Annotated in this window: 230 protein-coding genes and 2 tRNA genes (2 of these 232 cut by a window edge); 101 read left to right on the top strand and 131 right to left on the bottom strand. The window is 65.1% G+C overall.

From position 1 onward, the window contains the following. The 5 genes from KFK14_RS01985 to KFK14_RS01965 all read left to right on the top strand — a co-directional run. Positions 1–97: the 3' portion of a beta-glucosidase gene (locus KFK14_RS01985; RefSeq protein WP_212609680.1), read on the top strand. It extends 2,219 nt beyond the left edge of the window; 97 of the gene's 2,316 nt are visible here — the last part of the coding sequence; its start codon lies beyond the left edge, outside the window; its stop codon occupies positions 95–97. 31 nt (positions 98–128) lie between these two features. Then, positions 129–1,454: a sugar MFS transporter gene (locus tag KFK14_RS01980; protein WP_212609679.1), complete on the top strand. Its 1,326-nt coding sequence runs from the start codon at positions 129–131 to the stop codon at positions 1,452–1,454. A gap of 7 nt (positions 1,455–1,461) precedes the next feature. After that, positions 1,462–2,742, top strand: a complete 1,281-nt coding sequence (locus tag KFK14_RS01975; protein WP_212609678.1) for a cation:proton antiporter — start codon at positions 1,462–1,464, stop codon at positions 2,740–2,742. 22 nt (positions 2,743–2,764) lie between these two features. After that, a complete protein-coding gene (locus tag KFK14_RS01970; protein WP_212609677.1) occupies positions 2,765–5,227 on the top strand; it encodes a glycoside hydrolase family 3 protein in 2,463 nt (820 codons plus the stop codon). 239 nt (positions 5,228–5,466) lie between these two features. Continuing rightward, positions 5,467–6,102 carry a trimeric intracellular cation channel family protein gene (locus tag KFK14_RS01965; RefSeq protein WP_212609676.1) on the top strand — a complete coding sequence of 212 codons (636 nt, stop codon included), beginning with the start codon at positions 5,467–5,469 and terminating at the stop codon, positions 6,100–6,102. 130 nt (positions 6,103–6,232) lie between these two features. Here the strand turns inward: KFK14_RS01965 and KFK14_RS01960 are convergent, their stop codons facing one another. Together KFK14_RS01960 and sppA are read right to left on the bottom strand one after the other, a co-directional pair. After that, positions 6,233–6,787, bottom strand: a complete 555-nt coding sequence (locus KFK14_RS01960; protein WP_212609675.1) for a GNAT family N-acetyltransferase — start codon at positions 6,785–6,787, stop codon at positions 6,233–6,235. 14 nt (positions 6,788–6,801) lie between these two features. Then, a complete protein-coding gene (gene sppA, locus KFK14_RS01955) occupies positions 6,802–8,685 on the bottom strand; it encodes a signal peptide peptidase SppA (RefSeq protein ID WP_212609674.1) in 1,884 nt (627 codons plus the stop codon). Positions 8,686–8,900: 215 nt separating this feature from the next. Here sppA and KFK14_RS01950 point away from each other — a divergent pair, with 215 nt between their 5' ends. From KFK14_RS01950 to KFK14_RS01925, 6 genes are all read left to right on the top strand, one after another. Then, complete coding sequence (locus KFK14_RS01950) at positions 8,901–9,893, top strand: hypothetical protein (RefSeq protein ID WP_212609673.1); 993 nt, start codon at positions 8,901–8,903, stop codon at positions 9,891–9,893. Between the two features lie 91 nt (positions 9,894–9,984). Beyond that, entirely contained in the window at positions 9,985–11,601 is a 1,617-nt protein-coding gene (locus KFK14_RS01945; RefSeq protein WP_212609672.1) for a ShlB/FhaC/HecB family hemolysin secretion/activation protein, read from the top strand. 265 nt (positions 11,602–11,866) lie between these two features. Then, positions 11,867–12,154 carry a co-chaperone GroES gene (groES, locus tag KFK14_RS01940; protein ID WP_070157557.1) on the top strand — a complete coding sequence of 96 codons (288 nt, stop codon included), beginning with the start codon at positions 11,867–11,869 and terminating at the stop codon, positions 12,152–12,154. Positions 12,155–12,301: 147 nt separating this feature from the next. Further along, a complete protein-coding gene (groL, locus tag KFK14_RS01935) occupies positions 12,302–13,954 on the top strand; it encodes a chaperonin GroEL (RefSeq protein ID WP_212609671.1) in 1,653 nt (550 codons plus the stop codon). Positions 13,955–14,382: 428 nt separating this feature from the next. Then, positions 14,383–15,420 (top strand): MlaA family lipoprotein, encoded by a 1,038-nt coding sequence (locus KFK14_RS01930; RefSeq protein ID WP_212609670.1) that lies wholly within the window; start codon positions 14,383–14,385, stop codon positions 15,418–15,420. Positions 15,421–15,674: 254 nt separating this feature from the next. Beyond that, positions 15,675–16,889: an acyltransferase family protein gene (locus KFK14_RS01925; protein ID WP_343227782.1), complete on the top strand. Its 1,215-nt coding sequence runs from the start codon at positions 15,675–15,677 to the stop codon at positions 16,887–16,889. On the opposite strand, the gene KFK14_RS01920 is transcribed toward KFK14_RS01925, so the two are convergent. From KFK14_RS01920 to KFK14_RS01905, 4 genes are all read right to left on the bottom strand, one after another. Further along, positions 16,794–17,801 carry an LLM class flavin-dependent oxidoreductase gene (locus tag KFK14_RS01920; RefSeq protein WP_212610982.1) on the bottom strand — a complete coding sequence of 336 codons (1,008 nt, stop codon included), beginning with the start codon at positions 17,799–17,801 and terminating at the stop codon, positions 16,794–16,796. The genes KFK14_RS01925 and KFK14_RS01920 overlap by 96 nt on opposite strands. Positions 17,802–18,026: 225 nt before the next feature. Further along, on the bottom strand, positions 18,027–19,406 hold the full coding sequence (locus KFK14_RS01915) for an FAD-containing oxidoreductase (RefSeq protein WP_212609669.1): 1,380 nt from the start codon (positions 19,404–19,406) through the stop codon (positions 18,027–18,029). Next, positions 19,403–19,861 (bottom strand): DUF4126 domain-containing protein, encoded by a 459-nt coding sequence (locus tag KFK14_RS01910; protein WP_212609668.1) that lies wholly within the window; start codon positions 19,859–19,861, stop codon positions 19,403–19,405. The genes KFK14_RS01915 and KFK14_RS01910 overlap by 4 nt, the downstream gene beginning before the upstream one ends. Beyond that, on the bottom strand, positions 19,858–20,292 hold the full coding sequence (locus tag KFK14_RS01905) for an OsmC family protein (protein WP_212609667.1): 435 nt from the start codon (positions 20,290–20,292) through the stop codon (positions 19,858–19,860). The genes KFK14_RS01910 and KFK14_RS01905 overlap by 4 nt, the downstream gene beginning before the upstream one ends. Before the next feature lie 225 nt (positions 20,293–20,517). Between KFK14_RS01905 and KFK14_RS01900 the strand changes: the two genes are divergently transcribed. Then, positions 20,518–20,883, top strand: a complete 366-nt coding sequence (locus KFK14_RS01900) for a PRC-barrel domain-containing protein (protein WP_070158045.1) — start codon at positions 20,518–20,520, stop codon at positions 20,881–20,883. A gap of 90 nt (positions 20,884–20,973) precedes the next feature. Here the strand turns inward: KFK14_RS01900 and maiA are convergent, their stop codons facing one another. Together maiA and KFK14_RS01890 are read right to left on the bottom strand one after the other, a co-directional pair. Next, positions 20,974–21,594: a maleylacetoacetate isomerase gene (gene maiA, locus KFK14_RS01895; protein ID WP_212609666.1), complete on the bottom strand. Its 621-nt coding sequence runs from the start codon at positions 21,592–21,594 to the stop codon at positions 20,974–20,976. 5 nt (positions 21,595–21,599) lie between these two features. Next, entirely contained in the window at positions 21,600–23,042 is a 1,443-nt protein-coding gene (locus KFK14_RS01890; RefSeq protein WP_212609665.1) for a hypothetical protein, read from the bottom strand. 235 nt (positions 23,043–23,277) lie between these two features. Between KFK14_RS01890 and KFK14_RS01885 the strand changes: the two genes are divergently transcribed. Continuing rightward, entirely contained in the window at positions 23,278–23,457 is a 180-nt protein-coding gene (locus KFK14_RS01885; RefSeq protein ID WP_212611292.1) for a DUF6771 family protein, read from the top strand. Positions 23,458–23,511: 54 nt separating this feature from the next. Then, positions 23,512–24,285 carry an N-formylglutamate amidohydrolase gene (locus tag KFK14_RS01880; protein WP_212609664.1) on the top strand — a complete coding sequence of 258 codons (774 nt, stop codon included), beginning with the start codon at positions 23,512–23,514 and terminating at the stop codon, positions 24,283–24,285. Here the strand turns inward: KFK14_RS01880 and KFK14_RS01875 are convergent. Beyond that, positions 24,272–25,249 (bottom strand): bile acid:sodium symporter family protein, encoded by a 978-nt coding sequence (locus tag KFK14_RS01875; RefSeq protein WP_212609663.1) that lies wholly within the window; start codon positions 25,247–25,249, stop codon positions 24,272–24,274. The genes KFK14_RS01880 and KFK14_RS01875 overlap by 14 nt on opposite strands. Before the next feature lie 228 nt (positions 25,250–25,477). Here KFK14_RS01875 and KFK14_RS01870 point away from each other — a divergent pair, with 228 nt between their 5' ends. After that, positions 25,478–26,656: an MFS transporter gene (locus KFK14_RS01870; RefSeq protein ID WP_212609662.1), complete on the top strand. Its 1,179-nt coding sequence runs from the start codon at positions 25,478–25,480 to the stop codon at positions 26,654–26,656. Between the two features lie 147 nt (positions 26,657–26,803). On the opposite strand, the gene lpdA is transcribed toward KFK14_RS01870, so the two are convergent. From lpdA to mdh, 5 genes are all read right to left on the bottom strand, one after another. Further along, positions 26,804–28,204 carry a dihydrolipoyl dehydrogenase gene (lpdA, locus tag KFK14_RS01865; protein ID WP_212609661.1) on the bottom strand — a complete coding sequence of 467 codons (1,401 nt, stop codon included), beginning with the start codon at positions 28,202–28,204 and terminating at the stop codon, positions 26,804–26,806. 120 nt (positions 28,205–28,324) lie between these two features. Further along, entirely contained in the window at positions 28,325–29,596 is a 1,272-nt protein-coding gene (gene odhB / locus KFK14_RS01860; protein WP_212609660.1) for a 2-oxoglutarate dehydrogenase complex dihydrolipoyllysine-residue succinyltransferase, read from the bottom strand. A gap of 8 nt (positions 29,597–29,604) precedes the next feature. Then, positions 29,605–32,406 (bottom strand): 2-oxoglutarate dehydrogenase E1 component, encoded by a 2,802-nt coding sequence (locus tag KFK14_RS01855; protein WP_212609659.1) that lies wholly within the window; start codon positions 32,404–32,406, stop codon positions 29,605–29,607. A gap of 85 nt (positions 32,407–32,491) precedes the next feature. After that, positions 32,492–33,376, bottom strand: coding sequence for a succinate--CoA ligase subunit alpha (gene sucD, locus KFK14_RS01850; RefSeq protein WP_070158141.1), 885 nt, complete (start codon positions 33,374–33,376; stop codon positions 32,492–32,494). Positions 33,377–33,469: 93 nt separating this feature from the next. Continuing rightward, positions 33,470–34,432, bottom strand: coding sequence for a malate dehydrogenase (gene mdh, locus KFK14_RS01845; protein WP_070158142.1), 963 nt, complete (start codon positions 34,430–34,432; stop codon positions 33,470–33,472). Between the two features lie 240 nt (positions 34,433–34,672). Here mdh and KFK14_RS01840 point away from each other — a divergent pair, with 240 nt between their 5' ends. The 3 genes from KFK14_RS01840 to KFK14_RS01830 all read left to right on the top strand — a co-directional run bounded on the left by KFK14_RS01840 (position 34,673) and on the right by KFK14_RS01830 (position 35,987). After that, positions 34,673–35,227: a phosphatase PAP2 family protein gene (locus KFK14_RS01840; protein ID WP_246524810.1), complete on the top strand. Its 555-nt coding sequence runs from the start codon at positions 34,673–34,675 to the stop codon at positions 35,225–35,227. A gap of 111 nt (positions 35,228–35,338) precedes the next feature. Then, positions 35,339–35,611 (top strand): AbrB/MazE/SpoVT family DNA-binding domain-containing protein, encoded by a 273-nt coding sequence (locus KFK14_RS01835; protein ID WP_212609658.1) that lies wholly within the window; start codon positions 35,339–35,341, stop codon positions 35,609–35,611. Beyond that, entirely contained in the window at positions 35,598–35,987 is a 390-nt protein-coding gene (locus KFK14_RS01830) for a type II toxin-antitoxin system VapC family toxin (protein ID WP_212609657.1), read from the top strand. Before KFK14_RS01835 ends, KFK14_RS01830 begins: the two co-directional genes overlap by 14 nt. Before the next feature lie 18 nt (positions 35,988–36,005). Here KFK14_RS01830 and zapE read toward each other — a convergent pair whose 3' ends face one another. The 5 genes from zapE to KFK14_RS01805 form a co-directional block, all read right to left on the bottom strand. Then, positions 36,006–37,118: a cell division protein ZapE gene (zapE, locus tag KFK14_RS01825; RefSeq protein WP_212609656.1), complete on the bottom strand. Its 1,113-nt coding sequence runs from the start codon at positions 37,116–37,118 to the stop codon at positions 36,006–36,008. Continuing rightward, the gene (locus KFK14_RS01820; RefSeq protein WP_212609655.1) at positions 37,115–37,576 is read right to left on the bottom strand and encodes a PaaI family thioesterase; all 462 of its coding nucleotides are present in this window, start codon (positions 37,574–37,576) and stop codon (positions 37,115–37,117) included. The genes zapE and KFK14_RS01820 overlap by 4 nt, the downstream gene beginning before the upstream one ends. Before the next feature lie 4 nt (positions 37,577–37,580). Continuing rightward, the gene (locus tag KFK14_RS01815) at positions 37,581–38,366 is read right to left on the bottom strand and encodes a succinate dehydrogenase iron-sulfur subunit (RefSeq protein WP_070157898.1); all 786 of its coding nucleotides are present in this window, start codon (positions 38,364–38,366) and stop codon (positions 37,581–37,583) included. An 88-nt stretch (positions 38,367–38,454) separates the two neighbouring features. Further along, positions 38,455–39,261: an NTP transferase domain-containing protein gene (locus KFK14_RS01810; protein WP_212609654.1), complete on the bottom strand. Its 807-nt coding sequence runs from the start codon at positions 39,259–39,261 to the stop codon at positions 38,455–38,457. Next, a complete protein-coding gene (locus tag KFK14_RS01805) occupies positions 39,258–40,289 on the bottom strand; it encodes a D-alanine--D-alanine ligase family protein (RefSeq protein WP_212609653.1) in 1,032 nt (343 codons plus the stop codon). The genes KFK14_RS01810 and KFK14_RS01805 overlap by 4 nt, the downstream gene beginning before the upstream one ends. Positions 40,290–40,429: 140 nt before the next feature. Between KFK14_RS01805 and KFK14_RS01800 the strand changes: the two genes are divergently transcribed. From KFK14_RS01800 to KFK14_RS01785, 4 genes are all read left to right on the top strand, one after another. Next, a complete protein-coding gene (locus KFK14_RS01800) occupies positions 40,430–41,920 on the top strand; it encodes a hypothetical protein (protein WP_212609652.1) in 1,491 nt (496 codons plus the stop codon). Positions 41,921–42,246: 326 nt separating this feature from the next. Continuing rightward, on the top strand, positions 42,247–43,779 hold the full coding sequence (locus KFK14_RS01795; RefSeq protein ID WP_212609651.1) for a lipopolysaccharide biosynthesis protein: 1,533 nt from the start codon (positions 42,247–42,249) through the stop codon (positions 43,777–43,779). Between the two features lie 270 nt (positions 43,780–44,049). After that, positions 44,050–44,781: a methyltransferase family protein gene (locus KFK14_RS01790; RefSeq protein ID WP_212609650.1), complete on the top strand. Its 732-nt coding sequence runs from the start codon at positions 44,050–44,052 to the stop codon at positions 44,779–44,781. 2 nt (positions 44,782–44,783) lie between these two features. Continuing rightward, complete coding sequence (locus KFK14_RS01785) at positions 44,784–45,473, top strand: nucleoside/nucleotide kinase family protein (protein ID WP_212609649.1); 690 nt, start codon at positions 44,784–44,786, stop codon at positions 45,471–45,473. Positions 45,474–45,582: 109 nt separating this feature from the next. Here the strand turns inward: KFK14_RS01785 and KFK14_RS01780 are convergent, their stop codons facing one another. Beyond that, the gene (locus tag KFK14_RS01780; protein ID WP_212610980.1) at positions 45,583–46,389 is read right to left on the bottom strand and encodes a nucleotidyltransferase family protein; all 807 of its coding nucleotides are present in this window, start codon (positions 46,387–46,389) and stop codon (positions 45,583–45,585) included. A gap of 76 nt (positions 46,390–46,465) precedes the next feature. Between KFK14_RS01780 and KFK14_RS01775 the strand changes: the two genes are divergently transcribed. From KFK14_RS01775 to KFK14_RS24305, 6 genes are read left to right on the top strand one after another with little or no spacing between them, the layout of a single operon-like run. Beyond that, positions 46,466–46,846, top strand: a complete 381-nt coding sequence (locus KFK14_RS01775; protein WP_246524808.1) for a hypothetical protein — start codon at positions 46,466–46,468, stop codon at positions 46,844–46,846. 32 nt (positions 46,847–46,878) lie between these two features. After that, positions 46,879–48,177: a dipeptidase gene (locus tag KFK14_RS01770; RefSeq protein WP_212609648.1), complete on the top strand. Its 1,299-nt coding sequence runs from the start codon at positions 46,879–46,881 to the stop codon at positions 48,175–48,177. Positions 48,178–48,216: 39 nt separating this feature from the next. Beyond that, entirely contained in the window at positions 48,217–49,902 is a 1,686-nt protein-coding gene (locus tag KFK14_RS01765) for an efflux MFS transporter permease (protein ID WP_212609647.1), read from the top strand. A gap of 6 nt (positions 49,903–49,908) precedes the next feature. Beyond that, positions 49,909–51,027 carry an HlyD family secretion protein gene (locus tag KFK14_RS01760; RefSeq protein WP_212609646.1) on the top strand — a complete coding sequence of 373 codons (1,119 nt, stop codon included), beginning with the start codon at positions 49,909–49,911 and terminating at the stop codon, positions 51,025–51,027. Further along, positions 51,024–52,415, top strand: a complete 1,392-nt coding sequence (locus KFK14_RS01755) for an efflux transporter outer membrane subunit (RefSeq protein ID WP_212609645.1) — start codon at positions 51,024–51,026, stop codon at positions 52,413–52,415. The genes KFK14_RS01760 and KFK14_RS01755 overlap by 4 nt, the downstream gene beginning before the upstream one ends. Before the next feature lie 58 nt (positions 52,416–52,473). Then, on the top strand, positions 52,474–52,830 hold the full coding sequence (locus tag KFK14_RS24305) for an excalibur calcium-binding domain-containing protein (protein ID WP_343227781.1): 357 nt from the start codon (positions 52,474–52,476) through the stop codon (positions 52,828–52,830). Positions 52,831–53,095: 265 nt separating this feature from the next. On the opposite strand, the gene KFK14_RS01745 is transcribed toward KFK14_RS24305, so the two are convergent. The 5 genes from KFK14_RS01745 to KFK14_RS01725 all read right to left on the bottom strand — a co-directional run bounded on the left by KFK14_RS01745 (position 53,096) and on the right by KFK14_RS01725 (position 57,773). Further along, entirely contained in the window at positions 53,096–53,275 is a 180-nt protein-coding gene (locus tag KFK14_RS01745) for a hypothetical protein (protein ID WP_070158223.1), read from the bottom strand. Positions 53,276–53,364: 89 nt separating this feature from the next. Further along, positions 53,365–53,901, bottom strand: coding sequence for a 30S ribosomal protein S9 (rpsI, locus tag KFK14_RS01740; RefSeq protein WP_083277134.1), 537 nt, complete (start codon positions 53,899–53,901; stop codon positions 53,365–53,367). After that, complete coding sequence (gene rplM, locus KFK14_RS01735; protein WP_083277135.1) at positions 53,901–54,380, bottom strand: 50S ribosomal protein L13; 480 nt, start codon at positions 54,378–54,380, stop codon at positions 53,901–53,903. Before rplM ends, rpsI begins: the two co-directional genes overlap by 1 nt. A 148-nt stretch (positions 54,381–54,528) precedes the next feature. Next, positions 54,529–57,060 carry an ABC transporter permease gene (locus KFK14_RS01730; RefSeq protein WP_212609644.1) on the bottom strand — a complete coding sequence of 844 codons (2,532 nt, stop codon included), beginning with the start codon at positions 57,058–57,060 and terminating at the stop codon, positions 54,529–54,531. Further along, positions 57,057–57,773 (bottom strand): ABC transporter ATP-binding protein, encoded by a 717-nt coding sequence (locus tag KFK14_RS01725; RefSeq protein ID WP_212609643.1) that lies wholly within the window; start codon positions 57,771–57,773, stop codon positions 57,057–57,059. The genes KFK14_RS01730 and KFK14_RS01725 overlap by 4 nt, the downstream gene beginning before the upstream one ends. Before the next feature lie 58 nt (positions 57,774–57,831). On the opposite strand from KFK14_RS01725, the gene KFK14_RS01720 reads away from it, so the two are divergent. The 6 genes from KFK14_RS01720 (at position 57,832) to KFK14_RS01695 (ending at position 66,991) form a co-directional block, all read left to right on the top strand. Next, positions 57,832–58,458, top strand: coding sequence for an arylesterase (locus KFK14_RS01720; protein WP_212609642.1), 627 nt, complete (start codon positions 57,832–57,834; stop codon positions 58,456–58,458). 328 nt (positions 58,459–58,786) lie between these two features. After that, entirely contained in the window at positions 58,787–59,308 is a 522-nt protein-coding gene (locus KFK14_RS01715; protein ID WP_246525004.1) for a Clp protease/crotonase-like domain-containing protein, read from the top strand. Between the two features lie 372 nt (positions 59,309–59,680). After that, positions 59,681–62,995, top strand: a complete 3,315-nt coding sequence (locus tag KFK14_RS01710) for a transglutaminase family protein (protein WP_212610977.1) — start codon at positions 59,681–59,683, stop codon at positions 62,993–62,995. Positions 62,996–63,014: 19 nt separating this feature from the next. Further along, positions 63,015–65,501, top strand: a complete 2,487-nt coding sequence (locus tag KFK14_RS01705) for a circularly permuted type 2 ATP-grasp protein (RefSeq protein ID WP_212609640.1) — start codon at positions 63,015–63,017, stop codon at positions 65,499–65,501. Then, the gene (locus tag KFK14_RS01700; protein ID WP_212609639.1) at positions 65,498–66,400 is read left to right on the top strand and encodes a transglutaminase family protein; all 903 of its coding nucleotides are present in this window, start codon (positions 65,498–65,500) and stop codon (positions 66,398–66,400) included. The genes KFK14_RS01705 and KFK14_RS01700 overlap by 4 nt, the downstream gene beginning before the upstream one ends. A 297-nt stretch (positions 66,401–66,697) precedes the next feature. Beyond that, positions 66,698–66,991: a hypothetical protein gene (locus KFK14_RS01695; RefSeq protein WP_070157918.1), complete on the top strand. Its 294-nt coding sequence runs from the start codon at positions 66,698–66,700 to the stop codon at positions 66,989–66,991. A 105-nt stretch (positions 66,992–67,096) separates the two neighbouring features. Here the strand turns inward: KFK14_RS01695 and KFK14_RS01690 are convergent, their stop codons facing one another. Continuing rightward, complete coding sequence (locus KFK14_RS01690; RefSeq protein ID WP_070157924.1) at positions 67,097–68,128, bottom strand: acyltransferase family protein; 1,032 nt, start codon at positions 68,126–68,128, stop codon at positions 67,097–67,099. Between the two features lie 170 nt (positions 68,129–68,298). On the opposite strand from KFK14_RS01690, the gene KFK14_RS01685 reads away from it, so the two are divergent. From KFK14_RS01685 to KFK14_RS01675, 3 genes are all read left to right on the top strand, one after another. Beyond that, a complete protein-coding gene (locus tag KFK14_RS01685; RefSeq protein WP_212609638.1) occupies positions 68,299–69,540 on the top strand; it encodes a BtaA family protein in 1,242 nt (413 codons plus the stop codon). Next, complete coding sequence (locus KFK14_RS01680; protein WP_212609637.1) at positions 69,540–70,220, top strand: class I SAM-dependent methyltransferase; 681 nt, start codon at positions 69,540–69,542, stop codon at positions 70,218–70,220. Before KFK14_RS01685 ends, KFK14_RS01680 begins: the two co-directional genes overlap by 1 nt. Positions 70,221–70,413: 193 nt before the next feature. After that, the gene (locus tag KFK14_RS01675; protein ID WP_070158186.1) at positions 70,414–70,845 is read left to right on the top strand and encodes an anthrone oxygenase family protein; all 432 of its coding nucleotides are present in this window, start codon (positions 70,414–70,416) and stop codon (positions 70,843–70,845) included. Positions 70,846–71,045: 200 nt separating this feature from the next. Here KFK14_RS01675 and KFK14_RS01670 read toward each other — a convergent pair whose 3' ends face one another. From KFK14_RS01670 to rpsL, 28 genes are all read right to left on the bottom strand, one after another. After that, positions 71,046–71,582, bottom strand: a complete 537-nt coding sequence (locus KFK14_RS01670) for an SRPBCC family protein (protein WP_212609636.1) — start codon at positions 71,580–71,582, stop codon at positions 71,046–71,048. Positions 71,583–71,901: 319 nt separating this feature from the next. Continuing rightward, a complete protein-coding gene (locus tag KFK14_RS01665; RefSeq protein ID WP_212609635.1) occupies positions 71,902–72,552 on the bottom strand; it encodes an adenylate kinase in 651 nt (216 codons plus the stop codon). A 48-nt stretch (positions 72,553–72,600) separates the two neighbouring features. Further along, positions 72,601–73,965, bottom strand: coding sequence for a preprotein translocase subunit SecY (gene secY, locus KFK14_RS01660; RefSeq protein WP_070158180.1), 1,365 nt, complete (start codon positions 73,963–73,965; stop codon positions 72,601–72,603). Between the two features lie 243 nt (positions 73,966–74,208). Beyond that, positions 74,209–74,748 (bottom strand): 50S ribosomal protein L15, encoded by a 540-nt coding sequence (gene rplO / locus KFK14_RS01655; RefSeq protein ID WP_070158185.1) that lies wholly within the window; start codon positions 74,746–74,748, stop codon positions 74,209–74,211. 158 nt (positions 74,749–74,906) lie between these two features. Beyond that, positions 74,907–75,083: a 50S ribosomal protein L30 gene (rpmD, locus tag KFK14_RS01650; protein WP_212609634.1), complete on the bottom strand. Its 177-nt coding sequence runs from the start codon at positions 75,081–75,083 to the stop codon at positions 74,907–74,909. 5 nt (positions 75,084–75,088) lie between these two features. Further along, positions 75,089–75,793 (bottom strand): 30S ribosomal protein S5, encoded by a 705-nt coding sequence (gene rpsE / locus KFK14_RS01645; RefSeq protein WP_212609633.1) that lies wholly within the window; start codon positions 75,791–75,793, stop codon positions 75,089–75,091. A 2-nt stretch (positions 75,794–75,795) separates the two neighbouring features. Then, complete coding sequence (rplR, locus tag KFK14_RS01640; protein ID WP_070156829.1) at positions 75,796–76,167, bottom strand: 50S ribosomal protein L18; 372 nt, start codon at positions 76,165–76,167, stop codon at positions 75,796–75,798. Between the two features lie 3 nt (positions 76,168–76,170). Beyond that, positions 76,171–76,704 (bottom strand): 50S ribosomal protein L6, encoded by a 534-nt coding sequence (rplF, locus tag KFK14_RS01635; protein WP_070156830.1) that lies wholly within the window; start codon positions 76,702–76,704, stop codon positions 76,171–76,173. Beyond that, positions 76,704–77,099, bottom strand: coding sequence for a 30S ribosomal protein S8 (gene rpsH / locus KFK14_RS01630; protein WP_070156831.1), 396 nt, complete (start codon positions 77,097–77,099; stop codon positions 76,704–76,706). Before rpsH ends, rplF begins: the two co-directional genes overlap by 1 nt. Before the next feature lie 10 nt (positions 77,100–77,109). Continuing rightward, entirely contained in the window at positions 77,110–77,415 is a 306-nt protein-coding gene (rpsN, locus tag KFK14_RS01625; RefSeq protein ID WP_070156832.1) for a 30S ribosomal protein S14, read from the bottom strand. Positions 77,416–77,464: 49 nt separating this feature from the next. Next, entirely contained in the window at positions 77,465–78,043 is a 579-nt protein-coding gene (gene rplE, locus KFK14_RS01620) for a 50S ribosomal protein L5 (protein ID WP_212609632.1), read from the bottom strand. Then, on the bottom strand, positions 78,036–78,353 hold the full coding sequence (gene rplX / locus KFK14_RS01615; RefSeq protein ID WP_070156834.1) for a 50S ribosomal protein L24: 318 nt from the start codon (positions 78,351–78,353) through the stop codon (positions 78,036–78,038). Before rplX ends, rplE begins: the two co-directional genes overlap by 8 nt. Further along, entirely contained in the window at positions 78,353–78,721 is a 369-nt protein-coding gene (gene rplN / locus KFK14_RS01610) for a 50S ribosomal protein L14 (RefSeq protein ID WP_070156835.1), read from the bottom strand. The genes rplX and rplN overlap by 1 nt, the downstream gene beginning before the upstream one ends. An 88-nt stretch (positions 78,722–78,809) precedes the next feature. Further along, positions 78,810–79,073: a 30S ribosomal protein S17 gene (rpsQ, locus tag KFK14_RS01605; protein WP_070156836.1), complete on the bottom strand. Its 264-nt coding sequence runs from the start codon at positions 79,071–79,073 to the stop codon at positions 78,810–78,812. A gap of 13 nt (positions 79,074–79,086) precedes the next feature. Beyond that, entirely contained in the window at positions 79,087–79,293 is a 207-nt protein-coding gene (gene rpmC, locus KFK14_RS01600; protein ID WP_212609631.1) for a 50S ribosomal protein L29, read from the bottom strand. Positions 79,294–79,296: 3 nt separating this feature from the next. Continuing rightward, on the bottom strand, positions 79,297–79,728 hold the full coding sequence (gene rplP, locus KFK14_RS01595; protein WP_070156838.1) for a 50S ribosomal protein L16: 432 nt from the start codon (positions 79,726–79,728) through the stop codon (positions 79,297–79,299). Positions 79,729–79,749: 21 nt separating this feature from the next. Further along, positions 79,750–80,445 carry a 30S ribosomal protein S3 gene (rpsC, locus tag KFK14_RS01590; RefSeq protein ID WP_070156839.1) on the bottom strand — a complete coding sequence of 232 codons (696 nt, stop codon included), beginning with the start codon at positions 80,443–80,445 and terminating at the stop codon, positions 79,750–79,752. Positions 80,446–80,448: 3 nt separating this feature from the next. After that, positions 80,449–80,835, bottom strand: a complete 387-nt coding sequence (rplV, locus tag KFK14_RS01585; protein ID WP_070156840.1) for a 50S ribosomal protein L22 — start codon at positions 80,833–80,835, stop codon at positions 80,449–80,451. Then, entirely contained in the window at positions 80,835–81,110 is a 276-nt protein-coding gene (gene rpsS / locus KFK14_RS01580) for a 30S ribosomal protein S19 (protein ID WP_070156841.1), read from the bottom strand. The genes rplV and rpsS overlap by 1 nt, the downstream gene beginning before the upstream one ends. 3 nt (positions 81,111–81,113) lie before the next feature. Continuing rightward, entirely contained in the window at positions 81,114–81,950 is an 837-nt protein-coding gene (gene rplB / locus KFK14_RS01575; protein ID WP_212609630.1) for a 50S ribosomal protein L2, read from the bottom strand. Positions 81,951–81,964: 14 nt separating this feature from the next. Further along, positions 81,965–82,279 carry a 50S ribosomal protein L23 gene (locus KFK14_RS01570; RefSeq protein WP_070156843.1) on the bottom strand — a complete coding sequence of 105 codons (315 nt, stop codon included), beginning with the start codon at positions 82,277–82,279 and terminating at the stop codon, positions 81,965–81,967. Then, entirely contained in the window at positions 82,272–82,895 is a 624-nt protein-coding gene (gene rplD / locus KFK14_RS01565; protein WP_070156844.1) for a 50S ribosomal protein L4, read from the bottom strand. Before rplD ends, KFK14_RS01570 begins: the two co-directional genes overlap by 8 nt. A 3-nt stretch (positions 82,896–82,898) precedes the next feature. Next, positions 82,899–83,672, bottom strand: coding sequence for a 50S ribosomal protein L3 (gene rplC, locus KFK14_RS01560; protein WP_212609629.1), 774 nt, complete (start codon positions 83,670–83,672; stop codon positions 82,899–82,901). A gap of 267 nt (positions 83,673–83,939) precedes the next feature. Further along, positions 83,940–84,248, bottom strand: coding sequence for a 30S ribosomal protein S10 (gene rpsJ / locus KFK14_RS01555; protein WP_070156846.1), 309 nt, complete (start codon positions 84,246–84,248; stop codon positions 83,940–83,942). A gap of 142 nt (positions 84,249–84,390) precedes the next feature. Next, a complete protein-coding gene (tuf, locus tag KFK14_RS01550; RefSeq protein ID WP_070156847.1) occupies positions 84,391–85,581 on the bottom strand; it encodes an elongation factor Tu in 1,191 nt (396 codons plus the stop codon). A gap of 133 nt (positions 85,582–85,714) precedes the next feature. Beyond that, a complete protein-coding gene (gene fusA, locus KFK14_RS01545) occupies positions 85,715–87,787 on the bottom strand; it encodes an elongation factor G (RefSeq protein WP_070156848.1) in 2,073 nt (690 codons plus the stop codon). A 98-nt stretch (positions 87,788–87,885) separates the two neighbouring features. After that, the gene (rpsG, locus tag KFK14_RS01540; RefSeq protein ID WP_070156849.1) at positions 87,886–88,356 is read right to left on the bottom strand and encodes a 30S ribosomal protein S7; all 471 of its coding nucleotides are present in this window, start codon (positions 88,354–88,356) and stop codon (positions 87,886–87,888) included. Between the two features lie 15 nt (positions 88,357–88,371). Beyond that, the gene (gene rpsL / locus KFK14_RS01535; RefSeq protein WP_026002556.1) at positions 88,372–88,743 is read right to left on the bottom strand and encodes a 30S ribosomal protein S12; all 372 of its coding nucleotides are present in this window, start codon (positions 88,741–88,743) and stop codon (positions 88,372–88,374) included. A 359-nt stretch (positions 88,744–89,102) separates the two neighbouring features. On the opposite strand from rpsL, the gene KFK14_RS01530 reads away from it, so the two are divergent. The 4 genes from KFK14_RS01530 to KFK14_RS01515 all read left to right on the top strand — a co-directional run bounded on the left by KFK14_RS01530 (position 89,103) and on the right by KFK14_RS01515 (position 92,706). Further along, on the top strand, positions 89,103–89,423 hold the full coding sequence (locus KFK14_RS01530; RefSeq protein ID WP_212609628.1) for a hypothetical protein: 321 nt from the start codon (positions 89,103–89,105) through the stop codon (positions 89,421–89,423). Beyond that, positions 89,420–90,958, top strand: coding sequence for a methyl-accepting chemotaxis protein (locus tag KFK14_RS01525; protein WP_212609627.1), 1,539 nt, complete (start codon positions 89,420–89,422; stop codon positions 90,956–90,958). Before KFK14_RS01530 ends, KFK14_RS01525 begins: the two co-directional genes overlap by 4 nt. A 295-nt stretch (positions 90,959–91,253) precedes the next feature. After that, positions 91,254–92,345 (top strand): M23 family metallopeptidase, encoded by a 1,092-nt coding sequence (locus KFK14_RS01520; RefSeq protein ID WP_212609626.1) that lies wholly within the window; start codon positions 91,254–91,256, stop codon positions 92,343–92,345. Then, entirely contained in the window at positions 92,326–92,706 is a 381-nt protein-coding gene (locus KFK14_RS01515) for a bactofilin family protein (RefSeq protein WP_171905874.1), read from the top strand. Before KFK14_RS01520 ends, KFK14_RS01515 begins: the two co-directional genes overlap by 20 nt. Positions 92,707–92,714: 8 nt before the next feature. Here KFK14_RS01515 and KFK14_RS01510 read toward each other — a convergent pair whose 3' ends face one another. After that, positions 92,715–93,038, bottom strand: coding sequence for a hypothetical protein (locus tag KFK14_RS01510; protein WP_070156853.1), 324 nt, complete (start codon positions 93,036–93,038; stop codon positions 92,715–92,717). A 217-nt stretch (positions 93,039–93,255) separates the two neighbouring features. Between KFK14_RS01510 and KFK14_RS01505 the strand changes: the two genes are divergently transcribed. Beyond that, positions 93,256–95,910: a M1 family metallopeptidase gene (locus tag KFK14_RS01505; protein ID WP_070156854.1), complete on the top strand. Its 2,655-nt coding sequence runs from the start codon at positions 93,256–93,258 to the stop codon at positions 95,908–95,910. Between the two features lie 61 nt (positions 95,911–95,971). Here KFK14_RS01505 and KFK14_RS01500 read toward each other — a convergent pair whose 3' ends face one another. The 5 genes from KFK14_RS01500 to KFK14_RS01480 form a co-directional block, all read right to left on the bottom strand. Next, positions 95,972–97,036: a phytase gene (locus tag KFK14_RS01500; RefSeq protein ID WP_212609625.1), complete on the bottom strand. Its 1,065-nt coding sequence runs from the start codon at positions 97,034–97,036 to the stop codon at positions 95,972–95,974. Beyond that, positions 97,036–99,861 (bottom strand): TonB-dependent receptor, encoded by a 2,826-nt coding sequence (locus tag KFK14_RS01495; protein WP_212609624.1) that lies wholly within the window; start codon positions 99,859–99,861, stop codon positions 97,036–97,038. Before KFK14_RS01495 ends, KFK14_RS01500 begins: the two co-directional genes overlap by 1 nt. A gap of 115 nt (positions 99,862–99,976) precedes the next feature. Next, positions 99,977–101,938: an OPT family oligopeptide transporter gene (locus tag KFK14_RS01490; RefSeq protein WP_212609623.1), complete on the bottom strand. Its 1,962-nt coding sequence runs from the start codon at positions 101,936–101,938 to the stop codon at positions 99,977–99,979. 128 nt (positions 101,939–102,066) lie between these two features. Continuing rightward, complete coding sequence (locus KFK14_RS01485) at positions 102,067–102,978, bottom strand: DMT family transporter (RefSeq protein WP_212609622.1); 912 nt, start codon at positions 102,976–102,978, stop codon at positions 102,067–102,069. A gap of 93 nt (positions 102,979–103,071) precedes the next feature. Then, a tRNA-Thr gene (locus KFK14_RS01480) sits at positions 103,072–103,146 on the bottom strand. Positions 103,147–103,266: 120 nt separating this feature from the next. Between KFK14_RS01480 and KFK14_RS01475 the strand changes: the two genes are divergently transcribed. Beyond that, a complete protein-coding gene (locus KFK14_RS01475; RefSeq protein ID WP_212611291.1) occupies positions 103,267–103,431 on the top strand; it encodes a hypothetical protein in 165 nt (54 codons plus the stop codon). Between the two features lie 39 nt (positions 103,432–103,470). On the opposite strand, the gene KFK14_RS01470 is transcribed toward KFK14_RS01475, so the two are convergent. Further along, positions 103,471–105,252: an aminopeptidase P family protein gene (locus tag KFK14_RS01470; RefSeq protein ID WP_212609621.1), complete on the bottom strand. Its 1,782-nt coding sequence runs from the start codon at positions 105,250–105,252 to the stop codon at positions 103,471–103,473. Continuing rightward, positions 105,228–105,359 (bottom strand): hypothetical protein, encoded by a 132-nt coding sequence (locus KFK14_RS24175; protein ID WP_281417172.1) that lies wholly within the window; start codon positions 105,357–105,359, stop codon positions 105,228–105,230. Before KFK14_RS24175 ends, KFK14_RS01470 begins: the two co-directional genes overlap by 25 nt. Between KFK14_RS24175 and KFK14_RS01465 the strand changes: the two genes are divergently transcribed. Then, positions 105,358–107,418 carry a S9 family peptidase gene (locus KFK14_RS01465; protein WP_212609620.1) on the top strand — a complete coding sequence of 687 codons (2,061 nt, stop codon included), beginning with the start codon at positions 105,358–105,360 and terminating at the stop codon, positions 107,416–107,418. The two genes, KFK14_RS24175 and KFK14_RS01465, sit on opposite strands and share 2 nt — an antisense overlap. Before the next feature lie 577 nt (positions 107,419–107,995). Beyond that, on the top strand, positions 107,996–108,391 hold the full coding sequence (locus KFK14_RS01460) for an acyl-CoA thioesterase (RefSeq protein ID WP_070156861.1): 396 nt from the start codon (positions 107,996–107,998) through the stop codon (positions 108,389–108,391). 156 nt (positions 108,392–108,547) lie between these two features. Here the strand turns inward: KFK14_RS01460 and KFK14_RS01455 are convergent, their stop codons facing one another. Further along, a complete protein-coding gene (locus KFK14_RS01455) occupies positions 108,548–109,261 on the bottom strand; it encodes an alpha/beta hydrolase (protein WP_212609619.1) in 714 nt (237 codons plus the stop codon). A 137-nt stretch (positions 109,262–109,398) separates the two neighbouring features. Between KFK14_RS01455 and KFK14_RS01450 the strand changes: the two genes are divergently transcribed. Next, positions 109,399–110,142: a L,D-transpeptidase family protein gene (locus KFK14_RS01450; protein ID WP_212609618.1), complete on the top strand. Its 744-nt coding sequence runs from the start codon at positions 109,399–109,401 to the stop codon at positions 110,140–110,142. Positions 110,143–110,256: 114 nt separating this feature from the next. On the opposite strand, the gene KFK14_RS01445 is transcribed toward KFK14_RS01450, so the two are convergent. The 3 genes from KFK14_RS01445 to hemC all read right to left on the bottom strand — a co-directional run bounded on the left by KFK14_RS01445 (position 110,257) and on the right by hemC (position 112,863). Continuing rightward, entirely contained in the window at positions 110,257–111,108 is an 852-nt protein-coding gene (locus KFK14_RS01445) for a hypothetical protein (RefSeq protein WP_212610975.1), read from the bottom strand. Positions 111,109–111,250: 142 nt separating this feature from the next. Next, the gene (locus KFK14_RS01440; protein ID WP_212609617.1) at positions 111,251–111,925 is read right to left on the bottom strand and encodes a uroporphyrinogen-III synthase; all 675 of its coding nucleotides are present in this window, start codon (positions 111,923–111,925) and stop codon (positions 111,251–111,253) included. Continuing rightward, the gene (gene hemC / locus KFK14_RS01435; protein WP_212609616.1) at positions 111,922–112,863 is read right to left on the bottom strand and encodes a hydroxymethylbilane synthase; all 942 of its coding nucleotides are present in this window, start codon (positions 112,861–112,863) and stop codon (positions 111,922–111,924) included. The genes KFK14_RS01440 and hemC overlap by 4 nt, the downstream gene beginning before the upstream one ends. Before the next feature lie 45 nt (positions 112,864–112,908). Here hemC and tsaD point away from each other — a divergent pair, with 45 nt between their 5' ends. The 3 genes from tsaD to KFK14_RS01420 all read left to right on the top strand — a co-directional run bounded on the left by tsaD (position 112,909) and on the right by KFK14_RS01420 (position 116,528). Then, a complete protein-coding gene (gene tsaD / locus KFK14_RS01430) occupies positions 112,909–113,943 on the top strand; it encodes a tRNA (adenosine(37)-N6)-threonylcarbamoyltransferase complex transferase subunit TsaD (RefSeq protein ID WP_212609615.1) in 1,035 nt (344 codons plus the stop codon). Further along, the gene (locus tag KFK14_RS01425) at positions 113,940–114,911 is read left to right on the top strand and encodes an NAD(P)H-dependent glycerol-3-phosphate dehydrogenase (RefSeq protein ID WP_212609614.1); all 972 of its coding nucleotides are present in this window, start codon (positions 113,940–113,942) and stop codon (positions 114,909–114,911) included. The genes tsaD and KFK14_RS01425 overlap by 4 nt, the downstream gene beginning before the upstream one ends. Positions 114,912–115,013: 102 nt before the next feature. Further along, positions 115,014–116,528: a lipopolysaccharide biosynthesis protein gene (locus KFK14_RS01420; RefSeq protein WP_246524805.1), complete on the top strand. Its 1,515-nt coding sequence runs from the start codon at positions 115,014–115,016 to the stop codon at positions 116,526–116,528. Positions 116,529–116,745: 217 nt separating this feature from the next. Here KFK14_RS01420 and KFK14_RS01415 read toward each other — a convergent pair whose 3' ends face one another. Further along, positions 116,746–117,750 (bottom strand): adenosine kinase, encoded by a 1,005-nt coding sequence (locus KFK14_RS01415; protein WP_246524804.1) that lies wholly within the window; start codon positions 117,748–117,750, stop codon positions 116,746–116,748. A gap of 106 nt (positions 117,751–117,856) precedes the next feature. Here KFK14_RS01415 and KFK14_RS01410 point away from each other — a divergent pair, with 106 nt between their 5' ends. Together KFK14_RS01410 and KFK14_RS01405 are read left to right on the top strand one after the other, a co-directional pair. After that, positions 117,857–118,525: an EI24 domain-containing protein gene (locus KFK14_RS01410; protein WP_212609613.1), complete on the top strand. Its 669-nt coding sequence runs from the start codon at positions 117,857–117,859 to the stop codon at positions 118,523–118,525. Then, positions 118,522–118,887, top strand: coding sequence for a hypothetical protein (locus tag KFK14_RS01405; protein ID WP_070157695.1), 366 nt, complete (start codon positions 118,522–118,524; stop codon positions 118,885–118,887). Before KFK14_RS01410 ends, KFK14_RS01405 begins: the two co-directional genes overlap by 4 nt. A gap of 88 nt (positions 118,888–118,975) precedes the next feature. Here KFK14_RS01405 and queG read toward each other — a convergent pair whose 3' ends face one another. Then, positions 118,976–120,034, bottom strand: coding sequence for a tRNA epoxyqueuosine(34) reductase QueG (queG, locus tag KFK14_RS01400; protein WP_212609612.1), 1,059 nt, complete (start codon positions 120,032–120,034; stop codon positions 118,976–118,978). Positions 120,035–120,057: 23 nt separating this feature from the next. On the opposite strand from queG, the gene KFK14_RS01395 reads away from it, so the two are divergent. From KFK14_RS01395 to msrB, 3 genes are all read left to right on the top strand, one after another. Then, a complete protein-coding gene (locus tag KFK14_RS01395; protein ID WP_212609611.1) occupies positions 120,058–121,017 on the top strand; it encodes an ABC transporter ATP-binding protein in 960 nt (319 codons plus the stop codon). Then, positions 121,014–122,213: an ABC transporter permease gene (locus KFK14_RS01390; protein WP_212609610.1), complete on the top strand. Its 1,200-nt coding sequence runs from the start codon at positions 121,014–121,016 to the stop codon at positions 122,211–122,213. The genes KFK14_RS01395 and KFK14_RS01390 overlap by 4 nt, the downstream gene beginning before the upstream one ends. 90 nt (positions 122,214–122,303) lie before the next feature. Beyond that, entirely contained in the window at positions 122,304–122,795 is a 492-nt protein-coding gene (gene msrB / locus KFK14_RS01385; RefSeq protein WP_212609609.1) for a peptide-methionine (R)-S-oxide reductase MsrB, read from the top strand. Here msrB and KFK14_RS01380 read toward each other — a convergent pair. The 9 genes from KFK14_RS01380 to htpX form a co-directional block, all read right to left on the bottom strand. Then, positions 122,750–124,534 carry a hypothetical protein gene (locus KFK14_RS01380; protein WP_212609608.1) on the bottom strand — a complete coding sequence of 595 codons (1,785 nt, stop codon included), beginning with the start codon at positions 124,532–124,534 and terminating at the stop codon, positions 122,750–122,752. The genes msrB and KFK14_RS01380 overlap by 46 nt on opposite strands. Then, entirely contained in the window at positions 124,531–124,947 is a 417-nt protein-coding gene (locus tag KFK14_RS01375; RefSeq protein WP_212609607.1) for a GtrA family protein, read from the bottom strand. Before KFK14_RS01375 ends, KFK14_RS01380 begins: the two co-directional genes overlap by 4 nt. A 5-nt stretch (positions 124,948–124,952) precedes the next feature. Then, a complete protein-coding gene (locus KFK14_RS01370; protein ID WP_212609606.1) occupies positions 124,953–126,467 on the bottom strand; it encodes an NAD(P)/FAD-dependent oxidoreductase in 1,515 nt (504 codons plus the stop codon). Between the two features lie 90 nt (positions 126,468–126,557). After that, complete coding sequence (locus KFK14_RS01365) at positions 126,558–126,887, bottom strand: UrcA family protein (protein ID WP_070157687.1); 330 nt, start codon at positions 126,885–126,887, stop codon at positions 126,558–126,560. Positions 126,888–127,079: 192 nt separating this feature from the next. Next, positions 127,080–128,669: a bifunctional phosphoribosylaminoimidazolecarboxamide formyltransferase/IMP cyclohydrolase gene (purH, locus tag KFK14_RS01360; protein WP_212609605.1), complete on the bottom strand. Its 1,590-nt coding sequence runs from the start codon at positions 128,667–128,669 to the stop codon at positions 127,080–127,082. A gap of 18 nt (positions 128,670–128,687) precedes the next feature. Then, the gene (locus KFK14_RS01355) at positions 128,688–130,442 is read right to left on the bottom strand and encodes a heparinase II/III family protein (protein WP_212609604.1); all 1,755 of its coding nucleotides are present in this window, start codon (positions 130,440–130,442) and stop codon (positions 128,688–128,690) included. Then, positions 130,439–131,101, bottom strand: a complete 663-nt coding sequence (rpe, locus tag KFK14_RS01350) for a ribulose-phosphate 3-epimerase (protein WP_070157684.1) — start codon at positions 131,099–131,101, stop codon at positions 130,439–130,441. The genes KFK14_RS01355 and rpe overlap by 4 nt, the downstream gene beginning before the upstream one ends. 62 nt (positions 131,102–131,163) lie before the next feature. Continuing rightward, entirely contained in the window at positions 131,164–132,465 is a 1,302-nt protein-coding gene (locus KFK14_RS01345) for an RsmB/NOP family class I SAM-dependent RNA methyltransferase (protein ID WP_212609603.1), read from the bottom strand. A 100-nt stretch (positions 132,466–132,565) separates the two neighbouring features. Beyond that, complete coding sequence (gene htpX / locus KFK14_RS01340; protein ID WP_425516677.1) at positions 132,566–133,504, bottom strand: zinc metalloprotease HtpX; 939 nt, start codon at positions 133,502–133,504, stop codon at positions 132,566–132,568. Between the two features lie 138 nt (positions 133,505–133,642). Between htpX and KFK14_RS01335 the strand changes: the two genes are divergently transcribed. From KFK14_RS01335 to galU, 3 genes are all read left to right on the top strand, one after another. Further along, on the top strand, positions 133,643–133,804 hold the full coding sequence (locus tag KFK14_RS01335; RefSeq protein WP_070157967.1) for a DUF1674 domain-containing protein: 162 nt from the start codon (positions 133,643–133,645) through the stop codon (positions 133,802–133,804). A 195-nt stretch (positions 133,805–133,999) separates the two neighbouring features. Further along, on the top strand, positions 134,000–134,449 hold the full coding sequence (locus KFK14_RS01330) for a hypothetical protein (RefSeq protein WP_070157966.1): 450 nt from the start codon (positions 134,000–134,002) through the stop codon (positions 134,447–134,449). A 106-nt stretch (positions 134,450–134,555) separates the two neighbouring features. Further along, positions 134,556–135,428 (top strand): UTP--glucose-1-phosphate uridylyltransferase GalU, encoded by an 873-nt coding sequence (gene galU, locus KFK14_RS01325; protein WP_212609601.1) that lies wholly within the window; start codon positions 134,556–134,558, stop codon positions 135,426–135,428. Between the two features lie 175 nt (positions 135,429–135,603). Here the strand turns inward: galU and KFK14_RS01320 are convergent, their stop codons facing one another. From KFK14_RS01320 to KFK14_RS01300, 5 genes are all read right to left on the bottom strand, one after another. Then, positions 135,604–136,074: an NUDIX domain-containing protein gene (locus KFK14_RS01320; RefSeq protein WP_212609600.1), complete on the bottom strand. Its 471-nt coding sequence runs from the start codon at positions 136,072–136,074 to the stop codon at positions 135,604–135,606. A 79-nt stretch (positions 136,075–136,153) separates the two neighbouring features. Next, positions 136,154–136,723: a single-stranded DNA-binding protein gene (ssb, locus tag KFK14_RS01315; protein WP_212609599.1), complete on the bottom strand. Its 570-nt coding sequence runs from the start codon at positions 136,721–136,723 to the stop codon at positions 136,154–136,156. 57 nt (positions 136,724–136,780) lie between these two features. Next, positions 136,781–138,634, bottom strand: coding sequence for a ferrous iron transporter B (feoB, locus tag KFK14_RS01310; protein WP_212609598.1), 1,854 nt, complete (start codon positions 138,632–138,634; stop codon positions 136,781–136,783). Beyond that, positions 138,631–138,885 carry a FeoA family protein gene (locus tag KFK14_RS01305; protein ID WP_070157961.1) on the bottom strand — a complete coding sequence of 85 codons (255 nt, stop codon included), beginning with the start codon at positions 138,883–138,885 and terminating at the stop codon, positions 138,631–138,633. Before KFK14_RS01305 ends, feoB begins: the two co-directional genes overlap by 4 nt. Before the next feature lie 85 nt (positions 138,886–138,970). Further along, positions 138,971–139,633, bottom strand: coding sequence for a COQ9 family protein (locus KFK14_RS01300; protein ID WP_212609597.1), 663 nt, complete (start codon positions 139,631–139,633; stop codon positions 138,971–138,973). Between the two features lie 157 nt (positions 139,634–139,790). On the opposite strand from KFK14_RS01300, the gene KFK14_RS01295 reads away from it, so the two are divergent. Next, the gene (locus KFK14_RS01295; protein WP_212609596.1) at positions 139,791–140,879 is read left to right on the top strand and encodes an alkene reductase; all 1,089 of its coding nucleotides are present in this window, start codon (positions 139,791–139,793) and stop codon (positions 140,877–140,879) included. A gap of 25 nt (positions 140,880–140,904) precedes the next feature. Here KFK14_RS01295 and ribH read toward each other — a convergent pair whose 3' ends face one another. From ribH to KFK14_RS01255, 8 genes are all read right to left on the bottom strand, one after another. Continuing rightward, entirely contained in the window at positions 140,905–141,324 is a 420-nt protein-coding gene (gene ribH / locus KFK14_RS01290; RefSeq protein ID WP_212609595.1) for a 6,7-dimethyl-8-ribityllumazine synthase, read from the bottom strand. Positions 141,325–141,340: 16 nt separating this feature from the next. Beyond that, entirely contained in the window at positions 141,341–142,627 is a 1,287-nt protein-coding gene (ribB, locus tag KFK14_RS01285) for a 3,4-dihydroxy-2-butanone-4-phosphate synthase (protein WP_212609594.1), read from the bottom strand. Positions 142,628–142,733: 106 nt separating this feature from the next. Beyond that, positions 142,734–143,342: a riboflavin synthase gene (locus tag KFK14_RS01280; protein WP_212609593.1), complete on the bottom strand. Its 609-nt coding sequence runs from the start codon at positions 143,340–143,342 to the stop codon at positions 142,734–142,736. A gap of 10 nt (positions 143,343–143,352) precedes the next feature. Next, on the bottom strand, positions 143,353–144,336 hold the full coding sequence (gene ribD, locus KFK14_RS01275; RefSeq protein ID WP_281417184.1) for a bifunctional diaminohydroxyphosphoribosylaminopyrimidine deaminase/5-amino-6-(5-phosphoribosylamino)uracil reductase RibD: 984 nt from the start codon (positions 144,334–144,336) through the stop codon (positions 143,353–143,355). 20 nt (positions 144,337–144,356) lie between these two features. Continuing rightward, positions 144,357–144,848: a hypothetical protein gene (locus KFK14_RS01270; RefSeq protein WP_212609591.1), complete on the bottom strand. Its 492-nt coding sequence runs from the start codon at positions 144,846–144,848 to the stop codon at positions 144,357–144,359. A 212-nt stretch (positions 144,849–145,060) separates the two neighbouring features. Further along, positions 145,061–145,720 (bottom strand): energy transducer TonB, encoded by a 660-nt coding sequence (locus KFK14_RS01265; protein WP_212609590.1) that lies wholly within the window; start codon positions 145,718–145,720, stop codon positions 145,061–145,063. Positions 145,721–146,002: 282 nt separating this feature from the next. After that, positions 146,003–147,340 carry a glutamate--tRNA ligase gene (gene gltX, locus KFK14_RS01260; RefSeq protein WP_212609589.1) on the bottom strand — a complete coding sequence of 446 codons (1,338 nt, stop codon included), beginning with the start codon at positions 147,338–147,340 and terminating at the stop codon, positions 146,003–146,005. Positions 147,341–147,445: 105 nt separating this feature from the next. Continuing rightward, positions 147,446–149,101 (bottom strand): NAD+ synthase, encoded by a 1,656-nt coding sequence (locus KFK14_RS01255; protein ID WP_212609588.1) that lies wholly within the window; start codon positions 149,099–149,101, stop codon positions 147,446–147,448. A 118-nt stretch (positions 149,102–149,219) separates the two neighbouring features. Between KFK14_RS01255 and KFK14_RS01250 the strand changes: the two genes are divergently transcribed. Then, a complete protein-coding gene (locus tag KFK14_RS01250; RefSeq protein WP_070155988.1) occupies positions 149,220–150,155 on the top strand; it encodes a ribose-phosphate pyrophosphokinase in 936 nt (311 codons plus the stop codon). A 243-nt stretch (positions 150,156–150,398) separates the two neighbouring features. Here the strand turns inward: KFK14_RS01250 and KFK14_RS01245 are convergent, their stop codons facing one another. The 3 genes from KFK14_RS01245 to KFK14_RS01235 form a co-directional block, all read right to left on the bottom strand. Continuing rightward, entirely contained in the window at positions 150,399–150,632 is a 234-nt protein-coding gene (locus KFK14_RS01245; protein WP_212609587.1) for a hypothetical protein, read from the bottom strand. Positions 150,633–150,747: 115 nt separating this feature from the next. Next, positions 150,748–151,173: a VOC family protein gene (locus KFK14_RS01240; RefSeq protein ID WP_212609586.1), complete on the bottom strand. Its 426-nt coding sequence runs from the start codon at positions 151,171–151,173 to the stop codon at positions 150,748–150,750. 75 nt (positions 151,174–151,248) lie between these two features. Further along, positions 151,249–152,115: an AraC family transcriptional regulator gene (locus KFK14_RS01235; protein ID WP_212609585.1), complete on the bottom strand. Its 867-nt coding sequence runs from the start codon at positions 152,113–152,115 to the stop codon at positions 151,249–151,251. A gap of 47 nt (positions 152,116–152,162) precedes the next feature. Between KFK14_RS01235 and hisN the strand changes: the two genes are divergently transcribed. Continuing rightward, positions 152,163–152,951: a histidinol-phosphatase gene (gene hisN / locus KFK14_RS01230; protein ID WP_212609584.1), complete on the top strand. Its 789-nt coding sequence runs from the start codon at positions 152,163–152,165 to the stop codon at positions 152,949–152,951. Positions 152,952–153,097: 146 nt separating this feature from the next. On the opposite strand, the gene KFK14_RS01225 is transcribed toward hisN, so the two are convergent. Further along, positions 153,098–155,191: an AsmA family protein gene (locus KFK14_RS01225; protein ID WP_212610972.1), complete on the bottom strand. Its 2,094-nt coding sequence runs from the start codon at positions 155,189–155,191 to the stop codon at positions 153,098–153,100. Between the two features lie 247 nt (positions 155,192–155,438). Here KFK14_RS01225 and rpmI point away from each other — a divergent pair, with 247 nt between their 5' ends. The 5 genes from rpmI to pheT all read left to right on the top strand — a co-directional run bounded on the left by rpmI (position 155,439) and on the right by pheT (position 160,320). Further along, complete coding sequence (gene rpmI, locus KFK14_RS01220) at positions 155,439–155,642, top strand: 50S ribosomal protein L35 (protein WP_070156000.1); 204 nt, start codon at positions 155,439–155,441, stop codon at positions 155,640–155,642. A gap of 13 nt (positions 155,643–155,655) precedes the next feature. Continuing rightward, complete coding sequence (rplT, locus tag KFK14_RS01215; RefSeq protein ID WP_070156002.1) at positions 155,656–156,021, top strand: 50S ribosomal protein L20; 366 nt, start codon at positions 155,656–155,658, stop codon at positions 156,019–156,021. A 204-nt stretch (positions 156,022–156,225) separates the two neighbouring features. After that, complete coding sequence (locus tag KFK14_RS01210; protein WP_212609583.1) at positions 156,226–156,540, top strand: GIY-YIG nuclease family protein; 315 nt, start codon at positions 156,226–156,228, stop codon at positions 156,538–156,540. A 131-nt stretch (positions 156,541–156,671) separates the two neighbouring features. Then, positions 156,672–157,769 carry a phenylalanine--tRNA ligase subunit alpha gene (pheS, locus tag KFK14_RS01205; RefSeq protein ID WP_212610971.1) on the top strand — a complete coding sequence of 366 codons (1,098 nt, stop codon included), beginning with the start codon at positions 156,672–156,674 and terminating at the stop codon, positions 157,767–157,769. Positions 157,770–157,884: 115 nt separating this feature from the next. Continuing rightward, entirely contained in the window at positions 157,885–160,320 is a 2,436-nt protein-coding gene (gene pheT, locus KFK14_RS01200) for a phenylalanine--tRNA ligase subunit beta (RefSeq protein ID WP_212609582.1), read from the top strand. Between the two features lie 221 nt (positions 160,321–160,541). Here the strand turns inward: pheT and KFK14_RS01195 are convergent, their stop codons facing one another. Next, positions 160,542–161,030 (bottom strand): hypothetical protein, encoded by a 489-nt coding sequence (locus KFK14_RS01195; RefSeq protein ID WP_425516676.1) that lies wholly within the window; start codon positions 161,028–161,030, stop codon positions 160,542–160,544. 172 nt (positions 161,031–161,202) lie between these two features. On the opposite strand from KFK14_RS01195, the gene KFK14_RS01190 reads away from it, so the two are divergent. The 5 genes from KFK14_RS01190 (at position 161,203) to KFK14_RS01170 (ending at position 165,371) form a co-directional block, all read left to right on the top strand. Then, positions 161,203–162,099 carry an aldose 1-epimerase family protein gene (locus KFK14_RS01190; protein ID WP_425516675.1) on the top strand — a complete coding sequence of 299 codons (897 nt, stop codon included), beginning with the start codon at positions 161,203–161,205 and terminating at the stop codon, positions 162,097–162,099. A 58-nt stretch (positions 162,100–162,157) separates the two neighbouring features. Next, entirely contained in the window at positions 162,158–162,814 is a 657-nt protein-coding gene (locus tag KFK14_RS01185) for a DsbA family oxidoreductase (RefSeq protein WP_212609581.1), read from the top strand. A gap of 141 nt (positions 162,815–162,955) precedes the next feature. Beyond that, on the top strand, positions 162,956–164,521 hold the full coding sequence (locus KFK14_RS01180) for a peptide chain release factor 3 (protein ID WP_070156014.1): 1,566 nt from the start codon (positions 162,956–162,958) through the stop codon (positions 164,519–164,521). 41 nt (positions 164,522–164,562) lie between these two features. Next, a complete protein-coding gene (locus tag KFK14_RS01175) occupies positions 164,563–164,889 on the top strand; it encodes a hypothetical protein (protein WP_212609580.1) in 327 nt (108 codons plus the stop codon). 104 nt (positions 164,890–164,993) lie between these two features. Next, positions 164,994–165,371: a YkvA family protein gene (locus KFK14_RS01170; RefSeq protein ID WP_212609579.1), complete on the top strand. Its 378-nt coding sequence runs from the start codon at positions 164,994–164,996 to the stop codon at positions 165,369–165,371. Between the two features lie 3 nt (positions 165,372–165,374). On the opposite strand, the gene metW is transcribed toward KFK14_RS01170, so the two are convergent. Genes metW through metX form a run of 3 tightly spaced genes read right to left on the bottom strand, consistent with a single transcriptional unit; the run spans position 165,375 to position 167,556 of the window. Beyond that, on the bottom strand, positions 165,375–165,971 hold the full coding sequence (metW, locus tag KFK14_RS01165) for a methionine biosynthesis protein MetW (RefSeq protein WP_212609578.1): 597 nt from the start codon (positions 165,969–165,971) through the stop codon (positions 165,375–165,377). Continuing rightward, on the bottom strand, positions 165,968–166,423 hold the full coding sequence (locus KFK14_RS01160; protein WP_212609577.1) for a GNAT family N-acetyltransferase: 456 nt from the start codon (positions 166,421–166,423) through the stop codon (positions 165,968–165,970). The genes metW and KFK14_RS01160 overlap by 4 nt, the downstream gene beginning before the upstream one ends. Continuing rightward, a complete protein-coding gene (gene metX, locus KFK14_RS01155; RefSeq protein WP_212609576.1) occupies positions 166,420–167,556 on the bottom strand; it encodes a homoserine O-acetyltransferase MetX in 1,137 nt (378 codons plus the stop codon). Before metX ends, KFK14_RS01160 begins: the two co-directional genes overlap by 4 nt. A 123-nt stretch (positions 167,557–167,679) precedes the next feature. Between metX and hisC the strand changes: the two genes are divergently transcribed. Together hisC and KFK14_RS01145 are read left to right on the top strand one after the other, a co-directional pair. Further along, on the top strand, positions 167,680–168,813 hold the full coding sequence (gene hisC, locus KFK14_RS01150; protein ID WP_212609575.1) for a histidinol-phosphate transaminase: 1,134 nt from the start codon (positions 167,680–167,682) through the stop codon (positions 168,811–168,813). Next, complete coding sequence (locus KFK14_RS01145; protein WP_212609574.1) at positions 168,813–169,718, top strand: prephenate/arogenate dehydrogenase family protein; 906 nt, start codon at positions 168,813–168,815, stop codon at positions 169,716–169,718. The genes hisC and KFK14_RS01145 overlap by 1 nt, the downstream gene beginning before the upstream one ends. Positions 169,719–169,722: 4 nt before the next feature. Here KFK14_RS01145 and KFK14_RS01140 read toward each other — a convergent pair whose 3' ends face one another. Genes KFK14_RS01140 through ftsE form a run of 5 tightly spaced genes read right to left on the bottom strand, consistent with a single transcriptional unit; the run spans position 169,723 to position 172,816 of the window. Then, positions 169,723–169,950: a hypothetical protein gene (locus KFK14_RS01140; protein WP_212609573.1), complete on the bottom strand. Its 228-nt coding sequence runs from the start codon at positions 169,948–169,950 to the stop codon at positions 169,723–169,725. A gap of 23 nt (positions 169,951–169,973) precedes the next feature. After that, on the bottom strand, positions 169,974–170,660 hold the full coding sequence (locus KFK14_RS01135; RefSeq protein WP_212609572.1) for a lysophospholipid acyltransferase family protein: 687 nt from the start codon (positions 170,658–170,660) through the stop codon (positions 169,974–169,976). 13 nt (positions 170,661–170,673) lie between these two features. Beyond that, positions 170,674–171,204, bottom strand: coding sequence for a YdcF family protein (locus tag KFK14_RS01130; RefSeq protein WP_070156032.1), 531 nt, complete (start codon positions 171,202–171,204; stop codon positions 170,674–170,676). Then, positions 171,201–172,103: a cell division protein FtsX gene (locus KFK14_RS01125; protein WP_212610968.1), complete on the bottom strand. Its 903-nt coding sequence runs from the start codon at positions 172,101–172,103 to the stop codon at positions 171,201–171,203. The genes KFK14_RS01130 and KFK14_RS01125 overlap by 4 nt, the downstream gene beginning before the upstream one ends. 2 nt (positions 172,104–172,105) lie before the next feature. Beyond that, complete coding sequence (gene ftsE / locus KFK14_RS01120) at positions 172,106–172,816, bottom strand: cell division ATP-binding protein FtsE (protein WP_212609571.1); 711 nt, start codon at positions 172,814–172,816, stop codon at positions 172,106–172,108. A gap of 175 nt (positions 172,817–172,991) precedes the next feature. On the opposite strand from ftsE, the gene KFK14_RS01115 reads away from it, so the two are divergent. Further along, entirely contained in the window at positions 172,992–173,798 is an 807-nt protein-coding gene (locus KFK14_RS01115; protein ID WP_212609570.1) for an MJ0042-type zinc finger domain-containing protein, read from the top strand. 178 nt (positions 173,799–173,976) lie between these two features. After that, positions 173,977–174,063 (top strand) — tRNA-Leu (locus KFK14_RS01110). 140 nt (positions 174,064–174,203) lie between these two features. Here the strand turns inward: KFK14_RS01110 and KFK14_RS01105 are convergent. From KFK14_RS01105 to KFK14_RS01080, 6 genes are read right to left on the bottom strand one after another with little or no spacing between them, the layout of a single operon-like run. Further along, entirely contained in the window at positions 174,204–175,133 is a 930-nt protein-coding gene (locus KFK14_RS01105; RefSeq protein WP_070156038.1) for a ParB/RepB/Spo0J family partition protein, read from the bottom strand. Beyond that, positions 175,130–175,912, bottom strand: coding sequence for a ParA family protein (locus KFK14_RS01100; RefSeq protein WP_070156040.1), 783 nt, complete (start codon positions 175,910–175,912; stop codon positions 175,130–175,132). Before KFK14_RS01100 ends, KFK14_RS01105 begins: the two co-directional genes overlap by 4 nt. Beyond that, positions 175,909–176,544 (bottom strand): 16S rRNA (guanine(527)-N(7))-methyltransferase RsmG, encoded by a 636-nt coding sequence (gene rsmG / locus KFK14_RS01095; RefSeq protein ID WP_212609569.1) that lies wholly within the window; start codon positions 176,542–176,544, stop codon positions 175,909–175,911. The genes KFK14_RS01100 and rsmG overlap by 4 nt, the downstream gene beginning before the upstream one ends. Further along, positions 176,541–178,391: a tRNA uridine-5-carboxymethylaminomethyl(34) synthesis enzyme MnmG gene (mnmG, locus tag KFK14_RS01090; protein ID WP_212609568.1), complete on the bottom strand. Its 1,851-nt coding sequence runs from the start codon at positions 178,389–178,391 to the stop codon at positions 176,541–176,543. Before mnmG ends, rsmG begins: the two co-directional genes overlap by 4 nt. Positions 178,392–178,447: 56 nt before the next feature. Further along, positions 178,448–179,734, bottom strand: a complete 1,287-nt coding sequence (gene mnmE, locus KFK14_RS01085; RefSeq protein ID WP_212609567.1) for a tRNA uridine-5-carboxymethylaminomethyl(34) synthesis GTPase MnmE — start codon at positions 179,732–179,734, stop codon at positions 178,448–178,450. Between the two features lie 16 nt (positions 179,735–179,750). Beyond that, positions 179,751–179,999 (bottom strand): DUF6489 family protein, encoded by a 249-nt coding sequence (locus KFK14_RS01080; protein ID WP_070156082.1) that lies wholly within the window; start codon positions 179,997–179,999, stop codon positions 179,751–179,753. Between the two features lie 190 nt (positions 180,000–180,189). Between KFK14_RS01080 and KFK14_RS01075 the strand changes: the two genes are divergently transcribed. Further along, entirely contained in the window at positions 180,190–180,888 is a 699-nt protein-coding gene (locus KFK14_RS01075) for a dienelactone hydrolase family protein (protein WP_212609566.1), read from the top strand. Then, positions 180,888–181,868, top strand: a complete 981-nt coding sequence (locus KFK14_RS01070; RefSeq protein ID WP_212609565.1) for a quinone oxidoreductase family protein — start codon at positions 180,888–180,890, stop codon at positions 181,866–181,868. Before KFK14_RS01075 ends, KFK14_RS01070 begins: the two co-directional genes overlap by 1 nt. 195 nt (positions 181,869–182,063) lie before the next feature. Here the strand turns inward: KFK14_RS01070 and KFK14_RS01065 are convergent, their stop codons facing one another. The 5 genes from KFK14_RS01065 to hemE all read right to left on the bottom strand — a co-directional run bounded on the left by KFK14_RS01065 (position 182,064) and on the right by hemE (position 186,034). Continuing rightward, on the bottom strand, positions 182,064–182,792 hold the full coding sequence (locus KFK14_RS01065; protein WP_070156048.1) for a YjbE family putative metal transport protein: 729 nt from the start codon (positions 182,790–182,792) through the stop codon (positions 182,064–182,066). After that, a complete protein-coding gene (locus KFK14_RS01060; protein ID WP_212609564.1) occupies positions 182,789–183,079 on the bottom strand; it encodes an antibiotic biosynthesis monooxygenase family protein in 291 nt (96 codons plus the stop codon). Before KFK14_RS01060 ends, KFK14_RS01065 begins: the two co-directional genes overlap by 4 nt. Before the next feature lie 9 nt (positions 183,080–183,088). Then, a complete protein-coding gene (rho, locus tag KFK14_RS01055; RefSeq protein WP_070156052.1) occupies positions 183,089–184,345 on the bottom strand; it encodes a transcription termination factor Rho in 1,257 nt (418 codons plus the stop codon). 188 nt (positions 184,346–184,533) lie between these two features. Beyond that, positions 184,534–184,974, bottom strand: coding sequence for a CopD family protein (locus tag KFK14_RS01050; RefSeq protein WP_212609563.1), 441 nt, complete (start codon positions 184,972–184,974; stop codon positions 184,534–184,536). A gap of 13 nt (positions 184,975–184,987) precedes the next feature. Beyond that, positions 184,988–186,034, bottom strand: a complete 1,047-nt coding sequence (hemE, locus tag KFK14_RS01045; RefSeq protein ID WP_212609562.1) for a uroporphyrinogen decarboxylase — start codon at positions 186,032–186,034, stop codon at positions 184,988–184,990. A 275-nt stretch (positions 186,035–186,309) separates the two neighbouring features. Here hemE and KFK14_RS01040 point away from each other — a divergent pair, with 275 nt between their 5' ends. From KFK14_RS01040 to KFK14_RS00990, 11 genes are all read left to right on the top strand, one after another. Then, on the top strand, positions 186,310–187,125 hold the full coding sequence (locus tag KFK14_RS01040) for a pyruvate, water dikinase regulatory protein (RefSeq protein WP_070156059.1): 816 nt from the start codon (positions 186,310–186,312) through the stop codon (positions 187,123–187,125). A 20-nt stretch (positions 187,126–187,145) separates the two neighbouring features. After that, positions 187,146–187,739, top strand: coding sequence for a Maf family protein (locus KFK14_RS01035; protein WP_212610967.1), 594 nt, complete (start codon positions 187,146–187,148; stop codon positions 187,737–187,739). Further along, positions 187,736–188,548, top strand: coding sequence for a shikimate dehydrogenase (gene aroE / locus KFK14_RS01030; protein ID WP_212609561.1), 813 nt, complete (start codon positions 187,736–187,738; stop codon positions 188,546–188,548). The genes KFK14_RS01035 and aroE overlap by 4 nt, the downstream gene beginning before the upstream one ends. Beyond that, entirely contained in the window at positions 188,545–189,138 is a 594-nt protein-coding gene (gene coaE / locus KFK14_RS01025) for a dephospho-CoA kinase (RefSeq protein WP_212609560.1), read from the top strand. The genes aroE and coaE overlap by 4 nt, the downstream gene beginning before the upstream one ends. 29 nt (positions 189,139–189,167) lie before the next feature. Beyond that, a complete protein-coding gene (dnaQ, locus tag KFK14_RS01020) occupies positions 189,168–189,869 on the top strand; it encodes a DNA polymerase III subunit epsilon (protein ID WP_212609559.1) in 702 nt (233 codons plus the stop codon). A gap of 136 nt (positions 189,870–190,005) precedes the next feature. Then, complete coding sequence (gene hpf, locus KFK14_RS01015) at positions 190,006–190,632, top strand: ribosome hibernation-promoting factor, HPF/YfiA family (RefSeq protein ID WP_070156063.1); 627 nt, start codon at positions 190,006–190,008, stop codon at positions 190,630–190,632. Positions 190,633–190,794: 162 nt separating this feature from the next. After that, a complete protein-coding gene (locus KFK14_RS01010; protein WP_070156064.1) occupies positions 190,795–191,262 on the top strand; it encodes a PTS sugar transporter subunit IIA in 468 nt (155 codons plus the stop codon). After that, the gene (locus tag KFK14_RS01005) at positions 191,240–191,749 is read left to right on the top strand and encodes a PaaI family thioesterase (protein WP_070156065.1); all 510 of its coding nucleotides are present in this window, start codon (positions 191,240–191,242) and stop codon (positions 191,747–191,749) included. Before KFK14_RS01010 ends, KFK14_RS01005 begins: the two co-directional genes overlap by 23 nt. A 16-nt stretch (positions 191,750–191,765) precedes the next feature. Continuing rightward, complete coding sequence (locus tag KFK14_RS01000; protein WP_212610966.1) at positions 191,766–192,077, top strand: DUF1491 family protein; 312 nt, start codon at positions 191,766–191,768, stop codon at positions 192,075–192,077. Between the two features lie 182 nt (positions 192,078–192,259). Continuing rightward, entirely contained in the window at positions 192,260–192,961 is a 702-nt protein-coding gene (locus KFK14_RS00995) for a cell wall hydrolase (protein WP_212609558.1), read from the top strand. A gap of 88 nt (positions 192,962–193,049) precedes the next feature. Further along, on the top strand, positions 193,050–193,541 hold the full coding sequence (locus KFK14_RS00990; RefSeq protein WP_070156067.1) for an MmcB family DNA repair protein: 492 nt from the start codon (positions 193,050–193,052) through the stop codon (positions 193,539–193,541). 141 nt (positions 193,542–193,682) lie between these two features. On the opposite strand, the gene KFK14_RS00985 is transcribed toward KFK14_RS00990, so the two are convergent. Further along, complete coding sequence (locus KFK14_RS00985; RefSeq protein WP_246525002.1) at positions 193,683–194,249, bottom strand: ankyrin repeat domain-containing protein; 567 nt, start codon at positions 194,247–194,249, stop codon at positions 193,683–193,685. 111 nt (positions 194,250–194,360) lie between these two features. Between KFK14_RS00985 and KFK14_RS00980 the strand changes: the two genes are divergently transcribed. From KFK14_RS00980 to KFK14_RS00965, 4 genes are all read left to right on the top strand, one after another. Next, positions 194,361–194,996 carry an SCO family protein gene (locus KFK14_RS00980; RefSeq protein ID WP_212609556.1) on the top strand — a complete coding sequence of 212 codons (636 nt, stop codon included), beginning with the start codon at positions 194,361–194,363 and terminating at the stop codon, positions 194,994–194,996. Continuing rightward, positions 194,997–195,422 carry a YcgN family cysteine cluster protein gene (locus KFK14_RS00975; RefSeq protein WP_212609555.1) on the top strand — a complete coding sequence of 142 codons (426 nt, stop codon included), beginning with the start codon at positions 194,997–194,999 and terminating at the stop codon, positions 195,420–195,422. Further along, positions 195,403–196,113: a M48 family metallopeptidase gene (locus KFK14_RS00970; RefSeq protein WP_246524801.1), complete on the top strand. Its 711-nt coding sequence runs from the start codon at positions 195,403–195,405 to the stop codon at positions 196,111–196,113. Before KFK14_RS00975 ends, KFK14_RS00970 begins: the two co-directional genes overlap by 20 nt. Before the next feature lie 410 nt (positions 196,114–196,523). Next, positions 196,524–197,012 carry a hypothetical protein gene (locus KFK14_RS00965; protein WP_212609554.1) on the top strand — a complete coding sequence of 163 codons (489 nt, stop codon included), beginning with the start codon at positions 196,524–196,526 and terminating at the stop codon, positions 197,010–197,012. A 60-nt stretch (positions 197,013–197,072) separates the two neighbouring features. Here KFK14_RS00965 and KFK14_RS00960 read toward each other — a convergent pair whose 3' ends face one another. The 3 genes from KFK14_RS00960 to KFK14_RS00950 all read right to left on the bottom strand — a co-directional run bounded on the left by KFK14_RS00960 (position 197,073) and on the right by KFK14_RS00950 (position 199,805). Continuing rightward, the gene (locus tag KFK14_RS00960) at positions 197,073–197,366 is read right to left on the bottom strand and encodes a type II toxin-antitoxin system RelE/ParE family toxin (RefSeq protein WP_212609553.1); all 294 of its coding nucleotides are present in this window, start codon (positions 197,364–197,366) and stop codon (positions 197,073–197,075) included. Next, positions 197,354–197,632, bottom strand: coding sequence for a CopG family ribbon-helix-helix protein (locus tag KFK14_RS00955; RefSeq protein ID WP_212609552.1), 279 nt, complete (start codon positions 197,630–197,632; stop codon positions 197,354–197,356). The genes KFK14_RS00960 and KFK14_RS00955 overlap by 13 nt, the downstream gene beginning before the upstream one ends. A gap of 106 nt (positions 197,633–197,738) precedes the next feature. Continuing rightward, positions 197,739–199,805: a transglycosylase domain-containing protein gene (locus KFK14_RS00950; protein WP_212609551.1), complete on the bottom strand. Its 2,067-nt coding sequence runs from the start codon at positions 199,803–199,805 to the stop codon at positions 197,739–197,741. Between the two features lie 187 nt (positions 199,806–199,992). Between KFK14_RS00950 and KFK14_RS00945 the strand changes: the two genes are divergently transcribed. Continuing rightward, a complete protein-coding gene (locus KFK14_RS00945) occupies positions 199,993–201,069 on the top strand; it encodes a hypothetical protein (protein WP_212609550.1) in 1,077 nt (358 codons plus the stop codon). 219 nt (positions 201,070–201,288) lie between these two features. Next, positions 201,289–201,762, top strand: coding sequence for a Na+/H+ antiporter family protein (locus KFK14_RS23940; RefSeq protein WP_246524799.1), 474 nt, complete (start codon positions 201,289–201,291; stop codon positions 201,760–201,762). A gap of 13 nt (positions 201,763–201,775) precedes the next feature. Here KFK14_RS23940 and KFK14_RS00935 read toward each other — a convergent pair whose 3' ends face one another. The 11 genes from KFK14_RS00935 to ectA form a co-directional block, all read right to left on the bottom strand. Next, the gene (locus KFK14_RS00935) at positions 201,776–202,681 is read right to left on the bottom strand and encodes an aminotransferase-like domain-containing protein (protein ID WP_212609549.1); all 906 of its coding nucleotides are present in this window, start codon (positions 202,679–202,681) and stop codon (positions 201,776–201,778) included. A gap of 151 nt (positions 202,682–202,832) precedes the next feature. Further along, the gene (locus tag KFK14_RS00930; RefSeq protein ID WP_212610964.1) at positions 202,833–204,119 is read right to left on the bottom strand and encodes a chloride channel protein; all 1,287 of its coding nucleotides are present in this window, start codon (positions 204,117–204,119) and stop codon (positions 202,833–202,835) included. Positions 204,120–204,164: 45 nt separating this feature from the next. Next, positions 204,165–205,376 (bottom strand): APC family permease, encoded by a 1,212-nt coding sequence (locus KFK14_RS00925; RefSeq protein ID WP_212609548.1) that lies wholly within the window; start codon positions 205,374–205,376, stop codon positions 204,165–204,167. A gap of 23 nt (positions 205,377–205,399) precedes the next feature. Then, a complete protein-coding gene (locus tag KFK14_RS00920; protein WP_212609547.1) occupies positions 205,400–206,683 on the bottom strand; it encodes a mechanosensitive ion channel family protein in 1,284 nt (427 codons plus the stop codon). Then, positions 206,680–208,014: an MFS transporter gene (locus tag KFK14_RS00915; protein WP_212609546.1), complete on the bottom strand. Its 1,335-nt coding sequence runs from the start codon at positions 208,012–208,014 to the stop codon at positions 206,680–206,682. The genes KFK14_RS00920 and KFK14_RS00915 overlap by 4 nt, the downstream gene beginning before the upstream one ends. Then, on the bottom strand, positions 208,011–209,246 hold the full coding sequence (locus tag KFK14_RS00910) for an MFS transporter (RefSeq protein ID WP_212609545.1): 1,236 nt from the start codon (positions 209,244–209,246) through the stop codon (positions 208,011–208,013). The genes KFK14_RS00915 and KFK14_RS00910 overlap by 4 nt, the downstream gene beginning before the upstream one ends. Positions 209,247–209,266: 20 nt before the next feature. Continuing rightward, on the bottom strand, positions 209,267–210,709 hold the full coding sequence (locus KFK14_RS00905; RefSeq protein ID WP_212609544.1) for an aspartate kinase: 1,443 nt from the start codon (positions 210,707–210,709) through the stop codon (positions 209,267–209,269). Next, complete coding sequence (gene thpD / locus KFK14_RS00900) at positions 210,706–211,626, bottom strand: ectoine hydroxylase (RefSeq protein WP_212609543.1); 921 nt, start codon at positions 211,624–211,626, stop codon at positions 210,706–210,708. The genes KFK14_RS00905 and thpD overlap by 4 nt, the downstream gene beginning before the upstream one ends. Before the next feature lie 74 nt (positions 211,627–211,700). Continuing rightward, positions 211,701–212,114, bottom strand: a complete 414-nt coding sequence (locus KFK14_RS00895; RefSeq protein WP_007712251.1) for an ectoine synthase — start codon at positions 212,112–212,114, stop codon at positions 211,701–211,703. Between the two features lie 15 nt (positions 212,115–212,129). After that, positions 212,130–213,440 carry a diaminobutyrate--2-oxoglutarate transaminase gene (gene ectB / locus KFK14_RS00890; protein WP_212609542.1) on the bottom strand — a complete coding sequence of 437 codons (1,311 nt, stop codon included), beginning with the start codon at positions 213,438–213,440 and terminating at the stop codon, positions 212,130–212,132. Between the two features lie 15 nt (positions 213,441–213,455). Then, positions 213,456–213,941 (bottom strand): diaminobutyrate acetyltransferase, encoded by a 486-nt coding sequence (gene ectA / locus KFK14_RS00885; RefSeq protein WP_212610963.1) that lies wholly within the window; start codon positions 213,939–213,941, stop codon positions 213,456–213,458. Positions 213,942–214,211: 270 nt separating this feature from the next. Between ectA and KFK14_RS00880 the strand changes: the two genes are divergently transcribed. The 6 genes from KFK14_RS00880 (at position 214,212) to KFK14_RS23935 (ending at position 220,766) form a co-directional block, all read left to right on the top strand. Continuing rightward, positions 214,212–214,709, top strand: coding sequence for a MarR family winged helix-turn-helix transcriptional regulator (locus KFK14_RS00880; RefSeq protein ID WP_212610962.1), 498 nt, complete (start codon positions 214,212–214,214; stop codon positions 214,707–214,709). Between the two features lie 278 nt (positions 214,710–214,987). After that, on the top strand, positions 214,988–216,181 hold the full coding sequence (nhaA, locus tag KFK14_RS00875) for a Na+/H+ antiporter NhaA (RefSeq protein WP_212609541.1): 1,194 nt from the start codon (positions 214,988–214,990) through the stop codon (positions 216,179–216,181). 67 nt (positions 216,182–216,248) lie between these two features. Further along, positions 216,249–217,814 (top strand): DUF389 domain-containing protein, encoded by a 1,566-nt coding sequence (locus tag KFK14_RS00870; protein WP_212609540.1) that lies wholly within the window; start codon positions 216,249–216,251, stop codon positions 217,812–217,814. After that, positions 217,814–219,544 (top strand): SLC13 family permease, encoded by a 1,731-nt coding sequence (locus tag KFK14_RS00865; RefSeq protein ID WP_212609539.1) that lies wholly within the window; start codon positions 217,814–217,816, stop codon positions 219,542–219,544. The genes KFK14_RS00870 and KFK14_RS00865 overlap by 1 nt, the downstream gene beginning before the upstream one ends. A gap of 441 nt (positions 219,545–219,985) precedes the next feature. Further along, positions 219,986–220,315 carry an ArsR/SmtB family transcription factor gene (locus KFK14_RS00860; protein WP_212609538.1) on the top strand — a complete coding sequence of 110 codons (330 nt, stop codon included), beginning with the start codon at positions 219,986–219,988 and terminating at the stop codon, positions 220,313–220,315. Between the two features lie 10 nt (positions 220,316–220,325). Further along, positions 220,326–220,766: an arsenate reductase family protein gene (locus tag KFK14_RS23935; protein WP_246524795.1), complete on the top strand. Its 441-nt coding sequence runs from the start codon at positions 220,326–220,328 to the stop codon at positions 220,764–220,766. Positions 220,767–220,886: 120 nt separating this feature from the next. Here the strand turns inward: KFK14_RS23935 and KFK14_RS00845 are convergent, their stop codons facing one another. Next, entirely contained in the window at positions 220,887–221,279 is a 393-nt protein-coding gene (locus KFK14_RS00845; protein WP_010338391.1) for an ArsR/SmtB family transcription factor, read from the bottom strand. Beyond that, the gene (locus tag KFK14_RS00840) at positions 221,276–221,899 is read right to left on the bottom strand and encodes a peroxiredoxin (RefSeq protein WP_212609537.1); all 624 of its coding nucleotides are present in this window, start codon (positions 221,897–221,899) and stop codon (positions 221,276–221,278) included. Before KFK14_RS00840 ends, KFK14_RS00845 begins: the two co-directional genes overlap by 4 nt. An 87-nt stretch (positions 221,900–221,986) precedes the next feature. Between KFK14_RS00840 and KFK14_RS00835 the strand changes: the two genes are divergently transcribed. Both KFK14_RS00835 and KFK14_RS00830 read left to right on the top strand, forming a co-directional pair. Then, positions 221,987–222,904, top strand: coding sequence for an MBL fold metallo-hydrolase (locus KFK14_RS00835; protein ID WP_212609536.1), 918 nt, complete (start codon positions 221,987–221,989; stop codon positions 222,902–222,904). After that, positions 222,901–223,094, top strand: the start of a protein-coding gene (locus tag KFK14_RS00830; RefSeq protein ID WP_212609535.1) for a YeeE/YedE family protein. Its footprint extends 256 nt past the window's final position; the window shows 194 of its 450 coding nt (coding positions 1–194); its start codon is at positions 222,901–222,903; its stop codon lies off the right edge, out of view. Before KFK14_RS00835 ends, KFK14_RS00830 begins: the two co-directional genes overlap by 4 nt.

Raw genomic sequence — 223,094 nt, 5'->3', positions numbered from 1 at the left:
CGACGCAGGCACATATCCTGTTGCCGTAGGCCGCTTCGCAGGCGACACGGTGCTCAGCGGTACGGCACAACTCGACGCCCAGTCGATCAAGCCGTGACCTGAACCCTTATGCGGAGCGGAGCACAGACATGGCGATGACACCCGGCGCGGGCCACACCGGCGCAACCACCACCCAAGGCGCACAGGCGGCCGGCGGCCTCGCCGGCTTCGTCTTCGCGCTGTTCTTCGTGTTCGGCGGCATCACCAGCCTGAACGACGTGCTGATCCCGAAGCTCAAGGACCTGTTCACCCTCTCCAATGCGGAGGTGCTGCTGGTCCAGTCCGCCTTCTTCGCGGCCTATTTCCTCATCTCCATCCCCGCCTCCGCGATTGTCCACCGCATCGGCTATATGCGCGCGGCGGTGGTCGGCCTGCTGACGATGACGGCGGGTTGCCTGCTGTTCATCCCGGCCGCTTCGTCCAGCCTGTTCGTCGCCTTCCTCGCCGCGCTGTTCGTGCTGGCCAGCGGCATCACCATCGTCCAGGTCGTCGCCAATCCGCTCATCTCCATGCTGGGCAAGCCGGAAACCGCGTCCAGCCGCCTGACCTTCGCGCAGGCGTTCAACTCGCTCGGCACCACCATCTTCCCCTATGTCGGATCGATCCTGATCCTCGGCGCGCTGGCGACCGTCGACCCAGCGACATTGACCGGCGCCGCGCTCGACGCGTTCCGCGCGCAGGAGGCCCGCGTCGTTGTCCACACCTATATCGGCATCGCCATCGCCCTGCTGGTCGTTGCCGCCGCCGTCTGGTCCCAGCGCAACAAGCTGCGTGAGGAAAAGGCGGAGAAGATGAACGTCGCCGCCGCCTTCGGCCTGCTGAAGCGCCCGCGCTTCGGCTTCGGCACGCTCGGCATCTTCCTTTATGTCGGCGCGGAAGTGACGATCGGCAGCCTGCTTGTTCTGTTCCTCATCCAGACCGATACGCTCGGCATCAGCCAGGAATCGGCGGGCAAGCTGGTCGCCTATTATTGGGGCGGCGCGATGGTCGGCCGCTTCATCGGCTCGGCCATCCTGCGCATGTTCTCGCCCGGCAAGGTGCTCGCCACCGTGGCAGGCGTCGCGATCCTGCTGCTCGCCGTCTCCGCCTCCACCACCGGCGCGGTTTCGGGCTGGGCGCTGATCGCCATCGGCCTGTTCAACTCGATCATGTTCCCGACCATCTTCACCCTGGCGTCGGAAGGGCTTGGCCGCCGCGCCGCGGACGGATCGGGCGTCATCTGCATGGCGATCGTGGGCGGCGCGATCCTGCCGCCACTTGCCGGATGGGTGTCGGACATCTCCACCCTGCGCATCGCCCTGATCGTCCCGGCCATCGCCTATGCGCTGATCCTGATCTTCGGCCTGTTCGCGACAAAGCCGGTCGCGCCGATAGACGCCGTCGCCGGATCGGAAACAGGACCGGCCGTCCTGTAATGTCGACATGACCGCCTCGATCCACCAGACGGAGCAGCTCCTTTTCACGGTGCTGCTCCAGTTGATCGTGATGATCGGGGCGGCCCGGCTGATGCACAGCCTGTTCCGGCGCATGGGCCAGCCCGGCGTCGTCGGCGAAATCGTTGCGGGCCTGCTGCTCGGCCCTTCCCTGTTCGGGCATTTCTTCCCCGGCGCGTCGCTCGCCCTGTTCGGCGCGAAGCCGGAACCGGCGATCACGATCCTCAGCCAGATCGGCCTCATCCTGCTGATGTTCCAGATCGGCAGCGAGTTTGAATATGGCCGCCTGCGCCTCCCCCGCCTGCGGCAGACCACCCTGTTCGTTGCGGCGACCTCCATCCTCGCGCCCTTCGCGGTGGGTTTCGGCATCGGCAGGCTATCGGCGGCGACCCTCGCGCCCGGCATCGACCCGCTCGTCTACAGCCTGTTCTGCGGCGTCGCCGTCGCGATCACCGCCGTCCCGATCCTTGGCCGCATCCTCAAGGAATATGGCCTGACGCAGACGGATGTCGGCATCATCGCCATCTCGGCGGCGGCGGTGAACGATGTCGTCGGCTGGGTGCTGCTCGCCTGCATCTCCGCCTTCGCCACGGCGCAGCTTTCCGGCCAGTATCTGCTGACCCATCTGGGCGGCCTGCTGGTCTTTATCTTCGCCCTCCGCTTCCTCGCTGCGCCGCTCGCCGACCGCCTCGTCGCGCGCTTTCCGGTGCGGGACGGGCATATCCCGCCCAACCTCCTCGCCATCCTCCTCGCGATCATGTTCGCGCTCGCCATCTGCACCTATGCGCTCGGCATCTTCGCAATCTTCGGCGGGTTTGCGGCGGGCCTGCTGTTCCACCGCCACCGCGCGCTGGTGGAGGCATGGCATAATCAGGTCGGTCAGTTCGTGCTGGTGTTTTTCCTCCCCATCTTCTTCACCTTCACGGGCCTGCGCACCAACCTGCTCGGCCTGACAAGCGGGCCGGAGCTGTTCTGGCTCGCCGCCGTCTGCCTTGCCGCCATCGCCGCGAAGGTCGTGCCCGTCTATCTCGCAGGCCGCGCCAATGGCCTGCCGCACCGCGACAGCATGATGCTCGGCACATTGATGAACACCCGCGCCCTCATGGAGCTGATCGTCCTCAATATCGGCTATGATCTCGGCTTCCTGCCCAAATCCATGTTCACGATCCTGGTCGTGATGGCGGTCGTCACCACGGTCATGACCGGCCCGATCCTGCGAGCCCTGCTCGCATCCGCCCCCAATCCCGCAACCAGACGCGCGCAGGCATGAACCCGCGCCCATAGGAGATGACATGACCACCAGCCTTTCGCGCGCCTCGCTGCTGACCCTCGCCACCGCCTTGATCGCCGGGAGTGCTATGGCTCAACAACCCGCCGCCTCCATCGCCAACCCCGCCCTCTGGCCGCAGGTGAAGGCGCAGCCGAAGCGCGACCCGAAGGTTGAGAAGCGCATCGACGCGCTGCTCAAGGCGATGTCGGTCGAGGATAAGGTCGGCCAGATCATCCAGGTCGACATCGGATCGATCAAGCCCGCCGATGTCGAGACCTACAAGATCGGATCGATCCTCAACGGCGGCAACTCCGGCCCCTATGACGACGAATATGCCTCCCCCGCCAAATGGATGCAGTTGGCCGACGAATATTATGACGCCTCCATGAAGCGCTCGGACAATGGCCCGAAGATCCCGATCATCTGGGGCACCGATTCCGTCCACGGCAACAACAATATCGTCGGCGCGACGCTGTTTCCGCACAATATCGGCCTGGGCGCCGCGCGCGACCGCGACCTGATCCGCAGGATCGGCGAGATCACCGCGCTGGAGACCGCCGCCGCCGGTCTCGACTGGACCTTCGCGCCGACGCTGGCCGTGGTGCAGGACGACCGCTGGGGCCGCACCTATGAAAGCTATGGCGAGGAGCCGCAGGTCGCCGCCGATTATGCCGGCGCGATGATCGAGGGCGTGCAGGGCAAGGTCGGCACGAAGGACTTCCTCTCCCCCACTCACCTCATCGCCACCACCAAGCATTTCCTGGGCGACGGCGGCACCGGCGGCAAGGATCAGGGCGACACCCGCGTTTCCGAGGAAATCCTGCGCGATGTCCATCTCGGCGGCTATCCCGCCGCGATCGAGGCGGGCACGCAATCGGTCATGGCCAGCTTCTCAAGCTGGAACGGCGAGAAGATGAGCGGCAACAAGTCGCTGCTGACCGATGTGCTGAAGGATCGCATGGGTTTCGACGGCTTTGTCGTCGGCGACTGGAACAGCCACGGGCAGGTCACCGGCTGCTCCAATGAGGATTGCCCGCAGGCGATCAACGCGGGCCTCGACATGTTCATGTATTCCGGCCCGAAGTGGAAGGACCTCTACGACAACACCCTGCGCGAGGCGAAGGACGGCACGATTCCCGCCGCACGCCTCGACGATGCCGTCCGCCGCATCCTGCGCGTCAAGTTCCGCGCGGGCACCTTCGATCGCGGCCGTCCCTCGTCGCGCGCGGCGGCGGGCAAGTTCGACGTCATCGGCTCCCCCGACCACCGCGCCGTCGCGCGTCAGGCCGTGCGCGAATCCCTCGTCCTGCTGAAGAATGAGGGCGTCCTGCCCCTGAAGCCCAGCGCCGATATCCTGGTCGCCGGACCCGCAGCGCAGAGCATCAGCCAGCAGGCGGGCGGCTGGTCGATCACCTGGCAGGGCGCGGACGTGCCCAACTCCGCCTTCCCCAACGCCGAATCCATCTGGCAGGGCATCGAGGAAACCGTGAAGGCGGGCGGCGGCACCGCCAGCTACTCCGCCGATGGCAGTTTCACCAAGAAACCCGACGCCGCCATCGTCGTGTTCGGCGAGCAGCCCTATGCCGAGTTCAAGGGCGACCGCCCGAACCTGGAATATAGCCCCGGCGACACCACCGACCGCGACATGCTGCGCCGTCTGAAGGCGGCGGGCATCCCTGTCGTCGCTGTTTTCCTCTCCGGCCGGCCCCTGTGGGTGAATGCCGAACTCAACGCCTCGGACGCGTTCGTCGCGGCCTTCCTGCCGGGCAGCGAGGGCGGCGGCATCGCAGACGTCCTGTTCACGAAGCCCGACGGAAGCGTGAACCACGACTTCCGCGGCAAGCTGACTTTCTCCTGGCCCAAGCGCCCGGACCAATATGTCCTCAACCGCCGCGATCCGGGCTATGATCCGCTGTTCGCATACGACTATGGCCTCAGCTACGCCGCGCCCGGCAAGGTCGGGCAGCTTGACGAGACCCGCCCGGCGGGCATGGCGGAGGGCGTGCCCGGCATGTTCTTCGGCAAGGGCCGCCTGCCCACCGGCTGGACGCTGGACGCGGGCAAGGTCGCTCAGGCCAATGTCGATCGCCGCGCGCAGGAGGATTCCAAACGCTTCACCTGGAACGCCGCTGGCGCCGTGGCGATCACCGCGCCCAAGCCCATCGACCTCAGCCGCGAAAGCAATGGCGAGATCAGCCTGGTCATGGACTATCGCGTCGATGCAAAACCCACCGGCCCGGTGACCATCGGCGTCCGCAGCGGCGGCAAGACCGCATCGGTCGCCATCGCCAAGACCCTTGCCGATGCAAAGCCCGGCGAATGGCAGACCCTCGCCGTCCCCCTCCAATGCTTCGCCACGCGCGGCGCGGACATGGCCGCCATTGCCTCGCCCTTCGTGCTGGATGGCACCGCGCCGCTCTCCCTCTCCGTCTCCGACGTGAAGCTCGACTATGTCAGCATGCCCATGAGCAAGTGCGGCGACTGACCACCTCCGTCACCCCTGCGCAGGCAGGGGTCCCGCTTCCTCGCGGCACCGAAAGATAGCGGGGTCCCCGCCTGCGCGGGGACGACGGACAATGGAAGCTTATTGCGCGGGCTGATCTTGCGCGGATGCAACAGCGTGCTCCTGCGAACGCAGGAGCCCAGTCCAGACGTCAGAACTGGGTTCCTGCTTCCGCAGGAACACGCTTCCGCCAGAACCACACAAAGTCTAAACCCCGACACATGGCAGCCCCTCTCCCCGTCCCCGACATCGGCATAGTCCTGGAGGCGCTGAGCCTGGTCGGCACCTTCGTATTCGCGGCGTCGGGCGCGCTAGCGGCGGCGCGGCTTCGCCTGACCCTGATCACCTTCGCCTTCTTCGCCCTCGTGACCGGAGCAGGCGGCGGCACGGTGCGGGACCTGTTGATCGGCGCGCCGGTTTTCTGGGTGATCGATCCTGTGCCCGCGATGGTCTGCATGATCGCAGCGCTGCTGGTGTGGATCACGCCGCAGAAATGGTGGAGCGCCCGCGCGCTCGACTGGCTCGATGCGGTGGGTCTCGCTGCCTTCGCCGTGTTCGGCGCGGCCAAGGCATTATCCTTCGGCATCCACCCCTTCGTCGCGGCGATGATGGGCGTGGTCACGGGCTGCGTCGGCGGCATCATCCGCGATCTGCTGGCGGGGGAGCCGTCGATCCTGTTGCGGCCGGAACTCTATGTGACGGCCGCCACGCTGGCCGCCGGGCTGTTCGTGCTGCTGATCTGGGCGGGCATGGCCCTGCCGCTGGCCGCGGCGATAGCCTCTGTCGCGGGCTTCGCCCTGCGCGCCGCCGCGATAGCGCGGGGACTGGCGCTGCCGCCCTACAGGGCAGGGTCATAGACAAAGCGCTCCAGATATGAACCGTTCGCCCTGAGCTTGTCGAAGGGCTGTCCTTACTTCGCAGAAAGTGCAGGGCTTCGACAGGCTCAGCCCGAACGGAGGTTGAACGATTTCAATCTAGTGCAGGCGCTCAGCAGGAAACCGCTTTCCAAGCCGGCACCATCTCCAGCGCCAAAGGCTCGGCAGGCGGATCGGCCAGCGGGTTGAGGCTTTTCTGGAACAGCCCGACGCTCGCCCATTGGCCAAGCTTGTATCCGACCTGTTCATAGACGCCGGTTTCGGCAAACCCCATCCGCCGGTGCAGGGCGACGCTGCCCGGATTGGGCAATGTCAGCGCGCCGATGGCATGGACGAACCCCTGCGCCGCAAGGATGTCGAGCAGCAGGCCGTAGAGCGCCGCGCCTGTGCCCCGCCCCTGCGCCGATGCCGCGAGATAGATGCTGGTCTCAACGGCGAAGCGGTAGGCCGGGCGCTCCCGGAACGCCATCGCATAGGCATAGCCGGTTACCGCCCCCTCTCCGTCAGTCGCGACCAGCCAGGGATAGCGCCCCTCCACCTTCGCGATGCGCGCGGCGATGTCCTGCGCCGACGGCGGATCGATTTCGAACGTCGCCCGGCTTTCCAGCACATAGGGGCGGTAGATGCCGGCAATGGCCGCCGCATCCGCCGGGCGCACCCTGCGCATATGCCCCGCCGCCGTCACAGCCAGCTTAGCAGCATCGCCATGAAGGACCGCTGTTCCGCCCGGCTCGGAACCTTGGGCGGGCCATAGGCGGCGCATTCCAGGCAGGCCGCCCGCACCGCGCTGCCCTCGATCAGGCCGCGCACGTCGCGCACCGCCTGCATCGCCCACATCCGCTGCAGGAACGCCTGCCGCCCCAGCCAGTCGGCGGGAATCTTCACTTGCTCCTGGCCGCTGTCGTCGAGCAGGTTCTGGACGAACTGCGCCAGCATGTCCGGCTCCTTCTCGATATAATAGGGCCGCGCCTTGGCGGGATCGATCTTTGCGCGCTTCGCTGCATCGGCGATCGCATCCTCCAGCCCGCCGAACTGGTCGACCAGCCCGTTCTGCCGCGCGGTGCCGCCGTCCCACACCCGGCCCTGCGCAATGGCGTCTATCTCCTCCGGCGTGCGCTTGCGCGATTCCGCGACCAGGCCGACGAAGCGGGTATAGATCTGCGCGACGCCCGCCTGCGCAATCGTGTCGAACTCCGGGCTGAACCCGCCGAGCATGTCCGGCTGGCCGGACAGCGGCGTGGTCCGCACGCCGTCGCTGGTGACGCCGATCTTCGCGAGCGCGCCCTCGAAACTGGGCAGCACGCCGAACACGCCGATCGATCCGGTGATCGTACCGGGTTCGGCGAAGATGCGGTCGGCCGGGGTCGACACCCAATACCCGCCGCTCGCCGCCACATTGGCCATCGACACGACGACCGGCAGCCCTTCCTTCTTCGCCTCCAATATGGCGGACCGGATTTTCTCCGACGCCAGCACCGACCCGCCCGGCGAATCCACCCGCACGACCAGCGCCTTCAGGTCCTTTTCGGCCAGCGCGTCGAATATCAGGCCGGAAATCGTGTCGCCCGCCGCCGTGCCCGGCCCCGCCTCGCCGTCGACAATCTCGCCCGCAATGGTCACGACGCCGATCTGGCCGTTATTGGCGGGCCGATGCGACTTGGCGTAGGCGGCAAGGTCGATCGCCGCGAAGCCGCCGGGCCTGCCGTCCGGCGCCTCGCCCGCAATCTGCGCGACGCGGGCGCCGAACGCCGCCTCATCGCCCAGCGTGTCGACCAGCCCCGCGTCCATCGCCGCCTTCGGCACGTCGCCGTCCACCGCCTGCACGACTTTCACCGGATCGTTGACATAGGGGGCCAGCTTCGCCGCCGGGCGCGCCTTCGTCACCTCGTCCTGCCAGTCCTGCCACAGCGCATCGACCAGCGCCTGATCGGCCTTCTTCGCCTCCGGCGACTGGTCGGTGCGGGTATAGGGTTCGACGAAGCTCTTATAGGTGCCGACGCGATAGACATGGGCGTTCACGCCCAGCTTGTCGATCAGCCCCTTATAATAGAGCTGCGACCCGCCCGGACCGGGCAGGAACACCTGCCCATAGGGATTGAGCCACACCTCGCCCGCATGCGCGGCTAGCTGGTAACTGTCGCCGGTATAGGTGGTGGCATAGACCAGCACCGGCTTCTTCGCGGCGCGCAGCGCGTCCATCGCCGCGCCGACCCGCGACAGCGCCACCTGCCCGCCGCCCATGAAGCCGTCCAGGTTCAGCACCACGGCCTTCACCTTGCCGTCCGTCCGCGCCGCCTCCAGCGCCGCGACGATATCGCGCAGGCGGAACTCCTTCATCTCCGGTCCGGCGCTGGTCAGGAAGGAGAGCGAGTCCGCCTCCTGCGGCTGCTCGACGATCACGCCTTTCAGGTCCAGCAGCAGCGCGCCCTTGGACACGGTGGCGACCGGCTTGGGCGTGAAGGACAAAGCGGCGTAGAGCAGGCCGAAGAACAGCAGCATGAACAGCAGGACCAGCGCGTCCTTCACCCCGACCAAAATACGCCATGCTGATTTCAGGAATGCCAAGAAACGGTCTCCGCCGGGTGAATTTCGCTGAACAATTAGTGCGTGACCGGGACAACCGCAATGGAGCGCATTTTCATAGTAAATATTGAGTAAAAATCCAGGTTAATTAACAACAACTAACAGTGGGTCCGGGCAGGACCAAATAGTCAGGAACATGTTTTCTTCTCCCTCGTCTGTGTTGCTGGAGCGGCGCAGCGATGAGTGAGGAAATTGTCATGATCATCCATTCGAAAATATTTGCGCCGTCCCTGTTGGCGGTCGCATCCATGCTGAGCCTGAGCGCCTGCGAGTCCAGCGGATCGATGCGCGTAGGCAGCGTCGGGCAGCAGGGCGCGCCCGGACCCGCCGGGCCGCAGGGACCGCAAGGCGAAACCGGAGCCACTGGCGCCACCGGAGCCACGGGTTCGGCCGGCGCATCCGGCGGTCTCAGCCTGGGTTCGGCCGGCGCTCTGGCGACGGGAGGACTGGTCGGGCCGGAGGGCGTGGCCGGCACCGGCCTGCTCGCCAATACCGGCGATCCCGCGAACACCCTGCCCGCCGCTTCTGGCGTGCTGGTCAGCGCCGGGGAAACCGTCGGTTCGCTCGGCAGCGCCGCAACCCGGCTGGTCGATGTCGTCGACGCCGCCACGCCGGGCGCAATCCCGCTGACCGGCACCGTGGCGAGGGTTATCGAGAATACAGGGCAAGCGCTGGTCCAGACCGGCAGGGGCGAAGCATATCTGGTCGACGGATTGACGGCCGCGCCGGGCGATCTGGTCAACCTGACCGTTGGCAACGCCCGCGCCCTCGGAAGCTCCGGCCAATCGCCGCTGATCGGCGTCAGCGCGCTGTCCGCCAATCAGCAGGCGGGAAGCCTGCTGACGGTCGGCGCGGCCAGCGGCGGGCAACTCGTCACCTTGCAACCTGGGACCAATGGCAGCGGAACGCCGGGCGGCGGCGCGGTCGCGGCGGTCGGCGGTGTCGTGAATGGCGTGACCGGCGCCCTGACGCCGGGGTCAGGCGGCAACGCGCCCCTGGGCGTCGTGCAGAATGTGCTTGGCGGCGTGACCGGCGGCGGCACGCCTGGCGCGCCCGCAACGCCAACCGCGCCGCTGGGCGCAGTCGGCGGCGTGGTCAATGGCGTGACCGGCGCGCTCGGCAATGTGTCGGCCGGGCTGACCAGCAATCTGACGGGTAGCCTGACCGGTAATCTCAATACGGGCCATTAAGGGCTTTTGGGGCTGCGCGGGCGCCGCCATCCGACGGACGGCGCCCGCGCAGATGAACGCGCAGACCGGCTTTGCAGGGAAAGGGGTAATTATGCGTTACGCCGTCATGGCTGCGGCATTGCTATGGTCGTGGACGGCGTTCGCGCAGACCAGCACGCCCATCGACCGCAACCGGCTGGACCGCGACCAGCCGGTCACCGCGCCGGACGACAACAGACAGCCGCCTGCTGCCTTGCCCAATTCGGCGACCCGCATCGATGCCGCCGCCACGGGCGTTCCCATCCGTTCCATCCGGTTTGAGGGCACGCAGGTTCCGCAGATCGTGGCGGCCGCAGCGGGCAAATTCATCGGCAGCCCCGCCGACCGGCCGGCCCTGCAGCGCCTCGTGGACGCCATGACCGCCGCCTATGGCCGGTCGGCCGTGGCGCTGTTCACTATCGTCGTGCCTGATCAGGATCTGTCGTCCGGCGACCTGCGCGTGGCCGTGGCGGAGGGGCATGTGGAGGCCGTGATCCTGACCGGAGAGGTGGAGGGCAGGCCGCTGACGCTGGTGAAGGCCTATGCCGACCGCCTGACTCGGGAAAGGCCCACCAGCCGCCGGACACTCGAACGCTATCTCTCGCTGATCCGCGACATTCCGGGGCTGAAGGTCGACGCCTCGCTGCAATCCGGACAGGGGAAGGGCGGCGTCCGGCTGATCCTGAAACTCGACTATGGCAAACCCACCCTGACCTTCGGCTTCGACAACCGCACGACCACGCTGGTCAGGGACGGACAAGTTCAGGCGACCGCGCGCCTCTATGGCGGCCTGCGCGACGGCGACTCGACCGAACTTGCGGTCGCCTCCGCCGTCGATCTGCGGGATTACCGCTATATCGGCCTCACCCATTCAACGCCGGTCGGCGCGGACGGGATGCGGCTTTCCCTGTCCGGCGGCTATCTGGAAACCCGGCCGGAAAACAGCCTGATCCGGGGCAAGGCCAAGACGGCGGGCATCACCCTCTCCTGGCCGGTCATCCGCGCCTATAAGCGCAACCTGACCCTTAGCGCCGCGATCGACGGCATCGACAGCGACAATGCCGCATTGGGATCGCTGATCGCATCGGAGCGGACACGCGCGGCGCGGGTTGCCGCTGGCTATGGCCAGTCGACCGGCCGCCTCAGCCTGTCCGGCAGCGCGAGCATCAGCAAGGGCCTCGATATAGTGGGCGCGCGGGTCGATGCGCCTTTCGCGGAAACGGACTTCCTGAAGGTCAACCTGCGCGCCGGGGCCGATCGCGCCATCGGCAGGCGCGCCGCCATTCGCCTGCGCGGCAGCGGGCAATGGAGCCGCGACCGCCTGCCCGCCGCCGAACGCTTTTCCGTCGGCGGACCCGACTTCGGCCGGGGCTTCGAAAATGCCCTGATCAATGCCGACCGGGGGGTGGCCGGCCTTGCGGAGCTTGCCTGGCGGCCTTTGCCCAAGGGCAATCTGGCCGGGACCGAACTGTACGGCTTCGCGGATATGGCGAAGGTGACGATCCTTCAGCGCGGCCCTTTCCCCCGGACCGGTTTCACGCTGGGATCGGCCGGTGGCGGCATCCGCTTCGCCCTGAAGGACAAGGTGAGGCTCGATCTGGAGGCCGCCCGGCCCTTCAACGATCCCTATCCCGGCTATGACCGCCGCTGGCGATTCTCGATCGGCTGGAAACTCTCCCTGCGATCGTGAGGGCCGGTCATCATCTGGTAACGACCTGTCCCTATTCCGGGCACGGACACCGCATCCGGGTGGACTCAGAGGATTTTTTCCGCTCCCCGCCCTTGACCGCCTCCGCCGATGGGCCATATGAGGCGCGCTGGCACTCTCGACCGGGGAGTGCTAACAAAACAGAGTTCATTGGGAGCAGGGGAAAGCCGGGAGAGTTGCGGGGCACGGTCTCCGTCAATCTCGTCCGCCGATAACCGCTCCCTCATCGAAGGGAAAGGCAATCCATATGGCATTCCGTCCGCTGCATGACCGTGTTCTGGTCCGCCGCATCGAAGCCGAGGCAAAGACCGCCGGCGGCATCATCATCCCCGACACCGCCAAGGAAAAGCCGCAGGAAGGCGAGATCGTCTCCGTCGGTTCCGGCGCCAAGAGCGAAGACGGCAAGGTGACCCCGCTGGACGTCAAGGCTGGCGACAAGATCCTGTTCGGCAAATGGTCCGGCACCGAGGTCAAGGTCGACGGCGAAGACCTGATCATCATGAAGGAATCCGACATTCTGGGTATTGTCGGCTGATCAGCAAATTCATTCCGTTCGCCCTGAGCGAAGTCGAAGGGTTCGACCGACCGTAGGGAGGTCACTTCGCTCCGCTCAGTGGAAGGCTTCGACTTCGCTCAGCCCGAACGGATTTTAGATTTCACATTCAAGCAGAGGTATTATCTCATGGCTGCAAAAGACGTAAAATTCTCCCGCGACGCGCGTGAACGCATCCTGCGCGGCGTCGACATCCTGGCCGACGCGGTCAAGGTGACGCTGGGTCCCAAGGGCCGCAACGTCGTCATCGACAAGAGCTTCGGCGCTCCCCGCATCACCAAGGACGGCGTCACCGTCGCCAAGGAAATCGAACTGAAGGACAAGTTCGAGAATATGGGCGCGCAGATGGTCCGCGAAGTCGCTTCCAAGACCAACGACATCGCCGGTGACGGCACCACCACCGCGACCGTTCTGGCCCAGGCCATCGTCCGCGAGGGCATGAAGTCGGTTGCCGCCGGCATCAACCCGATGGACCTGAAGCGCGGCATCGACCTCGCCGTCACCAAGGTGACCGAGAATCTGAAGGCCCGTTCGAAGCCGGTCGCCGGTTCTTCGGAAGTCGCACAGGTCGGCATCATCTCCGCCAATGGCGACACCGTCGTTGGCGAGAAGATCGCCGAGGCGATGGAGAAGGTCGGCAAGGAAGGCGTGATCACCGTTGAGGAGGCCAAGGGCCTCGATTTCGAGCTGGACGTCGTTGAGGGCATGCAGTTCGACCGCGGCTACCTCTCGCCCTACTTCATCACCAACCCGGAAAAGATGCTCGTCGAGCTTCAGGACCCCTATATCCTGATCCACGAAAAGAAGCTGTCGAACCTGCAGGCGATCCTTCCGATCCTGGAAGCCGTCGTTCAGTCGGGCCGTCCGCTCCTGATCATCGCCGAGGATATCGAGGGCGAGGCTCTGGCCACGCTCGTCGTCAACAAGCTGCGCGGCGGCCTGAAGGTCGCTGCCGTCAAGGCTCCCGGCTTCGGCGATCGCCGCAAGGCGATGCTTGAGGACATCGCGATCCTGACCCAGGGCGAGATGATCTCCGAAGACCTCGGCATCAAGCTTGAGAATGTCACCATCGGCATGCTGGGCACCGCCAAGCGCGTTTCGATCGACAAGGACAACACCACCATCGTCGACGGTGCGGGTGATGCCGGCGCGATCAAGGGCCGCGTCGAAGCGATCCGTGCGCAGATCGAGAACACCACCAGCGATTACGACCGTGAGAAGCTCCAGGAGCGCCTCGCCAAGCTCGCCGGCGGCGTTGCCGTGATCAAGGTCGGCGGTTCGACCGAAGTGGAAGTCAAGGAGCGCAAGGATCGCGTCGACGACGCCCTGCACGCCACCCGCGCAGCGGTTGAGGAAGGCATCGTCCCCGGCGGCGGCACGGCCCTCCTTTACGCCACCAAGGCCCTCGACGGCCTGAAGGGCGCGAATGACGACCAGACCCGCGGCATCGACATCATCCGCAAGGCGATCACCGCGCCTGTGAAGCAGATCGCCCAGAACGCAGGCGTCGACGGCGCCGTCGTCGCCGGCAACCTGCTGCGCGAGAATGACGAGACCAAGGGCTACAACGCCTCGACCGACACCTATGAGAATCTGGTGAAGGCTGGCGTGATCGACCCGACCAAGGTCGTTCGCACCGCCCTGCAGGACGCGGCATCGGTCGCCGGTCTGCTGATCACCACCGAAGCGGCTATCTCGGACACGCCCGAAGACAAGCCGGCCATGGGCGGCATGCCCGGCGGCATGGGTGGAATGGGCGGCATGGGCGGCATGGACTTCTAAGTCTTGCGCTCGGCAGCTTAAGGCACGCAAAGAAGGGGCTGGTGGGGAAACTCACCGGCCCTTTTCTGTTGGGGCGGTTTTACATAGCCGCGGATGGCTGCCGGTATGGATGGATTGGGGACTGACGGTTTGCCTGGTCCGTTCAGGCTGAGCGAAGTCGAAGCCCCCCGCCGAGTGTAACGAGGCCAAAAGCTTCGCCTCCGCTCAGCAAAGCCCTTCGACTTCGCTCAGGGCGAACGGAGGATAGATAATCATTAAACGCCTCCTCGCCGAAATTGGAGAAGCGGCAGGCGATCATCTTCCGTTCAGGGTCGGTCCTGCACCACGGCGCGGAAAAATACCCCATCCTCGAAATATTATTGCGCGGAACTTGAGCGGAAGGGGACCGCCTCTATCTAGCGGGCAGGGTCTCCGCGAAGGACATAAATATGCTATTTGCCGCCGCCGTCACAGGCATGATGATCGTCACGCCCACGTCCCCCGGCGCCTCCCATCCCCATTTTCCCGCCGCCCCGTTCATGCAAACGGATGCGACCGATCAGGCGGCAGCGGCGGGTCCGGTTGTTCAGCCGTCGACTGTTCAGGCCCCTGCCATCCAGACCTCGACAGCTCAGACAACGCCCTCAACGCCGCCATCGGCCAGCCCGCCGCCCGTAACGCCACCCGCGCAGCCCGCCACCGTTGCCGCCACACCCGCCCCGGCATCCGCCGACACTCCGCAGAACGATATCGTCGTGACGGGACGGGACGGCCCGCCGCCGGGCGACCCGCTCGAACGGGTCAATGAAAAGAGCTTTCAGGCGGTCCAGTCGGTCGACAAGGCCGTCGTCGAACCGATCGCCAAGGGCTATAACAAGGGCCTGCCGAGGCCGGTCCGCAAGGGGCTGCGCAACTTCTTCAACAATCTGGGGGAGCCGGTCGTCGCGGTCGCCTATCTGGCGCAGTTCAAGCCCGGGAAAGCGTTCGAGACGGTCGGCCGCTTCGGCCTGAACACCACCCTCGGCATGGCGGGCCTGTTCGACGTCGCCAAGCGCAAGCCTTTCCACCTGCCCTACCGGCCCAACGGGCTTGCCAACACATTGGGCTATTATGGCGTCGGCCCCGGCCCCTATATGTATCTGCCGATCATCGGGCCGACCACGCTGCGCGACGTCATCGGCGATACGGTGGATAATATGATCGTGCCGCTGGCCGTCGGAAAGCCATTCAACCGGCCCGCCTATGTCATTCCTTCGATGATCCTGCAGCAGGTGGGCGAGCGCGCCGCCTTCGACGAACGGATTCAGGAAATCCGCGCCGAGGACCGCCCCTATGCCGCCTATCGGGAGCTGTACCTCAACCAGCGGAAGGCGGAGATTGAGGCATTGCACGGCCGCGTGACGCCGGACGTCGTGCCGGTCTACGGGCCGGGGCTGCGCGTGCCCGATGGCAAGGAGGACGCGACGAAGGCGCCGGAAGTTCAGTGAACAAAAAGCGGCTTGAGGCATAGAGTCCTTCCTCCGTCATCCCGGCGAAAGCCGGGACCCAAAGCGCCCCATTTCAAAGCTGTGCCGAAGGCGAGATGAATCCCGGCTTTCGCCGGGATGACGGCCTTGGAGGAACATCGGCACCCCCACCACAAACGCTCGCCAGGCCAACTCACCCCGCCACCGCCACGGCTCACCCCAAGTCAGAAACCGTTCAGATTACGGCTCATTCTGTTCAGGCAAGCATGAAAGCCATGACCGTGAACGCTGCCGCAACCCTGCCGCTCCCCTATGCCGCCATGACGGCACGCCCAGCGCCAGCGGCCGCGCGCCTGTCCGACAGCATCGCCATCGCGCGGGTCATCTGCATATTGGGTGTCGTCTATGTCCACGCCTGGACCGGTGTCGACGCGCAGGCGCTGTACGCCATGCATGGCAGCGGGCAGGACATGCTGCGCTGGATATTGATGGAGGGGCTGGGCCGCAGCGCGGTGCCGCTGCTCGGCCTCATCTCCGGCTGGCTGGTCATGGCGTCCTCCAAGAGCCGCAACTGGTGGCCGCATGTCCGGCACAAGGCCCGGACGATTCTGCTGCCGATGGTGCTGTGGAATGCGCTCGCAATCCTGATCGTCAGCGGCACGGCGATCCTGTTCACCCTGCCCGCGCCCGTTCCGCACACCTTCGAATGGGTGATGCAGGAGCTTTTCATCCTGACCCGCAATCCCGACATCAGCGTGCAGATGCCGTTCCTGCGCGACCTGTTCCTGTGCATGCTCGTCGCGCCGCTGCTGGTGCGCGCGCCGACCTGGGCGCTGGGTGTCCTGTCCGCCGCCGCCGCGATCTGCTGGGTCGCGGGCATTGGTCAGCCGGTGCTGATGCGCACCTCCATCCTCGCCTTCTTCACGCTCGGCATGATCGTGCGCCGGGTCCGGCTGGAGCAGAAGGTCGCGAACATGTCCTTCGGCCTCGCCCTGCTGCCCTTCCTGCTGCTGCTGCCGGTCAAGGTCGCGCTGTCGCTCTATGACGTGCCCTTCTGGGATAATCAGGGGCATCCGATGGCGGCGGTCGATCTGGTGACGCGGGTGGCGGCGGCCGTGCTGTTCTGGCGGGTGGCCTGGGGCCTGGCGGACTCCTTCGCCGCCGCGACGCTGAAACGGGTCGAGCCGTACATGTTCCTGATGTTCTGCGGGCACCTGATCCTGATCTGGACCCTCGCGCCGATTATCGGGCGCTGGACGGGGCCGCTCGGCTCGCCGGCCTATCCCGCCTTCCTGCTGTTGCAGCCCTTCCTGACCCTCGCTTTCGCCATCGCCTTCGCCAAGCTGCTCAGCGCGGTGTCGCCGGGCGCAGCCCGCATCCTGAGCGGCGGACGGCTAGGCCGCGACCTGCGCGCCGTTGATCGCGCGGGCAGCGTCCATGGCGATGGCAAGCGACCGCTTCCGCGCGTCATGGTCGAACATACTGCTTGAAACGATCACTTCGTCCACGCCGGTACGGTTGATGAAGGCGGACAGGTCGCGCGCGACATCCGCCTGCGTGCCGATGCTCGACGCCTTGAACACGCCGTTCAGCATCATCCGCGTCTGCGGCGGCAGGGTCGCGCGATAGCCCGGCACCGGCGGCGGCAGCTTGCCCGGCGTGCCGGTGCGCAGCGCGACGAACATCTGCATCATCGATGTCGCCAGCGTCTCCGCCTCCTCCGCCGTATCCGCCGCGAAGATGTTGAACCCCGCCATCGCATAGGGCTGGGACAATTGCGCCGAAGGGCGGAAGTCGCGACGGTAGATGGCAAGCGCCTCGTCCAGCGCATCGGGCGCGAAATGGGAGGCGAAGGCGTAGGGCAGGCCAAGCGCGGCGGCGAGTTGCGCGCCATAGAGGCTGGACCCCAATATCCAGAGCGGCACCTCCGCCCCTGCGCCCGGCGTCGCCTGGAAGCCGGGGCTGTCGTCGCCCACGAAATAGGCCTGCAGCTCCATCACGTCGCGGGGGAACTGGTTGGCGTCGCTGGCGAGGGTCCGGCGCATCGCCATCATCACTCGCTGGTCGGACCCCGGCGCGCGGCCCAGCCCCAGATCGACCCGGCCGGGGAACAGCGCGGCGAGCGTCCCGAACTGCTCGGCAATGGTCAACGGCGCATGGTTGGGCAACATGATGCCGCCCGCCCCAATCCTGATCGTCGATGTCGCCGCGCCGACATGGGCAAGCACCACCGCCGTCGCCGCGCTGCCAACGCCCGGCATGCCATGATGCTCCGCCGCCCAATAGCGGTGGAAGCCCAAAGCCTCGGCATGGACGGCGAGGTCCGCGGCGCGGATCAGGGCGGTGGACACATCGCTACCCTCGGTAACGGGCACGAGGTCGAGCAGGGAGAATTTCGTCATGGGGGCAATATAAGGTGTCAGTTGCAAATCGCTACCCTTGCCTGGGGGGAGGATTTTAAGGAAACCGGCTGCCCCATATTTCACCGCACTCCAGAAGAAAGAGAGCGCCGCTGCTCATCGGGTTTGCGATGCAACTCCTCCGTCATCCCGGCTTTCGCCGGGATGACGGACAAAGATGGAGGCCAGCGGCCGACTGTCGCGATTCGTCACCCACTTCCCGCACCTCTACCCGTTCGCCTTCAAATCCCCCAGCACGGTCGGGATCAATTCCGACACGGTGGGATGGATCGGCACCGCCCATTGCAGGGTAGATACTGGCTGATCGGCGTTCATCATGTCGAGAATGCCGTGGATCGCCTCATCGCCATTCGTGCCCAGGATCGCCGCGCCCAATATGCGCTTGCTGGCCGCATCGGCGACGACCTTCATGAAACCCTTGGTCTCCCCCTTCTCGACGGCGCGGCCGACGCGGGTCATGGGGCGTTTCGATACGAGTATGTCGTGACCGGCCTTGCGCGCCTCCGCCTCGCTCATGCCGACGCGGCCGAGCGGCGGATCGATATAGAGCGCATAACCCATCAGGCGATCGCTGACCTTGCGCGCATCCCCGTCGAGCAGGTTGGCGGCGACGATCTCGAAATCATTATAGGCGGTGTGGGTGAAGGCCCCGCGCCCGTTGCAGTCGCCCAGCGCCCATATCCCCGGCATGCTGCTCTGCAGGCCATCGTCGACGGTGATATAGCCCCGCGCGTCGAGCGCCACCCCCGCCTTGTCGATGCCAAGATCGTCGGTATTCGGGCGGCGGCCGATGGCGAGCAGGACATGGGTGCCGGTGATGGTCGCGCCATTGACGGTCACCTCCGCGCCATCGGCATGCGGCGCAAAGGCGATGTCCGCCGCATCGGTCAGGACGCTGATCCCCTCCGCCTCCAATATCTCGCGGACCGCCTGGCTGACATCCTCATCCTCGCGCGTGATGAGGCGGGGGCCGCGCTCGATGACAGTCACCTCCGCGCCGAAGCGGCGGAACATCTGCGCAAATTCCAGGCCGATATAGCTGCCGCCGATAATGATCAGATGCCCAGGAACCTGATCCAGCGCCAATATGCCGCTGTTGGTCATGTAAGATATGTCCGCCAGCCCCGGCATGTCGGGAATGACCGCGCGGCCGCCGACATTGAGGAAAATCTGCGGCGCGGTCAGCATCCGCTCGCCGACCTGCAGGACATGCGGAGCCGTGAAGCGCGCATGGCCGCGCAGGAAGGTCAGGCCCTCCATCCCCTCCAGCCATCTCTCATTATTATGGCGGGCGTTGAGCGTGACCTGATGCGACCTTTTGTGGACGGCGGCCATGTCGATCCGCACCGGCCCGTCGATCATCACGCCATAATCGCCGCCGCGCCGGGCGAGATAGGCGGCATAGGCGCTGGCGACCAGCGCCTTGGTCGGCATGCAGCCGGTGTTGACGCAGGTGCCGCCGACCAGATGCCGCTCGATCAGCGCAACCTTCCGCCCCGCGCCGGTCAGCCGCCCGGCCAGCGACGGCCCCGCCTGCCCCGCGCCGACGATGATCGCGTCGAACGCTTCCGGCTGCGCGGCGCTCATAGCTGGGAGACGATGGCGTAGGCGCCCGCGATGGCCACCACATCCTCGATCAGCGCGGCGGGCAGGTCGCGCCCGAACATGGCGGCCAGACGCGCGCGCACCGCCGCACCGCCATAGGTGCCGATGATCGCCCCGACTATGCCGAGCACCGCGCCCGTCGCAAGCGCGCCGCCAGACGCCCCGATCGCTGCGCCGCTAAGGCCGCCGAGCAGGAGGCGCGCGCCGAACTGCTGCGGCACCTTGCGGCTGGGGGTGGAGGGAAGCTGATCGGTGATCAGCTCCACCACGGCCAGCGCGGTGAATATCCAGGGCGTGAAGCGGTATCCCAGAAAGGCCAGCCAACTGCCGGACAGGTCGATCAGCCCAAGCTGCGCGGCCCAACTGATCGCGGCCGGGGCCATCATCGCGCGCAGCCCCGCGATGACCCCTATGGCGAGCGCCAGCCCCAGGATCATGACAATAGTTCCGCGTCCAGAGTGATCTCCGCCGCCTTCAGCAGCTTGGATACGGGGCAGTTCGCCTTCGCCTTGGCGGCAAGCTCCTGGAACGTCGCGTCGTCCGCGCCGGGGATCTTCGCCTTCAGCGTCAGGGCGATGGCGGGGATGGAAAAGCCGCCCTCTCCCTGCTCCAGCGTCACGACCGCCGTCGTATCCATTTTCTCCGCCGTCAGACCGGCTTCCCCAAGGATCAGCGAGAGCGCCATCGTGAAACAACCCGCATGCGCCGCGCCGATCAACTCCTCCGGATTGGTGCCGGGCTGCCCCTCAAACCGGGCGGCGAAGCCATAGGGATAGGCGCTCAGCGCGCCGCTCTGCGTGGAGATGGCGCCGCGTCCGTCCTTCAGGCCGCCGGCCCATTCGGCCGATCCCTTGCGATGGATTTTCATAAGGTCGATCTCCTGCTGTTGGTGAGAGGATGCAACGCGGTTCCGGGCATTTGGTTACGGCCTGTGCGGGGCGACTCGCCTTTCCCGTTGCGCATCCTGTCCTGAGGCCGGAGGATTGCCCAGCCGCCGTGCCAAATCAATCGCTTCCGTAACGATGGGAACAGCGCCGCCGCGCTCCCGTTACCCAAGAATAAGCAAATCCTATTACGGGAAAGAGAGGACCATATGACCGATGTTGCAAATGACGAGACGTCCACGCTGATCGCCTCCAACAAGGTGGAGGGTACGGCGGTCTATAACCGGCAGGGCGACAGGCTGGGGTCGGTGTCCAATTTCATGGTCGACAAGCAGTCGGGCAGCGTGCGGTACGCCGTGCTGTCGTTCGGCGGCTTTCTGGGCATGGGCAAGGATCATTATCCGCTGCCCTGGTCGATGCTGTCCTACGACATCAACAAGAGCGGCTATGTGATCGATCTGGACAAGAGCCTGCTCGACAATGCGCCGCGCTACGAAAGCGGCCGCGAGCCGGATTACAACCGGGATTATGGCCGCAACGTCTATGATTATTACGGGCTGACCTATCCCTGGTGATGGCGGCCGGGATGCGTGCAGGGCCGTCCCCCCGCCCCCGTGCGGGAACGGCCTTCTGCGCCAAATGATCGTCCCGCCCGGCTGAACCGGCTATTCGGCGTCGGGCTGGTTCTGCGGCAGGGCGCGTTGAAAGGCGTCGAGGGTCAGGCAGGCCCGCTCCGCCTCCAGCAGCCGGTCAGGGATCGCTGCGTCGAACCGGCGGGCGTTGAAAAGCTGCGGGATCAGGAAGATGTCCGCCAGCGTGACGGCCGCGCCAAAGCAGTAGGGACCGGGCTGTGCGGCGATCAGTTCCGCGCAGGAGGCCAGCCCCTCCTCAATCGTTTCCCGCGCCCATAGATGCGCGGTCCCGGTGTCGCTGAGCGCCTTGACGCGCTTTAGCACCCGCAGATTCTGCACAGGATGGATGTCGCAGGCGATGACCTGGGCAAAGGCGCGGACCTGGGCGCGGGCGATGGCGTCGCCGGGCAGCAGCGGCGGATCGGGATAGCGTTCGTCCAGATATTCGCAGATCGCCAGTGACTGGGTGAGCACCGCGCCCTCCGCCTCCAGCGCGGGAACCAGCCCCTGCGGATTGACGGTCAGATAGTCCGGCGCGCGCTGCTCCCCCTTCACCAGATGATGGGGAATATCCTCATAGGCGACCCCCTTCAGATTGAGGGCGATGCGGACGCGGAAAGAGGCGCTGGACCGGAAATAGCCGTGCAGTTTCATGGTGGTCAGCCTTGCGCCTGCGCTGGCGCAGGGGCCGCTTCCCGCACCGTCTTCGGCCCGAAGATGCGGGCGAGCAGCGCGAGATAGGCGATCCACGGCGCAAGCCAGATCACCCGCGCCTGATAGCGGTCATGCGCGCCCGAAAGCCCGCCGCAGATGAAGGCGTTCACGATGATCCCGCACAGGATCATCGCCACGGCCATGCGCAGCGGCTTGGGGATGTTCCGGTCGAACATGGCCCACAGACATATGAACAGGGAGACGATCGCGATCGTGCGGGTGAATCGGGCAAATTGATAGGCGGGCACCTTCAGTTCGAACGCCCTGGTCTGCGCCGTCTGGTCATAGATGTGGGGCGGCAGGTTGTTCTTGAAGAAGCCCCGCTCGATCCAGCCATAGTTGAATTCGTTGAGGCCGGTGCGGTTCATCTGCTTGTAGGCGCCCTCGAAGAATTTGCTGATGGTTTCGAGCGGCAGGTGAAGCACGGTTGCGATGACGAAGCGGGTTTCCTCCGCCGCGAGCTGGCGGCGTTGCGCCGGAGGAATGGCGCGGAATACGCCATCCGCGCTTGACCGGCTCCAGAGGAAATAGTCGCTGGGCAGCGGCAGGCGCGAGATATAGCGGCACAGGAGGAAGCCGTTCTTCGGGCAGGTGTCGCGCAGATAACGGGTGCCGGGACCATCGGCGGTCAACCGGGCAGTGACGAAGGGCGGGCGGATCGGCGGTTGCCCCATCGCATGGTCGACGCCCGCGGAGAAGATCGCCTCCCCCGCTATGCCGCTCGACGCCGCAGCCAGCACGATGGCGGCGGAAAGCCAGGGCCGGGGAACCTCCAATATATAATGCAGCAGGATGCATACCGCGACGACCGACAGCAGGATCGGCACATTGGTCGGGTGGAACAGCGCGGCAGCGGCGGTGACGCCGATCCAGAAGGCGCGCCGCCGCCAGCCATCCCGTTTCCAGAACAGCAGCAGCGCCGTCGCGCTGAGCAGCGCAAGCCCGCTGAACAGATCCGGCATCATGAAGGTCGCGAAGAAAGGCAGGGTGGTGCAGGCCAGCAGCATCAGCCCGGCGATCACCACGCCCAGCACCAGCCCGCCGACCCGCAGCGGCACGAAATATCGCAGGAAGGTGACGACGCAGACGCCCGTCAGCGCCGCCTGCAATATGGCGGCGGGCCAGAAACCGGCCAGCGCGAGGCTGAGATAGAGGAAGCTGCCATAATAGATCGACCGGCCGAGCATGACCGGCGCGGCGGTCCAGTCCAGCTTCGCGCCGAAAAGCCCGTGCGCCAGCGCATTGGCCCCGCCCAGATAGCCGGGCGTGTCGTAGAAAAGGAAGGGCATCCCGTTGACGAGAGCCGGCCAGAGAAACGCCAGCCCGGCCAGCAGCGACAAGCGCCGCCAAGGGAAATCGCGATCCACCGCCGCCTTTTGCCCCATCATAATATCCTGTAGCCCCCGGACTTACGACACCCCACCCCGGCGCATGTCGTTGTCCGTCCGCAATTACCGTAGCCGAGCGCAGCCCGAAGGCAATGGGCGTTTCGACAGGATGATGCCAAAGCGGTCAACTTTTCATTCCATCCGCCGCATGTCCCAACGCGGGGCAATCATCCCGATTAAGCTTTTAACCACAACAGCTTGTCTTGATGACGCCGCAAATATCTGGTGAGGGGGGATGATGACACAAGAAGAATTGAGCGGGTTGATCGGAACTGTGCTGAGCCGCGCGCCCCAATGGGTGCGCCATGACCTCTCCTCCTCCGACCCTTCGCTGCGGTCGCGCGCGGAAGAAACGCTGGCGGCGATGATCGCCGCAGGGATAAGCGCGGACCTGGCCGTCGACCACGCCGACTGACCGGCTTGCCGGGGCGGGCTGGACTAGCGCAACGGGCGGGCGCATGCCCGCACCATGGCGCAATACCGGATAGATTGGCTCAGCCCGGATGATCCGCCGCCGGTGGCGACGGTGCCGGCCGCCGGCGATTCGCCCTTCCTGCTGATCGGCGATCATGCCGGGATCGCGGTTCCTGCCCGGCTGGGGTCACTGGGCGTGTCTGCGGCGGACATGGCGCGGCATATTGCCTGCGACATCGGCGTCAGAGGGTTGGGCGAGGCGTTGGCGCGCATGCTGGGCGCGGCGTTCATCCACCAGAGCTATTCGCGACTCGTGATCGACTGCAATCGCGACCCCCGGTCGCCCGAAGCCATACCGGCGGTGTCGGACGGCACACTCATTCCCGGCAATCAGGCGATCGCGCCGGACGAGGCGGCGGCGCGGATCGCGGCGATCCACAACCCCTATCAGGACGCCATCAAGCAGGCGATCGCGCCGGATAAAGCGATGGGGAATGCGAGGGTATTGGTGTCCCTCCACAGCTTCACGCCGATCATGCAAGGCTTTGAACGGCCATGGGAAATCGGGGTGCTGCATGGCGGCGGGGACGAGCGGTTCGCGATTGCCATGCTGGATGTTCTGCAGGCGCGCGGCGGGATCGTGGTGGGGGACAATGAACCCTATCGCATGGATGGCACCGATCACACGGTGCCGCGCCACGCCTTCGCCACGGCCATGCCCTATGTCGAGATCGAGGTGCGGCAGGACCTGATCGGCGATCCGGCCGGGCAGGACCGTTGGGCAGGGATTATCGCCGAGGCGCTGACGGCGGCGTTCAGCCGGATATAGGGCGGGCGTCGGCCTGCGCGCCGAGATGCCGGGCGATCAGGGCGCAAGCGATCAACTGGAGTTGATGGAACAGCATCAGCGGCAGGATCACCTGACCGACGACGGCGGCGGGGAACAGCACGCCGGCCATCGGCACCCCCGTCGCCAGGCTCTTTTTGGAGCCGCAGAACAGCAGCACGATCGCATCCTCCCGCGACAGGCCGAGCAGCCGCCCGGCAAGGCGCGTGGCGAACAGGATCACGCCAAGCAGCGCCGCGCTCAGCACGCCGATCAGCAAGACGGTCGCGGGCGGCATCTGACGCCACAGTCCCTCGACCACCGCCGCGCCGAAAGCGGTGTAGACGATCAACAGGATGGAGCCGCGATCGACATAGCCGATCATCCCCTTGTGCCGCGCAATGAACCCGCCAATCCACGGGCGCAGAAGATGCCCGGTGACGAAGGGCAGCAGCAGTTGCAGCAGGATCTTCTCAATCGACGAAAGCGACACCGACGCGCCGCTGCTTCCCAGCAGCAGGGCGGCCAGCAGCGGCGTCACGAAGATGCCGAGCAGGTTGGAGAAGGAGGCGCTGCACACGGCGGCGGCGACATTGCCGCGCGCAATGGCGGTGAAGGCGATGGACGATTGCACCGTGGACGGAAGCAGCGTCAGGAACAGCATGCCGGTCGCCACCACCGGGGTCAGTCCGGGAAGCGCGGCGATGCCGACGCCAAGCGCGGGAAACAGCAGGAAGGTGGCGCCAAGCACCGCCAGATGCAGCCGCCAGTTGCCCGCCCCCGCCAATATCGCCTCCCGCGACAGCTTCGCGCCGTGGAGGAAGAACAGCAGCACGATGCTGACATCGGCGGCGGCATCCAGCACGCCGACCCACATGCCGCGCGGCGGCAGGACCGACGCCAGCGCGACGGTCGCCAGCAGGGCGAGAATATAGGGGTCGAACAGGCCCTTGATATGGTGGCGCATCGGAGCCTTTCGATGGGGCGGGGACATTATGCGAGGTATAAGGCCACCGGTTCTGATGGGCAGGATGACTTCCCCCCGTTCATCCTGAGCGAAGTCGAAGGACAACACTGAGCAGAGCGAAGTGCTTCACTACGTTCAGCAGGGCGCTTCGACAAGCTCAGCGCGAACGGTTTGGGATAAGGACGGGCGCGGGTGGCGATCCCCCTAATCCCACGCTACAGGCGTCGCATGACTGGCCGGCCCAACCGCCATATCGGAACCTTCCTGCTGATCGTCCTCGGCACGGTGCTTGCGCTGGCGGGCACCGACCTTGTGCTGCCCGCGGTGCCGGGGCTGCCCGCGATCCTGGGCGGGGACCTGCCCCGCGCGCAGATGGTGCTGGCCAGCTTCACCGCCGGGTCGGCGGTGGGGCTGCTGCTGTTCGGGGCGCTGGGCGCGCGGTTCGATCAGCGTCGGCTGTTGGCCCTTTCCTTGCTCGCCTATGGCCTGATCTCCGCCGCGTGCAGCATGAGCAATTCCATTAACATATTGATATTATTGCGATTTGTTCAGGGCGCGGCCGGGTCGGCGGCGGCGGTGTTCGCGCCGGGGCTTTTGCGGAAACTCTATGGCGATGGCGGCGCGGTCGGCGCGATGGGCCTGCTCGGCAGCATCGAGTCGCTGACCCCGGCGCTCGCCCCGCTGTTCGGCCTGTGGCTGCTGCGGCTGTTCGACTGGCGCGCCTCCTTCGACCTGCTCGCCATCCTCTCGACAGCGCTGGCGGCGATCGTCACCGCGCGGCACCGGCACCTGCCGCCGATGCGGGGGCTGGCGACCGGGGGCGGCTATTGGCGGCTGATCGCCGACCCCTGTTTCATGCGCTATGCGATCAGCCATGCCTGCACATTGGGCGCGCTGCTGATCTTCGTGTTCGGCGCGCCGACGGTGTTCACCGTGACGATGGGCGGAACGCTGAGCGATTTCATCATCATGCAGATGACCGGCATCGCCTTCTTCATCGTGATCGCAAACTGCTCCGGCGCGCTCGGCCGCCGGTTCGGCGACGAGACGATGATCAGCATCGGGACGGCCATCGCCGCGGCGGGCGGCGTGGCGATGCTGGCCTATGCGATGGCGGGCGGGCGCAGCATCCATGTGGTGTCGGCGCTGTTCCCGCTGCTCAACACTGGCCTCGCGCTGCGCGGACCGGCCGGATTCCACCGGGCGATCGTCGCGGCGCGGGGGGACGATGCGCGCGGCGCGGCGCTGGTGATCGTGGCGATATTGCTGACCACATCGCTGGGCACGGCGGCGGTCGCGCCCTTCATCGGGCTGGGCCTGCCCGCGCTGGCGACCGGCACCGCGCTGGTGGCGGTGGCGGGGTTGGTCAGTCTGGCGCTGCCGAAGCTGGAGAGGGCGGCGGGGTAGGCTTTTGGAGCCTGTGTTAGTCAGATGAATAGCGTGCTCCTGCGAAAGCAGGAGTCCAGGGTTCTGGACACCGCATTTGGGACTCTGGGCTCCTGCTTTCGCAGGAGCACGCTTCCCTATAGATAGTAGAAAGCCTGAAGCCGCCGATCAAATGTGGATCGGCTTGCCCGTGACCGCCATCGCCGCTTCCTTCACCGCCTCATTATGCGTCGGATGCGCGTGGCAGGTGTAGGCGATATCCTCGCTGGACGCGCCGAACTCCATCGCCTGGGCCGCCTGCGCGATCATCGTGCCGGCCGGAGAGGCGACGATCCACACGCCAAGCACCTTGTCGCTGTCCGCATCGGCGATGATCTTCACGAAGCCGTCCGTATCCTTGATCGCCTTTGCGCGGCTGTTCGCCAGCATCGGGAACTTGCCGACCTTGACCGCGCCCTTTTCCTTCGCGGCTTCTTCGGTCAGGCCGACACCGGCGATTTCCGGGTGGGTGTAGACGACGGACGGGATGACATCGTGATTCACGATGCCGGTCAGGCCCGCGATATTCTCGGCGACGGCGACGCCCTCATCCTCCGCCTTGTGCGCCAGCATCGGGCCGGGGATCACATCGCCGATCGCCCAGACGCCATCGACCTTGGTCGAGAAGTCGTGACCGGTTTCGATCTGGCCGCGCTTGTTGGTTTCGAGGCCGATCTTGTCGAGGCCAAGGCCGTCCGTATTGGGTTTCCGCCCGATCGCGACCAGAACCACGTCCGCCTCAATGGTCTCGCCAGCGCCGCCAGCGGCGGGCTCGACGGAGACCGTCGCCTTCTTGCCCTTGACCGCGACGCCCGTGACCTTGGTGGAGGTCTTGATGTCGAAGCCCTGCTTCTTGAACAGCTTGTTGGCTTCCTTGCGCACCTCGCCGTCCATGCCGGGCAGGATCTGGTCGAGAAACTCGACGACCGTGACTTTCGCGCCCAGGCGCTTCCACACCGACCCAAGCTCCAGCCCGATCACGCCGCCGCCGATGACGACCATATGCTCCGGCACCTTCTTCAGCGCGATGGCGCCGGTCGAATCGACGATGATGCCCTTGTCATTGTCGACCTCTACGCCCGGCAGCGGGGTGACGGACGATCCAGTGGCGATGATGATATTCTTCGCCGTCGCCTTCTTGCCCGCAACCTCCACCGTGTGCGCGTCAACGAAGGTAGCGAGGCCCTTCAGCCAGTCTATCTTGTTCTTCTTGAACAGAAATTCGATGCCGCCGGTCAGGCCCTTTACCGCATCATCCTTGTCGGCGAGCATGGCGGGCAGGTCCAGTTCGACGCTGCCCAGCTTCACGCCATGCTTGGCGAGCGCGCCGGAGGACGCCTCATGGAACAGTTCGGAGGCGTTCAGCAGCGCCTTCGACGGAATGCAACCGACATTGAGGCAGGTGCCGCCCAGCGTCTCCCGGCTTTCCGCACAGGCGGTCTTGAGACCAAGCTGCGCCGCGCGGATCGCGGCGACATACCCGCCGGGGCCGGAGCCGATCACCAGCACATCATAGTCGAAGTCAGCCATAAAAATCTCCGTTCGCCCTGAGCCTGTCGAAGGGCTGCACTTACTTTTTCGCCCTTAGCAGGAAGGACAGGGCTTCGACAGGCTCAGCCCGAACGGGATATAAGACAGCTATATTACGCCTTACAGGTCGATCAGCAGGCGGGTCGGGTCCTCGATCGCGTTCTTGACCGCGACCAGGAAGGTCACGGCTTCGCGGCCGTCGATCAGGCGGTGGTCGTAGCTCAATGCCAGATACATCATCGGGCGGACGACGACCTGGCCGTCGCGGACGACCGGGCGGTCCTCTATGCGGTGGAGGCCAAGCACGCCGGACTGGGGCGGGTTGATGATCGGGGTCGACATCAGCGATCCGAACACGCCGCCGTTGGAGATGGTGAAGGTGCCGCCCTTCATGTCATCCATGGTCAGCGCGCCGTCCTTCGCTTTCTTGCCGAAGTCGCCGATGGTCTTTTCGATCTGGGCGACGCTCATGCTTTCCGCATTGCGGATGACGGGCACGACCAGGCCGTTGGGCGCGGAGACCGCGACCGAGATGTCGGCGAAGTTGTTATAGACGATCTCGTCGCCCTCAATCTGGGCGTTGACGGCGGGCACGTCCTTCAGCGCCATGCACACGGCCTTCGTGAAGAAGCCCATGAAGCCGAGGCGGACGCCATGCTTCTTTTCGAACAGGTCCTTATATTTCGCGCGCGCTTCGATGACGGCGGTCATGTCGACATCGTTGAAGGTGGTGAGCAGCGCGGCGGTTTCCTGCGCGGACTTCAGCCGCTTGGCGACGGTCTGGCGCAGGCGGGTCATCTTCACCCGCTCCTGCGCGCGGCCCGGCGCGGAGGGCGCGGCCGGGGCGGAAGGCGCGGAGGCGGATGCGGGAGCCGTGGACGCCTTGGCCGTGCCAGCGGCGACGGCGGCGGTCACATCGTCCTTGGTCAAGCGGCCGTCCTTGCCGGTGCCCTTGATCTTGCTGGGGTCCAGGCCATGTTCCAGCACCAGACGGCGGACGGCGGGCGACAAGGTGATGTTGCCGGGTTCGCCGCCATCATCGTCGGACGCCGCGGGCGCGGGCGCCGCCGCAGGGGCGGGCGCGCTGGCGGCGGGCGGGGGCGCAGCGGCCTCCGCCTTCGCGGCGGGAGCGGGCGCAGCGGCGGCAGCAGCGCCGCCGGCCTCGACCGTCGCGATCACCGCGCCGACATTGACCGTATCGCCTTCCTTGACGAGCTGCTGACCCAGCACGCCCGCGACCGGCGAGGGCACATCGATGGCGACCTTGTCGGTCTCCAGGCTGGCGATGGGTTCGTCGAGGGCAACGGCGTCGCCGGGCTTTTTCAGCCACTGACCGACGGTCGCCTCGGTTACGGATTCACCCAGAGCGGGTACTTTGACTTCGGTGGCCATGGCGGTGTTCAGCCCTTCTTCTGGCGGCGGATTTCAGTACGGACGCTGTGGCCCAGTGCATCGGCGACGAGTGCGCCCTGTTCGGCGAGGTGGCGCTTGGCAAGACCGGTGGCGGGCGACGCCGACGCCTTGCGGCCCGCATAGCGTGCGCGCATCGGCGCTTTGCCGGCGTCCTTCAGCGCGTCCTCGATGAACGGCTCGACGAAGAACCAGCCGCCATTGTTGCGCGGTTCCTCCTGACACCAGACCACTTCCTCCAGGTTCGTCATCCGCTTGATGCGGACGGCAAGCGCGTCGGTGGGGAAAGGATAGAGCTGTTCAATGCGGACGATCTGCGTGCCCTTGTCCCCAGCGGCGTCGCGCGCCTCGATCAGATCATAGGCGACCTTGCCGGAGCAGAGGACGAGGCGCTTCGTATCCTTGTCCGCCGCCGGATTGGTATCGGACAGGATGCGCATGAAGTGCGTCTTGCCCAGGAAATCCTCGGTCTTGCTGACGGCCAGCTTGTGCCGCAGCAGCGACTTGGGCGTCATGATGATCAGCGGCTTGCGGAACGGACGCATCATCTGACGGCGCAGGATATGGAAATAATTGGCCGGGGTCGTGCAGTTGGCGACCTGGATATTCCCCTCCGCGCAGAGCTGCAGGAAGCGTTCCAGACGGGCGGAGCTATGTTCCGGCCCCTGCCCTTCATAGCCGTGCGGCAGCAGCATCACGAGGCCGTTGGCGCGCAGCCATTTGGATTCGGACGAGGCGATATACTGATCGATGACGATCTGCGCGCCATTGGCGAAGTCGCCGAACTGCGCTTCCCACAGCACCAGGCTCTTAGGGTCGGCGGAGGCATAGCCATATTCAAAACCAAGCACGCCATATTCGGACAGCGGCGAATCCAGCACCTCGAACCGGCCATGCGGCACGGTCGACAGCGGGATATATTTATTCTCCGTTTCCTGATCGACCCAGACCGAATGGCGCTGGCTGAAGGTGCCGCGGCCCGAATCCTGACCGGACAGGCGCACGCCATAACCCTCCGACAGCAAAGCGCCGAAAGCGAGGGCCTCACCGGTCGCCCAGTCGAAATTCGCGCCGGTCTTGAACATCTCCGCCTTGGCGTCGAGGATGCGGCGCAGCGTCTTGTGGACGTTGACGTCGGCAGGCACCGTCGTCAGCGTCTTGCCCAGGCTGTCGAACAGCTTCTGGGTGATCGCCGTTTCGACATTCTGCCGGGTGGTTTCGGCGTCGGCAGGCCGGTGCAGGCCGGACCAGCGGCCGGCGAACCAGTCGGCGGTGTTGGACTTGTAGCTCTTGGCCGCGTCGAATTCGCCTTCCAGCAGGTCGACAAATTCCTTGGTCGTGTCCGCGACGAAGGCGTCGTCGATCACGCCGTCCGCCTTCAGCTTCGCGCCATAGACTTCGCTGACCGGCGGATGCTGGCGGATCTTCGCGTACATCAGCGGCTGCGTAAACGAAGGCTCGTCACCCTCATTGTGGCCGAAGCGGCGATAGCACCACATGTCGATCACGATGTCGCGGTGGAAGGTCTGGCGATATTCGATCGCCAGCTTGCAGGCGAAGGTCACGGCTTCGGGATCGTCGCCATTGACGTGCAGGATCGGCGCCATCACGCCCTTCGCCACGTCGGACGGATAGGGTGAGGAGCGCGCGAATTGCGGGCTGGTGGTGAAGCCCACCTGATTGTTGATCACGAAATGGATGCAGCCGCCGGTATTGTAGCCGCGAATGCCGGAGAAGCCGAAACATTCCCAGACGATGCCCTGCCCAGCGAAAGCGGCGTCGCCGTGGATCAGCACCGGCAGGACCGACGAGTGGGTGCCCAGATCGTCGTGGAACACCTGCTGCGCGCGGACCTTGCCGAGCACGACCGGATCGACCGTTTCGAGGTGCGACGGGTTGGGCACCAGCGACATGTGAACCTTCACGCCGTCAAATTCGCGGTCGGTGGAGGTGCCGAGATGATATTTGACGTCGCCCGAACCGCCGACATCCTCCGGGTTCGCGGTGCCGCCGGAAAATTCGTGGAAGATGACGCGGAAGCCCTTCGCCATCACATTGGCGAGGACGTTCAGGCGGCCGCGATGGGCCATGCCGTAGACGATCTCGCGCACGCCCTGCGCGCCGCCATATTTGATCACCGCTTCTAGCGCAGGGATCATCGATTCGCCGCCGTCGAGGCCGAACCGCTTCGTGCCGACATATTTGCGGCCCAGGAACCGCTCATATTGTTCGCCGTGGATGACCTTGGTCAGAATCGCCTTCTTGCCCTCCGGCGTGAATTCGATTTCCTTGTCCTTGCCCTCCATGCGGTCCTGCAGGAAGCGGCGTTCCTCCACATCGGCGATGTGCATATATTCCAGGCCGACATTGCCGCAATAATTGGCGCGCAATATGCCGACCAGTTCGCGCACGCTGGCATATTCCAGGCCGAGCGTGCCGCCCAGATAGACCTTCCGGTCCAGCGCCGCGCCCGTGAAGCCATGATATTCCGGCGTCAGGTCAGCAGGCAATTCCCGCTGCGACAGGCCGAGGGGATCGAGATTGGCGGCAAGGTGCCCGCGCACGCGATAGGTGCGGATCAGCATCATGGCGCGGATGGAATCGCCCGCCGCCTGCTGTACCTCTGTCTCCGAGATGGATTTGCCCGCGCTTTTCGCCGCCGCCTTGACCGCGACCGCCATCTGCGTGGGGTCAAGAGCGCCCGTCAGGTCGTCCGTATCGAACAGCGGCCAGTTCGGGCGCGCCCAGCTTGGGCCTTGCTCGACTTCGAAATCCTGATTCTCGTATCCCATGATCTTCCATCCAATCCGCTGTCCCGCGTGGTTGCCGGGGGACGGTTGGTGTGGAGACGGTGTGCAGACCGCCTCCACCAGGGCCTCAGCCCTTCAATACTTCCAACAGGGTCGTGCCCAGTTCCGACGGGCTGGACGCGACCTTGATCCCGGCCGCTTCCATCGCCGCGATCTTGCTTTCCGCGTCGCCCTTGCCGCCCGACACGATCGCACCGGCATGGCCCATGCGGCGTCCCGGAGGCGCGGTGCGGCCCGCGATGAAGCCGGCCATCGGCTTCTTGCGGCCCTTCTTCGCCTCGTCGATCAGGAACTGCGCGGCCTGCTCCTCGGCGTCGCCGCCGATCTCGCCGATCATGATGATCGATTCGGTCGCGTCATCGGCCAGGAACAGTTCCAGCACGTCGATGAAGTTGGTGCCGTTGACCGGATCGCCGCCGATGCCGACCGCCGTGGTCTGGCCAAGGCCGGCGTTCGAGGTCTGGAACACCGCCTCATATGTAAGCGTGCCGGAGCGCGAAACAACGCCGACCGAACCCGCCTTGAAGATGCTGCCGGGCATGATGCCGATCTTGCATTCATTGGGGGTCAGGACGCCGGGGCAGTTCGGGCCGATGAGGCGCGACTTGCTGCCGGACAAAGCGCGCTTCACGCGCACCATGTCGAGCACCGGAATGCCCTCCGTGATGCAGACGATCAGCGGGATTTCCGCGTCAATGGCTTCGAGGATCGAGTCGGCCGCGAAGGGCGGCGGAACATAGACGACCGAAGCGTCGGCGCCGGTCTTGGTCTTGGCCTCCAGCACGGTGTCGTACATGGGCAGGCCGATGTGGGTCGTGCCGCCCTTGCCCGGCGTGACGCCCGCGACCATCTGCGTGCCATAAGCGAGCGCCTGCTCGGTATGGAAGGTGCCGGTGGCACCGGTCATCCCCTGGGTGATGACCTTGGTGTTCTTGTTTACGAGGATCGACATGCTTGCCCCTTCAAGAGGTGGAGTGGCATTTCTTCTTTTGTCGGCCCTTCCCGGGCTGCACACATTTCCTGGGGAGGGTCGGTGCAGTCCGTATCAGGCGAGCGAAGGGTCGATCCCCTTGCAGGCGACCAGCAGTTCCTTGACCGCGTCGACCGACACCTGAAGATTATTCTTGGCTTCGTCGTCCAGCTTGATCTCGACGATCTGCTCAACGCCGCCAGCGCCGATGATCACCGGCACGCCGACATAGAGGCCGTCCAGGCCGTACTTGCCCTCGACAAAAGCGGCGCAAGGCAGCAGGCGCTTCTGATCGTTCAGATAGGCTTCGGCCATCGCGATGCCGCTGGTGGCCGGAGCATAGTAGGCGGAACCGGTCTTGAGCAGGCCGACAATCTCGCCGCCGCCCGAACGGGTGCGGGCGACGATGGCGTCGATGCGCTCCTTGGTCGAACGGCCCTGTTCGATCAGGTCGGGAACGGGGATGCCCGCAACGGTCGAATACTGAACCACCGGGACCATCGTGTCGCCATGGCCGCCCAGAACGAAGGTATTCACATCCTTCACCGACACCTGGAACTCGTCGGCGAGGAAGTGGCTGAAGCGTGCCGAGTCGAGAACGCCCGCCATGCCGACGACCTTGTTGTGCGGCAGGCCCGAAAATTCGCGCAGCGCCCACACCATCGCGTCGAGCGGGTTGGTGATGCAGATGACGAAAGCGTCGGGGGCGTTGTTCTTGATGCCCTCGCCAACGGCCTTCATGACCTTCAGGTTGATGCCGAGCAGGTCGTCGCGGCTCATGCCCGGCTTGCGGGCGACGCCGGCGGTGACGATGATGACGTCCGCGCCCGCAATGTCGGCATAATCGTTGGTGCCCGTGATCTTCGCGTCGAAACCCTCGACGGGGCCGCACTGGGAGAGATCGAGCGCCTTGCCCTGCGGAATGCCCTCAACCACGTCGAACAGGACGACGTCGCCCAGTTCCTTGGTGGCGGCAAGATGCGCGAGAGTCCCGCCGATGTTGCCAGCGCCAATGAGCGCGATCTTCTTACGGGCCATATAACTCAATCCTCCATTCAACGGCTGGAATTGCGGCACCGCTTAAGCCCATCCGGTTAAGGATTCAACATCACAAACGATAGGGTGGGGATTTATCTTTGCAATTCATTCGCAATTGCAATTAAGGGTCTGCCGCCTTTTGCCCGGCGCAAACCGGCGATCAACTTTTTGCGACCGGCTGTGGTGCAGCCTATATGATGCCGTCATGCAAGGCATAATATTGCCGCAAAAGGGGACGCCATGATGACATTATTCCACCGCCGGGCGCGCTATGGTCTGGCCGCAGCCGCGCTGGCCTGCGCGCCGCTGCCCGCCCAGGCGAGCGACAAGGGATGGGATGACGCCGGGACCATCACCCGCGACGCCCTGATGATCGCGGCGGTCGGCGTGCCGGTGGTGAAGGGCGACTGGCAGGGATTGCTGCAGGCGGGCGGCAGCATCGGCGCGACCAAGCTGCTGACCTATGGCATGAAGGAAGCCTTCCCCGAATGGCGGCCCGACCGCAGCGACCGGAAAAGCTTTCCTTCCGGCCACACCTCCACCGCCTTCGCCGCAGCCGCGACGCTGCAGAATCGCTATGGCTGGGAAATCGGCATCCCCGCCCACGTCGCCGCCGCCTTCGTCGGCTTCTCCCGCGTGCAGGCGGACAGGCACCACTGGTATGACGTGGTGGCGGGCGCGGCACTGGGCGAGGTGACGGGCCTCCTGATCACCAGCAAGCAGAATGACCGGGTGCAGGTGGTCCCCTGGGCCGGGCGGGACGGCGGCGGCGTGGCGCTGGCGATGCGGTTTTGAGGAGCGTACGAACGGCAGTTCCACCCATAAGGACCGTCCTGCTTTGAAACGTCGCCTTGCTTCCCGACCTCACTCACGCTATCTTACAGACATCTTACCGGAGCGTTTGCCATGGGCGTGGAAAAACAGATCACTACCATCGTCTCAACCAAGGGGCAGGTCATTCTGCCCAAGGCCATACGAGAAAAGCGGCTTTGGGCTGCCGGTACGAAACTGATTGTTGAAAACACTCCGGAGGGCATCCTTCTAAAAGCAGCGCCGGTTTTTGCCCCGTCATCACTGGACACGGTTTTCGGTTCGCTACGATCCGATCGGCCCGCGCTGTCGATCGACGATATGAACGCCGTGATCGGTGAAGAAGCAAAGCGGCGTGCAAGGAATTGATACCAATATTGTCGTCCGGCTCCTTACAGCCGACGATCCCGGACAGGCCCAGGCTGCGAGGCATGCAGTCGAGGACAATGACATTTTTCTGGGCCTGACGGTCCTGCTGGAAGCGGAATGGGTCTTGCGCGCGGGATATGGCTTCGAACCCGCCGAGATTGCCAGAGCATTCCGGGGACTAGCCGGTCTGCCCAATGTCACTCTGGAAGAACCGCCGCAAGTAGCGGCAGCGATCGAGTGGATGGAAGGGGGAATGGATTTTGCCGACGCCCTTCATCTGGCGCGGTCGGGCCATTGCGAGAAATTTCTCACTTTCGATCGCAAATTCGCTAAACGCGCCGGCAAATTGGCAGCGATACCCGTCATCGCCCTATAGCCTTGCGACGCCCCCCCCCTACTTCTCCCCGTGCCCCAGCGCCAGATAGGCGTCGGACTGCATTTCCATGAGGCGGGAGACGGTGCGTTCGAATTCGAAGGCGCCGTCGCCGGTGGGGTAGAGGCGCGCGGGTTCGGCGTCGGCGGAGGCGAGCAGTTTCACCTTATATTCGTAGAGCGCGTCGATCAGCGTGACGAAGCGGGCCGCTTCATTCCGGTTCTCCGGCCCCAGCACAGGGATGCCGACAATGATGATCGCGTGATAGCGCCGGGCGATCGCCAGATAGTCGGTCGCGCCCCGCGCCTGCGCGCAGAGCCGCTTGAAGGAGAATACGGCGACGCCCTTCAGGCTCTTGGGCACATGCAGGCTGCGGCCGCCCTGCACCGGCAGCTCCTCCGTCGGGACATTGGCGCGATCCTCCGGCGGATAGTCGGTCAGGCGGAAGAAGGCGGCGCTGAGCGCCTTCGTCGCCTCCGGCCCGTTCGGCACATGCCAGAGGGTCGCGTCGCCCAGACGGTCGCGGCGATAGTCGACCGGGCCGTTGAGGCCCATCACGTCCAGCCTGTCCTTGATCAGCGCAATGAAGGGCAGGAACAACTGCCGGTTGAGGCCATCCTTGTAGAGATCGTCCGGCGGGCGGTTCGACGTGGTGACGACCGTGACGCGCGCGGCCAGCAGGCCGGTGAACAGGCGCGACATGATCGCAGCGTCGGCCATGTTGTTGACCACCATCTCGTCGAAGCAGAGCAGCCGCGCTTCCTCCGCCAGCGCCGCGACGACCGGGGGGATGGGGTCGCCGCTTTCCGACTTGCGCGCCTCGGCCAGACGGGCGTGCACCTCGATCATGAATTCGTGGAAATGCGCGCGGCGCTTGCGGTTGACCTGCACCGTGTCGAAGAACAGGTCCATCAGCATCGATTTGCCGCGCCCGACCCCGCCCCACATATAGAGGCCGCGCGGCGGTTCCGGCGCCTTGCGCAGCATCTTCCACAGGGTCGATCCGCGCGGGGGGGCCGCCTCCAGCTCCGCCTGCAGGATGTTCAGCCGTTCCGCCGCCGCCGCCTGATCCGTGTCGGGCCGCAATTCCCCGGCCTCCACAAGCGCGTGGTAGCGGCCGATGACCGTGGTCACGCCCGCGCCGCGCCCTTGCGGATCGTCGCCATGAAAGAGGCGATGGGACCGGATTCCTGCTCCACAACGCCGCGCACGAAGGCGATCCGCTTCGTCTCACGCACCAGGTCGACCACCGCGTCGAGATTTTGACCCGAAAGGCCGGGCGCAAGATACTGGATCGTCAGGTCCAGCGTGACGGCCAGATCCTCCCGCTCCAGACCGCAGCCGCGCGCGCCGGCGAACAGGGCGATGTCGATGAAACCGGCGGTCGCGCCGCCGTGAAGATAGCCGGTGGCGCTGGTCAGATGCTCGCCCGCGAAGCAGCGGACGCGGGCGCGGCCCGGCGCCTCCACCTGCACCCGGATCGGGTTATAATGGGCGTTGAACACGCCGCCGCCACGCGGTCCCCAAATCCGCCAGCCGGGATTTTCGGGGTCCGCGTCATAATGAAAGTCGCTCTGATTTTCGCCGGACACGGACCTAGAGCTGCCTTTCGGCCATCATCTTCTTGGTTTCGGCGATCGCCTTGGCCGGGGACAGGCCCTTCGGGCAGACATTCGCGCAGTTCATGATGGTGTGGCAGCGATAGAGGCGGAAGGGATCCTCCAGCTCGTCCAGACGCTCGCCGGTATATTCGTCGCGGCTGTCGGCCAGCCAGCGATAGGCCTGAAGCAGGATGGCGGGGCCAAGGAACTTGTCGCTGTTCCACCAGTAGCTGGGGCAGCTTGTCGAGCAGCAGGCACACAGGATGCACTCATAGAGGCCGTCGAGCTTCTCGCGCTCCTTGGGCGACTGCAGCCGCTCCTTGCCCGAAGGCGGCGGCGACACGGTTTTCAGCCAGGGCTGGATCGAATTATACTGGGCATAGAAATGGGTGAAGTCAGGCACCAGGTCCTTGATCACGTCCATGTGCGGCAGCGGAGTGATGCGGACGTCGCCCTTGCAATCCTCGATCGCCGTCGTGCAGGCGAGGCCGTTCTTGCCGTTGATGTTCATCGAGCAGGAACCGCAAATGCCCTCACGGCAGGAGCGGCGGAAGGTCAGGCTGGGGTCCTGTTCCGACTTCATCTTGATCAGGGCGTCGAGGACCATCGGGCCGCAATCGTCCAGATCGATCTCAAACGTGTCGTAACGCGGGTTCTGGCCGGAATCCGGATCGTAGCGATAGACCTTGAACGACTTGACGTTCTTCGCGCCGTCCGATGCCTTGTGCGTCGTACCCTTGCCGTTGATCCGGCTGTTCGCGGGCAGTCTGAATTCCGCCATAGTCGCAATTATCCCGTTGAGTCCCTTGCGGGACCGTCAACAGGATGGCGGCACGGGTGTCAAGCGCTGCGGTGCAAAAAGCGTGAGGTCAGCCCGCCCAGCCTATCCGTTTCGCCAGCACCGTACCCGCAATGCCATAGGTGCGGGCGTTGTCGACATCGACCGCGAGCGCCCCGTCGGAGAAGATGACGGTGCGGAAACGCAGACCGAAGCGGCGGGATGCGCGCTTCATCGCACCGTCCAGCGTGACCAGGCGGGCGAGGACCAGCAATATGTCGAACAGGCCGAAAGCGGTGACGAGGCGGCGGGGGTTTTTCTTGAACTGCCCGCCCTCCCGGAAAATCTCCGCCGCGCGGAAGGCGTGCGGGCCGGACACGCCATAAAGGTTGCAGTTGGAATAGCCGCCGTCGCGGAACATGTAGAAGCGACGCTGCGCCTCCGGATGGACGGCCTGCACCGCGCCCTGCGTCGTCATGCCGGCGACCACGTCCGCCTCCGCCAGAGCCGTGCGCACCTCCGCGATGGCCGCCGGGGTCAGGAGCACATTGTCGGCGGTGGTGATGATGACCGGATCATCCTCCCCCTCCGCCGCCGCCAATACGCTGTCGGCGATGCCGGGGCGGGAGGGGACGAGTTCGATCGGCACGCCGGTCATCCCCTCGAACAGTTTGGCGAGGGTCAGGTGGATTTCCGGTTCGACCGACACCTTGATTTTCCCCACGCCCGGCGTCGCGACGAGCGTGCCGATGACATGCGCGATCAGCGGCTGACCGCAGATGGGGACGAGGCATTTGTGGGAGACGCCGGAGTCGCGGGCGAGTGCGTTGACGACGCCGGGGCGCTGGGCGGCGAGGACGATTACGGTGGCGGGGACGGTAGCGGTCGACAAGCTCACTCGGCCGCCTCCAGCAGGGAGATGTCGATCAGGCCGTGGCGGCGCAGCCCCTCCGCGACGATCGTTTCGATCAGTTCGCGCTGGGTAAGGCCCGCCCGTTTCGCGGAGCGGCCGAACACCTTTTCCGACCACAGGTTGCAGTTGAGATTCTGCTCCAGGAACACGACCTTGCCAGTCGCGGCGTCGAAGCGGAATTCGAAGCGGCCATAGTCGAACGGCATATATTCGCGGGCGAGGCGCGCGGTCATGTCGCGGACCAGCGGCACGAAATCCGGCTCCTCAAAATCGACCAGTGCATATTTCTGGGTGCGGTCGACCAGATCGCGCTTCTCCCAATAGGTGCGCAGGTGCGACGGATCGGCCTGTTCGAACAGCATCATCGGCATGATGACCGGCTCACCCATGATCGTGATCACCGGCACCTCTATATCGCTGCCGTTGATGAAGGGTTCGACGATGGCGTCATGCCCCTCGGCATGAATCGCGCCGACGGCCTGCACAACGCCCGCCCAGCCGGACGCATCGCGCACGCCCCAGCTTGCCGAGGAGGCGTTGGGCTTGATGACGAGGCGGTCGGCACGGGGGCAATCCCGCTCCGTCACCGGCGCGCCGCGGCGATAAATGGCCCAGGGCGCGGTCGGCACGCCGCGCGCGACGGCGGCGAGCTTCGAGAGATGCTTGTCGTCCGACATGCCGCGCAGGATGGCCGATGCGCCAAGGAAGGGGACGCCGAGCCGGGTGCAGAGCAGCGGCAGCATCATTTCCGAATTGAGGAACCCGCCCCGGTTGAGCAGCGGAAAGACATAATCGACGTCCGGCGCATCGAACAGGTCGCGATAGTCGTTCGAAAGGCGCAGGTCGAAGCCGATCTCCTCCAGGATCGTGCGCACCTCATGATGATAGACAGCGTGGTTGCCATCCTCGGCATGCGGCGTGCCGTCGCCCAGCGCATGTTTGGCGACGAACATCAGCCGCAGCCGCCGGAGCGCCTCATAGGGGACATGCAAGGGTTCGATCGGACGCAACATGGGATTCCCTTTCAGAAAGGCCGTGGTTTTTTGAAGGATGCAGGCGCTGTTGCAGGCCCGTGACAGTGCAACAGGGATGTAACGCCGGGATGCGATGAGCAGCGCGAAGGCCGCCTGGCCGCACGAGCGAAAGGCAGACCATGATTCGACCCGACACCGCAGCGCAGATCGCCCGGCTGCTGACCGAGGGCGGCGACGCCCGGATCACGCTGAACCCGGAAACCGGCCTTAACCGCTATCTCGCATCGCCCCGGCCGCGCGAGATGACGACCTATGCGTCGTCCACCGCGAACGACATTTCGCCGGAAGCCTTCGCGCATCTGGGGGAGCGGCTGGACGCGCTCGCCCCGCGGGGAGAGATTGACGGAGCCGGATATGAAGTCGCGCTGGATGCGCTGCGCGACCGCATCCGCAGCGCCTATGGCATTGGCGCGGACTGCGCGATCGCCTTCGCCCCGTCCGGCACCGACCTGGAATATGTCGCGCTGGCGGCGGTGGCGGGGAAAGCCGCGAATGGCATCCACAACCTGCTGCTGGGCGCGGACGAGATCGGCAGCGGATGCGCGCACAGCGCGGGCGGCCTGCATTTCGCGAAGGAAACCGCGCTGGATGTCGCCACCGAGCCGGGCACGCCGGTCGCGGGGCTGGGTCCCGTATCGCTGAGCCAGTTCCCGGTACGCGACGATCATGGCATCGCCAATGACAGCGCGATGATCGCGATGGAGATGCGCGCGACCATCGCCCGCGCCATCGCGCGAGGCGAGCATCCGTTGGTGCATATCGTCCACGGGTCCAAGACCGGACTGATCCTGCCCGCCATCGACGATATCGACGCGCTGCGCCGCCGCTTCGGCGCGGATGTGAGCTTCGTCGTCGACGCCTGCCAGGCGCGGATCACCGGCGAGGCCATCGCCGCCTATCTGCGGCGCGGCATCATCGTGCTGCTGACCGGATCGAAATTCATGGGCGGGCCGCCGTTCAGCGGCTTCGCGCTGATCCCCGCCGACATGACCGCCGGGGCCGCGCCGGTCGCGGAGGGCTTCACCCGCATATTCCGCCGGGCCGAATGGCCGGAGGGCTGGGCCGGGCGGGATGCCCTGCCCGCCAGCCCGAACCTCGGCCTGCTGATGCGGCTGGAGGCGGCGATATTCGAGCTGGAGCGGTTCCAGGCGCTGCCCATTCCGCGCGTCGTGCGCGTGATCGACGCATTCCAGGCGGCGACCGGCCAGTTGCAGTCGCGCATCTGCGCGCAGGCGCTGGGATCGCGCTTCGGCGGGGCGATGCCGCCGCAATGGCACCCGATCGAGATGCGGACGCTGGTGACGCTGGACCTCTCCTGCTGCCTCACCCGGCCGAGCTTCGACGATGCCGTCGCCATTCAGGGCGGGTTGCTGGAGCGGGGCATCCGCCTGGGCCAGCCGGTGCGCTGCATCCGCATGGGCACGTCCGGCGACACCGCGCAGTGGGCGGGCACGCTGCGCCTTGGCCTCTCCATGCCGCAGATCGTGCGGATGGATGGGCTGGACGATGAGGCGTTGGCCGGGGCGTTCGCGGGCGACATGACGCGAATCGGCGATGCGCTGATCGCGGTGATGCTGGGCAGCCGGCGTAGTCAGCGCCTGTCGGCCTGAACCGGAGAGCGCCGCATCCGCCATCGACCCCTGCTCGACTGGCTGGCCATGAACCATGGTCCGGCTTATCGGCTGGCAACATCACAAAAATATTGCGGCGGTCTTTCAACTTTGTGACGGTTGAGCTTGGACAGCAAAGCCATCGCGGAAACCTGTCCATTCCGTTCGGGCTGAGCTTGTCGAAGCCTTGTCCTTTTCTTGTGAGGAAGTGCAGTCCTTCGACAAGCTCAGGACGAACGGGTGTTGTTTTTGGCGCTCAATTCCTTTGCGATATCCTTCGACATCATAGGATTCCGCCCGCCGGGAAAATGCTCTAGGGGCGGGCTATGGAGCCAGAGGACAGCCCGCAATCATCGCCCGTCACCAGCCGCCATGTGGCGAAGGGCGTCGGCACGACATTGCTGTCGCGGCTGGGCGCGGTGATCGAGCTGGTGTCGCAGCCGCTCTATGTCGCCATGTTCGGGCTGGCGAGCTTCGGCATCTACACCGTACTGTGGGCGGCGGTGAACCTGTTCGAGAATGTGTTCGACCTGGGCATGACGTCCGCCATGCAGCGGACGGTGCCGCAGGCGAAGGATGACCGGGACGCAGTGGCGTCGCTGCGCGCGGCGATGATCCTTGGCCTTGGCCCCTGTACGCTGGTGGCCGCGCTGTGCGTGATCTTCGCGCCGCAGATCGCGCCGCTGTTGAACGTGGCGGAGAGCGACCGGGCGCTGCTGGTGCCGTCGATCCGCCTGTTCGCCTGGGCCTTGCCGTTATGGGCGTTTGTCGAGATCGCGACGTCCGCATTGCGCGCGCGGCACCTGTTCGGCGCGGAGATAAGGCTGCGGATCGTGTGGGAGCAGGTGATCCGGCTGGTGCTGGCGGCGATCCTCTATTTCGCCGGGCTTGGCCTGACCGGCCTGTTCATCGCCCATATGACGTCGCTGTTCATCACCGTGCTGCTGAGCATCCGGCTGCTGAGCCGTCATTATGTGCTGAGCCACATGACCCAAGGACCGGTGTTCGGGACGATGTTCGGCGATACGGCCAAGGCGGGCCTGTCGGTGCTGCCCGCGAACATGGTCGGGCGGCTGTTCGGCGATGCGCCCGCCATTGTCCTCAACCTGCTGATCCCCGGAGCGAACGGGGCGAGCGCGGCGGCGCTCTATACGATCGGGCGCAAGATTTCGAGCGTGGTGCAGTTGGTCCGCGTCGCCTTCGTCTATGTGCTGGCCCCGCTGGCGTCTAGCGCGCTGCGCCATGACATCAACCATGTGCGGACCATCTACGCCTATGCGACGCGCCTGATCACCGCTGTCGTCACGCCGCTGGCGCTGGTCCTGTCCGCCGCGACCATCCCGATGCTGGCAGTGTTCGGGCATGGGGCGAATGCAGCGCAGGGCGCGGTCGTGCTGCTGATCCTGGCGCGGGGGATAGAGGCGATCCTCGGCCCTTCCGTGCCGATCCTGCAGGTGGTGAGCGGTTATGGGCGGCAGATCGTGGCGAGCATCGTCGGGCTGGCGGGGGCGTGCGCGGTGGCGGCGGTCGCCATCCCCCTCTCGCCGCTGACCGGCATGGCGGGGGCGGTCGGCATGGGCTTCCTCATCTCCTCGGCGATCCCGATGGTCCAGCTTCGCATCCATGACGGGCTGCATCCGTTTGACGGCGGGTTCCGGCGGGTGCTGGTGCGGGCGGTGGGCATATCGCTGGTCGCGCTGGCCATCGCCCTGCCCGCGACGCTGCTGCACGAGGCGATCGCGCTGCCCATCTGCGTGATCGTGGGGCTGACGGCGATGTGGTGTTCCTGCCGCTTTGCATTGCGGCGGCCCGACCGGGAGTCGCTGGGCAAGACGGCGCGGAAGCTTCGGCTGGTGTAGAAGATGTGTATGATCCGTTCGCCCTGAGCTTGTCGAAGCCTGTCCTGAGCGCCTGCCTTGCAGGCAGTCGAAGGGGGCTGTATTTCTTTTCAACGGCACAAAGAAGGGCAGGGCTTCGACAAGCTCAGCCCGAACGGGGATAGGTCAATCCGATCCAGACAAATCCAGTCACCCTACCGTCATATTGACGGACGGGCGGCGGGGGCTGTAGATGCCGCCCCTTCACCTACCGGGCCGACAGGGCATCGGATCGCAGGAATAGGCCGACCCATGTACCAGAAAGAACTCGCGAAGAGCGGGCACAAGCTGTTCATCATCCGTGGCAGCTACATCTATATCGTCATCGGCCTGGGCGTGCTGATTGCCTGGTGCTCCGGACGGTTGGGGCCGTTCGAGACGGTCGAGGCCAACCATATCTGGTTCGGCGTGTCACTGTTCATCGCCAGCGCGGCCGCGCTGCTGCGCATCATCGTCGGCGGTTTCGCGGCGCTTGGCACATCCGGCAATGCGAAGAAGGCGGCGGTGGCGTCGGAACTCAACACCACCGGCCCCTATTCGCTGGTCCGCAACCCGCTCTATGTCGGCCGCATCATGAACTTCACCGGCATCGCCATGCTGTCAGGAAGCTGGGTGTTCGGCGCGCTGGTGTTCCTGATCAGCGTGCTGATCTATGAGCGCATCTCGATCTATGAGGAGAATTTCCTGATCGAGAAATTCGGCGCGGCGCACGCCAAATGGGCGGCCGAAGTCCCTGCCCTGCTCCCCCGCCTGCACGGCTGGGTGAAGCCCAAATATCCCTTCTGGTGGCGCCGGGCGATCCGCCGCGAATATAAGAAAATCTTCCAGCTCGCCTCCGCCGTGATCCTGTTCGACTTTGCGCGGCGCGGCTTCGTGCTGCCAGCCGATCTGACATGGTATTATGTCTATGGCGGGATCGTCGTCCTGCGCGTGATCGCCGGGGCCGCGCGCCAGTTCGGGGGCGTGTTCAAGGGCATCGAATAAGGATGGCAGAGGCTGGTCTTGCACCGATGATCGCCGTCGTCGGTTGCGACGGGTCGGGCAAGTCCACTTTGTCGGCCGACCTGCTGGCCTGGCTGCGGGAAAGCCGCCCGGTCGATACCGTCTATCTGGGCCTGCGGTCGGGCGAGATCGGCAACCGCATCAAGCGCTGGCCGCTGATCGGCCGGGCGTTCGAGCGGCAATTGTCGAAGAAAGCGGGACAGGCGCGCGAGAAGGGCGGCAAGATACCCGGCGCGCCGACCGCCTTCGTCATCTACATGTTTTCGGTCAAGCGCATGCGGGCGTTCAACCGGATGCTGGCGCTGCGCCGCAAGGGCGTGACAATCGTCACCGACCGCTATCCGCAGGTAGAGGTGCCGGGCTTTTATGACGGGCCGGGCCTGTCGGCGGCTCGGGCGGAAGGGTGGCTGGTGTCGCTGCTCGCGCGGCGGGAGCGGGCCATGTATGAGCGGATGATCAGCCATGTGCCCGATCTGGTCATCCGGCTGAATGTCGACGTCGATACCGCCTTCGCGCGCAAGCCCGACCATAAGCGCGCGTCGCTGGAGGCGAAGGTGGCGGTGACGCCGCATCTGAAATTCAACGGGGCGAAGATTGTCGACCTGTGTTCGACCGATCCCTATCCGGTGGTGTTGGAGCAGGCGAAGGCGGCGGTGATGGAAGCTCTCGCATAACCTGTTCGGGATGATGTGTTCCTGCGAAAGCAGGAACCCAGGGTGACTTGGCGCCTTATGGCCCTGGGCTCCTGCCTTCGCAGGAGCACGTTGCGTAACGAGGCAACCTCTACCGCCCCGCCAATATCTCCTCGATCAGCGCAATATCCCCCGGCTTGTCGGCGTCGATGCAGGCTTCGGGCTGGGGCATGGCGACCGGCCGCGCTGAGACGCGGAAACGGCGGCCGGCGAGTTTCATCCCCTGCCTGAGCGACAGCAGACGCAGCGCGGAGAAGATCAGCAGGAAAGGGCCGAAAGCGGCGAGGATTTTCCAGCCCTTTTTCCGGTCCTGCTCCACCGCGCGCCAGAAGGCGATCACGTCCCGCGCCTTCGGCCCGCCGATCCAGAACAGGTTCGCGCCAGACCACCAGCCGTCGCGGAATTTGAGCCATGTCCGCTTGGATTCCGGATAGGCGGCGAGCAGCGTGCGGCGCTCCACCATGGCGACAGCGATGTCCGATCCGGCGGCCCCGGCAAGGAAGCTGTCGATCATCGCGCCGGTGAGGAGCACATTGTCGGCGGTGGTGACCAGCGCGGGCAGCGCCGCGCCGCCGCCGTCGATCAGGTCCAGCAAAGACTGGCTGATCCCCGCGCCGCTGGGCATCATGCGGATGCCGGGATGATCGCCGAGCCAGGCCGTCGCGGGATCGGCGGCGAAGGCGGCCGGGTCCTGCACCAGCACGACCACCGGGCCAATGCGCGGATGGGCGAGCAGGGTGCGGGCGACATGATCGACCATCGGCCGTCCGGCAATGGGGATCAGCGCCTTGTACGTCACGCCCGCGGCGGCGGTGAGCGGGTCGCGGCCCGGCCTGCTCCCGGCCAGCAGGATCGCGGGAACCCTCTCCTGCGCGGCGGTCCGATTATCGAGTGACATCTGACGGGCGATAGCTACAAAATATGTCTCCCGCATCACTTTTCGCCGGGGGGTTTTGATCGGCATGATTCACCGCATGACGTGGCTCGCGCCGGTCGGGCTTCTGGCGATGACGCTCCCCGCCCCAGCGCAGGCCAACCCCGCGCAGGCCGACCCCGCGAAGGCCGCCGCGCCGCAATCCCATGCAGGCCATTATTATCTGCAGGGGGTGATGGAGACCGGATCGGAACTGATGCTGGACCCGCGCGGGCGGTTCGAATGGTATCTGGTCTATGGCGCGCTGGACCTGTTCGCCGAAGGGACATGGCGGCAGGACGGCGGGACGATCGTTCTTACCAGCGAGAAGGCGAAGGGCATGCCCGAACCGGGGTTCAAGACCCTGACGCTGACAGTGCGGGACGCCGACCTGATCCCGCCGGACGGCAAGGGCGCCTATGTCCTGGCCCCGGCGCAATGACCCCATATCGCACAATAAGGAGCATATCCCCGATGCACCGTTTCCTGACCACCGCCGCCGCCATCCTCCTGCCCCTGCCCGTCCTGCTGCCCCTGCCCGCAATGGCGGCCGCCGCTCCGGCCCCGGCGGACCCCTATATGGCGCGGGTGGCGAAGGTGCTGGCGGCGACGCCCCTGATCGACGGGCATAATGACTGGCCGGAGGCGCTGGTCGACCATGCTGGCGACAAGCGCTGGACGCTGGACCTCAACCGGCTGGACACCAAGGATTATGACACGGACATAGAGCGGCTGCGACTGGGCAAGGTCGGCGGGCAGTTCTGGTCGGTATTCGTGTCGCCCGCCCTGCCCGGACTGGAGCAGGTGAAGGCGACGCTGGAGCAGATCGACCTGGTGAACCAGATCGTGCGCCGTTACCCGCAGACCTTCCAGCTTGCGATGACGGCGGCCGATGTCCGCGCCGCGCACAAGGCGGGCAAGATCGCGTCGATGATCGGCGTCGAGGGCGGCGGCCAGATCGACAAGAGCCTGTCCGTCCTGCGCGCCTATAAGCGGCTGGGCGCGGGTTATCTGACGCTGACCCACGCAGTGACGATCGACTGGGCGGACAGCGCGACCGACAATCCCAAGCATGAGGGGCTGACCAAGTTCGGCGAGACGGTGGTGCATGAGCTGAACCGGCTGGGCATGCTGGTGGACCTCTCCCATGTGAGCGAGGCGACGATGCTGGACGCGCTGGCGGTGACGAAGGCCCCGGTGATCTTCTCCCATTCCAGCGCCAAGGCGATTTGCGACCATAGCCGCAACGTGTCCGACGCGGTGCTGAAGCAGGTCGCGGCCAATGGCGGCGTGGTGATGGTGAACTTCGCGCCCAACTATATCTCCGAAAAGCGGCGCGTCTGGGGCGCGGCGCGGGGCGCGGAACAGGCGCGCTACAACGCCCCGCCCTTTGGCGGCCTCTATATCGGCGACCCGGAAAAGGCGAAGGCGGCGCTGGCGCAATGGGAGAAGGCGAACCCCGAACCCAAGGTGACGATGAGCGATGTCGCCGACCATATCGACCATATCGCCAAGGTGGCGGGGGCCGATCATGTCGGCCTTGGCGGCGATTATGACGGCCTGCCCGCCCTGCCCGAAGGGATGGACGGAGTGGAGACCTATCCCAAGCTGCTGGCCGAGCTGATGCGGCGCGGGTGGAGCGACGCCGACATCGCCAAGCTGGCGGGCGGCAATATCCTGCGCGTCATGGAAGCGGCGGAAAAGGTCGCGGCGTCGATGCGCGGCGAACCGGCGGCCACGGAAACAATTGCGCAACTGGACAGCACCAAATAGCAATTGCGCGTCACAGCCGGAGGACCGAAGCGAGTCCCGATGAGCGAAGCGCCCTATGTCTTCAAACCGCATGAACGGCCGACACTGCCGGGGTCGCCCGCGAACCCCGACCATCCCGGCAGGCGGCGGGCGATATATTTCGCGATCGGCATATTGGTGGGCATTACCGGCGGGCTGGGCAATGCGCTGGTTACGGTCAACCTGAATTTCGCGCAGGGGACGCTGGGCCTCAACAGCAATGAGAGCGCCTGGCTGACCGCCGCCTATTTCATGACCAATGTGACGGCCAACCTGCTGCTGGTGAAATATCGCCAGCAATTCGGGCTGCAGTCTTTCGTCCGCTATGTGCTGGGCGCTTATGCGCTGACGACGCTGTTCCATCTGTTCGTGCATGGATTCTGGAGCTCGGTCGCCGTGCGCGCGGCCAGCGGGGTCGCGGCCAGCGGCCTGACCACCATGACCATCCTCTACCTGATGCAGAGCATGCCCGCGCCCAAACGGCTGGCGGGAGTGATGATCGGCATTTCCATTCCGCAATTGGCGACGCCGCTGGCCCGCATGCTCTCCCCCGGCCTGCTGGAATGGGGCGACTGGCACATGCTCTACTGGTTCGAGCTGGGGCTGGCGCTGGCGACGCTGGCGGCGATCATGGCCCTGCCCCTGCCGCCGAGTGAGCGGGAGAAGGTGTTCGAAAAGACCGACTTCCTGACCTTCGCCCTGCTTGCGCCCGGCCTGTGGCTGCTGATCGCCGTGCTGTCCGAGGGGCGGATCGAATGGTGGACCGAGCGCGCCTGGATGGGATATGCGCTGATCGGTTCGGTGCTGCTGATCGCCGCGGCCCTGCTGGTCGAGCATCATCGCGACAATCCGCTGATCAACACCCGCTGGCTGGGCACGCGGGAGATGGCGCGGCTGATGCTTGTCGCCGCGTCCATCCGCGTGTTGCTGTCGGAGCAGGCGTTCGGATCGGTCGGGCTGCTGACCGTGGCGGGCATGATCAACGACCAGATGGTGATGCTGAATTTCGTGATCGTGCTGGCGTCGATCGCGGGGCTGGCGACCGCCGTGCTGACCTTCAATCCAGTCAACGTCGCCCGGCCGATCACCATCGCCATCATCCTAATCGCCATCGGCGCGTTCATGGACGCGGATTCGACCAACCTGACCCGGCCGAGCAGCTTCTATATCAGCCAGGCGCTGATCGGCTTTGCGTCGCTGCTGTTCATGGCGCAGGCGATGGTGATCGGCATTGCCCGCACCCTGCTGGCGGGGGGCAAGAATTTCATCAGCTTCGTCGTGCTGTTCAGCATGAGCCAGAGCATCGGCGGCCTGATCGGCACCGCGTTTCTGGGCACGTTCCAGGTGCTGCGCGAGAAATTCCATTCGCATGCGCTGGTGCAGAATATCGTCATGACCGACCCGCTGGTCGCCGCGCGCATCCGGGCCGGGTCAGGCGCGGTGACGGGCGTTGTCGGCGACCCGGCGCTGCGCAGCGCGGAAGGCGCGGCGATACTGGCGCAACAGGCGACGCGCGAGGCGAATATCCTGGCCTATAATGACGTATTCCTGCTGATCGGCGTGCTGGCCATCATGGCCGTGATCTGGAGCATTTCCATCCGCTATTCGATCCGCAAGCGCGGCGAGATTTCGCCGGTCGTGCTGCTGCAGCGGAAGATGCAGGAACAGGCGGCCGCGATGGCGGCGAAGTCAGCGGGCGCAAACTGAGGACATATGACCAAAAACACAGCACCCCCGGCCGAAGAACCCGTCATCACCGACGATCCGCAGATCGACCCGCCGCCAAGCGGATGGCGGCCGCCCGCCAAGAGCCGGACCACGGTGATCGTGATCGTCGGGATCGCGCTGGTCGCGGTGCTGGCCATCCTTTACGCATGGCAGTTGCCGCCCTTTTCCGGCTGGGCGGAAAAGACCGACAATGCCTATGTCCGGGGCAAGGTGACGATCATCAGCCCGCAGGTGAACGGTTATGTCACGTCCGTCCCCGTGCAGGATTTCGGCGCGGTGAAGAAGGGGCAGGTGCTGGCGACCATCGACGACCGCATTTACCGGGCGCGGGTCGAGCAGGCGAAGGCGAACCTGGCCGCGCAGATCGCGGCCCTGTCAAATTCGCAGCAGAGCCAGCGGTCGCGCGAGGCGGCGCTGACCGGGCAGGAAGCCGCCATCGGCAGCGCACGGGCGCAACTGGTGAAGGCGCAGGCCGACATGAAGCGCGCCGACGCGCTGGTCGCCGATGGCTCCATATCCGAACGGGAGCGGGACCAGACGCGCGCCGCGCTGCTGGCGGCGCAGGCGGCGGTGAGTCAGGCGGGCGCAGCGCAGCAGGTCGGGCAGCAGGATGTGCGGTCCGTGCTGGTCGGGCGCGGCGGGCTGGAAGCAGCGGTCGAGGGCGCGCGGGCGGCGCTGCACCTGGCGCAGATCGACCTCGACAATACGGTCATCCGGGCGCCGGTGGACGGGCAGCTTTCCGAGGTCGGCGTGCGCAGCGGCGCCTATGTGACGGCGGGCACGCAGCTCATGTTCCTGGTCCCCCGCGACATGTGGGTGATCGCGAATTTCAAGGAAGCGCAGACCAGGGGCATGCGGGTCGGCCAGCCGGCGACGTTCAAGGTCGATGCGCTGGGCAGCGCCAAACTGTCCGGCCGGGTGGAGAATATGTCGCCCGCCGCCGGATCGGAATTTGCGGTGCTGAAGCCCGATAATGCGACCGGCAATTTCGTGAAGGTCGCGCAGCGGATCGCGGTGCGGGTGAAGCTCGATCCGGGGCAGGAACTGGCGAAGCGGCTGCGGCCGGGCATGTCGGTCGAAATCCGGATCGATACGAGCGAATGATGCGCGCCTCCCTCCTGCTGCTGACCGCCGCAGCCCTTCTGGGGGCCTGCGCCGGACCAGCCGTCGAGACGGCGGACGTCGCGCCGGTCGCGCCGCCTTCGGCCTGGCGTACCAACGCCGGGCCTGCTGCGCCGCTCGATAAGGCGTGGTGGCAGGCGTTTGGCGATCCCGCCCTGACGGCGCTGGTCGAACAGGCGCTGTCCCATAATCCGGACATTGCGATCGCGGGCGCGCGGGTCCGCGACGCGAAGGCGCAGGAGCGGCTGGCGCGGGCGCAGTTGCTGCCGACGCTGGATGCGTCGGTCGGCGGGGTCTATTCCCGCACGATCAACGCCTTCGGCAACGCCATCGACCAGGAGACGGCGCAGCCGCAGGTGCTGGCGACGTGGGAGGTGGACCTGTTCGGGCGATTGTCGGACACGCGGGCGGCGGCGCGGTCCGGCTGGCTGGCGAGCCAGGCGGCGCGCGATTCGGTGCGGCTGTCGGTCGCGGGCGCGGCGGCGAGCGGTTACATCACCCTGCTGGCGCTCGACGCGCGGCTGGCGGTGGCGCGGCAGACGCTGGAGGCGCGAGGCGAGGCGCTGCGGCTGGCGCGGAGCCGGACGGACGCAGGCTATTCCCCGAAGCTGGAACTGGCGCAGGCGGAGGCCGAATATCAGGCGACCGCGCAGATCATCCCCCCGCTGGAACAGGGCGTGGCGCGGCAGGAAAATGCGCTGCGGACGCTGACCGGAGACCTGCCCGGCCCCGTGGCGCGCGGGACGGCGCTGGCGGCGCTGACCGAACCGGCGATCCCGGACGGCCTGCCCTCCATCCTCCTTTCCCGCAGGCCGGACATCGCGCAGGCGGAGTTTCAACTGGCGGCGGCGGACAAGTCTCTGGCGGCGGCGCGCAAGCGGTTCCTGCCGCGCGTGCCGCTCACCGGATCGGCGGGGCTGGCCTGGTCGTCCCTGCTGCCCGACGACCCGCTGACGCTGTTTTCGCTGGGCGGCAGCATCCTGACGCCGATCTTCGAGGGCGGGCGGCTGCGCGCCGGTGCGGAGAGCGCGGGGGCGCAGCGGGATGTGGCGGCCTTCGCCTATCGCAAGGCGGCGCTGACGGCGTTCCGCGAGGTGGAGGATGCGCTGGCGGCGGCGAAGCATTCGGACGAGCAGGCGCGGATATTGGCGGCGCAGCGCGATGCGCTGTCACAGGGGTTCCGCTACGCCACCAACCGCTACAAGGCGGGATATTCGCCCTATCTGGAGCAACTGGACGCGCAGCGCGGGTTGCTGGGCGCGGAACTGGCGCTGATCCAGGCGCAGGCCGACGCGCTGACGGCGCGGGTGGCGCTGTATCAGGCGATGGGCGGCGGATGGAGCGCGGAGGCGATTGCGGGGGTTGAGTGAGGAGTACCGGTCGCCGCAGCAAGATGTCTTAAACCATTGATGCATAGATTTTCTGGCTATGGCCGGAAGAAGACGATTGCGATCTCTGGATGAGTTTGAACGCTTGCCGTGGCATGCGCGAACTCCAGCAAAGCTGTTAAGCCTCAATACCGTCCTGGGTTTTGTCGCGATGCTTGGCCTGAGCGCCCTTATAGGTATTGGCGCCACGGTTCGCGGCCGGGAAGCCATCCTTCAGGTCGTCAAGAATGTTCGCGCCGCAACCGACATGAGGAAGCGCCCACCCAAGGCAGGGGATTATTGGGACGGCTGCAATGACGCGAGAGCCGCAGGAGCAGCCCCCATATATCGCGGAGAACCCGGTTATCGCGAGGGGATGGACGGGGACGGCGACGGTATCGCCTGTGAGGCTTATTAGGGCGCTTTCCCTGAAAGCACTTGGCTTGCCCTGAACCTGGCGAAGGGGCGTCTTTCCATGCCGGGAAGTGCAGAGCTTCGACACTGACATGAGTCACGCGCCTCATGTCAGCAGTCCGAACGGACTAGGAAACCCGATCGCCACTCTTCTCGTCATCCCAGCGCGGGCTGGGATCTCGTGAGGCCAGGTGTGACGTATCGCCTGAGACCGCAGCCTGCGCTGGAGTGACGTAATCTAACGATAGGAACCGAAGGGGCGTCCCACCCTACCGCAATTTCGCGATGCTGAGGCCGTCCTGCTTGGCGCGGGCCTTTGTCGATTCCTCACTGCGGGTCAGGGCCTTGGCGATGGCTTTCAATGCCATGCCTTTCTTGGCGAGGGTGTGGAGTTTCTGGATCTCGTCGGCGGTCCAGGGTTGTTTGTGCCGTTCGAAGCGTTCGCCCATAGGAACCTCCTGCTCCAAAAAGAAAAGGCCAAAAAGAAAAGGGCGGCCCCGCAAGACCGCCCCTTCCCGAATATCGGTGTTGCCGAAGCTTAGCGCTTCGAGAACTGGAAGCTGCGGCGGGCCTTGGCGCGGCCGTACTTCTTGCGCTCCACGGTGCGGCTGTCGCGGGTCAGGAAGCCTTCGGCCTTGACCGCGCTGCGCAGGGCAGGCTCGTACTTGGTCAGCGCCTGGCTGATGCCGTGCTTGACCGCACCGGCCTGACCCGAAAGACCGCCGCCCTTGACGGTGGCGATCACGTCATACTGGCCTTCGCGCTCGGTCACGCCGAACGGCTGGTTGATTACCAGGCGCAGGGTCGGACGGGCGAAATAGATTTCCTGATCGCGGCCATTGACCGTGATCTTGCCGGTGCCGGGCTTCACCCACACGCGGGCCACGGCGTCCTTGCGGCGGCCGGTGGCGTAGGCGCGGCCGAGACCGTCGATTTCCTGCTGGCGCAGCGGCGCGGAGGGTGCGGCCGAAACGGGAGCGGCGGCTTCGGCCGAAACCGGCGCGGATGCGACGGCGGCAGGCGCGGCTGCGGTCAGCTCTGCGAGATCGGACAGGGACTGGCGGTTATCGGACATTAGGCACCGACCTTGTTCTTGCGGTTGCGCGACGCGAGGTCGAGCACTTCTGGGTTCTGCGATTCGTGGCTGTGTTCGGCGCCGGCGAAAACGCGCAGGTTGCGCATCTGCTGACGGCCAAGCGGACCACGGGGGATCATGCGCTCAATCGCCTTTTCAAGCACGCGCTCCGGGAAGCGGCCTTCCAGCACCTTGCCGGCGGTGACGCCCTTGATGCCGCCGGCATAACCGGTGTGCTTGTAATAGACCTTGTCGGTCAGCTTCTTGCCGGTGAACTTCACCTTGGCGGCGTTGACGATGATCACATTGTCACCGCAATCGACATGGGGCGTGTAGCTCGGCTTGTGCTTGCCGCGCAGAATGTTGGCGATGATCGACGCAGCGCGGCCAACGACGAGGCCCTCGGCGTCAATCAAAACCCATTTCTTCTCGACCGTAGCCGGGGTCGCCGGCTTGGTGGTCTTCATTAGCGCCTTCATGGCGACTACTCCTGTTGATGTCGTGCGAAGGCGACCGGAAAACCGATCACCACTCGAAGCGCGCGCTAATGACGGGTGGAGACGGATAAGTCAAGCGTTTGGGCCGCTTTGCGAGACGGTATCGCGACAGGCCCCCGCAATGCGCCCCTCAAAGCTGGCGCAGGGCGGAGGCGGGACGCGCGGCCAGCACCGGAAGCGAGCCGATGAGGCCAAGCGCGATCGTCAGGAATGCGCCGATTCCCAGCGTCAGCAGCACAATCGTCCAGTCCGGCGCCCATTCCAGCCCCAGCACATGCACCGCCACATACCAGCCGCCCACGACCGACACGGCGAAGGCGATGAAGGCGACGATGAAGGCCAGCGCGGCATATTCCATCGCCTGCATCGCCAGCACCTGACGCCGGGTCGCGCCCAGCAGCTTCAGCAGCACCGAATCATAGGTGCGGGCGCGGCGGGCGGCGGCGATGGCGCCCACAAGCACGGCGATTCCGGCGGCGACAGCGACCGAGGCAGCGGCGCGGACGGCGGTGGATAACTGACCCAAAAGGTCGCCGAGCGTCGAGATCACTTCCTTCACGCGAATCAGCGAGGCGGAGGGGAAGGCGCGGGCGATGTCGCGGTTGATGGCGCGTTCCTGCGTGGCGATGGCGGCCCCGCCCCCGCCTTCACCCTTCGCGTCCGGCAGGGTGATCGTCGCCAGATAGCTGTGCGGCGCGCCCGCCAGCGCGCTGGGCGAGAAGATCATGCCGAAGTTGAGACCCATGGAATCCCAGTCGATTTCCCGCAGGCTGGCGATTCGGGCGGGGATTTCGACGCCGAGAACGGAGACGGTCAGCATGTCGCCGACCTTCAGCGACAATGCCTTGGCGGCGCGCAGATCGACCGAGACGAGCGGCGGCCCGGCATAATCCTTCGGCCACCAGGCGCCATCGACAATGCGGTTTCCGGCCGGAAGCGTGTCGGCATAGGTGAGGCCCCGGTCGCCGCGCAAAATCCAGGCGTCGTCGGGGATATTCTTCATGTCCGACACCCGCTGGTCGCGGACGGCGACGACCGGGCCGCGCAGCGAGGGCACCGTCACGATGTCCGCGCCGGGGGCATGGCCGTCGACGATCTGGCGGAAACGGTCAACCCCGTCATAGGGAATGTCGATGGCGAAGAAGCTGGGCGCTTTTTTCGGAATGCTGGTCGCCATCTGGCCCGACAGGTTGGTTTCGACCACCGCCAGCGTCGCGAACAGCGACAGGCCAAGGCCGAGCGCGATGACGAGGCGGCTGGTCTGCGCGCCGGGGCGGTGGAGATTGGCAAGGGTGAGGCGCGCAAGGGGATGGCGCGGGCGGGGCAGCAGCGCGGCGAGGCGCTGGACCGCGCCGCCCACCAGCGTCAGCAGCGCCAGCAGGCCAACGGCGGCGGCAATGAACCAGAGGGCGAGGCGCGGCTCCTTCGCGGTCAGGACAGCCAGTCCTGCGATGGCGAATGCGATGAGGAATGCGACGGTGATCACGGCCCAGCCAGCACCGCGCACAGGCTCCAATTCGCCCCGGAAAAGCGTGGTTGCGCGCACCCGCCGCGCCTGCGCCAGCGGGATCACCGCGAACAGCAATGCCGTGAGCAGGCCATAGGCGGCGCTGGTCAACAACGGCGCGGGGTAGAGAGCGAGTCGCGGCGGGATGGGCAATGCGTCGCCCGCGACGGCGGTGATGACAGGCGGGAGGAGTGCGCCGACGATGATGCCCGCGGCGATTCCCCCGGCGGCGACCAGCAGGATCTGGAACAGATAGGTGAGGAAGATGGTGCGGGAGGATGCGCCCAGCGCCTTCAGCGTGGCGATGGAGGATCGTTTCCCCTCCAGATAGCCGGTGACGCCATTGCCGACGCCGATCCCGGCAACCACCAAAGCGGTCAGGCCGACAAGGACGAGGAATTGCCCCATACGTTCGAGGAAGCGGCGGGCGCCCGGCGCGCCGTTGCTGCGGTCGCGCACTTCCCAGCGGGCGTCGGGCGAGGCGGCGTTGATTCGGGCGATGGCGGCCTGCGGGTCTGATCCGGCAGGAATGCGGATGCGATACTGGACATTATAGATGCTGCCGGGCTGGATCAGCCGGGTCGCCTCCAGACTGTCGAGCGTCACCAGCGCGGTCGGGCCGAAGGCGAAGCCGGAGCCGAGCCGGTCGGGTTCGTCGGCAATGACGCCCGCGACGCGGAACAGCCGCTCGCCGATGCGGACCTGCCCGCCGGGGCGGACGCGGAGGCGGTCGGCCAGCGCCTCGCCCAGCGCGACCTCGTCATGGCGGGGGCGATCCGCGATCGCGCCTTTCTCCAGGGTCAAGCGGCCGTAGAGGGGATAGGCGTTATCGACCGCCTTCAGCTCCGACAGGATCGCTTCCTGCCCGTCCGGCCGGGCGATCATCGCGCGCATGCGGATGATCTGCGACACCTGCCCTTCCCCGCGCATGGCGGCGCGTTCAATGGCGTTGGCGGGGCGCTGGTTCAGGTCGAAGGCGATGTCGCCGCCAAGGATCGCCTGCCCCTGCCCGGCAAGCGCCGCGTCGATCGCCGCGCCGAGGCTGCCGACGCCCGCGAGCGCGGCAACGCCGAGGAACAGGCAAATGGCGAGCAGGCGCAGGCCGGTGAGGCCGCCGCGCAATTCCCGCACCGCCATGCGCAGGGCGAGCATCATGCGCGCCCGTCTCCATTTGGCCCATCTCCATCATGGTCGCTGATCACCACACCGTCGCGCATCGTGACGATGCGGTCGCAGCGGCGGCTGAGCGCCTCGTCATGGGTGATCATCACCAGCGTCGCGCCGGTTTCCCGCTGGCGCGCGAACAGCAGGTCCATGATCGACTGGCCAGTGGCGGCGTCGAGATTGCCGGTCGGCTCATCCGCGAACAGAAGCGCCGGGCGCGGCGCGATGGCGCGGGCGATGGCGACGCGCTGCTGCTCTCCGCCCGAAAGCTGCGCCGGGTAGTGGGAAAGGCGGTGGCCGAGGCCGACGGCGGTCAATTCCTTCTCCGCCCGCGCAAAGGCGTCCTCCACGCCGTCCAGTTCCAACGGAACCGCCACATTCTCTATCGCGGTCATGGTGGGGAGCAGGTGGAAAGCCTGAAGCACGATGCCGATCCGGCCGCGCCGGGCCAGGGCCAGCCCATCCTCATCCAGCGCGCCGAAATCCGCATCGGCGACACGGATGCTGCCGCCCGTCGCGCGTTCCAGGCCGGAGAGGACCGCCATCAGCGACGACTTGCCGGAACCGGAGGGGCCGAGCAGCGCCAGGCTTTCGCCGGATGCGACATCCAGATGGATGCCCTTCAATATGTCGACGCGCGCGGAGCCTTTTCCCAGCGACAGGGTGACATCGCGGGCTTCGATCACGATATGAGGCTGATTCATCGACGGAGAAGGCTTTCGGATGCGGAATGATCGGGGACTATATGGTGCAGTGCGGCGCATGATCCAAGTGATGGCCCAAGGGATGCTTGCGATTATGCTGTTGGCCGCCGCGCCCGCCCATGCCGCGGACAAGGTGATCCTGGCGTTCGGCGACAGCCTGACGGCCGGATATGGGCTGAAACCCGCCGAAGCCTTCCCCGCGCAACTGGAGGCGGCGCTGCGGCGGGAGAAGATCGCCGTGCGGGTGCAGAATGCGGGCGTATCCGGCGACACCACGGCGCAGGCGCGGGCGCGGCTGGACTGGGTGCTGCGGTCGATGAAGCAGAAGCCCGATCTGGTGATCGTGCAGCTTGGCGGCAATGACATGCTGCGCGGGATCGACCCGGCGCAGACGCGGGCGAACCTGTCGGCGATCCTTGCGGAGCTGAAAAAGCGGAAGATGCCGGTGCTGCTGGCGGGCATGCTGGCCGCGCCCAATCTGGGCAGCGATTACGCCAAAAAGTTCAACCCCATCTATCCAGCGCTGGCCAAGCAATATGGCGCGCCGCTCTACCCCTTTTTCCTGCGCGGGGTGACGGGCAATCCGAAGCTGCTGCTCAAGGATAATATGCATCCGACCGGGCCGGGCGTGGCGGTTGTGGTGCGGGGCATCGCGCCGAGCGTGAAGAAGGCGCTGGGGAAATAAGTTCGTTTCTCCTGCAACAAAGGCCGCCGCGCGCCGTTTAGGGCCAGTCCTGACAGAGAGCGCGTGCTCCTGCGAAAGCAGGAGTCCAGTTCAGAGCTTGGAACTGGGCTCCTGCTTTCGCAGGAGCACGCGGCCGCTCGACAGGACAAGTTCCTGAGCGCATCGCGCCCCGTTCACGCATGAGAGGTTCATGACCGACACGCTTTTCGCCCCCGCTCCGCAGAAGCAGACGGCCGATATTTCCCCGCCCCAGGTCACTGCGGCGCAGGCCCCCGTCGCCCCCTATCCCGACATATTGACGCCCAAGGATTTCGAATTTCCCGCGATCATGCTGAGCGGGCCGGTGGACTATAATATGTATGCGCATTTCCGGAACATGCTGTCGCAGGCGCCGCAGCAGGGGCTGGTGGCGGTCGAGCTGTCGACGCTGGGCGGCGACCCGGAAGTGGCGCGGATGATGGGCGAGGACATCCGGTTCCACAGCGACATGCACCCGGAGCGGCGGCTGGTCTTTCTGGGCAAGACGGCGATCTATTCGGCCGGCGCGACCTTCATGAGCTTCTTCGCGCGGCAGAACCGTTACCTGACACGCGGCACGCGGCTGATGATCCATGAGCGGATGCTGACCAAGACACTGAACGTGCAGGGACCGCTGACCACCTGCATCGCGTCGCTGAAGGCCACGATCAACGAGATCGAGGCGAGTATCGCGATCCAGAATGAGGGGTTCGCCAATCTTGTGCTGGGATCGACGATCACGCTGGACGACGTGCTGCAGCGGGCGACGGAGAATTGGTATCTGGAGGCGCAGGAGGCGCTGAATCTGGGGTTGGTGGAGGCGGTGATTTAGCCTGTCCTGAGCGCCTGCCGCAGGCGGGCAGTCGAAGGGGGCTGCATTTCTTTCAACACCGCAGAGAAGTGCAGGGCTTCGACAAGCTCAGCCCGAACGGATATTGTGGATATGCCGAGTTAAAGTCCATCCCCCGTCCTCGTCATCCCGGCGGAAGCCGGGACCCATCTTTCCCATGAGAGTAACAGACCCGGAGGCGAGATGGGTTCCGGCTTTCGCCGGAATGACGATAGAGGGGGGCAGGTTCGCTTACCCCTCACCAGCTACGACTAGGCGGCAGAGCCGCCAAGTCTGCGTAGCCCTCTCCCTCAAGGGGAGAGGGATATGTATTTTCGTGTTGCATCGCAGCAGCGGATGACGTTTGCTGGAGAAATGCTGAAAGCGGGCCTGCACCACCTTACATCCTACAAATATAGCCGGCCGATCCGGCTAGGGCCGCAGGTCATTCGCCTTCGCCCCGCCCCGCACAGCCGGACCAAGATTCCCAATTATGCGCTGAAGATCGAGCCGGCGGGGCATTTCCTGAACTGGCAGCAGGACCCGCATGGCAACTGGCTGGCGCGGATCGTCTTTCCCGATCCGGTCGACCGCTTCTCCATCGAGGTCGATCTGCTCGCCGATCTGGACATCATCAATCCGTTCGACTTCTTCGTCGATCCCTATGCGGAGGACTATCCCTTCGCCTATGACGAGGGGCTGGCGGCGGATTTGGCCGCCTATCATGATGTCGAGCCGCAAGGGCCGCTGTTCGAGGCGCTGGTCGCCGAGCATGCAAACCATGAAGGCCGGACGATCGATTTCCTGGTGGAGATCAACGCGGCGCTGCAGAAGCGCATCGGTTACGTCATCCGCATGGAAAGCGGTGTGCAGACGCCGGAGGAAACGCTGGAAGCCGGCATCGGGTCATGCCGGGACAGCGCCTGGCTGCTGGTGCAACTGCTGCGGCGGCTGGGCTTTGCGGCGCGGTTCGTGTCGGGATATTCGATCCAGTTGGTCGCGGACGTGGAGCCGGTTGAAGGGCCGAAGGGCGTCACGCAGGATGTGGTCGACCTGCATGCCTGGGCGGAGGCCTATGTGCCGGGCGCGGGGTGGATCGCACTGGACGCGACATCGGGCATGTTCGCGGGCGAGGGGCATATCCCGCTGTGCGCGACGCCGCATTACCGGTCCGCCGCGCCGATCAGCGGCATGGCCGAACCCGCCGAGGTCGATTTCCATTTCGAGATGAGCGTGTCCCGCATCGCCGAGGCAGTGCGGATCACCAAGCCCTTTACCGACAGGCGGTGGGACGCGCTGATGGCGCTGGGCGAGACGGTGGACGCGGACCTGAAACGCCAAGACGTGCGGCTGACCACCGGCGGCGAGCCGACCTTCGTGGCGGTGGACGGGGGCGAGGCGCCTGAGTGGAATGGCGACGCGGTTGGACCGACCAAGGCGGGCTATGCCGACAAGGTGGTGCGGGAACTGCGCGAGACCTTCGCGCCGGGGGCGCTGCTGCATCATGGGCAGGGCAAATGGTATCCGGGCGAGAGCCTGCCGCGCTGGGCCTATGCTATCTACTGGCGCGCGGACGGCGTTCCGGCGTGGCGGGACGTGTCGCTGATCGCCAATGAGGATGCGGCCGGGCTGCCCCCGGCCACGGCGGAGATGGCGGCGGCGTTCCTGGACGCGATGGCGGCGGGCCTTGGCCTCGACCGGGATTATGTGCGGCCGGTGTTCGAGGATGCGCTGGCCTGGTCGGTGAAGGAAGCCGATCTGCCGGAAAACACATCGCCGGAAGACCCGAAGATCGACGATCCCGAAGCGCGGGCGCGGATGGTGCGCACGTTCGAGCGGGGGCTGTCCAATCCGGTCGGCTATGTCCTGCCCGTCCAGCGGTGGCAGAGCGAAGTGAAGGCGAAGGCCTGGCAGAGCGAGATATGGAATGTGCGGCGCGGCAAGCTGTTCGCGGTGCCAGGGGATTCGGCGCTGGGATACCGCCTGCCGCTCGGCTCCCTGCCCTATGTGCCGCCTTCGGACTTCCCCTATATCCATGCGCAGGACCCGAGCGAGGATCGCGAGCCGCTGCCCGATTTCCGCGAGCAGCGCGCCGAGCGGGTGGGCGCTGCGGAGGGCGCCGACGCGCAGGAGCGGGTCGAGCAGAAGATCATCGAGGGCGCAGTGCGCACCGCCGTGACGGTGGAACCGAAGGGGCATTTCCTGTCCGTATTCCTGCCGCCGGTAAAGGCGCTGGACGATTATCTGGAGCTGATCGCCGAGGTCGAGGCCGCCGCAGAGCAGATGCGCGTGCCGGTACGGATAGAGGGCTATGCACCGCCGTCCGACCCGCGCCTGAAAGTGCTGAAGGTCACGCCCGACCCCGGCGTGATCGAGATCAATGTGCAGCCGGCGGAGAGCTGGGCCGAGACGGTGAAGATCACCGAGGAAGTCTATGCGATCGCCCGGCGCAACGGCATGACCGCGGACAAGTTCATGGTGGACGGGCGCGCGATCGGCACCGGCGGCGGCAATCATCTGGTGTTGGGCGGGCCGAGCCTCAATGATTCGCCCTTCATCCGGCGGCCGGACCTGCTCAAGAGCTTCGTGATCTACTGGCAGCGGCACCCGTCGCTCAGCTATCTTTTTTCCGGCCTGTTCATCGGCCCGACCAGCCAGGCGCCGCGTATCGACGAGGCGCGGCATGACGGGCTGTTCGAGCTGGAGATAGCGCTGGCGCAGGTGCCCAAGCCCAAGGAAATGGGGGGCGAAGGGGAAACTCCCCCGCCATGGCTGGTCGATCGCCTGTTCCGCAACCTGCTGGTCGATGTGACGGGCAATACCCACCGCACCGAAATCTGCATCGACAAGCTGTTTTCGCCCGATGGGCCGACCGGGCGGCTGGGTCTGGTCGAGTTTCGCGGGTTCGAGATGCCGCCCGACGCGCAGATGAGCCTGGCGCAGCAACTGGTGCTGCGCGCGCTGACCGCGTGGTTCTGGCGCGAGCCGTTGCAGGGCGGGCTGGTGCGGTGGGGCACGACGCTGCACGACCGGTTCATGCTGCCGCATTTCGTGTGGAGCGATTTCCTTGAGGTGCTGGGCGACCTGAAAGGCGCTGGCTATGATTTCGACCCGGCCTGGTTCGAGGCGCAGCGGCAGTTCCGCTTCCCCGTGCATGGCGCGGTCGAAGCGGGCGGCGTGACGCTGGAGATCGCCCATGCGCTGGAGCCATGGCATGTGCTGGGCGAGACGGGCGCGATCGGCGGCACGGTGCGCTATGTCGACAGTTCGACCGAGCGGCTGCAGGTGCGGGTCGCGGGCCTGAATGCCGAGCGGCATGTCGTCACCTGCAATGGCCGCCGCGTGCCGATGACCGCGACGGGCGTTCCGGGCGAGGCGGTGGGGGGCGTGCGGTACAAGGCGTGGACGCCGGCAAATTGCCTGCACCCCCGCCTGCCCTCCAACGCGCCGCTGACCTTCGACATACTCGACACATGGAGCGGACGGTCGCTGGGCGGGTGCGTTTATCATGTCGCGCATCCGGGCGGACGCAATTATGATGACGTTCCGGTCAACAGCTATGAGGCCGAAGCGCGGCGCAAGGCGCGGTTCCAGGATCATGGCCATACGCCGGGCGCGGCGGCGATTCCGCCGGAGGAATATCCGGGAGAGTTTCCGATGACGCTGGACCTGCGCCGGCCGCCCCGCTGACCGTGGCCGCAGACTGATCATGGCCGAGGATATGCTGACCGCGCCGAGGGAGGACGCCCTGCTCCGCCATTATGTGACGGATGCGGCGGGCGGCGACCTGATGCTGGAGGCCGCGCCCGACATGGCGGTGCACTGGCGCGCCATGCTGGCCGGGCTTGCAGTGGCGGGCACGGGCGATTTCGCGCCCCTGCAGGACCGGGTCGCGCGGCAGGTGCAGGATCTGGGCATGGCGTTCCGCCTGGCCGGGGAGGATGACGAGCGAAGCTGGCCGCTCAGCCCCATCCCGCTGCTGATCGGCTCCGACGAATGGGCCGGGATCGAACAGGCGATGGCGCAGCGCGCCGACCTGCTGGAGCAGGTGATCGCCGATGTGTACGGGGCGCAGATGCTGATCAAGTCCGGCGCGATCCCCGCCCCGGTGATCACCGGCAGCACCCATTTCTGGCCGCAGATGGCGGGCGTGACGCCGCCGCACGGCCGCCACCTGCATTTCTATGCCGCCGATCTGGCGCGCGGGCCGGACGGGGAATGGCGGGTGCTGGCCGACCTGTGCCGGACGCCGACGGGCGCGGGATATGCGCTGGAGAACCGGCTGGCGCTGTCCCGCGCGACCGGCGACCTGCTGAGCCGGATGAATGTGCGCCGCCTGGCCCCCTTCTTCGCCGCGTTCCGGCAGGGGCTGGCGTCGGTATGCGAGCGGAGCGACCCGCGCATCGCCCTGCTGACGCCGGGGCGCTTCACCCAAAGCTATGCCGAGCAGGCGCATCTGGCCCGCTATCTGGGCTTCCTGCTGGTCGAGGGCGACGACCTGACCGTGCGCGACGACCGCCTCTATGTGCGCACGATAGAGGGCATCAAGCGGATCGACGCCGTATGGCGGCGGATGGACACCAGCCTGCTGGACCCGCTGGAGTTCGACGCGCGGACGCGGATCGGGGTGCCCGACCTGTTTCACGCCTTCAGCAATGGCGGACTGGCCGTCGCCAACTGGCCGGGGTCCGGCATCATCGAATCCCGCGCCTTTGCCGCGTTCCTGCCAAGGCTGGCGCAGGAAGTGCTGGGGCAGGACCTGCTGCTGCCCAATATCGCGACATGGTGGTGCGGGCAGCCAGCGGAACGGGCCAAGGTGCTGGCCGACATTGACAGCATGGCGATCGGTTCGGCGTTCGGCGAGGCGGTGGCGGGGCTGGACGATGCGGGGTCGCATATCGGCGAAAGCCTGCGCGCCGACCAGCGCGCCGCGCTAATGGAGGGGATGGAGCGGCGGCCGATGGACTATGTGGGCCAGGAGCTGGTCCGCGTATCGACAACGCCCGCCATATTGAACGGCCGGATGGTCGCCCGCCCCTTCACCCTGCGCGTGTTCGTGACGCGCGACAGCAAGGGCGGATGGCGGACGATGCCGGGCGCGTTCGCGCGGCTTTCCGCCCATGGCGACGTGCGCGCGGTGCTGATGGGCGAGGGCGACCTGTCCGCCGACGTGTGCATCGTGGGGCATGCGCCGCAATCGCCGGTCTCCCTGCTGGACTCCAGCCCCTCCCCGCCGATCCGGCGGATCGCGGGGACGTTGCCGAGCCGGGCGGCGGACAATCTGTTCTGGCTGGCCCGCTATCTGGAGCGGGGCGAGAATACGCTGCGCGTCGTGCGCGCCCTGCTGGGCGGATCGATAGAGGCGGATGGCGGATCGGCGCTGGACCAGGGCACGATGGGCCGGATGACGGCGATGCTGGTGGCGTCCGGCGCGGCGCGGCAGATCGACCTGGCGGGATCCGTGACGGCGCTGGCCCGCGCGGCGATCGGCAGCGGCGAGGATTTCGGCAGCGTCCACTCCCTGATCGGCAATGCCCGCGCGATTGGGCAGGGCATGCGGGACCGGCTGGCGATGGATTTCTGGCGGCTGCTGGCCAAGCCGCTCGCCAAGCTGGAGCAACAGGCGGCCGAACCGATGCTGGAGCGGCTGGCCGACTTACTCGACCGTTTTTCGGCGCTGTCGGGCCTGGCGGCGGAGAATATGGGGCGCAGCCATGGCTGGCGCTTCCACGATCTGGGGCGGCGGATCGAGCGGGCGGTGACGATCTGCCGTCTGCTCAAAAGTTTCGCGCATGACGAGGCGAGCGCCGACGACCTCAACGTCCTCCTCGATCTGTGCGACTGCCAGATCATGTACCGGATGCGCTATTTGTCGGGCATCTCCCTCTATCCGGCGCGCGACATGCTGGCGCTGGAGGCGCAGAATCCGCGATCGCTGGCGTTTCAAATGGCGTTGATCGTCGAACATCTGGCCGCCCTGCCCTCACTGCGGGACGACGGCATGCCCGAACCGCCGGTGAAGATCGCGGCGACGGTATCCGCCCTGCTGGCTTCGGCGTCGGCCGAGACGCTGGGGAGCCAGGCGCTGGAGGAGATGGAGCAGCATCTGCTCGCTTTGTCCGACGCCGTTGGCGCGCGATTCTTCCTGCGCGGCAAGGAGGCGGAGCGCGCCGCCGGGGTGACGCGCCTGGCATGATCTATCGCGTCAATCATGTCTCCCGCATCCATTATGGCGCGACCATCGGCAATGCGCGGTTCAATGTCCGGCTGCAGCCGTGCCACTGGCCGGGGCAGGTGATCGAGGGGTTCGGCCTGACCGTCAGCCCATCGCCGCGCAGCCTGTCCACCCGCGCCGGTCCCTTCCCGGTGAATGTGACGCGGGTGGTGATCGACGAGCCGCTGGACGCGCTGGAAATCCGCAGCCAGTTCATCGCGACCATCGACGATACGCGGCCGGAGATATTGCCGTCCGACCCCACGGTCGCGGCCGTGGCGGCGGAGGCCATCGCCTTTCCGGGGCTGGGCGGCACCGCGCCCGCCAATTTCCTTTTCCCCTCCCCGCGCGTGCCCGCCCTGCCCGATATCGCGGCATGGACGGCGGCGTGGCTGACGCAGGACAGGCCCGTGCTGGAGGCGGGCTTTGCGCTGTGCTGCGCGATCACCGACGGGTTCCGGTACGACAGCGCCGCCACGGATGCCGACACGCCGCTGGCCCAGGCCTTTGCGATCCGGCGGGGGGTCTGCCAGGATTTCGCCCATATCCTGATCGGCGCGCTGCGTTCGGCCGGCCTGCCCGCGGGATATGCCAGCGGCTATCTGCGCACCCTGCCCCCGCCCGGACAGCCGCGGCTGGCGGGGGTGGACGCCATGCACGCCTGGGTGATGCTGTGGTGCGGGCCGCAGCGGGGCTGGATCGGCCTTGACCCCACCAACCGCTGCATCACCGGGCCGGACCATATCGTCATCGCGTTCGGGCGGGATTATTCCGATGTCGCGCCCATCGACGGGGTGTTCATGGGCAAGACCGCCCAGTCGCTGGATACCTCCGTCGATGTATCGCCCCACTCCGAATGGGCGGCGGAAAGCGCGAGTTGAGCGGACGGGTCCGGGGATTTGTCGCCTGCGCGGCAGATTTTCTGACGGTTGGCGTGTTCCTGCGGAGGCAGGAACCCAGTTCCAGCGTCCGAACTGGGCTCCTGCTTTCGCAGGAGCACGGGTGATCACAGTAATCCCTCCTTTGAGGGAAGGAATCGCCGCAAATCGCTCATTCCGGCGCGGCAGAATACCCGGCGGGCGTGTTGCGCTTCCCCTGCGGATCGGCGGGCCATAGCCTAAACCCCCTTGAATACGGAGTTTTCGCTGGTCTATCATGGTTAACAGGGGACAAGCGACATGACGAACGATCTGGAAGTCCGGTGGGATACCGCCGACAATATGGGCTGGGACCTGCAGATCCATGTCAATGACGGCGGGTCGCTGCTGCTGGCGCTGATCCACCGCACCCTGATCGACAAGGCCGCGCCCGGCGTCGAGGGCGATACCGTCACCAAGGCGGGCGCGATCCGCGACCGGGTGGAGGCGGCGATCGCGTCAGCCTATCAGAACCAGCGTTTTTCCTCAATCTATGAGGCGGGGAGCGCCTTTGTGATGCATCGCGGGCTGACGATCACGGCGGCGGATTTTTAGGGGTAGCGCCAAATTCCATTCGGGCTGAGCCTGTCGAAGCCCTGCACTTTCTTTTGAAGAAAAGGACAGCCCTTCGACAAGCTCAGGGCGAACGGAGTATAGCTTTTACTCCGCCGCCGCCGGTTCGCCGACAGGCTCCCGCCGCCTCTTCCACCAGGCCATGATCGCCTTTGCCGCGGGTTTTTCGACATAATGATTGACGGCCGCGCCCAGGCTGATCGCTATCGCGATGGCGAGCGCGAAGCCGAGCCAGGGGCTGAGGCCCGCGGCGTCCGCCTTCAGCATCACGACAAAACCGATATTCTGGTGCACCAGATAGAGGGAATAGCTGATCGAGCCGATCCAGAGCAGCGGGCGGACGCAGAGGAAACCGAGCTTCCCCTCCACCATCGCCCAGAAGCAGCCGACGAGCAGGACGCCGACCAGCAGCAGATCCGGCGTGTCGAACAGCGCGATGGTGAGCAGCACGGCGGCGAGATAGGGCATTTGCTGCGTCCAGCTTCGCTTGCCCGCCCAGACGCGATAGCTGAGCATGCCGATGGCGAAGAAGGGGATGTAGCGCAGCACCAGCAGCATCACGATGCGTTCGGGCATGCCCGGCCAGAAGGCGAGCAGCCATTTGGCGGCGAGCCAGAGCAGCAAGACCGGCTCCAGCCGCTTCGTCCCCGGTCCCTTCCACAGCATCAGCATCGACACGTAGAAGGCGATCTCCACGGTCAGCGTCCAATAGGCGCCGTCGACCGCCTGAAGGAACACGAATCCCTCCAGCATGGTGACGTTCGCGACGATATCGAGGGACGGTATCTGCAGCGCCGTGACGCGGCCGAGATATTCGACCGTCAGCGTCAGCAGCATCGCCACCCAATAGGCAGGATAGAGGCGGGAGAAGCGGTTCAGGAGGAAATCCGGGACCGTCCGCACCTTGTCCAGCGTGAAGAAGATCGCGAAGCCGGAAATGGCGAAGAACAGCAGCACCCGGTAATTGCCGCCGAAAAAGCCGAAGGGCACATGCGGCGCGTCCGGGAATTTTTCGTGGAAGCGCGTGGTGTAGTGGAAGATGACGACCGCCAGCGCCCCGATGCCGCGCAAGGCGTCAAGTTCGGTCAGCCGCCGCTTCTTTCCCAGTCCCGCGTTCATATTCGGAAGCATTTAGGCAATCTGGGTTAACAACCCCGTAATTACGGTGACGGAACAATTTGCCGCATGCGCGGAACGAAACTGTCGCATCACTGACCGCGAAACGTCATCGCGCGGTCACGGGCGGGCGCTAGGCGGCGGCGATCCCATGCATCACAGGACAACCCGTCATGGCCTCTCCATCCCCCCGCATCGCAACCCAGCGCGCCGTCGGCGACGCCGTTCACCGGCACGGCAACCTCAGCAAGAGCGGCGTATTGGAACGCACCTTCTCGCTGGCGTTCCGGGGGCTGGTCTATGCGCAGATCTGGGAGGACCCGGTGGTCGACATGGAGGCGCTGGAGATCGGACCGGACAGCGATGTCATCACCATCGCCAGCGGCGGGTGCAACATGCTGTCCTACCTGACCGCCGATCCCCGGTCAGTGACGGCGGTAGACCTCAACACCGCGCATGTCGCGCTGGGGCGGTTGAAGCTGGCGGCGGCGCGGCACCTGCCCGATCATGCGGCGTTCCAGCGCTTCTTCGCCCGGTCGGGCCAGCGCGAGAATATCGAAGCCTATGAGACCCATGTCCGGCCGCATCTGGACGAGGTGTCGCGGCGCTACTGGGAGGGACGCGACCTGACCGGGCGGCGGCGGATCGGCGCGTTCGGGCGGAATTTCTATACCAAGGGGCTGTTGGGCCAGTTCATCGGCGGCGCGCATCTGGTGGCGAAGCTGTATCGCGTTGACCCGCGCGAGATGCTGGATGCGGAAAGCGTGGAGGAGCAGCGCCACATTTTCGAAACGCGCATGGCCCCGATCTTCGAGAAGAAGTTCGTGCGCTGGCTGACGCAGCAGCCCGCGTCGCTGTTTGGCCTCGGCATTCCGCCGGCCCAATATAGCGCGCTGTGCGACGGCGAGGCGGAGGGCATGGCGGCCGTGCTGCGGCAACGGCTGGAAAAGCTGGCCTGCGATTTCGACATCCGGCAGAATTATTTCGCCTGGCAGGCGTTCGGACGGGGCTATGGCGACGCTGCGGAAGCGCCGCTGCCCCCCTATCTGGAGGAAGCGCATTATGGCGACATTGCCGGGCGCGTGGACCGCATCGCCATCCATCACCGCAACTTTACCGACCATCTGGCGGCGCTGCCCGACGGGGCGTTGGACCGCTATATCCTGCTCGATGCGCAGGACTGGATGACGGACGAGCAACTGACCGACCTGTGGACCGGCATCACGCGCACGGCCCGCCCCGGCGCGCGCGTCGTGTTCCGCACGGCGGCGCGGCCAAGCCTGCTGCCCGGACGGTTGCCGCAGGCGCTGCTCGACCGCTGGCATTATGAGGAGGCGCGGTCGGAGGATTATACCCGCCGCGACCGGTCGGCCATTTATGGCGGCGTCCATCTCTATGTGCTGAAGGACCGGTGATGCTGGACCGTGCGGGAAGCGTCCGGGCCGAAGGCATAGCCGCCGATCATGGCGCGCGGATGGACGGCATCTACCGCACGCAGCGGCACATATATGACGCGACCCGCAAATATTATCTGCTGGGCCGGGACAGGATGATCCGGGCGCTGGACGCGCAGCCGGGATGCAGCGTGCTGGAGATAGGCTGCGGCACGGGGCGTAACCTGATCGCGGCGGCGAAGGCGTGGCCGGGCGCGCATTTCTGCGGCCTGGACATCAGCGCGGCGATGCTGGAAACCGCGTCCGAAGCGGTGGTGAAGCGCGGCCTGGGATCGCGCGTGGCGCTGGCGCAGGCGGACGCGACGCGGTTCGACGCCGGGCGCTGTTTCGGGCGGGAGAGGTTCGACCGGATATTCCTGTCCTACACGCTGTCGATGATCCCCGGATGGGAGCTGGCGATCGACGAGGCGGCCGACGCGATGGCCCCCGGCGGCGCGATGCATATCGTCGATTTCGGGCAGCAGGAACGGTTGCCGGCGGCGTTCCGCAACGGCCTGTTCGCCTGGCTGGCGCATTTCCATGTCCAGCCGCGCGGCGACCTCAGGCCCGTGCTGGAGGATGTGGCGCAGCGGCGGCGGATGACGCTGGAGTTTACGCCGCTGTATCGCGGCTATGCCTGGGCGGCGGTGTTGCGGGGGTAAGGGCGCGTTCGGACTTGCCAAGCCGCGGCAATGCCGCGATACATGCCATGCCGAAAATAGAGTTGCAGGTCGGTAGCTCCTGCGCCCCGATACGGGGTTCTTCCCAGCCACGGCGTTGACCCAACCTGCTTGGGAAGACGCTGGCTATGGATTGGCGTCTTCCCGGCTCATGCCGAGGATATTCATCTTGCCGATGTCGATCGCCGCTCTTGTCTGCGCCACGCTTTTCACAGGCGCGGCGGGATATATCAGTCTTGTCGAGCATCCCGCGCGTTTACAGTTGGACGATGCCCCCCTTCTTGCGCAATGGCAGCCGAGCTATAGCCGGGCCTTGCCGATCCAATCCGGGCTGGCGATCGCCGGCGGCGTGGCGGGACTGGCCGCCTGGCATATGTCGGGCGAATGGCTTTATGTTCTGGGAAGCCTGGTGCTGCTCGCCAATTGGCCGTTCACGCTTCTGGCGATCATGCCGGTCAACAACCGCCTGAAGGCGATAACGCCGGATCAGGCCGGGCCGGAAAGCCGGACCCTGCTGCTGAAATGGGGGAAGCTCCACAATGTCAGGAGCGGCCTTGGCTGCGCGGCGGCCCTGCTCTTTGCCGTGGCGCTGGCGAGCGGGAACTAGCGGCTGGTTCCACGATGTTCGCCAAGGGCAAGCGGCCGGACGGGCATCCATTGGCTCTGCTATGGAGCATTCATGCAATGGTTGAGGCTCATGGATCCCGGATCAAGTCCGGGATGACGGCAGTGTGTTGGGATGGCGGGATTATATTGCGGCGATGATGTCCGCCCCCCGTCTACCATCAGGATCAGGCGTCCGACCGCTCAAGGCTTCCCCGTCTCAACAAAGCGCACCAGCCGCGCATGCTGTTCGCCGATCACGCCGTCTACGGGTGCGGCGATCGACGTGAGGGGGAAGCGGGCGTAGCCGCCGACAACATAGTCGAAGGTCAGCGTCGTGCCGCCGGATGCGGGGGCGAGCGTGACGGTGAGGGTGCCGGTCAGCGCCTCCCCCTGCAGCGGACCCAGCGCGCCGGACAGGCGCAGGCTCTTGTCGGGCGCGGCGAAGATCACGCGGGCATGTTCGGCAAAGCCGCCATTGGGCAACGTCTCGCAGAAGCAGCCGCCCGGCTTTGCGGCCAGGGTCAGATTGGCGGCGTCCTGCGACCAGCTATGTTCGCCGTTCCACCATTTGCCCGGCGTCAGGAGCGCTGCCCAGACCGTCGCGGGCGGTGCCTTTACGGATGCGGTGTGGGAGACGGCGAAGCCGCTGTCGCTGCTGGACGCGACCTTCGCGGCGGCGGGCGTGATGAACGCGGCCAGAGCCAGTGCCGCGCAGGATGAAAAACCGACTCGCATCATGATGCCCCCCTCTTTGCGGGGAGCATCGGCGCGATGCGGAGGGGGATCAAGAGGTGGTGGGCGGTGGCGGATCGTTCGCGCCGGGCCGTTCACGCGGGTCGCGCGAGGAGGGCGGCTCAGCCGGAGGAAACCCCTGCCCTGCGCTGTTTGATGGCCTCGAGACACAGCGTGCTCCTGCGAAAGCAGGAGCCCAGAGCCACGAGCGCTGTGTCCAGAACCCTGGGCTCCTGCTTTCGCAGGAGCATGAAGGTCGTTTTATGGCGCGCAGGGCTTAGGGGCCAGCGAGACTAAGGGAGGCTATGTCGCCTCCCCCCAATGCCTATTTCCCGTCGAGGATCGCCGCGATGGCGACGGTCACGTCATTCATGTCGGCCATGCCGTCGACCCGGCTGACGATGCCGCGCGCCTCATAGATCGGCAGGATCGGCGCGGTCTTCGCGCGATATTCGGCCATGCGGGTGCGCACGGTTTCCTCATTATCGTCGGGACGGCGCTTGAACTCATGGCCGTGGCACTTGTCGCACTCGCCCTCAACCTTGGGGGTCTTGAACTTGTCGTGATAGCCCTCGCCGCAAGTGCCGCAGGTGAAGCGGCCCGTGATGCGCTCGACCAGCGCATCTTCATCGACTTCCAGCTCGATCACATGATCAAGGGTGCGCTTGCGGTCGGACAGGATGTCGTCGAGCGAGAGCGCCTGCGCCTCCGTACGCGGATAGCCGTCGAAGATGGCGCCAGTGGCCGCCGGGAGCGCGTCGAGCGCCTCACCGATGATGCCGGACACGATCTCGTCAGAGACAAGCTCACCCGCCTCCATCACCGCTTTCGCCTTCACGCCGGTCGGCGTGCCAGCCTTCACCGCCGCGCGGAGCATGTCGCCGGTGGACAGTTGAACCATGCCGCGGCTGTCCACGAGGCGAGTCGCCTGAGTGCCTTTACCGGCGCCCGGCGGGCCAAGCAGGATGATGTTCATGCGCGCAAAATCTCCCCTGTTATGCGTCGCCAAGAGGCAGGTGGCCCCTTAGCGCATGCGGCCCTTTAGCTTCGCCTTCTTGATGAGGTCGCCATATTGATGGGCGAGCAGATGGCTTTGAATCTGGGTCACGGTGTCCACCGTTACATTGACCACGATCAGCAAGCTAGTTCCACCAAGGTAGAATGGAATGCCGGCGCGGGCGATCAGAAATTCCGGCACCAGGCAGATGATGACCAGATAGGCCGCGCCGATGACGGTGATGCGGGTGAGCACATAATCCAGATAATTTTCGGTATTCTTGCCCGGACGGATGCCGGGGATGAAGCCGCCATTCTTCTTCAGATTGTCGGCCGTCTCCTCCGGGTTGAACACAACCGCGGTGTAGAAGAAGCAGAAGAAGGCGATGCCAAGGCCGTACAGGGCCATATAGACCGGGCTGCCGTGCGAGAGATACTGGTTCAGCGTTAGGACGAAATCGCCCATCTTGCTGTCGCCGGCGACCGTCTGCCCCGCGAACTGCGAAATGGTGAGCGGCATCAGCAGCAGCGAGGAGGCGAAGATCGGCGGGATGACGCCCGCAGTATTGACCTTCAGCGGCAGGTGGCTGCGATCCGCCTGCATCATGCCCTGGCGCGTCTGGCGCTTGGGATATTGGATCAGCACCCGGCGCTGCGCCCGCTCCATGAAGCAGATGAAGGCGACCAGCGCGAGGACCAGGATCAGGAAGCCCATGATCAAGAGGCCGGAGATCGACCCTTCGCGGCCCGACTTGAACAGGTTGGACAGGGTGACGGGAAGCTGGGCGACGATGCCCGCCATGATGATGAGCGACACGCCATTGCCGATGCCGCGCGAAGTGATCTGCTCACCCAGCCACATCAGGAACATGGTGCCGCCGATCAGCGAGACCACCGCGGTCAGGCGGAACAGCATGCCCGGCTCCACCACCGCCTGCAGCCCGGACTGCGCGCCGAAGCTTTCAAGGCCGACGGCGATGAAATAGCCCTGAATCGCGGTCAGGCCGACCGTGCCATAGCGGGTATATTGGTTGAGCTTCTTGCGGCCGCTCTCCCCTTCCTTCTTGATCGCGGCAAGTTGCGGCGAGAGGGTCGAGGCGAGCTGCACCACGATGGATGCGGTGATGTAGGGCATGACGCCGAGCGCGATGAGGCTCATGCGCTGCAGCGAACCACCGGAGAAGGTATTGAAGATGTCGAGGATGCCACCCTGCGTCTGCTTGTAAAGCTCCGCCAGCACGGTCGGGTCAACGCCCGGCAGCGGCACGAAGCTCAAAAAGCGGAACACGATCAGCGTGCCGAAGGTGAACCAGAGGCGCTTCTTGAGTTCGGTCGCCTGGCTGAATTTCGCCAGGCTAAGATTGGATGCAAGCTGATCGGCTCTCGATGCCATTCTTGGATAACCTTCAATGCGACGGGACAGACCCCGCCGGACTCGCCCCCCTTAAGGGAGTGCATACGGATCGTCTAGCATACACGTCATTCCTGCGAAGGCAGGAACGACAGGTCGCCACGGGCAAACCCGCTTCTGTTCCCAGTGCAGCGGGACCCCGCTTTCGCAGGGGTGACGGAAGCAAACAACCCCGCCGGCCCATATCGGGCAGCGGGGTCGTTCGTTCAAGCCGTTTGAACGGGCTTACTTCTTGCCGGCAGCCTTGGCGGCGGCCTTGGCCGAACCCTTCTTCGCCGCGGCCTTCTCGGCGGCGGGGACGACGGTCAGGATCTCGACCTTGCCGCCAGCCTTTTCGACCGCCTCGACAGCGCCCTTCGACGCGCCGGCGACGGAGAAGGTCAGCTTCGCGGAGAAATCGCCCTTGCCGAGCAGGCGGACGCCATCCTTGCCGCCGCGCGACAGGTTGGCGGCGCGCAGAGCGGCCTGATCGATGGTCGCCTTGGCGTCCAGCTTGCCCTCATCGACGGCCTTCTGGATCGCGCCCAGGTTCACGATGGCGTAATCCTTGGCGAAGATGTTGTTGAAGCCGCGCTTCGGGATGCGCATGTGGAGCGGCATCTGGCCACCCTCAAACCCGTTGATGGCGACGCCCGAACGCGCCTTGGCGCCCTTCTGGCCGCGACCGGCGGTCTTGCCCTTGCCGGAGCCGATGCCGCGTCCAACGCGCATCCGGCCCTTGCGGGCGCCGTCATTGTCCTTGATGTCGTTCAGTTTGAAAGTCATGTCGTGCACTCGCTTTCGCTTTTGTCGCGCTAGATCGAATGGCACCTTGCCATTCGATCGACGCCCCAGCGAAGGCTGGGGCCTCATGAGACTGGGCGCGCCCTATAAAGGGAGCGCCCAGCGGCCCGAGATCCCAGCCTGCGCTGGGATGACGGTATTTAGTCGATCACTTCCACCATGTGGGGGAGCTTCTTGATCATGCCGCGGATTTCCGCGCTGTCCTGAAGCTCGACCACGCGATGCATCTTGCCAAGGCCCAGGCCGATCAGAATCTTCTTCTGGCTTTCCGGGCGGCGGATCGGCGAACCGATCTGCTTGATCTTGATGGTTGCCATGTCCGTTACTCCGCAATCGCTTCGGCGTCGGCCGCAGCAACCTCAGCAGAGGCGCCGCCGCGACGGAGCAGATCGGCAACCTTCTTGCCGCGACGCTGCGCGACCGACTTCGGGCTGGTCTGCTCACCAAGCGCCTCGAAGGTCGCCCGGATCATGTTGTAGGGGTTCGAGGTGCCGTTGGACTTCGTCACCACGTCGGCAACGCCCAGGCTCTCGAACACGGCGCGCATCGGACCACCGGCGATGATGCCGGTACCGGCGGGCGCCGAACGGACAGTGACCTTGCCAGCGCCGAAATGGCCGAGGCCGTCATGGTGCAGCGTGCGGCCTTCCTTCAGCGGAACGCGGACCATCGCCTTCTTGGCGGCGGCGGTCGCCTTGCTGATCGCCTCCGGCACTTCGCGGGCCTTGCCATGACCGAAGCCTGCGCGGCCCTTGCCATCGCCGACCACGACCAGAGCCGCAAAGCCGAAGCGCTTGCCGCCCTTCACGGTCTTGCTGACGCGGTTGATGTGCACCAGCTTCTCGATCAGTTCCTCGCCGGCTTCCTCGTCGCGGGGACGGCGGTCGTCGCGACGGCCACGGCCGCCACGATCATTGCCGCCACGGCCACGATCGCCACCACCACGGCCGCGACGGGGGCCACGGCCCTCGGTCGCTTCGGGCGCGTCGGTGACGGCGCCGGCTTCGATGTTGTTTTCGTCTGCCATACTCAGAACTCCAGTCCGCCCTCACGGGCGGCATCGGCCAGCGCCTTCACGCGGCCATGAAACAGGAAGCCTCCACGGTCGAACACGACCTTGGTGACGCCAGCCTTGGTTGCGGCGGCGGCAACGCGCTTGCCGACATCGGCAGCGGCTTCCGACGTCGCGCCGGTCTTGCCCGAAGCCTTGGCCCCGACATCCTTGTCCAGGGTCGACGCGGAGGCGAGGGTCTTGCCCTGCGCATCGTCGATGATCTGGGCATAGATGTGCCGGCCGGAGCGGTGGACGCTGAGACGCGGACGCGGGTTCTGACCCGAACGCGCCTTGAGTGCGGTGCGGACGCGCTGACGGCGCCGTTCGAAGAGAGAGAGTTTCGCCATGGCTTACTTCTTCTTTCCTTCCTTGCGGAAGATAAACTCGCCGTCATATTTGATGCCCTTGCCCTTATAGGGTTCAGGCTTACGCCAGCGGCGGATCTCGGCGGCGACCTGGCCGACCTTCTGCTTGTCGATGCCGCTGATCTCGACCGTGGTGTTATCCGGGGTCTTGATCTCGATGCCTTCCGGGATCGCGAAATCGACGTCGTGGCTGTAGCCGAGCTGCAGCTTCAGATTCTTACCCTGGGCGGCGGCGCGGTAGCCGACACCGGTGATCAGCAGCTTCTTGGAGAAGCCTTCCGTCACGCCGGTGATCAGGTTCTGCACCAGCGTCCGCTGCATGCCCCAGAAAGCGCGCGCCTGCTTGGTGGCGTTGGCGGGCTTCACGGAGATGCCGTCGGCCTCCAGCGTGTAGCTGATCTCATCGCGCAGCGGCATCGCCAGGGTGCCCTTGGGACCCTTGACCGAAAGCTGGCCCGCTTCGATGGTCGCCGTCACCCCGCTGGGGATCGCGACCGGCTTTTTACCGATGCGGCTCATCAGAATACCTCCGCCAGGACTTCGCCGCCGACATTCTGCTCACGCGCTTCGGCGTCGGAGAGAACGCCACGCGGCGTCGAAACAATGGTGATGCCAAGGCCGTTGCGCACGACCGGCAGTTCCTTCGAACCGGAATAGACGCGGCGGCCGGGCTTCGAGACGCGGGCGACATGCTTGATCGCCGGCTGGCCCTCGAAATATTTCAGCTCGATGCGCAGGCCGGGGTGCTTGCCCAGGTCTTCCTCGGAATAGCCACGGATATAGCCTTCGCGCTGAAGCACGTCGAGAACGCGGGCGCGCAGCTTCGACGCCGGGGACAGAACGCTGTCCTTGCGCGCCTGCTGGCCGTTGCGGATGCGGGTGAGCATATCACCCAAAGGATCGGTCAATGCCATCTTCTAATCCTTACCAGCTCGACTTGGTGACGCCGGGGATCAGGCCCTTGTTGGCCAGATCGCGCAGCTGAATACGGCAGAGCCGGAACTTGCGGTAATAAGCGCGGGGACGGCCGGTGACTTCGCACCGGTTGCGGACGCGGGTCGGGTTCCCGTTGCGGGGAATCTCGGCCATCTTCAGACGCGCCATCAGGCGGTCCGTGTCGTCAGCGTTGTTGTCCGCTGCAATCGCCTTCAGCTTCGCATAACGGCCGGCATATTTCTTCACCAGCTTCTTGCGACGCTCATTCTTGTTGATGGAACTCAGTTTCGCCATGACTTAAGTTCTCTTCCTCTTGAGATTGGAAAGAGAAGCGGGTTCGCTGTTACGCGGCCTGCTTCTGCTCTTCGACCGGGAACGGGAAACCGAACAGGCGCAGCAGCTCGCGCGCCTCGTCGTCCGTCTTGGCGGTCGTGGTGACGATGATGTCCATGCCGCGCACCTTGTCGATGCGGTCATAGTTGATTTCCGGGAAAATGATCTGTTCCTTGATCCCGAAGGCGTAGTTGCCGCGGCCATCGAAGGATTTGGGGTTCAGACCACGGAAGTCGCGAACGCGCGGCAGGGCGATGTTCACCAGACGGTCCAGAAATTCATACATGCGCTCGCGGCGAAGGGTGACCTTCGCGCCGATCGGCATGCCTTCGCGCAGCTTGAACTGGGCGATCGACTTCTTGGCCTTGGTGATCACCGGCTTCTGGCCCGCGATCAGCTCCATTTCCTCAGCGGCGGAGGTGACCTTCTTCTTGTCCTGGGTCGCTTCGCCGACGCCCATGTTGAGCGTGATCTTCTCGATCTTCGGCACTTCCATGACGTTCTTGTAACCGAACTTCTCGGTCATCGCCTTGGCGATGGTCTCGTCATAGAGCTTCTTCGACCGCGGCGTGTATTTTTCATCAGCCATCGATGGTCTCCCCGGACTTCACGGCCACGCGGACCTTCTTGCCGTCCTTGACTTCAAAGCGAACGCGGGTGGGCTTGCCGTCCTTGCCGGCAATCGCGACGTTCGAAATGTGCAGCGGCGCCGGCTTGCGGTCGATGCCGCCCTGCGGGTTCGCCTGATCGGGCTTGCGGTGACGCGCGTGGACGTTGACGCCCTCGACCAGCACCTTGTCGTCCTTCGGGAACATCTGGATCACGGTGCCGGTGCGGCCCTTGTCCTTGCCCGCGAGCACGACGACCTTGTCGCCCTTCTTGATCTTTGCAGCGCTCATTACAGCACCTCCGGAGCCAGCGAGATGATCTTCATGTGCTTGCGCGCACGCAGCTCGCGAACCACCGGGCCAAAGATACGGGTGCCGATCGGCTCCTCATTCTTGTTGACCAGGACAGCGGCGTTGCTGTCGAAGCGGATCACCGAACCGTCGGGACGGCGAACGTCCTTGGCGGTACGGACGATGACGGCGCGGTGCACGTCACCCTTCTTCACGCGGCCGCGCGGGGTGGCTTCCTTGACGGAGACGACGATGATGTCGCCCACGCCGGCGAAGCGCCGCTTCGAGCCGCCAAGCACCTTGATGCACTGGACGCGCTTGGCGCCGCTGTTATCGGCAACCTCAAGATTTGACTGCATCTGGATCATTGATCCGGTTCCTTCTCAATTGGCTTGCCGGGATTTCCCGGTAGTTCCGAAACTGTGTCTGACTGGCCCAAGGCCGCCGTTGCTGCACTCAGGCAGCGGTCTCCGGCGACTTGTGCGTGTCCACCTTCTCAATGACCTTCCAGGTCTTGAGCTTGGAAATCGGGGCCGTCTCCTCGATGCGGACGGTCTCGCCTTCCTTGTAGGCGTTGCCCTCGTCATGGGCATGATACTTTTTCGAACGGCGGATGATCTTGCCGTAGAGCGGGTGCTTCACCTTACGCTCAACCCGGACCACCACCGTCTTGTCGGTCTTGTCGGAAACCACAGTTCCCGTCAGCACGCGCTTGGGCATCGTGAGTTCCTTCTTACTTCGCGGCAGCGGCGCGGGTGCGCGCGCTCTGCAGGGTCTTGATCTGAGCGATCGCCCGGCGGACTTCCTTCACCCGGCTCGGCTTTTCGAGCTGGTTGGTCGCCGCCTGGAAGCGCAGGTTGAACTGCTCCCGCTTCAGGTTGTTGAGGTCGGTCGACAGTTCGTCATCCGACTTCATGGTGAGATCAGCGAACTTGGCCATCTCTTATGCTCCCAGGTGCGAGGTGTCGCCCAGGCGGGCAACGACCTTGGTCTTGATCGGCAGCTTCATCGCGGCGCGGCTGAATGCCTCCGCAGCGAGCGGGCCGGGAACGCCGTCCAGTTCGAACAGGATGCGGCCCGGCTTGACGCGGGCGGCCCAATATTCGACCGAACCCTTGCCCTTGCCCTGACGGACTTCGGCGGGCTTCTTCGAAACCGGCACGTCCGGGAACACGCGGATCCACAAGCGGCCCTGACGGCGGATGTGGCGGGTGATCGCACGGCGGGCGGCCTCGATCTGGCGCGCGGTGAGACGTTCCGGCTCCATCGCCTTCAGACCATAGGAACCGAAGTTCAGGTCGCTGCCACCCTTGGCATCGCCCTTGATCCGGCCCTTGAAGGTCTTACGGAACTTCATCTTCTTGGGTTGCAGCATGACGCTATACCTACCTTATTCTCAACGCGCCGGGCGTACGCCGGAGGTCTGAGCCTCCAGCATCAGCCGGTCGGTGGCCATCGGATCGTGGCCCAGGATTTCACCCTTGAAGATCCAGACCTTGATGCCGCAAACGCCATAGGCGGTGTGCGCCTCGGCCTCGGCATAATCGACGTTGCCGCGCAGCGTGTGCAGCGGAACGCGACCCTCGCGATACCATTCCACGCGGGCGATTTCAGCGCCGCCCAGACGGCCCGAGCAGGTGATCTTGATGCCTTCGGCGCCAAGACGCAGGGCCGACTGCACCGCGCGCTTCATGGCTCGGCGGAAGGCGATGCGGCGCTCGAGCTGATCGGCGACGCCCTGTGCGACGAGCTTGGAGTCGATTTCCGGCTTGCGGATTTCAACGATGTTCAGGCTGACGTCGGACGAGGTGAACTCGCCCAGCTTGCGGCGCAGCTTCTCAATGTCCGCGCCCTTCTTGCCGATGATGACACCGGGACGGGCAGCGTAGATGGAAACGCGGCAAAGCTTGGCCGGACGCTCGATCACCACCTTCGAGACGGCGGCCTGCGGCAGCGTCTTGAAGATGAACTGGCGAATCTTGATGTCCTCCAGCAGCAGGCGGCCATAGTCGGCGCCTTCGGCGTACCAGCGGCTGTCCCAGGTGCGGTTGATCTGAAGACGCAGACCGATCGGATTGCTCTTGTGACCCATGACTTACGCCTCCGCCTCTTCTGCCTGTTCACGCACAACGATGCGCAGCCGGCTGAACGGCTTCAGGATGCGCGTCGACTTGCCGCGGCCGCGGGTGTGGAAACGCTTCATGGTCAGCGCCTTGCCGACCGAAGCCTCCGCAACGACCAGCGCGTCGACGTCGAGATTGTGGTTGTTTTCCGCATTGGCGACGGCCGAAGCCAGCACCTTGCGCGCGTCGACAGCCATGCCCTTCTTGGAGAAGGTCAGAATGTTCATCGCTTCTTCGACCTTGCGGCCGCGGATCAGCGCGGCAACCAGGTTCAGCTTCTGCGCGGAACCACGGATGGTGGTGCCTACAGCCAGCGCCTCGTTGTCGGCGACGCGGCGGGGGGACTTTTCCTTGCCCATTAGCGCTTGCCCTTCTTGTCGGCAGCGTGGCCGGGGAAGTAGCGCGTGGGCGCAAATTCACCGAGCTTGTGACCGACCATGTCCTCGTTCACCGAAACGGGAACGTGCTTGCGGCCGTTATAGACGTTGAACGTCAGGCCAACGAACTGCGGCAGGATGGTGGAGCGGCGCGACCAGGTCTTGATCGGCGCGCGGCCTCCGGCGTCCTGCGCGGATTCCGCCTTCTTGAGAAGGCTGAGGTCCACGAAGGGACCTTTCCAGACGGAACGAGCCATCGCTTACCTCTTCTTCTTCGCGTGACGCGACCGGATGATCATGTTGTCGGTCGACTTGTTGTTGCGGGTGCGGGCGCCCTTGGTCGGCTTGCCCCAAGGCGTAACCGGATGACGGCCGCCCGAAGTCCGGCCTTCACCACCACCATGCGGGTGATCGACCGGGTTCTTGGCGACGCCGCGGGTCAGCGGGCGCTTGCCCAGCCAGCGGTTGCGTCCGGCCTTCGCCAGATTGGTGTTGGCGTTGTCCGGGTTGGACACGGCGCCAACGGTGCCCATGCAGTCCGCACGGATGTAGCGCTGCTCACCGGAGTTCAGGCGCACCATCACCATGCCGCGGTCGCGGCCGACGAGCTGCGCATAGGTGCCAGCGGAGCGTGCGAGCTGACCGCCCTTGCCCGGCTTCATCTCCACATTGTGGATGATGGTGCCGACCGGCATCTGACCCAGTTCCATGGCGTTGCCCGGCTTCACGTCGGTCTTTTTGCCCGCGATCACCTTGTCGCCCGGCGCAAGACGCTGCGGCGCGAGGATGTAGGCCTGCTCGCCATCGGGATAGCTGACCAGCGCGATGAAGGCGGTGCGGTTGGGGTCATATTCCAGACGCTCCACCGTGCCTTCGACGTCCCACTTGCGACGCTTGAAGTCGATGATGCGATACTTCTGCTTGTGACCGCCAGCGATGCCGCGCGAGGTCACATGACCCTTGTTGTTGCGGCCGCCGGTCTTGCGCTTGCCTTCGGTCAGCGCCTTGACGGGCTTGCCCTTGTGCAGCGCGGACTTGTCGACGAGGATCAGACCACGCTGGGCCGGGCTCGTCGGATTATAATGCTTGAGTGCCATTATCCTGTCTCGCCTCAGATACCGGTGGTGATGTCAATCGACTGACCATCGGCCAGCGTGACAATCGCTTTCTTGACGTCCGAACGCTTGTAGGGCTTGCCCTTCCAGCGCTTCACCTTGCCCTTCTGGACGATGGTGTTCACGGCCTTCACGGTGACGCCGAACAGCGCCTCCACGGCAGCCTTGATCTCCGGCTTGGACGCATCGTTCGCGACCTTGAAGACCACGGCGTTGTTTTCGGAAAGCAGCGTCGCCTTCTCGGTGATGTGCGGTGCGACAACCACGTCATAATGACGGTTGTCGACGGCCTTGGCCTGCTTCTTAGCCATTGAACCGTGCCTCCAGCTTCTCGACCGCAGCGCGGGTCAGGACCAGCGAGTCAGCCTTCAGGATGTCGTAAACATTGGCGCCCACCGCCGGCAGCACGTTGACGCCGACCAGGTTGGACGAGGCGTGCGCGAAGCTGACGTTGATCGCGTCGCCGTCGATGAACAGCACCTTGCCGAGGTTCAGCTTGGCGAGCTGATCAGCAAGGACCTTGGTCTTGCCGTCCTTGACGTCCAGATTGTCGAGCACCGTCAGGGTGCCGGCCTTCGCCTTGGCGGACAGGGCCATCTTCAGGCCGAGCGCGCGAACCTTCTTGTTCAGCGAGGGGTTGAAGTCACGGACGCGAGGACCGTGCGCCTTGCCGCCGCCGATGAACACGGGCGCCGCACGATCGCCGTGACGGGCGGTGCCGCCACCCTTCTGACGGCCGAACTTCTTGCCGGAACGGGCGACATCCGAGCGCTCACGGGCGGCGCGGGCAGTGCCGCGGCGCTTTTCGAGCTGCCAGGTGACGACGCGGTGCAGGATGTCCGCGCGGGGCTCGACGCCGAACACGGCATCGTTCAGCTCCACATCGCCGGACGCCTTGGCGTCGAGGGTCTGTACCTTGAGCTTCATGGTTTAGCCCTCCTGGCCTTCGGTGGCTTCGCTCGCCACGACTTCTTCAGCCGGGGTGTCTGCGGCAGCCGTATCGTCATTGACGACATCGTTGCTGTTGGCGGCCTTCTTCAGGCTCGCGGGGTAAGGAACGTCGGCCGGACGCGGCACCTTCACGGCGTCGCTGACCATCAGCCAGGTGCCCTTGGAGCCGGGCACCGAACCCTTCACGAACAGCAGGCCGCGCTCGACGTCGGTGCCGACGATCTCCAGGTTCTGCTGCGTGCGCTGACGGTCGCCCATATGGCCGGCCATCTTCTTGTTCTTGAACACCTTGCCCGGATCCTGGCGGTTGCCGGTCGAACCATGGGCACGGTGAGAGATGGACACGCCGTGGGTGGCGCGCATGCCCCCGAAGCCCCAGCGCTTCATGGCGCCGGCGAAGCCCTTGCCCTGCGTGTGGCCGGTGACGTCGACCAACTGGCCGGCGATGAAATGGTCAGCGGCGATTTCAGCGCCGACGTCGAGGAGCGCATCCTCGGCGACGCGGAATTCGGCGACCAGCGCCTTCGGCTCTACTTCCGCCTTGGCGAAGTGGCCGCGCTGCGGCTTGGCGACATTCTTTGCCTTGGCGACGCCAGCGCCAAGCTGAACGGCCACATAGCCGTCACGATCAGTTTCGCGGCGGGCGATAACCTGATTGCCTTCGAGCGCAAGGACGGTGACAGGCACATGGCGGCCATCATCCTTGAACAGGCGGGTCATCCCCATCTTCTTCGCGATCACGCCAGTACGCATGATCCATACTCCCAACAGAGGCCCATCCGGAACGGAGGGGCGTATCCAACGAAAAAACCGCACGGGATCACTCCCTTGCGGCCAACCCTTATTTTAGCGATCACCCCGTCCGGGTTGGATGCCCCCGACAAAGCGGGAGCGACGGGGGACCAGGACCACGGCAAGAGCCGTGCGGTATCCCTTATGTCGTCATGCCAGCGAAGGCTGGCATCTCAGGCCATCCACCGGGAGGCCCGAGAACCCCGCCTTCGCGGGGACTGCGTTGGCTTAGGCCAACTTGATCTCGACGTTCACGCCGGCAGCCAGATCCAGCTTCATCAGCGCGTCGACCGTCTGCGGCGTCGGCTGCACGATGTCAAGCATACGCTTGTAGGTGCGAACCTCGAACTGCTCACGCGACTTCTTGTCGACGTGGGGGCCACGGTTGACCGTGAACTTCTCAATGCGCGTCGGAAGAGGAATGGGGCCGCGGATCAATGCGCCGGTGCGGCGGGCGGTTTCGGCGATGTCGCCGGTCGCCTGATCGAGCACGCGATGATCGAACGCCTTAAGGCGAATGCGGATGTTGCTGTCCATGTCCTATACCGATGCGAAAGAGCCAAAAACAAAACCGCCCCAGCCTTGCCCTTCTAACCCATGCGGGCCGGAGAAAGGCGATCCGAGGCGGCGAAAAACCGAGCGGCGCGAATCAGGCGATTCGCGCCGCTGCAGCCCTATATTACTTGGAGATCGTTCCCACAACCCCTGCGCCGACGGTCCGGCCGCCTTCGCGAATGGCGAAGCGGAGACCCGCGTCCATGGCGATCGGAGCGATGAGCTTCACGCCCAGCTTCACGTTGTCGCCCGGCATCACCATCTCGGTGCCCTCAGGGAGGATAACCTCACCGGTGACGTCCGTGGTGCGGAAGTAGAACTGCGGACGATAGTTCGCGAAGAACGGCGTGTGACGGCCGCCTTCTTCCTTCGACAGCACGTAGACTTCGGCGTCGAACTCGGTGTGCGGCTTGATCGTGCCGGGCTTGCAGAGCACCTGGCCACGCTCAACTTCCTCGCGGCCAACGCCACGGATCAGCGCACCGATATTGTCGCCCGCGCGGCCCTCGTCGAGCAGCTTGCGGAACATTTCAACGCCGGTGACGGTCGTCTTCTTGGTGTCCTTGATGCCGACGATCTCGACTTCCTCGCCAACCTTGACGATGCCGGTCTCGACGCGGCCGGTGACAACCGTACCACGGCCGGAGATCGAGAACACGTCTTCGATCGGCATCAGGAAGGGCTTGTCGACCGGACGCTCCGGCTGCGGGATCCAGCTATCGACAGCCTGCATCAGCTTCAGAACGGCGTCATGGCCGATCTCAGGCGTCTTGTCCTGCAGAGCGGCAACGGCCGAACCCGGAATGATCGGAATATTGTCGCCGTCGAAGTCGTAGGACGACAGCAGCTCGCGCACTTCCAGCTCGACCAGTTCGAGGATTTCAGCGTCGTCGACCAGATCGACCTTGTTCATGAACACGACGAGCTGGGGAACGCCAACCTGACGGGCGAGCAGGATGTGCTCGCGAGTCTGCGGCATCGGGCCGTCGGTCGCGGACACGACCAGGATCGCGCCGTCCATCTGCGCCGCGCCGGTGATCATGTTCTTCACATAGTCAGCGTGGCCGGGGCAGTCGACGTGCGCATAGTGGCGCGCTTCGGTCTCATACTCGACGTGCGCGGTCGAGATGGTGATGCCGCGCTCGCGCTCCTCAGGAGCCTTGTCGATGTTGTCGTAGCTGGTGAAGGTCGCGCCGCCGGTTTCGGCCAGCACCTTCGTGATCGCAGCGGTCAGCGAGGTCTTGCCGTGGTCAACGTGACCGATGGTGCCGATGTTGCAGTGCGGCTTCGTCCGCTCAAACTTAGCTTTCGCCATTTCTCTCTACCTTCTAGTCCAAATAGCTTGGGTTTGACCGCCAGGCCGCGCCTTGCGAAGGCGCGTCCATAGCAGCAAATTTCGATAATGCCAGCCCTAACAGAGCCAGTTTCCCGGCTCCGTTAAGGAAAAATCAGGCGAGCTTCGCCTTGACCTCGTCCGCGACGTTCTGCGGCACTTCGTCATAATGCGAGAACGACATGGAATAGCTGGCGCGTCCCTGCGTGAACGAACGCAGCGAATTCACATAGCCGAACATGTTGGCCAGCGGGACCATGGCGTCGACGGTCTGCGCATTGCCGCGCGTGTCGGTGCCCTGGATCTGGCCGCGGCGGCTGTTCATGTCGCCGATTACGTCGCCCAGATATTCCTCCGGGGTCACGACCTCGACCTTCATGACCGGCTCAAGCAGCGTGATGCCCGCCTTCTGCGCGACTTCGCGCATCGCGGCGCGGCCCGTGATTTCGAACGCCAACGCCGACGAGTCGACGTCGTGATAGGCGCCGTCATACAGCAGGATTTCGAAGTCGATGATCGGGAAGCCGATCAGCGAACCGGTCGCCGCCGTCTCACGCATGCCCTTCTCAATGGCGGGGATATATTCCTTCGGAATGTTGCCGCCCTTGATCTCGTCCTTGAAGATGATGCCCGCGCCGCGCTCGCCCGGCGTGACCTTCACCTTGATGCGGCCGAACTGGCCGGTGCCGCCCGACTGCTTCTTGTGGGTGTAGTCGACGTCCACCTCTTTCTTGAGGTATTCGCGATAAGCGACCTGCGGCGCACCGACATTCGCCTCGACCTTGAACTCGCGCTTCATGCGGTCGACCAGGATTTCGAGGTGAAGCTCGCCCATGCCCTTGATGATCGTCTGACCCGATTCGTGATCGGTCGAAACGCGGAAGGACGGATCCTCGGCGGCCAGGCGGTTGAGGGCGACGCCCATCTTTTCCTGGTCGGCCTTGGTCTTGGGTTCCACCGACAGTTCGATAACCGGCTCAGGAAATTCCATCCGCTCCAGAATGATCGGCTGGCGCTCGGCGCACAGCGTGTCACCGGTGGTGGTTTCCTTCATGCCGGCCAGCGCGACGATGTCGCCCGCATAGGCCGTGTCGATATCCTCACGCGAGTTGGCGTGCATGAGGAGCATGCGGCCGATCTTTTCCTTCTTGTCCTTGACCGAGTTCAGATAGGTGCCCTTGGTCAGCGTGCCGGAATAGACGCGCAGGAAGGTGAGCGAACCGACGAACGGGTCGTTCATGATCTTGAACGCCAGGCCAGCGAACGGCGCATCGTCAGCGGTCTTGCGGCTGTCGGGCTGCTCATTGTCCGGGTTGATGCCCTGCACGTCGGGAATGTCGAGCGGCGAAGGCAGATAGTCGACAACCGCGTCGAGCAGCGGCTGAACGCCCTTGTTCTTGAACGCGGAGCCGCACAGCACCGGCACGAACGCCTGCGCCAGCGTACCCTTGCGGATCAGCTTCTTCAGCGTCGCGGTGTCGGGCAGGTTGCCCTCCAGATAGGCTTCCATAGCGTCATCGTCCTGCTCGACGGCAAGCTCGATCAGCTTTTCGCGATAATCGGCGGCCTTGTCGGCGAGGTCGGCCGGAATCTCCTCATAGGAGAATTCAGCGCCCAGATTCTCATCCTTCCAGATGATCGCGCGATTCTCGACGAGGTCGACGAGGCCCTTGAAATCGCTCTCCGCGCCGATGGGGAGATAGAGAACGGCGGGCTTCGCGCCCAGGCGATCGATGATCGTCTGCACGCAATAATAGAAATCGGCGCCGGTGCGGTCGAGCTTGTTGATGAAGCACATCCGCGGAACCTTATACTTGTCCGCCTGACGCCACACGGTTTCCGACTGCGGCTCAACGCCGGCAACGCCGTCGAACGCGGCGACCGCGCCGTCGAGCACGCGCAGCGAACGCTCGACTTCAATCGTGAAGTCGACGTGGCCGGGGGTGTCGATGATGTTCAGGCGGTGATCGTTCCAGAAGCAGGTCGTTGCCGCCGAAGTGATCGTGATCCCGCGCTCTTGCTCCTGCTCCATCCAGTCCATCGTGGCGGCGCCGTCATGGACTTCGCCGATCTTGTAGGACTTGCCGGTGTAGTAAAGGATGCGCTCGGTCGTCGTCGTCTTGCCGGCGTCGATATGCGCCATGATGCCAAAGTTGCGATAACGCTCGAGCGGATGGCTGCGGGCCATGATGTTTCACTCCGTTGCCGGCGGTCCGGCGGTTGGGAATAAGAGAATAAGGAAAACCGGGCACCACTCTCGCGGCGCCCGGCCCTTTATATAGTGTGTTACCAGCGATAGTGCGAGAAGGCGCGGTTGGCTTCGGCCATCCGGTGCGTGTCCTCGCGCTTCTTGACCGCATTGCCGCGATTGTTCGCAGCGTCCAGCAGCTCACCCGACAGGCGGGCGGCCATCGTGGTCTCGCTGCGGTTGCGCGCGGCGGTGATCAGCCAGCGGATCGCCAGCGCCTGGGCGCGCTCCGGGCGCACCTCGACGGGAACCTGGTAGGTCGCACCGCCGACGCGGCGGCTGCGGACTTCGATGCCGGGCTTCACATTGTTCAGCGCGTCATGGAACATCTGGATGGGATCCTTCTTGGCTTTCACCTCGACGGTCTCCAGTGCGCCATAAACGATCGATTCGGCGACGGCCTTCTTGCCGTCCTCCATCACGCTGTTCATGAACTTGGAAAGAACCTGATCGCCATATTTGGGATCGGGCAGGATGATGCGCTTTTCAGGGCGACGACGACGTGACATGGTATGTGTCTCCCCTTACTTCGGACGCTTGGCGCCGTACTTGGAACGGCTCTGCTTGCGGTCCTTGACGCCCTGGGTATCCAGAACGCCGCGAAGAACGTGGTAGCGAACGCCCGGAAGGTCGCGAACGCGGCCGCCACGGATCAGCACCACGCTGTGCTCCTGCAGGTTGTGCCCTTCACCCGGAATATAGGTGATGACCTCGCGCTGGTTGACCAGGCGGACCTTGGCAACCTTACGGAGCGCCGAGTTCGGCTTTTTCGGGGTCGTCGTGTAGACGCGGGTGCAAACGCCGCGCTTTTGCGGGTTCGCATCCATTGCAGGGACCTTTGACTTGGCCTTCTGCGGTTCGCGGCCCTTGCGGACCAACTGATTGATCGTTGGCATGAAGCCCTTCACCTTTGCAAAGTTACTCTGCCGGACCGCCCCGCTGTCATGCTGCCAAAAACCACAATGGCTTCCAACAGCAAAGGCCCCGGCGGTCATCTGACCCCTGGAGCCGCAAGAGCACCCGGCAATGTTCAGCTCTGTGTTTCCTGCCCGGCGATGACGGAGAGAAGAAGCGATTCTCCATACCGAAGGCCGTCGGACAGGCGCGCCCTATAGCGACGGGGCCATTTGGGGTCAAGCGGCGCGGGCAAGCGCCGATGCGGCTTCCGGCCGGCCGCAACCTGGCGGAGGTTACAGGTCCGATGCGGCGTTAAATTAACATGGCGTAAAGGATAAAATGAGAATTGGGGGGCAATATGGATCGATCCCTTCTCTCGCGGCAGACTATCCCCCTGTTCCTGCAATTCCTGCTGATCAGCGGCGGCATTGCGTTCAGCGCGCTCATTCCCCCGGCGCATGGCGCGATGGTGGCTATCCCCCTGGTGCCGCAGATGCGGAGCGAGGGCATGTCCCGGCTGATCGCATCCGGCGCCCGGATAGAGCGCGCAGGCCCGACCTCCGGCAGCCTGGTTCTGGTCGCAGACCGCAACGCCATAGCCGCCGACGCCATACGGCATGGCATATTGCTGCTGCCCACGGCCATCGCCGGATGCCGCAGCGGGAGCGCCGCCACATGAACGAGGCCACCATTCCGATACTGGGCGACCTGCGCCGCAGATCCGTCCGGCTGCTTGCGATGCTTGGCTGGCTGAATGTGCCCGTGCTTGCCGGGGTCGGCCTGTTGAACGGGGTGGAGGATTTCATCCTGCCCGCGCTGCTGGCCGCCCTGTTCAGCGTCGCTCCGCTATTCTGCGCCCTTCGCCGCCCGATCGACCCGCTGACGCCGCAGGTCATCGCGCTCGCCTATGCCGGTTATCCAGCGCTGTTCGTCTATATGATGCGCGGCCACGCCTGGCAGATGGACATGCACATGTATTTCTTCGTGTGTCTAGCCGGGGTGGCCCTGACGTACGACCGGCGCGCCGTCCTGACCGGCGCCAGCGTCATTGCGCTGCATCACGCCATATTGGTGGTGGTCATGCCGCAATGGGTATTTACCGGCACCGGCGATTATGAGCGGGTCGCGCTCCACGCCATTCTTGTCATTCTGGAATCCGCAGGGCTGCTGCGGCTGATCAAGGACGGGCGCGGCCGCATGGTCGAACAGGCGCGGCTGAATATCGTGGCGGAGGAGCAGGCCAGGATCGCCGTCGCCGCCCAGGCCGAAGCGGAGACCCGCGCGCGCGAACTCGCCGCCAGCCGCGAGGCCGAGCATGCCGCGCGCGTCGCGCAGGCCGCCGCCGAGGACGCAATGATGGAGGCGTCGGCCGTCAGGCGCGGCGAGGCGGCCGACCGGATCGTGCAGAATCTGTCCGGCCTGATGAACGATATTCGGGACGCCGCAAGAGAGATTGAGGGACATAACCAAAAAGCGCAGGTCCTGACCGGAAAGGCGGCGGACTCATCGGCGGCGCTACGCCGGAAAGGGACGGAGGCGGCGGCCAATATTTCCAATGTCGCCGGAATCGTAGAACAGCTCGCCTCCTCTTTCAGCGAGGTCGCGCGCAACAGCCAGTCGGCGCGCGCCCATTCGCAGCGTACGCGCGAAAATGTCGAGGCGATGGGACCCCGGCTGGAATCGCTGAAGCAGGAAGTGTCGGCTGCGGGGGAAATACTCGACCTGATCTCCTCCATTTCGGCGCAGAGCCACATGCTGGCGCTGAACGCATCGATCGAGGCGGCGCGGAGCGGAGAAGCGGGCCGGGGCTTCGTGGTCGTCGCTGATGAAATGAAGCTGATGGCGCGCAGAACCGGCGACGCGGCGCTCGCCATCGTCGCCAAGCTGGAGAATATCGGCACAGCGTCGACCAGCGTGTCGGAAGCGGTGCTGGAAGCCCAGAGCGCGGTGGCGGCGATTGCTGGATCGGCCGACGCCATCGCCGCCGCGCTGAGCCAGCAGGAAATCGCCGTTGGCGATATCGCGGCGTCCGCCCGGCAGGTTTCCCACGAGATTGACGGCGCGGCGATCACCGCCGCAGAGGTCGACCGGCTGATCGGCAATGGCGGGCTGCTGACCGCGCAGATGGACGATGTGGCGACAGCGCTCAGCCGCCGATCGGGCGAACTGGGCGAGGAGCTGGAACGGCTGGTCTACGAACTTCGCACAGGGTAAATCTGGGCGTGAGTCGATAGGCTCTTACCGACGCGCTATCAGTTTTGATTACCAAAATATTGACACACGCCGGAACAAACCGGGCATGAAAATCGTTTCACCCTGTTGAGCTTTCGACTCGTCACGAGTCCGCGTCCGCGGATTCGCGACTCCAGCCTTCCTTTGCTACCGCGACTCAAATTCCAAGAAATCGGGTCAGCGGGTGATAAATATAAAGAGAGGCTTAGCCGGCCTCAAAACCGGCCTTCTGGCTGCGTTTCCGGCACGCGAAATTTATTTGCGGTCGGGTGGCGAAGTGAAATTCCTCAAGATCGGCACTAAGACGCAGTTGCTCGCCGCAGGCGCAGTGACCACGGCTTTCTGCGGCTGGCTGGGCGCGACATTGTTCCTGATGACGACGCAGGCGAGCGTCGCGATGGAGCGCGCGGCGCTGGACCGCGAGAGCAAGACCGTCGCCAGCAAATCGCGCGAGGTGAAGGCCTATCGCGCCTCCGTCGGCGAGGTTGCGGAGGATCTTGAAGCGCGCCAGGAGTATCTGGAGGACCTGTTCAAGACGCATTTCGGCGCGCAGCCCGATCCCGCCGCAGTCGTCGGCAAGGCGCAGGCGGCGGACAAGAATGCGGACGCAGCCAAGGCCGCGAAGATCAGCGCCGCCGTGCCCGAAGCCCGGCCGCTCATGGGCGTCGAGGCCCGCCAGATCGCCTTCGCCCGGATGCTGACCAGCGCTGTCGAGCAGCGCGCGAAACGGGCGGAAGCGGCGATCCGCTCCTTCGGCCTTGATCCGCGCACCCTGATGCGCCGCAACGCAGCCACCGGCCAGGGCGGTCCCTTCGTGCCCTGGCGCGGCGGCGACGATGAGCTGTCGAGCGAGCTGAGCGGCCTGTCGGCGGCGCTGGCCCGCATGGACATGCTGGAGCGCGGTCTGGTGTCGATCCCGTCGGGCAAGCCGACCGCCGGCGTCATGCTGACCAGTTCCTACGGCGTGCGGCGCGATCCGTTCAACGGCCACCCCGCCTTTCACGCCGGCCTCGATTTCTCCGGCGCCTATGGCCAGCCGATCCTGGCCGCCGCGCGCGGCAAGGTCAGCTATGTCGGGCAGCGTCAGGGCTATGGCAATGTCGTCGAGGTCGATCACGGCAACGGGATCTTAACGCGCTACGCCCATCTTTCCGGCTTCAGCACACGCGCGGGCGAGACGGTCTTTCGCGGCACGCAGATCGCCCGGATGGGATCGACGGGCCGCTCGACCGGAACCCACCTGCATTTCGAGGTGCGCGTCAATGGCGCCGCCATCAACCCACGCCGCTTCCTGGAGGCCGACCGCGATGTTCTCCAAATCCAGCAAATCGCAAAGCAGCGCTTCGCCGATGTCGGCAACCGGGGGTAAGAACGTCCCCTTCTCCCTGATCGGCGGCGATGTCGCGATCACCGGCAATATCTCCGCTACGGTGGACCTGCATATCGACGGCAAGGTCGAGGGCGACATCACCTGCGCCGCGCTGGTGCAGGGCGCGGAAAGCCGGATCAAGGGCCATGTCACCGCCAAGACCGCGCGGCTGGCGGGCCTTGTCGACGGATCGATCGACGCCGAGGAATTGTTGATCGAAAGCACGGCGCGCATCACCGGCGATGTCGCCTATGAGCGCATCACCATCGCGGCGGGCGGTCAGGTCGATGGCCGTTTCGCGCACAAGAATGGCGCGCAGCATGGCGACCTGAAACTGATCACCAACGACAGCGCGGCCTGACCATTCCCCTAATGATGGCCCAATATCCGGGCCAGCGCCATCCGGGCATGGTCGAACGCCCGGTTGCGAATTTCGGCATGATCGACAAGCAGGTCCCACATATCGTCGCTATGGTCGTCCATATCGCTGGCGACCTGATAGCTGACCTGCTGCTCGTCGGCGATGATCTGCTCCAGCCGCTCGGACGGGCGGTCGCTCAATATGGCCAGTTCCGCCATCAACGCGGCGCACAGCTCCTGAAGCACGGAGGTTTCGACCGACAGCGTATTCACGGTGGCGCCAAGATATTCCACCCTGGCCTGCAATTGCCGAAGCACGGCTTCGATATCCATAGCGAGTCCTCACATCCCGCCGCCCGCCGGGGCATTCGACACCCAATCCGTTAACAAAAAGTTCCGGCGGCCCGCCCGGACAGCCCGCAAGACGCCGGATTTTCGACGAACGACATGGCAATGATGCTGTCATTCTTGACGCTCGTACAAAAAGGTTAGAACGGTTGGGCATGCCGTGCGTTCTGCCGCACGCCCCAAAGCATCCGGAGTTCCTTGCATGATTTTCACCCGTTCGCTGGCGATGCTGTCGCTTGCCGCCGCCCCGCTTGCGCTCGCCACCGCGTCCATCGCCAACGCCCAGACCGGCGACGGCCCAGCGCCCAGCGTCACCACGCAATTGCCGCGCGGCGTCGTGCCGACCCATTATGCGATCACCGTCACGCCCAATGCGGAGAAGCTGAGCTTCACGGGAACGGTCGCCATCGATGTGACCATCGCGCAGGCGCAGGACATATTGACGCTGAACGCCGCCGACCTGACCATCGGCGCGGTGTCGATCACCCCGGCCAAGGGCAAGGCGATGACCGGAAAGGCGACGGTGAACGCGACGGACCAGATAGCCGCATTCGATTTCGGCAAACCGCTGGCACCGGGCAAATATGTGCTGGAAATCGCCTATTCCGGGATCATCAACACGCAGGCGAACGGGCTGTTCGCGCTCGACTATCAGGATAATGGCGGGGCGCAGAAGCGCGCGCTGTTCACGCAGTTCGAGGCGCCCGACGCCCGCCGCTTCGTGCCGAGCTGGGATGAGCCGAGCTACAAGGCGACGTTCGACCTGACCGCCATCGTGCCCAAGGGGCAGCTTGCGGTCGGCAACATGCCCGTGAAGGCGACGAAGGAGCTGGCCGACGGCACAACGCAGGTGACGTTCGGCACGACGCCGAAAATGTCGTCCTACCTGCTGTTCTTCGGCATGGGCGAACTGGACCGCGCAACGAAGATGGCGGGCGCGACCGAGGTCGGCGTCGTCACCGGCAGGGGCAATACCGGCAAGGCGCAACTGGCGCTGGATGCGTCGGCGGAAATCCTGCCCTGGTTCAACGATTATTTCGGCACCCCCTTCCCCCTGCCCAAGCTCGACAATGTGGCGGGTCCGGGACAGAGCCAGTTCTTCTCCGCGATGGAAAATTGGGGCGCGATCTTCACCTTCGAGCGCGCGCTGCTGGTCGATCCCAAATTCACGACCGAGGCGGAACGGCGGCGCATCTATGAGATTGTCGCGCATGAAATGGCGCATCAGTGGTTCGGCGATCTGGTCACGATGGCATGGTGGGACGATCTGTGGCTGAATGAAGGCTTTGCAAGCTGGATGGCGACGAAGGTCAGCGCGACGCTGCAGCCGCAGTGGGAAATGCTGCTGACCCGGATCGACGGGCGCGAACTGGCGATGAGCCTGGACGCGTTCAAGACCACGCATCCGGTCGTGCAGAAGATCAACACCGTCGAGCAGGTCAATCAGGCGTTCGACAGCATCACCTACCAGAAGGGCGAGGCGGTCATCACCATGCTGGAAGCCTTTGCCGGGGACGCGGTGTGGAAGGAAGGCATCCGCGCCTATATGAAGTCCCACGCCTATGGCAACACGCAGACCGACGACCTGTGGAAAGCGGTCGAGGGCGCGGGAGCCAAGGGCCTGGTCAGCATCGCCCATAATTATACGAGCCAGCCGGGCATTCCGCTGGTCAAGGTCGACAGCGCGTCCTGCAAGGGCGGTGTCACGACGCTGACGCTGAGCCAGGGCGAGTTCAGCCGCGACGACAAGGACAAGACGCCGCAATCCTGGCATGTGCCGGTGATGGCGCAGACCGTCGGCGGGGAGGTGAAGCGCCTGATCCTGAACGGCAAGGCGTCGCTGGAGCTGCCCGGATGCGGGGCCTATGTCATCAATGCCGGTCAGTCGGGCTATTATCGCTCGCTCTATCCCGCGGCGAACATCACCGCGCTGGCCAAGAATTTCGCGCAGGTGCCGTCGATCGACCAGCTTGGCCTGCTGGCGGATAACTGGCAGCTTGGGCAGGCGGGGTATCAGCCGATCGGCCTGTCGCTCGACCTGATCGACGCCGTGCCGGCCAATGCAAGCCCGGCGGTGCTGGCCGCCCTGCCCCAATATCTGAAGGCGAGCCGCGACATATTGGAGGGAGACGCCAAGGGTCAGGCGAAGGCGGCGGCCTATGCGTCGAAGAAGCTGACGCCGATGCTGAGCGCGATCGGCTATGACGCGAAGGCGGGCGAGGGACCGCAGGTGCCGCTGCTGCGTCAGGCGCTGGTCGAGACGCTGGGGGCGATTGGCGACGCCACCGTGCGCGCCGAGGCGGATCGCCGGTTCGCGGCGCTGGCCACCGACCCGGCGGCGCTGGACGGGCCGTTGAAGAATGTCTGGCTGACCATCATCGCGATCAATGCGACGCCGGAAACGTGGGACAGGCTGCGCGCCATGGCCAACAAAGCGCCGAGCCAGTTGGAAAAGAGCCAGCTCTTCGCCCTGCTGGGCAAGGCGAAGGATGATGCGCTGGCGCAGAAGGCGCTGGACCTGGCGCTGACCGACGAGCCGGGCAAGACGACGAGCGCGGCGATCATCGCGGCGGTCGGCACCGGCCACAGCATGATGGCGGTGGATTTCGTGCTGGCGCACCGGACGCAATATGAAGCGCTGATCGACGTATCGGCGCGGTCGCAGGCGGTGGCGCGGCTGGGCAATAATTCCGCCGACCCGGCGATGGCGGACAAGCTGGACGGTTACGCCACGCAGTTTCTGACGCCGGAATCGCGCAAGGTGGTGGACCGCAGCATCGCGTCGATCAGGGCGCGCGCGGAAACCCGCGCCCGCCTGAAGCCCGCCGTGGCGGCATGGATCGCGAAGAAGCGTTGAAAAAAGCCCCTGCCCCGCCCGAAACAATCGGGCGGGGCAAAGGCGTCGGTTTAGATGGACCTTATTTTACGCCAACGGCCGCCTTGATATCGTCCCAGGCGAGCAGTTTGAAATTCTGCGCATGGGGGGCGTTGTGGCCATCCTGCGCAACGAAAAGCCCGCCCGGATAGTCCGGACCGAAATCGCCCTGCACCAGTTCGATGCCGTCCGTATCGCTGGTGCCGCCAAATTTGCCATCGGCGATGCGGAAGCGCCCGGCATAGTCGCCAGCGGGCAAACGGTAGAGGGTGAAGGCGTTGTCGCCCTGGCTGGACGCGATCAGATAGCCGCCATTGGCGCCGTCCGAGGCGATGGCGAGACCTTCGCTGTCGGCGACCAGTATCTTGCTGTCCACCGTCGCGAAACGGACCGGCGCGGGCTGGGTCTGCGTGAGGTCGAAGCGCCAGATCGCGACATCCTCCTCCGAGACGTAGAGCTGGCTGGTGCGGTCGTCGATCACGCAGCCTTCGGAGAGCGTTGCGTTGGTCATCTCCCGGCTGGCCGCGATGGCGGGCGTGGCGCCGGACAGATCGAGCGTCATGTCGACGATCTTGCCAGGCTTGATGACGACCACGGCATGCATCGCGCCGCCGACGACGCCCATGCAGAAGCCGTACGCCTCCCCGGTCCCCACCGGCAGGGTGCCGAGACGGGTCAGGGTCGCGCTTGCCGGATCAAGCGTGAACAGCGCCAGCTTAGCCTGCATCCTGTCCGTCCGGTCGCTGGCCGCGACAAGGATAGAGGGCTTGCCGTTGACGCTCACGCCTTCGCGCAGGTCGATATTGTTGATCGCTCCGGCGGGCAGGAAGGTCTTTTTCGCGCCATCCAGCCCATAGACATAGATGCCGGCCTTCTTGTCCGTGCCGATGATCAGGCTGGCCTTCGGATCGGCGGCGTTGCGCCAGATGGCCGGATCGTCGGCGGCATCGTCATTGACGGTGCCGACCGGCTCCGTTTCCCCCCGCGCCGTCACGGAAACGGCGGGGGCGGCGTTGGCGATGCGCTGTTCGACCGGGATTTCCTTTTCACCCGCAGCCGCGCAGGCGGAAAGGGCGATCAGCGCGGCGGGGATCATGATCTTACGCATCAGAAGCTCGCCGTGATGCCGAATTTCGCCGTCCAGTTATACTGCTCATATTGCAGCAGGCGGCGGGCGCCGGCGAAATTCTGGTAGGCGAAATAGGGCGCGTCGGTGACGTTGATCCATTCGGCGAACAGCCGCACGCCGGGAACGATCCGGTATTTGGCCGACAGGTCGAGCTGGAAGTGGTTCGACACATAGCGGTCCTGATCCGCCTCATCGCCCAGTTCGTCGAGATATTTGTCGCGATAGGTGCCCGCCGCGCGCAGCGAGAGCGGACCCTTTTCATAGCCCAGCACCACGTTGAACGTATTCTTTGACGACGCCATCAGCGGAATGCGGCGCGGATCGGTCGCGTCGCCATCGATGAACACCGTGCCCTTGGCGTCCGTATAGGTGTAGTTGAGGTTCAGCAGCAGGCCGTCAAACGGCGCGGGCAGGAAGCTGAACACCTCGCTGTAGGACAGTTCAAGACCCTTGATCTTCGCCGTGTCGCCATTGATGAAGCTGGTCAGCTCCTCATAATCGATGCCGTAGATCGTGCCCGGCGTCGTCGTCCGCTGGGTGACGACAAAATCCTTGATCGATTTCCAGAACACGCCGCCGGTCAGCGCCGCATTGGTGCCGAAATACCATTCCGCCGAGGCGTCCAGGTTCCATGCGCTGTAGGGCTTCAGGTCCGGGTTGCCGACCGACGCCTCCAGATCCTCATTGATCTCCAGGCGCGGCGCGAGGTTCGACAGCTTGGGCCGCACGATGCTTTTCGAACCGCCGAGACGGAACACAAGGTTGCGAACCGGCTCATACCGCACGGTCAGGCTGGGCAGCCAGTCGGTATAGTTGCGGCGCGTTCTGGTCGGCGTGACGAATACGCTGTCCTCGTCCAGCTCCTCGCCCAGATATTCCTGCCCTTCCTCGACAAACTGGGTCAGTTTGGCGTTGATGACGTTGCGCGTCTTTTCCATGCGCACGCCGCCGATCACCCGCACCGTCTCGCTATCCCAGCGGCCGAGCAGATAGGCCGCTATGATGTCCTCCTTCACCGAATAGTCGGAGGTGTTGGAATTGATCATCGTGTCGATGGCGTTGAGTTCGAAATTATCCTGGTTCCGGTAGAAGAAATCCGTGGGACCAGTGTGGCTTGGCAACGGCAGGATGTCGGCGATGCGATAGGTCTGACCGCCCAGAACGTCGTTCAGGCTATAGTCGCCGTCATAATCGTCATAGACGTCCGCCTGCAGATCGTAGGATTTTTCGCGCCAGCGCGCCTTTGCGCCCGCCTGCATGGTGAAGGTGCCGCCGTCCATCGCGAAGGCGCGGGAAATGTCGCCCTTCACCGTATATTCGCGGTCCCTGGAGTTGGAGAGGGTCGTGCGCTCCAGTTCGTTGAAGCCGTAATTTTCCGGGTCGAGGAAATCGGCGGTGTTGCCGGAGACGGTGTAGGCGGGCTTGCGCAGGTTGGTGTAATCAAAGTCGATATCGACGCCGTCCTCCTCAAACCGCGCGCGGAAGCGGGTGGGGTCGATCGAGCCATTCTCGCGCTCGCTCGCTTCCGACCAGCTACCGGAATAGGTCATTTTCCACGGGCCGGTTTCGGTGGTGCCGCCAAGGGTCAGCGACTTGATGCGCTGCTTCTCATAGCGGTCCTTCATGCGGCGGCGGACCTCGATCCGGCCATCTTCGTCGGAGAAGGACGCGCCGGTGGGGGTCGTCGCCGCCGGGTCGATATCATCCTCGTCGAGGATGAAGATCACGTCGCCGCGATATTCCTGATCGGTGAACTGGCTGTAGAGACCGCGGGCGTAGAGCTTGGTCGTGTCGCTGGGCTGCCAGTCGAGGCTGAGCGATCCGCCGATACGTTCGCGCGCAACGTCATAATCGCGATATTGCAGCTCACGGGCGAAGGCGTTGCCATCGTCCTCATCCCAGTCGGCGGCCTCGATATTGTCGGATTCGAACTTGCGCTTGTAGTAGCTCGCGCCGCCCGCGATGCCGAAATTGTCGCTGAGCCGCGTGGAGAAATCGAAGCTGCCCTTCGGCGTCAGTTTCTCGGAATATTCGTTATAGCTGCCTTCCAGCTTGATCGAATAAAGATCCTTCTTGCGGTCGAAGGCGCTGACCGTGTTGATCTCGATCGATGCGCCGATGGTGTCGCCGTCCATATCCGGCGTGAGCGACTTCTTGACCTCGATCGATTCGATCAGTTCGGCCGGGATCACGTCCAGCGCGACCGAGCGGACGTCGCTTTCCGGGGCCGGGACGCGGGTGCCGTTGATCGACGCGGCGTTGAGTTCCGGGTCGAGACCGCGGACGGAGACGAAGCGCCCCTCGCCCTGGTCGTTGAGGATGTTGAGGCCCGGCAGGCGGCGAAGCGATTCCGCGACATTCTGATCCGGGAACTGGCCGATGGCGTCGCGGGTCAGGACGCTTTCCACGCCGTCCGCGGCGCGCTGGCGCGAGAGGGTCGAGGCCTGGTTGGCGATCTGGCCAACGACGATGATCGAGGCGTCGATGTCCGAGCCGATCTGGATATTGGTCGTGACGGTTCCCGTCTGCGGCACGGTAACGGTCGTGGTTACAAGGTCGGCGCCGACATAGCGCGTTTCGATCGTGTAGGTGCCGGCGGGAACGTCGGGGAAGCGGTAGCTGCCGTCGCGGCCAGCCTCCGCTATGCGGTTCAGCTCGACGATGCGCAACTGGGCGCTCTGCAGCGCGCGCGTGCCGGTGCCGTCAGACACGGTTCCGGCGATGGTTCCGGCGAGCGCCGAGACAGGCAGAAGCAAGGCAAGGGCGATTGCGGCGCGGCTGGCGCCGGAAATAAGGCTGATCATTATGAGGCTCCCCTGATGAGTTGGGGCAGCCCCTGTCAGCCTTAGCTTACGGCTTCATGGCCAAACGGTTACGCATCCGTTGCGGTTTCACGACAGGAATATGACTGCCCTCCCATCAAAGAGGACGCGACGCCATTTTCCGCACCGCGCGGTACAGCAGGGCGATCACTGTCGCGAAGGCGAAGATCGCCAGCGGCACGCTCCAGGCATATTCCTCCACCAGCGCCAGCGGCGTATCGCTGTCGGTGGCGGCGACGATGCCGGCGAAGGTGACGCCGAACAGGCTTTCGCCGACGATGAAGCCGGTCGCCATCAGCACGCCCATGCGCTCGGCAAATTCCGGGTTCTCCGACCGCGTGGCCCAGCGATTGTAGAAGGTGCCGATCACCGCGCCGATCGGGATCAGCAGGGTAAGAGCCATCGGCAGGTAGATGCCCATGCCGACGGCCAGCGGCGGCAGGCGCATCTTGCCGGTCTTGCCCAGAAGCTCGTCGATGATGACCACGACAACGCCGATGGCCGCGCCGACGCCGATCAGGCCCCAGTCGAGATCGCCCTCCAACACGCCCTTCGCCAGTGCGGAGATCAGCGCAGCCTGCGGCGCGGGCAGCGCGTTGGCGCCAGCGCCCGGCGCGCCGGAAAAGCCGAAAGCGCTGTTGAGCAGGCCAAGCACCGGCGGGATCACCAGCGAGCCGAAGATAACGCCCAGCACGAGCGCCAATTGCTGTTTCCAGGGGGTCGCGCCGACGAGTTGGCCGGTCTTGAGATCCTGAAGATTGTCGTTGGAAATGGTGGCGACGCCAAAGACGATGGCGGTCACAAACAAGGCATAGGCGACCAGCGCCCTACCCCGTTCAGGATCGCCGCCGGAGCCGTACAGCGCCGCGAGAAGCAGAGCAGCGCCAAGGACGGCAAGGATACCGACGCCGGAGATCGGGCTGTTCGACGCGCCGATAAGGCCGGCCATATAGCCGCAGACCGAAGCGATCACGATGCCCGCGATCAGGATATAGACAAGCGTCGCCGCGATCACCGGCACCAGATGTTCAGCGATCGGTCCGCCATCCACGAAGGACCAGAGCAGGATCGCAATCGGGATCAGCGAGGCGAGGATCGTGCCGCCGACAATGCTGATCGGGAGGTCCCGTTCGGTGAGCTCCAGGATGCCGACGCCGCCCTTGCGCACCTGCGCCGCGGCGATGGCCGAGCGGATGCCGGAAATGATCGGCCCCAATATCTTGAGCAGGGTCCAGATCGCCGCGACGCCAATGGTGCCCGCGCCGATGAAGCGCGCCTGCGAGCGGAAAGCCGTGCCGACCAGTTCATTGAGCGCCGCGCCCGACGGCAGCGGCGCGGTGAGATAGGGCACGATGCCGACCCAACTGATGAGCAGGCCGACAAACATCGCCGCGCCCACGGACAGGCCGACGAGATGGCCGACGCCGATCAGCGCCATGGAGAAGCTGGTCGAGACGCTGGAAGCGCCGCTGCCAAAACGGAAGAAGGTCGCCGCCTCCTCCGCCAGAATGCGGGTCTTGGCGATGATGGCGAAGGCGGCCGAGGCGACCGAGCTCATCAGGATGGCGGCGAGGCCGCGGGCGTTTTCCGCCTGCCCCTCGCGCGATCCCGCGCCAACCTTCAGCACTTCGGCGGCGGCGACGCCTTCAGGATAGGGGAGGTCCGATCCGGTGATGAGCGCGCGGCGCAGCGGCACCGAATACATGACACCCAATATGCCGCCGAGACCGCACACGAACACGCTGGTCCAGTAGGGGAAGCCCGTCCACCAGCCGACGATGATGAGGCCGGGCAGCACGAAGATGATCGCGGAGAGCGTTCCGGCGGCCGAAGCGATCGTCTGGACGATATTATTCTCCAGGATCGTCGAGCCGGAGAAGAAGCGCAGGATCGCCATCGAAATGACGGCGGCGGGAATGGAGGTGGCGAAGGTGAGACCGATCTTCAGCCCCAGATAGACGTTCGCCGCCGTGAACAGCAGGGTGATGAGCGCGCCCAATATGATGCCGCGCAGGGTGAGTTCCGCCATTGGCGCGGCCGGACCGGTCGATGTCGTCATGAATGTTCCGCCTGACTGTCCACGGTCCGCTGGCGGCCGTGAAATATTATTGCCTGCGCCTGTTCTAATCGAAAAGCCTGCCGCTGACTATGACTGAAATTCACCGGGCCGAACAGGGGGTGAAAGGGTCATCGCCCCGGAACGGAATCCCGATGCAGGAGGGCAGTGATCGCTATGCCCGCAAATATCAGCAGCATGCCCGCCAGATGATAGCCATGCAGCGGTTCGCCCAGCAGCAGCGCCGCCAGCCCCGCGCCGAACAGCGGCATCAGCCCGATCGTCTGCCCCGCGCGCGCCGCGCCAATCTGCTCCACGGCCGAGTTGAACAGGAAATAGGCGATCACCGAAGGCAGGAGCGCGACATAGACAAAAGCGCCGATGACGGCGGGCCGCCATTCTATCCGGGCGATTTCTTGCCACTCGCCAAGCATCAGGGGGAACATCGCCAGTGCGGCGATCAGGAAGGTGACGAGAAGGAAGCTGAGCTGATGGATAGGCGGGCGGACGCTCAACAGGCTGGTATAGACCGCCCAGCCGAACACGGCGCACAGGATCAGCAAGTCGCCAAAGCCCAGATGCAGCGCCGCCAGCACGGCAAGGTCCGCGCGGATCACGACAATCGCAACGCCTATGGTCGACAGAAGAACGCCGGCGACCTGCCAGACGCCCGCGCGCCGGCGGAAGAACAGCGCGTCGCAAACCAGCACGAGCGCGGGGATCGCCGCTTGCAGCAACAGGCCATTGGTCGCCGTCGTATAATGCAGCCCCCAATAGAGAAAGCCGTTAAACCCGGCCACGCCGACAAGGCCGAGCAGCAACAGCATCCGCCAGCCCACCCATATCGCCGCGCGATCCCGCGCAAGCGCGCGCCAGGCGAAAGGCAGCAGAAACAGAAATGCGCCGGTCCAGCGCACAAAGGCCAGCGTGAAAGGCGGAATATCGTCCCGCACCGCGCGCGCGACGATGGTGTTTCCCGCCCAGAAAAGCATGACCAGCGCCAGCATGGCGTAGGCCCGGACCATTTTTGAAGATGGGGTCATTTTATCGCTTTAGGCAAAAGCGTCGCCGGTGGCGACGGCGAAAGCGGCGCTGCAGGGCACGGTAATGAGGGGAGAGATATTATCTAAAGAAAATGGTGCTGCCGGTGAGGATTGAACTCACGACCTCAGCCTTACCAAGGATGCGCTCTACCACTGAGCTACGGCAGCATACCATTTTTCGGGCGCGGGGAGCCTGCCCCGGACGCCGGAAGCGGGCCTATGGCCCCGGTGCATCCCCATTGTCAAGGCGGCTTGCCGGGATGGCGCGGATTTCGCTAGGGTTTTGCAATGACGAACGGGAATGAGGAACGCAAACGCCGCCTGGCGCAGTCGCTGCGCGAGAATCTGCGGCGGCGCAAGGGGCAGGCGCGGGAAAGCGCCGCCGGTGGACGCATGGGCGGCGAAAGCAACGGCGAAGGCGATGAGGAACGCGAGGGTGTCGAGCCTTTATAGACCGCGGCGGGAAGCGCCCGAACCCCCTCTGAATCCACGCTAAAGCGGGGCGCAGGCCCGGTCCAGCCACGCCCTCGCCTCGCCATCCAGTTGCGGGCCGACAATCGCCAGCACCTGCGCATGATAGGCGTCGAGCCAGGCGCGTTCGGCGGGGTCCATCACGTCGAGATCGACGAGGTTCCGGTCGATGGGCGCGAAGCTCAGCGTTTCGAAGCCCAGCATCGGCTGTTCGGCCCCCGGAATATCCTTTTCCACCACCAGCACCAGATTTTCGATGCGGATGCCGTATTCGCCGGTCTTGTAATAGCCCGGCTCGTTGGAGAGGATCATGCCGGGCTGGAGCGGTTCGTCGCCGCCGCTGAAGGTCGCGATCCGCTGCGGCCCTTCATGCACCGACAGGAAGCTGCCGACGCCATGGCCGGTGCCATGGGCGTAGTCGAGGCCGTTGGCCCAGAGATATTGCCGGGCCAGCGCATCAAGCTGCCCGCCCCGCGCGCCCTTCGGGAAAATGGCGCGGGCAAGCGCGATATGCCCCTTCAATACCAGGGTGAAGCGGCGGCGCATCTCCGCCGTGGGCGCGCCGATGGCGAGAGTGCGGGTGATGTCCGTGGTGCCGTCGACATATTGGCCGCCCGAATCGACGAGATAGAGGCTGTCCATCTCCAGCGGGCGGTTGGTCTTTTCCTCCACCCGGTAATGGACGACCGCGCCGTTCGGCCCCGCGCCGCTGATCGTGTCGAAGGACAGGTCCTTCAGCATGCCGGTATCCTCGCGGAAGGAGCGCAGACGGTCGGCGGCGGAGAGTTCGGTCACGCCGCCCTTGGGCGCTTCGGTCGAAACCCAGTGCAGATAGCGGCTGAGCGCCGCGCCGTCGCGCTTCTGCGCGGCCTTGTGTCCGGCGATCTCAACCTCATTCTTGATCGCCTTGGGCAGCACGGCGGGGTCGCGCAGCGGCAGCACGGTCGCGCCGCCCGATTCCAGCGCGTCGAAGATCGCGGCGACCGCGCGTTCCGGGTCGGCGACCACGGCCTTGCCCGACAGGGCGTGCAAGGCGTCGGCGAAGGCCGAACGGTCATGCACGCGCACGGCGTTGCCCAGATGCTTGATCACGGCTTCGTCGATCTTTTCCGGCGCGACATAGAGGTCGGCGGTCGCGTCGGCATGGACGATGGCATAGGCGAGCGCGACCGGCGTGCGCTCCACATCCTGCCCGCGGATATTGAAGGTCCAGGCGATCGAATCGAGCGCGGACAGGATGGCTGCGTCGGCCTTCTTCGCGACCAGCCAGTCGGCCATGTCCTGCCGCTTGGCCGCCGCGCCGCGCCCGGCATGCTGCTCCTGATGCACGACCAGCTTCGCCCGGCTGGGTTCGGGACGGTCGGGCCAGACGGCATCGATGGGGTTGGTGTCGACGGCGACGAGGCTGGCGCCCTTTTCCGCCAGCGCGGCGCTGGCCTGCTTCACCCAGGCGCTGGTGTGCAGCCATGGGTCATAGCCGATGCGCGCGCCCTGCCCCGCATTGTCGCCAAGCCATGCGGCGACGCTGGTCTGGGGCACGCTCTGATATTGCCAGTGGCTGCCGTCCACCTGTTCGCGCACCTGCAGCGTGTAGCGGCCATCAACGAAAATCGCGGCTTCCTCCGGCAGCACGACGGCGCTGCCCGCCGACCCCTGAAACCCGGTCAGCCAGGCGAGGCGCTGGGCATAGGCGCCGACATATTCGCTCATATGCTCGTCGGTCAGGGGCACGACGAAGCCGTCCAGACGGTCCCTCCTGAGCTGCTCCCGCAGCGCCTTCAGACGGTCTTCATAGGTGGACATTGCGACTTCCTTGCTTCAACAGATTGCGACCCAACATAGGCATGGCTTTCGCCCCGCGCCAGCACCCCCTTGTCCAACAAATCCTGCCAATGGATGAACGCTTTCATGACAGCTCCTACATCTGCACCCGTCGCCCAGCAGCGCCCGCACAGCTTCACCGCGCATGGGCATGAGGTGAGCGACCCCTATGCCTGGCTGCGCGACCCCGGCTATCCCAAGGTGACGGACAAGGATGTGCTGTCCCATCTGAAAGCGGAAAACGCCTGGTTCGAGGCGGCGATGAAGCCGCACAAGGCGCTGACCGACACGCTGTTCAAGGAGATGAAGGGGCGGATCAAGGAGGATGATTCCTCCGTGCCGCAAAAGGATGGCGACTGGGTTTACTGGCGCGCGTTCGAGGAGGGGGCGCAGTACCGCAAATGGTATCGCAAACCGGCGAAGGGCGGCGACGACCAGTTGATCATGGACGAGCCGGCGCTGGCGGAGGGGCATGAATATTTCCGGCTGGGCACGCTATCGGTCAGCCCGGACGGGCGTTATCTCGCCTTCGCCACCGATACGGACGGGTCGGAGCGGTTCGAGGCGCGGATCAAGGATCTGGAGACGGGCGAGCTGTTGCCGGACGTCATCCCCGGCACCTTGTCGGCGCTGGTGTGGACGAGCGATAACAAGGGTATCGTCTATTGCCTGGCCAACGAGAATTGGCGGACGGACAATGCGCGGCTGCACCGCATCGGCACCTCGTTCGAGCAGGATGTCGAGCTGTTCCATGAGGATGACGAGGGATTCCGCGTCAGCGTCGGCCTGACCTCATCGGAAAAGTGGATCGTCATTTCCACCGGCGACCATGTGACGACCGAGGCGTGGCTGGTGCCGGCGAACGACCCCACAGCCAAGCCGCTGCTGGTGTCGGCGCGCGAACCGGGACGCGAATATGATGTGGACGAGCATGACGGCACGCTGTTCATCCGCAGCAACGACACCCACCCCAATTTCCGGCTGGCGAAGGCGGACATCGCAGCCCCGGATCAGTGGGAGGAAGTGATCGCCGCGTCCCCGCGATTTTACCTCACCGATTTCACGCTGTTCAAGAATTTCTACGTCACGGAAGGGCGCGAGGACGGGCTGGATCAGGTGGAGATCCGCGATTACGCCACCCATGCGGCGAAGCGCATCGCCTTCCCGGAGGCCAGCTATTCGGCGGGGCTGGACGACAATCCCGAATATGACGTCTCCGTCCTGCGGCTCAGCTATGAATCGATGGTCACGCCCGCGACCGTCTATGATTATGACGTGAAGGATGAGAGCCTGACCGTGCTCAAGGTGCAGGTGATCCCTTCGGGCTATGATCCGGCGAAATATGGCACCGAGCGGTTGCTGATTCCGGCGCGGGACGGGACGCAGATTCCGGTCTCGATTGTATATCCCAAGGATTTCAAGCGGGACGGGAGCGGGCCGCTCTATCTCTACGGCTACGGCGCCTATGGCATTGCGATGGAGCCGGGCTTTTCGACCGCGCGCATGTCGCTGCTCGACCGGGGCTTCGCCTTTGCGCTGGCGCATATCCGCGGCGGCGATGACCTCGGCCAGCAATGGTATCTGGACGGCAAGCTGGAGAAGCGGACCAACACCTTCAACGATTTCGTCGATTGCGCGAAGGCGCTGATCGATGGCGGATGGACCAGCGCAGGCAGGATCGGCATTTCCGGCGGATCGGCGGGCGGCGAGCTGATGGGCGCGGTGATGAACAGCGACCCGGACCTGTGGGGCGCGGTGGTGGCGCATGTGCCCTTTGTCGACGTGCTGAACACGATGATGGACGCGTCCCTGCCGCTGACGCCCGGCGAATGGCCCGAATGGGGCAACCCGATCGAGGACAAGGCGGCGTTCGAGACGATCCGGGGATATTGCCCGTACAGCAATGTGACTGCGCAGCCCTATCCGCCGACGCTGGTGACGGCAGGGCTGAACGATCCCCGCGTGACCTATTGGGAACCGGCCAAATGGGTGGCGAAGCTGCGCGCGACGCGGACCAATGACGCCGCGCTGCTGCTGAAGGTCAATATGGGCGCGGGGCATGGCGGCAAGTCGGGGCGGTTCGAGAGCCTGCACGAAGTGGCCGAGGAGTTTGCGTTCATCCTGTGGCAGATGGGGGTTGCGGGGTAGGGTTTAGCTGAGATGGGTGGAATGCTGTCAGTCCGCTATGAAGGCCGCGGCGTTCTAAACTGCCAAGCAACACCCAACGCCATAGCGGCAGCGAATGCGCCCACCCCCCAAAATGGTGCCTCTCTTTGAGCGGCAAGGGTTCTCTGCTCAGCGGATTTGACCGCGTGAAGATATTCGGGGCGATTTTTGTTCGGGCAATGTCCATCCTCACAAGGAGAGAATGGCTGGACCTTAATATGATAAGTTATGCCCCCTATCGCCAACGCGGCTACCAATAGCACGACATAGTATTTCGACATTTACACTCCCTAAGCAGCTATGGAGCTAAGTGGCAGGGGCTTGAACGGCGACAACTGGTCGAAACAAGCCTATTCGCTTATACTGTGGCAGATGGGGTTACGGGGCAATAGTTCACCTTGTCACCCCGGGCTTGACCCGGGGTCCCGCTGCCTTTGAGCTTAGCTTATTGCGGGAAGAGAGCGGGACCCCGGATCAAGTCCGGGGTGACGCAGAAACTAAGCTGGATGCTTAACTCCCTCACCTCCCAAGGCTGCACCGGATCGCCTATATCCCTCCCATGCCCCCGCCCTTCATCACAACCATCACCGCAGCGGATGCCGACATCGACGAGATGGGGCATGTCAACAATGCCGTGTGGGTCCGGTGGATTCAGGATGTGGCGACGATGCATTGGGAGGCGGCGGCCGATCCCGCGCATGTCGCGACCTATGCCTGGGTCGTGACGCGGCATGAGATCGACTATCGCGGCAATGTGCAGTCCGGGGAGACAGTGACCGCGAAAACCTGGGTGGGGGAAGCGCCGCGCGGGGCGCGGTTCGACCGGCTGATGGAATTTACCGGCGCGGACGGCAAGGTGAAGGTTGCGGCGAAGACCACCTGGGCGATCGTGGAGCGCGCGACGGGGCGGATATTAAGGGTGCCGGCGGAGGTCGCCGCGCCGTTTGTGGATTAGCGATACAGTGAGACACCTGACCCGTTCGTCCTGACCGAAGTCGAAGGACTTGCCTGAGCGGTAGCGAAGGCGCTTCACTGCGTTCAGCGGGAGGCTTCGACTTCGCTCAGCCCGAACGGAACCTAATATTCGCACCCGAACGGGTGAGACGCAGGATCAGTCCAGAATCAGCTTCGCGACCGTGCGGATGGCGCGGGGGTGGGCGACGAACGCCATGTGGGTGCAGTCAAGCTCATGCGCGCGGTCGCGTTCGCCGGAGCGGCCGCGGGCCGATGCGGGGGAGACCACGCCGTCGCGGGCGGACCAGCAGGCGATGGTGTGGGCGACCGGCTTTTCCGGCAGGGTGACAGCGACCGGCGGGCGATCGACCGGATGGCCGGCGATCCGCTCATAGACGCGCCAGGCGTTGTTGGCGCGCAGGCTGCCCGAAAAGGGGCTGCCCAGCGTGATGACCTTTTCCACCCGTTCCGGCGCATATTTGGCATATTCGCGGGCGATGAGGCCGCCAAGGCTCCAGCCGACCAGCGTCACCGGACCCTCCACGCCGAGCGCGGCCATGCGCGCGTCGAGTCGTTCCAGGATATCCGCGGTCACGCCCCGGTTGCGGCCAAGGCCCCAGCCATGCACGGCGAAGCCCGCCTTTTCCAGCGATTTGCGCAGGCGCGCGGTGGTGCTGTCCGACGCCAGAAAGCCCGGAATGACGACGACCGTGCGGCCCTCTCCCGATTCGCTGAGCGGCACGGCGCGGCCGAAAGCCGACATGCAGCGCATATAGGCGAACGCCCGCACCTCGCGCGCCAGCATCCTTGCCGAAGGGGCAAGGGCGGCCGGGACCGCGGCGGAATCGTGGGGGGCGAGAATGGTTGCCATCCAGCCCTTATACGGACGGTCCGCATTTATGAAAGATTTATGACCCGTCGATTGCGGTAATCTTACAGGCGTTTCGTCGCAAAAAATCGGGACGATGGCCTCTTGCCGTCATCCGGCGGGAACGGGATGATGGCCGCATGCTCCCGATTCCGGCCCTCCGGGCGTTGCCCGCCCTTGCCTTTGCCCTGATCGCCGCCAGCGCCGCGCTCCTGTCATTGCGGCCGGGGCAGGCAGTTGCGCAGGAGGGGCTGCAGGGGGCTGGGCAGGATATGTTCGACGGCGGCTTCGCGCAGGCGGACCTCGCGCCGGGGCGGCATATCTGGAACGACGACCCCGCCGCGCAGGGCCCATTGTCCATCGCGGTCAGCCTGCCGCAGCAGATGCTCTACGTCTTTCGCGGAGACAGGCTGATCGGCATGGCGGCGGTCTCGACCGGGTCGCCGGGGCGGGAGACGCCGGTGGGCGACTATCAGATATTGCAGAAAGCGCAGTGGCACCGGTCCAACCTCTACAGCAATGCGCCGATGCCGTTCATGCAGCGGCTGACCTGGGACGGGATCGCCATCCATGCGGGGGCAAATCCGGGCTATCCAGCGTCGCATGGCTGCATCCGGGTGCCCACGGCCTTTGCCCGGAAGCTGTTCGCGGCGACGGCGCTGGGCGTGCGGGTGGTGATCAGCGACATCGCCCCGCGCATGCCCGCCGGGCCAGCGGAACCGGCCGAACCCGTCTATCTGACCATCGATCTGGATGCGCTGGACGCAGGCGCGCCGGAGATGGTTGGCGGCAGGCAGGCGCATTGGGCGGCATGGGACCGGATCGAGGCGATGCGGTCGCAGACCGTGCGGCTGGCCTATGCGCCGCAGGTGCTGGGGGATTAACCGGGGGTTTTCATTCAATCCGTTCGGGCTGAGCTTGTCGAAGCCGTGTCCTTCTTCTGAAGAAGAAGTGCAGCCCTTCGACAAGCTCAGGGCGAACGGGATTTTACGAATGAATCAGGGCGCCAGCGGGGATTGCTGCGCCACGGCCGCGCCGTCGCCGGTGCGAATCTGGCGCGGTTCCAGGATCGCGGCGGTCTCGATCAGGTCGAGCGCGCGGCGCGCCTCGCGGTAGCGGCGGGCCATCTGCAGCCAGCGGTCGGCGACATCGTGCGCGGGCAGACGCTCGACTTCGACCAGGGCGGCGTCGACACGGCCTGATTCCAGCAGGCGCTGGGCGCGGCGGTAGGCGCGGTCGGGCAAAGGCGAGGGGGTGGAGGATTTGCGGATGATGACCATTTGCCGCGCTTCATTCTTGAAGGTCGTCCACCAGCTCGCGTCGGGCGGATTGCCGGTCAGATGCGGGCCGATGGCGTCCAGCTCCGCCTCCAGATCGGCGAGCGTCACCGGCTCGCGCGCGGCGTTGATGATGGTGGCGACGGCGCGGGGCTGCGCCTGGCCGAAGCGCAGGCGAAGCTGCCCCTCGACATAGCCAAGCGGCGCGCCGCTATCGAGCGAACGGCGGGCGGCGACGGCGACCAGCAGCCCCTCCGCGCGGGCGGCGTTGCCGGATGCGGCCTGCGCCTCCACCGTGATTCGGGTAAGGCGGTCCTCCAGCTCCCGGATGCGGACGTCGAGCAGGTCCTGGCTCGTCGCATCCATCGGGCGGGCCGCGGCGAGGGTGGCGCTGCGCTGCGCGACGCCAAGGACCGGGACATGTTCGGGCGCGGCCACCTGTGGCGTCCAGAGGCGCGAGACATAAGGGAAGGCCCAGACCGCCAGCGCCGCGCCCGCGAGAAAGGCAAGGCCGACCAGAATAAGCACGAGCACCCTGCGGCTGTTGCGAGGCGGAGCGGGGGCAACCGGCATATAGGGTTCCGGCGCGTCGACCGGAGTGGCGGCCGGAGCGGCGGCGGAGCCGGTAACTGGCTTATCCTCGTCGTTCATCGCCGCCCGGTTCCTGACACTTTGCGCCCCTGACTTTCCGTCCCTGACGTCCGTTCCCCGCCAATCATTCGCACAATCCGGCGGCAAGAGCCAGTAGCGCCGCATCGTCCGGCCGGGCGGCGGCGTGGCCGCTGGCCCAACCGCCGCCTGCGGCCTCCAGCGCGGCGGGGCTGATCGCGGCGATGTGCAGCGTGGCGCGGACGGGGGGGGGAACGAGATCGGCAAGCCGCTGCCCGGCGCGGGGAGAGTGGATGAGGATGACGCCGCCAGGGACGAGATGCGGCGCGAAATCGGCGGCGTGACCGCTCTCAACCGAGGCATAGACGCTGGCCGAAGTGACGCGCAGATCGCCGGGATCGAAGGTGCGGATGTCGCGGCCGGAAATATGGAGCACCCATTGATGGCCCCGGTCAGCGATCATCGCCGCCAGTTCCTGCACGCCGCGCGTGCCCACATGCACCGGCGCGAAACCGGCGGCGCGAACGGCCTCCGCCGTCACTTCGCCCACGGCATAGGCGGGCAGGTGGCGGTAACGGTCGAGCTGCGGCCCGGCGAGGCGCGCGCCATTGGCGCTGGTGAACATGACGGCATCAACGAAATGCGGTTCCGGCCCGGTCCAGGGGATGGGCGTGGTCAGGAACAGCGGATAGCAATCCACCGCAAGGCCAAGTGCTGCGGCGGCCTGCGCAGTGCGCGACGCGCCGGGTTCCGGGCGGAGGATGAGGAGCGGGCGGCTCATTCGACCCTGCGTCCCGCGAACAGGCCGCGCAGGGCCGGGCTGGCGCGATCGAGCAGCGCGCGGCCGAGGGCGGAGGCGTGACCAGCGGCGTCGGCGCGGGGGAAACGGACGTCATCCCCCACATAATCGCCGCCATCGCCGGTCAATATTTCGGCGCGCAGGTGGATGTCGCCGCCCGCGACCTGCGCCAGCGCCGCGACCGGCGAGTGGCAGCCGCCGCCAAGCGCCAGCAACAGGGCGCGCTCCGCCATCACGCAGTCGAACGTATCGGGATCGCTGATAGCGGAGAGGATTTTGATCATCACGGCGTTGGCGGCGCGCGTTTCAATCCCGACCGCCCCCTGCGCCGGGGCGGGCAGCATGACGTCGAGCGGGATGGCCGCGCCGATATCCGGCTGACCAAGGCGATCAAGCCCGGCGGCGGCGAGCAGGGTGGCGTCCGCCTCCCCCGCCTCCAGCTTGGCAAGGCGCGTCGCGACATTGCCCCGGAATAGGGTGATCGACAGATCCGGGCGCAGGCGCAGAAGTTGCGCGGCGCGACGCGGCGAGCTGGTGCCGACGACCGCGCCCCGCCGCAGCGCGCCGATGCTGTCCGCGCCGATCAGCCGGTCGCGCATGTCGGCGCGGGGCAGCATCGCGGCGATGGCGATTGTTTCCGGGCGGATCGTCTCCACATCCTTCATCGAATGCACGGAAAAATCGATCTCCCCATCCAGCAGAGCGCGGTCCAGTTCCTTGGTCCACAGCGCCTTGCCGCCGATCTCCGCCAGCGGCCGGTCCTGAATCCGGTCGCCGCTGGTCTTGACGGTAACGATGCGGACGGCATCGGATGGCCAGCCATGCGCGGCGCACAGGGCGGAGGCGACCATGTTCGCCTGAACCAGCGCCAGCGGGGAGCCACGGGTGCCGAGGCGGAGGGGGAAGTCCAGTTTGGGCATATCCGGCTTTCCTCTAGTCACCGCGCGCACTAGAGGGAAGCGGCAATGACCATCATCCTTGGCCTGGAATCAAGCTGCGACGAGACGGCGGCGGCGCTGGTGACAGGCGACGGGCGGGTTTTGGCGCACCGGCTGGCGACGCAGGAGGAGGCGCACCGCCCCTATGGCGGGGTCGTGCCGGAGATCGCGGCGCGGGCGCATGTCGAGATGCTGACGCCGCTGATTGCCGCCGCGTTTGAAGAGGCCGGGCTGACGCTGGCCGATGTCGACGCCATCGCCGCGACCGCCGGCCCCGGCCTGATCGGTGGCGTCATGGTGGGTCTCGTCACCGGCAAGGCGCTGGCCCATGCGGCGGACAAGCCGCTGATTGCGGTCAACCATCTGGAGGGGCATGCGCTGTCGCCGCGTCTGGCCGACCAGAGCCTGCAATTCCCCTATCTGCTGCTGCTGGTGTCCGGCGGGCATTGCCAGTTGCTGCGCGTCGAGGGCGTGGGCCGGTACAAAAGGCTGGCGACGACCATCGACGATGCGGCGGGCGAGGCGTTCGACAAGACGGCGAAGCTGCTGGGCCTTGGCTATCCGGGCGGGCCGCGGGTGGAAAAGGCGGCGGCGCTGGGCAATGCGAAGGCGGTGCCCCTGCCCCGGCCGCTGGTCGGCACGAGCGAACCGCATTTTTCCTTCGCGGGCCTGAAAAGCGCGGTGATGCGCGCGGCGCAGGCCGGACAGCACAGCGTCGAGGACATCGCCGCCAGTTTCCAGCAGGCCGTGATCGATTGCCTGCTCGACCGCACAGCGCGCGCGCTTTCCAACAGTCATGGCGTCACGGCGCTGGTCGTCGCCGGGGGCGTTGCGGCCAATGGCGCGATCCGCGCCGCGCTGGAAAAGCTGGCGGCGGACAATGACCTGCCCTTCGTCGCGCCGCCGATGTGGCTGTGCACCGACAATGCGGCGATGATCGGATGGGCCGGGGCGGAGCGATTCGCCGCCGGCCTGATCGACGGGCTGGACGTGGCGGCGCGGCCGCGCTGGCCGCTGGACCCGGATGCGGAAGCCGCGCGCGGCGCAGGAGTGAAGGCATGAAGATCGGCGTGATCGGCGCGGGAGCATGGGGCACGGCGCTGGCGCAGGTATGCGCGGCGGGCGGGGAGGAGGTGCTGCTCTGGGCGTTCGAGCCGGAAGTGGTGGAGGCCGTGAACGCCGCCCACGAAAATTCGCTCTACCTGCCCGGCGTGCCGCTGTCCGCCGGGGTGCGCGCGACCGGCGACATGGGCGCTCTGGAGGCGTGCGACGCGCTGCTGGTGGTGACGCCTGCGCAGCATCTGCGCGCCATTCTGGCCAATGCGCCCGCGGGCAAGCCGCTGGTGTTGTGTTCCAAGGGGATTGAGGCGGGCACGGGCATGCTGATGTCGGAGGCGGCGGCGCAGGCGCAGCCCGGTTCGCCGATCTGCGTCCTGTCCGGCCCGACCTTCGCGCATGAGGTGGCCAAGGGGTTGCCGACGGCGATCACGCTGGCCTGCGGCGACCCGGCGCTGGGGCAGAAAATCGCGGCGCGGATCGCGCGACCGGGGTTCCGCCCCTATCTGTCCGACGATGTGGTGGGCGCGGAGATTGGCGGCGCGGTCAAAAATGTGCTGGCCATCGGGTGCGGCGTGGCCGAGGGCGCGGGGCTGGGCCTCAATGCCCGCGCGTCCCTGATCAGCCGGGGCTTTGCGGAAATGGGCCGGTTCGGGCAGGCGCGCGGCGCGCGGGCGGAAACGCTGGCGGGCCTGTCGGGGCTGGGCGACCTGGTGCTGACATGCTCGTCCACCAATTCGCGCAACTTTTCGCTCGGCAAGGGGCTGGGCGAAGGCACGCCCGCGCGGGAATTGCTGGCGAACCGGCGCACGGTGGCGGAGGGCGCGTTCACTGCGCCGGTGCTGCGCGATGCAGCGCGGCAGGCGGGCGTCGACATGCCGATCGTCGAGGCCGTGTGCGCGCTGCTGGAGGACAAGGCCCCCACCGACCGGATCGTCGAGGCTTTGCTTGCCAGACCGCTCCGGCCCGAATAGGGCGCTGCGGCGCCGCACCGTTAATATTCCCTTCGTTCATCCGAGATTTTCCCATACTGTCCGATAAACAGAAGCAGCTTCGAGCGAGAGGTCCCCTTTTCTTTGGCGATTGAGGCGTCTTCAGGAAGCGGCGGGGGAAGCGCCACGCAGACCGATGAGGACATCGCCGCGCTCGCCAAGGGCGGGCGGACCAATGTCTTTGGCTTCCTGCTGCGGCTGGCCGCGCGCCTGCCCTTCCTGTTCGTGGCCGGGCGCATGTATGGCGCGGAGACGCTGGGCCGTTTCGCCTATGCCATATTGGTGGTCGAGTTCGCCGCGCAGTTGGCGACGATGGGGCTGAAGCGCGGCCTGGCCGGCGCGCTGACGACGACCGAGAAGCCGCATACCCATGTGATTGCCGACGCGATGCTGGTGACATTGGCGGCGTCGCTGGTGGCGGCGGGCATATTGATCGCCTTCCCGCAGGCGATGTTCCCGAACAGCGGCATCAATGGGCTGGACCGGCTGCTGCCCCTGATCGCCATCGCCGTCGCCCTGTCGGATGTGGCGCTCGCGGCCTGCGCCTATCGGTTCGATATCAAGGCGACGGTGCGGGCACGGTCGATCATAGAGCCGTGGACGATCAGCATCGCGGCGCTGGGTTTCTATTTCTATTCCGCGCGCGACGGCCTGATCCTGGCCTATGTGCTGTCGATGGTGGCGGCGCTGGTCGCCTCGCTGATCCCGCTCTACCGCCATTTCGGCCTGCCCCGCGACTGGCGGCCCCACCCCGGCCGGATGGCGAAACTTGCGCGGCGCAACTTGCCGCTGGCCGCCGCCGACGCGGTAGAATGGGGGTCGCGGCGCATAGACCTGGCCATACTCGGCCTGTTCGCGACGCCCTATGTGGTCGGCATCTATTATGTCGCGCAGCAGGTGGCATCGCTGCCGCAGAAGCTGAAAACCAGTTTCGACCCGATCCTGGGTCCCGTCATCACCCGCAACATCGCGGAGAAAAATTATGCCGGGATCGCGCGGCAGGTGAGCCAGGTCGGCTTCTGGATCATCGCCGCGCAACTGGGCATCGCATTGGCGCTGGGCATTCCGGGTGAGGCGGTGATGGGCCTGGTCGGCGCGCATTTCGTTGGCGGCACGGGCGCGCTCGCCTTCCTGCTGGCGGCCGAAGTGGTCGCGGCGACGGCGGTGGTGAGCGAATCCGCGCTGGTCTATATCGCCCGGCACCGCAACCTGATGATCTCGCTGGGCATGATCGCGCTGCAGGCGGCGCTGAGTTTCGCCCTGATCATTGCGGCGAAGCGGATGGACCTAAGCCCGCTGGCGATGGCGGCCGCCCCGGCGCTGGCGCTGTGCCTGGCGCTCGCCTCAAGCTCGCTGGTGAAGGCGCGGCTGCTGGCGCGCTTGCTGGGCGCGCCGGTCAATGCCTGGCGCTGGGCGCTGCTGGTCGCGGCATCGGCGGGCGGGCTGATGGGCGCGGCCTTCGTCGCCCTGCCCCGCAGCCTGGAATGGGTGGAACTGGTGTTCGGCGTGCCCGCGATCCTGGCGGTCTACGCCTATGTCATCTGGCGGCGCGGCTTCGGCCCGGAGGACAGGGCGCTGTTCCGGAGGGAGAAGGTTTAAGCCCTGAAGCGCGTTCCTGCGAAATTGGGAGCATAATTCAGATGGCGGGACTGGGCTCCTGCCTGCGCAGGAGCACATGGTATTGGATGATCGAGAGGATTCATCTCACGCCTCGTCATCCCGGCGAAGGCCGGGACCCAACTATCCCGACATTCCTCGCCAAGTGCCCATGGCAAGATGGGTCCCGGCTTTCGCCGGGATGACGGTTGTGGGCAGCTCAGGCTAGGGTTTTGGCGCGGATCTGTTTCAGGTCGGCTTCGGGGCGGGCGCCATAGTGGGAGATGACTTCCGCCGCGGCGGCCGCGCCCAGTTTCAGGCAGTCGGCGACCGGCAGGCCCTCGACATGGCCGGCGAGGAACCCGGCGGCGAACAGGTCGCCCGCGCCGGTGGTGTCGACCACTTCCGCGACCGGGGCGGCGGGCACTTCGCTGCGGACGCCATCGACGACGGCGATCGCGCCCTTCTCGCTGCGGGTGGAAACGAGCACCGGCACCTTGGGCGCGAGCGCCGCGACGGCGGCGTCGAAATCGCTCTTGCCGGTGAGGAAGGTGATCTCCCCCTCGTTCGAGAACAGGATGTCGATCATGCCTTCCTCGATCAGCGCGAGGAAGTCGTCGCGATGGCGATCAATGACGAAGGTGTCGGACAGGGTGAAGGCGACCTTGCGGCCCGCATCCTTCGCCATGGCGATGGCCGAACGCATCGCGGCGCGCGGTTCGGCCGGATCCCACAAATAGCCCTCCAGATAGAGGATGCTGGCCGACTGAATCAGCGCCTTGTCGATGGCGGCGGCGGGCAGGAACTGCGATGCGCCGAGGAAGGTGTTCATCGTGCGCTGGCCATCCGGCGTGACGAGGATCAGGCAGCGGGCCGTGGGCGGTTCCTCCGTACGGGCGGGCGTGTCGAACGCGATGCCCAGCGTGTGGATGTCATGCGCGAACACATCGCCAAGCTGGTCCTTGCACACTTGGCCGATGAAGCCGCATTTCTTGCCCAGCGCTGCAAGGCCGGCGAGCGTGTTGGCGGCGGACCCGCCGCTGATCTCCATGCCCGGACCCATATTGTCGTAGAGCAGCTCGGCCGTTTCCGTATCCACCAACTGCATGCCGCCCTTGGTCAGCGCATGTTCGGCGAGGAAGGCGTCGTCGGCGCGGGCAAGGACATCGACGATGGCGTTGCCGATGGCGACGACATCAAGAGTGGCGGACTTGGTTTCGGTCACGGAGCATCCTTGGATTGGAAAGCGGTTGCCCGCCCCTCTACTGGCCCCAAAAGCCGAGCGCAACGGACACATTGACGGTGCGAAGGCCAGGCAGGATAGTCGGCGCATGATCGTGAAGGCGCTCTTTCGCGCATTGCCGCAGATATTCCATCCGGCGACGCGCGCCGTGCTGGCCAAGTCGCTGGGGCTGACGCTGCTGATATTCGTGGCGCTGGGCATCGGCGCGGGATTCGGGCTGCGCTATTTTTTCGTCTGGATGGGATGGAGCGAGGGCGGGCTGGCGGGGGCCGCAGCGGCGATCGTCGTCGTCGTGCTGACGGCATGGCTGCTGTTCCGCGCAGTGGCGATGGCGGTGCTTGGGCTGTTTTCCGACGCGATCGTCATCGCCGTGGAACAGGAAAGCTATCCTCAGGCGGCGGCGGGCGCACACAGCCTGTCCATGGCGGTGGGCATGCGGTTCGCCCTGCGATCCCTGTTGCGGACAGTGGGATGGAACCTGCTGGCCCTGCCCCTCTATATCGCGCTGCTGGTGACGGGCGTGGGGACGCTGGCGCTGTTCCTGGCGCTGAACGGGCATCTGCTGGGCAAGGACCTGGCCGATATGGTGGAGGGACGGCATCCGGAGCTGCCCGCCATCCCGCACGGCACGCGATGGGCGATGGGCATCGTTTCGGCGCTGCTGTTCCTGGTGCCCGTCGCGAACCTGCTTGCGCCGATCTGGAGCGCGGCTATGGCCGTCCATGTGCTGCACGGGCGGCGGGAGAGGACGGCATGAGAGGCGGATCGAAAGTTGCGGCGGCGCTGTTGCCGCTGGCCATGGCCGCCTGCAGCGCGGTGCCGCAGGCCGCGCCCGTCGCCGCGCCCCCTCCCCCGCCCGCCAGCGCCTATGGACGGCCGGTCGAGGTGATGGGCGCGGACGCGAAGAAGCTGATCGCGATGTTCGGCCAGCCGCGCCTGGACATTCGGGAAAAGACCGTGCGCAAACTGCAATTCGCCAACAGCCGCTGCGTGCTGGACGCCTATCTCTACATGACGGACAAGGGGAAAACGCCGGTCGTCACCTATGTCGACACGCGGTTGCCGGACGGGCGCGACACGGCGCAGCAGCCATGCGCGATGGCGCTGGCGGGGAAATAGTTATCCGTTCGCCCTGAGCGAAGTCGAAGGGTTTGCCAGAGCGTAGCGAAGGCCCTTCACTATGTTCAGGGAAGGGCTCCGACTTCGCTCAGCCCGAACGGGGGTTTAATCTTCGGAGCGCCCACCCCGCCGCTTCCGCAACCACCGGATCCTCATCACCCGCCAGCCTGCCAAGCACATCCGCGAACGCCGCATCCCCGCTGTTCCCCGCCGCGATGGCGGCGTTGCGGACCATGCGGTTGCGGCCGATGCGCTTGATGGGGGAGCCGGCGAAAACCTCCCGGAAAGACGGATCGTCGAGGGCGAGGATGTCGGCCAGCGCCGGGGCGGCCAGTTCGGCGCGGCCGAGGAAGGCGCGGTTGGCCGACGCGGCGTCGGCGAACTTGTTCCACGGGCAGACGGCCAGGCAATCGTCGCAGCCATAGATGCGGTTGCCAATGCCAGCGCGAAATTCCTCCGGGATCGGGCCTTTATGCTCGATGGTGAGGTAGGAGATGCAGCGGCGCGCATCGAGGCGGTAGGGCGCGGGGAAGGCGTTAGTCGGGCAGGCGTCCTGACAAGCGGTGCAGGAACCGCAGGTGTCGCGGGACGGCGGGTCAGGCGTCAGGTCCAGCGTCGTGTAGATTGCGCCGAGCAGCAGCCAGCTTCCATGATCGCGGCTGACGAGATTGGTATGCTTGCCCTGCCAGCCAAGCCCGGCGGCGGCGGCAAGCGGCTTTTCCATCACCGGCGCGGTATCGACAAAGACCTTCAATTCGCAGGGCGCGGCATCGACTAGCCAGCGGGCCAGCGCCTTCAGCGCCTTCTTCACTATGTCGTGATAATCCTGCCCCTGCGCATAGACGGAGATGCGCCCCCGGTCCGGCACATCGGCGAGCGCCAGCGGATCGCGCGCCGGGGCATAGCTCATCCCCAGCATGATGACCGAGCGGACCTCCGGCCACAGGCCCGTGGGCGACCCGCGCTGTCCGGCCCGCTCCTCCATCCACAGCATGTCGCCGTGGCGGCCCTCGTCCAGCCATTGCCGCAACCGCCCGGCCGTCTCCGGCGCGGCGTCGGCGCGCGTGACGCGGCAATCGGCAAAGCCGAGCCGGATCGCCTCCGCCTTCAGGCGGGCTTCGAGGGGAATGGCCGCTTGTGTTGTCATGTCGCGAGGCTATCCTGCCGCCGATGACCGGCGATCAGATCACCCAGCCCTATGCGGTCGAAGGCCGGGGACTTGTCAAGACATTCGGCGATTTCCGCGCCGTGGACGGCATCGACATCGCCGTGCCCGCAGGCAGCATATTCGGCGTGCTCGGCCCCAATGGCGCGGGCAAGACGACATTGTTGCGGATGCTGCTGGGCATTATCGACCCCGATGGCGGCGAGCGCACCCTGCTGGGCGAGACGGAGCCGCTGAAGATGGCGCGGCAGGTGGGGTATCTGCCGGAGGAGCGCGGGCTTTACCCGTCGATGAAAGCGGCCGAGGCCATCGCCTTCATGGGGGCGCTGCGCGGATTGCCGTTGCGCGAAGGGCGAGCGCGGGCGCGCGAATTGCTGGCGGGGCATGGGCTGGAGGCGTCGGCGGACAAACCGATCCGGTCGCTGTCCAAGGGCATGGCGCAGACAGTGCAGTTGCTGGGCACCATCGTTCACCAGCCGCGGCTGATCGTGCTGGACGAGCCATTTTCCGGGCTGGATGCGATCAACCAGGGCAAGCTGGAGGCGCTGATCCGGCGGGAAGCGGAGGCGGGTGTCACGGTGCTGTTTTCCACCCATGTCATCGCCCATGCCGAACGGCTGTGCGAGCGCATCGCCATCGTTGCGGGCGGACGCATCCGGTTCGAGGGATCGGTGAGCACGGCGCGCGACCGGCTGCGCCCGCAGGTGCGGCTGGAAACGCGGGCCAGCGACGGGCCATGGCGCAGCGCCCTGCCCCCGGATGCGCGGGTGGACGGCAATATCTGGCAATTCGCCCTGCCCGACGGCGGCATCGAACCGTTGTTGAAAGCGCTGGTCGATGGCGAGGCGGGCATTGAAAGCCTGTCGATCGAGCGGCCAGGACTGCACGACGCCTTCGTCGCCATTGCGGGCGAGAGCGCCGCGCGGGAGATGGGCAAGGCCGAAGCCGGGGAGGCGCAGGGATGAACGAGACGCTGCGCGCCGCCTTCGTCATCGCCCAGCGCGATTTTACCGCGGTGATCCTGTCCAAGACCTTCATCCTGTTCCTGCTGGGGCCGCTGTTCCCGCTGATCATTTTCGTCTTTGCGCAAAGTTTTGGGGACAAGATCGACAAAGATGTTTCGCGCCCCGCCGTAGGCGTGGCGATGTCCGCCTTAGATACGCAGCGGCTGACGGATGCGCGGGACCGAATAACGCAGAAGATTGGCGATCAGGCAATGCCGGTACTGCGCCCCTACCCCGCCGGAACCGACCCCAAGGCAATGCTGGCAGGCAAAGACGCCAAGGCTGTCGCAATGCTGTCAGGCACGCTGTCCATGCCTCGCCTGACCGGTAAAGAGGCGGATATCCGGCAGTTTGAGGGAGACCTTGGCCTGCTGATCGGCGTGGCGCGTGCGGGATCGGCGATGCCTGACACGCCGATCGCGAAGGACATTGTATCGACGAGCAGCGGATCGGAGCAGCAGTCCCGGCTGGTAACGGGTCGAACGGCGCAGGTTCTGCTTTTCCTGCTCACCATGTTGCTGGCGGGCATGGTGCTGTCCAACATGGTCGAGGAAAAGACGAACAAGATCATCGAGATACTCGCCGCAGCCGTACCGGTTGACGCGATATTTCTGGGCAAGCTGATCGCAATGCTGGGCATGTCCTTCGTCGGCATCGCGGTGTGGGGCCTGACGGCGCTGACCGGTTATGCCTTCTTCATGGGCACAAGCTTTCCCATGCCGACGCCGGCGATCGGCTGGCCGATGTTCGTGCTGCTGTTCTTCCTCTATTTCGCGACGGCCTATACGCTGCTGGGGTCGCTGTTCATCGGCGTTGGCGCGCAGGCGTCGACGGTGCGGGAGGTGCAGACGCTGTCCATGCCGATCACCATGTGCCAGGTCGTGATCTTCTTCTTCGCCAGCTATGCCGTGAACCGGATGGGCGAGGCGCCGGAGGTCGCGGCCGCGATCTTCCCCTTCAGTTCCCCCTTCGCCATGATCGCCCGCGCCGCGCAGTCGGACGCGATATGGCCGCATCTGCTGGCCATTGTCTGGCAATTGCTGTGGGTGGCGTTGATCATCCGCATCGGCGTGCGCCTGTTCCGGCGCAATGTGCTGAAATCCGGCGGCGGCGGGCGAAAGCGCCTGTTCGGCAGGAAAGCCGGACCCGCCGCCTGAAAATTTTCCGGCGGACGCATATATATGCTCGCCCGCGCGTAACTTTCTGGCGCGCTGGCGCGAATAGACGAGGCGGGCCGGAGACCGACGATGATCAGCAGACGGAAATTATTGGGCAGCGCGGGGCTGGTGGTGCTGGTGGCGGCGCTGCCCGGCCTGTTCGCGGGCGGAGACGAGGCAAGCGCGGCAAACTATCCCGTGACGATGACGCCGGAGCAGTGGAAGAAGAAGCTGACGCCCGGCCAATATGCGGTGCTGCGCCAGGCGGCGACCGAAGGACCGGGGACAAGCCCGCTCAACGGGGAGCACCGGGCCGGGACTTTCCTGTGCGCCGGGTGCGACCAGCGCCTGTTTTCATCCAAGACCAAGTTCGACAGCGGCACGGGCTGGCCAAGCTTCTGGCGGCCATTGCCCAAGGCGATCGGCACGTCGACGGACCGGACGCTGGGCATGTCGCGGACGGAGGTGCATTGCGCGCGGTGCGGCGGGCATCTAGGCCATGTCTTTGACGACGGACCGCCGCCGACCGGCCTGCGTTACTGCATGAACGGCGTGGCGATGCGCTTCGTGCCGGGGGTGTAGAGGACACGATAGACGCGGATACTTTCGCCCTTGCCCATCGGCAGCGGCTGAAGCCAGCGCGGCGTGCGGCCCTGTTCCAGATCGCTCATCAGGGAATGCGGCCGCTTATGGCTGTAGCGGCTGATCTCGCCGGAGCCGGGGCAATAAGCGAGATAGTCCGTACCCGCCACCAGCGCGGCGGCCTGCGCCGTGTCGGTTTCAAAGCCCAATATCACCCGCTTCATCGCCAGATTGTTACGATGATGCGCGGTCGCGATCACCGAATGCGGCGTGAAAGCAAGGATTGACGGGCCGATGTCGAGCGGCGCGAAAATCGTACCTTTGGGCAGGGCAGCAAGCCCGCGCAGCCCGGCGATGCCCGAACAGGCGACGGCGTTGCGATCAGCGGCGGCCTCCGCCGGATCGTCGGACGGGACGATAGCAAGGATCGCCGCCTCCGCGCCCAGGGGCGTCAGGGCGAACAGGAACAGGGTGGACAGGATGCGCAGCGGACTGCGCATGCGCTGCGCCCGCACCCACAGGCTGTGCAGCAGCCAGGCATTGCCCGCGAGCAGGAACAGATGCGCGACCGACATGGCGCGCATGACGAACAGCGCCACAAGCGTCGCGCCGAGCGACAGCAAGGCGAGGCCCAGCCATTCCAGGCGCTTCGCCGGGGTGGGCGCGGCCTTTACCGCCAGATAATAGCCGATAAATCCGAGCGGGACCGGCCCGGCGACCACGGCGGCGGTGGTGGCGGTCTGCTCCCAGAGGGGGCGGCCCTCCAGCACCTGCGTATACCATTGGGTGTAGACCACGGGATCGAGTCCGCCGAACGGACCCGTCAGGCATGCTCCGCCATCGATCAGGAAAGCGACGCCGCCCAGCACCGCCGCGATGGCGATGACGAGGAAACGGCGGATGACGCTATGTTCGCCGAGATAATGGGAGGCGAGCGGCATGGTTACGGCCACCACCAGCATCGGCGTCAGATAGACCGGGGACATGGCGTCGCAATAGGGCGCAAAGGCCGCCGACCAGCCGTGCACGCCGATCAGCAGCGCTGCCGATCCGCCGATCAGCGCCCACATATAGGCGCGCAGCCGCGGCCATTCCGCCGCGAGGCGAACGACATGCAGGGCGAAGAAGCCGCCGAACATCACGGCATAGGGCAAAGCCTCCGCCGAAATATGAAGCCACAGCGCGGCGCTGAACCCCGCGATCGTCCCGCCCCGGCGCTTTTCCGGGTCGAACGCCGCCCACAGCGTCACCGCCGCCAGCACTATCTGCCAGTCATGATGGTCTATGCGGGTCGGGTGGAACTGGATGAGGATGCCGATCGACATGGCGAGCAACACAGCGGCGACCACAGCCACGACCGGCCCGGCGATGCGGCGCACGGCAAGGGCGAGCATGAAGAATAGCGCAGCCGTGAGCAGCATGGGCGTGACAGTGACGGCGATGCGGTCCGCCACAGCCGCGCCGAAGATCGGCTGAAACAGCAGCATCAGCGCGGCGATCGGCAGGTCGACGATGCGCGACCAGTGCATCGGTCCGCCCTGGGGCGGGTTCACGCGATGCTGGGACACGTCGAACCAGTTCTGCCCGGCGAGGAAATCCTTCACCTGCACATAGCGCAGCGCATCGTCGGGATCGCGAAAGCCGAGCGTCAGCACGTTGCGCCATTCGACGAGCAGCATCATCCCGCAGCACAGAGCGGCAAGGGCGCCGACCGCCAACAGGAAACGGCGGTGGGTCATTGGGAAAAGACCACCGCCTTGCGCAGAAAATAGGTTGTCTGGAAGGAGACGATGACCGCAACCAGCTTGGCGAGGTGCGGATCGACGCCCAGCATGTCGCCGCCGCCGACGATCAGCGCGGTGAGGGCAAGGCCAAGGAGCGCGGAGGCCAGGAACAGCGCCTGCTGCCTGCCTCGCGCGCGCCCGCGCACGGCCAGGGAATCGGAGAATACGGTGCGGCTGGACAACAGCCAATGCGCCAATATGCCGGCGGTATAGCCTGTCGCGGACGCCTGCATCGCGGGCGCGCCGGACGCCATCAGCGTCAGGAACAGGCCAAGATCGACCGCAAGCGCGCCGATGCTGGCCGCGATGTAGCGGACATAGGTAATGCGGACGATGCCGGGAAGCCGGCCCAGGAGCGCGGCAATCATCCGGTTCACGCCGCCTTGTTCAGACGGCTTGGCACCAGCCGTTCGCTGGCGAGCGCGGCCTGCTGCCCCTCATCGCCCGCCTCATGATATTCGGCGTCCTCATTGACGCTCCAGATGTCGTGGATGCGCGCGCCGGCCTCGATATTCCGCACCGTCAGCATCGCGGTCATCATCGCATGATCCTGATTATTATAGCGGTGCATGCCGTTGCGGCCGACCATGTGGAGGGTTGGATATGTCTCCTCCAGGTCGGCGCGCATCGCCGCGACATTGGCGGCATAATGATCGTCATAGACCGGATAGGCCTTTTCCTGACGCACGACTGCGCCGCCAGTCACGTCCTCCGGGCGGCAGAGGCCGAGGATCGCCATTTCCTTCTTCGCCAGTTCGACCAGTTCCTCATCGCTGGACGACCAGAGGCCGTCGCCTTCGAAGCAGAAATATTCCAGGCCCACGCAGGCGATGTCGCTGTCCGGCACCATTTCGGGCGACCAACTGCGGAAATTCTGGACGCGGCCGACCTTCACCTTGCTGTCGTGGATGTAGATCCAGTTGTCCGGGAACAGGTCCGGCGACTTGATCATCAGCGCAACGGTCAGGAAATCGCGATATTTGAGGTCCAGCGCCTCGCCCATCGTCGCGGGCATCGGGTGGATGCGCCCGGCAAGCTCCCGCATCGGCGCGGAGCTGATGACATGGGCGGCGTTGATCGTGATGTCGCCATCCGGGCCGGTCGCGGCGACGCGCCAGCGGCCAGTGACCTGATCCTGCGCAAGCTGCTTCAGGGCATGGCCCATCAGCACATGGTTGCCGCCAGCGACGACATGATCGCGCGCGGCGTCCCACATCATGCCGGGGCCGAGCCGGGGATAGCGGAAGGTTTCGAGCAGCGTCTTGGTCTGCATCCCGTCATTCGGGCGCTTGTTGAGGCCGAGCGAGCGTTTCAGGCCGTCGAGCACGGCTGCGCCGAGGCTCAATCCCTTGATGCGCTGCGCCGCCCAGTCGGCCGACATTTCGTCGCAGGGCATGCCCCAGACCTTCTCCGTATAGGTCTTGAAGAAGATGGAATAGAGCTTGTGGCCGAACTGGTTGACCACCCAGTCCTCAAAGCTTTTCACATCCTTTTTCGGGCTGAGCTTCCAGCGGGCGTAGCTCGCCATGCACAGGGTCGAGCGCCAGATGCCGAGGTTCATCAGCGCCTCGAACGCGCGCAGGGGATAGCTGTAGAATTTGCCCTCATAATAGATGCGGCTCATCCGGGGGCGCTGGATGAAATCGTCCGGCAGAATCTCGTTCCAGAGGTCGACGACCTCCTGCGATTTCGAAAAGAAGCGGTGGCCGCCAATATCGAAGCGGAATCCCTGATGTTCCACGGTGCGGCTGATCCCGCCGACATAGACGGGGTCCTTCTCGATCACCGTGACGCTGTAACCCTTTTTCGTGAGAAGATAGGCGGCGGTAAGACCGGCCGGCCCGGCCCCGATGATGGCCACGTCGACAGACTGCTGGGCAGACGCCATTACAGAAAAATCCCCCGGAGATTACGCTCTGCCGAGGGAATGAAGGAAATCTTCTAAGGAACGGTTAATTTTTCTTAAGAACCGGCCGGATCAGCCCGCGCGCACGGCGTATACCGCACTGTTCAGGTCAACGCGCGCATTGCCGAACGCCTCATTCACACACCGCGCCTGATTGCCGATCAGGCTGGAGCCGGGCGTGTCGTCGCACACCTTGTTGGCCGCGCGACGAATGCGGGCGTCAGCAACGCGCACATCCCGGTCGGCGCGCAGATCAAGATCGCGCAGCGAGACGACGACCGAGCGCACTTCCTCTGTGCGGTCGCCAGTCACGATAACGTCGGATTCCACCTGCTGCGCCGAAGCGGCGGCGGGGATGAAAAGGGCGGCGGCAGCGGCCGCAAGGATCGTCTTCCTGTGCATGGTCTGTCTCCTCTTTGCCTCCCGCTCTCAGAACCCAAGAACGTGCAAAGCGGAGAGGGGTTTCAAAAAAAGTGGCGCAAAAGTGCCATTTTTTGAAACGACCGCTGAATTTTGCCCTGTTTAGAAGGAGGCGTACTCCTGCGAAAGCAGGAGCACGCTGTGTCTCGCTGATCCGGATAAACTCCGGTCAGATCAGTGGCGGAAGTGGCGCATCCCGGTGAAAAGCATCGCCAAATTCGCGTCGTCGGCGGCGGCGATGACTTCCTCGTCGCGGATCGATCCGCCGGGCTGGATGACTGCCGTAGCGCCCGCCTCGACAGCGGCGAGCAGACCGTCGGCGAAGGGGAAGAAGGCGTCGGAGGCGACCGCCGAACCGATGGTGCGCGGTTCCGCCCAGCTTGCCTTCTCCGCCGCATCCTTCGCTTTCCAGGCGGCGATGCGCGCGGATTCAAGCCGGTTCATCTGGCCCGCGCCGATGCCCGCCGTGCTGCCGCCCTTGGCATAGACAATGGCGTTCGACTTCACATGCTTGGCGACGGTCCAGGCGAAAAGGCAGTCGTCCAGTTCCTGCGGGGTCGGCTGGCGCTTCGTCACGACCTTCAGCTCATCACGGCTGATGCGGCCATTGTCGCGGCTCTGGACCAGCAGGCCGCCCGCGATCGTTTTCATCGCGAGGCCCGGCCGGGCGGGATCGGGCAGGTCGCCGGTCAGCAGCAGGCGGAGGTTCTTCTTCTTCGCGAAGATCGCCTTCGCCGCATCGTCGGCGTCCGGCGCGGCGACGACTTCGGTGAAGATACCGCTGATCGCCTCCGCCGTGGGACCGTCGAGCGGGCGGTTGACGGCGATGATGCCGCCGAACGCCGACACCGTGTCGCAGGCGAACGCCGCCTCATACGCCTCGATCAATGTCGCGCCGGTGGCGACGCCGCAGGGATTGGCGTGCTTGACGATGACCACGGTCGGCGGGCCGTCGCGGAATTCGCTGACCAGTTCGAGCGCGGCGTCGGCGTCGTTATAATTATTGTAGCTCAGCTCCTTGCCCTGAACCTGCGCCGCCTGCGCGATGCCGTTGGCGGTGGGGCCGATCGGCAGGTAGAGGGCGGCGGACTGGTGCGGGTTCTCGCCATAGCGCAGGGTGGAGGCGAGCTTTGCGCCGGTGGTCAGCGTCTCCGGGAAGGCGAGGCCCTGATCGGCGAAAGCGAACCAGCTTGCGATCATCGAATCATAGGCGGCCGTCGCGGCATAGGCCTTTGCCGCCAGCATGCGGCGGAAATCATAGCTGGTCGCGCCGCCCTGCTCCGCCATTTCCGCGATCAGGCGCGCATAGTCGGCGGGGTCGGTCAGGATGGCGACGCTTTCATGATTCTTCGCGGCCGAGCGCACCATGGAGGGGCCGCCAATGTCGATATTCTCGATAATCTCCTCGCGCTCCGCGCCCTTCGCGACGGTCTGGGCGAAGGGATAGAGATTGACGACCACCAGATCGATCGCGCCGATCGCATGCTCGTCCATCGAGGCGACATGTTCCGGATTGCCGCGTACGGCGAGCAGGCCGCCATGCACCTTCGGATGCAGGGTCTTGACCCGGCCGTCCATCATCTCCGGGAAGCCGGTGAGGTCGGAAATATCCTTCACGGCCAGCCCGGCGTCGCGCAGCGCCTTCGCCGTGCCGCCGGTCGACACCAGCTCCACGCCATGGCTGGCAAGCGCCGCGCCAAGTTCAGCAAGACCGGTCTTGTCGGACACCGAAAGCAGCGCCCGCGCAATCTTCACATTCTTCACGTTCTGGACCTTATCAATTTAGCTCATGCGCTTGAGCAGCCAGCCGATGCTGCTGCCGCCCGGCTCCGCCTCTGCGCTGATGACGAGTTGCTGGCTCTGGACCGGGCGGCCATTGCCGTCCACCCAGAGGCTTTCCTCCACGGCGAGTTTCCCGGCGCCCGCCCGGAATTGCCACAAGGTGCCGCCCTCCAGCCGGAGCAGCACGCCCTGCCCGTCCGCCGTCACCGTCGGCTCCACATCGGGCGCGAGATGGAAGCGAAGCACATAGGGCACGGCCGCAGGCTTGCGGCGGCGCGGGGCGGGGAGCAGCATGTCCTCGCCCCGGATTTCCTTGCCCTCCGCCGAGAGGATCAGCAGGCGGCGGTGGACATAGCCGAGGCGGCGAACATAACCGTCATGGCTGAGTTCCAGGCGGCTGCCGCTTTCGGTCTCCTGCCGATGCAGCTCAACTTCGGTGACGCCGCGGCCAAGGGTGCCGTCCGCAAGGATCGCCGTCGAATTGCTGTCCGCAAGGGTGAGCGTGCTGTGCGCGGCGGTGGTGCGTAGCGCCTGCGCCAGCGAGTCCGGCAATTGCGCGCCGGCGAGCGCCGCGCCGCCGCAATTGACGAACAGGCGGTGCGCGCCGTCGCTGATCTCCAGCGCGCCGGTGGAGGCGCAGCCCGCATCGGCGACCCGCGAAACCGGCGGCGGGGCCGCGTCGATGAGGACAACCGTGCCGCCCGCCGACAGCCGCTGATAGCCCCAGTCGCGCGCCTGGCGCAGCGGACGGGTGCGGACGCCGGTGGCGGCGATCACGGCATTGACGGCCTCGGGCGATGTCGCGCCGCCGCCCTGCCAGCTTCCCAGGCCGCCATCGCCATGCGTGACGCCGAGCAAAGCGGGCACGGTGCGCGACAAGGCTTCGTCCAGGAATGCGGGCGGCTCCTCCCGCCGGGCGTCATAGACGGCGCGGAGCATAGCGAGGAGCGTGATCCCCTCAAGCTGCGCCATCGGCGCGCGCGATATGGTGCCGCCATCGCCATGGAAGGCGCTGTCCAGCGCGCGGCGCAGGCCCGCCTCGCCAAAGATGCGGCGCGGGCCGCCGCCGGGGATCAGCAGTGATGCGGCGACAATGCCGCCCCAGGCGACAAGGCGCTGTATGCCGACCGGGGCCTTGTCCGCGCCCTGATCGAGATGACGCGCGGTGCGGGCGATGCAGTTGAGGACCAGCGAACGATAGACGAGATCGCTGCTCGACAGGATCAACGGCGCCTGGCTGGTCCAGAAAAACAGCCGCCAGCCCGCATTGTCGGCCCGCCACGCCGGTTCGCTGGGCTTTTCCGAATGGGCGGCCAGCCATTTGCGCATGATCGCTTCGGCGACCGGCGCGCCCTGATCGCGGGTCGACACCGTGGCAAGATCGCGCAGCCAGCGGAAGCTGTGAATATAGTCCCGGAAAGCGGGCGACACGTCCAGCGCCGCAAAATCCAGCGTCTCGACCGACTGCTTCATGCCGCGGAACAGGAAGAATCCGGCGCGCAGCGCATTGCCCGCGCGCGGATCGCCGGGAATATCGTCGTCCGGCACAGCCAGCAGTTTCAGGGGATATTTCCCCTTCAGCCGCATCGCATGAATGGGGGTGCGCCAGGTCAGCCGGTAGAAGCGGTTCGCGACTCGTTCGGCCAGCGACAGCCCCCTGTCATCCGATACCCGGATGAGCCTCTTGCCCTCCTCGATCCCGTCATCCTCGGCAAGAGGCGCGGCATGGGGCGGAAGCCGGCTGTGATCGTTCACCCGCCCCGCAACCTCCGGATATTGTCGGCATAGGCGGACGGGCCGCCCTTGAAGGTCGCCGTTCCCGCGACCAGCACGTCGGCGCCCGCCGCGATCGCCTGCGGCGCGGTTTCGAAATCGATGCCGCCATCGACCTGCAGACGGATGTCCCGGCCGCTCTTGTCGATCATCTTGCGGATCGCCTCGATCTTGCGGAGCTGGTTGGTGATGAAGCTCTGCCCGCCGAAACCGGGATTGACGCTCATCACCAGCACCAGGTCGACATCATCGATCAGATAGTCGAGCATCTTGGCGGGCGTACCGGGGTTGAGCACGACGCCCGCCTGCTTGCCCAGCGACTTGATATGCTGGACGGTGCGGTGGATGTGCGGCCCCGCCTCCGGGTGCACGGTCAGGATATCGGCCCCGGCCGCCGCGAAAGCGTCCAGATAGGTATCGACCGGCGAAATCATCAGATGGACGTCCATCGGCTTGGTCGTGTGCGGGCGCAGCGCCTTCACGACCATCGGGCCAATGGTGATGTTCGGCACGAAATGCCCGTCCATCACATCGACGTGGACCCAGTCGCAGCCAGCCTCGTCAATCGCGCGCACCTCCTCGCCAAGCCGGGCGAAATCGGCGGACAGGATGGACGGGGCGATGCGGACGGATGGCGACATGGATGACAGGCATTAGCCGCGCGATTCGGGTGGCGCAACCATTGTCCGCGCCGATTCGCGCCTCAGACCCGACGAAAGCGCGCGATGAAGAATCCATCGACGCCGCCCTGCTCCGCCAGCGTCGCGGGAAGCGTGCGAATCCAGCCGTCATCCGTGGCGGAGATACCCTGCGGCAGCAATGCGGCGTCGGGCGGAACGACTTGAAATCCGGGATTCCTGGACAGGAATTCGCGCGCCTGATCCTCACCCTCGGCCTGTTCGAGTGAGCAGGTCGCATAAACGAGCGCGCCGCCTGGCGCGACCCATTGGGCGGCGCGATCAATCAGTAGCGCCTGCAATTCCGCCAGTTCCGCGATCTGGCGCGGGCCGATGCGGTGCAGGACGTCCGGGTGGCGGCGATAGATGCCGGTCGCGGTGCAGGGCGCATCGAGCAGCACCGCGTCGGCGGGCTTTTCCGGCGCCCAGGCGCGGATGTCGGCGGCCAGAACCTCTGCCGAAAGGCCGGTGCGGGCGAGATTTTCCGACAGCCGCTCCAGCCGCTTCTTCGACTGGTCGATGGCGGTGACGCGCCAGCCGGTGGCGGCCAACTGCATCGTCTTGCCGCCCGGCGCGGCGCACAGGTCAAGCACCTGCCGGCCCTCCCCCGCGCCAAGCAGGCGGGCCGGGATGGAGGCGGCGAGATCCTGCACCCACCATGCGCCCTCGGCAAAGCCCGGCAGGCCAGTGATCGCGTCATGATCGCCGAGGCGGACATGCCCCGGCGCGAAGGACGCGCCGGACAGGCGCTCCGCCCAGAGCGCCGTGTCGGCGGGATCGCGCAGCGACAGGTCGACGGGCGGGCGCACGGCGAAGGCGCGGGCGGCGGCCTCCGCCATCTCCGCGCCCCACTGGTCCGCCCAGCGCGCGGCCGCGCCATCGGGCAGCGCCGGAACATCGGGAAGCCCCGCGCCGTCCCGCATGATCGCGCCGAACACGCCATGAACCAGCTTGCGCGGGCCGCCATCCACCAGCGGCAGGGCGGTGGCGATAGCCGCGTGCGGCGGCGTGCCGAGGCCGAGCGCCTGCACAAGCGCGATGCGCAGCACCATGCGCGCCTTCGCATCGTCCGGCAGGCGCTGCCGCGTCGCGCCGTCGATCAGCGCGTCGAGATCGGGCAGGCGGCGCAGCGCTTCGGCGGCGATGGCGTGGACCAGCGCGCGATCATTGCCCGCCGGGATTCCCTGTGTCGCGGCATGCAAGGCCAATTCCAGCGGCTCGCCCCGGCGCAGCACGGCGTCGAGCAGCTTGAGCGCGGCGCGGCGAGCGGGGAGGCCGGCGGGCGGCGGCGGACTTGCGGGATAGCGGGATGTGGGCGGCGAGGACATTGCGGGCCTCTAGCGGCTTTGCAGGGCGGCGTCATCCGGCGTCTCTTGCCGTACTCCTGCGAAAGCAGGAGTACGCAGCGCTAAAGTCAGCCGCGCGACATCAATCCCGGCGGAGCGGATCGAGCGCGCTGGAGCGGCGCGGTTTGGGCGCACCGTTGGGATTGAGGGCGGAGTTGCGCGGCGCAACCGCAGAAGCCGACTGAGCCGGAGCCAGCGCAGGCGCGTGGCCCATCTGCGCCGCGAAATCCTCCAGCGCCGCGATGCGCTTTTCGGTCGCGGGGTGGGTGGAGAACATCTCGCTGACATGGGCGGGCACGATATAGAGTTGCGCCGCCGCCGGATTGCGTTCCGCGACCGGGTTGGGAATGCGTTCGGCCATGCCGGAAATCTTGGCGAGCGCGGATGCGAGCGCGCGCGGATTGCCGCTGATCTCCGCGCCCGCGCGGTCCGCCCCATATTCGCGGGTGCGGCTGATCGCCATCTGCACGATCATCGCGGCGAAGGGCGCGACGATCACCGCCAGCAGGGTCGCCACCATATTATGATGGCCATTATTGTCGCCGCTACGGAAAAACATGCCAAAATTGGCGAGCATGGAGATGGCACCCGCTATCGTCGCGACCATGGTCATGATCAGCGTGTCGCGATTGCGGACATGGCCAAGCTCATGCGCCATCACGCCCGCCACCTCATCCCGGCTGAGCATCGAGAGCAGGCCGGTGGTGGCGGCGACAGCGGCGTTTTCGGGATTGCGGCCGGTGGCGAAGGCGTTGGGATGCGGCGAATCGATCACATAGACGCGCGGCATCGGCAGCCCGGCGCGCTGGGCGAGCTGCTGCACCAGGGGGTAGAAATCGGGCGCGCTCGCGGCATCGACCTCCCGCGCGCCATGCATCGACAGGACGATCTTGTCGGCACTCCAGAAGGTGAAAAGGTTCATGCCCGCGGCCACGAGCAGCGCGATGATCGCCCCGCCGCTGCCGCCCAGCGTATAGCCCAATGCCATGAACAGCGCGGTCAGCGCCGACAGCAGCAGCATCGTCTTGAACCCGCTCACGGAAAAACCATCCTTTCATGTCATCGAACGCCAGCCCATATAGCATGGCAGGCATGAATGTGGGATGGCGCTGCGCCGCCTTCAATCATGCGAAACAGTTGGACATCCGGGAGAAACGCAATGGGCAAGCGCCCCGACCATGTGAAGCCGCCCGCCTACCTGTCCAAAAGCCCGCCCGTGCCCCAGCCCGACCCGCTGGACAAGGTGCCGGAAGCCGAGGAGGGCCTTAGCCCAACACGCTATGGCGATTGGGAGAAAAAGGGAATCGCGATCGATTTCTGACCGGCATCGCCGCCGTTTTTCCCTGCCTCATCCTCCGTTCATCCAAATTACTGCACGGCCTTTCGGCATTCCGGGCGCTGACGGGTACAGGCTCTGTCCTGTCGGAGCTAGGAGGTGCCGTGGCGTCATGACAGGGGTCGCGCCTGAGTCTGAAGCATGCCTTGTGCATTGATTTGATGGATAAAAAGGGAATTCATGGGTCATCTTCCACTGTTTGCCGATATTGAAATGCCGGAGGACGCGCCGCTGATGTATGGCGTGGGCCGCCTCATCTGCGCCTGGGGCGCGCTGGAACAGGGGCTGGAACAGAAACTCTGCGCGCTGCGCGAGGCGGCGGGCGATGTGCGCAACACCAGCATGCGGACCAAACCGGGCATGGGCCGGTTGATGGCCGAACTGCGCGCGATGATCTCCATGCGCGACCGGCGCGACGTCAGCGCCCTGTCACAAATCGCCGATATCGAACGCGACATCCAGCGAATCGACCGGTTTCGCGGGCTGATCATCACTGGCTTCGGCGCGCCGGAGCCGGGCGGCTTTTCCTGCCGCGATCAGAAGAATAACGAACTGCATGTATCGATGGAGCAACTGGATTCAGAGATCGGGCAACTGGAAAATATCAGCGAACGGTTGATCGCCCTCTAACCCTTTATCGTCCAATTCCGGCCCTGCGCAGGGTTGACCTTCTCCGGCCAAGCCGCAATGAGTGCGGTGCAGCATTTCCTGCAATACATATATAGAACAGGGCAGAATGACGAAGAAGATACGCAAGGCCGTGTTCCCCGTGGCGGGACTCGGTACACGTTTCCTCCCGGCGACAAAGGCCGTGCCGAAGGAATTGCTGCCGGTCGTGGACCGCCCGCTGATCCAATATGCGGTCGACGAGGCGATCGAGGCCGGGATCGAGGAGATGATCTTCGTCACCGGACGCGGCAAGGGCGCGATCGAGGACCATTTCGACATCGCCTATGAGCTGGAGGCGACCCAGCGCGAGCGCGGCAAGGACATGTCGGGCCTGAAGGGCACGCGCCTGACGCCGGGCAATGCGATCTTCGTGCGGCAGCAGGAGCCGCTTGGCCTGGGCCATGCGATCTGGTGCGCGCGGCATATTGTCGGCGACGAGCCGTTCGCGATCATCCTGCCCGACGAATTCATGTATGGCGGTAAGGGCACCGGATGCCTGAAGCAGATGGTCGACGCCTATGACGCGGTTGGCGGCAACCTGATCTGCGCGCTCGACGTGCCGATGGAGCAGACGCCCAGCTATGGCGTGCTCGATCCCGATGGCGTGAAGGGCGACCTGACGGTCATCAAGGGCCTGGTCGAAAAGCCGGCCGCAGGCACCGCGCCCTCAACCCTGATCATCGCCGGACGCTACATCCTGCAGCCAGAGGTCATGACGGTCCTGGAAACGCAGGAAAAGGGCGCGGGCGGCGAAATCCAGCTTACCGACGCGATGGCCGCGATGATCGGCAAGCAGGCGTTCCACGGCGTGACCTTCAAGGGCGATCGCTATGACTGCGGGTCGAAGGCGGGCTATATCGAGGCCAATCTGGCGCTGGCGCTGGAACGGGACGATATCGGCGCGCATATCCGGCAGTTCGCGAAGAAGCTGGTGGGGTGAGGTAACGGGAAGGCTGAACAGCAGCTTCGTTTGCACATTAAATTGAAACCGTTCGCCCTGAGCGAAGTCGAAGGGCTCTGCTGAGGCAAGGCCGAAGCACTTCGCTGCGCTCAGTGGAAGGCTTCGACTTCGCTCAGCCCGAACGGTTCTTGGTGTAGCTTATAAATCCCCCTTCCTACCACTCCCCCAGCCCCATCGCGCCCGCGCGATATTCGGCGATCCGGCGGGCCGTGGCGGCCGAGACGTCCGGGAGGGCGTCGAGCGCAAACCAGCCCGCCTCCTCTATCTCCAGCAGATCGGCGCGGCGCAGTCCGGCCGCCTGATCCTGCGCCGTCCGGACGACGAAGATGACGATATGGTCGTCCTTCGCCTCCTTCCGGCTGTGATAGACGCCAAGGACGCGCTCCACCCTGACATCGGTCAGCGCGACCTCCTCCCGCAATTCCCGCAGCAGGGCGGCGCCGAACCCTTCGCCCTTCTTCACCCCGCCGCCGGGCAGATACCAATGGTCGATATAGCTGTGGCGGACGAGAGCGATGCGGTCCCGCGGGTCGAGGACGATGGCCCGCACGCCCAGCGTGCGCGGCCGCCGGATGCGCCAGTAAAGGCGCGCTCCGCGCCCGATCAGGCGATGAAGCAGTGCCATATGCGCGCCTCCCGGCCGTAAATTTCCGGCAGGACGGCCCTATCCGGTCAGGCCGGATGGGACCTACGCCGCGCCGGGATCAGAACGGTACTTCGTCGTCCAGGTCATTGTCGAAATTGGGACTGCCGCGGCCGCCCGAACCGGAGCTGCGGCCACCGCCGCCCGCGCCGCCGAAGCTGGGGCCGTCATCATAGTCGCCGCCGCCATAGCCGCTGCTGCCGCCCGACCAGTCGCTGCCGCCACCGGACGAACGGCCGCCGCTACCGCCATAGCCGCCGCCCTGACCGCCACCGCCCGGCGCGCCGTCCAGCATGGTCAGCACGGCGCCGGGGCCTTGCAGCACGACTTCGGTCGAATAACGGTCGTTGCCCGACTGGTCCTGCCATTTGCGGGTGCGGAGCTGGCCCTCCAGATAGACTTTCGATCCCTTGCGCAGGAAGCGTTCGGCGACGCCCGCCAGTCCTTCGGAGAAGATGGCGACGGTGTGCCATTCGGTCCGCTCCTTCTTCTCGCCGGACATGCGGTCCTTCCAGCTTTCGCTGGTGGCGATGCGCAGATTGCAGACCTTGCCGCCGTTCTGGAAGCTTTTCACCTCTGGATCAGCGCCCAGATTGCCCACCAGAATGACCTTGTTTACCGAGCCTGCCATGATCCCTCCGAAGGCGTGAAAGGGGTCCTTATAGCCCTGCGAATGACGCGGTAAACATCAAAGACCAGCGGCGGTCGCGGTCCAGAAGGTTATGCCCGCCGCCACATAGGCCAGAGCGAACAGATAGCCGACCATGAACATCGGCCAGCGCCAGCCGTTTGTCTCCCGCCGGGTGACGGCAATGGTCGAAATGCACTGAGGGGCGAACACGAACCAGGCAAGGAAGGCGAGAGCGGTGGGCAGCGACCAGCGCCCTTTGAGGCGGTCGCCCAGTTCCATGCTGACGGCATCCTCGCCCTGGTCGGCATCGATAGCGTAGACGGTCGCGATCGCGGAGACCGCGACTTCACGCGCCATCATGGTCGGCAGCAGGGCCAGCGAGATGTCGCGGTTGAAGCCGATCGGCTCGACCAGCACGTTGATGCCCCCCGCGATCCGGCCGGCGATGCTGTATTCGCTCTGCTTGACACCGGCCGGAGCGGTGGGAAAGCTGGCCAGCACCCACAACACGGCGTTGGTGGCAAGGATGATGGTGCCGGCGCGCTTGAGGAAGATCACCGCACGCTGCCACAGGCCAATCAATATGTCCTGCGGCCGGGGCCACTGATATTTCGGCATTTCCATAAGGAAGCCGCTGCTGTTCCCCTTTGCCACGGTCACGCGCAGCGCGAGCGCCGCGACCATCGCGCCGACGATACCGGCGACGTAGAGAAGGAACAATATCAGCCCCTGCAGTCCGATCCCGCCCAGCACGGTGCGCGCCGGAATGAAGGCGGCGATGATCAGGCCATAGACGGGCAGCCGCGCCGAACAGGTCATCAGCGGCGCGATCAGGATGGTGGTCAGCCGGTCCTTAGGATCGCTGATCGTACGGGTCGCCATGATGCCGGGCACGGCGCAGGCGAAGGACGAAAGCAGCGGAATGAAGGCGCGGCCCGAAAGGCCGACCCGCGCCATGATGCCGTCCATCATGAAGGCGGCGCGCGCCATATAGCCGGTCGCCTCCAGCATCAGGATGAAGAAGAACAGGATGAGGATCTGCGGCAGGAACACGATCACCGCGCCGACGCCACCGACCACGCCCTCCAGCAGGAAGTCGTGCACAATGCCGGGCGGCAGGATGGCCGTCACCGCCGTGCCCAGCGCAGTGACCCAGCCTTCCAATATGTCGGCAGGGACAGTCGCCCAGGCGAACACCGCCTGAAACATCACGAACAGGAGCGCCAGGAGGAAGATGAGACCCATCACCGGATGCAGCGCGATGCGGTCCACGGCGGCGGTCAGACGACGGGACGGGGTTTCGCGGACGATGGCGGCGCGGGCGATCCGGTGCGCCTCCCGCCGGACGGCGTCAAAGCTTTTTTCCGGCGCGGAGGGCCGGATTGCGACCGGGCCGCCCGTAATGATCTTGTCCAGTTCAGCGCGCAGATGATCGAGGCCGCGCTTGCGCACGGCGACGGTCGGGATGACCGGCACGCCAAGGTCGCGGGAAAGGATATTGGCGTCCAGCTCCAGCCCGTCGCGCGCGGCGAGATCCACCATGTTGAGCGCCAATATGGTCGGCAGGCCCAGCGCGATCAGCTCCAGCGCGAAACGCAGGTGATTCTGCAGATTGGCGGCGTCGACGACGATGACCAGCGCATCGGGCAGGCGTTCGCCCGCCTGCTTGCCCAGGATGAAATCGCGCGTCACCTGCTCGTCCGGGCTGGTCGGGTCGAGGCTGTAGGTGCCGGGCAGATCGACGATTTCCAGCGGCCGGCCATCGTCCAGCGACAGGCGGCCCGATTTGCGCTCCACCGTGACGCCGGGATAATTGCCCAGCTTCTGCCGCGCGCCGGTCAGCGCGTTGAACAGCGCGCTCTTGCCGGCATTGGGATTGCCGACCAGCGCCACGAGCGGCAGCGCGGTCATGCGTCCTCCCCCGGCCCGGTGCGGACTTCTATGGCGGCGGCGTGATGGCGGCGCATGGCGATGGTCATGCGGCCGATCCGGCAGGCCAGGGGGCCCCGGCCGAAAATGCCGCCATGATGCAGCGCCTCTACGCTGGCCCCTTCACACAGGCCATATTCGCGCAGCCGCTGACCCTCGGCGGGGGAGAGCAGGGTCCAATCAATGCTGTCGACATAAGCGGGCTTGCGGAGGGGAAGCTGGGTCAGGCGCAATGTAGATGAGTCTCAGGGTCCGATGTTTGCGACTGAGTATCAATAACGCCTATTCAACGCCAGCCCCAATGAGACGATCGGCCAATCAGACCACGGGATAGCGCAGCCGCCCGATGAAGCGGGACAGGCTGAAATGATTGTCCTTCCGCGCGGACAGGCGCGCCTTCGCCTTTTCGAAACGCATCACGCCATCGAGACGGCGGGAAAGGAAGGCCCGGCTGTCTGCATGGCCCTCGCTCTCATCGTCGAGGAAAGCGATCATCGTCGCGGCATAGACGCCGCCGAGCGTCATCCGCTTGGTGTAGTGATTATAGTCCGTCGCGGTATCGCCCGCGAGACGCCAGATGCCGTCCGCCGCGCGCCAGCCCAGCTTCGCCGAGCGGGCGAAATTCTGCGGCAGCGCCAGGATGGCGAGGGCGCGGCGAAGCGCCTCCCGGTCGGGCGCCAGCAGGGCGAGGCGCGCCTCCACCAGAGCGGCGATTCGCTCCCGGATCTTCATCGCGGCAAGGGTATCGGCCGGGATCGCCGCCGCCATGCGCGCGTCGATGCTGGCGAACCAGGCGTCGATCATGCCGACCGCGCCGTCCGCAAAGGCCAGCCGGGCGATGGCGGGATCGACATGCGCAAGGCGGGCGGCGTTTTCCACCGCGGCCGGACGCCAGCCGTCGAACGCCGCCTGACGCGGCAGCAGGGGCGCGAGCGCGGCGCGGATTTCATCCAGCGTGGGATCAGCGGGCAGATCGACCATCGGCCTTTCCCTAGACCCGCGCAGGCGGACGGACAAGCGCCGCCGGAATGATTCCCGGAATGCGTCCCGGAGCGGTTGAAATGCGCATGGCCCGATCCTAACTCGCACCGGCACCCATTTCCGTTTCAATTCGATACTTAAATAACAGGAGTTTCCCATGCCGGATTTGTTCGATCCCGTCCACTTCGGCGACATACAAGCGCCCAATCGCATCCTGATGTCGCCGCTGACCCGCGCGCGGGGCACCAAAGGCCATGTGCCGACACATATCATGGCTACCTATTATGCGCAGCGCGCCACCGCCGGGCTGATCATCACCGAAGCCACCGGCATTTCGCAGGAAGGGCTGGGCTGGCCCTATGCGCCGGGCATCTGGTCCGCCGAACAGGTCGAGGCGTGGAAGCCCGTGACCGAAGCCGTGCATGAGGCGGGCGGACGCATCGCATTGCAGCTCTGGCATATGGGCCGGATCGTGCACCCCAGCTTCCTTGGCGGGGCGCAGCCCGTGTCCGCAAGCGCGACCACCGCACCCGGCGACGCCCACACCTATGCGGGCAAGCAGCCCTATACCCAGGCGCGCCCACTGGAGATTGCGGAGATTCCGCGCCTGCTCGACGAATATGGCCGCGCCGCGCGCAACGCGCTGGCGGCGGGTTTCGATGGCGTGGAGCTGCACGCGGCGAACGGCTATCTGATCGACCAGTTCCTGCGCGACGGATCGAACCACCGGACGGACGCCTATGGCGGCAGCCCGGAAAATCGCGTGCGGTTGCTGCGGGAAGTGGCGCAGGTGCTGACCGGAGAGATCGGCGCGGGACGCACCGGCGTCCGCCTTTCACCCAATGGCGCGTCGCAGGGCGTGGATGACAGCAACCCGGAAGCCGTGTTCACGCTGGCGGCGCAGGCGCTGGACGCGCTGGGCATCGCCTTCCTGGAACTGCGCGAACAGAAGCCGCACGGCACGTTCGGCAGCACCGACGTACCCCGGCTGTCGCCCATCATCCGGCAGCATTTCAACGGCGCGCTGGTGCTGAACAGCGATTATGACCGGGCCACCGCCCAGGCCGACCTGGATTCAGGTCTGGCCGACGCGATCAGCTTCGGGCGGCCGTTCATCTCCAACCCGGACCTGCCGGAGCGGCTGCGCAAGGGCCTGCCGCTGCAACAGGCAGAGATGGCGACCTGGTACAGCCAGGGCGTGGAAGGCTATACCGACTATCCGGCGCTGGCCCCGCAGGCGGCCTGAACGGCCGGCCCGCCCCGGACATCCGTCAGGCGAAGCGCTGGCGGATGTCCAGCATGGCGATGGCGGCCTTGGCCGCCTCGCCGCCCTTGTCCTTTTCGGTCATGCGGGCGCGGGCGAGAGCCTGCGCCTCATTTTCGACCGTCAATATGCCGTTGCCGATGGGGATGCTGTCCATCGACAGCGCCATCAGGCCCCGCGCGCTTTCGTTCGACACCACCTCGAAATGATAGGTTTCGCCGCGGATGACGACGCCAATGGCGATGAAACCGTCATAGCGGCCGCTTTCCGCCGCCATCGCGATGGCGCCCGGAATCTCCAGCGCGCCGGGAACGGTCAGCACCTCATATTTGTGGCCGGCTTCATCGAGCGCAGCGCCCGCGCCCTCGATCAGCAGGTCGTTCAGATGCTCGTAGAAACGCGCTTCGACGATCAGAAACTTCGCCATTATCTTTATCCCGATTTTAGAGGTCGATGGAGCGCTCGCCCACGACGGCGAGGTCATAGCCGTCCAGCGCGATCAGGCTGTGATGGCTGTTGGTGAGCAGGATCATGTCGTGCACGCCCATTTCCGCGAGGATCTGCGCGCCGACGCCATAGTCGCGGAGCTGGTCCATGTCGCCGGGGGTCATCTCGCTGCCGTTCATAAGCTGGAACAGGCGGCTGAGACCGTTGGATTCGAGGCGGTTGAGGATCACGATGACCCCCGCGCCTTCCTCGCCGATGATTTCCATCGACCGCCGGAGCAAATCGCTGCGCGGGCTGATATGGCCGAACGTGTCGTCCAGCGGGGAGAGGACATGCATGCGCACCAGGGTCGGCTGATCCGGGTCGACGCGGCCCTTCTGCAGCACGATCTGCTCCGTGCCGGTGGCCTTGTTGTAAAAGACCATCGCCTTCCAGTCGCCGCCCCAGCGGCTGGGGAACGCCACTTCCGACCGCTTGACCACCAGATGGTCGTTGCGGCGGCGATAGGCGATCAGGTCGCGGATCGTGCCGATCTTCAGCCGGTGCTTCTGCGCGAAGGGAATGAGGTCGTCCAGACGGGCCATCGTGCCGTCGTCATTCATGATCTCGCAGATCACGCCGGAGGGGTTGAGACCGGCCAGGCGCGCCACGTCCACGGCCGCCTCGGTATGGCCGGTGCGGACCAGCACGCCGCCGGGACGGGCGACCAGCGGGAACACATGGCCCGGAGTCACGATGTCGGCGGCGCCCTTCGACCCGTCTATCGCGACGGAAATGGTGCGCGCGCGATCAGCGGCGCTGATGCCCGTAGTTACCCCGTCCTTCGCCTCGATCGAGACGGTGAAGGCGGTTTCGTGCCGGGTGCCGTTGTGGCGGCTCATCAGGTTGAGGCCAAGATCGTCCACCCGGTCCTTGGTGAGCGCAAGGCAGATGAGGCCGCGGCCGTGCGTCGCCATGAAATTGATCGCGTCGGGCGTCGCCATCTGCGCGGGGATGACCAGATCGCCCTCGTTCTCCCGGTCCTCGTCATCGACAAGGATGAACATCCGCCCGTTGCGGGCCTCGTTGATGATCTCCTCCGGCAAAGCGAGGGCGGTGCCGCCTTCCCGCCGCAGCAGATAGGATTCGAGCTTCACCAGCGTATCGGCCGTGGGGTTCCAGTCGCTTTCGCCCAGGCGGCGCAGGCTGTTGGCGTGCAGACCGGCGGCGCGCGCAAGGCCGGAGCGGGACAGGCCGCCTTCCGTGACCAGATTGCGAAGCGAGTCGATGAGGGAGGAGGACATGCGAATAGGCCTTGCTTAACCTTCGGTCCTGCTGACCGAGAAGCGGCATATCACATCACAGTGTGATTATTTCAATAGCAAATCACATTGCGCAATTGCGCAAAGGTCAGGCGGTGCGGAATGCCTGCATGCGATGGAGATAGCGCGCCAGCACGTCGATCTCGATATTGATCGGCCGTCCGACCTCCAGCGAATCGAATGTCGTCACCTCGGCCGTGTGCGGAATGATGTTCACGCCGAAGTCCACGCCGCCCCCGGCCTTGTCCTCCACGCTGTTCACCGTCAGCGATATGCCGTCGAGGGTGATCGACCCCTTCGGCGCAACATGCGGGGCGATGGCCGGGCCAGCGGAAATGGTGACGCGCAGCGAATCGCCTTCGTTGCGCAGGCCGGTGACTTGGCCAATCTCATCGACATGGCCGGTCACGATATGGCCGCCCAGTTCGTCGCCCACTTTCAGCGCGCGCTCCAGATTGAGGCGGCGGCCAAGCGTCCACTGGCCCTGCGCCGTGCGCGACACGGTTTCGGCGGACAGGTCGACCGCGAACCAGTCCGGCCCCTTTTCCACCACCGTCAGGCAGACGCCGGAGCAGGAGATGGATGCGCCGATCGCGACGCCCGCCATGTCATAGCCGCAGCCGATGACAAGGCGCAGGTCGCCGCGCTGCTCGGCGGAGCGGATGGTGCCGATATCTGTGATGATGCCCGTGAACATGGCCGAGTCTCTAAGCGCTCTCCACCGACTCGTAAACCTCCAGCCGGTCCGGGCCGAGCATGCGGCCGCCGGTCAGCCGCCAGCGGCCATGCGCGGCGTCGAGCGAGGCGAGACCGAAGTCGCCCAGCGCCGGCTTTCCCGCCCCCAGCAGGATCGGCGCGCGATACAGGAGCAGCCGGTCGACCAGCCCCGCCCGCAGGAAGGAGGCGGCCGTCGACGCGCCGCCTTCCACCATCAGATGATCGACATGTTCGAGCGTCGCAATCTCCTCCGGGCTGCGAATGACCGTCCAGCCCGGCGGCGCATCCCCGGACCCCAGCAGGATCGGCCGGGGCGAACGCGCCTTCAGCCCCGGCAAGCGCACATCGAGGCGCGGGGCGTCAGCGCGCAGGGTGCCGCCGCCCACCAATATGGCGTCATGGCGCGCGCGCTCCACATGCGCATGCGCCCGCGCGGCGGGACCGGTGATCCAGCGGCTGCCGCCGTCCGGCATGGCGATGCGCCCGTCCAGCGACAGGCCGAGTTTCAGCGTGACATGCGGCCGCCCAAGCGTCTGCCGCAGGAAGAAGCCCGCCATCGCCCGGCGCGCCTCCGCCGCCATCAGGCCGGTTTCCACGGCGATGCCCTGCCCGGCCAGAAACGCCGCACCCTGCCCGTCGGTGCGCGGATCGGGGTCGCGGGCCGCGATCACCACGCGGGCGACGCCGCCCCGCGCCAGCATGTCGGTGCAGCGCGGGCCGCGCGGCGACAGATGGAAGCAAGGCTCCAGCGTCACATAGGCGGTCGCGCCCCGCGCCCGGTCCAGCGCCTGTTCCAGCGCCTGCGCCTCCGCATGGGGCCTTCCGCCCGCCTGCGTCCAGCCCCGCCCGACGACGACCGAGTCGCGGACGATGAGGCAGCCGACGCTGGGATTGGGCGTGCTGACGCCCCGGCCGCGCAGCGACAGCGCGATCGCGGCCGCCATGAAACGTTGGTCATCGGCGGCGTCTGCGATGGGGAAGGCGAGGGTGTCCGCTATTGTTTGGCGTCCCCGCCATCAGGCCCGCCCTGGGGTGTCGCGGGCGCGGGAGCGGCCTTGCCTTCCGCCGCCTCCGCCTTGGCCAGCCGGTCGTCGAGCTGGGCGTTGATATATTTCAGCGCTTCCTTGCGCCTGGCGGTGTTGCGCGCTTCATCCGCGCGCCAGTCGATGCCGAAAGCGTCGGCCAGACCCTGCATTTCCTTCTGCTTCTTGCGCAGCGCGACTTCGCTGCGCGCCAGATCCATCTTCTGCTGCAGGATGATCGCCGCATCGGTGCGGTTCGCGTCCCAGCTTTCGACATAGATGATCTTGTTCTGGCGCGGCATGATGTTGGTCTGCCCGTCGATCACGAACGCCCAGATGATGATCCAGGTGACGGCCGCGGACAGGCCGAGCAGCGGCCATTTATGCGCGCGGCGCTCAGTGAAGTAGCTCCAGAAGTCGCTGAAGGCCGACTTCGGGGAAACAGGACGGGGGAAAATGGCCATGGCGCGGAATATAGAGGCAATCCAACGGGAATCAAAGCGCGGGCGTGAAAGGCGCGGATCACGCCATGCCCTCTGTCACGCGCCTGTAGGAATGACGCAGTATGATCGCCCTGCGACCCAATGGAAGCCTGCCCCCAATGGCTTCCATAGTTTCGGCCCGGCGGACGCCCCCACCGCCGGGCCGTTATTTTCGCGTCGCCGCTATCGAACGATCAGGTCATGCGGAAATGCACGGTCATCACCCGTTCCGATTCGACGGGCGTCCCGTCGCGGGTGCCGGGGCGGAAGCGCCATTTGCGCAGCGCCTGCTCCCGCGTCGCATCCCAGAAGGCGTCGCTGGCCGCCGACAGCTTCTCCACCGACAGCACGCGCCCGTCCGCGCCGATCCGGACGCGGACCGTGACCGATCCTTCCATATCCATCCGCTGCATGGAGGGCGGATAGGCCGGCTGGAAATCGCGGGCGAAGCGCGGATCGGGCGACGCCTGCGCGAATACCGGCGCCCTGGGCGGATCGGCGGGCGTTTCAATCTTTGGCTGGATGGGCGGCAGGGGATCGACCGTTCCGGTGATGTCCACGGGGTCGACCGGCAACGCCACTTTGGGGATGGTCGCCGGGATAACTGACCGGTCAGGTTGCTGTATCGGATGTTTGCTATTGTCGGGCGGCGGCTGAACCGGATCGGGCGGCGGCGGGTCGGCGGGTACGGCATATGTTATTATGGACGGCGGGACGAACCGTTCGATCATCTCCCGCGGCATCAGCAGGAAGATTCCCACCGCCACGGCATGAACGGCGATCGTCCCGCCCAGACCGATGGGGGACCTGCGGGACCCGGCATAACCGCCCTGCGGCGCAACCACTGACTGCATTGCATCCTCTCCTCTGACCGCGCCGGTAACCGGCGCCTGATTGGGATGATACAACATAACAATAGATGGGCAAGAGGATTTTCGAGCGCAGGGGTAGAGATAGTTTTGCGGGGTCGTGATTGGACGGGATTAGCCAAAAACGCAGTGTGCTCCTGTGAAAGCAGGAGTCCAGTTCAAACGGCAGGTCTGGACTCCTGCTTTCGCAGGAGCACGCTTAACCATAGGGATTTAAGTATCTGATTTTATTACTATACTGCCCGCATGTCCCAAAATGGGACAGCCCTATGCCGCGGCGGCGCGCAACCGGCTGAGGGCCGCATCCCGCCCGATCAGCGGCAGCAGGGCGGCCATTTCCGGGCCATGGTCGCGGCTGGTGAGGGCGAGGCGTAGGGGATGGAACAGCGCTTTGCCCTTGCGGCCGGTCGCCTCCTTCAGCGCGCCGGTGAGCGCCCGCCAGACGCCTTCATCGAACGGCAGCGCGTCGAGCGCATCGGCGGCCTGGGTCAGAAAGGCGCGGTCGTCGCTGTCGAATTGCGGCGTGTCGATCGCACCCTTCACGATCCCCCACCAGTCCGCCGCCTGGGCGATGATGTCCAGATTGGGCCGGATCGCGTTCCAGCCCGCCTCATCCATGCCCTCCGGCAAGCGGCCGGTCACCGCTGCGTAGGGAAGGGCATGAATGATCTTCTGGTTGAGCGCCGCCAGTTCCGCCTCATCGAAGCGGGCGGGCGCGCGGCCGAAGCGGGCGAAATCGAAGGTCGCCACCAGCGGCGCGACATCGGCGAACGGCTCGACCGGATCGCTGGTGCCAAGACGCGCCAGCAGAGCAATGATCGCGGCAGGCTCTATCCCCTGTTCGCGGAAAGCGGAAACGCCGAGCGAACCGAGCCGCTTGGACAGTTTGCCCTCCGTACCGGTCAGCAGCGCCTCATGCGCGAAGGCGGGCGGCGGCGCGCCCATCGCCGCGAACATCTGCAACTGGACGGCGGTGTTGGAGACATGATCCTCGCCGCGCACGACATGGGTCACGCCCATGTCGATGTCGTCGATGGCGGACGGGAGCATATAGAGCCAGGATCCGTCCTCGCGCCGGATCACGGGATCGGAGAGCAGCTTCGGGTCGAAATGCTGATCGCCCCGGATCAAGTCGGTCCAGGCGATCGGCGCATCATGATCGAGCTTGAAGCGCCAGTGCGGACGGCGGCCCTCCCCCTCCAGCCGTGCGACATCCTCCGCCGTCAGCAACAGGGCGGCGCGGTCGTAAACCGGCGGCAGGCCGCGGCCGAGCAGCACCTTGCGCCGCAGGTCCAGTTCCTGCGCGGTTTCATAGGCGGGATAGATGCGTCCGGCGTCGCGCAATGCCGCAAAGCGCGCCTCGTACAGCGCGAAACGATCCGACTGGCGGGTTTCGGCGTCCGGGTGCAGGCCGAGCCAGGCGAGGTCCGCCCGGATCGAATCGGCATATTCCTCCCGCGAGCGCTCCGCGTCGGTATCGTCGAGGCGCAGCAGGAATTGGCCGCCATTTTTCTGCGCCCACATCCAGTTGTGAAGCGCGGCGCGGATATTGCCGACATGCAGATGCCCGGTGGGCGATGGCGCGAAGCGGGTGATGATGGTCATAAGTTCGCTACTCAAACCGTTCGGGCCGAACCTGTCTAAGCCCTGCCCTTACTCAAAGAAAGGTGCAGCCCTTCGACTGGCTCAGGGCGAACGGATTATATCGGGTCAGGTGGTTCTAAACGCGTTGGTGATCGGATAGCGGCGATCGCGGCCGAAATTGCGGGTGCCGAGCTTCACGCCGGGGGGCGACTGGCGGCGCTTATATTCGGCAACGTAGAGCAGCCGCTCGATGCGGGCCACGGTGTCGCGGTCGAAGCCGCGCGCGACGAGCTGGTCGACCGACAGCTCCTCCTCGACAAGGCCGTGCAGCATCGGGTCCAGCACCTCATAGGGCGGCAGGCTGTCCTCATCCTTCTGGTCCTCGCGCAGTTCGGCGCTGGGCGGCTTGGTGATGACGCTATCGGGCATCACCGGGCCGGACGGCCCCATGCCAAGGCTCGGTACATTCTCGTTCCGCCAGCGCGACAGGTCGAACACCGTCATTTTGTAGGCGTCCTTCAGCACCGAATAGCCGCCCGCCATGTCGCCATAGATGGTCGCATAGCCCACCGACATCTCGCTCTTGTTGCCGGTGGTCAGCAGCATGTGGCCGAACTTGTTGCTGAGCGCCATCAGCGTGACGCCGCGGATGCGCGACTGGATATTCTCCTCGGTCAGATCGCGGTTGCGGCCGGAAAAGACATCGGCAAGCATCGTGTCGAACGCGCCGACGGCCGGCTCGATCGGCACGGTGTCGAGCCGCACCCCCAGCAGGCGCGCGCATTCCGCCGCATCGTCCAGACTGTCCTGGCTGGTGAAGCGCGAGGGCATCATCACGCACCACACCCGGTCGGCGCCCAGCGCATCGACGGCGACGGCGGCGGACAAGGCGCTGTCAATGCCGCCCGACAGGCCCAGCACCACGCCGGGGAAGCGATTGCGGTTCACATAGTCGCGCAGGCCAAGCACCATCGCATTATAGATGTCGGCGGGATTGGGGTCGAGTTCATGGATGTCGCCGGGCGCGCAAGTCCATGCCCCGCCTTGCTTCTCCCACTGCGTAATGACCAGTGCCTCGTCCCAGTCGGGCAGTTGGTGCAGCACCGTGAGGTCTGCGCCCAGCACGAAGGACGCGCCGTCAAACACCAGCTCATCCTGCCCGCCGACGCGGTTCAGATAGATGACCGGCAGGCCGGTTTCCTGCACCCGCGCGGAACAGACGCCGCGCAGGCGGTGGTCGTCCTTGTTGATCTCATAAGGGCTGCCATTGGGGCTGATCAGGATTTCCGCCCCTTCCGCCTTCAGATGGGCGGTGACGAAGGGAAACCAGATATCCTCGCAGATCGGAATGCCCAGCTTCACGCCGCGAAAGTCGATGGGCGCGGGCAAGGGACCGGGGGCGAACAGGCGCTTTTCGTCAAAGGTGCCGTAATTGGGCAGCTCGCGCTTCTGCCGCACCGCCTTCACCTCGCCGCCGTCCAGCAGGGCAACGATATTGAACAACACGCCCTGCGACGCGACGACCGTGCCGACCAGCATTGCCGGGCCGCCATCCTCCGTCGCCTTCGCCAGCCGCAGCAGCTCCTCCCCGGCGCGATCGACAAAGGCGGGTTTCAGCACCAGATCCTCTGGCGGATAACCGATAAGCTGCAGTTCGGGATAGACGATGAGGTCCGCATCCCCCGCTTTCGCGCGCCACTCCAGCATCGCATCGGCATTGCCGGACAGGTCGCCGACGGACTGGCTGATCTGGGCAAGGGCGATGGTGAGCTTTGCGGTCATGGCCGGACCCCGTAGAGCATTTTCCGCAGTACCGCAAAAGCCGCTTTCCACATTCCCAAGCGCCGGTTAAAGGGGCGCCGACCAGCGCGTCACGGAAACGTAACGGGGATATTTTTCCATGAAATTGATGACCGGCAATTCGAACCTGCCGCTGGCCCGCGCCATCGCGGATTATGTCGAGCTTCCGCTTACCAACGCCAGCGTCCGCCGCTTCGCCGACGAGGAGGTGTTCGTCGAGGTGCATGAGAATGTGCGCGGCGAGGACGTGTTCCTGATCCAATCGACCAGCTACCCGTGCAACGACAACCTCATGGAACTGCTGATCATGATCGATGCGCTGAAGCGCGCGTCGGCCAAGCGGATCACGGCGGTCATCCCCTATTTCGGCTATGCCCGGCAGGACCGGAAGCCCGGCCCGCGCACGCCGATCAGCGCGAAGCTGGTGGCGAACCTGATCACCGTCGCCGGCGCAAACCGCGTGCTGTCCGTCGATCTGCACGCAGGGCAGATTCAGGGCTTCTTCGATATCCCGACCGATAACCTGTTCGGCGCGCCGGTGATGTCGGCCGACATTCAGGCGCGGTTCGGCGACAAGAATATCATGGTCGTGTCGCCAGACGTCGGCGGCGTGGTCCGCGCCCGCGCGCTCGCCAAGCGGCTGGATAACGCGCCCCTCGCCATCGTCGACAAGCGCCGCGAGCGCGCCGGCGAATCGGAAGTCATGAACATCATCGGCGACGTGAGCGGCCGCTTCTGCATCCTGATCGACGATATCGTCGATTCGGCGGGCACTCTGTGCAACGCCGCCGCCGCGCTGAAGGAAGCGGGCGCAGAGGGCGTCGCCGCCTATGTGACGCATGGCGTGCTGTCCGGCGGCGCAGTCGCGCGGGTCGACAATTCGCAGCTTACCGAGCTGGTCATCACCGATTCGATCCTGGCGACCGAGGGCGTGCAGGGCAGCAGCCGCATCCGCCAGCTTCCCATCGCGCCGCTGCTGGGCGAGGCGATCAAGCGCATCGCGGACGAAAGCTCGGTCTCCAGCCTGTTTGACTAGAGTTCCTGTTTTGAAACCGTTCGTGCTGAGTAGAGACTGAGCTTGTCGAAGCGCCTCAGGTCGGATCGTCCCCCGGACGATCCTGAAACATCCGGGGGATGTTTCACCTGAGGCGGTATCGAAGCATCCTAGCGCCAAGCTCACATCCTTCGATACACCACTTCGTCTTCGCTCAGTGGTTACTCAGGACGAACGGGTAGCCTGATTTCGATTGAGTTTTAATCAGTCGCGCCGCGCGACTTGTCAGCCCTGAAAATAGAGCATCGGCAGCGCCAGCAGCATCGCGACGCAGGTCATGATGCGCGGCGTGGCGCTTATCCCCAACGGCTTTTCCGCCCAGAGCGGCGGGAAGGCGAGGAAAGCGGCGAACAGCAGGCCGTTGGAGATGCGGTCGTCATACAGGAACGGCAGATCCTGACGCAGGGCAAGCCCGGCCAGAAACGCGACTACACTGATGATCCAGCCCAGAATGGCCATGCCAAGTCCCCTTCCCCACTAGAACGGAAAAGGCGGACCGTTGTTTAGCGCGGTGCCGTTGCTGTGTAGCGCTGCCTGCGCAGGAGCACATTGCGGTTCGGGCTATACGTCCGCCTCATCCCTCCCAGGCGTCGTAGCTGCCGAAATTCCAGACATTGCCCTCCGTATCGAGCGCGTCATAGCCGCGCCCCGGATAACCGTCATTGTCATAGGGACCCCGGACGATGTGCGCACCGGCGGCCTTCGCCGTGGCGGCATGCGCGTCGACATCCGCCACATAGCAACACACGCATTGGGTAATGCCGCCCGCCTCCGCCGGGGTTTTCCAGCGGTAAAGATCCTTCACGCCGCCGGGCCGGTCGCTGCCCAGCATGATCATGCCGTCGCCCAATGTCAGTTGCGCGTGGTGGACGACCGATGGATCGGCCTCGTCAGTATAGACGGCGTGCCGCTGGAAACCGAAGGCGGCGCAGAGAAAGTCGATGGCGGCGGGCGCATCGGCATAACGCAGGCAGGGGATGACGGGCGATTTGCCTTTCATGGCTTCAAGCTCCTGTAATGGTCCGATGCGCCCGGTGTAGCCATCGCAAGCGCCGTCCACTTGTACGGAAATGACCTATGAATCGACGAACCCGCCGCCGCCGGGAATGATCCGGGCGCGCAGTTCGCCGGGCGTCACCCCGGCAAAGGCGCGCACCTCCCGCGCCAGATGCGGCTCATCATAGAAGCCCGAATCCTGCGCGATATCGGCAAGCCGCGCATCCGGATCGGCGGCGATCGCGGCGGTGAAATGCTCAAACCGGGCCAGCCGGGCGAAGCGCGCGGGCGCAAGCCCGGTTTCGTCGCGAAAACGCTGCAGGAAATGGCGCGGCGACCATCCGGCCCAGTCCGCCAGCGCCCGGATCGACTTGTCCGGCCGGGCGCGCAGCCGGGCGACGGCGGCGGTGATCCGGCCATCCATGGCCTCGCTCTCGCCAAGCCGGTCCATGACGAAGGCGTCGAGGAGGGCAAAGCGTTGCCCGTCATTCCCCGCCTCCATCAATCGTCCGCCAAGATCGCTGACCCGCCCGCCGATCAAATCGTCCAGCCGCACGACGCGGTTGGCGACTTCCGACACCGGACAGCCGCACAGGCGGCCAAGCGTCGCCCAGGGCATGAAGATATGAATGCCCGACTGACTGCCGCCGGACCGCGAGATCGACGTTCCGTCCGCAAAGCCCGCGGCGAACGCCTCCCCCGCGTCAAGGGCGATCGCTGCGCCGTCCGCGCCGGTCAGCTCCACCGGCGCGCCAAGGTTGAAGATCACCACGACGCCAGTCGAGGCCAGTTCGCGCCGCGCGGTGAAGCCGGTCGTGGTTTCGTCATAGGCGCTATAGCTGCGCACATGCCGCGCAAGGGCGCTGGCCGGGCGCGCCTCCGCCATCCGCCAGCGGTTCACGCCATCGTCATGCGCGCGGATGGTTATGGGGCGCGGGCTGTCCATGCCTGCGCAGTCTAGCCTCCCCGCGCTTTCCGCGCTAGGCGCAGGACATGACCAGCCGCGACGACCTGACCCTCGCCAACCGCCTTGCCGATGCAGCGGGCGAGGCGATCCGCCCCTTTTTCCGTGCGCGCTACGATCTGGAGTTCAAGGCGGACAAATCGCCGGTGACGGAGGCCGACAAGGCGGCCGAGGCGGCGATCCGCGCGATCCTGGAGAAGGAGCGGCCCGGCGACGGCATTATCGGCGAGGAATATGGCGCGACGCGCGAGGATGCGGAGCGGGTATGGATTCTGGACCCGATCGACGGGACCAAGAGCTTCGTCGCCGGGCGGCCGATCTTCGGCACGCTGATCGCGCTGACGCAGGCGGGATGGCCGACCATCGGCATCATCGACCAGCCGATCGCGCGGGAACGCTGGGCGGGCATGGCGGGACGGCCGACAACCTTTAACGGCGCGCCGGTCCGCACCCGCGCCTGCCGCGATCTGGACGAGGCGATCCTAGCCTCCACCGCGCCGCAGCTTTTCCCCGGCTGCACCGGCGAACATTTCTCCCTGCTGGCGGGGCAGTGCCGCGATACGCTGTGGGGCGGGGACTGCTATAATTATGGCCTGGTCGCGTCGGGCCATGTCGACATCGTCGTGGAGGCGGGGCTGAAGCTCCACGATCTCGCCGCGCTGGTGCCGGTGGTCGAGGGCGCGGGCGGGCGCATGTGCGACTGGGCGGGCGAACCGCTGACGGCGGACAGCGACGGACAGGTGATCGCGGTGGGCGACCCGGCGCGGCTGGACGATATTTTAGAGGCTCTGGCGCAGGGGCATGACGGGCATCATTAATCTCAGTGCCCACCTCCGTTCGCCCTGAGCGAAGTCGAAGGGCATCACCGAACGGAGTGAGGTGCCTTCACTACGTTCAGGCAAAGGCTTCGACTTCGCTCTCCTGAGCCTGTCGAAGGGCCGAACGGTTCTTAACTTCCAGTCTCTCAAAATATCCCCAGAAACTTCTTGTCCTGGCTCTTTTGCTCGCCCTTCTCCGCCTTGCCGCTTTCCGACTTTGCGGTGGTGCCGCGGCCCACATCGTCGCGCGGTTTGCCCTTGGTCGTGCGCTGGGCGACGGCGTTCGCGCCTGACAGGACAGGGCCGCAGGCCGCCGCTTTCGCGTCACCGACATCGACAAAGGCGAGGATGCCGGCGATCGGCGTGCCGACCAGGCTGAGGCCAGCCCCCGCCCCGCCCCGCGCCAGCAGTTCGGGGCTGACGGGGTTGATGCCCGGCTTGGCGAAATAGCCGCCAATGCCGATGGGCGACTGGCCGGAAAAGAGGCTGATCGTCTTGCCGTCCGCCCGCACCGCCATGTCCAGCGACTCGTTCCTGAAGCTGAACCCGCCACGGCCGACGATCACATTCTTCTTGGTGTCGATCAGGATCGGGTCGGCGGCGGCCACGCCGTCGCGCACGGTGAAGGCGATGAGGCCGCAGTTGATTTCCACCGGCTTCTTCAGTTTGTCGGCGAACATCTTGGTGATGAAGGTGCCGATATCGAGTTCGGAAAGCTGGATGTTGCGCGCCCACATGGTGCCCGCTGGCAGGACGACAGCGATGCGGCCATCGGCGGTACCGAGCGATTCGCGGACCGAGTCGCCTTCGCCGGTCATCTGCACGCGCGCCTTCATGACGCCAGTTGTGCCCGATTCCTCGACGCCCCAGCGGCCGAGCAGCTTGCCCATCGGCGTCGGGGACAGGCGGATGTCATATTTCGTCCGCACCGGCGCGCCGCGCGCATTGATTTCTATGTCGGACGAGACGAAGCCGCCCGCCATGTCGAAGGTCAGCGGCGACATGGTGATCAGGCTATGGTCGAGTTTCAGCGTCAGGCCGATATTGGAGATGGGGAAATTCTTCGCCCGCACCTGCTTCACGCTATATTTGACGTCCGCGTCGAAGGCGCGGATCGCCTCTATCCGCAGCGGCGCGTCCGGCAGGACGCGGGGGCGGCCCTGCACCGTCTCGATCGCGCCCTTGGCGCCCTGCGCCTCCAGCTTTTCCGGGTTGTAGCCGATGAAGGGGCCGACATCGATGATGTCGAGCGTGTTGGTGGCCAGGTCCGCCTTCAGCAGCAGGCGATTGTCCGGCAACGAGATCGTCATGCCGCCAGCCAGATCGCTGTCTCCAAATCGCCCTTTAAGATGGGTGAAGCGCCACTCGCCGCCCACTTTCGTCAGGTCGGAGGTGAAGCGGTAATGGCGCGTATCGGGAATTGCGACGCCCAGGAAATCGAACAACAGGCGGATATTGGGACCGTAAGTGACCAGCGACAGGTCCGCCCCCTCAATCTCCGTCGCGCCGGGCAGCGTGCCGTTGACCTGCAGCACCGTCGCGCCCGCCTTCGCCTCCACGACCAACTGATTCTTCCCGCCAGTCACCGTGTCATTGGGCGAAAGCAGTCCGCCGCGCAGGGTGAAGGGCCGGTCGCGCATCGTGCCGGACCCGGTGAAGCGGATGTCGTGCGCGAATCGGGTGTCCTGTGCGCGGACCGTGTCGAAGGCGATATCGGCGTTCACCGCCAGGCGCGGGTCGCGATAGCGCACCTTCGTCCCCGCGATGATCGCGCGGCGGACGGTGGGCAGGTCGAGCGGCTCGCCTTTCCTGTTGGGGTCGCCCAGCGTCCATGTGTTGGTCTTGCCGTCCCGGCTCCATTCCAGGTCGGCCGCGCCGTTGCGCAGTTCCAGCCATTTGATCCGCTTGGTGTCGCCAAAGACCAGGGAGAAGGGCGAGATGCGGGTGTCGATCCGGTCGGCGCGGAACAGATGCGGCTGGCTTGCCCATTTGGGATTGGAGATGGTGAAGCGTTCGGCCAGGAATTTGACGGTGATGGGGTCGAAATAAAGCTGGAAGTCGCCGCCGACCTTCACCTCCCGCTGCAGACTGGACGAGACGATCCGTTCGAACGGACTTTTCAGGAAGCGGCCCTTGGTGATGAACAGGATCAACCAGATCAGGAACAGGATGCCGACGACCCACAGGATGATTCGCGCAGGCAGAGGCAGTTTCCGCCACCGCTCCCGCGCCTGCCCCATGCGCGCGCGGAATCCGCCCTGCCCGCCTTCTGGAGCATCGGGCGTATCCCGCCCCGTAGCAATGGGATCCGCTTCGGACATGGGGGAGAAACGTCCAGCACCCCGAATCGCTCCGCCCCTTGCTTTTGGCGGGCTTGCCCCGTATAGGCGCGCGTTCCCGTGGGCTTGTGCCCATCGGGGTTGATGGGACATTCCGGCCAGTAGGGCTGCCGCGCTTGTCCGTAATCGTCAGCACAAGGAGACGAAAATGCCCAAGCTCAAGACCAAGAGCGGTGTGAAGAAACGCTTCAAGTTCACCGCCACCGGCAAGGTCAAGCATGGTGTCGCCGGCAAGCGCCACCGCCTGATCAGCCATAACGCCAAATATATTCGCCAGAACCGTGGCACCGATGTGCTGTCCGAAGCCGACGTCGCGCACGTCCGCCTCTGGGCGCCCTACGGCCTGAAGTAAGGAGTAGAGGACTATGGCACGCGTAAAACGTGGCACGACCACCAAGGCGAAGCATAAGAGGATTTTGGATCAGGCGAAGGGCTATTATGGCCGTCGCAAGAACACGATCCGCATCGCCCGCCAGGCCGTCGAAAAGGCCGGCCAGTACGCCTATCGCGACCGCAAGGTTAAGAAGCGCAGCTTCCGCGGCCTGTGGATTCAGCGCATCAACGCCGGCGTCCGCGCCGAGGGCCTGACCTATTCGCAGTTCATGCACGGGCTGAAGCTCGCGGGCATCGATCTGGACCGGAAGGTCCTGGCCGACATCGCGATGCACGAAGGCGAAGCGTTTAGCGCCATCATCGCCCAGGCGAAGGCGGCTCTGCCCGCGGCTGCGTAAGCATCCAGCGACACGAGACAGCAAGGGCGCCGGGGCAGATGCTTCCGGCGCCCTTTTTGGTTTTGTGGGGTGAGCGGAGATAAATTCCTTTTCCGTCATCCCGGCGAAAGCCGGGACCCATCTGGCCCAATGATCATGGTCCAGTTTGACAGGCGAGTTGGGTTCCGGCTTTCGCCGGAATGACGGGGTTGGTAGGTTTGGACAATGCCGCCCATCCGCCAGCCTTGCGTCTACATCTTGGCTAGCAAGCGGAACGGCACGCTCTACACCGGCGTCACATCCGACCTGATCAAACGCCTGCATGAGCATCGAACCAACGCCGTTCCCGGCTTCGCCCTGAAATATAATGTCAAATTGCTGATGTGGTTCGAGACCCACGACACGATGGAAGAAGCGATCATCCGGGAAAAGCGGATCAAGGAATGGAAAAGACAGTGGAAAATCCAGTTGATCGAGGAGCGTAATCCGCACTGGAGCGATCTGGCGATCACGCTTGGATTTACGCGCCTTCCCGACTAACAGCTACCCCAACCCAAAACCGTCATCCCGGCGAAAGCCGGGACCCATCGCGCCTCTCATCTCGCGCAGGAATTGGGGAGAGTTGGGTTCCGGCTTTCGCCGGAATGACGAAGAAAGAACTGCACAGGCCCATGACCGACATAGCTTCACTGAAATCCGGCCTGCTGGCCGACATCGCCGCCGCCGATACGCTTGACGCGGTGGAGGGGTTGCGTGTCGGGGCGCTCGGCAAGCAGGGCGTCGTCACGGCACTGCTCAAGACGCTGGGCGGCATGTCGCCCGACGAGCGGCAGACGCAGGGGCCGGTCATTCAGGACCTGCGCGAGGCAGTGACCGCCGCCATAGCGGACAAGAAGGGCGCGCTGGAACAGGCGGCGCTGGACGCGCGGCTGGCCGAGGAGCGGCTGGACATGACGCTGCCCGCCGACATCGGCCCGCAAGGATCGGTGCATCCGGTGAGCCAGGTGATGGACGAACTGGCGGAGATTTTCGCGGACCTTGGCTTCTCCGTCGCCACCGGCCCGGAAATCGAGGACGACTGGCATAATTTCACCGCGCTCAACATTCCCGAAACGCACCCGGCGCGGGCGATGCACGACACCTTCTATTTCCCCGGTGAGACCGCGCGGGACGGGAAGAAGATGTTGCTGCGTACGCACACCTCGCCCGTGCAAATCCGCACGATGATGAACGAGAAGCCGCCGATCCGCATCATCGCGCCCGGCCGCGTCTATCGTTCCGACAGCGACGCCACGCACACGCCGATGTTCCACCAGATTGAGGGGCTGGTGATCGATCGCGGCATCACGCTCGGCCACCTCAAATGGACGCTGGAGACGTTCCTGAAAGCATTCTTCGAGCGCGACGACATCGTCCTGCGCCTGCGCCCCAGCTATTTCCCCTTCACCGAGCCGTCGGTGGAGGTCGATGTCGGTTATACGCTGGTCAATGGCCAGCGGGTGATCGGCGGCAGCGGCAACGACAAGGATGGCGGCTGGCTGGAGGTGCTGGGCAGCGGCATGGTCCACCGCAAGGTGATCGAGGCGTGCGGCCTTGACCCGGACGAGTGGCAGGGCTTCGCCTTCGGCACCGGCGTCGACCGGCTCGCCATGCTGAAATATGGGATGAACGACCTGCGCGCCTTCTTTGACGGCGATCTGCGCTGGCTGCGGCATTATGGTTTCTCGGCGCTGGACGTGCCCACGCTGAGCGGAGGAGTGGGCGCATGACTCATATGATGGAAAGCATCAGTGCTCCTGCGAAAGCAGGAGCCCAGGGCCTCGTGGCGCTCCTTCACCCTAGGCTCCTGCTTTCGCAGGAGCACAATGCAAAGGGAGTGGGCGCATGAAATTCACGCTGAGCTGGCTGAAGGAGCATCTGGAGACGGATGCGAGCCTCGACACCGTGCTGGACACGCTGACCCGCGTCGGGCTGGAGGTTGAGGGCGTTGATAATCCGGCGGAGAAGCTGGGCGCGTTCCGCATCGCCAAGGTGTTGACCGCAGCGCCGCATCCGCAGGCCGACAAGCTCCAGGTGCTGAGCGTCGACGCAGGCGATGGCCCGCTACAGGTCGTATGCGGCGCGCCCAATGCCCGCGCCGGCCTTGTCGGCGTGTTCGGCATGCCGGGCGCGACCGTGCCGTCCAACGGCATGGTGCTGCGCGTCGCGGCGATCCGCGGCGTCGAGTCCAACGGCATGATGTGCTCTTTCCGCGAGCTGGAGCTGGGCGAGGATCATGACGGGATCATCGAACTGGCCGCCGATGCGCCGGTGGGTCAGGTCTATGCCGACTGGGCGGGACTGGACGATCCGGTGATCGACGTCAGCATCACGCCCAACCGGCAGGATTGCATGGGTGTGCGCGGCATCGCCCGCGATCTGGCGGCGGCGGGCCTGGGCACGCTGAAGCCGCTGGCGCAGGTCTATCGCATGGAAAGCCTTGCGCCGATTGCGGGCGACGGTGCTGCGCCAGATGTGCGCACCGACGATCCGGAAGGCTGCCCTGCTTTCTACGCGCAGAATGTGTCGGGCGTGACCAATGGCGCTGCGCCGAAATGGATGGCGGACAAGCTGAAGGCGATCGGCCAGAAGCCGATTTCCGTGCTGGTCGACATCACCAATTTCGTGTCGATCGACCTTGGCCGGCCGCTCCATGTCTATGATCGCGCGACGCTTACGGGGCCGCTCATCGCGCGCCTCGCGAAGGATGGCGAGCAGGTTCTGGCCCTCAACGGCAAGACCTATACGCTCGACGCCAGCATGACGGTGATCGCCGACGATGCGGCGGTCCACGACATTGGCGGCATCATGGGCGGCGAGCATTCGGGCGTGTCGGACACGACGACCGACGTGCTGATCGAATGCGCCTATTTCACGCCGGAGGCTATCGCCCGCACCGGGCAGAAGCTGGCGCTGACCAGCGACGCGCGCCAGCGGTTCGAGCGCGGCGTCGATCCCGCCTTCCTGGACGATGCGCTGGCGATCGCGACGAAGCTGGTGCTCGACCATTGCGGCGGGAAACCAAGCGCCATCACCCGCGCGGGACAGCCGCCGGTTACGTCGCGCAGCGTTTCCTACGATCCCGCTTATGCGCTGGCGCTGGCGGGCGTAGACGTGCCGAAGGCGACGCAGAAAGCGATACTGGAAAGCCTTGGCTTCCCGGTGACGGTTACCGGCGGCGGCACAGAAATGCGTGACGGCATGCCGTTCGACACGCCCGAAGGCTGGAGCGTCGGCGTGCCGAGCTGGCGGCGCGATATCGATGGCCCGCCGGATATCGTCGAGGAGGTGGTGCGCATCCACGGCCTGGACAATGTGCCCTCCACGCCCCTGCCCCGCGCGCCGGGCGTTGCGAAGCCGACAGCGACACAGGCCCAGCTTGTCGAGCGACGGGTGCGGCGCACGGCGGCGGCGCGTGGGCTTTCGGAGGCGATCAACTGGTCCTTCATATCCGAGAAGGAAGCCGCGGCCGTGGGCGGCGGCGACTGGACGCTCGCCAATCCGATCTCCGAGGATATGAAGGTCATGCGGCCCTCGCTGCTGCCCGGCCTGCTCTCCGCCACGCGGCGCAATGCCGATCGCGGCGCGGCATCGATCCGGCTGTTCGAGGTCGGACGCCGCTATTTCGCCGATGGCGAACGCGCGACCACGGGCATCGTCATGGCCGGGGAAAAGACGGCGCGTGACTGGCGCAGCGGCAAGGCGCAGGCCTTTGCTGCGCATGATGTGAAGGCGGAGGTGATGGCGTTGCTGGCGGTGGCGGGCGCGCCAACAGCCAACCTTCAGGCGTTCGGTGAGGCGAGCGGGGCCTATCATCCCGGCCAGTCCGGTACGCTGCGTCTCGGCCCCAAGACGATCCTTGCCGAATATGGCGTGCTGCACCCGGCGATGGCCAAGCAGTTCGGCCTGTCCGGCACGGTGGTCGCCGCCGAGCTGTTTTTGGACGCCATACCGGGCAAGCGGAAAAGCGGCTTCATGCGCGCGCCCTATGCGCCGCCCGCCCTGCAGGCGGTGAAGCGCGACTTCGCCTTTGTCGTCCCTGAAACGCTGGAGGCCGACGCGCTGGTGCGCGCCATTCGCGGCGCGGACAAGAAGGCGATTGTCGACGCGCGTCTGTTCGACGTTTTCTCCGGTCCCGGCGTGGATGCGGGCATGACGTCGCTGGCGGTGGAAGTGACGCTGCAGCCCGGCGAAAAGAGCTTCACCGACGAAGAACTGGGCGCGATCAGCGCGGCGGTCGTGAAGGCGGCGGAGAAGCTGGGCGGGACGTTGCGGGGGTAATTATCGATCCTATTCCGTTCGGGCTGAGCCTGTCGAAGCCCTGCCCTTCTTTCTAAGAAGGACAGTCCTTCGACTAGCTCAGGGCGAACGGGTGGGTGAACGAAATGTGCTCCTGCGAAAGCACTGAATGCGAGTCACGTGCCTCGCTTCAGCCCAGATCAAGCGGCGGAACTGGACTCCTGCTTTCGCAGGAGCACGCTGGTTCTTTCCATCGGCATTTTCTAAGTCGCCGCTGGCTTGCATCCCTTCGCTTTCGCCAGCCCGCGCAGGAAGCCGCGCCGGGCGAGGCCGGTGCTGATCGCCGCTTCCATGCGCCGCTGGGCGGGGGCCGCGCCGCTGACTTCGCGCACCAGCCCGCGGAAGGGGATCAGGGAGTTGACGATGGTCTGGCCAGTCGCCTCCAATATCTTGCCGGTGCGATTCTCATTATTCTCCGTGCCTGTGCCGAAATCCGGGCCGAGCACGCCATTCAGCTCCACGATGGCCGCGTTGATTCCGGCGCAGCGCGCATTGGCGGGCATGGCGTAGGGGGCCTCGACCGCTTTCTGCAGCACTTCGGGCACTTCCTTCTTGTCAACGCCCACGTCGCGCGCGGGCTGGCTGGCGATATCGCCCGCCTTGCGCCATGTCGTATCTTTCTTCTGCTCCTGCTTGGGTTCTTCCTTCGCTTCCTGTTTGGCCTCCTGGGCAAGTGCCGCGCCGGACAGCATGACCGACAGGATGATGGCGGACCTGATACGCACGAAACCGTCTCCGTTCGTCTATTGCGAAGGCGTAACCATCGGATGGGGCGCGAGTTCCTGAAGAAACAGAATGTATTAGACCGTCCATGCTTGCGGCATGGCCATGCCTGCCGGTAACAAGGCAGGGCTTTTCCGGCATATGAAGGCGCGGGCATTGACTGAAGGTCTGATCACGATCGCATCCGGCGCGCTGATGGCGGCCATCAACCCGCTGGGCGCGGAACTCTGGTCGCTGCGCGATGCGGAAGGCCGCGAGTTGATGACCGATGCGGACGAACGCTGGTGGACGGGCCATGCGCCTTTGCTGTTTCCCTTTGTCGGGCGGTTGCGCGGCGATGTTTTCCGGGTCGATGGCGCGGAATATGGCCAGCCGCAGCATGGCTTTGCGCGGCGGCGGACTTTCGCGCTGGTCGACCGGTCGGCGGAGAGCGCCCTTTTCCGCCTCGAATCCGATGCGGAGAGCCTTGCCATCTATCCCTTCGCCTTCCGCCTCGACATGCGTTTTGCGCTTCGTGGCGCGAAGCTGGAGATGATGGCGACGGTCGCCAACAGCGGCGGCGCGGATATGCCGTTCAGCTTCGGCTATCATCCGGGCTTCGCCTGGCCCCTGCCCTATGGCGCAACCGGAGAGGATCATCGCGTCATCTTCGAGAAGGACGAACCCGCGCCGATCCGCAAGGTGGGCAGCGAACCGGGCCTGATCGCGCTGGAAAGCGTGCCCTCCCCCGTGGTCGGCAACGTCCTTGCCCCGACCCACGAGATGTTTGCGGGCGACGCGCTGATCTGGGACGACCTCGCCAGCCGCAGCCTGACATGGGGGGCGCCCGGCACGCCGCATCTGAAGATCGATTTCCCCGACACCCCCTGGCTCGGCATCTGGCAGAAGCCGGGCGCGCATTATCTGTGCGTGGAACCCTGGGCGGGCATGGCCGACCCCGTGGGCTTCGACGGCGATGTGTGGGAGAAGCCGGGCATCATCCGCCTGCCGCCGGGCGAGAGCCGGGATTTCCGCATGGACGTGGAATTGATGCCCTAGCCAGCCCTGTCATTTGCCGCATGCGCGCCTATATTCGGGGCGACCATCGGAGGACAGCATGACCACCCCCGTCAAGATCGACTTTGTTTCCGATATATCCTGCCCCTGGTGCATCATCGGCCTGCGGGGGCTTGAGGAGGCGCTTGCGCGCGTCGGCGGAGAGGTGGAGGCGGACATTCGCTTCCGCCCGTTCGAACTTAACCCGGACATGGCGCAGGGCGGCGAAAATCTGGGCGAGCATGTCACGCGGAAGATGGGTTCGACCCGCGAACAGTCGGCGCAGATGCGGCAGACCATCACGGATCGCGCCGCCGCGACCGGCTTCGCCATTAATTTTTCCGACGAGTCGCGCGTCTACAACACGTTCGACGCCCATCGGCTGCTGCGCTGGGCAGAGGAGGAAGGCGGGCAGCACGCCCTGAAACGCGCGCTGTTCACAGCCCATTTCACGCGCGGCGAGGCGATGGACGATCATGCTACGCTGGTGGCCATAGCGGAGCAGGCCGGGCTGGACGGCGCAAAGGCGCGGGAGGTTCTGGAATCCGGCCGCTATGCCGGGGAAGTGCGCGCCGAGGAACAGCTCTGGCGCTCTCGCGGCATCAACTCGGTGCCCGCCATCGTGCTGAACGAGAAATATCTGGTGTCCGGCGGGCAGCCCGCCGAGATGTTCGAACAGGCATTGCGCGCGGTTGTGGCGGAGCAGGAAACAGCCTGACCCTAGGCTAAACCGACCCCTACCCTTTTTCGTCATTCCCGCGTAGGCGGGAACCCATCTCCAGTCCTATCCTGCTGTGCGATTTCGGGAGATGGGTCCCCGCCTACGCGGGGATGACGAACCTTTGATATAGAAACGACCATGACCATCCCATCCCGCCGCACATTTGCGATCATTTCCCACCCGGACGCGGGCAAGACCACGCTGACCGAGAAGCTGCTGCTGGAGGGCGGCGCGATCCATCTGGCCGGGGAGGTCAAGGCGCGCGGCGCGAACCGGCGCGCCCGGTCGGACTGGATGAAGATCGAGCAGCAGCGCGGCATCTCCGTCACCTCCTCGGTCATGACGTTCGAGCGGAACGGGATCACCTTCAACCTGCTCGACACGCCGGGGCATGAGGATTTCAGCGAGGACACCTACCGCACCCTGACCGCCGTCGACAGCGCCGTGATGGTCATCGACGCGGCCAAGGGCATCGAACCGCAGACCCGCAAGCTGTTCGAGGTGTGCCGCCTGCGCAACGTGCCCATCATCACCTTCGTCAACAAGGTGGACCGGGAGGGGCGCGACCCCTTCGCCCTGCTGGACGAGGTGGCCGACGCGCTGGCGCTCGACGTGTGCCCGATGAGCTGGCCGGTCGGCATGGGCGGCACGTTCGAGGGCATTTACGACTTCACCACCGACCGGCTGCGCCAGCCGAGCGGCGGGAGCAAGGAGTTTGAGGGGCAGGAACATCATTTCTCCGGCCTCGACGATCCGAAGCTGGCGGATTTCCTGTCCGCCGAGGGTCTGGAGAAATTGCGCGAGGAAGCGGAGCTGGCGCGCGGCGGCTATGCGGATTTCGACCTTGCCGCCTATCGCCATGGCGACCTGACGCCGGTCTATTTCGGATCGGCGCTCAAGCTGTTCGGCGTCACCGAACTGATCGACGCGCTCGCCGCCCACGCCCCGCCGCCGCGTACCCAGCCTGCGGAACCCGCGCCGGTCGCGCCGGACCGCAGCGACGTCACCGGCTTCATCTTCAAGGTGCAAGCGAATATGGACCCGCAGCATCGCGACCGCATCGCCTTCATGCGGCTGTGCTCCGGCAAGTTCCGGCGCGGCATGAAGCTGACGCCTTCGGGCAGCGGCAAGCCGATCGCGGTGCATTCGCCGATCCTTTTCTTCGCGCAGGACCGCGAGATCGCCGATGAAGCCTTTCCCGGCGACATTATCGGCATTCCCAATCATGGCACGCTGCGGGTCGGCGATACGCTGTCGGAGAAGGCGGATGTACGCTTCACTGGCCTGCCCAATTTCGCGCCGGAAATCCTGCGCCGCGTGGCGCTGAAGGACCCGACCAAGACCAAGCAGCTCCGCAAGGCGCTGGACGACCTGTCGGAAGAAGGCGTCATCCAGGTATTCTACCCCGACATCGGCAGCCAGTGGATCGTCGGCGTGGTCGGCCAGCTCCAGCTTGACGTGCTGATCAGCCGTCTGGAGGCGGAATATAAGGTTGAGGCGGTGCTGGAACCCTCCCCCTTCGACACGGCGCGCTGGATTTCCGGCAGCGACGCGGCGGTGAAGGGCTTTGTCGAGTTCAACCGCGCCAATCTGGCCAAGGACCGGGATGGCAATGACGTGTTCATGGCCAAAAGCGCCTGGGACGTCGGTTATCAGCAGGAACGCCACCCGGACGTGAAGTTCAGCGCCACGCGCGAGCGATAGGCGGCTGGACAAAGAGCGCGGAATGGCGTCGAATGCGGATCATGAGACTATTGCTGCTTCTGGCCGGCGCGCTGACGCTCACCGCATGCGGACAAGGCGAGGACAGCGCCGCGCCCGCAGCGAATCAGGCCGCGCCGGAAACCGGGGCCACAGCGCAGGTCGCAAAGCTTGACGAAGGGCAGCGTAACGGCGTGCTGGAAAAGGCCATCCGCGCGGCCGGCGAACCCTGCCCGGCGGTAACGGCGTCGGAACGCGCCGAAATCAGCACGGGCGTCATGGGCTGGAGAGCACATTGCGATGACGGGACAGCCCATCTTATCCAGATCCTGAGCGATGGCACCGCCAAGGTGACCAGCCGGACGCACTGATCCGCCCGTCCCCTTGGGCCGCGCGCCCGTGCTTCATTGGCCTCTCGCGCGCTGGCGGACATCCGGCGCAGCCTCTATTCTCACGCCCCTGTCCACCCGGTAGGATGGCTATGGAGACATTAAAGACATGGGCGAAGGCGCTCCGGCGCGATATCGTCGCCCTCTGGATCGCCGCCCGCGATCCCCGCACGCCCTGGGCCGCAAAGGCGCTGGCTGGCGCTGTGGCCGCCTATGCGCTCAGCCCGATTGACCTGATCCCCGATTTCATCCCGATTCTGGGCTATGTCGACGACCTTCTTGTCGTTCCGGCCGGGATATGGCTGGCGATCCGCCTGATCCCTGCGCCGCTGATGATCGAATTCCGGGAAAGCGCGGCCGCACGGACCGCCAGACCCGTCAGCAAGCTGGCGGCGGCGGCGATCATCCTCCTGTGGATGCTGGCCGGGGCGGCGCTCGTCTGGTCTCTATGCGGACGCCGCTAAGGCTTATCGGCGCAGCAGGAACACCGCATGTTCCGCGAACAGATTGGCGTTCGCGTGGGTGGTTTCCTTGTCGCCCTTCAGGAACCATTGCCCGTCGATAGACCAGCCGCGATCCTTCACCAGCGCGCGGAAATCGTCGACCGTCACATGGTGGATGTTGAGCGTATCATACCATGTGTCGGGCAGCAGCCGCGTCACCGGCATCCGCCCGCCCCAGAGCAGCGACATGCGCCCGCGCCAGTGCGCGAAATTGGGGAAGCTGACGAAGGCTTGGCTCCCGATCCGCAGCAATTCCTCCACCACCAGGTCGGGGCGGCGGGTGGTCTGCAGCGTCTGGCTGAGGATCGCATAGTCGAAGCTGCCGTCGGGATAATAGGCAAGGTCGGTGTCGGCGTCGCCCTGCACCACGGACAGGCCGCGCCCTACGGCGGAGGCGACATTGGCCGGGTCGATCTCCAGCCCGCGCGCATCCACCTGCCGCGCATCGCGCAGCGCCGCCATCAGGGCGCCGTCGCCGCAGCCGACATCGAGCACGCGGCTGCCCTGCCGCACCATACGCGCGATCAGGGCAAGATCGGGGCGCATCGCTTCGTTCGTCATGCGACCTCCCGCGAGGCATCGGGATCGTGGCGCTGCATGATCGTCTCATTGACGCGCTTCCAGCCGTGCCGTTCGTAGAGCGTGTGCGCGTCCAGCGTGTTGAGGTTCCAGCGGCGCAGGCGCTGCAGATCGGGATGCCCGTCAAAATAGCGCAGCATTGCCGAGGCAAGGCCCTTCCCCTGATGCGCCTCCAGCACATAGACATCGGCCAGATGCGCGAAGGTCGCATGATCAGTAATGACGCGAGCGAACGCGACCTGCCCGCCGTCCAGATAGACGCCCACGCAATGCGACCCGGCCATCGCCTTTTCGACCAGCGCGATGCCGATGCCGGGGGACCAGTAGCTGCGCGTCAGATAGGCGTGGATCGCCTCCGGCTGAAGCGCGGCGGGATCGTCGGACAGAAGATAGCCGTCCGGCAGCGCGGTCTCCGTCGTGGCGGCCAGCGTCATCGCTCCCCCGCCCGCAGGAAGCCATCGACCACGCGGTTCAGCTCCGGCGCCTCCAGCAGAAAGGCGTCATGGCCGAAGGGGCTGGACAGTTCCACAAAGCTCGCCTCCGCGCCGCCCGCATTGAGGGCATGAACGATCACGCGGGACTCCGTGGTGGGATAGAGCCAGTCGGTATCGAAGCTGACGACGCAGAAGCGTGCGCGGGTCCTGGCGAATGCGCCCGCAAGGCTCCCGCCATGATCCTCCGCCAGATCATAATAATCCATCGCGCGGGTGATATAGAGATAGGAGTTGGCGTCGAATCGCTCGACAAAGCTCAATCCCTGATGCCGCAAATAGCTTTCGACCTGGAAATCCGCGTCGAAGCCGAACGTCTTGGCGTCACGCCCCTGCAGGCGGCGGCCGAACTTCTCGGTCAGGCCAGCTTCCGACAGATAGGTGATGTGCGCGGCCATGCGCGCCACCGCCAGACCAGAGGAGGGCACGTCTCCATCGGCGTAATAGTCGCCGCCGCGCCAGCGCGGGTCGGCCATGATCGCCTGCCGCCCGACTTCGTGGAAGGCGATATTCTGGGCGCTGTGGCGCGCCGTCGAGGCAATGACGATCGCCGATTCGACCCGGCCGGGGAAAAGCGTCGGCCAGGTCAGCGCCTGCATGCCGCCCATCGACCCGCCGATGACGGCGCGGATGCGGTCCACGCCCAGATGATCGAGCAGCAATGCCTGCGCCCGCACCATGTCCGCTATGGTGATGACCGGAAAACGCATCCCCCAGGGCGCACCCATCGCCGGATCGATGCTGGCCGGGCCGCTGGACCCCATGCAGCCGCCAAGAATGTTGGCGCAGACGATGAAGTGCCGGTCGGGATCAACGGGCTTTCCCTGCCCGACCATCCGCCACCACCAGCCGGGCTTTTTCGTCATCGGATTTTCCGACGCCAGATACTGGTCGCCGGTCAGCGCATGGCAGATCAGGATGACGTTGGACCGGTCCGCATTCAGCGCGCCATAGGTCTCATAAGCGATGTCGACAGGGCCGAAGGCGACGCCGCAATCCAGCCGCAAGGGTCCGGTCAGGCGGACCTGACGGCCAAGGCCGAAACGGCTGTCATCCGGGGCCGGATTGCTCGCCATAGGCTGGCCGCGCTAGGGCCGCCGCGATGCCCTGTCAATTGCTGCATCGATACCGGGTCATTGCCGCCGCAAAAGCCCCGACCGTCCTTTGCGTTTGCCGCCCGATGGCGTTAAAGCGCCGCCATGCCAGACACCACCTTTGACACAGCCACGCTTTCCGCTTCCCGCCCGCTTCCAAAAGACTGGATCATGGGGATTTCGCCCTATGTTCCGGGCAAGGCGGCAGCGGATGACGGCCGCCCGCTCATCAAGCTTTCGGCCAATGAAAATCCGCTCGGCACGGGCGACGCCGCCCGCGCCGCCATGGCGGCCGGCATCGCCGATCTCGCCACCTATCCCGATCCCGGCGCGGCGAAGCTGCGCGAGGCGATTGCGGGCAAATATAGCCTGGACCCTGCGCGCATCATCTATGGCACCGGGTCGGACGAGCTGCTGCATCTCGCCGCCAGCGCCTATGCCGGGCCGGGCGATGAGGTGCTGTATGTCCGCTACGGCTTTTCCGTGTACGACATCGCCGCCCGGCGCGTCGGCGCGGTCCCCGTCGTTGCGCCAGACAAGGATTATGGCACGGATGTCGACGCGCTGCTGGCGCTGGTAACGGACAGGACGCGCGTCGTCTATCTCGCCAATCCGAACAACCCCACCGGCACCATGACCCCGGCGTCGGAAATCGCGCGGCTCCACGCTGGACTGCCCGGGGACGTGCTGTTCGTGCTCGACCAGGCCTATGCCGAATATCTGGACGACAGCGAGGATGATGGCGGCCTTGCTCTGGCGGAAAAGGCCAGCAATGTCTTTGTCACCCGCACCTTCTCGAAAATCCACGGCCTTGCCGCCGAACGGATCGGCTGGGGCTATGCCAGCGCGGAAATCATCGACGCGCTGCACCGCATCCGCGCGCCGTTCAATGTGACGACCGCCGGTCAACAGGCGGCCATAGCCGCCATCAACGACAATGCATGGATGGAGCGCAGCCGCGACCACAACGCCCAATGGCGCGCCTGGCTGGCGGAGCAAGTCGCGGCCCTTAGCAATCACGGCCTGCGCGTGGTGCCGAGCAAGGCGAACTTCCTGCTGATCCTGTTCGAAGGCAAGCTGACGGCGGAAGCGGCGCTCAAGGGCCTGATGGCGGAGGGTTACGCCACCCGCTGGCTACCCGGACAGGGCCTGCCCAACGCGCTGCGCATCACCATCGGCACGGAGGCGCAGACGCGCGCCGTCGCCGCCATCCTGCGAACCCTGGCGGAAGGGGCCTGATGCTGCCCTTCGCGCGCGTCGCGATCATCGGCCTTGGCCTTATCGGATCGTCGCTGGCCCGCGCGATCCGGGCGGAGATGCCGACGGTCGCGCTCACCGGCCATGACGCCAGCCCGGAGGTGCGGGAGATCGCCCGGCGCATCGGCCTGTGCGACGACATCGCCGACAATGCGGGGGCGGCCGTCACCGACGCCGATCTGGTGATCCTGTGCGTGCCGGTGCGGGCGATGGAGACGGTCGCGGCGGAGATCGCCGCCGACCTGCCGCCCGAATGCATCGTCAGCGACGTTGGGTCGTGCAAGGGCGAGATCCTCGCTGGCCTGACCCGCGCTCTGCCCGGACGCATCGTGATTCCCGCGCATCCGGTCGCGGGCACGGAGAATAGCGGACCGGAATCCGGCTTTGCGACTCTGTTCAAGGGCCGCTGGTGCATCGTGACGCCGCCGGACGGGGCCGATCCCGCCGCCGTCGAGCGGGTCAGCGAATTGTGGCGGCGCGTCGGCGCGAATGTCGAGATCATGAATGCCCAGCATCATGACCTGGTGCTGGCGGTGACCAGCCATCTGCCGCACCTGATCGCCTACACTATCGTCGGCACGGCCAGCGATCTGGAGGATGTCACCCGGTCGGAAGTGATCAAATATTCCGCCGGCGGCTTCCGCGACTTCACCCGCATCGCCGCATCGGACCCGACCATGTGGCGCGACGTGTTCCTGGCGAACAAGGATGCGGTGCTGGAAATGCTCCAGCGCTTTTCCGAGGACCTCTCGGCCCTGCAACGGGCGATCCGCTGGGGCGACGGGGACGCCCTATTCTCCCTGTTCACCCGGACCCGCGCCGTCCGCCGGTCGATCATCGAGGAAGGGCAGGACGACGCCGCGCCGGACTTCGGCCGCAGTCATTGACGGCCTACCGGTCGATGTTCAGCGCCTCCAGGATCTTCGCCCAGGACACCAGCTTGAAATTCTGAACCTTGTCGCTGCTCTCATGATCATGGGACCCCGGCCTGCCCGACCTTTTGCGTCGCGCGTTGGACGCCATCCCCGGCGCTGCGGACGAGGCCGGAGAAGCGAAAAGACATATAAGCAGCGCGCAGGCATATCTCGCCGCAGCCTCCAGACGCCCGATGCCAGCCATACTCACAACCCCCGTTGCGAACCCTATCCGTTCAATGCATTGATCGCCGCATGCGCCAGCGCCTCGGCCTCCTCGCGAGGCAGACCGGGCGGAATAATCTCTCCGACCTTGTAGGTGACGGTGCCCGGCCGCTTCAGGAAACTGTTGCGCGGCGCAACTCGGCCGCTGTTGACGGCGATGGGCAGCACCGGCACGCGCAGCAGCGTGTAGAGGCCCGCAAACCCCGCGCGAATCTCCGGCGCTTCCCCATGCGGCACGCGCGTTCCTTCGGGGAAAAGGCAGACCGGGCGGCCTTCCGCCATCGCCTTGGCCGCCGTCCTGCGCATCGACCGCATGGCGCTTGCCCCCGCCTCCCGCTCGACGATGATCATGCCATAGGTGCGCGCAACCCGGCCCCAGAGCGGAATGTCGATCAACTCGCGCTTCGCCGCGATCATCGGATTGTGGAACAGGCACAGCAGGTCGATGGTCTCGAACATCGATTCATGCTTGAATATGAACAGCATCGGCGTGTCGGGGATTACCCCGTCTATCTTCACCTTCTGCCCCAGCACGATCCGGGCGGCGATCCTGTGGAACCATCCCCAAGACCCGACCACGGCCCGCAACGGCCGCGGCCCGAACGGCGTCACGATCAGCGCCGCCATCACCCAGAGAAATGATCCCGGGTAAAAGACAAGGGCGAAAAGCAGGGACCGGAGCAGGATCATGCGGCTGGCGGCTTTACAGCCCGATCAACGCGGCCATGCGCCGCAGGAGATATTTATTATATTCCTTGATCAGCATGGTGAGGCTCGGCCGGCTGGGGACGGCATCGTACAGCAGCACCACCTTGTCCGGCAATTGCTGGCGCAGTTCCAGCGCCGCCCGGCGCATATGCCAGTCCGTGGTGATCAGGCGCACGGTGCGATAGTCGCGCTTTTCCAGCCAGCGCGCCGCCTCCAGGCCGTTCGACCGCGTGTCTATCGCCTCCCGGCCAAGCGTGATGCAGCATTCGAACAGGCGCACGGGCACCTTGTAACGCGAGGCCAGCTCCACCGGCCGCACCGACCGGTCGACGCCGGAGATGAACATGCGCTTCGCCGCGCCTTGCTGCAGCAGCGTCAGGCCACGGTCTATCCGGCCCGCGCCGCCGGTCAGCACGACAATCGCGTCGGACGTGCGCCCGTCGAGCGGCTGGGGCAGCAGGATCGCGAACCAGGCGAAGCCCAGCATCCAGCACAACATCAGGAAGGCGAGGATGCGCGAGATCATAGCGCCCTTCCCAATGCCCGCAGCACGGTCATCCGCGCGGTCAGCGTCGCCAGCGCTATCCCCGCCACCGGCAGGGCCGCCAGCACGCCCCATCCCCAGCCGGGCAGATAGGCGGCGCGCAACAGGTCGGACCCGGTGGCGCCGAGCCGCTGCCCGACGAGCAGGATGACCAGCACCGCCATAACGAAGCCAAGGCCGCCGCCCAGCAGCGCGTCGAGCGCGATGCGCCGCTGAAACAGCCGGGCGATCTGCACGTCCGTCGCGCCCATCAGGTGCAGGATGTCGATGGTGCCGCGATGGCTTTCATGCGCGCCCCGCGCCGCCAGCACCACCACAGCGCCCGTCGCGATCGCCATCAGCAACACCAGCAGCGCCGCCACGCCCGCCAGCGTCGCCACCAGCCCCGATAAAGGACCCAGAAACGCCGCATGCGGTTCAACCCGCGCCTGCGGCGCAATGCTCTTGGCCAGTTTGGCCAGCGTTTCCACCGGGCGCGCGCCTTCCCCGGCGAACTCGACGTCGATCAGCGCCGGGATCGGCAGGTCCGCCGTATCCATCTCCGCGCCCAGCCAGGGGCGCAACTGATCGGCCAGCCTGTCCGGGTCGACCGGCTGGGCCGCATGGATGCCGGGCGTCGCCCGCAACCGCGCCACCATCTTCTTCACCACCTGCGCGCGCGTTTCCGCGTCGGCCTCGACAATCTGCACCGTGGCGCGGCCCGACAGTTCCGTCCGCAGCGACCGCATCCCCTGATTGAGCGCAAGGCCGCCCGCCGCCGCCAGCACGGTCAGGAACATCATGATCGCGATGACCCACGGCATCGGGCCCGCCACCCGCCCTTCGGGCAGCAGGCGGTTGCGCGCGGCCGTGGCGGATTCCTGCTTGCGGAACGCGGCCATTTTCATGACGCATCGGGCCGTTTGGGCGGATAGCGCAGCGATCCGGTGGGATCGGCCAGCCGCCCCTTGTCCAGCCGCATCATCTGCGCCCCCGGCACCCGGCCGATCAGCGGCAGGTCGTGGGTGGCGACCACCAGGGTCGTGCCCAGCTTGTTCAGCGCCTCGAACAAGGTCAGCAACCGGTGCGCCATGTCCGCATCGACGTTACCCGTAGGCTCATCGGCGATCAGAATCTCCGGGCGGCCGATCACCGCGCGGGCAATGGCGACGCGCTGCTGCTCTCCGCCGGAAAGGGTCGCCGGCCGGGCATTGGCGCGATCGGCCAGGCCGACCCAGGCCAGCATCTCGCTGACCGGCGCATCGACCTCGCTCTCCTCCATGCCCGCAACGCGCAGGGGCAGGGCGATATTGTCATAGGCGGACAGATGCGGGACGAGGCGGAAATCCTGAAACACCACGCCGATCCTGCGCCGGAATCCCGGCAAGCGCTTGCGCGGCAGCGTCACCACATCCTCGCCGAACAGGCGGATGACGCCCCGGCTGGGCCGCTGCGCCAGATAGAGCAGTTTCAACAGGGACGTCTTGCCCGCGCCGGACGCGCCGGTCAGGAAATAAAATCCGCCGCCGTCGAGCGAAAAACTGACATCCGCCAATGTCTCCGCGCTCATGCCGTAGCGCAGGCCGACATTTTCGAACTGGACGATGGTTCCCATCGAATTAAGCGCCCCGATCCTCCGCCAGACGGCCCCCGGACGGCATCGCCGCATGCCGTCTTTCCCGCCATCGCATAGCCTGTGGGGGGCCGTAAAGCGATGAAAGAAGCCCATCAGATTCGTGGGTTGCGTCTCGCCGCTTGCTCTGGAGTCACTTGGATGTTTATGAAGCGGAATGATCCTCGTCTGTCCCGACTGCGCAACGCGCTATATCGTGCCCGACAGCGCCATTGGGCCGTCCGGTCGGCAGGTGCGCTGCGCGTCCTGCAAACATAGCTGGTTCCAGGACGGACCCGAACTTCCCATGCGGCCCGAACCGGTCGAACAGCCGGTGGCGGCAGCGGCCGAAACCGGCGTCGATACGCTGGAATCCCCGCCTGAAACCGTCACTGCTCCGCCGCCCGCCGCCACGGTCGCCGCGGCGACGGACGATGACGATGAAACGCCCCTTTCGGCGCTGGACGAATCCTGGCCGCCGCCGACGGTCACTTCCTACGCGACGCAGCCCGCCTATGAGGATGATGTCGCCCCGGAACGCCCGTTCAAGGCGCGGCGCAACCCCGCCAAGATGTGGATGGCGGCGGCGGTCGCCTTCTTCCTGGTCGTCAGCGCGGCGGGCGGCGCGATCATGCTGTTCGGCATGCCCAGTTGGGCGGTCAATATGGGGCTGGTCGCCGATAATGGCGAACCCGACCTGCTTTTCTACCTCGCCAAGCCCGCCGAACGGCGCAAGCTGCCGAGCGGAGAGGAATATTTCGCATTCAGCGCCCGCATCGTGAACAGCGGCGAACATAAGCTGTCCGTGCCGCCGGTGATCGTGGAATTGCGCGATTCCCAGGATCGGCTTGTGTTTAGCTGGACGACCAAGGCGGACAAGGCCAGCCTGAAACCGGGCGAGGAAGCGGCGATCAATGAAAGCCGGCTCGATATTCCGAAGAATGCGGCCAATCTCTCCCTGGCCTTTTCCGACAAGGGCGCCTGACAGGCGCTGACGGAATCTCCCGGCAGGCGCGCGCCTTCCGCGCTGCCGATCCTCGTCTCAAATCCCGGTCTCCGATCCCCGCGCGAAAAGCCTTTTCCGGCGCTTGCGCAGGGGATCAGCCTTTGCTAATGGCCAGCGCCTACCAGATGCCGGCCCCGCCGGTACTCCTGATATGTGTGCGGTCGTGGCGGAACTGGTAGACGCGCAACGTTGAGGTCGTTGTGGCCGAAAGGCCGTGGAAGTTCGAGTCTTCTCGACCGCACCATTTTCCTGTTTATCTGTGAAATCAGGCAGTTAGCCGTTAAGGCAAATGCCTTGACGTCCAATCGGCGCCTCCGTTCCGGCGCTGTTTTCTGTCCGTGATTTCAGGATCGCCTGCAAAGATCGACCCGGCGTGATAACGCTCTAGATGCGTTCGCCCGACAGGCGCTGGCACAGCATGTCGAGCTGGTCGAGGGTCGAGTAGCGCAGCGTCAGCGACCCGCCCTTCCCGTCCTCATGGGCGATTTCCACCTTCAGCCCCAGCATGTCGGCCAGATGCTGCTCCAGCGCCACTATGTCGGCGTCCTTGCCCCGCCCGGCGCTCAGCACACGCGCGGCGACATCCGGCTCGCCCTTCTTCGCCTTGCGGACCAGCTTCTCCGTATCGCGGACGGACAGGCCCTTCTGCTCGATGGTCCGGGCAAGCCCCTCGCAATCCTCGACGCCGATCAGCGCGCGGGCATGGCCCATGGACAGGCGCTGTTCCACAACCGCCAGTTGCACTGGCTGCGGCAAGTCGAGCAGGCGCATCAGGTTCGCGATATGGCTGCGCGACTTGCCGACCAGCCGCCCCAGCGCTTCCTGGCTGTGGCCGAATTCGGCAATCAGCTTGCGATAGGCTTCCGCTTCTTCGATCGCGTTCAGATCCTCGCGCTGGATATTTTCGATCAGCGCGATTTCGAGCGTTTCGGCTTCGTCGAACGTCCGCACGATGGCGGGGATGCGATGAAGCTGCGCCCGCTGCGCCGCCCGCCAGCGCCGTTCGCCTGCGACGATCTGATAACCGCCGCCATGGGGGCGGACGATGATCGGCTGGATCACCCCGCGCTTGCTGATGCTGTCGGCCAGCTCCTGCAGCGCGCCCTCGTCGAAATGCCGGCGCGGCTGTTCCGGATGCGGCTGGATCAGGGAGATTTCGATGCTCTGCACCGATTTGCCCGAAGGCGCGCCGCCATTGCCAGATCCCGATACCGGTTCTTCCTGTGAAGCGTCGCCCAGAAGGGCGGACAGGCCTCGGCCAAGTCCATGGGGACGGCGAAGGGATTTGGGCTTCTCCGATGCGTCTGCGCTCACGCGGCAAGCTCCCGCTGCGGCAGGCGCGCGATCAGTTCACGGGCAAGGCCCATATAGGCTTCCGAACCGCTGCATTTATAATCGTAGATCAGGGCGGGCAGGCCATGGCTCGGCGCTTCGGACAGACGCACATTGCGCGGAATGACCGTGTTGAACACGACATCGCCCAGACAGGCGCGCACATCGTCCGCGACCTGATCGGTCAGCCGGTTGCGCCGGTCATACATGGTCAGCGCAACGCCCATGATGGTGAGCGCCGGATTGAAGCGCGCGCGAATACGGTCGACGGTCTGCAACAACTGGCTGAGACCCTCCAGCGCGAAAAATTCACACTGCAGCGGCACCAGCAACGCCTGCGCCGCGACCATCGCATTGACGGTCAGCAGGCCGAGCGACGGCGGGCAATCGATCAGGCAGATGTCCCATCGCCCCTCCTGCGCCTGCGCCAACGCATTGTCGAGCCGGTGGGTGCGCTCCTCGAAATCGATCAGCTCGATCTCCGCGCCGGACAGGTCCTGCGTCGCAGTGATGATATCCAGCTTCGGGACCTTGGTGGAGATGACGGCATCCTCCACGCTGCATTCGCCCAGCAACAGATGATAGCTCGACCATTCGCGGCTGAGGTTGGGAATGCCCAGCCCCGTTGAAGCATTACCCTGCGGATCGAGGTCGATCAGCAAGGTGCGATGGCCGGTCGCGGCCAGGGCTGTGGCGAGATTGATGGCCGTGGTGGTCTTGCCCACCCCACCCTTCTGATTGGCAATGGCGATGCGGATCATGAGCGGCCCCTTTTTTTCACCGACCGGGCGACAATGATGGCGCTGTCCGGGTCTGTGATACTGCGTTCCACGTGAAACGCACCTTGCCATGTCTGCTGCGCGGTTTCCAATTCATTCTGCCAATTTTTCCCTTTTGGCAGCAACCACAGGGTTTCTCCGGTGGATAAATGCGCCGAAGTGGAGAAAAGTCGGGGCAGCGGCGCGAAGGCGCGCGCGCTGATGACTGCGCCGGGCGCGATATCCCGGAGCATCTCCACCCGGCCACCAAAGACGGAGGCATGAAGATCGAGCGCGTCGATGACATGGTTGAGAAAGTCGATCCGCTTGCGCCGGGACTCCACCATCACCACCCGCCAGCCCGAAAGGATGGCGACGACGACGCCGGGCAAGCCAGCGCCTGACCCCAGATCGATCCAGTCGCCCTTGCCGGATGCCTCCCCGGCGTGGACCAGTAGCTGGGCGGAGTCGACAATATGCCGCGACCAGACATGATCACGGGTCGATTCCGCGATCAGATTCTGGCGGGTCATCTCGTCGAACAGCAGGGCGATATACTTCTCAAGCGCCGCCCATGTTTCACGTGAAACATCGAATTGGGCAGCAATCCACGCCCGCGCCTCGTCCTCGGTCACGCAGCCTTCTTCCTGATATGGACAAGGATCGCCGCCACTGCCGCGGGCGTGATGCCGCGAATACGGCTCGCTGCGGCAAGCGTCGATGGCCGGGATTTATCCAGCCGCTCCCGCATCTCAATGGACAGGCCCCCGATCATTCCATAATCCAGCGTCGCAGGGATGATCACAGCCTCGCCGTCCTGCAGCGCCCGGACCTCGGCATCCTGCCGGGCGAGGTAGGGCGCATAATGGGCATCTTCCCAAAGCTCTGCCTGCGCATCCGCCTGCATGGCGGCAAAGGCGGGAGCCTGCGCCGCTATCAGGGAACGCGGCACTTCGGCGAAGCGCGCCCATTCGAACAGGGAACGGCGGGTGCCATCCTGCCGCACCGGCGCGCCCAGCCGCATCATCTCGGTCGCTGTCCGCTGGAGGCTGAGATCGTCCTCAGCCCGCGCCCGCGCCGCCATCCGCGCCTCAAACCAGCGCCGCCGCTCCGCACCGACCAGACCCTCGGCAATGCCCAATGGGGTCAGCCGGGACGCCGCATTGTCGGCCCGCAGGCGCAGCCGATATTCGGCCCGCGCCGTCAGCATGCGATAGGGTTCCGTCACCCCCTGCAGCACCAGATCATCTATCATGACGCCAATATAGCTGCTCGCCCGATCCAGCACGACAGGGGCCTGCGCCAGAGCATGCGCGGCGGCATTGGCCCCGGCGACAAGACCCTGGGCGGCCGCCTCCTCATATCCCGTCGTGCCGTTGATCTGCCCGGCAAGGAACAGGCCCGGCAAGTCCCGCATCCGCAATGTCGACTCCAGCGCGCGCGGGTCGATATAATCATATTCGACCGCATAGCCCGGCACGACGATATCGGCGTTCGTCAGACCGGCCATCGACCGCACCATGGCGATCTGGATGTCCGTCGGCAGCGATGTGCTGATCCCGTTGGGATAGACCAGATGCGTATCCAGTCCCTCCGGCTCCAGGAAGATCTGGTGCCCATCCCGGTCGCCGAAGCGGAAAATCTTGTCCTCGATTGACGGGCAATAGCGCGGTCCCTGCCCCTGGATCGCGCCGCTGAACAGCGGCGACCGGTCCAGCCCGGACCGGATGATGTCATGGGTCCGGTCATTGGTCCGCGTGATCGCGCAGAATATCTGGGGCAGAACCCTTGCCGTCGACATGGCCGACATGGTCCAGCCGCCGCCGTCCGACGCCTGTTCTTCCAGCGCCGCCCAATCGATCGTCCGGCCGTCAATCCGGGGCGGCGTCCCGGTCTTGAGCCGCGCCACCGGCAGGGCAAGGTCACGCAACTGCTGACCCAGCACGACCGCCGACTGCTCACCAATGCGGCCGCCGGTCAATATCTCCTCGCCCCGGAACAGCCGCCCGCCAAGGAAGGTGCCGGTCGCCAGAACCACGGCGTCCGCGCGCAATGCATTTCCGTCCGCCAGCGTCAGTCCGGCTATCCTTCCGCTTTCGATGCAAAGCGCGGCCGCCTCCCCCTCGACCAGCGTCAATCCCGGCTGCGCATCGATCATTGCGCGGATCGCTGCGCCGAACCGTTTCCGGTCCGCCTGGACGCGTGGTCCTTGCACGGCTGCGCCCTTGCTGGCGTTGAGCATGCGATAATGGATCGCGCCGGCATCCGCGCCACGGGCGATCAGGCCGTCGAGTGCGTCGACCTCCCGCACCAGATGGCCCTTGCCCAAGCCACCGATCGCGGGGTTGCAGGACATCGCGCCAACTGTCTCGCGGGTGAAAGTGACGAGCGCCGTCCGCGCGCCTTTTCGCGCCGCAGCGGCTGCCGCTTCGCAGCCCGCATGGCCGCCGCCGACCACGATCACGTCAAATTGTCCCTGCATGGGCGCGCCTTACAGGAAAGCGCGGGTACCGTCAAAACGCTGTTCCACGTGGAACATCACTTGCCGATACAGAATTTCCCGAACAGCGCGTCGAGCATATCTTCCGTCCCGGCGCGCCCGGTAAGGGCATCCATCGCCCCCCGCGCCAACCGCAAATGCTCGGCGACGATCAGCAAATCATCCGTCTCCAACGCGCCTGACAAAGCCGTCAGAGCGACCTCCACTTCACGCCGCTGACGGGCATGCAACGCATAGTCGCCCTCCCCTGGCACAAGCCCCCGCGCGCGCTGGAGGAGCAGCCCGATCAGCTCCGCCATCCCGTCCCCCGATATGGCGGACAGATCGAGATCCGCCCCGGCGGCCGCCTGCAATCCCGCTACATCCTTCTTCGCGCTGATCTTCACCGCGTCGTCGCGCGGCGCATCGGCGGGATCACCCATCCACAGGAGGATGTCGGCCGCCGCGATCGCCTGTTCCGCCCGCGCCATGCCGATGGCCTCGATCGCATCCTGCTTGTCCGCCCGCAGGCCCGCCGTATCAGTAAAGAGGAAGGGGATGCCCCCAATCGCTGCGGGCGCCTCGATGCGGTCCCGCGTCGTCCCGGCGATGTCGGACACGATGGCGGCGTCCCGCCCCACCAGCGCATTCAGCAATGTCGACTTGCCCGCATTGGGCGGCCCGGCCAGAACCACGCGAACGCCATCCCGCAACCGTTCCGCATCCGGCCGGGCAAGCTCCCGTTGGAGCGTATCGGCCAGACCGGCGATGCTGCTCCTGATCCGCGCCTCGATCCCCGCGTCCGGCACATCATCCTCGTCGGAGAAATCCAGCGCCGCCTCGACCGATGCGGACAGCGCCAGCAACCGCTCCTGCCAGTCCGTCACCTTTCTGGAAAAATGCCCCTCCGCCATCATCATGGCGGCGCGGCGCTGGCTCTCCGTCTCTGCAAACAGCAGGTCGGACAGTCCCTCCGCTTCGCTCAGGTCGATCCGGCCATTTTCGAACGCGCGGCGGGTAAATTCCCCCGGCATCGCGCCGCGCAGTCCCCCGATCCGCGCAAGCGCCTCCAGCAGCGCCGCCGTCACTGCCCGGCCGCCATGGCAATGGAGTTCCGCCAGATCCTCGCCGGTCGCGGTTGCCGGGCCGGGGAACCAGAGCGCCAGTCCACGATCCAGCGCTTCCCCGGATTGCGGATCGGAAAAGAGCGAGACGGATGCCAGGCGCGGGTTCGGCATGCGCCCGCATATCGCGCGCAGCGCCTCTCCGGCGCAGGGACCGCTTATCCTGATGATGCCGATCGCGGCCGGGGGCTGGCCGCTGGAAAGCGCGAAGATGGTGTCCAAGGAGAAAGCCGCGCCCCTATCCGTCGGTTTTCGACGACGACCCCATCATGCCCATGTCCATGATCTGCTTAAACAGGCGGACGCCAGCGTCGCCCATGGGCGAGAAGCTGCGGAAAAGCTTCTCCATCTGTTCCACGCTGTTGGACCCGTCCATGGTGTCTAGCATCGTCTGCACATATTTGTCGTGGATCGGCGAGACATCGGGCAGGCCCAGAAACGTGCGCGCCTCCTCCGGCGTGCAATCGCAATCGACGGTAATTTTCACGACCGGCCTCCCTTTTGGTTTGTCATGCCCCTTCATGCCGCATCGCATCGGCGAAAGCCAGTTCTCCTCTGGAGATTCCCCGCCTGCAAGCCCTGCCCTGCAAGCGCCCCCTTGCAAGCCCGCCTTGCAAGCATCGCCACATGGCTTATCTCGGTCGGGCGACGCTGGACATATTGGAAGGATGATTCCCATGGGCGAATTGCTGCCGGTTACCACTTTGGAGGGGGGCGCCAGTTTCTATGCCTATGTCGCCCGCCCGGCGGGGAAGCCGCGCGCGGCGATCATCGTCATTCAGGAGATTTTCGGCGTCAACGAAGGGATCAGGCGGAAATGCGATTCCCTCGCGGCCAGCGGATATCTCGCCTTCGCGCCCGACCTGTTCTGGCGGATAGAACCGCATATCGAACTCGACCCCGATGTCCCCGACCAGCTCCAGAAGGGTTTCGACCTGTTCGGCAAGTTCGATCAGGACGCCGGCATTCGCGATATAGAGGCCGCGATCAAGACGGCGCGGGCCGCGCTTGGCCCGGATGGCAAGGTCGGCTGTGTCGGCTATTGCCTTGGCGGCCGCCTCGCCTTCATGGCGGCGTGCCGGACCGACGGGGACGCCTTTGTCGGCTATTATGGCGTCGGCATAGACGGCCTGCTCGGCGAACAGCACGCCATCGGCAAACCGGTCCTGCTGCATGTGCCGACGGCCGATCATTTCGTCAGCCCCGAAGCGCAAAAGGCCATGCATCAGGGGCTGGGCGGCAACCGGCATGTCACCATCCATGACTATGAGGGGCTGGACCACGGCTTCGCCACTGAAATGGGCGACCGCCGCGATGATGCGGGCGCGGCTCTGGCCGACGGCCGCTCCGCCACCTTCTTCGCAGAGCATCTCTGATGGCGGACGCATGGCGGCTGATCATCCGCGCGCATGGCGGGCCGGAGGTGATCGAGCGCGAGGATTTCCAGACGGGCGATCCCGGTCCGGGCGAGATATTGATCGCGCATGAGGCGATCGGGCTGAACTTCATCGACACCTATGTCCGGTCCGGCCTTTATCCCTCCCCCCTGCCCGCCGCCCTGGGCGCCGAAGCGGCGGGGACAGTCATCGCGGTCGGCCCCGGCGTGACCGGCATCGCGCCGGGCGATCGCGTCGCCCATGCGCTGGGCGCTCATGGCAGCTACGCCACCCACCGGCTGATGCCCGCCAATCGCGTGCTGAAACTGCCCGACGCCATCTCCTGTGAAACGGCGGCCGCGACGTTGCTGAAGGGCATGACGGCGGCATTTCTGGCCGAGGATTGCGGCCGGATGGAAAGCGGCCAGGCGGCGCTGGTGCATGCAGCGGCCGGCGGCGTCGGATCAATCCTCGTGCCCTGGCTCGCCAGTCTGGGCGTGACGGTGATCGCCCATAGCGGATCGGAGGAGAAGGCCGCTCTCGCGAGGGCCGCGGGCGCAGCGCACAGCCTGACCGGACCCTATGAGGCTCTGGCGGAACAGGTTCGCGGCCTGACGGACGGCGAGGGCGTGCATGTCGTGTTCGATGGCGTTGGCAAGGCGAGCTGGGATGCGTCGCTCGCGTCGCTGCGGATACGGGGCCTGCTCGCCACCTATGGCAATGCCTCCGGCCCGGTGCCGCCCATCGATGTGCTCTCGCTCAGCCGCGGCGGATCGCTGTTCGTCACCCGCCCCACCCTCTACGATTATGCCCGCGAGGACGCCGACCTTCAGAGGCTTGGCGCGCGCCTGTTCGACCAGATCGCCAAGGGCGTGGTGAAGGCGGACATCAACCAGCGCTTCGCCCTCGCCGACGCGGCCGACGCCCACCGGGCGCTGGAGGCACGGCAGACGACTGGATCGACCGTCCTTATTCCGTGAGATTCGCTCTGTTTTGAACAGAGCTTATTCCTGCGGCCCACAGGGCGGCGAAGCCAAAGCAGGAGTCCGGATCGGGCGTTGGAGCTGGACTCCTGCTTCCGCAGGAGTACGCAGAACGGACATATCCTCAAAACAGGCTCCAGATGTGCCGAGCCTGAATGAGCGCTGCCCCGTCCCCTTCTCACCGCCGCCGCATCAGGCGAACAGCGTCAAAATCCCCACCTGATGATCGACGAACCCGTCATAGATCATCTTGAACGCCACATAGACGATGACGATCAGGCCGAAATAGGCGATCCAGCGGTAACGCTCGATATATTTGGCGATGATGTTCGCCGCCACGCCCATCAGCGCGACCGACAGGATCAGGCCGATGATCAGGATGCCGGGATGGTCCCGCGCCGCGCCTGCGACGGCCAGCACATTGTCCAGGCTCATCGATACGTCGGCGACGGCAACGGCCCAGGCGGCCGCGGCGAAGCTCTTGGCCGGGCGTACGCCGCTGGCCTCGTCGCCCTCAATCTCCGCCGATCCGCCGCCCGCGCCCGGATGAAGCTCGCGCCACATCTTCCAGGATACCCACAGCAGCAGCAGGCCACCGGCGAGGATCAGCCCAACGATCTGCATCAACTGGCTCACCACCAGCGCGAAGCCGATGCGCAGCACCAGCGCCGCGATGATGCCGATCATGATGACGCGCTTGCGCTGTTCCGCCGGCAGTCCCGCCGCCAGCGCGCCAACGACGATGGCGTTGTCGCCCGCCAGCAATATGTCGATCATCAGCACCTGGCCGAATGCGGCCAGCGCGCTGGGCGAGGTGATGTTGGAGAAATCCGCGACGATATGGCCCCAGATGTCCGCCGGTGAGCCAAAGCCGGGCGTTACCGCGACCGTGGAAGACACAGCGGCCAGAAGATCAATCACAACGGCTCTCCAAAATAGGCGACATCGGGCATCGGATCATAGAAGTCATGAAGCAGAATACGCCATTGGCTATATCGATCCGACCGCCGAAAACCATCCCTGTGATCGGCTATCGAATCCCAGCGCACAAGCAGAAGATAGAGGCCCGCTTTTTCGCTCGCAGGCCGAACCTCTATCCCCAAAAATCCCGGAGAGGCTGAAATCAGCGGCCTCGCCTGCTGCATCGCGGCTTCGAAGGCGGCCTCCCGCCCCGGCCGGACATGCAGCAGCGCATGCTCCAGGACCATGGGCAATGCCTACTGGTTCATGGAGTCGAAGAAATCCTCGTTGGTCTTGGAATCCTTCATCTTGTCGAGCAGGAATTCCATCGCATCGACGGTGCCCATCTGCATGAGGATGCGGCGCAGAACCCACATCTTCGAAAGCTTGCCCTTGTCGACCAGCAGCTCCTCCTTGCGGGTGCCGGACTTGCCGACGTCCAGCGCCGGGAAGATGCGCTTGTCCGCAACCTTGCGGTCGAGCACGATTTCGGAGTTGCCGGTGCCCTTGAACTCCTCGAAGATCACCTCGTCCATGCGGCTGCCGGTGTCGATCAGCGCGGTGGCGATGATGGACAGCGAACCGCCCTCCTCGATATTGCGCGCCGCGCCGAAGAAGCGCTTGGGGCGCTGGAGCGCATTGGCGTCGACACCGCCGGTCAGCACCTTGCCGGACGACGGCACCACGGTGTTGTAGGCGCGGCCGAGGCGGGTGATGGAGTCCAGAAGAATCACGACATCCTTCTTATGCTCAACCAGGCGCTTCGCCTTTTCGATCACCATTTCGGCGACCTGCACATGGCGCTGCGCCGGTTCGTCGAAGGTCGAGCTGATCACCTCGCCCTTCACGCTGCGCTGCATGTCGGTGACTTCCTCCGGCCGCTCGTCGATCAGCAGCACGATCAGGAAGACTTCGGGATGATTGTCGGTGATCGCCTTGGCGATGTTCTGGAGCAGGACCGTCTTACCCACGCGCGGCGGCGCGACGATCAGGGCGCGCTGGCCCTTGCCCTGCGGCGACACGATGTCGATGACGCGCGCCGACTTGTCCTTGACGGTCGGGTCGAGCGTGTCGAGCCTCAGCTTCTCGTCCGGATAGAGCGGCGTCAGATTGTCGAAATTGACGCGATGGCGGACGGCATCGGGATCGTCGAAATTGACCGAAACCAGCTTGGTCAGCGCAAAATAGCGCTCGCCATCCTTGGGCGCGCGGATCTCGCCCTCCACCGTGTCGCCGGTGCGCAGGCCGAATTTGCGGACCTGGTTGGGGGACACGTAAATGTCGTCGGGACCGGCCAGATAATTGGCCTCCGGGCTGCGCAGGAAGCCGAAACCGTCCTGCAGCACCTCGACCGTGCCCAGCCCCATGATCTGCTCGCCATTCTCGGCCTCGGCCTTCAGGATCGCGAACATCAGGTCCTGCTTGCGCAGCGTGGACGCGCCTTCGACCCCCAGTTCCTCGGCCATGGAGACGAGTTCGGCGGGCGTATTTTTCTTGAGGTCCTTGAGATGCATCCGAGAGTGGTCCGGCAGAATATGAGGTGGGAGGATTAGGCCAGTCCGCGTCGGTTAAGGAAGGGAGACATCCCCATGCGCGGACGGCAGCGTGGATACGCGCTGAATCGTTAGGCTCCGGGCGGGGTCAAGTCAAGACGAAGCAACCGACTTGGCGACTATCCCGCCGAATGGAGAAGTATGTGCGATCAGAAGGGTTTGACGATCGCCAATATGACAACGAAGGCCACCAATATGCCCGGCACCTCGTTCAGCATGCGCAGCTTCCTGTCGCTGAACGGCCGCTCCCCCCGCGCCAGCTTCTTCGCATAGCCGCTGATCCAGCCATGATAGCCCGACAGGATCAGCACGAAGAGGAATTTCAGGTGGAACCAGCCCATGCTCCACGCGCCGATGTCGAACGCCAGCAGCAGGCCGAATATCCACACCATGGTCAGAGCGGGATTGAGGATGATTTTCAGCAGCTTGCGCTCGCGCACGATCCACTTGCCGTCCTCGTCGGACCCCGGCGCGCATTCCTGATGATAGACGAAGAAGCGCGGCATCATGAACAGCCCCGCCATCAGGAAGATGACGAAGATGATATGCGCCGCCTTTACCCACAAATATGCGTTACCGAGGAAAGCCATCGCGATACCCTGTTCAACCCTGGTTTCGTATCACGGCAATCAGCCGCTCGACATGCTCGATCGGCGTGTCCTGCAAAATGCCGTGGCCCAGATTGAAGATATGGGGACGGTCGCGAAAGGCCGCCATGATGTTGGCGACGGATTTTTCCACCGCCTCGCCGCCCGCGATCAGCGCCAGCGGGTCGAGATTGCCCTGCACCGGCAATCCTTTGGGCAGGACCGCATTCGCCCAGTGCGGATCGACCGTCTCGTCCAGCCCCACGGCGTCAACGCCGGTCCCCGCCGCATAGTCGGGCAGCTTGGCCGCCGCGCCCTTGGGAAAGCCGATGATCGGCACTTGCGGGTGGAGCGCCTTCACCCGGCGCACAATCTCCGCATTGGGCGCGATCACCCAGCGCTCGAACTCCAGCGGCGCCAGGCTTCCCGCCCAACTGTCGAACAACTGCACCGCCTCGACCCCCGCCTCGATCTGGCCGGACAGGTAGGTGACAGTCGCATCGACGATCGCGTCGATGATCGCCCCGAACTTCGCCGGATCGCCATAGGCCAGCCGCCGCGCCGGTCCCTGATCCTTGCTGCCCTGTCCCGCCACCATATAGGTCGCGACCGTCCAGGGACTGCCCGCAAAGCCCAGAAAGGTGACTTCAGGGGCGAGGCTGGCCTTGACCTGCCTTACGGTCTCGTAGACCGCCTCGAACCGGCTGAAATCAGGTATCAGGCTCGCAAGGTCCGCTTCGATCAGCGGCGGCGCCATGCGCGGGCCTTCGCCGGCCTCGAACCACAGTTTCTGGCCCAGCGCGTATGGCACGATCAAAATGTCGGAAAACAGGATCGCGCCGTCAAAGGCGAACCGGCGCAGCGGCTGGATCGTGATCTCGGCTGCGCAGGCGCTGTCATAGACCAGCTCCAGAAATCCGCCCTTTTCGGCGCGGAGGGCGCGATATTCCGGGAGATACCGGCCCGCCTGCCGCATCAGCCACATGGGCGGGATCGCTGGTTTTTCGCCACGCAGTACGGAAAGCAGAGGCTTGGGAGTCGCCTGCCCGTCGGGAGTGCTCATAAAAAATATCTTAAATTAGAGTTAAGGATGATGAAGATAGTTGGCCGCTTGGCAGCGGGGTTTATGCGTTGCGCCCGCATATGCCAACAGCTTGACTCATTCGAGTCCCTATCGCGCGCTGGGAGTCCCGTAATCTGTCCCTGCTATCCACAGCATGTGGATGGAATCGACGCGCTGTTGGGATGCTGTGGATGGAATCCGGTCTAGCGTGGACAGGATTCCACCCCCAAAACTGTCCCTTGCCTTATCCACAAATGGCAAACACAACGGTCGACATGACGCGGCTCCACCTCCACCTGCTCTCTGACTCCACGGGCGAGACGCTGGAGAATATCGCCAAGGCCGGCATCGCCCAGTTTGAGAATGTGGAGGCGATCCGCCATTTCTGGCCGATGGTGCGGTCCGATGTCCATCTCGACCGGATCATGGAGGAAATTTCCCTCAATCCCGGCATCGTGCTGTTCACGCTCGCCAATTCGCAGCTTCGGCGAAGGCTGGAAAATCGCTGCCGGGCGCTGGGGCTTCCCCATGTCGCGCCGCTGGACGCGGTGACGGACGCGCTGTCGAACATATTGGGGCAGGAGGCGCGCAACCGTCCCGGCCGCAAACATATATTGGACGAAGCCTATTTCGCGCGGATCGAGGCGATTCAGTTCACCATCGCCCATGATGACGGCGTGGGGCATGAAAATTGGGAGGAGGCCGATATCGTGCTCGCCGGCGTGTCGCGCGCGTCGAAAACGCCAACGTCCATCTATCTCGCCAATCGCGGGTACAAGACGGCGAATATCCCGCTGGTTCCGGAATCGCCGCCGCCGCGCAATCTCTACGGATTGAAGCATCCCATGGTCGTCGGCCTGACGATCAGCCCGGAACGGCTGGTGCAGGTCCGCCGCAACAGGCTGCTCTCGCTCAATCAGGCGCCGGAAACCGCCTATGTGGATATTGAGCGGGTGCAGGAGGAGGTCGCCTTCGCCCGCCGCATGTTCGCCGACAATGGCTGGCCGGTGATCGACATGACCCGCCGCTCGATCGAGGAAGCCGCCGCCGCCATCATCAACCTGTTCAACGAGCGTGTCCTGGCCGAATGACTGAATCTGCCCCCGAACCCATTATCGTCCTCGCCTCCCAGAGCGCGGGCCGCGCCGCGCTGCTGAAGGCGGCCGGGGTTCCGTTCGAGGCGCTGCATCCCGGCGTCGATGAGGAAGCGGCGAAGGAGGCCCTGCGCGCCGACGGCCTGGACGCACGGGCGCTGGCCGATGCGCTGGCGGAGCTGAAAGGCCTTCGCGTTTCCCGTCGCATTCCCGGAACGCTTGTCCTCGGCTGCGATCAAACCCTTTCGCTGGATGATGGCCAGATGATCGACAAGGCTGTCGATCGTGAGGATGCGGTGCGTATTCTCACGCTCCTGTCGGGCAGGACGCACCATCTGCACAGCGCCGCCGTCATCGTGCATGGCGGCGTCCCGGTCTGGCGGCATGTGGAGCGGGTGCGGATGACGGTGCGCCCGCTCAGCCCGGCCTTTATCGAACGCTATCTGGACGGCGACTGGGATCTGCTGCGCTGGTGCGTCGGCTGCTACCGGATCGAAGGGCCGGGGGCGCAGCTTTTCACGAAGGTCGAGGGCAGCCAGTTCGCGATTCAGGGCCTTCCCCTGCTGCCGCTGCTTGACTTCCTGCGCGTCCGCGGCCTTCTGCCTTCATGAGCCTTCCCTATGCAGAAGTGATCGGCGACCCCATCGCCCATTCCAAATCGCCGCTGATCCACAATTTCTGGCTGCAGAAGCTGGGCATAGAGGCGGAATATCGCAAGACGCATGTGACGCCGGACGGGCTTGCCGCCTATTTCCTGCAGCGCCGCGGCGACAATGACTGGCTCGGTTGCAATGTCACCATCCCGCACAAGGTCGCGGTGATGGACTATACCGACGATCCGGGCGGCGTCCGCGCGCGCATCGGCGCGATGAACACCATCGCCTGCGAAACCGGCGGGCCGCTGATCGGCACCAATACCGATGCGGGCGGCTTCCTTCAGCCGCTGATCCACCGCAAGTGGAAGGGCGATCATGCCGTGCTGGTCGGCGCGGGCGGCGCGGCGCGCGCCATCCTGTTCGCGCTGGCGACGCTGGGCGTGCCAAAGATCACGGTCATGGTCCGCGATCCCGCCAAGGGCCGCGCGCTGCTTGACCGGGCGGACATGCAGGGCGACGTCATCACGCTTGCCGATCCGCTGCCCGCCGCGGGTCTGCTCGTCAATTCGACCTCGCTCGGCATGACGGGCCAGCCGCCGCTGGACCTCGACCTTTCGCCTCTGCCCGCGACCGCCACGGTTTATGACATCGTCTATGCGCCGCTCGAAACCGGTCTGCTCGCCGCCGCCCGCGCGCGGGGCCTTGCCGCGATTGACGGGCTGGAAATGCTGATCGGCCAGGCGGCGCTCGCCTTCGATATTTTCTTCGATGCAGAGGCGCCGCGCGAATATGACGATGAATTGCGCGCGCTCCTGACGGCATGAAACGGATCGGCCTCACCGGGTCCATCGGCATGGGGAAATCGGCGGTCGCCGCCATGCTCCGCCAGGAAGGCGTGCCGGTGTTCGATGCCGATGCGGAGGTGCGCCGGCTTCAGGGACCGGGCGGATCGCTGCTCCCGGCGATCGAGGCGCGCTTTCCCGGCACGACCGGCCCGGATGGCGTTGACCGGGCCAGGCTTGGCGCCGCCGTGTTCGGCCATCCGGAAGAATTGCGGGCGCTGGAATCGATCGTCCACCCCGCCGTCCGCGCCTCCCAGAAGCGATTCCTTCGCCGCAACCGGTCCCGGCCCGTCGTGGTGCTGGACATACCCCTGCTTTACGAGAGTCATGGCGAGCGGAAGCTCGATGGCGTGATCGTCGTCAGCGCGCCGGCATGGAAACAGCGCGCCCGCGTTCTCGCCCGTCCCGGTATGACCGTCGCAAAATTCAACCGGATCAAGCGTTTGCAGGTTCCAGACGCTGTTAAACGCCGCCGGGCCGACTATATTGTCGATACCGGCACGACCTTCGATCGCACCCGCGAACAGGTCCGCCGTCTCGTTACTTGCCTTCGCCGCAAAGCAGGCAGATAAATACAGGTCCACGGATGTCAGCAGAGTCGATGCGGGAAATCATTTTCGACACGGAAACAACCGGATTCGATCCCGCGAGCGGGGACAGGCTCGTGGAAATCGGCTGCATAGAACTGATCAACCGGGTGCCCACGGGCAACACCTTCCACGCTTATTATAATCCCCAGCGGTCGATGCCCGCGGCGGCGGAGGCCGTGCATGGCCTGTCGGACGCCTTCCTGTCGGACAAGCCCCTGTTCGCGGAGGGCATAGACGAACTGCTCGCCTTTCTGGGCGACTGCCCGCTGGTGGCGCATAATGCGCGGTTCGACTTCGGATTCCTCAACCACGAACTGAAACTGTGCGGCCGGGTCGAGGTATCGATGGACCGCATGATCGATACGGTCGCCATCGCCCGCACCATGCATCCGGGCGCGAAGCACAGCCTGGACGCGCTCTGCACCCGGTACGGCATCGACCGCAGCCATCGCATCAAGCATGGCGCGCTGCTCGACGCGGAACTGCTTGCGCAACTTTATATAGAATTGACCGGCGGACGGCAGATCGGCCTCACGCTCGGATCGGAAAGGGAGGATCAGGATCGGCGGGAGGAAACGGCCTATTTGGCCGCTGTCCGTCCCGTCCGCCCCGCGCGGCCGCATGCGGCCACCGCGGAGGAACTGGAGCGGCACGCCGCGTTCCTCGCGACGCTGGATAAGCCGCTCTGGCTCGACGGGCTTGCTCCGGGATAGCCGGAGGGAGCCTTGAGGAGGCCGCCGCGTTCAAGAATTTGGGCGCGGGGTCAAGGGTTTAGCGGACCGCCACATCGGCATGACGCGACACCCACGGACCACCCCCGGTGGTCTGCAAGAACAAGGAGAAGGCAAGATGGATATTCGTGTTTCCGGTCATCAGGTGGAAACGGGCAACGCGCTCAAGGAGCATGTCTGGACCCGGCTCGAAGCGGTGGCCGAGAAATATTTCGCCCGGGCCATCTCCGCCCAGGTGACATTCCGCAAGGCGCCGCATGGCGCGTTCCACTGCGATATCGTCTGCCATGTCATGACCGGCCTTATTCTCAAGGGCGCGGGGGAAGCGCAGGAGGCGCATCCGGCGTTCGATATCGCCGCTGACCGTATCGAAAAACAGCTCCGCCGCTACATGCGCCGCCTGAAGGACCGGCATGTCCAGGCCGCCGCCGCAGAGGCCGTCAGGAGCGATCCCGTCAATGGCGGCCTTAACGGGCATGCGCTCAACGGTTTCGACAATGCGGGATACACCGTGTTCGCCGGCTATGACGATGAGGAGGAGCCGTCCGACGCGCCGCTGATCGTTGCGGAAACGCGGGTGGATATCCCCCAGGCGTCGGTATCGGACGCCGTGATGATGCTCGACCTGCGCAACACCAACGCACTGCTGTTCGTGAATGCGGGCACCTCCGCCTATAATATGGTCTATCGCCGTCATGACGGGACGATCGGCTGGGTTGAACCCACGGTGGCCGTGGCCAACTGAGCATCCGCGGCCCGTCCCCTTTGTGGACGGGCCGTCCGGCCCTGCGGCTCGGCGGTTGACCTTCCGTACCGGTGGGACTAATGCGCCGGGCTTTGGTTCATGCCTGTGCCCGGCCCTTTTGCCGTGGCCGAATTGGGCGAAGCTGCCATTCCGAGTGTATCCATGATTCATTTCGACGATCTCCTCACCCCGAAGGCGCTGTCCAGCAATCTCTCGGTCACCGGCAAGAAGCAGCTTTTCCTGAAGCTTGGGGAAATGGCGGCGCTTGCCTATGGCCTTAATGCCGGGGCGGTGTCCGAACGGCTAACGGAACGGGAACGGCTGGGGTCGACCGGTTTCGGCGGCGGCATCGCGATCCCGCATGCGAAGATGGAGGGGATCGACAAGGTGCGCGGCCTGGTCGTCCTGCTTGACCAGCCGATCGGCTTCGACGCGGTGGACAATTCTCCTGTCGATGTGATCTTCGCCTTGCTCTCCCCGCTCGACAGCGGCGCGGAGCATCTCAAGACGCTGGCCCGCGTGTCGCGCTATCTGCGCAACGATAGCCAGATCACCCGCCTGCGCGGCGTCGGTTCGGACGAAGCGCTGTTTGCGCTGCTGTCCGGCAATGAGGCCCGTGACGCCGCCTGATATGGACGATGCGGTCCCGCCTAGCGGAGAGGCCGCGCATTTCCGCGCGCTTGAGCAGCTCTACCGCTCCGCCCCGATCAACCGGATGTTCCGGTCGGAACTCACCATTACCGGCGCTGGTCTTTCGCGCATCGATTTCGATGTCGACGAAAGCGTCTATCATGCGGCGGGCGCCGTACACGGCACCGTCTATTTCAAGATGCTGGACGATGCGGCCTTCTACGCCGCCAACAGCCTTGTCAGCGACCGCTTCCTGCTGACGACCAGCTTCAACCTGCTGTTCACCCGGCCGATCAAGCAGGGCCGCATCCGCGCCGAGGGCCGCTGGATCAGCGGCCGCCGCCGCGTCTACGTCGCGGAGGCCAGCCTGATCGATTCGGATGGCGAGGAGGTCGGGCGCGGCACCGGCACCTTCATGCGCTCCGCATTTCCGCTCGCATCGCTGCCCGGCTATGCCCGGACAGATCCGCCGGCCGCCCGTGGCTGACCGGCTCGCCAGCCATATGCTGGCGGGCGCTCTGATCAGGCGGGCCGGACAGGAAGGCGGCTTCGCGGCCGTGCTGCGCAAGGGCGACGCGATCAGCGGCGTCATCCTGGTGCAATGTCTTGAAAGGGGCCGGAAAACCGGGCTGTTTGAGCGCGTGCCGGACTTTTCCGGCGGCTATCATATGGCGCCGTGCGGGCCTGCGAACGACTCCGATCCCGATGCGATAACCCAATATATAGCGCGCCGGATGCGCGCCGACCCCGACCTGTGGTTAATAGAGCTGGACATCTCGGAGGCGGAACGGTTCGCCGCTGAAACGATCTGCTGAATATTGACTTAACCTGTATTGGTCCTCATAGGCCCCGCACGCTTCATCGCGCAGGTTACCTTTTAGATGTCCGGGGGGGACGTCGAATGGCAAACACGCAGACGGGGGGCGGCCGGACGTCCAAATATATGTTCAGGGACGCGACGTCCAAGCGCCGACCAACCGCACAGTCTTGGAATTACATGAGTTTCCCATTGCGCGTCGCCACGTTGGCGGCCTTTGCCATGACCGCTATCGCCGCAGCGATGGCCAGCGATGCATCCTTTGCCGGAGCGGCCGGTGCATCCTCAGACAGCATCCCCGCCGCGATTCGCACGCCGCAGGACGCTCCGCTCTCCAATTCTTCAGGCGACAATACGGGCAAGCCAGGCGTTACCTTCGCCGCGCCCGGTGAAATCGTTCAGCCGCTGGCGTCCGATGCGGCGCCCGCCCCGGCGACCGCCGCCGACGCCGCTTCGGCCGTATCCGCGCCCTCCAGCCTCGCCGCCCTCGTCACCGAACAGGGCGCGCCGGAGGAACTGACCGAACAGATGCAGTGCCTTGCCGGCGCCGTCTATTTCGAATCGAAGGGCGAAAGCCTCGCCGGTCAGCTCGCCGTCGCCCGCGTCATCATCAACCGCGTGAAGTCCGGCCGCTTCGCCGACAGCCTGTGCGGCGTCGTCTATCAGCCCGGCCAGTTCAGCTTCGTCCGCGGCCGCGCGATGCCCGCCATCGCCACCGCCGGCCGCGCCTGGCGCGAAGCCGTCGCCATTTCGCAGATCGCGATCGAGGATAGCTGGAACAGCCTTGCCGAAGGCGCGCTGTTCTTCCACGCCCGCCGCGTTTCGCCCGGCTGGGGCAAGGCCAAGGTGGCGCTGATCGACAATCACGTTTTCTATCGCTGATCCTTTCAGCGGTTCGAAAGAGAATGCGGCCGGTTCCGGGAACGGAATCGGCCTTTTCTTTGTTCCCTTCCTGTTCTAATGCTGCGGCATGGCCGAAGCGGATTGTTCACCCCTGACAGATGGCACGGCGCTGGCCGTTTCGCGCGGGATATTGCGGCTGTTTCAGCGGCACGACATTTTCGGCCAGTTGGAGGTAGCGCTGCCCAATGGCCGCCGCGCTGACATCATGGCGATTGACGGGGCGGGGCGTCTGGTGATCGTGGAGATCAAATGCAGCCGCGCGGACCTGCTCGGCGACATGAAATGGCCGGACTATTTCGACTATTGCGACCGCTTCTACTGGGCCGTGCCGGGGGGCTTTGATCTGTCCCCCTTTGACAGCGACGCCCTCTGGCCCGCCCGCACCGGCCTGATCGTTGCGGATCAATATGATGCGGAAATCCTGCGCCCCGCGCCGATGGAGCCGCTGGCCGCCGCCCGGCGCAAGGCGGAAACCCTCCGCTTCGCCCGCCGCGCCGCCCGGCGGCTGACGGCCCTGTCCGATCCCGACTATGCGGCGGAAATCGGGTTCGGGATGTAGGATATGCTTACTTCCGCCCCTATCTCCGTTCGCCCTGAGCCTGTCGAAGGGTATCACCGAACGAAGTGAGGTGCCTTCACTGCGTTCAGGTGAAGGCTTCGACTTCGCTCAGCCCGAACGGAGGATAGCTATCGGAAAACCCTACAAACTTGGCCCCTGCACCGGCCCGCTGGTCGCTTTGGCGGGCTTGGCCTCGTCCAGCGCCTGGATCAGCCCCGGCGTGCGCCCATCCCGCGTCGCATAGTCGCGGGCGGACATGCCGGCGATGCTGTCCCGCTTTTCCGGGTTCGCGCCCAGGCTGACGAGCAGGCGGGTCATCGCCACGTCGCGCAACTGCACCGCGCGGATCAGCGCCGTCTCGCCATTGTCGTTCGGCTTGTCGACCTGCGCGCCATTGCCCAGCAGGTAGCGCACCCCGTCGATGAAGCGGAGCTGCACCGCGCTCAGCAGCGGCGTTTCCCCCCGGTTATCGGCCAGATTGGGGTTCGCGCCCTTGCCGAGCAGGAAGCCGAGCCATGTCGTGTCGCGCCGCGCGATCACGATGTGCAGGGCGGTTTCCCCGGTGGTGACGTCGCGCGTGTTGACGATGGTGGTGCCGGGCTTGTTCAGCGCGGTTGTCGCCTTGTCGCCGTCCCGGTCCTTCACCGCCTTCAGGAAATTATAGCTGTCGGAAAATTGCGCCGGGGCGATCGAGGGAACCGTCAGCATCAGCGCCGCCAGCGCCGCGCCCGCCGCCCGGATCGCACTGGATCGACGGCCCTTAAACTGCTGCATTCTGCTACCACCTGTTCGCAATTGCCAAAGCCAGTCTAGCAGGGCATGGCTGGCTTTGCCATGAACAAAGCGCTGATATCCCTCGTGTCGCCGCTCCTGCTGGCGCTCTCCGCCTGCGGCGGCGGCGATCAGTCGTCCTTCGAACAGGGCGCGCTCGCCGGGGCCAGCATCGGTGCGCCCTTCACCCTGACCGATCAGGACGGCAAGCGCGTCGCCTGGGACAGTTTCAAGGGCAAGTATCGCCTCGTCTATTTCGGCTATACCTATTGCCCGGACGTCTGCCCGGTCGATCTGCAGCGGATCATGCAGGCATACGGCAAGTTCGAAAAGGATTCGCCGGACCGCGCGGCGAAGCTGCAGCCGATCTTCATCACCGTCGATCCGGAGCGCGACACGCCGCCGGTTCTGAAAAACTATGTCGCCGCCTTCTCGCCCCGCCTGATCGGCCTCACCGGCACGCCCGATGAGATCGCCAAGGTCGCAAAGGATTTTGTGGTGATCTACGGCAAGGCGGATGAAAAGGGCGCGAACGACTATCTCGTAAGTCACAGCCGCACGCCCTATCTCTTTGGTCCGGACGGCCAGCCGATCGCGCTGGTGCCGGTGGACGATCCCGGCACCAAGGAGGATGAAGGCTCCCCCGACGCCGTGCTCGCCGCGCTGGACCATTGGGTGAAGTGAGTGGAATTCTGGGAAAAACCCCTTGAAGATCTGAACCGGACGGAATGGGAGGCTTTGTGCGACGGCTGCGGCAAATGCTGTCTGCACAAGGTGGAGGATGAGGATACGGGCAATATCTACCCGACCAACGTCGCCTGCCGCCTGCTCGACCGCGACACCGGGCGATGCTCCAATTATCGCAGCCGCCGGTCCTTCGTGCCGGACTGCGTGCGCCTGACGCCGGAGGCGGTGGCGCAGATCGTCTGGCTGCCCCGCACCTGCGCCTATCGCCTGCGCGCGGATGGCGATCCGCTGCCGGACTGGCATTATCTGATCAGCGGCGACCGGGACGCCGTGCACCGCGCGGGCGAATCCGTACGCGGCTGGACCGTGGCGGAGGTTGAGGCCGGCGATCTGGAAAACCATCTTGTCGACCGCGAACTTTGACAGTGAAATCCTGATCGGCGGCATCGCCATGCCGGTGCGCGTCCGCCGCATGGCCCGCGCGCGCAATTACCGCCTGACCATCGACCCGGCGCATGGCGGCCTGCGCCTGTCCATCCCCGCGCGCGCCAACCTGCGCAAGGCGCTTGGCTGGGCGCAGGAGCATGAGGCGTGGGTCCAGACGCAACTTGCCGGCGCGCCGCTTCCCGTGCGCCTGTGCGACGGCGCGACCTTTCTGCTGGAGGGGCAGCCGGTGACGATCGTGTGGGACGCCAAGGCCCCCCGCCGCATCACGCTGGATGGTGACACTCTACGCGTCGGTGGCGCGGCGGAATCGGTCGGCGCGCGCCTGCTCCGTTGGCTGAAAGCCCGTGCGCGCGACGTGCTGGAGGCGGAAACCCGCGCGCTGGCGACCAGTGCGAAACTCCCCCTTACCACCGTCAGCATCGGCGACCCGAAGGCGCGTTGGGGCAGTTGCTCGTCCTCGGGCGCGATCCGCTACAGTTGGCGCCTGATCCTCGCCCCGCCGGAGGTCCGCCAGTCCACCGTCGCCCACGAAGTCGCCCACCTCGCCCATATGGACCACAGCCCGGCCTTCCACGCGGCGCATGCGCGGCTGCTGGGGAGAGACCCCGCGCCGTCGCGGCGGTGGCTGAAGGAGCATGGGATGAGCTTGCACCGGGTTGGGGTGTAAGTTTGGGCCGGAACAGACCCACCCACCGTTCGCCCTGAGCCTGTCTAAGGGCTGCACTTTTGTTGAAAGGAAGGGCTTCGACTTCGCTCAGCCCGAACGGCTTGTGGCTTGCTTTCCCGTCCCCGAACCTGTCATTTCCGCGACCCGAAGGGCAACAGTAGGTCAACGCGGGAAACCTTCTCTCCCGCCTCACGCTTTGTCTGGATTAGGGCTTTAGCAACCTTGAGAGGGCATAGCTGCTTGAGCTTTAGGGACAGTAGCGAATGCGATCTTCAGGCCGGCTAGCGTATATAGCGATAGCAATCAGCGCCACTACCTCTGGTTCCAGCCCCGTTTTGGCGTCACCACAGGGTTCAGCGGCGATCGCTCAATCGATCGGAATGTGTGAACGCGCCACCCAAGGCGGGAGAATGGTATTTCCACCCAATGCGCAGGTTTATTTTGGGGCTTTTGATGTCGGGACCACAAAAGGGCTGTCTAATCTCCCTGACTTGATCAAGCGCTATGCGAAAACTGGTGCACTGTCTGCTGTGGATGCACCCAGCCTTTTTCTTCGTTTCTCGGCTCCGAATGGAGAAACATGGTCTGTTATTCGCGCCAAGACATTCACTTGCGATGTCGTTGCGACCGGCTTCCGTGGTTCGGAAACCGATCAGGACGTTCTCAATGAAATGACGAGAAATGGTTGGGTGCTGGTCAAATCTGTCCCCCCAGCGGTGCCTAACGGTCTCACTCAATATGTGTTGACCAAAATGCTTCCCGCTTCGGGTGATCCCACCTATGGCATTAGAGCTCATATAAAGAGCATGGGGTTCGCGGACTCCCTCGCTAACGGCGTACAGATGGAAATTGATTTGGTCGCTGGACAACTTTCCAGCCGTCAAACTCAGAAGCCGTAAATTCACGCGGCCATTTGATGCCCAAAAAGTCAGAAATTCTTACCTCCAGACAGCCGATGCTTAAGGATAGCCCGCTTCTTTTTGGTGGCGAACGGCCAGGATCGCCACCGTATCGCCGTCGAGGCGATAAAGGGCGACATAGCCGCTATTGCCGAAGTCGATTAGCTTTTCCCGATAATCGGGGTCCATATCTTCCACCGGGCGGCCGATGCGCGGTGACGCCGCCAGAATCCTGACCCCGGCCCGGATCGTCGCAACCGCGCGGGTCGCGGCTTCGGCATCCTTGGGCAGGAGCCAGCGGTAGAGCCGCTGAACGTCGGCCAGCGCATTCGGCGTCCAGATCAGCCGTGGCACTTGGGCGGCTCCGCATCCTCGCCCGCTTCGAGCTTCGCCAACCAGGCGTCGGCTTCCTCAAGCGTCAGATGCAAGCCTGTCTGCTGATATTCGTCCCATGCCCGCATGGCGTCCTGCCGCAACGCCTCGCGCTTTTCCTCGCGTTCGACATATTGCGCGATGGCTTCGCGCATGATCCAATGAGAACTGCGCCGACGCGCTTCAGCCAGGTTCTGGATGCGTCCCTTAAGGGCATCATCGAGCTTAATGGATGTTGCGGCGGTCATAATGCGCCCTCCGTAGCGAAAGGTATTACCGTGCGCTAAACTATCCTATCGCCGTTCTGCCGTCCATCCCCACCGCTCGAAGTTGGCTTCCACTCGCAACCCGTCCCTAATTCTGCCCCTTGTCCTTCGCCGGCTTCTTCTCCCGCCCAAGCACATTGTCGATCCACCGCTGGTCGATCCGCGCCGGCACCTCATAGGGCGTCGTCCCGGTGTCGCTGGGGTCCGCGCTGTCGTCGCTCTGGCTGCGTTCGATCGGCATGCCGTTCTCGTCGACGAACTGGCCGTTGTCGGGCTGGTTGAAATAGGTCTCGTCGTCCGGCTCCAGCTCATATTCGGGCAGGGTGACTTCGGTCTCGAACTCCTCGACCGGGCGCTTGGCGACGGCGGCCTTCATATATTGGGCGAAGGCGGCGGCGGGCGCGCGGCCGCCCTGCATGCCGCCCACGGCGCGGGCGTCGTCGCGGCCCATCCAGACGCCCGTGGTGATGCCGCTGGAAAAGCCCAGGAACCAGCCATCCTTGTTGCTACTGGTCGTGCCGGTCTTGCCCGCGACCGGGCGGCCGATCTGCGCGGCCTTGCCGGTGCCGGTGTTGACGGCGGTCTGGAGCAGGTCGGTGATGCCCGCCGCGACCCACGGGGCGACCAGCACGCGGCTGGTGTCGTCCTTATGCTCATACAGCAGCCTGCCGTCGGCGGTCGTCACCTTGGTGATGCCATAGGGGCTGACCGCCACGCCCTTGCGCGCGACGGAGGCGAAGGCGCGGGTCATGTCGATCAGGCGCACGTCGGACGTGCCGAGCACCATCGAGGGATGGGTGCTGATCGGCGTCGAAATCCCGAACCGCCGGGCCATGTCGGCGACGGTCGCAAAGCCGACCTCCACGCCCAGTTTCGCCGCGATCGTGTTGATCGAATAGGCGAAGGCCGTGCGGATATCGATCTTGCCGGAATAGCGGCGGGAGCTGTTGCGCGGCTGCCATCCGTTGATGTCGACCGGCTCGTCGACCACGGCGGTTTCGGGCGTATAGCCCGCCTCCAGCGCCGCCATATAGACGAACAGCTTGAACGCCGATCCCGGCTGGCGCGTCGCCTGCGTCGCGCGGTTATAATTGGACGTCACATAATCGAGGCCGCCGACCATCGCCCGCACTGCCCCGTCGCGGTCCAGCGAGACAAGGGCACCCTGCGTGCTGCCCGGCGCATTCTGTTTGATCGCGGCGGTGGCGGCGCGCTGCATCGGCAGGTCAATGGTGGTGTAGACCTCCAGCGGCTCCAGCGGCTCGTCGACCAGCGTCTCAAGCTGCGGCAGCACCCAGTCGGTGAAGTAACGCACGCTGTTCTGCGGCGGCTCCGGGGCCAGCTTCACGGCCTTCACATTCGCCGTGGCCAGCTCGTCGCCGGTGATCGCGCCATTCTCGCGCATCAGCTCCAGCACCACGCCCGCGCGCCCGACGGCGGCGTCTGCGTCGGCGGTGGGGGAGTAGCTGGACGGCGCCTTCACAAGTCCCGCGATGATCGCCGCTTCGGGCAGGTTGAGCGTATTCGCCGCATGGCCGAAGAATTTCCGGCTCGCCGCGTCGATGCCGTACGCCCCGCCGCCGAAATAGACCTTGTTCAGATACAGCTCCAATATCTGCTGCTTGCTGAACTTGCGCTCCAGCGCCAGCGCCAGGATCATCTCGCGGATTTTCCGGCCGAACGTGTAGCTGTTGTTGAGGAAGATGTTGCGCGTCACCTGCTGGGTGATGGTGGATGCGCCCTGCATGCGGCGGCCGGTGCCGCGATTGACCAGCGCCAGATAGGATGCGCGGGTCAGGCCGATCGGGTCGACGCCGGGGTGCAGGTAGAAACGCTTGTCCTCCGTCGACACCATTGCGTCGACCATGACGGACGGGATCTGGTCGAACGCCATCCACCGGCCGAAGCTCGGCCCCAGCGCCACGATCACCGACCCGTCGGCGGCATGGACGCGGATCATCTGGCCGTTGGGGGAGGATTTCAGCGCTTCATAATTGGGCAGCGACTGCATGGCGATGACCACCGCCACCACCAGCGCAAGCAGTCCGCCGACGAACGCCAGTCCGCCGATCTTCAGGCCCGTGACCAGCCAGCGCTTTGCCCGCGCGGGCCAGCCGTCGTCCGGCGCCGATGTCTTCCTGCCCGCTTTTGCCATGTTGGTTGCCGCCCGATACGCGCTATCGCCCGCTCCTACAAGCGGAACAGGGCTTTACGGTGGCTGAATGACGTCAATCGGGTGCGGGAATCGGCGCTGGACTGTCCGCGAGCCAGAATATTCGTGACATTGTAACAACGAACGGGGACATTCGCCGGGAACCCTTGATCGAAGGAACCCCCCGCAGATGCGCCTTCCGCTTTTTCTGTCCGCCCTGATATGCGCGATCGCCGCGGTTCCGGCCTGGGCGGACGAGGGGGAGATACCCCCGGAAATCTACGGCAACTACGCGCCGGCGGGCGATTGCGCCAAACAGCCCCGCGTCACCGTGAGCAAGGGCGGCGTTTTCCTCGACACCGCCGCCGGCAAGTCCGGCCCCCTGCCGGTCAGCGTCTGCTATAGTTGCGCGGGCGGCGCGCGATATGAGGGCATTCAGCGCTGGGTCTATGTCAAATATGGCAAGGACAAATGGGGCGGCGACAATATGCCCGTCATCCTGATGTTCAATGCGGAGGAGAAAAAGGGGTCGGTGCTGGTCGAGCATGACAATACGCTGAAAACGCCGATCGGCGCGGCGATGAGTCAGGTAGTCCAGACCCGGTCGCTCAAAATCTGCAGGGCTGGAGCTGGTGGAGCGGGAGCCGCCGCCGCGCCCGCTGCCCCCGCCCCTGCCGCCAAAACGCCCCCTGCGGCCGGAAAACCCGTGACCCCGCCGCTGACCGCCGCTCCGGCATCGCCCGCGCAGGGGCTGGCGGGCGCGCTGGGCGCCTTGCTGCGTCCCGCCACCCTGCCCGCGAACAGCTTCTACGACTGGCGTCAGCTTGAAACCGCGCCCTTCGTCACCTGGGCGGCGCTGCCGCCGCAGATGCTCGACAAGCCGATGTCCAATGGCGAATTTTTCCGCCGCGCCGGGATCGCCACGGTGAAGGGGCAGCAGATCAAGGTGCTGGCGGGCGGCGCGCGGACGATGGTGATGAACCTCTATTTCCGCAACGATGGCCCGCCGGTGGGCGAGGCGGCATTGCTGTCCGCGCTGCGGGAAAAGGGGCATGCGGTTGTCCCCGTGCGCTGCGCCAGGCTCAGGACCATGCCAGCGCCGAAATGGTATCGCCTGTCCGGTCCGGGCAAGCAGCCCGCCCTCCTCTGGTTCGCGCCCGCGCGCGGGCAGCAGCAACCATGGGAGGGGATGAGCCTGCAACTGGACGGCAAGCTGCCGCCGATGACGCCGCAGGAAGCCGCCGTCTATACGGATCGCTGCCAGTAACCGGCATCTTTTCACTACCGTTCGGACTGAGCCTGTCGAAGTCCTGTCCTTCTTTGCAGCGTCGAAAGGAAAGACAACCCTTCGACAAGCTCAGGGTGAACGGTAGGAAATGATGCTGATTTAATGGGGGTGTCTTTTCACCGCCCGCGCTCTGCAAGCCGCTATCCACGCGCAGGACGAGCCGCTACTCTTTTCCGATAACCAAAGGGGCCAGCCGCAATGGAGCCGATGCAGCTTTTCGAACTGATGATCGCGATGTTGCTGGCGATCATCGGGCTTCATTATGTGGCGCATCGCCTTGCTCTGCCGCCCGCCGTCGCGTTGCTGACCGGCGGCGCGCTCCTTGCCTTCATCCCCGGCCTGCCGGTGATCGCGCTCGATCCGGAGCTGGTGCTGGTCATTTTCCTGCTGCCGCCGCTGATGGACGGGGCGTGGTTCATCGCGCTTGGATTGTCGGTCATGATCGACGTCGCCGAAATGTTGCTTATCGATCTCGCCGGTAATCAGATTTGCAGCACGACAATTCCCGGCAGCGGCCTGACCTTGACGGATACGATCGCCGAACTCGGCCGCTTTCTCGAAGCGGCGCAGGCGCAGTATCAGGTCGACCCGGTCCGAATACATGCCATCAGCATTGCGCTGGCCGGCTACTATGTAGGCGAAGGCGATTTCCTCACCGGAAAAGCCCGTTAACAAGGATCATGAACTACGATATTTTCGTAGCTAGCCAGGAAAGAAACTTTGCGTCTGCGCCGTGAGCGATATTCACCCGCATGGCTTGATCAGGTCGACCATCGACAAAGAATGCCGATCCAGGGGCAATAAATATTCCGTGCCGGGCAGCATCGGCGACCACATCATGGTCGGATAGCGCGATAGTCTGCATTAGCCAAATATACGTAGCGAGTGTCTGGGGTCGATCGACCTTCAGGCCTTGTGCCTCCAGTCCCTTGATAGTGCGGCTGCAGGCTTCCTTCACCCGGCGAGAGAGGCGCTCTAGGTGCTTCATATAGTCTCCCTGCTCCATCAGTGCGTGGATCAGGCGTTCGTTGTGCGAGGACGTCGAAACCATCGTCACGACGAGCAACTGGGACAGGGCATCGGCGCGCGCCAGACTTGCAGCGAGGTAGCCTGAGCGGAAGCTACCCGCGAGGGTCTTGGAAAAGGAGCCGACATAGATCACCTGCGATAACTGGTCGAGCGCGGCGAGGCGAGGGGCCATGGCCGGAACGATGTCGGCAAAGGGGTCGTCCTCTACGATGAGCATATCCTGCTCCTCGGCGGCGCGCAGCAGGGCATGGCAACGCGCGAGGCTGGTCGATCCGCCGGTGAGATTGTGCGCCAGAGTCTGGGTGAAGAACAATCGCGCACCGCTAACTTGCGCCAAGTGCGCGAAGGCTTCGGGGTCGGGCCCCTCATGCTCGCGCGGTACGCCGATGATTTGCGCTCCTACCAAGCGCAGCTTGGAGAATAACGGATAGTAACCCGGCTCGTCGACGAGCACGGCGTCGCCCGGACGGATATAACTGCGGATCACCAGGTCGAGCGCATGGTTGGCGCCGTGTGTCATCACGACCTGATCTGGCGTACAGCCGACGTCGCGTTCGGCCAACAGGCCCTGATCCTCTCGCGTAGCGGCGGTTCGTACGGTGCATGACTAGAAAGGGGCGCCTAACTGCTGGACGGCTTTCCGCTGAGCGAATGGAAGGTTGTGGTGGAAGCTGCCGTTCGATGCCTGATCGACGAACGGCGTATGTTGGTCGCTAGCGGCGTCCCGCCGGCATGTCCTCGGCTGGAGAAGGCCTCGTTTCGAACCGCCGCGATAGTCCATGGTAGAGCCGCTCCTTGCAAACCAGCTGGGCTGCGAAATCGGCGATCAGCGCGGTGGCAAAGAGCGGCAGCAATAGCCCGCGGCTCGCCGTGGTCTCCGAGATAATGATAACCGCAGTGAGCGGCGCGCGGACGACACCTGTGAAATAGGCGATCATGCCGAGCAGCACGACCGCGCCCGGCGGATAGCCCGGAAATACCGAACGCAGCATGTCGCCAATGCCGGCGCCCACCGACAGCGACGGCGCAAAAATACCGCCCGGGAGCCCCGAGATGGCAGTGGCGAGCGTCGCGACCAGCTTGGCGCCGCCAAACCATAGGGGAACGTCGGCACCGGCGATTACCGCGTTAGCGGTCTGATAGCCCGTCCCCCAGGTGAGCCCCGTTGCGACCCCGGTGATGGCCACAACAAACCCGCACGCTCCGGTAAGCAGCACGGGCTTCTTGCGCAGCCGCGCCATCGGCGCCCACACCGTTGCACCTGCAGTGAGCATCAATCGCGAAAAAATCCCGCCGGCTAGACCACCCAGAAAACCTGCCACAGGCGCTGCGATCATCGCTTCCCGCACGCGCAATGTCTGACGCATGACTCCGAAATAGACATAGTCACCGGCGAGCCCGAGGCTCACCATGCCGGCGATCAGCACGGCCGCCATCACCAGCAGCGACATGCGCTGTTCATAGGCGGCATCGAGTTCCTCTATCGCGAAGGCGATCCCGGCCAGTGGTGTGTTGAATGCCGCGGCGACACCGGCCGCCCCGCCGGCAATATAGACCGAAGCGCGCAGCGGGATGGCGAGCATCCGGTGTGCATAGCCCATGATTGCCGCCGACAACTGGACGGTCGGCCCCTCGCGCCCGACCGAGGCGCCGAACAGCACAGCCGCGATGGTCAGCACGAACTTGACGATCACGGTGCGCGCCGAGATAAGTCGGTCGAGGCCGTGATCAGGATCGCGCGATGCCGCCATGACCTGTGGTATGCCCGAGCCGGCGGCAGCCGGTGCTAGCTGCCGCGTCAGCCACACGATACCAGCGAACCCTAGCGGGCTGGCGACCAGAGGCGCCCACCACCATCGTGCGACGATGTGGAGAAATGTCTCGCCAGCAAGATCGGAAAGATGCGCGAAGAGCAAGGCCACGAGCCCGGTCAGGATCGCGCCGGCAAGAATGGCGACGCGCCGCCGCCAGACCAGCGCCTCCGGGCCATGACGACGCATCAGGGCACGGATACGGCGGGGCGTGAGCGAACGCGTGCGCACCTATTAGCCCTCAGCCGGCGCGCCGACCAGCGTCGCGACCAGACAGATCAGCCCAACGATGACAAAGCCGGCGAATTGCGGCCACCTGCCGACCCCGGTCCGCCGAGCAACGACGAAGGCTAGCGCGCATTGCAATGCGTAGAACAATGCAAAGGCGCGCGAGGATATGGCAACGACCTCGAACGGATCGGTCAACCAAACGACCAATATCGCGAGCACCCCAGCAAGCGCAAAGGCTGCGCTGACGCTCAGCCTGCGCCGTGAGACCTCGCTCATGAGCCCGCCGGAGCCGATGGAGTCCGCAACTGCCGCACTCAACTGGCTCGACAGCGCGCCGACCAGCACGAAAATGCCAAGAGCAGGTGCAACGATGGTCATGATGTCGAGGATGCCGGCCACGCCCTCGGCGTCGGCGGCGCGGCCGAGAAACGGTGTCAGCAGCGCGAGGAAAGCGAGGTAGATGGCCGAGGCTATCCACTGCGCGTGACGCATCGTGCGGATGCGCAATTCCTGGCTATAGGCGTGCCCGAGATAGCGCGATGTTTCGAAGCCCTGCACGGTGATGACAAGGCCGAGCAGCAGCGGGATACTGCCCCAGCTCACCCGCGCAGGGGGGAGCGGGTCAGCACTGTGGCTAGTCAGCCACCAGCAGGCGAGGCCGACGAGAAGCCCGGCAATGATTCCGATCTTGAGAGATACCGTCCCGTGCGCGAGATGCTCGACGCGCTTGATTCCATTGCCAAACGCCAGCGCGATGATCGCCAGGATGATGACCGTCACGATCCCATTAGAGGCTAGTGCATGCCAAGCCGGGTCGGTGCCGAGCGGCTTGAGCAAGAACTCGGCAAGGAGCTTCAGATAGTATGCGACCGATATGGCGTAGGCGAGCGCCAGCACGCCCTGCGTAACACGCGCCAGCCAGGCCACCGGGTCGTTAAGTGACGCCTTGGCGAGGTAATTCTCGACATGGATGATGTTGAAGCGGATCACCGTGCCGGCAGCATAGGCTATCAGGAGCAATGCGGCTTCCGCAAGGATCGCAGCCCGGCCAAATTCTCGAGCAAGGATCGGGCCGCAGATGAGGAAGCCGCTACCGATGATCGAGGCGAGCGGCGTCACGGTCGCCCGCCAGCTTTCGGATCGCACGAAGCGACCGAACGTGAGCCACAGGGTAGCAAGGATGGCGGTAGCAAGCGCCGCGATGGAGATCAGCATGATATTTCTCAAGTAAGCTGGTGTTAGCCAACCGTCGATGATCTTTCGATCGATCGCTCCTCGCGACGCCTTGAAAAGGTCAAATCATTGCCAGCTGGCCGTTGATACAGGCGCAGACCGAACTCGGGGAGGATGGCAATCAGGTGGTCGAATATGTCGGCCTGTATGCCTTCATATTCGGCCCAGACGGTTGTGCCGGCAAAGGCGTAGATTTCGAGCGGCAGCCCATATTCGCTGGGTGCCAATTGCCGCACCAGTAAGGTCTGATCGTCGCGGACATTCGGATGCGCGGACAGATAGGCGAGAACATAGGCGCGAAATGTCCCGACATTGGTCAGCCGACGGCTGTCCAGCGCATTATCGTTGGCGAGATCCAGGTTCCAGCGTGACAGATCCTCCTGCTTGTCTTGGAGATAGTCTCGAAGCAGGCTGAAGCGCGAAACCTCCGCAAGCCCTGCTTCGTCGAGAAAGGCGACGCTTCCCTGATCGATCATCAAGGCGCGCATGATGCGGCGGCCACCCGACTCTTGCATGCCGCGCCAATTGCGAAAACTTTCGCTGATCAAACGATGCGTCGGGATGGTTGTGATCGTCTTGTCGAAATTCTGAATCTTTACCGTGTGCAGGGCTATATCGACCACATCGCCATTGGCGTTGAGCTGCGGCATCTCGATCCAATCGCCCACCCGGATCATGTCGTTGGAGCCGATCTGGACGGATGCAACCAACGACAGGATCGTGTCCTTGAATACCAGCATCAGCACGGCGGCCATCGCCCCCAGCCCCGACAGCAACAGCAAGGGCGACTGGTCCATCAGCGCCGCGATAATCAGGATGCTCGCCGCGCCATACACCAGCAATTTGGCCACCTGCACATAGCCCTTGATCGGCCGGTTCGCGGCATCGGGGCGGCGCTGATACAGGTCGTTGCCAAGAGTCAGCAGGCCGCTCAAGGCGATGGCCAGCGTCAGGATGATGAAGGCGGCGCTCAGGCTGGCGATGAAGGCGGCGAGCCGTGCCGGCAGATGCGGAACGGCGGCCACGCCCGACTGGATGATGAGCGCCGGCAAGATGTTGGACAGGCGCGCGACGACGGCACCGATATGCGCGGCCTCGACCTGGAACGGCAGATGATCGATCAGCCGCAGCAACAGAGTCAGGACGATGCGTTTGGCTACCCAGTTAGCCGCCCAGGCGAATGCGCCAAGCAGCAGCAATCCGGTCACGGCCTGGAACCAGGCATGTTCGACATAGCCGCTGGTCAGGATCTGGAGGCTGTCTGATGCGATATAGAGCTGGCTGATCATGCGGCGCGCTGCTCTGCAAACGGATCGTCGTGGAGCGATCGGCCGGCCGTTTCCGGCATGAACCGCAGCGCAATCAGGCCGATGATGCAAGCCGCCATCATGTAGTAGGCAGGCATGAGTTCATTGCCGGTCGTACCGATCAGCGCGCTGCCGATCGCCGGCGCGGTGCCGCCGAACAGCGACGTCGACAGATTATAGGCAATGGCGAAGCCGGCGAAGCGCGCGGTCGTAGGAAAAAGGGCAGGAAAGGTCGCCGAGATCGTCGCCAGTTGCGGCACATAGAGCAGGCCAAGCAGGACAAAGCCGATGATTGCGCCAGCAAGGCCCGTCGCCATCAGCATGTAGAGTGGCACCACTGCGATCAGCAGGCCGATCAACGACAGCCGCCACAACGGACGCCGGCCCACGCGATCGGACATTCGGCCGGCAATCGGCAGGAAGAGCATCATAAAGAGCATGCCGATGATCGGCACCACCAGCGCCTCATCCGGGGAGAGGCCGATGCGGCGCTGCAAATAGGTCGGCATGTAGCTGAGCAGCGTGTAGTTGACGACGTTGAGCGCCACCACCAGCCCGGCCACGACCAGCATCGGCCGCTTATGATCGCGGAGCAGTCGAGAAAGGGACAGCGATCCGCTGCCTTCGGCCGCCTGCTCGCGAAAGACCGGCGTGTCCTCCATCCTCGATCGCAGATACATGCCAATGAGGCCCATGGGCGCGGCCACCAGAAAGGGAATGCGCCAGCCCCAGGCATGCATCACGGTGTCCCCCAGCAGCAGCGAAAAGCCCAGCATTAGCGCCGCACCAAAGGAAAAGCCGGCGAGCGTGCCGAACTCCAGGAAGCTGCCGTAGAAGCCGCGCCGGTCATCGGGCGCATATTCGGCCATGAAAGTCGCCGCCCCGCCATATTCGCCGCCAGTGGAAAAGCCCTGCACCATGCGCAGCAGGATGAGCAGCGCGGGCGCCGCCCATCCAATCTGGGCATAGGAAGGTATGAGGCCGACGGCCAGCGTCGCACCAGACATAAGCAAGATGGTCAGCGCCAGCACCGACTTGCGCCCCAGTCGATCACCCAGCGGCCCCCAGAACAGGCCGCCGAGCGGCCGGACGAGAAAGGAGATGGCAAAGGTCGCCAGCGCGAACAGAACGGCATCGTCCACCTGGCCCGGAAAGAGCGCAGCGGAAATATAGGTCACGCCATAGGCATAGATGCCATAGTCGAACCATTCGGTGGCATTTCCCAGCGCCGACGCGGCGATAGCCCGGCGCAGCGTGGCCTTGTCGGCCTGTACCGGGGCAGCAGGGGTGGCAGGAACGGCGGAAGCGGTCATTCTGTCAGTCCGTCTACGGTATTGGGATCGAGCAGCGAGGCCACCGGCGTGGTCCGCGGCACGATCTGGAAGTCCTGCTGGTCGGGTACCGGCACGGGCGGGGTCGCCGCCTGGCGCCAAAGACCGAAGGCCAGCGTCGCGCCGGCACACAGGGCAATGAAGAGGAAGAGGCCGCTAGTCGGCGCCAGGCTCATCAGCAGGGCAGCGCCGAGCGGGCCGATCGCCGCCCCAACCGAATAGAGCAGCACCAGCCGGCCGCTCGCCGCGACCCGCTCGGTCGCGAGCAGCCGGTCGTTGCAGTGCGCGACGCAGAGCGGATAGAGGGCGAAGCTGAGGCCGCCGAACAGGGCGCCGAGTGCTAGCAGCAGCGGGCCGCCCGACACCAGCATCGCCAGCACCGTGCAGACAGCCAGCGTCGCGGCGAAGCAGCCGACGATCACCCGGCGCCGGTCGAGCCGGTCCGAAAGGCGCCCCAGCGGCCATTGCAGCGCGACGCCGCCCAGGATGACGATCATCATGAAACTGGCGGTCGCGCCAAGATCCAGCCCCAGCCGGCGCACATGCACCGCCGCCATGCCATAGAAGGCGCCGAGCATCAGCCCGGTCGCGACCGAGCCGACCGTGCCGAGCGGTGAGGCGGCATAAAGGGCGCGGATGGTGAAGGCCTGGGCATCGACCGGCGCGGGCGCGCTGCTGCGGGTCAGGCAGAGTGGAATGATGGCAAGGGAAATGAGGATGGAGGCGATCTGGAATGGCACCGCCGGCAAGGCGCCGCTCGCGCCCAGCAGCAATTGCCCGACCGCCTGCCCCGAATAGAGGGCGACCATATAGGCGGCGAGCACGCTGCCGCGCGTTTCCGCCTCCGCCCGGTCGTTGAGCCAGCTTTCCAGGCAGATGAACACGCCCGCGACGCAGATGCCGTCGATCAGGCGCAGACAGGCCCAGAAGAGCGGATATTGGACCAGCGCATAGGCCAGCGTGCTGGCCGACAGCAGCGATACGAAAGCGGCAAAAGCGCGGATATGGCCGACCTGCCGCACGATCGCTCCGGCCCGAAGCGCGCCGACTACAAGTCCACCGAAATAGGCGGTGGCGACAACGCCGATCGCCATTGTGCCCGCTCCTGCCCGTTCCAGCCGCAGGCCGATCAGCGTGGACAGGAAGCCGCTGCCCGCCATCAGCATGAAAATGGCAAGCAGAAGGCTGCGGACGGGGTGAATCGCGGCGAGCATGGATGATGACAGAGCGCGGATCAGGCCGCGCGCCGATCCTCCGATGGCTGCTCTCCGTCCTCTACCAGAGCACGGTGCAGTGCGCCCACAGTGGCTTCATAATGATCGACATCGACAATGAATTGCACGTCGACATTGCGTATTTGGTGTTGCATCGCGACGATCGGCACATGGGCATCCGCCAACGCCCGCAGGGCGTCGTGCACCAGCCCCGGCCGGGATATATCGCTGCCGATGACCGACACGATCGATACTGGCTGGGCCGATATGGCGGCATCGGGATAGAGGGCCTGAAGGTCGGCGATCACCCGCTTCACTGTAGTCGCGTCCGCGGAAAGATAATGGGTGATGGTGTTGGCGTTTGATGCCTTGCTGACGATCCAGGCACCATGGCGAGCCAACACCTCCAATATCGACGCGTCATAGCCTTTGACGCCGACCATATCCTGCTCGAAGAACTGGAGCGCTTGAGCATGGCGTACGCCGGTGACAATCTCGACGCGCGGCGTGTCGGACACATAGGCGCCACAGATCAGCGTCCCGCCATCTTCCCGGTCGAAGGTGTTGCGCACGCGTAGCGGAATGTCGGTCTGGCGCAGCCCCCTGCCGGCACCGGGATGGATCGCCTCCATGCCCAAATTGGCAAGCTGATCCGCCACATCATAATTGGTGCGACCAATCTTGCGCGCCTTGTCCGTGCCCACAAGGCGCGGGTCCGCACTCGACAGGTGGAACTCTTTGTGGATGATCGCCTCGCGCGCTTTCGTCAGCACGGCAATGCGCGAGAAGGTCATTTCCGAATAGCCACGCGCATAGAGGCGCACCATGCCCTCGCTGCACCCCGCATAGCCGGTGACGATCGGCAGCGTGGTGGCAAGATCGATCGGCACGAATGCTTCCATGATGCGGTCGTCCAGTTCGCGCATGTCCTGCTGGTCCCACAGGGTCAGGTCGACAAACTGCGCATTAACACCCCGGTCCCGCAGCAGCAGCGCGGTCGAATGGGCGCTATGCGCTTCGCCGAGGCCCGCTAGCAGTTCCCGCACCGTCACCAGCTGTTCCTTGACGCAGAAGCGGCCATGGCTGCGCAGCCGCGCGAGATCGTCGAGACAGGCGGCGACCGCATCGATCCGCATGTCGACAAAGGCATTGGCCTCCGCCAGCCGGTCGGCGCGGACAAACATCGTCGCATTGCGTTCGTACATGGCGCGGCGCACCGTCTCCATCGCTTCGCGCCAGCCGTCCGCATCCTCGTCCGCCACGAAACGGGCAAAGACACCTGGCTCGCCGCTTTTCTTGTGCTCCAGCAGCAGGTCGGTCATGCCGGCATAGGCCGATACTACGAAAATGCGATGATAGAGGTCCGCGCCGTTGCGGCCGGCGATCAGCACATTGTCGAACAATGTGGCAGTCGCGGCCATGGAGGTTCCGCCGATCTTCTCGACGCTATGAGCCCTGCTCATGTAAGCGCCTCCTCCATCAACGGCCCGGTGATGGGCGTGATGACCTGCGGCTCGCCGCGCGCGGCGATGAAGGCGGGGCGCGGCCGATCGACGCCAAAGGGCGCCTCCAGCCGGTTCGACACGGCATTATAGACCAGGAAGGCATTGGCGCGCGGGAAAGGCGTGATGTTGCCGTTCGACCCGTGCATGATGTTGCAGTCGAAAATCACTACAGATCCCGGCTTGCCGGTCGGCGCGATGATACCATTATGATGCGCCAGTTCGGCGAGACTGTTTTCATCGGGAACGCCATATTCCTGGCGTTTCAGCGACTGGCGATAATGGTCTTCCGGCGTCTCGCCGACGCAGGTCAGGAACTGGCGGTGCGATCCGGGGATCAGCATCAATGGGCCGTTGTGTGGCGTATTTTCCGCGAGCAGCACTGACATGGACAGCGCGCGCATGCGCGGCATGCCATCCTCCACATGCCAAGTCTCAAAATCGCTGTGCCAGTAGAATTCCTTGCCCTGGAAACCGGGCTTATAGTTGAGCCGCGACTGATGCATGTAGACATCGTCATTCAGCAGGAAGCGGGCGACGCCAGCCAGCCGTGCGTCGGCGGCCAGCCGCTCGATCACGTGGCTCTGCGCATGGATACGGAAGATGGAGCGGACTTCCCTGCCGCCCGGCTCGGTAATGACCGTTTCCTCCTCCAGCGCATCGGGATCGCCGAGCAGCGCTCCAGCTTCGCGCTGGAGATAAGTCACTTCCGCGTCGGAAAAGACGTCTTCCAGCACCAGATAGCCGTCGCGGTCGAAGCGTTCGGCCTGTTCCTGGGTGATGGGCGCGTCCGCGTTCCAGTCGCCATGGACGACGGAATCGTGGCGCGGCAGAAATTCCGCCACGGTGGCGTGGCGGGACGGGTAGAGGTCTTTCATGGGACTCCCCCTTTGATAATAGACAGATAGTTCAGGCGAGGCGGCTTCGGTCAGGCCGAAGCCGCCGTCGTTCTTCAGTCGGCCAGCGCAGGCTCGCGCGCGGCGCTTGTGTCGGCTGGATAGGCGCCATTCTCGTCATGCACTTCCTTGCCGGTGACCGGCGGGTTGAAGGTGCAGGCGCACAATATGTCGGTTTCCGGCCGCACGATATGCTGGTCATGGGCGTTGAGCGCATACATGACGCCGGGCGCCAGCTGATGGGTGATGCCGGTGCCCAGATCCTCGATCGTGCCCGTGCCCTTGAGCACCAGCACCGCCTCCAGATGGTTCTGGTAGTGCATGTGCAATTCCTCGCCCGCGTACATGGTGGTAACGTGGAAGGAAAAGCCCATATTGTCGTCCTTCAGCAGAAGGCGCGCGCTTTCCCACCCCTTCGACTTCACATTGCGGTCGGACTTGCGGATATCTTGAAGCTTGCGAACGATCATATCTCGTGTCTCCTCTTATTCTGCGGCGACGCCATAGGTCACGCTCACGGCGGATCGGACGCTGTCTTCGAGAATGTCGAGACCTGCCGACAGCAGGTCGTCCTCAATCACGAGTGGCGCCAGAACCTTGACGATCTCGTCATGCGCGCCGCTGGTTTCGATGATCAGCCCCTGCGCGAAGCAAGCGGCGGTGATGCTTTGCGCGACCTCGCCCGATCCCACGTCGATGCCGCGCATCATGCCGCGACCGCGGGTGGACAGGCCATGTTCGGCCGCCATCGCATCCAGCCGCCGCTCCAGTAGCGCGCCGCGACGGGCGACGTCCTGCTGGAATGTCCCGTCGCTCCAGAAGTGGCGCAACGCGGCAGTGGCCGTGACGAAGGCATGGTTGTTGCCGCGGAAGGTGCCATTATGCTCGCCGGGCGCCCATTGGTCGAGTTCCGGGCGGAACAGGGTCAGTGCAAAGGGCAGGCCCATGCCCGACAGCGACTTAGCCATGGTGACGATGTCGGGAGTGAAGCCCATGCCTTCGAAGCTGAAGAAATTGCCGGTGCGCCCGCAACCCGCCTGAATATCGTCCACGATCATCAACGCGCCATGGCGCCTCGCGATTTCGGCGATGCGACGTAGCCACTGCGGCGAGGCAGCGTTGAGGCCGCCCTCCCCCTGCACGGTTTCCACCAATATGGCGGCCGGCGCATCAAGACCGCTCGACGGATCGGACAGGCGGCGTTCCAGCAGATCCGCCGTATCGACGCCGTCGCCATGATAGCCATCATAGGGTTCATGCGCGACATGGCTCAGCGGCACACCCGCACCGCCGCGCTTGGCGGCGTTGCCGGTGCAGGCCAGCGCGCCCAGCGTCATGCCATGGAATCCGTTGGTGAAAGCGATCACTAGTTCACGCCCAGTGATCTTGCGCGCCAGCTTGATCGCAGCCTCCACCGCATTGGTGCCGGTCGGGCCGGTGAACATGGCGCGATAGTCCAGGCCGCGCGGCGTGAGGATCACATCCTCCAGCGCTGCGAGGAAATCCCCCTTGGCGTCGGTGTGGAGGTCCAGGCCATGAGTGATGCCGTCACTGGCGATATAGTCGACCAGCGCGTCCTTAAGCACTGGATGGTTGTGGCCGTAGTTGAGGGTCGAACAGCCCGACAGGAAGTCGAGATAGCGGCCGCCCTGATTGTCGTGCATCCACACGCCTTCCGCACGGTTGAACTGCCGCGGCATGGCGCGGGCATAGCTGCGCACGGCGGATTCGCGGCGTTCATAAATGGCCGTGTCGGGCATGGCGCTGGTGGGTTTGGGCTGGGTCGTAACGGTCATATTCTCTAATCTCTTTCAACAATGTGCCGGGGTCGTCAGCGGGCCGATGCGCGCCTGCCATTCGGTGGCATGAGCACCGTCAAAATGGGCCTGTTGCTCAAAGCGGGCAGTCTTTTCGACCGACGCGCCCCATCGCCGCGCCAGTCCCCGGAACAGAGCCCAGGAGGCGCGATTATCGTCGGTGATGGTGGTCGTCAGATGGGTGACGCCGGAATGTGCGGGCCGGGCCAGTAGCGCCTCGATCATGCGACCAGCAAGGCGCTGACCGCGCGCTGCGGATGACACAGCGACCTGCCAGACGAAGAAAATGTCGGGCGCGGCCGGCGGGCGATAGCCCGATACCCAGCCGACCACTTCACCGTTCCACTCGGCGACGATGCAGCTGTCGGCAAAGTCTGTGCATTGCAGTAGGTTGCAATAGGCCGAATTGGGATCAAGCGGCGGACAGGCCGCGATCAACCGGCTGATGGATGGCCCATCCCTATCGATGGGCCTACGCAGTTGGATTTCCTGCCCCTCGCCCTCTTCAGGACGCGCAGAAGCCCGTGGCGGCGAAGCAGCCGCTGTAGCTTGGGAATATGAGATTGTTCAGCTCCCGAATTATATTTTACTCGGAGAAACAGATTCTCCAGCGAGACGAGCGGTTATATGCAGACTTCATGCGCAACCTTCAACCCTAAAGCCAAAATTATATTTCATATAATGAAGCATTTGGCAGAGAGTGAAGAGGCAGCATGGCGCTTGTTCGAGCTCTGCGTTATGCGCCCTGCCATGGATTCTGAAATCTCCCTGCTGACCCTGCGCGCGTTGCGCCGGGTTCTGCGCGCGACCGAAATCGGCAGCCGCCAACTGGCGGCCACAACAGGCCTGACCCCCTCGCAATTGCTGGTGCTGCGGGAAATCGACACGCGCGGATCCGTCACCCCCTCGGCCGTCGCGCAGACTCTGCAATTCAGTCAGGCAACAATCACGGCGATCGTCGACCGCCTGGGCGCGCTCGGCTTTGTTCAGCGCCAACGCGGCGAACGCGACAAGCGGCAAATCTATCTGACTTTGCTGCCTGAGGGCATCACCGCACTGGCCGGCGCGCCAGACCCGTTGCAAATGCGCTTTATCGAGCGTTTCGACACGTTGGCGGCCTGGGAACAAGCCATGATACTGGCCGCCGCGGAAAAGCTGGCAGTGCTGATGAATGCCGAAACTATTGACGCCGCCCCGCTGCTCGATACTGGCCGGATCGATCGTCCAGAACCAAATCCATCCCATTAATTTGCGATGAACAGCCTATCCAAATCGTGGTGGGGAGCGTAGTCACGCATTGCGACCCGAGGGCCCTTTCGAATCACAGGGGTTCTTTCCTTAAGGCCCGTCTAGCTTGCCGGGCGGGCCTTTTTTCCGGAACATGCCAGAAAGTCGAAGACAGGCCTCCTTGCCATCCACTGAGCATTTGCCCATAGGAAGGCTGGGTGTCCGCAGTTGCGCAGGCAGGTTTATGCTGTTGGTCGGGCCGCCAGCGGGCCAAACACTTGCCCGGAGTCCCAAATAAGATGGTCCTTTTGCGCGTGAAGCCGCTTAGCGCCCTGCGTCAGTTTCTCCACGGCCAGGCCTCGTCTGGTCTGGTGCTGATGGCTGCGGCGGCACTCGCCATGCTCATCGCTAACTCCTCGCTCGGCCCGGATTACGAGCATTTGCTTCATGGCTATATAGGCCCGCTGTCATTGCATCATTGGATCAATGATGGCCTCATGGCGATCTTCTTTCTGCTGGTCGGTCTGGAGATCAAGCGGGAAGTGATGGACGGGCAATTGTCCACCTGGCCGCGGCGTGTCCTGCCGGGCATCGCCGCGGCAGGCGGCATGGCTATCCCCGCGCTGATCTATCTGGCCTTCAACAACGGGGCGACCGCGCGCGGCTGGGCTATACCGGCCGCGACCGACATCGCCTTCGCGCTCGGCGTGATTGCGCTGCTGGGCAACCGCGTTCCCATATCGCTTCGGGTGTTCCTGACCGCGCTTGCCATCATCGACGATCTGGGCGCGGTGGTCATCATCGCCTTCTTCTACACGGCACAGCTGTTCCTCATCGATCTGGGCGGCGCGGCGGCGGTGTCGGCGCTTCTGTTCGCGATGAACCGCTTTGGAGTGCGGCGTCTGCTGCCCTATCTGCTAGTCGGCGCGCTACTCTGGGTTCTGGTGCTGCGGTCCGGCATCCACGCGACACTCGCAGGTGTGATACTCGCCTTCACCATCCCCTTGCAAGGAACGCCGGGGAAGCCGGATGCGGAGGAGGATAGCCCGCTCCATCGCCTTGAACATCTGCTGCATATGCCTGTCGGCTTCCTTATCGTACCGATATTCGGCCTCGCCAATGCGGGCGTTCCGGTTCTGGGCCTTCAGGCCGAGGCCTTTACTGCCCCTGTCACCATCGGCGTCGGCCTTGGCCTGCTTCTCGGCAAGGTCGTCGGCGTGTTCGGCACATCCATGATCGCCATCAAACTGGGTTTGGCGGATATGCCTGCTCATGCAGGGCGTCTACAGATGCTGGGAACAGCACTCCTGTGCGGTATTGGCTTCACGATGAGCCTGTTCATTACGTTGCTTGCTTTCTCCGGAGATCCTCTGCTCCAGTCCGAAGCGAAGATCGGCATATTGGCCGGGTCGCTGCTCTCCGGGTTGCTTGGCTATTTGCTTCTGCGCATCGCCAAAGGGGACACAAAAGGCAGTGTATCCGAACCGGCATGAGGACCGTCACGGAACCTCGGGACCTATCACCTGTTCCCGACGGGTTTGCCAAAGGGCGGAGGGGTAAATGATGTCAGAACAGGCAGACGGCTTCACGCAACGGGCCAGCGACCGTCTCGAACATATGGCACTCTACCGCTGGTGGCGCCGCGCGGTCGTAGGTCGGGTCGAGCATGAGGCCGTGATGGAGCGGATCGTTACCGACAGCGGCTGGTCGCCCCGCTATGCCTTCATGGTCATGATGTCGGCGGGGATCGCCGTTCTTGGTCTCCTCCTTTCGTCTCCAGCTGTCGTCATCGGCGCCATGCTCATTTCGCCGTTGATGAGTCCTATTCTTGGTCTAGGCTTCAGTCTCGCGCTGTTCGACTTTGCCGAAATGCGCCGCTCAATCGTCGCCCTCGCTATCGGGGCGGTGGCAGCTGTGCTGTTCACAGCGCTGATCGTGACGATCTCGCCGCTTCAGGCCCCCACCTCAGAGATCATCGCACGGACGCGGCCTAACCTCTTCGATCTCGCAGTGGCGCTGTTCGCGTCACTGGCAGGCACCTTTGCGATCATCCGCGGGCGGGGTGACACGATCGTCGGCGTTGCCATCGCCACCGCCCTCATGCCGCCGCTTGCCGTCGTAGGCTTCGGGCTCGCCACCTGGAATATGGCCGTGCTGGGCGGCGCCTTTGCGCTGTTCCTCACCAACTTCGTGACCATCGCCCTCTCCGCGACGCTCATGGCGCGCTATTATGGCTTTGGCCATCACCTCTCCAGCCAGCAGAGCTGGACACAAACATTCCTCCTGCTCTTCGTCTTCGTCGCCATGGCGATCCCACTCGGTATTTCGCTCAAGCAGATCGCGGGAGAGGCGGTCACGACCAATCAGGTCCGCTCCTTCCTCTCCGACCGCTTCGGATCATCTGCCCGTGTCACCCAGCTCGACATCGACTTCGATGCGATGCCCATCGTCGTCCGGTCGGTCGTCATCACACCGCGCAGCCAGGCGCAGCGGAACGACGCCTTGCAGATGGAAATGGAACAGCGCATCGGACGCTCGGTCCGACTGCGCCTGGATCAGGTACTGCTGGAAGCAGGCGCGGGTGCCATCGACGCCCAACGCGAGGAAATCCGGCAAGCGGGAGAAGCCGCCGCACTTGAAAGCAGCCGTGTCGCTTCCCTCTCACAGACGATCGCGCTCGCAGCAGGCGTTTCGGCCGAGCAGGTGACGATCGATCGCGATCATCGCCGCGCCAGCGCCGTTGTCTCACCGCTTCCCGGTGCTACCCTGCAATCTTATCGCATCCTGGAAAATCGCGTGGCGGGGCAAGCGGAAGGATGGGATGTGGCGATCATCCCGCCGCAAGGGCCATTCCCGCTGGTCGGTTTCGGAAATGATGTCGATACGCTCGATGCCGTTGCGCGCGAGGCGGTACTCACCTCTGCGTGGGCGGCGCGGCGCTGGAACATCCAGGCGCTGATTGTGCCGGGCCTACCGACCGGGCAGGTCGAGCGCCCGAACCTCAGCCAGCGACGTGCGCTCACCATAGCCCAGTTGCTGCGGGAACAGGGTATCATGGCCATGCCCGGCAATGCGGCGGGCCAGACCTTCCGCCTCGCTCCCGCCCAAAGCGAAGCCACACCCTGATGGCAGCCTTGTCGCTCGTCAGTCCGGCAACGCTCAGCACCTGCATCCTGCTGGCGACGCTAGTCCTTTTCGCATCGGAGCGCGTGCGGCATGATCTGGTCGCGCTGATCGCATTGTTCGCGAGCGTCGTCACCGGCCTGATACGGCCGGGCGAAGCGTTCGCTGGCTTTTCCGACCCGGCTGTATTGGCCGTTGCCGGCGTGCTGGTGGTTGGCCGTGCAGTGGAACTGTCTGGGGCCGCGTCGGCCATCGCCAAATTTGCCATCCCGGCCAAGGCTGGCTTTGCTGCAAGGCTCGCCGGCCTTCTGGTCATCGCTGCGCTGCTGTCCGCATTCATGAACAACATCGCCGCGCTGGTCATCACCATGCCGATTGCAAGCGAGATAGCACGCGACTCTCGTCTGCCACCGGCCGCAACACTGATGCCGCTTGCCTTCGCCACAATTCTCGGTGGCATGACGACTTTGATCGGTACGCCCGCCAACCTCATCCTGTCTTCCGTGCGTGAGCAGGAACTGGGCGAGCCTTTCGGTTTCTTCTCAATGACGACGGTAGGCGTCGCCGTTACCGGCGCAGGCCTGCTCTACCTCGCCCTCATTGGCTGGCGCCTGCTACCCATTCGTACGCGGACCGGCCGGCAGCCCCGCGATCCCTGGCGGGTATTCGAACTGGCCATCCCACATGATGGAACCATGCCGGCGAGCGCTTTGCTGCGCATCGCTGGCGCGCGAATGCTGGCCGCGTTCCGCTCGGCTGATCGACTCGCGACCGGCGCGATCCAGCACGCCGGTGATCGTCTGCTGATCCTGTCACGAGCCAACCCATGGGACGTTGCCCAAGCCACTGGGCTGGATGCAGTCACGCGGCGCAATGAGGCTGATGATGCCGTAACCGCGCGTGTTGCTGTTGCGCATGGTTCTCCCCTTATCGGCGCGGGCTATGACGAGGTGCGAACCCGCAGCCAGGAGCAATTGGAGGTGGTCGCAGTGGGGCCACGGGTGGCGCGTGAACGTAAGCCGCTCGTCCGCATGCGAATCAGAGCCGGAGACCAGCTATACGTCCGGGGGCGAAAGGATGATATCGCCCACTTTATTGCTGGCGCTCGTCTGCTCGAGATCGACAGGCTTGATCCGATGCCGGTCAATCGCATCAAAGCAGCTGCCATCGTCGGGATTTTCGCTGCCGCCATTGTCTGTATCGTAGCATTTCGCCTGTCCCCGGCACTCGCCTTCGTTGGCGCAGCAGCCATGCTGGCTGGCACACGGCTCATCCCAACCGAGGATGTCTACCGCTCGATCGACTGGTCGGTCCTCGTATTGCTCGGCACGATGATCCCGGTCGGTCAGAGTTTCGAAGAAAGCGGAGCCGCAGCTCTCGCCGCTCACTGGTTGGGCGGAGTTCTGGCCGGCCAGCCAGTGTTCCTCGTTTTCGTAGCACTCTGTTCCGTCACGCTACTGCTCTCGATCTTCCTCAATAACGTTGCGACGGCCATTATCATGGGTCCAATGGCTATCGCCGTCGCCCACCTGCTGGGGGTTAATCCGGATGCCGCCTTGCTTGCTGTTCTGATCGGCGCGTCCTCGGATTTCCTCACCCCGATTGGCCATCAGAACAATCTGCTGGTCATGGGACCGGGCGGCTACAGATTCACTGACTATGCGCGAATGGGAGCACCGCTCGTCATTGTCGTCGTAGTGATATCGGCGGCAGTCTTAGCCTTCTCCGCCTGAGAGATCACAGCAGCGATCGCCTCGGCCTGAAAATATAGTGAACAGCAGGTCATGAGAGAAGCCCCTGAACAGCCGGGTGACCAAGTCAGGCGCGTTGCTGCCATGCCGTTTTTCGCTGGGTAAATGGCCGGTTCTGGAGGAAGCTGCCGTCCAAAGCCGAACCGTCGAACGACGCATTTTGGTCGCGTGCTGCCTGAAGCCGAACGTTGCGTCGTGGGACAAACCTGCCGTTCGCAATAATGTGGGGAGTGGCAGGTTTCGGTTGAAGCGGACGTTCGCGCTTCCGCAATAATCGCCCCGGGAGTAAGCAACTCTGGCCGATTCCGGACAGTTAGCTTTAGGTCGCAGGCGTATCTAAGCGGCCATTGGTTCCACGCACCATGCATCGGGAATAAGCGATCTTTTATTGACGAAGCAAGTCGCATCGAATAATCCCGATACATGGACACCAATGCCGCCCTTTCCATTCTCTCCGCTCTTGGCCATCCCACGCGGCTCGATGCGTTTCGGCTGCTGATCCGACATGAGCCGGATGGTTTGTCGACCGGCGAACTGGTCGAAGCGTCAGGACTGACCCAGAGCACGTTCTCCACGCACCTAGCCGTGATGGCGAAGGCCGGGCTGGTGCTTTCCGAGAAGCGTGGCCGCCAACAAATCCAGCGCGCCAACCTCGACGCGCTGCGCGGACTGATGGTCTATCTGGCCAAGGATTGCTGCCAGGCGCGCGCCGAACTGTGCGAGCCGCTTCTGGCCGAACTTACCTGCTGCTGAAGAGGCGACGATGACCGATATCGTGATCTACCATAACCCGCTTTGCGGGACCTCTCGTAATGCCCTGGCCATGATCCGCAATGCGGGCATCGAGCCTCATGTCGTCGAATACCTGAAGACGCCGCCAAGTCGCGCGCTGCTGATGGAACTGATCGCGCGGGCCGGCATCACGCCACGCGCTCTGCTGCGCGAGAAGGGGACGCCTTATGCCGAACCGGGCCTCGGCGACGAGACTTTGACGGATGAGGCCTTGGTCGACGCGATGATGGAGCATCCCACCGTAGCAGGCGAAGCGCTAGGATCGCTCCTGTTCCTGGCGCTCCTGGGATGGGTGGGAGCTGTCGCTGGTGGGGCAAACCCGCTCAAACCTGTCGGTCGCGTGGTGTTCTGGGGGGCGTTGGCCATGGGTTTGACCGCTGGCATTGGCAGCTTGGTCGGGAAAGCAATTTAGGACAAAGGCCCAACAGCTGCGCACATGAAACTTCTTCTACGACGTTAAGAGCGTGTCGCTTGCAGCGACCACCGCAGCACTCGCTACAAACCCAAACGAGGCAAACAGCGCGTAAATATCTTAATCAAGCACTTGAGCAAATCCGGCCACCCCTTCAGGTAATGATGGACGACGCTCCGGTTTGGCAGACGGCCGGATTTCTTCGACCTTACCCAGGCCTCCGAAAATCGCTTCCATTGTTCGGACGCACAAAGCGACCCCCTCGTCAGCAAGCGCGTACCAAACGAGTTTGGCCTCCTTTCTCGTTTGAACGAGATTGGCCCGGCGTAACTCCCCTAGCTGCTGGCTGAGTGCTGGTTGGACAATGTCTGTCGCTTCGCCGATCTCCGATACGTTGCGCTCCCCGCGTAACAGGCAAGAGAGGATCATGAGGCGCTGTGGTTGCGCAAAGACCTTGAGCTTTTCGGACGCGACGGTCGCAGCTTCGCGGTCCTCGTAGAATGCCTCGTTCATAGCACGTCCGCAAAGCGGCAAAACCAGTCCTGGCGATCTTCTGCGATATCAGATGGTGGGCAGAGCAAAGGCTGTCCTTCCCGCCATCCTTCAGGCGCAAGTTTCTGGGCACTGCCCACCACTTGCAGTGCTTTAAGCAACCGCAGCATCTCATCGACCGATCGCCCAACATTATGGGGGTAGCATGTGATCGCCCTTATGACCCCTTCGGGATCGATGAAGAATGTCGAACGCATAGCCATGCTGTCAGCAGATTGCTCGTCAACCATGCCATAGGCATGCCCAATCGCCATGCTCGGATCCTCGATTATCGGGAAGCGGACATCCGCTCCGAGCGTCACTCGGATCGCTCTGATCCACGCCATGTGCGCGTAAAGGCTGTCGACTGACAGTCCCAACAGCGACGTTTCAAGGGCATCAAATTCCGACTGCCGACGGGCGAGCTCAGCGAATTCGGTGCTGCAAACTGGCGTGAAGTCAGCGGGATGGGAAAAAAAGATCACCCATCGTCCACGCAACTTTGAAAGCTGAATTTCGCCTCCGGTCGAACGGGCGCGGAAGTCTGGCGCGGGCTCTCCAATGCGCGGTGAGCGAGATTCAATTCTTTGGGCCATTTCCATGACGTCTCCTTCGACGGTCCTCCCTCTTGACGCAACAAGATTATTCGATTACATGATATATGTAAATGTGAATTTGTGAGGTTTTCCGTGGCCGACTCCGCTCTTGCAGCCGCCTCATCGCAGATCTCAGCCGCTCACACGGGCATCCCCCAGATCAAGGCGTTCTTCGACGAGCCGACCTTCACGGTGACCTATGTTGTTCATGATCCCGAGAGCCGCCACGCTGCGATCATCGACAGTGTGCTGGACTACGACCCCGCCTCGGGTCGCACCTCCTTCTCCTCGGCAGACGCGCTTGTCGCTTTTGTCGAGGAGAAGGGGCTTGCTATCGACTGGCACCTGGAGACGCACGCTCACGCTGATCATCTGTCAGCTGCGCCATACCTGCAGGAGAAGTTGGGCGGGCAAATCGCCATCGGCGAGCAAATCATCACGGTGCAGCAGACATTCGGTAAGCTTTTCAATGCGGGCACCGATTTCGAGCGCGACGGTTCCGACTTCGATCATCTATGGAAAGACGGTGATCACTTCCGCATCGGCAATCTCGATGTAACCGTGCTGCATGTGCCGGGGCACACACCGGCCTGTATCGCCTATGTGATCGGCGACGCCGTCTTTGTCGGTGATACCATGTTCATGCCCGACTACGGCACGGCTCGCGCTGATTTTCCCGGTGGCGATGCCCGAACCCTCTATCAATCTGCGATGCGGCTTCTGTCGCTGCCGCCGGAAACGCGGCTGTTCATGTGCCACGATTATCTTCCGGAAGGGCGCAAGGACTATGTCTGGGAAACGACCGTAGAGGCCGAGCGCCAAGCCAACGTCCATATCCATGACGGGGTAAGCGAAGACGAATTTGTCGTGATGCGCGAGGCCCGCGACAAGACGCTCGCGATGCCACGCCTCATTCTGCCTTCTGTCCAGGTGAACATGCGCGCCGGTCATTTCCCGCCTGCCGAGGACAATGGCGTCACGTACCTCAAGATTCCGGTCAACACGGTATGATGCTGCCCGGCTTCCCTAATGCTACCCCCGTCGCGGGGTTGGCCGGCGGCCTGCTGATCGGGCTTGCGGCAGCGATCATGCTGCTCGGACTTGGTCGCATTGCTGGTGTCAGCGGTATGTTGGCCCGCGCGTCGGGAATTTCCGATACGGGCGCACCGCGCGCCATAGCGCTCGCGTTCATTGCCGGACT

Source organism: Sphingobium phenoxybenzoativorans (genome assembly GCF_018286635.1).
GTDB classification, from domain to species: Bacteria; Pseudomonadota; Alphaproteobacteria; order Sphingomonadales; family Sphingomonadaceae; genus Sphingobium; species Sphingobium phenoxybenzoativorans.
Note: the sequence above shows the minus strand (reverse complement) of the source record. Positions and strands in the feature narration are given on the sequence as shown.

Coding starts and splice junctions, on each gene's coding strand:
- queG (WP_212609612.1), bottom strand. CDS start 120,034: ATGACAACACAAGCGGCCATTCCCCTCGAAGCCCGCCTGAAGGCGGAG.
- groL (WP_212609671.1), top strand. CDS start 12,302: ATGGCTGCAAAAGACGTAAAATTCTCCCGCGACGCGCGTGAACGCATC.
- KFK14_RS00925 (WP_212609548.1), bottom strand. CDS start 205,376: ATGCTGATCTCCATCGCGGCGCTTGCTACCGCCATCCTTGCTACCCTG.
- KFK14_RS01495 (WP_212609624.1), bottom strand. CDS start 99,861: ATGATCAGCCTTATTTCCGGCGCCAGCCGCGCCGCAATCGCCCTTGCC.
- tuf (WP_070156847.1), bottom strand. CDS start 85,581: ATGGCGAAAGCTAAGTTTGAGCGGACGAAGCCGCACTGCAACATCGGC.
- rpmD (WP_212609634.1), bottom strand. CDS start 75,083: ATGGCAACCATCAAGATCAAGCAGATCGGTTCGCCGATCCGCCGCCCG.
- KFK14_RS01510 (WP_070156853.1), bottom strand. CDS start 93,038: ATGGATATCGAAGCCGTGCTTCGGCAATTGCAGGCCAGGGTGGAATAT.
- KFK14_RS01410 (WP_212609613.1), top strand. CDS start 117,857: ATGATCGTGAAGGCGCTCTTTCGCGCATTGCCGCAGATATTCCATCCG.
- KFK14_RS01680 (WP_212609637.1), top strand. CDS start 69,540: ATGCTGGACCGTGCGGGAAGCGTCCGGGCCGAAGGCATAGCCGCCGAT.
- KFK14_RS01130 (WP_070156032.1), bottom strand. CDS start 171,204: ATGATCTCGCGCATCCTCGCCTTCCTGATGTTGTGCTGGATGCTGGGC.
- KFK14_RS01755 (WP_212609645.1), top strand. CDS start 51,024: ATGATGCGCGCCTCCCTCCTGCTGCTGACCGCCGCAGCCCTTCTGGGG.
- KFK14_RS01965 (WP_212609676.1), top strand. CDS start 5,467: ATGGCAGCCCCTCTCCCCGTCCCCGACATCGGCATAGTCCTGGAGGCG.
- KFK14_RS01395 (WP_212609611.1), top strand. CDS start 120,058: ATGACCGGCGATCAGATCACCCAGCCCTATGCGGTCGAAGGCCGGGGA.
- KFK14_RS01160 (WP_212609577.1), bottom strand. CDS start 166,423: ATGACGCTGGCCGCCACGACGGAGACCGCGCTGCCGGACGGCTATCTT.
- KFK14_RS01725 (WP_212609643.1), bottom strand. CDS start 57,773: ATGAATCAGCCTCATATCGTGATCGAAGCCCGCGATGTCACCCTGTCG.
- nhaA (WP_212609541.1), top strand. CDS start 214,988: ATGGTCCTTTTGCGCGTGAAGCCGCTTAGCGCCCTGCGTCAGTTTCTC.
- ribH (WP_212609595.1), bottom strand. CDS start 141,324: ATGGCGAAGTTTCTGATCGTCGAAGCGCGTTTCTACGAGCATCTGAAC.
- KFK14_RS01765 (WP_212609647.1), top strand. CDS start 48,217: ATGAGCGAAGCGCCCTATGTCTTCAAACCGCATGAACGGCCGACACTG.
- galU (WP_212609601.1), top strand. CDS start 134,556: ATGACGAAGAAGATACGCAAGGCCGTGTTCCCCGTGGCGGGACTCGGT.
- KFK14_RS01345 (WP_212609603.1), bottom strand. CDS start 132,465: ATGTCCTCGCCGCCCACATCCCGCTATCCCGCAAGTCCGCCGCCGCCC.
- rpe (WP_070157684.1), bottom strand. CDS start 131,101: ATGTCGCCATCCGTCCGCATCGCCCCGTCCATCCTGTCCGCCGATTTC.
- KFK14_RS00995 (WP_212609558.1), top strand. CDS start 192,260: ATGAGTTTCCCATTGCGCGTCGCCACGTTGGCGGCCTTTGCCATGACC.
- KFK14_RS01745 (WP_070158223.1), bottom strand. CDS start 53,275: ATGGGCGAACGCTTCGAACGGCACAAACAACCCTGGACCGCCGACGAG.
- rpsI (WP_083277134.1), bottom strand. CDS start 53,901: ATGTCCGATAACCGCCAGTCCCTGTCCGATCTCGCAGAGCTGACCGCA.
- rplT (WP_070156002.1), top strand. CDS start 155,656: ATGGCACGCGTAAAACGTGGCACGACCACCAAGGCGAAGCATAAGAGG.
- KFK14_RS00895 (WP_007712251.1), bottom strand. CDS start 212,114: ATGATCGTTCGCAAGCTTCAAGATATCCGCAAGTCCGACCGCAATGTG.
- KFK14_RS01440 (WP_212609617.1), bottom strand. CDS start 111,925: ATGAGCCGCCCGCTCCTCATCCTCCGCCCGGAACCCGGCGCGTCGCGC.
- KFK14_RS01335 (WP_070157967.1), top strand. CDS start 133,643: ATGGGCAAGCGCCCCGACCATGTGAAGCCGCCCGCCTACCTGTCCAAA.
- KFK14_RS01760 (WP_212609646.1), top strand. CDS start 49,909: ATGACCAAAAACACAGCACCCCCGGCCGAAGAACCCGTCATCACCGAC.
- KFK14_RS01665 (WP_212609635.1), bottom strand. CDS start 72,552: ATGAACATCATCCTGCTTGGCCCGCCGGGCGCCGGTAAAGGCACTCAG.
- KFK14_RS01875 (WP_212609663.1), bottom strand. CDS start 25,249: ATGCGCCACCATATCAAGGGCCTGTTCGACCCCTATATTCTCGCCCTG.
- KFK14_RS00955 (WP_212609552.1), bottom strand. CDS start 197,632: ATGACCGCCGCAACATCCATTAAGCTCGATGATGCCCTTAAGGGACGC.
- rpmI (WP_070156000.1), top strand. CDS start 155,439: ATGCCCAAGCTCAAGACCAAGAGCGGTGTGAAGAAACGCTTCAAGTTC.
- hisC (WP_212609575.1), top strand. CDS start 167,680: ATGCCAGACACCACCTTTGACACAGCCACGCTTTCCGCTTCCCGCCCG.
- KFK14_RS01115 (WP_212609570.1), top strand. CDS start 172,992: ATGATCCTCGTCTGTCCCGACTGCGCAACGCGCTATATCGTGCCCGAC.
- KFK14_RS24175 (WP_281417172.1), bottom strand. CDS start 105,359: ATGAAAGCGTTCATCCATTGGCAGGATTTGTTGGACAAGGGGGTGCTG.
- KFK14_RS01235 (WP_212609585.1), bottom strand. CDS start 152,115: ATGGACAGCCCGCGCCCCATAACCATCCGCGCGCATGACGATGGCGTG.
- KFK14_RS01490 (WP_212609623.1), bottom strand. CDS start 101,938: ATGACGACATCGACCGGTCCGGCCGCGCCAATGGCGGAACTCACCCTG.
- KFK14_RS01525 (WP_212609627.1), top strand. CDS start 89,420: ATGAACGAGGCCACCATTCCGATACTGGGCGACCTGCGCCGCAGATCC.
- rpsN (WP_070156832.1), bottom strand. CDS start 77,415: ATGGCGAAACTGAGTTCCATCAACAAGAATGAGCGTCGCAAGAAGCTG.
- KFK14_RS01240 (WP_212609586.1), bottom strand. CDS start 151,173: ATGAAAGGCAAATCGCCCGTCATCCCCTGCCTGCGTTATGCCGATGCG.
- KFK14_RS01425 (WP_212609614.1), top strand. CDS start 113,940: ATGAAGATCGGCGTGATCGGCGCGGGAGCATGGGGCACGGCGCTGGCG.
- rpsQ (WP_070156836.1), bottom strand. CDS start 79,073: ATGCCCAAGCGCGTGCTGACGGGAACTGTGGTTTCCGACAAGACCGAC.
- rplD (WP_070156844.1), bottom strand. CDS start 82,895: ATGAAGCTCAAGGTACAGACCCTCGACGCCAAGGCGTCCGGCGATGTG.
- mdh (WP_070158142.1), bottom strand. CDS start 34,432: ATGGCCCGTAAGAAGATCGCGCTCATTGGCGCTGGCAACATCGGCGGG.
- KFK14_RS01720 (WP_212609642.1), top strand. CDS start 57,832: ATGATCCAAGTGATGGCCCAAGGGATGCTTGCGATTATGCTGTTGGCC.
- rpsG (WP_070156849.1), bottom strand. CDS start 88,356: ATGTCACGTCGTCGTCGCCCTGAAAAGCGCATCATCCTGCCCGATCCC.
- KFK14_RS01500 (WP_212609625.1), bottom strand. CDS start 97,036: ATGCGTAAGATCATGATCCCCGCCGCGCTGATCGCCCTTTCCGCCTGC.
- KFK14_RS01460 (WP_070156861.1), top strand. CDS start 107,996: ATGCCCCCGCCCTTCATCACAACCATCACCGCAGCGGATGCCGACATC.
- KFK14_RS01715 (WP_246525004.1), top strand. CDS start 58,787: ATGCTGAGCGGGCCGGTGGACTATAATATGTATGCGCATTTCCGGAAC.
- KFK14_RS01835 (WP_212609658.1), top strand. CDS start 35,339: ATGGGCGTGGAAAAACAGATCACTACCATCGTCTCAACCAAGGGGCAG.
- KFK14_RS00860 (WP_212609538.1), top strand. CDS start 219,986: ATGGACACCAATGCCGCCCTTTCCATTCTCTCCGCTCTTGGCCATCCC.
- KFK14_RS01690 (WP_070157924.1), bottom strand. CDS start 68,128: ATGAACGCGGGACTGGGAAAGAAGCGGCGGCTGACCGAACTTGACGCC.
- KFK14_RS01670 (WP_212609636.1), bottom strand. CDS start 71,582: ATGATGCGAGTCGGTTTTTCATCCTGCGCGGCACTGGCTCTGGCCGCG.
- KFK14_RS01855 (WP_212609659.1), bottom strand. CDS start 32,406: ATGGGATACGAGAATCAGGATTTCGAAGTCGAGCAAGGCCCAAGCTGG.
- KFK14_RS01140 (WP_212609573.1), bottom strand. CDS start 169,950: ATGGCTGGCATCGGGCGTCTGGAGGCTGCGGCGAGATATGCCTGCGCG.
- rpsJ (WP_070156846.1), bottom strand. CDS start 84,248: ATGGACAGCAACATCCGCATTCGCCTTAAGGCGTTCGATCATCGCGTG.
- metW (WP_212609578.1), bottom strand. CDS start 165,971: ATGACGAACGAAGCGATGCGCCCCGATCTTGCCCTGATCGCGCGTATG.
- rpsE (WP_212609633.1), bottom strand. CDS start 75,793: ATGGCAGACGAAAACAACATCGAAGCCGGCGCCGTCACCGACGCGCCC.
- KFK14_RS01505 (WP_070156854.1), top strand. CDS start 93,256: ATGATTTTCACCCGTTCGCTGGCGATGCTGTCGCTTGCCGCCGCCCCG.
- KFK14_RS01195 (WP_425516676.1), bottom strand. CDS start 161,030: ATGCTGTCCGGCGCGGCACTTGCCCAGGAGGCCAAACAGGAAGCGAAG.
- KFK14_RS00990 (WP_070156067.1), top strand. CDS start 193,050: ATGGCCGAAGCGGATTGTTCACCCCTGACAGATGGCACGGCGCTGGCC.
- KFK14_RS00905 (WP_212609544.1), bottom strand. CDS start 210,709: ATGAGCAGGGCTCATAGCGTCGAGAAGATCGGCGGAACCTCCATGGCC.
- KFK14_RS01710 (WP_212610977.1), top strand. CDS start 59,681: ATGCTGAAAGCGGGCCTGCACCACCTTACATCCTACAAATATAGCCGG.
- hemE (WP_212609562.1), bottom strand. CDS start 186,034: ATGAGCACTCCCGACGGGCAGGCGACTCCCAAGCCTCTGCTTTCCGTA.
- KFK14_RS01475 (WP_212611291.1), top strand. CDS start 103,267: ATGACGAACGGGAATGAGGAACGCAAACGCCGCCTGGCGCAGTCGCTG.
- rplE (WP_212609632.1), bottom strand. CDS start 78,043: ATGGCTGATGAAAAATACACGCCGCGGTCGAAGAAGCTCTATGACGAG.
- KFK14_RS01255 (WP_212609588.1), bottom strand. CDS start 149,101: ATGACCGCAAAGCTCACCATCGCCCTTGCCCAGATCAGCCAGTCCGTC.
- KFK14_RS01950 (WP_212609673.1), top strand. CDS start 8,901: ATGATCATCCATTCGAAAATATTTGCGCCGTCCCTGTTGGCGGTCGCA.
- KFK14_RS01135 (WP_212609572.1), bottom strand. CDS start 170,660: ATGATCCTGCTCCGGTCCCTGCTTTTCGCCCTTGTCTTTTACCCGGGA.
- KFK14_RS01330 (WP_070157966.1), top strand. CDS start 134,000: ATGGGTCATCTTCCACTGTTTGCCGATATTGAAATGCCGGAGGACGCG.
- KFK14_RS01945 (WP_212609672.1), top strand. CDS start 9,985: ATGCGTTACGCCGTCATGGCTGCGGCATTGCTATGGTCGTGGACGGCG.
- KFK14_RS01180 (WP_070156014.1), top strand. CDS start 162,956: ATGACCATCCCATCCCGCCGCACATTTGCGATCATTTCCCACCCGGAC.
- ssb (WP_212609599.1), bottom strand. CDS start 136,723: ATGGCAGGCTCGGTAAACAAGGTCATTCTGGTGGGCAATCTGGGCGCT.
- KFK14_RS01530 (WP_212609628.1), top strand. CDS start 89,103: ATGGATCGATCCCTTCTCTCGCGGCAGACTATCCCCCTGTTCCTGCAA.
- feoB (WP_212609598.1), bottom strand. CDS start 138,634: ATGACCGCGCTGCCGCTCGTGGCGCTGGTCGGCAATCCCAATGCCGGC.
- KFK14_RS00985 (WP_246525002.1), bottom strand. CDS start 194,249: ATGCTGACGGTTCCCTCGATCGCCCCGGCGCAATTTTCCGACAGCTAT.
- KFK14_RS01405 (WP_070157695.1), top strand. CDS start 118,522: ATGAGAGGCGGATCGAAAGTTGCGGCGGCGCTGTTGCCGCTGGCCATG.
- rpsC (WP_070156839.1), bottom strand. CDS start 80,445: ATGGGTCACAAGAGCAATCCGATCGGTCTGCGTCTTCAGATCAACCGC.
- KFK14_RS00920 (WP_212609547.1), bottom strand. CDS start 206,683: ATGATCAGCCAGCTCTATATCGCATCAGACAGCCTCCAGATCCTGACC.
- mnmG (WP_212609568.1), bottom strand. CDS start 178,391: ATGCAGGGACAATTTGACGTGATCGTGGTCGGCGGCGGCCATGCGGGC.
- KFK14_RS01485 (WP_212609622.1), bottom strand. CDS start 102,978: ATGACCCCATCTTCAAAAATGGTCCGGGCCTACGCCATGCTGGCGCTG.
- KFK14_RS01900 (WP_070158045.1), top strand. CDS start 20,518: ATGACCGATGTTGCAAATGACGAGACGTCCACGCTGATCGCCTCCAAC.
- KFK14_RS01185 (WP_212609581.1), top strand. CDS start 162,158: ATGACCACCCCCGTCAAGATCGACTTTGTTTCCGATATATCCTGCCCC.
- KFK14_RS01770 (WP_212609648.1), top strand. CDS start 46,879: ATGCACCGTTTCCTGACCACCGCCGCCGCCATCCTCCTGCCCCTGCCC.
- KFK14_RS01175 (WP_212609580.1), top strand. CDS start 164,563: ATGAGACTATTGCTGCTTCTGGCCGGCGCGCTGACGCTCACCGCATGC.
- KFK14_RS01685 (WP_212609638.1), top strand. CDS start 68,299: ATGGCCTCTCCATCCCCCCGCATCGCAACCCAGCGCGCCGTCGGCGAC.
- KFK14_RS01785 (WP_212609649.1), top strand. CDS start 44,784: ATGGCAGAGGCTGGTCTTGCACCGATGATCGCCGTCGTCGGTTGCGAC.
- rpsH (WP_070156831.1), bottom strand. CDS start 77,099: ATGGCATTGACCGATCCTTTGGGTGATATGCTCACCCGCATCCGCAAC.
- rplO (WP_070158185.1), bottom strand. CDS start 74,748: ATGACTTTCAAACTGAACGACATCAAGGACAATGACGGCGCCCGCAAG.
- KFK14_RS01265 (WP_212609590.1), bottom strand. CDS start 145,720: ATGCAGTCAGTGGTTGCGCCGCAGGGCGGTTATGCCGGGTCCCGCAGG.
- secY (WP_070158180.1), bottom strand. CDS start 73,965: ATGGCATCGAGAGCCGATCAGCTTGCATCCAATCTTAGCCTGGCGAAA.
- KFK14_RS01070 (WP_212609565.1), top strand. CDS start 180,888: ATGGCGGACGCATGGCGGCTGATCATCCGCGCGCATGGCGGGCCGGAG.
- KFK14_RS01675 (WP_070158186.1), top strand. CDS start 70,414: ATGTCGATCGCCGCTCTTGTCTGCGCCACGCTTTTCACAGGCGCGGCG.
- KFK14_RS01960 (WP_212609675.1), bottom strand. CDS start 6,787: ATGCGCAGGGTGCGCCCGGCGGATGCGGCGGCCATTGCCGGCATCTAC.
- KFK14_RS01450 (WP_212609618.1), top strand. CDS start 109,399: ATGCTCCCGATTCCGGCCCTCCGGGCGTTGCCCGCCCTTGCCTTTGCC.
- KFK14_RS00845 (WP_010338391.1), bottom strand. CDS start 221,279: ATGAACGAGGCATTCTACGAGGACCGCGAAGCTGCGACCGTCGCGTCC.
- ectB (WP_212609542.1), bottom strand. CDS start 213,440: ATGACCGTTACGACCCAGCCCAAACCCACCAGCGCCATGCCCGACACG.
- hisN (WP_212609584.1), top strand. CDS start 152,163: ATGACCAGCCGCGACGACCTGACCCTCGCCAACCGCCTTGCCGATGCA.
- KFK14_RS01465 (WP_212609620.1), top strand. CDS start 105,358: ATGACAGCTCCTACATCTGCACCCGTCGCCCAGCAGCGCCCGCACAGC.
- KFK14_RS01320 (WP_212609600.1), bottom strand. CDS start 136,074: ATGGCACTGCTTCATCGCCTGATCGGGCGCGGAGCGCGCCTTTACTGG.
- KFK14_RS01370 (WP_212609606.1), bottom strand. CDS start 126,467: ATGGCGTCTGCCCAGCAGTCTGTCGACGTGGCCATCATCGGGGCCGGG.
- KFK14_RS01870 (WP_212609662.1), top strand. CDS start 25,478: ATGACTGGCCGGCCCAACCGCCATATCGGAACCTTCCTGCTGATCGTC.
- KFK14_RS01920 (WP_212610982.1), bottom strand. CDS start 17,801: ATGACGAAATTCTCCCTGCTCGACCTCGTGCCCGTTACCGAGGGTAGC.
- fusA (WP_070156848.1), bottom strand. CDS start 87,787: ATGGCCCGCAGCCATCCGCTCGAGCGTTATCGCAACTTTGGCATCATG.
- KFK14_RS01050 (WP_212609563.1), bottom strand. CDS start 184,974: ATGGCTTTCCTCGGTAACGCATATTTGTGGGTAAAGGCGGCGCATATC.
- KFK14_RS01515 (WP_171905874.1), top strand. CDS start 92,326: ATGTCGGCAACCGGGGGTAAGAACGTCCCCTTCTCCCTGATCGGCGGC.
- KFK14_RS01375 (WP_212609607.1), bottom strand. CDS start 124,947: ATGATTGCCGCGCTCCTGGGCCGGCTTCCCGGCATCGTCCGCATTACC.
- KFK14_RS01455 (WP_212609619.1), bottom strand. CDS start 109,261: ATGGCAACCATTCTCGCCCCCCACGATTCCGCCGCGGTCCCGGCCGCC.
- htpX (WP_425516677.1), bottom strand. CDS start 133,504: ATGCTGCTGCTGTCGGCGCTGACCGCGCTGTTCATGGCATTGGGCTAT.
- KFK14_RS00950 (WP_212609551.1), bottom strand. CDS start 199,805: ATGGCAAAAGCGGGCAGGAAGACATCGGCGCCGGACGACGGCTGGCCC.
- KFK14_RS01010 (WP_070156064.1), top strand. CDS start 190,795: ATGATTCATTTCGACGATCTCCTCACCCCGAAGGCGCTGTCCAGCAAT.
- KFK14_RS01295 (WP_212609596.1), top strand. CDS start 139,791: ATGCCGGATTTGTTCGATCCCGTCCACTTCGGCGACATACAAGCGCCC.
- KFK14_RS01775 (WP_246524808.1), top strand. CDS start 46,466: ATGACGTGGCTCGCGCCGGTCGGGCTTCTGGCGATGACGCTCCCCGCC.
- KFK14_RS01365 (WP_070157687.1), bottom strand. CDS start 126,887: ATGCACAGGAAGACGATCCTTGCGGCCGCTGCCGCCGCCCTTTTCATC.
- KFK14_RS24305 (WP_343227781.1), top strand. CDS start 52,474: ATGGCCGGAAGAAGACGATTGCGATCTCTGGATGAGTTTGAACGCTTG.
- rplF (WP_070156830.1), bottom strand. CDS start 76,704: ATGAGCCGCATCGGTAAAAAGCCGGTCGCGATCCCCAGCGGGGTGACG.
- dnaQ (WP_212609559.1), top strand. CDS start 189,168: ATGCGGGAAATCATTTTCGACACGGAAACAACCGGATTCGATCCCGCG.
- KFK14_RS01800 (WP_212609652.1), top strand. CDS start 40,430: ATGATTCGACCCGACACCGCAGCGCAGATCGCCCGGCTGCTGACCGAG.
- KFK14_RS01705 (WP_212609640.1), top strand. CDS start 63,015: ATGGCCGAGGATATGCTGACCGCGCCGAGGGAGGACGCCCTGCTCCGC.
- KFK14_RS01145 (WP_212609574.1), top strand. CDS start 168,813: ATGCTGCCCTTCGCGCGCGTCGCGATCATCGGCCTTGGCCTTATCGGA.
- KFK14_RS01700 (WP_212609639.1), top strand. CDS start 65,498: ATGATCTATCGCGTCAATCATGTCTCCCGCATCCATTATGGCGCGACC.
- KFK14_RS23940 (WP_246524799.1), top strand. CDS start 201,289: ATGGAGCCGATGCAGCTTTTCGAACTGATGATCGCGATGTTGCTGGCG.
- gltX (WP_212609589.1), bottom strand. CDS start 147,340: ATGACCATCATCACCCGCTTCGCGCCATCGCCCACCGGGCATCTGCAT.
- KFK14_RS01780 (WP_212610980.1), bottom strand. CDS start 46,389: ATGTCACTCGATAATCGGACCGCCGCGCAGGAGAGGGTTCCCGCGATC.
- KFK14_RS01170 (WP_212609579.1), top strand. CDS start 164,994: ATGGCTATGGAGACATTAAAGACATGGGCGAAGGCGCTCCGGCGCGAT.
- rplC (WP_212609629.1), bottom strand. CDS start 83,672: ATGCGTACTGGCGTGATCGCGAAGAAGATGGGGATGACCCGCCTGTTC.
- rplN (WP_070156835.1), bottom strand. CDS start 78,721: ATGATCCAGATGCAGTCAAATCTTGAGGTTGCCGATAACAGCGGCGCC.
- rplX (WP_070156834.1), bottom strand. CDS start 78,353: ATGAGCGCTGCAAAGATCAAGAAGGGCGACAAGGTCGTCGTGCTCGCG.
- hemC (WP_212609616.1), bottom strand. CDS start 112,863: ATGCCCAAACTGGACTTCCCCCTCCGCCTCGGCACCCGTGGCTCCCCG.
- KFK14_RS01970 (WP_212609677.1), top strand. CDS start 2,765: ATGACCACCAGCCTTTCGCGCGCCTCGCTGCTGACCCTCGCCACCGCC.
- ftsE (WP_212609571.1), bottom strand. CDS start 172,816: ATGGGAACCATCGTCCAGTTCGAAAATGTCGGCCTGCGCTACGGCATG.
- sucD (WP_070158141.1), bottom strand. CDS start 33,376: ATGTCGATCCTCGTAAACAAGAACACCAAGGTCATCACCCAGGGGATG.
- KFK14_RS01930 (WP_212609670.1), top strand. CDS start 14,383: ATGCTATTTGCCGCCGCCGTCACAGGCATGATGATCGTCACGCCCACG.
- KFK14_RS01040 (WP_070156059.1), top strand. CDS start 186,310: ATGACGCGGCTCCACCTCCACCTGCTCTCTGACTCCACGGGCGAGACG.
- KFK14_RS01790 (WP_212609650.1), top strand. CDS start 44,050: ATGTACCAGAAAGAACTCGCGAAGAGCGGGCACAAGCTGTTCATCATC.
- KFK14_RS01730 (WP_212609644.1), bottom strand. CDS start 57,060: ATGATGCTCGCCCTGCGCATGGCGGTGCGGGAATTGCGCGGCGGCCTC.
- KFK14_RS00870 (WP_212609540.1), top strand. CDS start 216,249: ATGATGTCAGAACAGGCAGACGGCTTCACGCAACGGGCCAGCGACCGT.
- KFK14_RS23935 (WP_246524795.1), top strand. CDS start 220,326: ATGACCGATATCGTGATCTACCATAACCCGCTTTGCGGGACCTCTCGT.
- KFK14_RS01880 (WP_212609664.1), top strand. CDS start 23,512: ATGGCGCAATACCGGATAGATTGGCTCAGCCCGGATGATCCGCCGCCG.
- aroE (WP_212609561.1), top strand. CDS start 187,736: ATGAGCCTTCCCTATGCAGAAGTGATCGGCGACCCCATCGCCCATTCC.
- KFK14_RS01125 (WP_212610968.1), bottom strand. CDS start 172,103: ATGGCCGCGTTCCGCAAGCAGGAATCCGCCACGGCCGCGCGCAACCGC.
- KFK14_RS01300 (WP_212609597.1), bottom strand. CDS start 139,633: ATGGTCGATCTGCCCGCTGATCCCACGCTGGATGAAATCCGCGCCGCG.
- rpsL (WP_026002556.1), bottom strand. CDS start 88,743: ATGCCAACGATCAATCAGTTGGTCCGCAAGGGCCGCGAACCGCAGAAG.
- KFK14_RS01245 (WP_212609587.1), bottom strand. CDS start 150,632: ATGGCCATTCTGGGCTGGATCATCAGTGTAGTCGCGTTTCTGGCCGGG.
- rpmC (WP_212609631.1), bottom strand. CDS start 79,293: ATGGCCAAGTTCGCTGATCTCACCATGAAGTCGGATGACGAACTGTCG.
- KFK14_RS01890 (WP_212609665.1), bottom strand. CDS start 23,042: ATGATGGGGCAAAAGGCGGCGGTGGATCGCGATTTCCCTTGGCGGCGC.
- KFK14_RS00930 (WP_212610964.1), bottom strand. CDS start 204,119: ATGCGTCGTCATGGCCCGGAGGCGCTGGTCTGGCGGCGGCGCGTCGCC.
- KFK14_RS01840 (WP_246524810.1), top strand. CDS start 34,673: ATGATGACATTATTCCACCGCCGGGCGCGCTATGGTCTGGCCGCAGCC.
- KFK14_RS00910 (WP_212609545.1), bottom strand. CDS start 209,246: ATGCTCGCCGCGATTCACCCCGTCCGCAGCCTTCTGCTTGCCATTTTC.
- KFK14_RS01885 (WP_212611292.1), top strand. CDS start 23,278: ATGATGACACAAGAAGAATTGAGCGGGTTGATCGGAACTGTGCTGAGC.
- rho (WP_070156052.1), bottom strand. CDS start 184,345: ATGCATCTCAAGGACCTCAAGAAAAATACGCCCGCCGAACTCGTCTCC.
- KFK14_RS01805 (WP_212609653.1), bottom strand. CDS start 40,289: ATGTTGCGTCCGATCGAACCCTTGCATGTCCCCTATGAGGCGCTCCGG.
- KFK14_RS00840 (WP_212609537.1), bottom strand. CDS start 221,899: ATGGAAATGGCCCAAAGAATTGAATCTCGCTCACCGCGCATTGGAGAG.
- KFK14_RS01570 (WP_070156843.1), bottom strand. CDS start 82,279: ATGGCTAAGAAGCAGGCCAAGGCCGTCGACAACCGTCATTATGACGTG.
- hpf (WP_070156063.1), top strand. CDS start 190,006: ATGGATATTCGTGTTTCCGGTCATCAGGTGGAAACGGGCAACGCGCTC.
- KFK14_RS01250 (WP_070155988.1), top strand. CDS start 149,220: ATGAAATTGATGACCGGCAATTCGAACCTGCCGCTGGCCCGCGCCATC.
- rplR (WP_070156829.1), bottom strand. CDS start 76,167: ATGGCGAAACTCTCTCTCTTCGAACGGCGCCGTCAGCGCGTCCGCACC.
- KFK14_RS01210 (WP_212609583.1), top strand. CDS start 156,226: ATGCCGCCCATCCGCCAGCCTTGCGTCTACATCTTGGCTAGCAAGCGG.
- metX (WP_212609576.1), bottom strand. CDS start 167,556: ATGGCGAGCAATCCGGCCCCGGATGACAGCCGTTTCGGCCTTGGCCGT.
- KFK14_RS00915 (WP_212609546.1), bottom strand. CDS start 208,014: ATGACCGCTTCCGCCGTTCCTGCCACCCCTGCTGCCCCGGTACAGGCC.
- KFK14_RS01390 (WP_212609610.1), top strand. CDS start 121,014: ATGAACGAGACGCTGCGCGCCGCCTTCGTCATCGCCCAGCGCGATTTT.
- KFK14_RS01980 (WP_212609679.1), top strand. CDS start 129: ATGGCGATGACACCCGGCGCGGGCCACACCGGCGCAACCACCACCCAA.
- rplP (WP_070156838.1), bottom strand. CDS start 79,728: ATGCTGCAACCCAAGAAGATGAAGTTCCGTAAGACCTTCAAGGGCCGG.
- odhB (WP_212609660.1), bottom strand. CDS start 29,596: ATGGCCACCGAAGTCAAAGTACCCGCTCTGGGTGAATCCGTAACCGAG.
- KFK14_RS01905 (WP_212609667.1), bottom strand. CDS start 20,292: ATGAAAATCCATCGCAAGGGATCGGCCGAATGGGCCGGCGGCCTGAAG.
- KFK14_RS01000 (WP_212610966.1), top strand. CDS start 191,766: ATGCTGGCGGGCGCTCTGATCAGGCGGGCCGGACAGGAAGGCGGCTTC.
- groES (WP_070157557.1), top strand. CDS start 11,867: ATGGCATTCCGTCCGCTGCATGACCGTGTTCTGGTCCGCCGCATCGAA.
- KFK14_RS01075 (WP_212609566.1), top strand. CDS start 180,190: ATGGGCGAATTGCTGCCGGTTACCACTTTGGAGGGGGGCGCCAGTTTC.
- KFK14_RS01695 (WP_070157918.1), top strand. CDS start 66,698: ATGACGAACGATCTGGAAGTCCGGTGGGATACCGCCGACAATATGGGC.
- msrB (WP_212609609.1), top strand. CDS start 122,304: ATGATCAGCAGACGGAAATTATTGGGCAGCGCGGGGCTGGTGGTGCTG.
- KFK14_RS01100 (WP_070156040.1), bottom strand. CDS start 175,912: ATGATCCGCATCGCCATTGCCAATCAGAAGGGTGGGGTGGGCAAGACC.
- KFK14_RS01225 (WP_212610972.1), bottom strand. CDS start 155,191: ATGGGGCAGGCGCGGGAGCGGTGGCGGAAACTGCCTCTGCCTGCGCGA.
- KFK14_RS01975 (WP_212609678.1), top strand. CDS start 1,462: ATGACCGCCTCGATCCACCAGACGGAGCAGCTCCTTTTCACGGTGCTG.
- KFK14_RS01005 (WP_070156065.1), top strand. CDS start 191,240: ATGAGGCCCGTGACGCCGCCTGATATGGACGATGCGGTCCCGCCTAGC.
- rpsS (WP_070156841.1), bottom strand. CDS start 81,110: ATGGCTCGTTCCGTCTGGAAAGGTCCCTTCGTGGACCTCAGCCTTCTC.
- rplB (WP_212609630.1), bottom strand. CDS start 81,950: ATGGCACTCAAGCATTATAATCCGACGAGCCCGGCCCAGCGTGGTCTG.
- KFK14_RS00880 (WP_212610962.1), top strand. CDS start 214,212: ATGGATTCTGAAATCTCCCTGCTGACCCTGCGCGCGTTGCGCCGGGTT.
- rplM (WP_083277135.1), bottom strand. CDS start 54,380: ATGAAGGCGCTAATGAAGACCACCAAGCCGGCGACCCCGGCTACGGTC.
- KFK14_RS01445 (WP_212610975.1), bottom strand. CDS start 111,108: ATGCCGGTTGCCCCCGCTCCGCCTCGCAACAGCCGCAGGGTGCTCGTG.
- thpD (WP_212609543.1), bottom strand. CDS start 211,626: ATGAAAGACCTCTACCCGTCCCGCCACGCCACCGTGGCGGAATTTCTG.
- KFK14_RS01280 (WP_212609593.1), bottom strand. CDS start 143,342: ATGTTCACGGGCATCATCACAGATATCGGCACCATCCGCTCCGCCGAG.
- KFK14_RS01925 (WP_343227782.1), top strand. CDS start 15,675: ATGACCGTGAACGCTGCCGCAACCCTGCCGCTCCCCTATGCCGCCATG.
- pheT (WP_212609582.1), top strand. CDS start 157,885: ATGAAATTCACGCTGAGCTGGCTGAAGGAGCATCTGGAGACGGATGCG.
- KFK14_RS00980 (WP_212609556.1), top strand. CDS start 194,361: ATGGCTGGCTTTGCCATGAACAAAGCGCTGATATCCCTCGTGTCGCCG.
- lpdA (WP_212609661.1), bottom strand. CDS start 28,204: ATGGCTGACTTCGACTATGATGTGCTGGTGATCGGCTCCGGCCCCGGC.
- ribB (WP_212609594.1), bottom strand. CDS start 142,627: ATGTCCTCCTCCCTCATCGACTCGCTTCGCAATCTGGTCACGGAAGGC.
- KFK14_RS01470 (WP_212609621.1), bottom strand. CDS start 105,252: ATGTCCACCTATGAAGACCGTCTGAAGGCGCTGCGGGAGCAGCTCAGG.
- KFK14_RS01910 (WP_212609668.1), bottom strand. CDS start 19,861: ATGATCCTGGGGCTGGCGCTCGCCATAGGGGTCATCGCGGGGCTGCGC.
- KFK14_RS01060 (WP_212609564.1), bottom strand. CDS start 183,079: ATGGTCCTGGAGCATGCGCTGCTGCATGTCCGGCCGGGGCGGGAGGCC.
- rplV (WP_070156840.1), bottom strand. CDS start 80,835: ATGGGCAAGGAAAAGTCCCCCCGCCGCGTCGCCGACAACGAGGCGCTG.
- coaE (WP_212609560.1), top strand. CDS start 188,545: ATGAAACGGATCGGCCTCACCGGGTCCATCGGCATGGGGAAATCGGCG.
- maiA (WP_212609666.1), bottom strand. CDS start 21,594: ATGAAACTGCACGGCTATTTCCGGTCCAGCGCCTCTTTCCGCGTCCGC.
- KFK14_RS01270 (WP_212609591.1), bottom strand. CDS start 144,848: ATGGCCATTTTCCCCCGTCCTGTTTCCCCGAAGTCGGCCTTCAGCGAC.
- KFK14_RS01380 (WP_212609608.1), bottom strand. CDS start 124,534: ATGACCCACCGCCGTTTCCTGTTGGCGGTCGGCGCCCTTGCCGCTCTG.
- KFK14_RS01190 (WP_425516675.1), top strand. CDS start 161,203: ATGAAGGCGCGGGCATTGACTGAAGGTCTGATCACGATCGCATCCGGC.
- KFK14_RS00945 (WP_212609550.1), top strand. CDS start 199,993: ATGCGCCTTCCGCTTTTTCTGTCCGCCCTGATATGCGCGATCGCCGCG.
- KFK14_RS01815 (WP_070157898.1), bottom strand. CDS start 38,366: ATGGCGGAATTCAGACTGCCCGCGAACAGCCGGATCAACGGCAAGGGT.
- pheS (WP_212610971.1), top strand. CDS start 156,672: ATGACCGACATAGCTTCACTGAAATCCGGCCTGCTGGCCGACATCGCC.
- KFK14_RS00965 (WP_212609554.1), top strand. CDS start 196,524: ATGGTATTTCCACCCAATGCGCAGGTTTATTTTGGGGCTTTTGATGTC.
- KFK14_RS01795 (WP_212609651.1), top strand. CDS start 42,247: ATGGAGCCAGAGGACAGCCCGCAATCATCGCCCGTCACCAGCCGCCAT.
- KFK14_RS01915 (WP_212609669.1), bottom strand. CDS start 19,406: ATGAGCGCCGCGCAGCCGGAAGCGTTCGACGCGATCATCGTCGGCGCG.
- KFK14_RS00865 (WP_212609539.1), top strand. CDS start 217,814: ATGGCAGCCTTGTCGCTCGTCAGTCCGGCAACGCTCAGCACCTGCATC.
- tsaD (WP_212609615.1), top strand. CDS start 112,909: ATGACCATCATCCTTGGCCTGGAATCAAGCTGCGACGAGACGGCGGCG.